The following is a 224,873-nucleotide window of genomic DNA, read 5'->3' as shown; positions in this document are numbered from 1 at the left end:
CACACCCACGGAGGCTGCCTTGCAACGCACACCATCCGCATCAACGTCGCCTCCCCACCCACTTCCTCATTCACAGTCGCCGATCGAATCCGATCTGCCCTTCAGCTTTGGCAACCCCGTGCCATTGAGCACTCGCAGCAGCGTGATGCTGTGGGCCGCCAGCGCAATCGCCTTCGCCCTGTTGCTGGCGGTGCCGCGCTGGTTGCCCGACCAGTGGGGTGGCGCTTTGGCCGCGCTGCTGTTTGTGGGCGTTCAGTGGGCGGGGCTGCGATGGGCGGTGGGCCCGGCATGGGTGGCGCTGTTCAGGCGACCCCGCTGGCGCGATGTGGCGCTGGGGCTGGCCGCAGTGCCGTTGGTGATCGGCTTGCCCGCGCTGGTGGCTGCATATGGGTTGGGCATGTCTCACCTCAGCGCCAACGCCAGCATCGAAGCTGTTGCGGACTTGTCCCCAGCGCAGCTGGTTGGGCGGTTCGCACTGGTTGCCGTGCAGCTGCTGGGCGAAGAGCTGGTCACCATCCTGCCACTGCTGGCCACCGTGGCCTTGCTGCACCGCGCTGGCATGCCCGCCCGTTGGGCCGTGGCCTTGGCATGGATGGTTACGGCGCTGGTGTTTGGCGCACTGCATTTGCCCACCTACCAATGGCATCTGGGCCAGGCCTTGCTCGTTATAGGAGCCGCTCGTCTGGCGCTGACGGCAGTCTTCATCTACACCCGCAACCTGTGGGCCAGCACCATCGCCCACATTGCCAACGACTGGACGATCATGGCCTTTGTGCTGGCCTCTACCCGCACCATTGCCTGACCCATTGACCCTGCCCACCGCCGCAAGGAGCTCCTGTGGACTTTCTCAAGATCCTCAAGTCATTTGAAGACTTTGTGTACGAGGCACTGATCTGGCTGATCCTGCTGCCCAAAACCCTGGTGCGCATCGTGCTGCGCCCGCGACAGATGGTAGCCTACGTGCAGGCCGAGCAAACCCGCGAAGGCGACGACCGCTACGGCGACGCCATCAGCCCGCCGCTGCTGCTCATCCTGTGCGTGCTGGTGTCCCATGTGTTCGACCTGGCCCTGCGCAAACAAGCGGCGCAAGAGATGGGAACGCTCGCGGCCGCACTGCTCAAGTCCGAGCAAAACCTGCTGCTGTACCGCACCATGGCGTTTGGAATCTGGTCTCTGGCAGGCGCCGTCTGGTACATGTGCCACAGCCGCCAGCCCATCCATCGCGTCAACCTGCGCAACCCGTTTTATGAGCAGTGCTACCTGGTGGCACCGTTTGCAATGGCCATGTCGGTCAGCACCACGTTCGCACTGTCGGGTGGGCTGCTCTCCGCTGCCGGAGTGGGGCTTGCACTCCTGGCGCTGCTGTGGTTTTTTGTCGCCGAGTGCCACTGGGTGCGCGAGCGCGCGGGGTTAGGCGCGGGTCGTGCAGCGGTGGTGGCTGGAGGGCTGGTGTTGGTGGGGCTGGTGGCGAATACCGGGTTGGGGTATCTGCTGAGGCATTTGTGAGAGGTTGGTTAGAACGAATTCGATATAGGGCACTGCCTCGTGCCCGCTGGCGCACTTCACCATAGGGCAGAATTCGGCCAGCAGCTGTCTCCCAGAAATACCTTCCGATATGCAGATGACTAAATCTGGGGCTCTCGTATGAAGCAGGTCCACGCGCCAATTCTTGGCTTTTTGCTTGCACCCCTGGTCCCTGCAGCCCTGCTCTCGCTGACAAGCCCTGACCTCACAGATGGCAGTTGGAAAATGATTGGCACGTGGGTCATAGTTTTCTACCAGTTCACGTTGATTGTCACGGTCGCTCTAGGAATTCCCCTTTACCTTGTCGTTCGACGCTGGGGGCGGGTAACGTGGTGGTCTGCTCTGTTGAGCGGTGCCGCCGTTGGGACGGCTTTGTGCACGGTGACACAGGCGACCGCTCACGCGGCGTTGTTCGGCGCAGGTGCGGGCGCGGCTGAGGCGCTTGTGTTCTGGGCAGTTTTGCGCCTAGGTCGCGCCAGCTGAAGACGGCCGCTCCTTTTAGACATGCTTCGAGCACTTGATCAAGTGCTGTCGCCGTAAGAGAGCGTCTGACGAGTGTCCGCTCAGGGCCCATGTCCGACATTCGACAACCTTCATGTGAACTGGTCATAAAACACCTCAATCTGGCTGGTAGCGACCAAAGCTTGGAGCGGAAAGACCAGCCAAGGAGTTGCGACCTCCATGTCATTGAGGCGAACTAACAATTGATCTCGCACATCCGGTTTCACCTCCTGCCGCCAGTTCAGCACTTGGCCCCAGGTCGAACTCCCGTTCAAGTGCAAGGGAGCCCGTGCGGACTGAACTGAAGCGCTATAGGCCGTGGGAAAGAGTCGCTTGTATGCCTGCAGGTTGTAGAGCCAAGAAACGCCGCGCACGGTTGTAGCGCGTGGCTCCGTGCGCTGAACATGCGATATCAGTTCTTGTAAATCGGCCCTCCTTGCGCTGGAATTCTCAATAGCAAGCGGACTGGAATTGATTCCATCTGGCGCAACAAAGTGGATGCGCAAGGTACCGTATGCATCGGGCGGATCGTAAGAAAAACAGCCGAACGACCGTTTGACTTCGATGTAGGAAAGAGATTGTTGGAACTCGGCACATAAAGCGACTTGCTCGGCACGGTTGTCGACCGCGATTTTTACCCTGTTCAGAAAGAGTTTCCACCTACTTCCGCCAGTGTCCCCCCACAGATTCAGCCTGCGTCGCAAGTTGGTACAGCGGTCAATGGCGACGTCGAGAGACACTGCCGCTTTCGCTGCGTAGTGCGTGGCAAATTTCAATTGCAGGGAGAAATAGTCTTCAAGCATGAATATGACGTTAGCACCGTCTTGCCAACTTTCGCTTCTGGCCGATAGCAACCGAGCGAGCTCCCGGTCCGGGCATGGATCAGCAGGTGTTTTGTGCCAATTTTGATGAGCTGTGGCCGCTTTGCAATATGGCGCTACAGGCCATTTTGATTGCCGCCTCATCCTCTTGGCGATATGCCCCGGTCTCTCGGTATGAGCGATCGGTCCTCACCCTTGCCGCTGCCCCGCACACTCCCCCACTACCCAATCCCTGAACGCTTTCACCAACGGTGTTTGCGCCCGTGCCTCCGGGTACACCAAGTAGTACGCATCGGTGCTCGTCAGCACCTGGTCTGACAGCTCCACCAAACTCCCGGCCGCCAGCTCTTGCTCAATCAAAAAGCGCGGCAGCAGCGCCGCGCCCAGGTGCGAGACAGCAGCCTGCGCAATCATGGCGAAGTGTTCAGACTGCGGGCCGCGCAGGGCCAGGGCGGTGGGGGCGCCCACCAGCTCAAACCATTCGGCCCACTGCGTGGGGCGGGTGCTTTGCTGCAGCAGCACCACGCGGGTCAAATCCTGCGGGGTGTGGATGCCGTGGCGGTCGCGGTAGGTGGGGCTGCACACGGGCACGGCTTCTTCGTGCATCAGGTATTCGCACACGGCGCCTGCCCAGTGCGGGGTGCCGAAGTGGATGGCCGCGTCAAACGGCGTGCCCGCAAAGTCAAAGGGCTCGGTGCGGGCCGAGAAGTTGACCATGGCCTCGGGGTGCAGTGCCATGAAGCCGCCCAGGCGCGGGATGAGCCAGCGGGTGCCCAGCGTGGGCAGCACGGCCAAGTTGAGCAGGCCGTCGGTGCTGGAGAACGCCATGGCTTTTTGTGTACTGGCCGACAGTTGCTGCAGCACGTTTTGCACGTCGGCAGCGTAGACCCGGCCCGCGTCGGTCAGCACCACGCGCTGGCGCACGCGGTGGAAGAGGGCGGTGCCGATTTGCTCTTCCAACTGGCGGATCTGGCGCGACACGGCACTTTGGGTGAGGTGCAGCTCTTCGGCCGCGCGCGACACGCTCTGGTGACGGGCGGCGGCCTCAAAGGCCAGCAGGTCGGCGGTAGAGGGCAGGAAGGTTCGGCGCAGCAGGGTCATACTGGGTCATGCGTTGGGGGAATGATGGGTGACGCCAAAAATTGAGCCTTTTGAGCCCCTGTCGCTCATTGGGTACAGGGTAGCGGTCCTGATATTTTCAGGTACTTCATGCTGATTTGTGATCAAGTAGTTCCATTTTTTTGCTATCCAGCGCGGCGCGATTGGCGGATATTGGCGCATTCACTGCGTGTGTTTTCCCACGCTGTTTCCCTTTCTCTGCCTCCATCCAAGCTAGCGAGCCGCCATGTCCGCCACCCCTGTCGCCACCTCTCTCGTGTCCGAAGTCGATCAACTGCTGCAACGCCTGGGCGTGCCCCGCACGGCGTACACCGGCGGCACGCTGGCGGCGCGCTCGCCCATCACGGGCGAGGTGCTGGCCCAGGTGCCGCAGCAAAGCGCAGCCGACGCCACGGCTGCCATCGGCCGGGCGCATGCGGCCTTTTTGGCGTGGCGCAATGTGCCTGCACCGCGCCGGGGCGAGCTGGTGCGCCTGCTGGGCGAGGAGCTGCGTGCCGCCAAGGCCGACCTGGGCCTGCTGGTGACCATCGAGGCGGGCAAGATCCCGTCCGAAGGCCTGGGCGAGGTGCAGGAGATGATCGACATTTGCGACTTTGCCGTGGGCCTGTCGCGCCAGCTGTACGGCCTGACGATTGCCACCGAGCGCCCCGGCCACCGCATGATGGAAACCTGGCATCCGCTGGGCGTGTGCGGCGTCATTTCGGCCTTCAACTTCCCGGTGGCCGTGTGGTCGTGGAACGCCGCATTGGCGCTGGTGTGTGGAGATTCGGTGGTGTGGAAGCCGTCGGAGAAAACACCCCTCACGGCCCTGGCCACGCACGCGATTGCGCAGCGTGCCATCGCCCGTTTTGGTGCCGACGCACCCGAAGGCCTGCTGGAGCTGATCGTGGGCCAGCGCGACATTGGCGAGGTGCTGGTGGATGACGCCCGCGTGCCCGTGCTGTCGGCCACGGGCTCCACCGCCATGGGCCGCGCCGTGGGCCCGCGCCTTGCAGCGCGTTTTGCGCGCGGCATCTTGGAGCTGGGCGGTAACAACGCCGCCATCGTGGCGCCCTCGGCCGATTTGAACCTGGCCCTGCGCGGCATTGCGTTCGCCGCCATGGGCACGGCGGGCCAGCGCTGCACCACGCTGCGCCGTCTGTTTGTGCACGAGAGCATTTACGACCAGCTGGTGCCCCTGCTGACCAAGGTGTACGCCAACGTGCAGGTGGGCGACCCGCGCACGCCCGGCACGCTGGTGGGCCCGCTGATAGACCGTCCTGCGTTTGACGGCATGCAAAAAGCGCTGGAGCAAAGCCGCGCGCTGGGCGCTACGGTGCACGGTGGTGGCCGCGTGGAAGGCGTGGGCGGTGCGGATGCGTATTACGTGCGCCCCGCTCTGGTGGAGTTGAAAGCCCATGAAGGCCCCGCGCTGCACGAAACCTTTGCGCCCATCCTGTACGTGGTGCGCTACAGCACCATCGACGAAGCCATTGCCATGAACAACGCCGTGGGCGCGGGCCTGTCATCGTCCATCTTCACGCTCAATGTGCGCGAGGCCGAGCAGTTCATGTCGGCCGCGGGTTCGGACTGCGGCATTGCCAACGTGAACATTGGCCCCAGCGGCGCCGAGATTGGCGGCGCGTTTGGTGGCGAGAAGGAAACCGGCGGTGGCCGCGAAGCGGGCTCAGACAGCTGGAAGGCCTACATGCGCCGCGCGACGAACACCATCAACTACTCCACCGCATTGCCGCTGGCGCAAGGCGTGACGTTTGACGTGTAAGCCACGCGCTGGTTGCCCTGTTCATGTTGATCGCTAAGGAATCACACCCCATCGTCATCATCGGCGGTGGTGTCATTGGCAGTGCGATTGCGTACTTCCTCACGCTGCAGCAGCCGGGCTGCGAGGTGGTGGTGGTCGAGCGTGATCCGGCCTATGCGCGCGCATCGTCGGCGCTGTCGGCCAGCTCCATCCGCCAGCAGTTCTCGACGGACATCAACATCCAGATCTCGGCGTTTGGCATTGGCTTCTTGCGCAACGTGGGCACGCTGTTGGCGTGCCATGGTGACGAGCCCGACATCGGTCTGCACGAAGGCGGCTACCTGTACCTGGCCACCCAGGCGGGCGAGGCCACGCTGCGCGAGAACCATGCGTTGCAAAGGCAGTACGGTGCCGACGTGGCGCTGCTCAGCCCGCGTGAATTGGCCGAGCGCTTTCCGTGGCTGGCACTGCAGGATGTGGCGCTGGGCTCGCTGGGCCTGTCGGGCGAAGGCTGGTTTGATGGCTACCTGCTGCTGGCGGCGCTGCGCAAGAAGGCACAGGCCCAGGGCGTGCGCTATGTGGCCGACGAGGCGGTGGGCCTCGACACGGCGGCCAGCGACGGCGTGTTGCATGTGGATGCGGTACGCCTGCAAAGCGGTGCCGTGCTGCCGTGCCGCTATGCCGTGAACGCGGGCGGCCCGTGGGCGGCAGCCATTGCGGGCTGGGCGGGCATTGATTTGCCCGTGGTGGGCAAGCGTCGCACCGTCTTCAACCTGGCCAGCCCTGCGACGCTGCCGGGTTGCCCGCTGCTCATCGACACCAGTGGCATTTGGCTCCGGCCCGAGGGCAAAGGCTTCATCTGCGGCTTTGCGCCGGATGCGGACAACGACGCCGACTTTGCCCCGCTGGAGCCCGAGTACGACGCGTTCGAGGACTACATCTGGCCCACGCTGGCCGAGCGCATTCCGGGCTTTGAGGCGCTGCGCATGCAGGGTGCCTGGGCGGGCTACTACGAGATGAACACCTTCGACCACAACGCCATCGTGGGCCTGCACCCGGCGTGCGACAACCTGGTGTTTGCCAACGGCTTTTCGGGGCACGGCCTGCAGCAGTGCCCGGCGGTAGGGCGCGGCCTGGCGGAGTGGATGTTGACGGGCGGCTACCAGAGCCTGGACCTGTCGCCGCTGTCCATCGAGCGCATTGCGCGCAACCAGCCGTTGCTGGAGAAAAACGTCATCTGAGCCTTGAGCCCCCTGCGGCGATGCCCCGGCGCACCGCCCGTTCGATTTTTCCTTTTTTTGGTATTTCTGCTTTCGACGCTTTCCAACCTGCCAATCACAACACCACCGGAGACAACGACCATGGCAATTTCCCGCAAGACATTCACCGCGCTCGCCGCAGGGCTGGCACTGGCCTACACGGCTTTTGCACCCGCGCAGGCACAGACCCCATCCACCCCCACGCTGGAGAAAATTAAGGCATCTGGCAAGGCGGTGCTTGGCGTGCGCGAGACCTCGCCGCCCATGGCCTACGCACTCGGCGCCAACGAAAAATACGTGGGCTACCACGTGGAGCTGTGCGAGCGCGTGCTGAAAGAAGTCGCGCCCGACGCCAAGCTTGAATACATGGCCGTGACGGCGCAAAACACGCTGCCGCTGGTGCAAAACGGCACGCTGGACATCGGCTGCGGCCCCACCACCAACAACACGGCGCGCCAGCAGCAGGTGGCCTTTGCGGTGACCACCTACGTGAGCGAAGTGCGTATGGCGGTGCGCAAGGATTCGGACCTGAAGTCCATCAGCCAACTTGCCGGGCGCACCATCGCGGCATCCACCGGCACCACGGCCGTGCAGTTGCTGCGCAAGCAAGAGCGAGCACTGGGCGGCACCGCCATCAAGACCGTGCTGGGCAAGGACCACCACGAAAGCTTCCTGCTGCTGGAAACAGGCCGTGCCGATGCCTTTGTGCTCGACGACAACCTGCTCGCCGGGATGATCGCCAACTCCAAGGACCCCTCGGCCTACCGCATCGTGGGCGAACCGTTGGGTGCCGAGCCCATCGCACTGCTGTTCCGCAAGGACGACCCCACCTTCAAGGCGGCGGTGGACGGTGTGCTCACCAAGCTCATGCAAAGCGGCGAGATCGAAAAGATCTACACCAAGTGGTTTGTAAACCCCATCCCACCCAAGAACATGAGCCTGAACCTGCCGCTGGGCACCACGCTGCGCCAGCTGTTTGCCACGCCCAACGACAAGCCCCTGGAGACCTACCAGCAATGAACGCCGCCGTTCCTGCCACGGCCTTCCGCGCGGCCGACCGCATCAGCGCCTTCGGTGTGTCCGACATCGTGCGCATCACCCAGGCCGCCAACGAGCTCAAGCGCCAGGGCCAGCCCGTCATCGTGCTGGGCCTGGGCGAGCCCGACTTTGACACGCCCGCCCACGTGATTGAAGCCGCGCAGCAGGCCATGGCGCAGGGCGACACGCACTACACGGTGCTGGACGGAGCGCCCGCGCTCAAGGCGGCCATCCAGCTCAAGTTCCGCCGTGACAACGCTCTGGAGTTCGCCACCAACGAAATCACGGTGGGTGCGGGCGCCAAGCAGGTCATCTACAACGCGCTGATGGCCAGCCTGAATCCCGGCGACGAGGTGATCCTGCCCGCGCCGTACTGGACGTCGTACGCCGACATGGTGCTGATTGCCGGTGGCGTGCCTGTGGTGGTGCCCTGCAGCGAAGCCAACGGGTTTCGCATTACGCCCGAACAGCTCGACGCGGCCATCACGCCGCGCACGCGCTGGGTGTTCATCAATTCCCCCTCCAACCCCAGCGGCACGGCCTACAGCACCGAGCAGTTGCGGCCTATTCTGGAGGTGGTGCTGCACCATCCGCAGGTGTGGGTGCTGGCGGATGACATCTACGAGCACATCCTGTATGACGGGCTCGCGTTTGCCACCCCCGCAGCCGTGCTGCCCGCACTGCGCGAGCGCACGCTGACGGTGAACGGTGTCTCCAAGTCGTACGCCATGACGGGCTGGCGCCTGGGCTACGGTGCCGGGCCCAAGGCATTGATCGCGGCCATGGCAGTGGTGCAAAGCCAGGCCACATCGTGCGCGTCGTCCATCAGCCAGGCCGCTGCGGTGGCTGCACTCACCGGCCCGCAGGATGTGGTGGCCGAGCGCTGCCGTGCGTTTCAGGAGCGGCGCGACCTGGTGGTGGCGGCCCTCAACGCATCGCCGGGCCTGCGTTGCCGCGTGCCCGAGGGCGCGTTCTACACCTTTGCCAGTTGCGAAGGTGTGCTGGGCCGCACCACGCCGGGCGGTGTATTGCTGCGCACCGACGCCGATTTTTGCGACTACCTGCTGCGCGAGTTCCATGTGGCCGTGGTGCCAGGCAGCGTGCTGGGGCTGGCGCCGTACTTCCGTATCTCGTACGCTGCCAGCATGGCCGACCTGCAAGAGGCCTGCGCGCGCATCCAGCGCGCGTGCAAGGCACTGTTCTGAGTTCTTGTTCTGTTTTGTGAAATGACCGTCTGACATGACTACCGCACCCACCACCTCCCGCACGGGCGGCCAGATCCTGGTCCGCCAGCTCATCACCCACGGCGTGAAGCAGCTGTTCTGTGTGCCGGGCGAGAGCTATCTGGCCGTGCTCGATGCCCTGCACGATGCCGACATTGCCGTGACGGTGTGCCGCCAGGAAGGCGGTGCGGCCATGATGGCCGAGGCGCAGGGCAAGCTCACGGGCCAGCCCGGCATCTGCTTTGTGACACGCGGGCCGGGCGCCACCAATGCGTCGGCCGGTGTGCACATCGCGCACCAGGACTCGACCCCCCTGATCCTGTTCGTGGGCCAGGTGGCACGCGGTGCCATGGGGCGCGAGGCGTTTCAGGAGCTGGACTACAGCGCGGTGTTTGGCACCATGGCGAAGTGGGTGGTGCAGATTGACGACCCGGCACGCGTGCCGGAGCTGATCTCGCGCGCCTTCCATGTGGCCACCTCGGGCCGCCCCGGCCCCGTAGTGGTGGCGCTGCCCGAGGACATGCTGACCGAAGCCGCCAGCGTGGCCGATGCGTTGCCCTACCAGGTGACCGAGACGCACCCAGGGGCTGCTCAGATGGCCGAGCTGGCCCAACGCCTGAAGGCCGCGCACCAGCCCGTGGCCATTCTGGGCGGCAGCCGCTGGTCCGAGCAGGCGGTGCGCGAGTTTGTGGCGTTTGCCGAGGCTTGGTCGCTGCCGGTGTATTGCTCGTTCCGGCGACAAATGCTCTTCCCGGCCAACCACGCCTGCTATGGCGGCGACCTGGGCCTGGGGGTGAACCCGCGCCTGTTGGCGCGCATCCGCGAGTCCGACCTGGTGCTGGTGGTGGGCGGGCGCCTGTCAGAGATCCCGTCGCAGGGCTACGAGCTGTTTGCGATCCCCAACCCCACGCAGCCGCTGGTGCATGTGCATGCCGATGCCGATGAGCTGGGCAAGCTGTACCGGCCCGCGCAGGCCATCCAAGCAACGCCGCAGGCATTCACGGCGGCGCTTGCGGGTGTGCGGCCTGCGGGGGCTGTGGCTTGGCATGCCCATGCGGAGATGGCACGGTCCGAGTACATCCTGTGGAGCGACACCAACCCCATCCAGATTCCTGGCGAGCTGCAGATGGGCCAGGTCATGCAGCATCTAAAGTCCACGCTGCCTGCCAACACCATCTTCTGCAACGGCGCAGGCAACTTTGCCACCTGGGTGCACCGCTTCTGGCCGTTCACCACCTATGCGAGCCAGCTGGCGCCCACCAGTGGTTCCATGGGTTACGGCCTGCCTGCGGGTGTGGGTGCCAAGCGCCTGTGGCCGCAGCGCGACGTGGTGGTGTTTGCGGGCGACGGCGACTTCTTGATGCACGGACAGGAGTTTGCGACCGCTGTGCAGTACGGCCTGCCCATCATCGTGGTGCTGCTCGATAACGCCATGTACGGCACCATCCGCATGCACCAGGAGCGCGAGTACCCCGGCCGCATCAGCGCCACCCAGCTCAAGAATCCGGACTTCAAAGCCTACGCCCAGGCCTTTGGCGGGCATGGAGAGCGGGTAGAGCGCACCGAAGACTTCGCCCCGGCGCTTGCCCGTGCACGGGCGAGCGGTCTGCCCAGCGTGTTGCACTGCCTGATCGACCCCGAGGCGATCACGCCCACGGGCACGCTGCAGGGCATTCGCAGCGCGGCCATGGCCAAGCGATAGCCAAGCGATAGCACCGTCATGCCCGGTGGCAGCAGTCTGTCACTCTGCCGCGCACAATAGCGGGCGTGACCGTTTTAGCGCCTGATTTCCCCGATAACGAGCCCGCAACTGCAGCCCCGCCTCAGCGCCAGGGGCAGCGGCTGCGCCGCATCGCCCATCTCGATATGGATGCCTTTTTCGCATCTGTCGAACTGCTGCGCTACCCGCAGCTCAAGGGCCTGCCCGTGGTGATTGGGGGCGGGCGGCGCAAGGTGGATGAACTGTTGCTGCAGGGCCCGGATGGCACGGGCTTGCGGGAGCGGCATTTCATCCCGGTGGAGGACTTTCCGCTGCTCAAGGACTATATAGGCCGGGGCGTGATCACCACCGCCACCTACCCAGCGCGGCAGTTTGGTGTGGGCTCGGCCATGGGGATGATGAAGGCCGCCAAGCTGTGCCCGCAGGCCATCGTGCTGCCGGTGGATTTTGACGAGGTGCGGCGGTTTTCACGCCTGTTCAAAAGCACCATCATGGAGATAGCCCCCGTGATGCAAGACCGGGGCGTGGACGAGGTGTACATCGACTTCACCGACGTGCCCGGCGGCCAGCGTGAAGGGGGCAGGGTGCTGGCGCGGCTTATCCAGAAGAGCATCTTTGACGTGACCGGGCTGACTTGCTCGATTGGCGTGGCGCCCAACCGGCTGCTGGCCAAGATGGCCAGCGAGTTCAACAAGCCAAACGGCATCTCCATTGTTTACGAGGAAGACCTTCAGACCAAGATCTGGCCGCTCAATGTGCGCAAGATCAACGGCATTGGCCCCAAGGCCGGCGAGAAGCTGGCACGGCTGGGCATCGAAACCATCGGGCAGCTGGCGGCGCAGGATGAGCAATGGCTGATGGGCCACTTTGGCAAGTCCACCGGGGCGTGGATGCACCGGGTGGCCTGGGGCCGCGACGACAGCCCGGTAGTGACCGAGAGCGAGCCCGTGAGCATGAGCCGCGAGACCACGTTCGACCGCGACCTGCACGCAGTGCGAGACCGCGCTGAACTGGGCGCGATCTTCACCGACCTGTGTATGCGCCTGGCCGAAGACCTGCAGCGCAAGGGCTATGTGGCGCGCACCATCGGCATCAAGCTGCGCTACGACGACTTCAAGATCGCCACGCGCGACCACACGGCGAACCTTTACACGGCCGATGGCGCCACCATCCGCCAGCTGGCCGGGCAGTGTCTCAAACGCGTGCCGCTGGACAAGCGCCTGCGGCTGCTGGGCGTGCGGGCCAGCACGCTGGCGCGGCGGGGCGAAGAGCCCTTGCTGGAGCCGCGGGCTGGGGCAACGGCAGAAACACGCCGGCGCAAGCCAGGCTCCGCAGATGGCGCAGAGGGTGTGGGTGGCACGGCGCAGCTTTTTTAGCGCGGGTTGACGTCGTTTCCTGCCAGTTCACGGCCCGGTGGGGTCGTGGCAATCGGCGTAAACACCCAGAGTGAGACCTGCCTGCACCGCCTGTTGCGTTCCTATACTCGTCCGCATATGGCCACTGCCACCGATGTTCCTTCCGCCAACCTGCAAGCGTTGATCCGCGCCGCAGCCGGGGGAGACCATGCCGCCTTCGCGCAGATCTACCAGCGCACCCACGTGCATCTGTTCGGCGTTGCCGTACGTATGTTGGGACAAGGACAGGCGGCCGAGGATGTGCTGCAAGAGGCGTATGTGAGCATCTGGAAGAACGCTGGGAGCTACCGCAGCGAAGTGGGCGGGCAGCCCATCCAGCCCATGACATGGCTGATCGCCATCGTGCGCAACAAGGCGCTGGACGCCTTGCGCGCCCGCGCCCGGCGGCCTGAAAGCGCCTGGAACGACACCACGGAGCTTGCAGGCAGCGATGGGGATGGCAGCGACGCGCCGCCGGGTGCCGCGTCTGCATTGACCCCCGCACCCAGCGCGATGCATTTGCTGGAGCAGGCCACCCAGGCATTGCGTATCGAAGGCTGCATGAATGCCCTGGAGGGGAGCTACCGGCAAAGCCTTGCGCTGGCCTACTACCAGGGCCTGTCGCATTCCGAGGTGGCGGCGCAGATGGGAGCGCCGCTGGGTTCGGTCAAGGCATGGATTCGGCGGGGCCTGGAGCGCCTGAAGAACTGCCTGGCCACGCAAGGGGTGGGCGCATGAGGTACACCCACCCCGCGCTGCTGGACCACCTGGCGTCTGCCTATGTGCTGGGCACGCTGGGCGGTGGCGCGCGCCGCCGCTTTGAGCGGCTGCTGCGTGATCGCAGCGACGTGCAGTTGCTGGTGGCGCAGTGGGAAGGGCGGCTGGGGATGCTGGCCCGTTCGGTGCCGGCGCAACAGCCACCGCAGCGCGTGTGGGCCACCATTGAGGCGCGCACCCGGCCTCGCGATGTGAAAGACGCAGCCCCGCAGGGCGGTTGGGCCGGTGTGCTGTGGCGGCGCCATGGTGTGTTGCAGGGCTTGGCGGGTGTGGTGTTGGGTGTGGTGGCCACCGTGGCCCTGGTGGCTGCGGTGCCAACCTTGTTCGTGTCGAGCGACCAGGTGGCCCTGCGCGCAGGGGACAAACTGCCGCAGGCCTATGTGGGCCTGCTGACGGACGCTGCGGGCAACGGCAAGGTGCTGGTGAGTTCGCTGCGCCATGGGCGCACGCTGACGGTGAAGGTCATCGGGCCTATCACGCTTCCCGCGACTCCAGCGACTGTTGCTGGCGCAGCCCCACAGCTGGTGCTGTGGGCGGTGCCAGCCGATGGCGTGCCGTTTGTGCTGGGCACGGTGCCGGTGGCGGGTTCTGCGGTGTCGGTGTTGCCCGATACGTCGGAGAAGCTGCTGCTCAAGGTCAGCAAACTCATGGTGACGCTGGAGACATCGGCAACGCCGCAGGTGCCCAGCAGCACCGTGCTTTTCACCGGCAACTGCGCCAAGCTGTGGTGAGCGGCGCAAGGCCCCCATCGGCTTTGCAAAAATAATTGTCCGGTGCTGCATCCGTTTTGCATTCCGTGTCGTTTATCTGAGGTGCCGGTCTCCGGCATGGGGCCAGCGCGGCCTCCGACCATTCCAACTTCACGTTTTCAGGAGCTTCCCATGCCTTCATTCCCTGTTCGCCCCTTGATGTCTGCGCCCCTGCTGAGCCTGGCGCTGGTGCTGGTGCCCGTGTTGGCACTGCCCATGGCCCACGCGGCCGATATGCCCACCACGCCAGTGGAGAACGCACGCATCGATGATTTTGCCGTGGGCAAAAAAGCCATCGAAGCCAAGAACTGGGCGCTGGCGGCCAGCAGCTTCAGCAAGGTGGTGGCCCAGAATCCGCAGAACGCCGATGCCTACAACCTGCTGGGCTACTCCAACCGTTGGCTCGGCAAATACGACGAGGCGTTTGCGGCCTACAACAAGGCGCTGGCGCTGGACCCCCACCACAAGGGAGCGCTGGAATACTCGGGCATGGGCTACCTCAAGGTTGGCCAGAAGGCGCAGGCCGAAGCCCAGCTCGCCAAGCTGCAGGCCATCTGCGCGCAGTGCGAGGAGACCACCGATCTGGCCAAGGCCATTGCGGCCTACAAGCCGGCGCAGTAAGAGCGGCGAAAAAACCCTTCCTGCGTTGTTGCTGCGTCTGGTCGTACTACCCGTACAGCCTGCGACGCAGCGCCTCGCCAGAACCGCTGCGCTGGGTTTTGTTATCCGCTTTGTATCGTTTTCAGGCGCCTGATTTTTAGTGTGTAAGGCGCTGTTGGCCCGTTAGACTTGATCGGTATCAAGCGGTAACGAATAGCGTGCCGCGCTGCCTGCCTCTGCTGCAGGCCCATCAGGAGCCAACATGCGCATCAACCTGCCGGTGACCCAGCAGAACTTCGACTATTCCGGCGATGAACTGCTGGTGTCCAGCACCAACACCAAGGGCGAGATTACCCACTGCAATCCAGCGTTCGTTCGCGTGAGCGGCTACAGCTACGACGAACTCATTGGCCAGCCGCACAACCTCATCCGCCACCCCGACATGCCCGCCGAGGCCTACAAAGACATGTGGCGCACCATTGGCCGGGGGGAGCCCTGGACGGGCCTGGTCAAGAACCGCCGCAAGAACGGCGACCACTATTGGGTGCGCGCCAATGTCACCCCCATCATGGAGGGCGGCAAGCCACGTGCCTACATGTCGGTGCGCACCAAGCCCAGCTCGGCAGAAATTTCTGCTGCCGAAGCCCTGTATGCCCAGATGCGCAGCGAGGCGGCATCGGGCGCGAGCAGCTTCTACCTGGACTCGGGCAACGTGCGCTACCGGGGAGTGCGTGGCTGGCAGCAGCACCTGGCGCAGATGGCGTTGCTGCCCCGCATGGCGATCCTGCTGCTGGTAACGGTGCTGCTGGCCTTGTTGCCCGATGTGATGGGTCTGCAAGGCACCATCGCCTGGGTAGCCCGCTTGGTGTTGCTGTTGCTGGGGGTGGGGTGGACGCTGTGGCGCTTTCAGGCCACCGTGTTGCAGGGCGTGCACGATGCCACCCGCTTCGCGTCCGACATCTCGGCCTGCAACCTGGCCACGTCGGTGGGCACTGACTATCCCCAACCTCTGGGCGCGCTGATGCAGCGCCTGCTGCAGACCCAGGTCAATCTGCGCGCAGTGGTGGGCGATGTGCGCACCGAGGTGCGCAACTTCATTGACTCAGCCGACGAGATCTCGCGCGGCGGCCTGGACCTGTCGGCCCGCACCGAATCGCAGGCCAGCAGTCTGGAAGAGACTGCTGCGGCCATGGAGCAACTGGCCAGCACGGTGCTGGAGACCTCCGAGACTGCCGCCAAGGTCTCGCGCGAGAGCGCGCAGAGCAGCGACATCGCCAAGCGCGGCGGCCAAGCGGTGCAAGAGGTGGGCGCCGCCATGCAGCAGATGAAGTTGTCGTCCACCAAGATCAGCGAAATCGTGGGCGTGATCGAGGGCATCGCCTTCCAGACCAATCTGCTGGCCCTGAACGCCGCCGTCGAGGCGGCCCGTGCCGGCGAGCAGGGGCGGGGTTTTGCGGTGGTGGCGGGTGAGGTGCGGGCGCTGGCCCAGCGCAGCGCCAGCTCCGCCAAGGAGATCAGCGGTCTGATCGGCGTGACGGTGAACCAGATCGCCAGCGGTGCCCAGCAGATGGGCCATGCAGGCACCACCATTGAGGGCGTGGTCGATGCAGTGGAGCGCGTGAGCACGCTGGTGCAGCAGATCAGCAGTGCCACCAAAGAGCAGTCGCAAGGCATCGCCCAGGTCAACGAGGCGGTGACGCAGCTGGACACCGTGACGCAGCAGAACGCGGCGCTGGTCGAGGAGTCTGCGGCGGCGGCGCAGGGGCTCAAGGAAAGTGCGGTGTCGCTGGGCCGCTCGGTGGATGTGTTCCGGCTGGGGTAACGGGTAACGGGTGCTGTGGCGAGCGACCGCCAGCCACGCAGACCTTGACGAATGCTTACTCGTAACTTACAGTGATTTTCCCGTTTTCCGGGAGATCACCATGACCCTCAACGAGCTGCAACGCATCAAGCAGTGGCATGTCGCGCACAAGGCAGACCACCCGCTCGAATACCACCTGTGGGACCTGGTGTTGACGGTCTGGATGCTGGGCTGGGTGGGCTGGTTTCCCATCATCGCTTTTGGCGAGCCGTGGACCGCGCCGCTGTGCCTGATGGGTATCTTCGGGCCCAGCCTCTATGTCACCTGGCGAACGCGTGCCCACCTGCGCCACACCCTGCGGTGCGACTGGATCGATGCGCGGAGCTGATGGACGCGACTGACGGCGGCTGGGCCTACTGCCGTGCCGTGCGCACGTTGCGCGGCAGACCTTGCGGGTGGCTGGTGCGCAGCGGGTTGATGTCCAGCCCGCCCCGGCGCGTGTAGCGCGCGTACACAGTCAGTTTGATGGGTTTGCAGCGCGTCCACACATCCATGAAGATGCGCTCCACGCACTGCTCGTGGAACTCGTTGTGGTTGCGAAAGCTCACCAGGTACTGCAGCAGCCCTTCCTGGTTGATCTGCGGGCCGCTGTAGCTGATCTGCACACTGCCCCAGTCGGGCTGGCCGGTCACCAGGCAGTTGCTTTTGAGCAGGTTGCTGGTCAGTGTTTCGGTCACGGGTGCTTCGTTGAACGTGGCCGTCAGCAATTCGGGGGCTGGCTGGTACTGCGTGCATTCCACATCCAGGCGGTCCAGGCTCAGGCCGTCCAGTTCATGCACGGGTTCCTGGTCGAACAGATCCGGCGCGATGAGCCTCACGCCCACGGTGGCCGGGTGTTCCGCGCCGCGCCACGCGGCTTCACTGATGTCGGTGCGGATGCGCGCCTGCACTTCGGCCGCATCGGCAAAACGGGTGTTGTTGAAGCTGTTGAGGTACAGCTTGAACGATTTGCTCTCCACGATGTTGGGCGTCTCGCAGGGCACGGTGATGTGCGCCAGCGCCACCTGCGGCTTGCCGCGCAGGTTCAGCCACGACAGCTCGAAGGCCGTCCACAGGTCGGCCCCGAAGAACGGCGCGGCGCCGGTGATCCCGATTTCGGCGCGCTTGCCGGAGCGGGGGATGGGGAACAGCAGCGAAGCGTCGTACTGGTCCACGTAGGCGGAGGACTTGCCGAGTTGGGATTGTTCCGGGGTGTTCATAAATGCTATTAAATTTATGGCTAATAGCGCTTTATGGATAAGCGCTAGAGCCTGTTTTTACTTGAATTCCCGTTCGCGCAGCCACTTGGTGGCGATCCACTTCTCGCCCGCGATCACCGGCGCACCGCCGTGCAGCGTGCGGGTGGACGGGTGCGGGCGCTCATAGCTGAAGAACACCGCATTGCCGCGCTGCGGCGCGACCTCCAGGTGCACGTCGGGGAAAGTGGTGCCGCCACCTTTTTCGGGGGTGTTCAGGTACATCACCAGTGTGCCCACGCGCTGCCCGCCGCGCTGGACGATGGTGGGTGTGCCGGGCTCGGCGGGGTCGAAGTAGTCGTAGTGCGGCTTGTATTCGGCGCCTGGGCGGTAGTGCAGCACCTGCAGGCCCTCGCCGTTCTCGATGGGCCAGTTCAGCAGGCGCGCAATACGTTCTTCGATGCGCTGGATCAGCGGGCTCTGGCCGCGCTGGAAGAACATGCCGTCGCTGGTGCGGTCGTCATTGATTTCCTCGCCGCCCGTCTTGGTGGCCACGGTGAGCGAGCGCGCCATGCGCGGCGCAGCGTCCGCGATGAGGGCGTCGCATTCTTCGGGCGAGAGCAGGTTGCCAAACACCACGATGCGCGGCTGGGCCATGGCCAGCAGCACATTCACGGTGCGATCGCCACAGTCCACCTGGGCGGGCGATGCATCCAGCTGGGGCTCGGGCACAGGCACGGCGGCGGGCTGGCCTTGTTGTACGGCCAGTTCGTTCAGGTGGTCTTGCAGCGTGACCTCCAAGGCGTCGGCGGCCACGTCTTCATCCCAGCCCGCATCGCGCATGGACTGCAGCACCACAGGCGCGGCGTAGCCGGCCTGGGCCTGTTCGATGATCCAGCGGCGCAGCTCGGGCGTGATGGCCTGCCGCGCGGTGCTGGCGCGCTGGTGGGTGGTTGTGGTGCTGCTGTCGGGGTGCTGCTCAGAACGCGATGCCATGGCGGTCCTTCAACGTGAATGGGGTTAGCAGTTTCAGGCGGTGGGAGGGGTCTTGCGCCGGAAGACCAAGCGCTCGGGCTCGGATGATGCCGGGGCAAAGGCATAGCCGTCCAGATCAAACCCCTCGAGCTTGTGCGGCGTGGCCACGCGGTGCGTGATCGCATAGCGCGCCATCAGGCCCCGCGCACGTTTGGCATGGAAGCTGATGATCTTGTAAGCGCCGCCTTTCCAGTCTTCGAACACACATTCGATGACACGGGCCTTGAGCGCCTTGCGGTCGACGGACTTGAAGTATTCCTGCGACGCCAGGTTGACCACCACGGGGGTCGTGTCGGCGCGCAGGCGGGTGTTGAGGTGCTCGGCAATCTGGCTGCCCCAGAACTGGTACAGGTTGCTGCCTGCGCTGGTGGCCAGGCGCGTGCCCATTTCCAGGCGGTAGGGCTGCATGCGGTCCAGCGGCCGCAGCACGCCATAGAGGCCGCTCAAGATGGCCACATGGCTTTGTGCCCAGTCCAGGTCCTGCGGGGCGAGCGTGCGGGCGTCCAGTCCCTCGTACACATCGCCGTTGAAGGCCAGCAGCGCCTGGCGCGAGTTGGCGGCCGTGAAACGGGGGCGCCAGGCCTGGTAGCGCGCCACGTTCAGCGCGGCGAGCTTGTCACTCAGGTCCATCAGCGAAGCGATTTGCTGCGGAGATTGCTCGCGCAGCACCTCAATGAGCGCGGTGGATTGCGCCACAAACTGGGGCGTGGTGTGTGGCAGGCCTTCGGGCAGGGGCGTGTCGTAGTCGAGCGATTTGGCGGGAGACAGCAGGAACAGCATGGAGGCAGAAGGTCCGTGGATCTCGGAAGGTGAAGCAGGTGGCCGGGTGGGCTGCTGCGATTCTGGGGAGGCGGTGGCTCGAAATGGTACCTGTTGAAGGACTGTATTCGGGCGCTTGCGGGCATTGGCAGGCTCCCGCAAAAAAAAGAAGGCGGCCTGGGCCGCCTTCTTTTTGCATAGCTGCGGCACCCGGCGGGGCCGCAGCTGTTTTCAGCGCATCAGGCCGAGGGAGTCTGCTCAAACGGCAGCTTCATGGCAGACAGGTCGCGGCGGGTTTCCACCAGCACCAGCGGGCCTTCGTCCAGCACTACTGCAGGTGGGCGCTCACGTGGCACGCGGATGGGCTTGGGCTCGGCGGCAATCGCAGCTTGCACGGCAGCGATCTTGTCCATGTCGGAGTTGACCCACTGCAGGCCCGATGCGGCAGCCACTTGCTGCAGCTCGTCGATGGGCAGTGCGAACGCCTGGACGCGGGGCAGACCGTTCGCAGCGGGTACCACCGGTGCGACGGGTGCCGCAGCGGGTGCAGGTGCTGCAACAGGCGCTGGTGCCGCCACAGGTGCTGGCGCGGCCGCCACCGGGGCTGCTACCGGCGCGGCGACAGGTGCAGCAACGGGGGCCGCCGGTGCGTGGGCCGGGGCGGGCACGGGTGCTGCCACAGGCGCTGGCGCGGGTGCCGCTGCCGCTGGCTCCGCGGCAGGGGCCGCGAAGTAGCTGCGGCGTGGCGCTTCGTCCTGCGCGGGTGCTGGCTCGGCCTGCGTGGGGTCGAAATCCAGCATCGCCGGTGCGGCGGCTTCGGCATTGCCGTTGTTGTCACGCGGACCGCGTTCGCCACGCTCGCGGCGGTCACGGCCGTAGCGGTCGCGCGAACGGCGCTCGCGGCGCTGTTCTTCTGCAGCGGCACCATTGCCGTTGGGCTGAGCGTCGTTGCCGGACAGGTCCAGATCGGGCAAGGCAGCCAGTGGCGCTGTGTCGGCAAAGTCGCCAGGCACTGCGGCAGCGGCCGTTTCCTGGGCTTCCACCGCGCGGGGTGTGCGCTCGCCACGTTCGCCACGGTTGCCGCGATCACCACGTTCACGGCGTGGGCCGCGTTCGCCACGGGGCTGCTGGGTGGTTTGGCCTTCTGTGCTGTTGCCGGGGTTGCCAGCGTTGGGGCCTTCCACCTGTGCGGTCACGGCGGTGTTGTTATCACCGTTCAAGCCTGCGTTCTGGTTGCGCGGCTCGGTGTTGTCGCGGCGGCCACGGCCACCTCCTTCACGCCCTTCGCGTCCATTGCGGCCACCGTCGCGGCCTTGGCCTTCGCGGGCCTCGCCTTCGGGGCGGCGCTCGGCGTCGCGGGGTGCGCGGCCTTCGGCCGAGCGTTCGCCACGGCGGCCCCGGCCTTCGCCGTTGCCTTCGCGGTTGCCGTCACGGGGTGCGCCTTCGCGCTGGCCGTCCCGGTTGCCATCGCGGCCACCACGGCGACCACGGCCTTCACCGTTGCGGCCATCGCGGCGGGGTTCGCCACGGGCGGTGGTCTCCGGGGCTGCTGCCGGTGCGGGCGCGGCCACGGGGGCAGGGGCTGCCGGTGTGGTGCCAACGCCGAACAGGCTCTTGATCCACCCAAAGAAGCCTTGCTCTTGGGGGGCGGCCGCAGCCGGGGCCGGGGTTGCCACGGGGGCGGGTGCTGGCGCGGTCGCAGCGGCGGGGCGCTGGCCGGCGCGTGGTGGGCGGGCGGCGCCTTCGGCACGGGGCTCGGCCACCGGGGCGGGTGCGTCGGGCAACACGCCCTTGATCACCGGCGTCTGCTTGTTGGTGGGCTCTTGCGAGCGGCGCGTCACGGCGGTGGGGTCTTCCACTTCTTCGGCAAGCTTGTAGCTGGCTTCGATGTGGTCCAGGCGCGGGTCGTCGTGCTTGAGGCGTTCCAGGCGGTAGTTGGGGGTTTCCAGCGTCTTGTTGGGCACCATCAGCACGGCCACGCGCTGCTTGAGTTCGATCTTGGCGATCTCGGTGCGCTTCTCGTTCAGCAGGAACGAGGCCACTTCCACCGGCACCTGGCAGTGCACGGCGGCCGTGTTGTCCTTCATCGACTCTTCCTGAATGATGCGCAGGATCTGCAGGGCCGACGATTCGGTGTCGCGGATGTGGCCCGAGCCGCCGCAGCGGGGGCAGGGGATGGACGAGCCTTCGCTCAATGCGGGCTTGAGGCGCTGGCGGCTCATTTCCATGAGGCCGAACTTGCTGATGGTGCCGAACTGCACGCGGGCACGGTCCTGGCGCAAGGCGTCGCGCAGGCGGTTTTCCACTTCGCGGCGGTTCTTCGACTCTTCCATGTCGATGAAGTCGATCACGATCAGGCCGCCCAGGTCGCGCAGGCGCATCTGGCGGGCCACTTCGTCGGCAGCTTCCAGGTTGGTGCGGGTGGCGGTTTCCTCGATGTCGCCGCCCTTGATGGCGCGGGCCGAGTTCACGTCCACGGACACCAGCGCTTCGGTGTGGTCGATCACGATGGCGCCACCCGAGGGCAGCTGCACGGTGCGGGCGTAGGCCGATTCGATCTGGTGCTCGATCTGGAAGCGGCTGAACAGGGCGGCGTCGTCGCGGTAGCGCTTCACGCGGGCGGCATGCTCGGGCATGACGTGCGCCATGAACTGCTGTGCCTGTTCGTAGATGTCGTCGGTATCGATGAGGATGTCACCGATGTCGTTGTTGAAGTAGTCGCGGATCGCGCGGATCACCAGGCTCGATTCCTGGTAGATCAGGAAGGCGCCCTTGCCACCCTTGGCGGCGCCGTCGATGGCATTCCAGAGCTTGAGCAGGTAGTTCAGGTCCCACTGCAGCTCGGGCGCGGTGCGGCCAATGCCGGCGGTGCGCGCGATGATGGACATGCCGTTCGGGTATTCGAGCTGGTCCATCGCCTCCTTGAGCTCGGCGCGGTCTTCACCCTCGATGCGGCGCGATACGCCACCGCCCCGGGGGTTGTTGGGCATCAGCACCACGTAGCGGCCAGCCAGCGAGACGAAGGTGGTCAGGGCCGCGCCCTTGTTGCCGCGCTCTTCCTTTTCAACCTGAACCAGCAGCTCCTGGCCTTCCTTGATCACTTCATTGATGCGCGCCTGGCTGGGCGAGACACCGGGGGTGAAGTAGCTGCGCGAGATTTCCTTGAACGGCAGGAAGCCGTGGCGGTCTTCGCCGTAGTCCACAAAACAGGCTTCCAGCGAGGGCTCGACGCGGGTGACGACGGCCTTGTAGATGTTGCCCTTGCGCTGCTCGCGCCCTTCGATTTCGATTTCGTAGTCGAGGAGTTTTTGTCCGTCGACGATGGCCAGGCGCCGTTCTTCGGGCTGCGTGGCGTTGATGAGCATCCGCTTCATGATGCGATTCCTTCAGTGTTTCGCGGACAGCAGCGGAGCAGCCAACCGTGACCCACGGAGAGGGCTGCGCGGGCTGCCGCCCACAGTTTCCAAACCAATACAACAAGCTCTACAGGAGCTGTGAATGCCTGGACTGACGCATCGAAACGAAGGGAATTGCCGGGGATGCCAATGATCTGCCGCGCTCTAGCGCAGCATCGGGAGGCAGGGGCGCGTGGATGGGGGCGAGTGGTAGGAACGCAGTTTTGCTAGCAAAAGAGTAGCTGATTGCGCTTGCTGGCTGTGCGCTGAGGGCGATTTTGAGCATGCAGCCAAAGGCCGCAGCCTCCGCCACAGGGTCACCATCCATGCCATCAACAACCACATGCTCGCTTTGATCCGCTGGCAGGCTGCGCCCGGGTAGGGAACATCTGCCAGCTTGGGGGATTCCGTATCAGTGTTTCAATCTGTCAGCCCGCCGCACGGCGTGCTGGCCACCACAGGCATCTGGCCTGCAATCTGCGCGCACGACGCCCGCTGGCATCGACCTGCCTGCACGAGGGGCAAGGGCTGTGTGGACTAAACTCCAGACAAATCAACCACTTACATAACAACGCGCAGGTGAAACACATTATAGGGGCCAAACCGCCCGCCGCCCCTGGGGGGCTTCCCGCAGCCCGCCTGGTGGAAGTGGATGCTGACTCCGCAGGCCAGCGGCTCGATAACTTTTTGATACGCCACTTGAAAGGTGTGCCTAAAACGCATGTCTACCGCATCATCCGCAGCGGCGAGGTGCGCATCAACAAAGGCCGCGTGAGTGCCGACACCCGCGTGGAGGCAGGGGACGTGGTGCGCCTGCCTCCTGTTCGAATTTCAGACAAGGTGGCCGAAAAGGCCGAGCGCCCGGCGCCCGCGCGCGAGTTCCCCATCCTGCTCGAAGACGAGCACCTGATCGCCATCGACAAACCTGCTGGCGTGGCGGTGCATGGCGGTAGCGGGGTGAGCTTTGGCGTGATCGAGCAGCTGCGCCAGGCGCGGCCGGCCTCCAAGTTCCTGGAACTGGTGCACCGGCTGGACCGCGACACCTCGGGCATCCTGCTGGTGGCCAAGAAGCGGTCTGCGCTTACCCACCTGCAGGACCAGTTCCGCGAGCGAGAAACGGGAAAGACCTATCTGGCACTGGTCACGGGCACCTGGCCTGCCAACAAAAAAGTCATCGACCTGCCCCTGCACAAATACCTGCAGGCTGACGGCGAGCGCCGCGTGCGTGTGACCACGGCCGACGACCCGGATGGCATGCGGTCCATCACACTGGTCAAGGTGCGCAGCACCGTGCCCGCGCGCGCTGCGCAGGGCCTGCCCGCCATGTCGTTGCTGGAGGTGACCATCAAGACCGGTCGCACCCACCAGATTCGTGTGCACCTGGCCAGCCAGGGCCACGCCATCGTCGGGGACGACAAATACGGCGACTTTGACCTCAACAAGCGCCTTCAGAAGCTCTCGATGAAGCGCATGTTCCTGCACGCATGGCGGTTACAGTTCAATCACCCCGCTTCGGGCGAGCGTGTGCAGCTGATTGCCGAGCTGCCCCCCGAGCTGGCTGATTTTGTGTCCCCTGCCTGACGATCCTGCGCGAAGAACCCCCTCCATGTCTGCCAAAAACTTCCGTCCGCGCCGCTTCGACCTCATCGCCTTTGACTGGGATGGAACCCTGTTCGACTCCACCGCCATCATCGTGCGCTGCATCCAGGCGGCGGTGCGTGACGTGGGTGGCACCGTGCCCACCGACAAAGAGGCGGCCTATGTGATTGGCATGGGCTTGATGCAGGCCCTGGCCCATGCGGCGCCGGATGTGCCAACCGAAAAGTACACCGAGCTGGGCAACCGCTACCGCTTCCACTACATCCAGCACCAGGACGACCTGAGCCTGTTCGACGGCGTACTGCCCCTGCTGAACGACCTGCGTGAACGCGGCCACCTGCTGGCCGTGGCCACGGGCAAAAGCCGTCGCGGGCTGGATGATGCGCTGCACTCGGTGGACTTGCGCGGCGTGTTCGACGGCTCGCGCACCGCCGACCAGACCGCTGGCAAGCCGCACCCGCTGATGCTACAGGAGCTGATGGCCGAATTTGACGTGGCGCCGGAGCGCCTGCTGATGATTGGCGACACCACCCACGACCTGCAGATGGCGGTCAACGCACGCTGTGCGAGCGTGGGGGTGAGCTATGGCGCCCATGAGCCCGACGCCTTTCACGCGCTCCAGCCGCTGGCGGTCGTGCATTCGGTGCGCGAGCTGCACGATTGGCTGCTGCACAACGCGTGACGCCGGATATCGGAGCGTGACGAGCCCATGACCACACCACCCGATCAGCCCATTGCGCTGTGCAACAGTGCCGACCTCGTCGATGGGGGCTTGGCGGTTCCGTTTGATGTGCAGTACGCAGGTCAGACCTGCCGGGCCTTTGCGATCCGCTACCAGGGCCTGCCGCATGCCTACCTGAACCGCTGCACCCATGTGGCCATGGAGATGGACTACCAGCCGGACCGCTTTTTTGACGACACGGGCCACTGGCTGCTGTGTGCCACCCACGGGGCCGCCTACCTGCCGAGCACCGGCCAGTGCGCGGGCGGCCCGTGCCGCGGCGGGCTGGTGAAAATTGCTTTGTCCGAAAGCGATGGTGTGGTGCACTGGCATACTGCCTACAACCTGCAACCCGTAGAGTTCTAGAAAATTCAGATGAATTACCCTTATGTGCTGTCGCCTGGTGCCAGCCAGCGCGATGCGCGGGCATCAGTGTTGCAGTGCCCAGGACGTACGACATGACAGACCCCCAGCAGCCCGGCTCTTCGGGTTTTGACCCAAAAAGTAATCCCGCGCCCGACCTGTGGGCGCAAGCAGCTACAAATTCAGGAGCATCTGTGAGCGACTCATCGCGTGAACCCGGCTGGGAGCGCGCCACGCTGGAAAAGCTGGCCTTCTCCGCCCTCCAAGAACAGCGCAGCGCCCGCCGCTGGAAGATATTCTTCCGCCTGGCATGGCTGGTGCTGATTGCCGCAGTTGCCTTTGCGGCCCTGCGCCAGGCATCGCCCAGTGCCAGCAAGAGCACGCCCCATACGGCGGTGGTGGACATCAAAGGCGAGATCGCCAGCGGCGCCGAGGCCAGTGCCGAGTTCGTGGTGGCCGCCATGCGCAGCGCGCTGGAGGACGAAGGCTCGCAGGCCCTGGTGCTGCTCATCAACTCGCCCGGCGGCAGCCCGGTGCAGGCCGGAATCATCAATGACGAAATTGTTCGTTTGAAGGCCAAGCACAACAAGCCGATCTACGCCGTGGTGGAAGAAACCTGCGCGTCGGCGGCGTACTACATTGCCGCTGCAGCGGACGACATCTACGTGGACAAGGCCAGCATCGTGGGCAGCATTGGTGTGCTGATGGATGGATTCGGCTTCACCGGCACCATGGAAAAACTGGGCGTGGAGCGCCGCCTGCTCACCGCGGGTGAGAACAAGGGCTTCCTCGACCCCTTCAGCCCGCAGACCGAAAAGCAGCGCGCCTACGCGCAGACCATGCTCGACCAGATCCACCAGCAGTTCATTGCCGTGGTGAAAGCCGGGCGTGGTGACCGCCTCAAGACCACGCCCGACACCTTCAGTGGCCTGTTCTGGACCGGCCAGCAGGCCGTGGAAATGGGCCTGGCCGACAAGCTGGGCAACCTGGACTATGTGGCCCGCGAGGTGGTGAAGGCCGAAGACATCATCGACTACACCCGCCGCGACAACGTGGCGGAACGGCTTGTCAAGCGCTTTGGCGCGGCGATTGGTGTGGGCGCCGTGAAGTCACTGGCCGTGGCTGGACCTCAGCTGCGCTGACACCGTCCGACGCGGCCTTTGGGCCATGCACAAAAAAAGCCCCGGGTGGAGATTCCACACGGGGCTTTTTGCGTCTGGGCCTGCGTGGCGGTACGTGGTGTGACGCAGTCGGCCGTGCCGGCCTCCGAGGGCTGGCAGGAGGGTGGTTTTTAGCTGTCCAGCCCGCCCGCCTTGCGCTGGCGCGAGCCGTCTTCCAGGATGGTGTCGTCGGCCACCAGCTTGCCCGTCTCGTCCCACTGCTTGCGGGCCGTAAGGCGCGTGCGTCCCCGGGCATCGGGGGCTGAATACTGTTCTTCAATCGCCAGCCGGCCGTTGTCGTGAAAGGCCTGCTGCGTGCCCACGGGCCATTGCTCGGCATTGAGCTGCTCGCGCCGCGCCAGCTTGCCATCGTCACGGTACATCTCGCGCTGCACGCGCCCCTGCTCACCGGCGCCGGTCCAGGTACTGCGCTCTCGCACCGATCCGTTGAGGTACCAGCGCTCGACCTGCACCTCCCGCCCATCGGCAAAACTGCGCTGCTCGATCAGCTGGCCGGATGCGCCGTAGCGCTTGGCGCTGAACAGCGAGCCCCGCGTATCGCGCAGTGTGCGCTCGTCCGGCGCGAACACGCGTTCCTCGCGCAGCACACTTTTGCCGCCCTCTGTGGTGAAGCTGCGGTGCACACGCCGACCGTCCACCACGAGTTGCTGGGCGGCGACGATGCCGTCGCGGGTCCATTCGGTCGCGTTCAGCAGGCGGCCCTGGTCGTAGTGCAGCTGCGCGGTTTTGGCGCCGTTCTCTGCATGGAGCTGGGTGTCAGTGGCACCGTCAAAGCCGCAGAGTTTGCGGTCTTCGGGCAGCACGCTGGTGCGCGGGCAGAACAGGCGTGTGGGCTGGCCCTTGCTGTTGGTTTCCACATAGAACAGCTCCTGCCCGCCGCCGTGGAACGACACGCGCTCCACGCGGCCGGTGGCGTCAAAGCGCCTCACAGCCCCCTGGGTGCGGCCATTGTCGGCGGTTTCTTCGCGCCGCACCTGGCCGTTGGGCCAGAACTCGGCCACCCGGCCGTGGCTGTTGCCGCGTTCGTTGACCGTGCGTTCGCGCTGCAGGCGGCCTTCGCGGTCGAACATGCGCTCCAGGCCCACGAACTTTCCGTCGCGCAGTTCCTGCTCGCGCTGGAGGTGGCCGGTGTCTTCTTCGCGGCAGCGCACCAGCCCGGACTGGCCGGCGGTTTCGGCACCGTTGGAAATATTGATGGGTTTGCCATTCAATTCACAACGAATAATGGCCTCAGCGCTTGAACCATAAGCGCTAACAGCTATAAAAAATATAGTGAATAGACGGTTCATGCTTAGCGGCCCATCGCAAACACGACAGGGGTGCGGTTGTCGGGGGGCGTGGGTTGCTGGCGCCATTGCCGCACGAGCTGGCTGCGGATGCGTGCGTCGGGCAGCGTCAGCCCGCTGGCCAGCGCCAGGCGGGTGTGGGGCTGCAGCGTTTGCACCAGGGCCTGCCAGAGGGCGGCGTTGCGGTAGGGAGTTTCGATGAAAAGCTGGGTCTGTCCTGTCTTGAGGGCCAGGCTTTCCAGCTCCTTGATACGCTGGATGCGCTCTTGGCTGTCCTGGGGCAGGTAGCCGACAAACGCAAAGTGTTGCCCGTTCAATCCGCTGGCCGCCAGCGCCAGCAGCAGCGACACAGGGCCCACCAGGGGCACAACGGGGATATCAAGGTCGTGTGCCGCGCGCACCACGGACGAACCGGGGTCGGCCACTGCTGGCATGCCCGCCTCGCTGATCAGCCCCATGTCGTGCCCATTCAGTGCCGCTGCGAGCAGCGGGCGTGCGTCGAACGGGGCTGATCCTTTGTCGCCATGGTCGCCTTTTTTGTGGACTTCGCGGGGAAGCTCGGTGATCTGCTGCTGCTGCAGGGAGGCTGCCAGGGGGTGCAGTGCGTCGATGCGTTTGAGGTAGGCGCGTGTACTCTTGGCGTTCTCGCACACCCATTGGGTCAGCCGTGCAGCCGTCTGAAGGGTGGCCGATGGCAAGGCATTCTGCAGCGGGACCTGGGTGTCGCAGCCAAAGTCGAGGGGGGCGGGCACGAGATAAAGCGTGCCCTTGCGAGCGCCAGAGCGCGGGTCGGTGGGGGGATTTGTCATGGCAGCACCAAGCCTGCCGCGCGCAGCATGCGGCAGGTGCGGATCAAAGGCAGTCCGATGAGGGCTGTGGGATCGTCGCTGTGGATGGCATCCAGCAGCGCAATGCCCAGGCCTTCGCTCTTGGCGCTGCCGGCGCAATCGTAGGGTTGCTCGGCGCGCAGGTAGCGCTCGATTTCCGCGTCGGACAGGTCACGGAATTTCACCTCCACCGGGGCCAGGTCGATCTGCTCGAAACCCGTCGCGGCACACACCACGGCCACGGCGGTCTGGAACACCACGGTCTGGCCTCGCATTTGGCGCAGTTGCGCCACCGCACGCTCGTGGTGGCCGGGCTTGCCCATGGGCTCGCCAGCGAGGTCGGCAACCTGGTCGGAGCCGATTACCACCGCATCGGGGTGGAGTTGCGCCACGGCGCGTGCCTTGGCCAGCGCCAGGCGCAAGGCCAGTGAGCGAGGGGCTTCGCCGGGCAGGGGGGTCTCATCCACCTCCGGGGCCGTGACGTCAAAAGGCAGGTTCAACCGCTCTAGCAATTCACGCCGATACCGCGATGTGGAGCCCAATACCAGAGGGCGTTTCAGGGGGGGGGATTGATGCATGCGCCGATTCTCTTACACTGCCGCCATGACCAAGGAATTCTCCCCCCAGCGCCTCGACGTGAAAGCCTTTGCACAGGCGGGCGGTCGGCTGGCGGGCCACGATTCACTGCTGAAGTACGAACGCCTGGCCCAGGAGGCCAAGGGCCTGCACCCGGACCTGATGGTGGACTGGGAGGCTGTGGGCGAAGTGCGCACGGCGCTGGGCGGCATGGGCCAAGTCTGGCTGCATATCAAGGTTACTGCGAGCTTCCCCATGGAATGCCAGCGTTGCATGACGCCGGTGGATGTGCCGCTGGAGGTGGATCGTGAGTTTCGCTTCGTGGCCGACGAGGCCACCGCAGAGGCTCTGGACGACGAAAGCGAAGAAGACCTGCTGGCCATGAGCCGCGAGTTTGACCTTCACGAGCTGATTGAGGATGAGTTGCTGATGGCCTTGCCCGTGGTGCCCAAACACGACGAGTGCCCTACCGCAGTACCACTGGCTTCTTCGGACGACGATTTTGAGGAAGCCAACGACGAAAAGCCCAATCCTTTTGCGGCGTTGGCCGCACTGCGCAAAGACAACAAGGGCTGATTGGATGACCCAAAAATCATTTGGGTTATAATCGTGGGCTTCACGCGAACCCCATCGTGTCTTTTGGGCTGATCGCGTTTTTACCAACCTATTCCAGATCAGGAGCCATCATGGCCGTTCAGCAAAACAAAAAGTCCCCCTCCAAGCGCGGCATGCACCGCTCGCACAATGCCCTGAATGTGCCAGGCATTGCCGTGGAACCCACCACCGGTGAAACGCACCTGCGTCACCACATCAGCCCCAACGGTTTCTACCGTGGCCGTCAGGTGCTGAAGAACAAGTCTGAAGCCTGATCTTCGCCCCATCCAAAGGCCCGTTGCTACTGAAACCGTAGCGCGGGCCTTTGTTTTGACCGTCGTATTTATTTTTCCGGCCCTCCTGGCCGGCCGGACAAGTCGCCCATGATCACACTGGCTGTTGACTGCATGGGGGGCGACCATGGCCCCCGCGTCACGCTCGCGGCGTGCCGCCAGTTTCTCGATACACACCCTGATGCCCGCCTGCTGCTCGTCGGCCTGGTGGATAGTCTGCAATCGTTTTCGCACGACCGTGCCACGATCATTCCTGCTACCGAAGTGGTGGCCATGGATGATCCTGTCGAGGTGGCTCTGCGCAAGAAGAAAGATTCTTCCATGCGCGTGGCGATTCAGCAGGTCAAGGATGGCGCGGCCTCTGCGGCCGTTTCGGCAGGCAATACCGGCGCGCTGATGGCTATTGCCCGGTATCTCCTCAAGACGCTGGACGGCATCGACCGCCCCGCCATTGCGACGCAATTGCCCAACGCCGCAGGTGGTGCCACCACGGTGCTGGACCTTGGGGCGAATGTGGATTGTTCCGCCGAGCATTTGCTGCAGTTTGCCGTGATGGGCTCTGCCTTGGTATCGGTCCTTCGGGATGGCGGGGAGCCCACCGTCGGTTTGCTCAATATCGGTGAAGAGGCGATCAAAGGTAGTGAAGTAATCAAAAAAGCCGGTGAATTGCTGCGATCTGCAGCCAATTCCGGTGATTTGAATTTTTATGGAAATGTTGAAGGCAATGACATTTTCAAGGGCACCGTTGACATCGTGGTATGTGACGGATTTGTGGGCAATGTGGCCCTCAAGGCCAGTGAAGGGGTAGCATCAATGATCATTGGCGCCCTGAAAACGGAGTTCTCCCGCAACATCTTCACTAAAATCGCTGCGATCACCGCGTATCCGATCTTAAAAGCGCTCATGAAGCGCATGGACTACCGCCGTTACAACGGCGCGGCGCTCCTGGGGCTGCGCGGGCTGGTGTTCAAGAGCCATGGGTCGGCTGACACAATGGCGTTCGAGCAGGCTTTGAACCGGGCGTATGATGCAGCCCGCAACAACCTGCTCGACCGCGTCCGGACCCGGATTGCGCACGCAGCGCCGCTTCTGGTGCCTGCGGATGCCCAGCCCCAGCCTGGCGTTGCGGCGACGATGACACATTGATGAGACGCTACTCCCGCATTACCGGCACCGGCAGCTACCTGCCCCCGCGCCGGCTGACCAACGCTGATCTGGTGGCTGAACTGGCCCAGCGCGGCATCGAAACCTCAGATGAGTGGATCGTGGAGCGCACCGGCATCCGCGCGCGCCACTTTGCAGCGCCTGATGTTGCCTGCAGCGATCTGGGCCTGGAGGCTGCGCGCAATGCCTTGCAGGCGGCGGGCCTTCTGCCGACCGACATTGATCTGATCATTGTGGCCACGTCCACCCCGGATATGGTGTTTCCCTCGGCTGCCTGCATATTGCAGAACAAGCTGGGAGCCAATGGTTGCCCTGCGTTTGATGTGCAGGCGGTGTGCAGCGGTTTTGTCTATGCCCTGTCCGTGGCGGATGCCATGATCCAGACGGGTGCTGCCAACCGCGCGCTGGTCATTGGGGCAGAAGTTTTCAGCCGTATTCTGGATTTCAATGACCGCACGACCTGCGTGTTGTTTGGTGATGGTGCGGGTGCCGTGGTGCTGGAGGCGTCGGAAACGCCGGGCATCCTGTCCAGCGACCTGCATGCCGACGGCAAGCATGTCGGCATCCTGTGTGTGCCCGGCAACGTGTCGGGTGGCAAGGTCCTGGGTGACCCTGTCCTCAAGATGGACGGGCAAGCTGTCTTCAAGCTGGCGGTGGGCGTGCTGGAGAAGGCCGCGCATGCGGTGCTGGCCAAGGCGGGGCTGACCGAGGCCGATATTGACTGGCTGATTCCACACCAGGCCAATATCCGCATCATGCAGGGCACGGCCCGCAAGCTCAAGCTGTCCATGGACAAGGTGGTGGTCACGGTGGACCAGCATGGCAACACCTCGGCAGCCTCTATCCCCCTGGCGCTGGACCATGCGGTGCGTACGGGCCAGGTCAAAAAGGGTGAGACCCTGCTGCTCGAAGGTGTGGGCGGCGGCTTTACCTGGGGCGCGGTGCTCCTGAAGTTATAGCTTGTGGCGCTTGCTGGATAAGCGCTAGGCATCAATTTCAATCATATTTCTGGATTTTTCATGAAGTCTTTTGCATTTGTCTTTCCGGGACAAGGCTCGCAATCGGTGGGCATGCTCGACGGATGGGGTGATCACCCGGTGGTGGCCCAGACCGTGCAGGAAGCCTCGGATGCCCTGGGTGAAAACATCGGCCTGTTGATCAAGGAAGGTCCCAAGGAGGCGCTGGCCCTGACCACCAACACGCAGCCGGTGATGCTGGTGGCTGGGGTGGCTGCATGGCGTGTCTGGCGTGCAGAAGGTGGTGCTGCCCCGGTCGCTGTTGCGGGGCATTCTCTGGGCGAGTATTCGGCGCTGGTTGCCGCAGGTGTGTTGACGCTGGCCCAGGCGGCGCCGCTGGTGCGCCTGCGTGCAGCTGCCATGCAGGAGGCCGTGCCGGTCGGCACTGGCGCCATGGCTGCCATCTTGGGGATGGAGGCTTCCAAGGTCATCGCAGGATGTGCCGAGGCAGTGGCCTCGTTCGGTGTGGGAACGGCAGAAGTGGTTGAGGCTGTCAATTTCAACGACCCCGTCCAGACGGTCATTGCGGGCACCAAGGCCGGCGTCGAAAAGGCCTGCGAAATGCTCAAGGCGGCAGGTGCCAAGCGCGCACTGCCATTGCCGGTGTCTGCCCCTTTTCACTCCAGCCTGATGAGGCCTGCCGCTGAGAAGCTGCGCTTGGCGCTGGCGGATGTGGCGCTTGCTGCGCCCCAGATTCCGGTTCTGAACAATGTGGATGTCGCGGTGCAGCAGGACGCTGAGGCGATCCGAGACGCGCTCTACCGCCAGGCCTTTGGCCCCGTGCGCTGGGTGGAGTGTGTGCAGGCCCTCAAGGCCCGGGGGGTCACCCATATTATTGAAAGTGGCCCTGGCAAAGTGCTGGCGGGTCTGACCAAGCGCATCGATCCTGAGCTGGTGGGTGCGGCACTGTTTGATATGGCCACGCTGGCCGAAACCCGGGAGTTGTTGGCATGACGCAATCCTCATCGGCCGCGCAAGTGGCGTTGGTCACAGGCGCATCGCGCGGCATTGGTGCGGCCATTGCGCTCGAGCTGGCGGTACGTGGCTACCAGGTGGTGGGCACGGCCACGACGGACGATGGCGCCGAGCGCATCAGCCAGGCCCTGGCGACCTACCCCGGCTGCCGTGGTGCCAATCTGAACGTGAATGACGGAGCTGCCATCGAGGCGTTGATGGATTCCATCGTCAAGCAGCAGGGTGGTCTGCATGTGCTGGTCAACAATGCGGGCATCACCCGCGACACCCTGGCCATGCGCATGAAGGACGATGACTGGGATGCGGTGCTGGACACCAATCTCAAGGCGGTTTTCCGCGTGAGCCGCGCGGCAATTCGCCCGATGATGAAACAGCGATTCGGGCGCATTATCAGCATCACCAGTGTGGTGGGGGCATCGGGCAATCCCGGTCAGGCCAACTACGCGGCAGCCAAGGCTGGAGTGGCGGGAATGACCCGTGCACTGGCCCGCGAACTGGGCAGCCGCAGCATCACGGTCAATTGCGTAGCGCCGGGATTTATCGAGACGGATATGACGTCGGTGCTGCCCGAAGAACAGCAAAAAGCCCTCAACGCCCAGATCCCTTTGGGGCATATGGGCAAGCCGCAAGACATCGCACATGCCGTGGCCTACCTTGCTTCGCGCGAAGCAGGGTACGTGACCGGGCAGGAGTTGCATGTCAATGGCGGCATGTACATGTAATTGAGACAAGTTAACGCCGGTTCATCCGGACGGCGGGCTGCTGAGGGGCTTCTCCTTAAGCGGCTAGAATCGCGGATTCATTCACAACCCCCAGAGGGAAACCATGAGCGATATCGAAGCACGCGTCAAAAAAATCATTGCCGAACAACTCGGTGTGGAAGAGTCCCAAGTCACCAATGAAAAGGCCTTCGTGGCAGACCTCGGTGCCGACTCGCTCGACACGGTGGAACTGGTGATGGCACTGGAAGACGAATTCGGCATCGAGATCCCTGACGAAGACGCCGAGAAGATCACGACGGTGCAAAACGCCATCGACTACGCCAACACCCACCAGAAGGCCTGAGCGGCGCACTGCGCCTGACTCAAGCGATCAACAGAAGGTTTTTACGCATGAGCCGTCGTCGCGTTGTCGTGACCGGCCTGGGATGCGTCAGCCCCGTGGGCAACACGGTGGCCGAATCCTGGGCCAATCTCCTTGCCGGAAAATCCGGTATTGACCTCATCACCAAGTTCGACACGTCGAACTTTGCCTGCAAGATTGCAGGGGAGGTCAAAGGTCTTGACCTGGAGTCGTACATCAGCGCCAAGGATGCGCGCGCGATGGACAGCTTCATCCATTTCGGCATTGCAGCTGCTGCACAGGCGGTTGAAGATGCCGGTCTGCCCACGGGTGAAGCGCTCAGTGAAGAGTTTGCAACACGCATAGCCTGCGTGATCGGTTCGGGGATTGGTGGCTTGCCACTGATCGAGAATACCCACGCGGAACTGGTCAGTCGCGGTCCGCGGCGCATCACGCCGTTCTTTGTGCCAGCGTCCATCATCAATATGGTGGCGGGCCATGTGTCCATGCGCTTCGGCTTCAAGGGGCCGAACCTCGCGGTCGTGACGGCCTGCACAACCGGCCTGCATTGCATTGGCGAGGCTGGTCGCATGATCGAATACGGTGATGCGGATGTGGTGGTGGCGGGTGGCACTGAATCCACGGTGTCGCCGCTGGGCATTGGTGGTTTTGCGGCCATGCGCGCCCTGTCTACCCGCAACGATGACCCCAAGACCGCTTCCCGCCCCTGGGACAAGGACCGAGATGGTTTTGTTTTGGGTGAGGGCGCCGGGGTCATGGTGCTGGAGGAATACGAGCATGCCAAAGCCCGTGGTGCCAAGATCTATGCGGAACTGGGTGGTTTTGGCATGAGCGCCGATGCAGGCCACATGACGGCCCCCAGTATGGACGGTCCGCGCCGTGCCATGCTCAACGCCCTGCGCAATGCTGGCATGAATGCCGATCAAGTTGACTACCTCAACGCCCATGGCACTTCCACGCCGCTGGGTGATATTAATGAGACGAATGCCATCAAGGCGGCCTTGGGCGACCATGCTTACAAGGCTGTGGTGAGCTCCACCAAATCCATGACGGGTCATTTGCTGGGTGGTGCGGGCGGTATTGAAAGCATTTTTACAGTGCTGGCCTTGCATGAGCAAAAGGTACCACCCACCATCAATTTGGCGAATCAGGACCCAGAGTGCGATCTGGACTACTGCGCCAACACGGCGCGTGACATGAAGATCGACGTTGCAGTCAAGAATAACTTCGGTTTTGGTGGCACCAACGGGACGCTGGTTTTCAAGCGCGTCTGATCATTGGGTCAGGTGCTCTGCCGCCCGACTTGGCGAGGCCGTGGTTCTTGTTGCGGTCCTGCAATCGTTGGTTGCTCGGCACGGGTCTATGTTCCGTGTTAAGCAGGCGGCACAGCCTTGGTAGCGTTTCGTGGGTGTGACTTCGCTGCGACCACCTTCGGTATTTTACCCCCTGCGGCGCAGCCGCCTGTTCGGGGGCTTGCTGGGGGCATTGTTGCTGACCAGCGCAGCTGGGCTGGTTGCTTGGTTCGTGCGAAGTGGTGGTGCTGCATCCCCATGGCCCGCAGCGATGGCGGGTGGTCTCTGGTGTCTGGCTGCCGCCAGCGCATTCCATTTCTGGTTCTGTCAATTCTCTGGTGGTATCCACTGGGATGGCCAGACCTGGACACTGGTGGCTCCGAACTCCGGGGCGGCCTGGATGGCATTGTCCGGACCTCCTGAAGTCCTTCTCGATTTGCAGTCACATCTGTGGCTGCATGTCATTCCGGTGGGGCACCGCCGCACCTGGTTGTGGCTGACGTGTTCCGCGCAGCCTGAGCGTTGGCTGGATCTGCGGCGTGCGGTATATTCGCGCGCCAGACCGGGCGCTGACAACGCTGACGAAACCGCCCCGGCCAGCAGCCGTGGGCGTGAATCCTGAGTATCCATGACTGTAATTCCGCCTTCCCCTTCCGAAGATAGCGACCTCCAACTGGTGGAGCGCGCGGTAGCGGGCGATCAGCGTGCCTATGAGTTACTGGTCATCAAGTACCAGCGCCGTATCGAGCGTCTCATTGGCCGGATGGTGCGGGACACCGACATCGTTCAAGACATAGCGCAGGAGACGTTCATCCGGGCCTACCGCGCGCTGCATCAGTTCCGGGGGGATGCGCAGTTCTATACCTGGCTCTACCGGATTGCTGTCAATACCGCCAAGAAGGCGCTCATGGACATGAAACGCAATCCGGTCATCTCGGAGAACGCTTTGCGGGGGAACGAGGACGAAGATGAAACTTCCCGCCTCGGACACGAACTAACCAGCGACGAAACCCCCGAAACCGTACTCGCTGCCCGAGAAATCGCGCAAGCCGTGAATGCGGCTATGGAGGCGTTGCCCGACGATCTGCGCCAGGCGGTAACGTTGCGCGAGATTGAAGGGCTGAGTTACGAAGAGATTGCGACGGCCATGGATTGCCCCATCGGCACGGTGCGGTCACGGATTTTTCGGGCGCGAGAGGCCATTTCGGCAAAAGTGCGTCCTCTGCTTGAGAACCAGTCAGGCAAACGGTGGTGAGGTAATGAAATGAACAACGCTGTACGAAGTGATGGATTGGTGGGCGGTGCTGTGGTGGCTGAGATAAGCAGGCGCGAGCAATTGTCGGCACTGGCGGATGGTCAGTTGCATGGAGACGAGGTGGCGGACGCCCTGGCCTATGCGGCGCAAGCCGAAGGCCATGCCACTTGGCAGCTCTACCATTTGGTGGGAGATGTATTGCGTTCTTCCGACCTCGCGCAACCTGCCAATCCGAATTTCATGGCGCGGTTGCGTGATGAACTGGTCAAGGAAGGGCCTGTTGTACGTCCTGCGGCCGCTGCTGTGCAGCAGGTGGATGTGGTGGCCCCCGCAATGGCGGATGCTGCCAATGCGTCGGTCTTTCGCTGGAAAATGGTCGCGGGTTTTGCGTCTTTGGCGGCAGTTGCAGCGATTGGTTGGACCTCTCTGGCCACGTTGCAAGGCAATGGTGCACCCGGCGTCACGGGTGGAGCCCAGCTGGCCATCTCTCCCGAGTCGGGTGCGAATGGCCCCAGCTCCGGTGCCCCTGTTGTCGCAGTGGCTGATGCCGATGGTGGCGCGCAGGTGATGATTCGGGATCCCCGCCTGGATGAGTTGCTGGCGGCACACAAGCAGTTTGGCAGCACATCCGCATTGCAGATGCCTGCAGGATTTTTGCGCAATGCCACCTTTGAGACGCCCAGCCGCTGAGCCGGGAGTGGCTTGCTGGCGTGGTGAGATTGTGTGATGAGCTACCCGGGAGTTTTGTGCGTTTGGTTGAAAGCACTGCCGCAGCAGTTCAAACACGGGGTGGTTGCTGCCCTGTGTGTGACAGGACTCTCCGTATCGGCAGGGGTCTCGTCGGCTGAGGGGGGTGTTTCTTCTGCAGCAGAGGCGGCTCCCGCGCCTGTGGAGCGCAGTATTCTGCAGTGGATCGAGCGCATGCACAGCGCGCCCTGCGCGCGCCCGTATGCCGGTACCTTTGTGGTGCTGGCTGCTTCCGGAGCGATGGCCAGTTCACGCATCTGGCACGCCTGTGAAGGGGCGCAGCAGATGGAGCGCGTGGAGGCTCTCAGTGGCACTCCCCGGACCATTTTTCGGCGCAACGACGAGGTACGTACGTTCTGGCCCCAGTCGCGTGTGGTGCGGTCGGATCGACGGGATGCCTCTGGGCTGTTTCCACGAGTTCCGCTGGTTGAGGGCACTTCCATATCCCAGTTCTATGCCGCACGCCCTGTGGGCCAAGAGCGCGTTGCGGGATTTGTTGCCGACGTGGTGTGGTTCAAGCCCGTGGACTCGCTGCGTTTTGGCTACAAGCTGTGGAGCGAGCGGGAGACCGGTTTGGTTGTGAAGCTGCAGACCTTGGGCGCGAACGGACGCGTTTTGGAGCAGGCTGCATTCTCTGAGTTGGACTTGAACGCCCCCGTTCGAGTGGAGCAGCTTTCACGCCTGATGGACGCGACCGCTGGTTACAAGGTGGTGGCGCCGGTCGTGGTCAAGACCACGGCCACGGCCGAGGGCTGGGTGCTTCGTCAGCCGGTTGCTGGCTTTGTTCCGGTGAGCTGCCATCGACGCGCTGTGTCTGCTGACGACGGTGCGCAGGGTGTCTTGCAGTGCCTGTACTCCGATGGTCTTGCATCGGTATCGCTGTTCATCGAGACCTTTGATCCCCAGCGACACCCCTCCCAGCCCCAGGTCTCGGGTATGGGGGCCACGCAGCTTCTTGCGCAACGGATCCTGCCCGATGTATGGCTCACTGCAGTGGGGGAGGTTCCTTTGCAGACCCTTCGCCTGTTTGCGGGTCAATTGGAGCGCACACGCTGACACTGAGGCCAGTGGGCGTGACGCTGGCGGCTGCTGTCTTTGAGCCTGCGCTGTGGCGGGGCCGTTTGCAGGGGCATGCGAAGTGCATTTGCGATGCGGGAACCAAATGGCCGCACACTCTTCACAGTTACACACAGTTTGATGACTGTATTTGCTACCAATCACGAAAGGTCGATGATGTCGAAGTTCGATGGAAATGCGCTGCGCTCCCTGGCATTTGCATGCATGTTCGCAGGGGCTGCTGGCGGCATGGCTTTGCCCCAAGCTGCCTTGGCACAACCTGCTGCAGCGGTTCGCGGGTTGCCAGACTTTACGGATCTGGTGGATCAGGTGGGGCCCTCGGTGGTCAATATTCGGACGGTAGAAAAAGCGTCGAGCCGTGCAAGTGCAAACGGCATGGACGAGGAGATGATGGAGTTTTTCCGCCGCTTTGGCGTGCCGATCCCCAATGTGCCCAGGCAGCAACGTCCTCAGCGGCCGCAAGACGATGAGCAGCCGCGCGGCGTGGGTTCTGGCTTCATCCTGACTGCGGACGGGTTTGTGATGACCAATGCGCATGTCGTGGACGGCGCTGATGAGGTGATCGTCACCCTGACCGACAAGCGCGAATTCAAGGCCAAGATCATTGGTGCGGACAAGCGTACTGATGTGGCGGTGGTCAAGATCGAGGCCACGGGCTTGCCTGCCGTCAAGGTGGGTGATGTGGGGCGTCTGCGGGTGGGCGAATGGGTGATGGCGATTGGATCGCCCTTTGGGCTGGAGAACACCGTGACTGCGGGCATTGTGAGTGCCAAGCAGCGCGATACGGGGGACTATCTCCCGTTCATCCAGACCGATGTGGCCATCAACCCGGGCAACTCGGGCGGTCCGCTCATCAACATGCGTGGCGAGGTGGTGGGGATCAACAGCCAGATCTATTCGCGCTCGGGTGGATTCATGGGCATTTCGTTCGCGATTCCGATGGACGAGGCTATCCGCGTGAGTGAGCAGTTGCGCGCATCCGGTCGGGTGACACGGGGCCGTATCGGCGTGCAGATCGGGCAGGTCACCAAGGACGTTGCGGAGTCCATTGGCCTGGGCAAGGCCCAGGGTGCGCTGGTGACCGGGGTAGAGGCGGGGTCACCCGCAGACAAGGCGGGCGTGGAGGCTGGTGACATCATCACCCGCTTTGACGGCAAGTCCATCGAGAAGGTTGCGGACCTGCCCCGACTGGTGGGCAATACCAAGCCTGGTACCAAGAGCACGATGACCGTATTCCGCCGTGGCGCTTCGCGGGATCTGGGCATCACCATTGCCGAAATTGAGCCCGACAAGCCAGCGGCCAAAACGGCGGAGCGTGAGGAGAAACCCAAGGCTTCGGCTGCTGCACAGCAAATGGGATTGGCGGTCACGGAACTTTCGGACGCCCAGAAAAAGGAGCTCAAGATCAAGGGCGGTGTGCTGGTCGCGACCGCCACAGAGGCCGCAGCACGTGCCGGACTGCGCGAAGGGGATGTGATTCTCGCGATTGCCAACACGGAAGTGTCTGGTGTGAAGGAGTTTGAGGCTGTACTCGCCAAGGCCGACAAGAACAAGTCCATCAATGTGCTGTATCGGCGCGGCGAGTGGGCCCAATATGCCTTGATCCGTCCCGGACGATGACGAGTGGCGTTGTGGCAGATATGGGGGGATGGGTTGACCCATTTCCCCACGTTTGCAGCAGGCCTTTGCCGGAGGTGTGGGCATTTTGGTTTTTTTGTCTTTTCCTTCTTTCGATGTTGCAAGTTAGCCTTGGCTAACTTTATGAGGGTCTATCAACTGATTTCGATAGAATAGAGGCCCCTGTTCAACGCTAATTCATATATTAGCTAGACGTTGATTCACGATGCGGGATGTGACGGTGTCATGCACAGCCGATCCACAGCTCACCCACAAGTTGTCCAGCGTTGTAGTTGTGCAGACTGTGTATAAGTTGTTGATAAGATCCCTGTTGCACCCTGGCAACTCCCCTTGGATGCAGTCGGATGGGCTTTTTACTGCGGGCTTTTTGCCTACAATGAAGCTCCAACTATCGCAGTTGCCAATGATTGTTGGTTCAGGGCGCGTCGCCATTCGACGCGCCCTTTTTTCTTGTGTGCTCCGTTTTAATTCAATCACTTGACGCTTTCCGTTGATGAACCACATCAGAAATTTTTCCATCATTGCGCACATCGACCATGGCAAGTCGACGCTTGCAGATCGCTTGATCCAGCGCTGCGGAGGCCTTGCGGACCGTGAGATGGAGGCCCAGGTTCTGGACTCGATGGATATCGAAAAAGAGCGTGGGATAACCATCAAGGCGCAGACCGCAGCGCTGCAATACAAGGCGCAGGATGGGCAGGTCTACAACCTCAATCTGATCGACACACCGGGGCATGTGGACTTCTCGTATGAAGTGAGCCGCTCGTTGTCGGCATGCGAGGGCGCGTTGCTGGTGGTGGATGCTTCGCAAGGCGTGGAAGCTCAGACCGTTGCGAACTGCTACACCGCATTGGATCTGGGTGTCGAGGTGGTGCCGGTACTCAACAAGATGGATCTGCCCAATGCCGATCCCGACAATGCCAAGGCTGAGATCGAAGATGTGATCGGCATTGACGCGACCGACGCGATTCCCTGCTCCGCCAAGACCGGCATGGGTATTGATGAGATCCTCGAAGCCATCGTGGCCAAGGTGCCCGCGCCGCGCGGCAATGCCGATGGACCGCTTCGCGCGATGATCATCGACAGCTGGTTCGACAGCTACGTGGGTGTGGTGATGCTGGTGCGCGTGGTCGATGGCCGTTTGCTCAAAGGCGAGCGCATCAAGATGATGGCCAGTGGTGCGGTGTACAACGCGGACAACCTCGGTGTGTTCACGCCCGCCAACGAGCCGCGCAACTCTCTTGACGCAGGGCAGGTGGGCTACATCATCGCTGGTATCAAGGAGCTGCAGGCTGCCAAGGTGGGTGACACGATCACGCTCGAAAAGAAATTGCCCAACAATGCGGGCCCTGCCGCCGAGGCGCTCCCCGGCTTCAAGGAAATCCAGCCCCAGGTGTTTGCCGGTCTGTACCCGACCGAGGCGAGCGAATATGACTCGCTGCGTGACGCGCTTGAAAAACTCAAGCTCAACGATGCTTCGCTGCACTACGAGCCGGAAGTGAGCCAAGCGTTGGGCTTCGGTTTTCGTTGCGGGTTTCTTGGCCTGCTGCACATGGAAATCGTGCAGGAGCGTCTGGAGCGTGAGTTTGACCAGGATCTCATCACGACTGCACCCAGCGTGGTCTACCAAGTGGTCAAGGCCGATGGTGAAGTGATCATGGTCGAGAACCCCTCCAAGATGCCGGACCAGGGGCGGCTTGAGGAAATCCGCGAGCCCATCGTCACGGTGCATCTGTACATGCCCCAGGACTATGTCGGCCCGGTGATGACGCTCGCCAACCAAAAGCGCGGTGTGCAGATGAACATGGCGTACCACGGTCGCCAGGTGATGCTCACCTATGAAATGCCGCTGGGCGAAATCGTGCTCGACTTCTTCGACAAGCTCAAGTCGGTGTCGCGCGGCTATGCATCCATGGACTACGAGTTCAAGGAGTACCGTGCGTCCGACGTGGTGAAGGTGGATATCCTTCTGAACGGCGAAAAGGTGGATGCACTGTCCATCATCGTGCACCGCTCTCAGTCCCAGTACCGTGGCCGAGCAGTGGTTGCCAAGATGCGCGAGATCATCAGCCGCCAGATGTATGACGTGGCCATCCAGGCGGCCATTGGCGCCAACATCATTGCGCGCGAGACCATCAAGGCACTGCGCAAGAACGTGCTGGCAAAATGTTACGGCGGCGATGTTAGCCGCAAACGCAAGCTCCTTGAGAAGCAGAAAGCAGGCAAGAAACGCATGAAACAGATCGGATCGGTCGAAGTGCCACAAGAGGCATTCCTGGCCATTTTGCAGGTGGAAGACTGATGCTCCAGTTCATGCAGATTTTCACATCCCTGGTGCTGGCCGCATTTGGTGGCTATATCGGGGCTTGGTACTTTGGTGCCATCGAAGGCAATTTCGCCTTGCTGTTGTTCCTGGCCACGGTGGTCACGGGCGCGTACTGGCTGGCCGAGCGTTTCTACTTTCTGCCCCAACGCCGCCGAGCTGCCCAGGCCGTCGAAGATGCGGCGACCGCACGTCGTGCGGAGCTGGATCGCATGGGCATCCAGAAGGTCGATGTGGATGTGCAGGAGGCCAAGGGGCGGCTGCTCATGCAGCCTTGGTGGCTGGACTGGACGGCGGGGCTTTTCCCGGTCATCGTTGCCGTGTTTGTTCTGAGGTCGTTTCTTTTTGAACCCTTCAAGATCCCGTCGGGTTCGATGATTCCCACCCTGCTGGTGGGCGACCTGATCCTGGTGAACAAGTTCACCTACGGTGTCCGCCTGCCGGTGATCCATACCAAGATCACCGAGGGCACCAAGCCTGCGCGCGGAGATGTTCTGGTGTTCCGCTATCCACCTCAGCCGAGCCTTGACTACATCAAGCGGGTGGTGGGTGTGCCGGGTGACGAGGTGGCCTACCTCAACAAGCGCCTCACGGTCAACGGCCAGGCCATTGACACCAAGGCGCTGCCAGACTTTTTCGAAGAAGACTCGATGCGCTACTTCAAACAGTTTGAAGAGCAACTGGGAGCACAGCCCCATCGTTTGTTGAACAACCCGGATGTGCCCGCCTTTGTGCAAGGCGCCAGCAATTTTGCTTATCGCAAGAACTGCCGTTACAGTGTTGAGGGCGTTGTGTGCAAGGTGCCCGAGGGCCACTATTTCATGATGGGGGACAACCGGGACAACTCGCTCGATTCGCGCTACTGGGGCTTTGTTCCTGAGGGCAATATCGTCGGGAAGGCCTTTTTTGTCTGGATGAATTTCGGTAATCTCAAGCGCATTGGGTCGTTCCATTGAGGGATGACCAGCTTTTTTGGACACTGAGGGGGAAACACATGCATATCAAACGCTCTACCAGCCCATTTCGCCAACGTGGCATGTCATTCATTGGAGTTGTGTTCATCGGGTTGATCGCCGTGGCTGCATTTGCGATTGGCGGGCAGTCTATCCCCATCTTTCTGGAGTACCAGGCGATTAACAAGGCGGCGACCAAGGCTGCCAAGGAGGCCTCCACCGTCGCTGATGTCCGGGCCAGCTTTGACCGCGCTGCAGCCATTGACAACATCAGTTCCATCAATGGTAAAGACCTGGAGATTGCCAAGCGCGGTGACAACAAGATCGTGGTTTCCTTCAAGTATTCCCGCGAGATAGCGCTGGCGGGTCCCGCCTACCTTGTCTATCGCTTTGAAGGACAGACCAACTAGTGCATCCCGGCCTTCAAGCGCTGCAGACCCGTCTGCAGCATGTTTTCTCCGATCCATCCCTTCTTCAGCGCGCTACCACGCACCGCAGTTTTTCGGCCGACCACAACGAGCGGCTGGAGTTTCTGGGTGATTCCGTGTTGAATCTCGCGGTTGCGAGCCTGCTGTATCGGCAGTTGTCGGCGTTGCCGGAAGGCGATCTCTCTCGCGTGCGTGCCAACCTCGTCAAGCAGGACACGCTGCACCAGCTGGCGCTTGGCCTCAAGATCTCCGACGTGCTGCGATTGGGTGAGGGCGAGTCCAAATCAGGTGGACAGCAACGTCCATCCATCCTGGCCGACGCGCTCGAAGCGCTGATTGGCGCGGTGTACCTGGATGCCGGGTACGCGAGTGCCGAAGCGTTGGTGCACCGCCTTTTTCAGGGCGTGGAGATCAACCCGCAGATGCAGGCTGCATCCAAGGACGCGAAAACTGCATTGCAGGAGTTGCTCCAGGGCCGCAAAATGAAGCTGCCGCAGTACAAGGTCGTCGGCACAGTGGGCGCTGCGCACCGTCAGACCTTCGACGTCGAGTGCGATATTCCCGAACTGGGCCTCACCGAACGCGGCATCGGCGGCTCCCGCCGGGCGGGCGAGCAGGCAGCCGCTGCTGCCATGCTGGCCACATTGAAAGCAAAGAAATTATGAATGATGCTACCAAAGATGTAGCGAATGAAGCCGCTCCAGCAAGCGCTGGAGCGCAAAATGACCTCGAAGCCATGCTGGCGGCAGCAGGCTCCCCGGCCGCCGTGCCTGGCCAGCGCTGTGGCGTGATCGCCATCGTGGGCAAGCCCAACGTGGGAAAGTCCACATTGCTCAATGCCCTGGTGGGGCAGAAGATCAGCATCACCTCGCGCAAGGCGCAGACCACGCGGCACCGCATCACCGGTATTCGTACGCGCGAGCAGACTCAGTTCATTTTTGTGGACACACCGGGTTTCCAGACGCGCCATGCCACCGCACTCAACAAGTCGCTGAACAAGACCGTGATGGGCGCGATTGGCGATGTGGACCTAATCCTCTTCGTGGTCGAGGCGGGCAACTTCACGCTGGCCGATGCCAAGGTGCTGTCGCTGTTCAAGCCCGGCATCCCGACGCTGCTGCTGGCCAACAAGCTCGACATGGTGCACCGCCGTGCAGAGCTGGCCCCCTGGCTCAAGAGCATGCAGGAGCGCCACCCGTTTGCCGAGTTTGTGCCCATGTCGGCCAAGAACAAGGGCGACATCGAGCGCCTGTTTGGCATCTGCGCCAAGTACCTGCCCGAGCAGGGCTGGTGGTACGGCGAAGACGAGCTGACCGACCGCAGCGAGAAGTTTCTGGCGTCCGAAACCGTGCGCGAGAAGCTCTTCCGCTTCACGGGCGACGAACTGCCTTACACCTCTACCGTGGTGATCGACAAGTTTGAGGAAGAAGCCAGCAAGCAGCACAAGCGGCTGGTCAAGATCGCTGCCACCATCGTGGTCGAGCGTGACAACCACAAGATGATGGTGATCGGCGACAAGGGCGAGCGCCTGAAGCGTATTGGCACCGAAGCCCGCCAGGAACTGGAAAAGCTCATGGATGCCAAGGTGTTCTTGGAGCTGTGGGTCAAGGTGCGCTCCGGCTGGGCCGACGACGAGGCACGCGTGCGTTCGTTCGGTTACGAATAATTCCGTGCCCGCCCGTGACCCTGTCTTGCCCGGGCGGCACAAGCTGTCTGGCGCTTGCCAGCCGCATGCATTTCTGCGGGCCTGAAGCCAATGGCTGCCGCCAAGCGCATCTCCGATGAACCCGCCTTCGTGCTGCACAGCTACGACTGGAGCGAGTCCAGCCTGATCCTGGAGGTTTTCTGCCGTCAGCAAGGGCGTGTGGCGCTGGTGGCCAAGGGGGCCAAGAAGCCCAGCTCCAACTTCCGCCCGGTGCTGCTGCCGCTCCAGCCCTTGTTGGTGACTTACACGCTCACCGGCGATGGCAGCGCAGACATCCACACCCTCAAGGGGGCGGAGTGGGTGGGCGGCCATGTGATGCCCACGGGTGATGCCCTGCTGTCGGGCATGTACCTCAACGAGCTACTGCTGCGCCTGCTGGCGCGCGCCGATCCACATGCGGCCCTGTTCGATGCCTATGCCGGTGTGGTGCGCGTGTTGGCCAGCGAACATGGTGATGCGTTAGAGCCCGTGTTGCGCAGCTTCGAACTATTGCTGCTGCGCGAGATTGGCTTGCTTCCTGGCCTGGATGTTCAGACCATGACGTTGGAGGTCTTGCAACCCAAGACGCGCTACACGCTGGTGCCCGAAGGCGGCCTGCGCGCCTCCTCCTCGGCCGACCGCGTGGGCCTGCTCGGCGGCCAGTGGCAGACGTTGCAACGCGCGCTGGACGACGCGGCCACCTACACCGCCACCTTGCGTGCCTGCGCGCCGGTGGCTGCAGAACTCAAACCCCAGCTGCGCGCCCTGCTGCAATACCATTGCGGCAGCCCCATGCTGCGCACCCGCCAGCTCATGATCGATCTGCAGGCCCTATGAACCAGACCTCACGCACCCCCCACGCCACGGCCCTCTCGGTCAATGTCAACAAAGTCGCCCTGGTGCGCAACACGCGCCATCTGGGCATTCCCAGTGTCACCCGGGCGGCCGAGCTGTGCCTGCAGGCGGGGGCCCAGGGCATCACCGTGCACCCCCGGCCCGACGAGCGGCACATCCGCAGCCAGGACGTGTTCGAGCTGGCCACGCTGATGAAGGCCTGGCCCGACCGCGAATACAACATCGAGGGCAATCCATCTCAGAACCTGATGGACTTCATCCGCGAGGCTCGCCCGCACCAGGCGACCTTTGTTCCCGACAGCGAAGACCAGTTCACCAGCGACCACGGCTGGAGCTTTCCGCAGGATGCCGAGCGCCTGGCGCCCCTGATCGCCGAGTGCAAAGCATTGGGCGTGCGCGTGAGCCTGTTCATGGACCCCGTGCCCGAGCAGATGGCCGCCGCCAAGGCCGTGGGCGCAGACCGGGTCGAGCTTTATACCGAGCCCTATGCCGCAGCCTGGGGCACGCCGCAGCAAGACGTTGAGCTCAAGCGCTACGCCGCCGCTGCTCAGGCCGCGCTGGATGTGGGGCTGGGCGTGAACGCAGGTCACGACCTCAACCGTGACAACCTCGCCGCCTTTGTGCGCGAGGTGCCCGGTGTGCTCGAAGTCTCGATCGGCCACGCCCTCATTGCCGACGCGCTGGAGTTGGGCTACGCCGCCACGGTGTTGGCCTACCTGGGCTGCATCGAGTCAGGTTGTGCCGCACAACCTGATGACTCCTGATTTGATAGCTGCCAGTGCTTGATGGATAAGCGATGGAGCCCAATTTCATTCAAAAAACATGATCTACGGCATTGGCACCGACATCTGCGACGTGCGCCGCATCGCGGCCAGCCTCGAACGCCACGGCGAGCGCTTTGCCCAGAAGGTGCTGGCCGACGGCGAGCTGGCCACCTGGCGCGAGAGGAGTGGCCGTTGGCCCGACCGCGGCCTGCGCTACCTGGCCACGCGGTTCTCTGCCAAGGAAGCGTTCAGCAAAGCCATCGGCTTGGGTATGCGCATGCCCATGACCTGGCGCCACTGCGAAGTGGCCAAGCTTGCGAGCGGCCAGCCCGTGATCGTGCTGCACGGCGCACTCAAGGAATGGTTTGACGCCAAAGGGCTGAAAGCGCACCTGAGCGTGACGGACGAGACCGACTACGCCGCCAGCTTCTGTGTGGTAGAGAAATTGAATTAAAAATGGCCTCTGGCGCTTGATGGATAAGCGCTAGCAGCTATGTTTGTAATAGCAACCTGATATTTGACACCCTATGACCGAACACGCACCCCTCATCCTCGACGTGGCAGGCACAGAGCTGACCGCCGCCGACCGCCGCCGCCTGACCCATCCGCTGACCGGTGGCGTGATCCTGTTTGCCCGCAACTGGGAAAACCGCGCGCAGCTGCTGCAGCTGACCAGCAGTATCAAGGCCGTGCGTGACGACCTGCTGATCTGCGTGGACCATGAGGGCGGCCGTGTGCAGCGGTTCCGCACCGATGGCTTCACCCACCTACCGCCCATGCGCGCTCTCGGCGAGATGTGGATGGACGATGGCAAGGGCGCCAAGGCCGTGCCTGGCAGCGGCGCGCTGCGCGCCACCAATGCGGCCACGGCGGCGGGCTACGTGCTGGGTGCGGAGTTGCGCGCCTGTGGGGTTGATTTCTCGTTCACCCCCGTTCTCGATCTCGATTGGGGTGAAAGCAGTGTGATCGGCGACCGTGCCTTTCACCGCGACCCGCGTGTGGTGGCGCTACTCGCCAAGAGCCTGATGCACGGTCTGCTGCAGGCGGGTTTGGCCAACTGCGGCAAACACTTCCCGGGGCACGGCTTTGTCAAAGCCGACTCGCACACCGAGGTGCCCGTGGACAACCGCAGCCTAAAGGCCATCCTGGCCGACGACGCCGCGCCGTACCCCTGGCTCAGCAGCACGCTCACCAGCGTGATGCCCGCCCATGTGATCTACCCCAAGGTCGATAGCCGCCCCGCAGGCTTCTCGCAGCGCTGGCTGCAGGACATCCTGCGGCGGCAGATGCGTTTTGACGGCGCCATCTTCAGCGACGACCTCAGCATGGAAGGCGCTCGGCGTCTGGACGGCCAGGTCGTCAGCTACACCGATGCCGCCGTTGCAGCGCTGGAGGCAGGCTGCGACCTGGTGCTGTTGTGCAACCAGAGCGTGGGCGATGGCAAGGCCGTGGATGAACTCATCGACGGCCTGGAACAGGCCCAGAACCAAGGCCGCTGGCAGCCGAGTGTGGACAGCGAATCCCGCCGCCTGGCGCTGCTGCCCGAAACCCTGCCCCAGGCCTGGGATGAGTTGATGTACCAGCCCGCCTATCTGCAGGCCTTGGACCTGTTGCCCTGACGCCGTGAGAGCCCGTGGCTGGAGTCTGGTTCGGCGCCCTCGTTGTTGCCGTGCTCGCCGGGTGTGCAACCCGCCTGCGCCCGCCGCCTAGCGTGCGACCCTGCCAGACCCTCACGCACAGCCGATTTCTCGGCTTCAGTGGACTAGGGCGTGTTGAAAGGCCCTGGCGTGACTGGAGGCGGGGCTGCCGGGGCACTTTCTGCGGCCTCTGCAGCGTTGGCGGGATGTGCAGGCGGTGGAGGCACCCCCTGAAACCTGCGCACCACGCGTTGAAATACCAGCGCATTGGGAATCTGCAGCCAGGCTACCTGGTCCGCCGCAGCGCCATGGTCTTCGAGCGTGGTGTAGAGCAGGTTGATGTCCACCACACGTCCTTTGGCCCCGGGCTTTTCGGCGGTGTCCAGCACCTCGATGTAGTCGCCAATCTTGAAGGGCCGCACGGTGAAGATGAGCAGCGCGCAAAACAGGTTGGAGAGCACACTCCACGCCGCGAAAAAGGCCACGGCCCCGACAGTGGCAAACCCGGTGAACGCGGTCCAGAGCACGGTGGCCGACACCCCCATGCGTTCCAGCACCAGCAGCGCCGCACTGGCAATGATGAGCCAGCGGATCAGCCCGTTCATGGGCACCACCAGTTCGTCGGGCACCTGGTAGTGCGCGCTGGCACGGCGCACGATGCGGCGCAGCACCCGTTGCAGCAGCCAGGCGACAAACAGGATCAGCAGGATCTGCGTGCCGGGGATGATGACTTCGAGCCAGTCTTGTACCCAGTCGGGAAGGCGGGTTTTCAGCAGCTGCATGCGCGAAACGGCGGTGCGGGCGTTGCGCTCGGTGGCGTCAAACGTGAGGGCAGAAAAGAAACTCAATTGCGCAGTTGCTCCACGGTGTCCATCTGCATTTCAAAACTGAAGAAGCGATTGCGGCCCTGGGCCTTGGCGGCATAAAGCGCCTGGTCGGCACGCATGATCATGCTTTCGGCGTTCGTGCTGTCGTCAGGCACGCAGGTGGTGATGCCGCCTGACAGCGTGAGGATGTTGCCCAGCGGGGAATCTGCGTGTGGAAGGGCGCGCACCTTGAGCAGCTGTCCCAGGGCCCGCGCGAAGGTCATGGCACCCGAGCGTGGCGTGTTGGGCAGGATGAGGGCGAATTCCTCACCACCGTAGCGCGAGGCGATGTCACGCGGGCGCACGCACACCTCGCGCAACAGGCGGCCGACTTCCTTCAGGCAGGCATCGCCCTGCACATGCCCACTGGCGTCATTGAAGAGCTTGAAGTGGTCCAGGTCGCACAGCATCAGCGTGAGCGGCGTACCGTCCCGGCGCGCAGCCAGGATCTCGTTGTGCAAAATGCGGTCAAACCCCCGGCGGTTGACCAGGCCGGTGAGCGCATCGATCTCCACCATTTCGTTGAGCCGCTGGTTGGCCAGATGCAACTCGGCCGACATGGAGACGAGCCTGCGGCGCATGTCCAGCAGCCGGCGCATGGCACGCAGTTTGGCCATCAGCACGATGGGCTTGACGGGTTTGACGAGGTAGTCGTCGCCCCCCACCTCAATGCCGCGCCACACGTCCAGCTCGTTGTCCAGGCCCGACAGGAAAATGATGGGCGTCCAGTCGCCCGCCTCGCTCTCGCGCATTTGCTGGGCCACCCAGTAGCCGTCCTGGCCGGGCAGCCGGATGTCCAGCAGCACCAGATCGGGGCGGTGGGTTTTGAACAGGTGCAGCGCTGCGTTGCCCTCGGGCGCCTCAAAGATGTCTGACACCCCGGCCCGCCGCAGCTCGGCCACCAGCGCTGCGCGCACGGATCCCTGGTCTTCGACCACCAGCACCGAAAAAGCGTTGCCCGAGGGCAAGGGCTGGCTGGCCGGGTAGGGGGCGTTGCTGGAACTGAAGGGCACGGTAGTGTCTCCTTGGGGCCTTCAAAGGGCGGGTCCGGGATGCCCCGAGGGCATCCGGGACGCGCGACTCAGGACTCGCGGCGCAGCGCGGGGAACAGGATCACGTCGCGAATGCTGGGGCTGTCAGTCAGCAGCATCATGAGACGGTCAATGCCGATACCGCAACCCCCCGTGGGGGGCATGCCGTATTCCAGCGCGCGCACGAAATCGTGGTCGTAGAACATGGCTTCGTCATCGCCGCTGTCTTTGGCGGCCACCTGGGCGTGAAAGCGGGCGGCCTGGTCTTCGGCGTCGTTCAGTTCGCTGAAACCATTGCCGAACTCGCGGCCGGTGATGTACAGCTCAAAGCGCTCCGTCACCTCGGGGCGCGCGTCGTTGGCACGCGCCAGGGGCGAGATCTCGGTGGGGTGCTCCATGATGAAGGTGGGCTGCCACAGCTTGTCTTCCACCGTTTCTTCAAAGTACAGCACCTGCAGGCTGGCCAGCGTGCGGGCCGAGAGCTTGTCCTTCTCTTCGGTCATGCCCAGCTTCTTCAATGCGCTGATGAGCCATGCGGCATCGTCCACATGGGCGCCCGCTTCTGTGTGCTGGAAGATGGCTTCGCGGATCGTCAGGCGGGCAAACGGCTGGGTCAGGTCCACCGCACGGCCCTGGTAGGTCATCTGCAGCGAACCCGTGGCTTTCAGGGCCACTTCACGGATCAGGGTCTCGGTGAAGTCCATCAGGTCCAGGTAGTTCCAGTACGCCGCGTAGAACTCCATCATGGTGAACTCGGGGTTGTGGCGCACCGAGATGCCTTCGTTGCGGTAGCTGCGGTTGATCTCGAACACACGCTCGAAGCCGCCCACGATCAGGCGCTTGAGGTAGAGCTCGGGCGCGATGCGCAGGTACATCTCCTGCTCCAGCGCGTTGTGGTGCGTGACGAACGGCTTGGCATTGGCACCGCCCGGGATGGGGTGCAGCATGGGCGTTTCGACTTCGAGGAAGCCGTGGCTCACCATGAACTCGCGCAGCCCGCTCACGGCCTTGCTGCGCGCCATGAAGCGCTTGCGGGCGTGCTCGTCGGTGATCAGGTCCACGTAGCGCTGGCGGTATTTCTGCTCCTGGTCGGCCATGCCGTGGAACTTGTCGGGCAGCGGGCGCAGGCTCTTGGTGAGCAGGCGCAGGCTGGTCACCTTGACCGACAGCTCGCCCGTCTTGGTCTTCATCAGCGTGCCTTCGGCTCCCACGATATCGCCCAGGTCCCAGTGCTTGAAGGCGGCGTACAGCTCTTCGCCCACGGCGTCGCGGGTTACGTAAAGCTGGATGCGCCCGCCCACGTCGCCCAGCGAGCCATCCTGCACGGTTGCAAAACTCGCCTTGCCCATCACGCGCTTGAGCATCATGCGGCCTGCAACCGAGACGTTCACCGGCGTGGCTTCGAGGGACTCGTTCGTGGCAGTGCTGTGTTCCAGGTGCAACTGGGCAGCCTTGTGGCCGGGCTTGAAGTTATTGGGGAAGGCAACCCCACCGCCAGTGGCCTGGACTTCGCGCAGAGCGCGGAGCTTTTCGCGGCGCTCTGCGATGAGCTGGTTTTCGTCCTGGGGAGCGGGGGCGTGGTTTTGGTCTGACATAGGTGCCGTCGGTGCGGGGGCGTGAAATGGGGGCTGGGTTCAGCCAAACCCCTGATTTTATCGGCTATGGGGTGCCGACAGGTTCTTATCCCCTGGACGGCCGGTCGCCCCACAGCGCGGATGCCGTCTTCACGATGATCTTCAAGTCGCTCCAAAGCGTGTGCGAGCGGGCGTACTCGGCGGCGTAGCGCAGCTTGATGGGCAGAATCTGTTCCACGTAGGTGCGCTCTGGATCGCTGCTCTGGCCCAGCAAAGTGCTTTCGTCGCGAAATTCGATGGAGGCGCGGTCCGTGATGCCCGGCCGGACGCTGAGCACCAGGTCCCGCACGGAATTCGGGTAGAGCGCCACATAGTGCGGCACTTCGGGTCGGGGGCCGACAAGGCTCATATGGCCCAGCAGCACGTTGAAAAGCTGCGGCAATTCATCGATCTTGGTGCGCCGCAGCCAGTGGCCCGCCCGGGTGATGCGGGCGTCGGCCCCCACGGTAATCGCAGGCCCCGCAGCTTCTGCACGCGGGTGCATGGTGCGGAACTTGACGATGCGAAACAACCTGCCTGCGCGGCCCACGCGCTGTTGGCGAAAGAATGCCGGGCCGGGCGAATCCCACACCACCCACAGTGCCACGGCCAGCAGAACGGGCGCGAGCAGCAGCAGCCCGAGGGCGGCCAAGAACAAGTCGAACAGCCGCTTGGGCATGTCAGCCCAGCACCTCGTGCAGCGCGGCAATCACACGGTCCTGATCGCTGTCACCCATGGCGGTGAACAGGGGGATGCTGATCATGGCCTGGTAGGCTGCATCGGCCTGGGGGAACATCTCCGGCGTGAGCTGATAGCGGTCCCGCCAGTACGGGTGCCGGTGCAGCGGCACATAGTGCACGCTGGTGCCGATGCCCCGGTCCGACAGCGCTTGGATGACCTCATCACGCCCCAGTGGTGCGTCCGCTCGCAGCCGGATGACATACAGGTGCCACGCATGGGTGTCGCCGTGTGGTGCATCGGCTGGCAATAGCAGCGGAAGGGGCGCCAGCTGTGTGTTGTAGCGGCTTGCCAGGGTTTGACGCCGCTGCACAAACTGTGGCAGCCGTGCCAGCTGCTCCACGCCCATGGCGGCGGCAACGTCCGTCATGTTGTACTTGAAGCCCGGAGCGACCACCTCGTAGTACCAGGCCGGGGTTTTGGAGGTGAAGCGGTCAAACGCATCCCGGCTCATGCCATGCAGGCGCATGGTGCGCATGCGCTGCGCAAGCGCCGGGTCATGCGTGACGGCCATGCCGCCTTCGCCGGTAGTGATGGTCTTGTTGGCGTAGAAGCTGAACACCGTGACATCGGACTGCAATTGCCCCACCAGGGTACCGCGCCAGGTGGTGGGCAAGGCGTGGGCTGCGTCTTCCACCACCTTCAGGTGATGTTCTTTGGCGATGGTCAGGATGGCGTCCATGTCGCAGGCCAGGCCCCCGTAGTGCACGGGCATGATGGCTTTGGTGCGGGGCGTGATGGCCGCGCGTACCTTGGCCGGGTCGATATTGAGGGTCACCGGGTCCACGTCCACCAGCACCGGGTCGGCGCCCAGGTAGCGCACCACCTCCACGGTGGCGGTGAAGGTCAGTGTGGGCGCGATCACTTCGTCGCCGGGGCCGATGCCCAGGGCCTCCAGCGCAAGGTGCAGGCCCGCCGTGGCGGAGTTGACGGCGATGCTCTGCAGACCACCGCCGCCCAGGAAGGCGGTGAATGCCTGCTCAAACTCTTTGGTCTTGGGCCCGGTCGTGACCCAGCCCGAGCGCATGGCCGCGCTGACGGCATCGATTTCTGCCGGCCCGATGTCGGGGCGGGCGAACGGGAGAAAGGGCAGGTCGGCGGGGGAGTTCATGGGCATTGTGGTGCGTGCTAAAAGGGCCAGAGCGAGGCCGCGCTCAGCGTGGCTTCACGGCCCAGGTCAGGCGGTGGGTGCGCAGAAACCACAGCAGTGTGGATGCTGGTGCAATCGCTGGCGCGGGCAGACGTCGTGCCAGCGGAGGTGCCAGCGTAACGCGGCGGGAGTGTATCTGTGCCCCGGGAAACAGGATGCTCAGTTCGCGGAGTGGAATGCCCTGTACATCGCTGTTGGCGGGGTTGTCGACGACAAAGTCATAGACGAGAACACCGCCGCCGGGCGCGACCCATTGCCAGATCAGGTCGGCCAGATGGCGGCGATAGCCCTCGTCAAGCAAGGAGCTGAAGAGTGTGAACGCCAGCACGGCATCCTGGCTGGCAGGCTGCACCGGGGCCAAGGCGGCATCGCCTTCGGCAATGGCCACGCCCGCTGGTAGCAAGGCGCGCGCTGCGGCGGCACGTTCTGGAAGAAGCTCCAGGCCCGTCAGGCAAGCGGGCGTGGCGCCCAGCCGCACCAGATCGTGCAAATTGCCCGCACTCCCACAGCCAACCTCCAGCATGGGCCGCTGGGCCAGGCTGCTCCAGCCGTGGGCCCGCCAGATGCGTGCCATGGCGCGCAGGCGCTCCTGCTGCGCCTGCAGCGCCGCAGCGTTGGCATACAGGCTGTAGCGCGCTTCGTCGGCCACTGTGTCGCGCCGGGCGTAGCGGGCCTTGACGGCCTGGGGTTCGTTGTCGGTCATCGGGTGATGCGTGCAAAGTCGGACGAAGGGGCGCGCGAGCGCGCAATGTCCCACAGTCCTCGCCAGGTACCCAGGCCGTAGCCCACATGAAACGCTGCAATCGTCGCCGGGAGGCGGGGCAGCAGTCCCCCGTTGCGGGCCGACCGGGCTGCCGCCACTGATGCCGCCAGAAGATACCCTGCGTAGGCGATGCCCAGTGCAGCCAAGGGCCAGGCGGACCACGGCGAGGCAGCGGAGGCTCCCACTGCTGCGGCAACAAAAGCTGCGGGCACCAGTTGTCGCACGGAGCCCGGCTGCCCATGTTTGCGCATCACAAAAGGCCGCCAGTAGCCATATTGCCGTTGTTGCGCGAACAGGTGCCTGAGCGAATTGCGCGGGTGGTAGGTGGAATGGATGAGGCTGCTCTGCCAGATGCGTGCACCCCCCAGGCGCATGCGCAGGTTGTGCTCGTCGTCCTGGTTGCGCACCAGCGTTTCGTCAAACAGCCCGAATCGGTCAAACACGCTGCGGGGCCAGCATCCGAGGTAGACGGTATCCACCTCGCCTTCGTATTGCACATCGCGCGACCGTGCGCCACCCACCACCCAGCGGCATTGGAAGGCGGCGGCTATGGCGGCCCCGGTGGGGCCCGTTCCGTGGGCAACCCAGGGGCCGCCCACGTTGTCAGCGCTGGTGCGTTCAAGCGCCTCGATGCACTGCGCAAGGTAGTCGGGGGCAAACTGGCTGTGCACGTCCATGCGGGCAATGGTGCCGCCCCGTGCGCGGGCAATGCAGGCGTTGAGTCCGGTGGACACAATGCGGCCGGGGTTGTCCACCAGCACGAGCCGGGGGTCTGCGGCGCAGCGCTGCGCGAGGTGTTCGCGCGTACCGTCATCGCTGTCACCGTCTGCAATCAGCACTTCCATGCGCCAGCCTGCGGGCAGTTCTTGGCGCAGGGCGGAGTTGCAGAAAGCGTCGATGTGCTGGCGCTCGTTGCGGCACGGCACGATGACGCTGATCAGGTTGTCCAATTCAAGGCCTTGGGGCATGGGGTTCAAGGTGTACGGAGCAGTTGCTGGTACAGCGCGTGCATGCGGTTCATTTGCACCGCGCGGTCGCCGTCTTGCGCGATGCGGGCAGCATTTTGCAGCCCGGCTTGTTCCGCGATGGCGTCATTGGCAATCAGGGCTTCCAGCCGGGCGGCGAGCGCTGTGGCATCTCCGGCTGCAACCAGCCACTGAGCGTCGATCCAGTGCCGGTTGGCCTGCAGTTCGCTGGCCACCACGGCGAGGCCACACGCCATGCTCTCCAGCATGGCGACCGATGTTGCATCGCTGCTGGGCACCGACACAGATATCTTGCTTTCGCCCAGTACCCGGGTCATGCCCGCGTCATCGAGTCGGCCGTGGAACTGCACCTTGTTGTCCAGCTGCGCCGTGTGCACCTGGCTGCGCAGGGCATCTTCCAGACTGCCTCCGCCGAGCAGGTGCAAGCGCAGATCGGCGCCCGGCAATCGCGCCTGCAGCAGGGCGAACGCTTCGATGATGGTGTCGATGTTGTAGTTGGGTTCCCACGCGCGCAGGCTCACCAGCTGGCTGCCTTGCTTGTGACTCCAGGGAACGGGGTGGAAGCGTTGCAGTTCCACACCCCAATGGATTTCCTCGGCAGCGCCGGGCGGGCGGAAGTCTGCCACCGCGCTCATCAGGCTCGCTGAGTCGCCCGTGATGAGGTCGGCCTGGCGCAGTATCCAGCCGGTCAGCCAGCGCATCCAGGGGCTTTTGCCGGGGGTCACCAACAGGTCGCTGCCCCAGGCGGTCATCACCAGCGGATGTTTGCCGCAACGTGCGGCCAGATAGCCGTAGGAGGTGACGTAATGGGCATGCAGGAGGTCAGGAGCCAGTTCGGCCACGTGGCGCCTCGTTTCCCCTACACGGAGCAGCCAGTCCAGTGATCGGTGCACAGGCCGGATGGCCCGCACCGTGACGCCATCGATGGACGCGGGGCGGGCCGTGATCAGCGAAACGCGGTAGCCACGCTGGAGCATCTCCCGCGCCCACCGCTGGACATGGGGGCTGGTGGCATCGCCCAGCAGGCACAGGTGTGTGGCCATGTCAGCTTGCCCGTGTCCAGGATTCGTAGTGTGGGCGCAGTTCCGGGTGCTGCAACAGCAGGCGCTCATCCTGCTCGCGCACATCGCCAATCTGGCGCGCGGGGGCCCCTGCCATGATGGCGAAGTCGGGCACTTCGCCGCGCACCTGCGCGTAGGCGCACACCACAACGCCTTTGCCGATGCGCGCGCCCGCTTCGATCAGGCTGTGGGGTCCGATGAAGGTGTAGGCGCCGATCTCCACAGGGGCGCTGATGTAGCCAGGCTTGGGGCCGTCGTGGACGGCGTAGCCACTGCCCAGAAGGCGAATGGCGCGGTGGGAGCTGTGGGTGACGATGCTGACGAAGTTGGTGATTTGTACCCCTTGCCCAATCTGCAGGCCTGCCGTGGCGTCGATGAAGTTGAATTGCCCAATGAACACGTGGTCGGAAAGCCGCAGCCCCTTGGCGCCTTCGATGCAGGTGCTGGGGGCAATGCGGGTGTGGGGCAGGCTGCGGCCCAGGTGGTCGCTTTCCCCGAACACCATGCGGTAGAACAGCGCCTGCCAGATCCGGCGGCGCCAGCGGTTAAGCACGGCTCTCATGGGGGATGTCCTTCCAGTTTGCCAACGCCCAGAAATAGTAGGCAAAGTAGGCCAGCATGCTTGCTGACACGCCCCATCCGGCGCCGGTCAGCCCGCCCAGATGGAGGCCCAGCAGCAGGCCCGCAAAAAACAGGCATTGTCCAACCAACGCCAGGCGCAGCGCCCAGGCCTGCGCGCCCCAGGCCATGGTGACCACCGCGAGGGGCGATGCCATGAAATGCACGGCGATGTACGGCGCAATGGCCCGGGCCAGTTCCCCGGTCTGCGCCCATTGGTCGCCAAAGGCCAGGGAAAAGATGTCCGGGCCCCAGGCAAGCAGCACTGCCGCCAGCGGGCAGGCCAGGGCGGCCAGCCCCATCATGGCCTGGCGCACCAGGGTGCGCGCTTCGTTGGGGCTCTGCGCCTTCAGAAGGCAGGGGTACAGGGTTTGCGACAAGGCCCCGCCGATGAGGGTCGCGGGGGCCTTGAGGTAGCGCAGCGCCAGCGCCCAGAACCCCGCTGCGGCGTCTCCAGTCCAGGCCGCCACCAGCACCAGAGTCAGGGTGTCCTGCAGCGCCCCCATGAAAGCGTGGGGTGTGTTGAGCAACGGAAAGTCCCGGTGCTGTTGGGCCATGGACCGGAGTGTGGCCAACGGCTGGCGCCACAGACCCACCCAGCCACCCGCAGGGGCAGGCTTGGCCAGCATCCATGCCGCGCCCAGGCTGGCCAATGTGGCGCCCAGCACCAGACCCAGCGGGCCGGTCTTCATGAATCCGAACAGCAATTGCAGGATGGCGCCACCGCCTTGTTGCAGCAGCCTGGCCGCCGACAGCAGACCAAAGCGTTGGGACCGTGTCGCCCACAGCGTGAGCCATTGCACAGCACCGCCTGCGAACACCGCCAATGGCAGCGCCCACACCATCGGCATGCCGCGCCACAGCAGAAGCACGGCTGCGACTGCAGCAGATGCCGTGGTGACAGCGAGCAAGATGCGAGCGCACAGCGCCATGAGCTGGGCGGCGCGCGGCTCGGTGCTTTCGAGGGGGAGCGCGAATTCATAGCGCGCACAGCCCACCACCGCCAGGTTGGTGGCCAGCGCCCACAGCAGTGCAAACTGTCCGAAGTCCTCAGGGCTGTAGAGGCGTGTGAGTGCGGGGCCCAGCACCAGCGGGATGGCGTGAGCTGCAACGCTGCCCGTGAGCAGGGTCAGCGTTGCCCGTACAAGTCCCGACTTCATGGCAGTACGGGTTGCGTTTCGGGGTGGTAGCCAGGCACCAGCTGTCGCAGCAGAGCGGTCATGGCGATGGGGTCGCCCGCTTGGGCTGCCTTCTGCAATGCCTGGAGCAAGGTCTGCAGCTCCTCCCAGGGTCGGTATTCTTCACGCGCCCGCAGGATGCGGGGGTGGTCGGTGGGAAAGGGATTGTCTCCAATCAGCAGTTCCTCGAAAAGTTTTTCACCCGGGCGCAGCCCGGTGAAAACGATTTCGATGTCTCCTTCGGGGTGCAGATCGTCGCGCACCGTCAATCCCGACAGGGCCACCATGCGCTCTGCCAATTCCAGAATCTGTAGAGGCTCGCCCATGTCCAGCAGGAACACGTCGCCGCCCTCGGCCATCGCCCCTGCCTGCAGTACCAGCTGGGCGGCTTCGGCAATGGTCATGAAGTAGCGCGTGACGTTCGGGTGCGTCACGGTAAGGGGGCCACCGGCCGCGATCTGCTTGCGAAACAGCGGTATCACGCTGCCACTAGAGCCCAGTACATTGCCAAAGCGCACCATCGACAGGCGGGTGGGGCAAGTCCAGGCGGGTGAGCTGTCGGCAAGCTGCGGGAAAGGCGCTCGGGGCGACGCTGCAATTGCTTGCAGCACCATCTCTGCCACACGCTTGGTGGCGCCCATGATGTTGGTCGGGCGCACGGCCTTGTCGGTGGAAATCAGCACGAAATGGTTGGCACCGCACTCCAGCGCCACCTGCACCATGTTCAAGGTGCCAAACACGTTGTTCAAAATACCTTCGCCCGCGTTGGCCTCCACCATGGGCACGTGCTTGTAGGCGGCCGCATGGTAGATGGATGTGGGCCGGTATTGTCGGCAGATGTCTGCCATGCGCGCCTTGTGGGTGACGCTGGCGAGCAGGGGCACCAGCGCACATGCATGCTCGCCCTGGTGCACCAGCGCCGCCAATTCGTGGTGGATGGAGTACAGCGCGTATTCGCTATGGTCCACCAGCAGCAACTGGCGCGGCCCTTCGCGCACGATCTGCCGGCACAGTTCGCTGCCAATGCTGCCGCCCGCGCCGGTGACCAGGACCACGGTGCCCGCCAGATTGCGCCCCAGCAATCCTGGGTCCGGCGCCACTGGCTCCCGGCCCAGCAGGTCTTCGATTTCAAGGTCCTGGAAGTCCGTGACGGTCACCCGGCCGCTGGCCAGGTCCGACAGGCCCGGCAGCGTGCGGATCCGGACGGGCAACTCGCGCAGGCTTTCGATGATCTGCCGCCGTCGCTCGCGCGTGGTGCTGGGCAGCGCCAGCAGCACGTCGGTGATGCCAAGGCGGCGTACCACCTCGGGCAGCGCGTTGGAGGCGTGCACACGCACGCCGTTGATGCTGCGCCCGATCTTGCTGGCATCGTCGTCCACAAACCCTTTGAGCAGGTACTGGCGCATGCTGCCCAGCCCCGCAGCCGTCTGTGCGCCGGCACTGCCAGCGCCGTAGATCAGCAGTCGGTACGGCGCATGGCTGCTGCGCCCTGCCAGCGCCAGCCAGCCCAGTGCGCGGCTGGCACCGACCAGCAGCATGAACAGCAGGGGCTGGAGAATGCCGACACTGCGCGGAACGCCCTCCCACTGGGCGGCCAGCAGGCAGCCCAGCAACAGGGCACCGTAGATGGCCACGGCCTTGCCCGTGGTGATGAGCGCCGTGATCCCCGTGTAGCGGAAGATGGCGCGGTAAAGCCCCAGCTTGGCAAAAATCGGAAACGCAAGGGCGGGCGCCAGCGCATACGCAAGCCACTGCATGCCTGAGGGCCAGTGGGGCGTCTCCAGCCTCAGCGTGAAGGCCAGCCACATCGCGATGACACCCAGACAGATGTCCATGGCCACCACCACCATGCGCTTGGCTGCGCGGGACCAGCCCAGGATGCGGTTCAGCATGGGCTATGAGAAGAAGAGGGGGCAGTAGCGATTCGGCGGCTCATTGCGTGGGCGCAATCCCGGTCCGCTCCAGCACATCGCCCACCAGTTCCAGCCGCACCAGCGGGTTGTCCAGCTCCATCAGGCGCTGCTTGAGTTCCAGGGGCACGGGCAAAAGCTCGCACCAGCGGTTGGCCACCCATCCGCAGTCGTCCAGCTGGGCTGCCGTGGGGACAATCGCAGTCGGAGTTTCGGGGTCACGCTGCTTCAGGGTGTGCAGCACCTGGGCGAGGGCTGTCGATGCCTTTCTCAGGTCTTGCGGGATTGGCACCATCAGATCCGGGTCGATGTGCCCCACATCGGCGATCCACAGGCCATGGGGCAGGTGGCTGCGCTGGGTGATGCGAAAGCGCTGGCTGCCACGGCACAGCAGTGTGATCAGGCCAGGCTGCGGGGTGTCGATCTGCTCGATGACGGCCAGGGTGCCCACATCGTTGAACTGTTCTTCAGGCGCGCCCGCCTGGCGCACTTCGCGGCCTTGCGTGAGGGCGACCACGCCAAAGGGGGCGCCCGCCTGATGGCACTTGCGCACCATGTCCAGGTAGCGCACTTCGAACACGCGCAGGGCCAGCAGACCACCTGGGAACAGCACGGAGCCCAGAGGGAAAAGGGGCAAGGATGACAGGGTGAGGGGTTGTGTCATGAAAGGAGGGATACCTTGGCTCGCTATCATCCCATGGCGCAGCCTGCTTTCGCGGCGGCCCCATATTTTTGTCTCATCCATGCTCTACCAGATCGCCTCTTTCCTGCTCGACGTTGTTGGTGGCCTGCTCACCGGGGCATGCCTGTTGCGGCTGTACATGCAGTGGCAGCGCGTGCCGTTTTCCAACCCCGTCGGCGGGCTGGTTTTTGCGCTGACGGACTGGCTGATCATGCCGCTGCGCCGCGTGATCCCCCCGGTGGGGCGCTGGGATGTGTCGAGCCTGGTGGCAGCCGTGTTGCTGCAGCTGGCGCAGTATTTTTTGCTGACCCTGCTGCTGGGCGCCGCCTCGGCATGGGCCTGGCTGCCGTGGCTGGCATTGTTTGGCCTCGCGCGGGTGGCGGTGTCGGGGCTGATTGGCTTGTTGATCGTCTATGCCGTGATGTCGTGGGTGCAGGCGCGGTCACCCCTGGCCGATGTGATTGCCCGGCTGTGCGAGCCCATCCTGCGGCCGTTTCGCCGCATCATCCCGCTGGTGGGCGGTATCGACCTGTCGCCGCTGGCCGTGCTGGTGTTGCTGCAGGTGGCGATGATCGTGCTGGGCCATTTGCAGGCCAGCGTCATGAGATAGTCCCGCTGGAGGTGCCCCCCTGAGTCGCCTTCGGCGCCTTCCCCCCAGGGGGACGACGGCCTTGCTGCGGGGCGGCTCTTGCTTGCCGTCCCTGGTTGGGGCCGCGCCGGTTTCGGCGGCTGCGCATGATGCGCGGCAATAGATATCTGACACCAAAATATCAGTGAAATCGACCCTTAGCGCTTATCCATAAAGCGCTAGCAGCTATCAAAAAAATAGTGTTTTCGCGGCTTTGGCGGGCGCATCACCTCAGCACGAGGCTTTGCGCACGCACCCACCCGGTGGTGTTACATCACTGCGTCAGCAGGCAAACGCTGCAGCATGGCCAGACTGCTGGCCACGGTGTTGCGCAGTTCACGGCGGTCACAAATGAAGTCCACGGCGCCCTTGGTTTGCAGGAATTCGGCGCGCTGGAAGCCTTCGGGCAGCGTTACGCGCACGGTGGATTCGATCACACGCGGTCCGGCAAAGCCGATCAGGGCCTTGGGCTCGGCAATCACGATGTCGCCCACAAACGCAAAACCTGCGCTCACGCCGCCCATGGTCGGGTCGGTCAGCACGCTGATGTAGGGCAGGCCCTTCTTGGCCAAGCGCGTGAGGGCTGCGTTGGTCTTGGCCATCTGCATCAGGGACAGCAGGCCTTCCTGCATGCGTGCGCCGCCGGTGGCGGTAAAGCAGATGAAGGGCACTTTCTGCTCGATGGCGGTTTCCACGCCGCGCACAAAACGCTCGCCCACCACGGAGCCCATCGAGCCGCCCATGAAGTCGAACTCAAAGCACGCTGCCACCACGTTGATGCTCTTGACCGCCCCACCGATGACGATGAGGGCATCGGTTTCACCCGTGTTTTCCAGGGCTTCCTTCAGGCGCTCGGGGTATTTGCGGCTGTCCTTGAACTTGAGGGCATCCACAGGCAGCACTTCCTGGCCGATTTCATAGCGGCCTTCGGCGTCCAGAAAAGCGTTCAGCCGCGCGCGCGCGCCAATGCGGTGGTGGTGGCTGCAATGGGGGCAAACGTTCTGGTTTTGCTCCAGATCGGCCTTGTAGAGCACCGTTTCGCAGCTCGGGCACTTGATCCACAGCCCTTCAGGCACCTGGCGGCGCTCGGTGGGGTCGGTTTGCTGGATCTTGGAGGGCAGAAGTTTTTCGAGCCAGGACATGGTGTTCTCCTCTTCAGTGGCTCGGCCTGCCGGGGCGCTGGGGCGCCGCAGGGGGCAGGCCGGGTGGAATCTGTGGCGCGCCCGTGCCCCGATGAGGGCGGCGCGCCGGGCTGCATTATGCGTCTACGCGTCCATTGCCTTGCGGATGCCGCGCAGGAAGTCGATCGTGATTGGCACCACCTTGGCGTGCTCTTGGTCTTCAATCAGCTGGATGATGCGGCTGCCAATGACCACCGCATCGGCCACCTTGCCAATCGCCTGGGCGGTGGCGGCGTCGCGAATTCCAAAGCCCACACCCACGGGGATCGTCACATGCTGGCGGATGCGAGGCAGCATTTGCTCCACGGCCGAGGTGTCCAGCGCGCCCGAGCCGGTCACGCCCTTGAGCGACACGTAGTACACGTAGCCGCTGGCCACGCGCGCCACCTGGGCCATGCGCTCATCGGTGCTGGTGGGGGCCAGCAGGAAGATCAGGTCCATGCCGTGCTCACGCAGGCTGGCCGCAAAGGCCTCGCACTCTTCGGGTGGGTAGTCCACGATGAGCACGCCGTCCACGCCAGCGGCCGCCGCATCGCGCACAAAGGCGCCTGCACCGTGCTTTTGGTCGTAGCGCTCCACGGGGTTGGCATAGCCCATCAGCACCACGGGTGTGGTGCTGTTGCGCTTGCGGAACTCGCGCACATGGTCGAGCACCTGCACCATGCCAATGCCCAGGCTGAGGGCTTTTTCGCCCGCCTTTTGAATCACCGGGCCATCGGCCATGGGGTCGGAAAAGGGCACGCCCAGCTCAATCACGTCGGCACCGGCCTCCACCATGCCGTGCATGAGTGCAGGGGTGATGTCGGCGAACGGGAAACCAGCGGTCACATAGGGAATCAGTGCCTTGCGGCCCTGCGCTTGCAGGGCAGAGAAGGTGGATGCAATACGGCTCATTTACTTCACCACCTTGATGGATTGCTCGCCGCCCTTGACGGACTGCCCCTGGCAGCTGGGTCGGCAGTAAAAATCGGCGCCGCTCAGGTCGGCCACGGTGCCAATGTCCTTGTCACCACGGCCCGAGAGGTTGACCAGGATCGATTGGTCAGGGCGCATGGTTTTGGCCAGTTTCATGGCGTAGGCCACGGCATGGCTGGATTCGAGCGCGGGGATGATGCCCTCGGTGCGGCACAGGTAGTGGAAGGCTTCCAGAGCCTCCTTGTCGGTAATGCCGACGTATTCGGCACGCCCGATTTCCTGCAACCAGGCGTGCTCCGGGCCCACGCCCGGATAGTCCAGCCCTGCACTGATACTGTGGGTTTCTGTGATCTGGCCATTGTCGTCCTGCAGGATGAAGGTGCGGTTCCCGTGCAGCACGCCCGCGCTGCCCTTTTGCAGCGATGCCGAGTGTTTGCCCGACTCCAGCCCTTCGCCTGCGGCTTCCACGCCAATGAGGCGCGTTTTCTCGAACGGGATGTAGGGGTGGAAGATGCCCATGGCGTTGCTGCCGCCACCCACGCAGGCGATCACGGCATCGGGCTGGTCGCCCAGCGCCTTTTGCTCTGCCAACATGGCGGGCATCTGGTCGATGCACTCCTTGCCGATCACGCTCTGGAAGTCACGCACCATCATGGGGTAGGGGTGTGGGCCTGCCACCGTGCCGATGATGTAGAAGGTGTTGTCCACATTGGCCACCCAGTCGCGCATGGCCTCGTTGAGCGCATCTTTCAGCGTCTTGCTGCCCGATTCCACGGGCACCACCGTGGCGCCCAGCAGTTTCATGCGGTACACGTTGGGGCTTTGGCGCTTGACGTCCTCTGCACCCATGTACACCACGCATTCCAGGCCATAGCGCGCGCAGATGGTGGCCGTGGCCACGCCGTGCTGACCTGCGCCCGTTTCTGCAATCACGCGGGGCTTGCCCATGCGCTTGGCCAGCATGGCCTGGCCAATCACGTTGTTGATCTTGTGAGCGCCGGTGTGGTTCAGGTCCTCACGTTTGAGGTAGATCTGCGCGCCACCCATTTCGCGGCTGGTACGGGCTGCGTGGTAGATGGGTGATGGGCGACCGACGAAGTGCTTGAGTTCGTAGTGAAACTCGGCCAGAAACACGGGGTCGTTTTGGTAGCGCGCGTAGGCATCGCGCAGTTCCTGGATGGCGTGGGTCAGGGTTTCGCTGACGAAGCTGCCGCCGTAGGGGCCGAAATGGCCGGAAGTATCAGGTTGCTGATAGGAATTCATGGGGATTCTTTGCAAGTTGTGCATCGGCCGCCCGCACGGCGGCAACGAAGCGTTGGATCTTCAGTGCGTCTTTGATGCCCTTGATGGGCTTTCCATCGGGGCCATCGGCTTCGACGCCGGAACTGACATCAACCGCCAGCGAGAGACCCCGCGGACGGACTTGCAAAATGCCATCGGTCACGTTTGCAGGCGTGAGTCCACCAGACAAAACGAGGTGAGAGCTGACGCTTGGTGGAAGGAGTGACCAATTGAATGCCTTGCCGCTGCCGCCAAAACCTTCGACATGGGCGTCGAGCAGGATGGCCTGGGCGTGAGAGTAATCGTGGGCGTATTTTACGAGGTCAAAGCTGGCCGCACCGTCGCCCAGGGGAATTCGGGCGGCTCGCAGGTAGGGGCGTGCGCCTTGGTGGGTGGCGGCCAGGCAATCCTGGGGAGATTCATCACCGTGAAACTGGATCGTAGCGCCTGCTATCAAAGCGCTGGTAGCTATCACATTGGTAGCGGGCTCGTTCACGAACAGCAAAACTGGTGTGACAAAGGGCGGCAGGCGTCTGGCCAGTTGTGCTGCGCGTTCGGGTGTTACCGCACGCGGGCTGGGGGCATACAGCACGAAACCCACTGCATCGGCGCCTGCCGCCACTGCGGCATCCACGTCCTGCTCGCGGGTCAGGCCGCAGATTTTGATGCGGGTGCGTGCATGCGGCAGCTTGGAGATGTCTTGTGCGTTCATGGCAACCAATCATACGCAGCCGTGCGCTGGGGCAAGCCCCAGGCGGCGTCATAGACCGGGCCTTGAAAAAACAGCCCATCCGGCGAAAACGTGGGCGCTGCCGCATCGCGGGATTTGGCGGCGAGCACCTGCGCCACCCATTCAGGAGGCTGGTTGCCCTGGCCCACGGCAATTAGGCAGCCCATGATGTTGCGGATCATGTGGTGCAAAAACGCGTTGGCTTCGAACTCAAAGCGCCAGTAGCAGGGGCTCCAGCCCAGCTCCGGGTGTGGTTCTCCCAGACCCCGGCGCGTAATGTCGATGCGCTGCAGGGTCTTGACGGGGGACTTGGCCTGGCACGCCGACGCACGAAACGAGGTGAAGTCGTGCTCGCCCAGCAGGTAGTCCGCAGCTTGCCGCATCGCTTGGTGGTCCAGCGGATGGAAAACCCAGCCCACGCGACCGGCGTCCACACTCGGCCGCACGGGGGACTGCAGCAGCACATAGGCATAGCGCCGCGCGATCGCGCTGGCGCGGGCATGGAAGCCGTCCGGCACGGGCTGCGCCCATTGCACGGCAATATCGGCAGGAAGAAAGGTGTTGGTACCCCGTACCCAGGAGGAGGGCGGGCGGTTCAGCGGCGTGTCAAAGTGCACCACCTGCATCAATCCATGCACACCTGCGTCGGTACGGCCTGCACACAAAGTGCTGACAGGGTGCGTGGCAAAGCGGCCCAGGGCCGCTTCGAGTTTGTCCTGAATCGTGTTGCCCGACAACTGGCTTTGCCAGCCGCTGTAGGCCTGTCCGTTGTAGCTGACACCCAGCGCCACCCGCATCATGGGGCGGCCTGGGGGTGGGGAAAGCGCGCCGTGAGAGAACCCGGCTGCATCAGCCCAGTTCGGCCAGCATACGCTGGGCGCGGGTCTTGAGGGCGCCGCTGGATTCGGCCACCACTTCTTCGATCAGCGTGCGAGCACCGTCGGTGTCGCCAATGGCGTTGAACTCTTCGGCCAATGCCAGCTTGGTAGCCAGCGGATCATCCTGCGCCGCAGCCGAGCCGTCATCGACGAACTCGGGTGCCGGAGCGGGTGCCTTGGCCGCGGGGGCTGCCATGGGCTTGGACGGTGCGTTCAGGTCCAGAGACAGTTCGCCCAGATCAAATTCCATGGGGCCGGAATCCTTGGCGTCGCCTGCCAGCGGCATGGGGCCAGATGGCGCCATGCTCAGGTCGTCTGCGCTCGGGAAGTCGAGGTTGGCGACGGGCGGAGGGGCCATCATCGGGCCGGGGGCTGTATCTTGACCACCCCAGGCTGGTGCCGTTGCAGAGGGCAGCTCTGGCAAATCCAGTTCTGGGCGCAGTGTTTGTGGTTCATCGCTGGCATCGGCGTCCGTAGTGCGACGGGTGCCACCTGCGGCCGCTGCTGCAGCGGCAGCCGCTGCAAACCCGCCTGGGGGTGCTGGTGCCACCGAGGGAGCGTCGGTCAGTGCGTCATCTGGCAGGTCCAGATCGAGATCCAGGTCGAGATCGGGGGGGAGTGCCGCTGTGGCCGCCGCATTGCCAGCACCGCCCGTGAAGGTGCTCGGGAAGCCACCTGGGGGCAGCGATGGAGATTCGTCCTCGGCCATGCCGGGGCGGCCGCCAGGCTGGTACAAGCGGTTTTCGGGGTCCAGGTCGCGGCCGAGTTCGGCAATGCGGTTCCAGTCCGGGCCTTCGCCCTGCGTCAGCTTGAACACATCCCCTGCCACCGCTTCCAGTGCCTTGCGATCCTGGCGCTTGGCGTAAATTTCGCCGAGCTTCACATGGACCGACACGCGGGCCGGATTGTGGCGAATCGCTTCCTTCAGGATTTCCTCGGCCTGCAGGTCGCGGCCATAGGCCAAATAAACGTCTGCCTCCGCCACGGGATCCACATCGCCGCCAGCATCGAGCTGGCTCGGGGAGTAGGCCATGGACGAGCCGGTCGTCATTTCGCTGTTGGCGGTATCCACGCGCTGTCCGCCGCTGGCACCGAAGAATGAATCAGGCTGGATGCGGCTTTCCAGGAACGAGCTGTCTACGCCAGCGTTCTGGCGGCGACGCTGCACCACACGGTAAGCGCCATAACCCAGCAACAGGGCCAGCAGGCCACCACCGGCCAAGGGCAGGATCGGATCGTCCATGAGGCCGGACAGGAAACTCGGCTCTTCAACAGGGGCTGGTGCTGGCGCAGGCATCCGTACGGGGGCTGCGGGTGCGGATGCGACGGGAGCCGGTGCAGAGGCGGGTTCGGAGGCCGCCTCGGCAGGAACGGCAACATCCGCTGGGGCACTGGCTGGGGGCACGGGGGCCGACGCAGGTGTTTCAGGCGCGGCGGGTGCTGTAGGCGTGGCGGGGACTGCGGGGGCCTGCACGGCCACGCCAGCGGGGGCGCTGGCACCGCCAGCGGGCGCTGCACTGCCAGCAGCGGCCGATGCTGCGCCCAGCTTGTTCAGGTCGGTAATGTTCTTGGACAGTTCGGCCATCCGGGTGGCGGCCTCGCTGGCTTGCTTGTCCTTGGCGAGCTGGTCCTCGGCGGCCTTCTGGCCCTTCACGGAGCCTTTGGACAGCGTCAGCTTGTCGGGTGCGGTCGTGGCAGGTTTCTTGTCCTCCACGCGGGTCTGCACCGTTCCTGACGCAGAGCGCTCTGCAGCGGCCACTGCCGTGGTCGGGGCGGCACCTGCCAGCTTGCGGCGGAATTCGTTGAAATCCTTGGCCTGGGCTGCCAGGATCTGGCGTGCCTCGGGGGCTGGGGTTGCCTGCGCCGCAACTTCATCGGGCATCTGCAATACCGCGCCAGCTTTGAGGCGATTGACATTGCCTTGAATGAATGCGTCCGGGTTCGCGCGCATCATGGCAACCAGCATCTGATCCAGAGACACGCTGGCGGGGCGGTAGGCATTCGCCAGGCGGCCAGCGGTGTCACCGGCCTGCACTTTGACGCCGTCTGCGGGGGCTGGACGAGGGGCAGCTGCTGCCGGGCGTGGTGCTGGCGGTGCAGCAGCGGCAGAGGATTCGGTGGCGCGCGGGGCGACCGGTGCGCGCACGGCGGGCGCCGATGGGGCAGCAGGTGCCGAGATCTGAGGGGACGCCGTCACATTCGGTGCTGCGCGGCGCAGTGCTGGCGGGTCAAACAGCATGGTATAGCTGCGCACAATGCGGCCCGAGCCCCAGTTGGCGTCCAGCACCAGATCAAGGAAGGGGTCGTTCACCGGGCGATCACTCGTCAGACGCAGCACGGCGGTGCCGTCTGGGCGACGCTGCAGCTGGATTTGCAGGTTGTTGATCGCGGGCGTGTATTCCATGCCCTGGGCGCGAAAAACTTCCGGGGTAGCCGTCGTAGCGCGCAGGGTGTCGGCTTCGGCGGGGGTGATCTGGGGCAGGTCAATTTCGGCGCGCAAAGGCTCGCCCAAGGCAGACTGCACGGTGATGCGGCCCAACGCCAGGGCCGAGGCGTCGCCAGCGTAAAAGCCAGCCGACGCTACGGCCGCAGCCGCCAGGACAGAAAATTTCCAACGATGCATGTTTGCCAACAACTGATTAGGTTTTTGTGCGGCTCGGTCGAGCGGTGCTTTTTTTCTCATGGTCTGGTCCCGCCCCGGCGCGTGAAAATATGTAAAAAGCACCATAGCATCAATGTTTTGCACTGACAAGCTGAGGTGGCTCCGAAGCTTTGAGCGAGGTTCAGACGCACCAGATTGGGGCATTCAAATGTTGCCAATTGCCAACGTGGCGTAACTGAGTGTGTCAAGGTGCCGGGCGTAAAAAAGCGCGCACGGCGAGGGCCGTGCGCGCTTTTTGGGGATTGCTGGCTTAGGCGTCGAGCAAGATGCGCAGCATGCGGCGCAGGGGCTCGGCGGCGCCCCAGAGCAGCTGATCGCCAATGGTGAAGGCGCCCACATATTCAGGGCCCATGGCCAGCTTGCGGATGCGGCCCACGGGGATGTTCATGGTGCCGGTCACCGCCACGGGGGTCAGGTCCTGGATGGTGGCTTCACGGGTGTTGGGCACCACCTTGACCCACTGGTTGTCGGCGGCGATCATGGCTTCGAGGTCGGCCACGGGCACATCCTTCTTGAGTTTGAACGTCAGCGCCTGGCTGTGGCAGCGCATGGCGCCCACGCGCACGCAGAAACCATCGACGGGAATGGCGGAGGCGTTGAAGCCCTCGCCCATACCCAGGATCTTGTTCGTCTCGGCCATGCCCTTCCACTCTTCCTTGGACATGCCGTTGCCCAGGTCCTTGTCGATCCAGGGGATCAGCGAGCCGCCCAGCGGTACGCCGAAGTTGGCGGTTTCAGCGGCTGACAGGCTGCGCTGCTTTGCGATGACCTTGCGGTCGATTTCCAGGATGGCGCTCTTGGGATCGTCGAGCAGCGCGCGCACTTCGGCGTTCAGCGTGCCGTACTGCGTGAGCAGCTCGCGCATGTGCTGCGCGCCGCCGCCTGATGCTGCCTGGTAGGTCTGGGTGCTCATCCATTCCACCAGACCTGCCTTGTACAGAGCGCCCACGCCCATCAGCATGCAGCTCACGGTGCAATTGCCGCCAATCCAGTTCTTGCCGCCGTTGGCCAGGGCGTTCTTGATGACGGGCATGTTGACCGGATCGAGAATGATCACGGCGTCCTTGTCCATGCGCAGGGTGGAGGCGGCATCGATCCAGTGGCCGTTCCAGCCGGCGGCGCGCAGCTTTGGGAACACTTCAGAGGTGTAGTCACCGCCCTGGGCGGTGATGATGATTTCGCAGCGCTTGAGAGCCTCGATGTTGAACGCATCCTGCAGTGCAGTCTCGTTCTTGGCTTGGGCAGGGGCCTTGCCGCCTGCGTTCGAGGTGGAGAAGAACATGGGTTCGATCAGATCGAAGTCCTTCTCTTGTTCCATACGGTCCATCAGGACCGAGCCGACCATGCCGCGCCAGCCGACCAACCCTACCAACTTGCTCATTTCAACGCCCTTTCTAAGTAAGAAACAGTGCCAGACCGGACTGCTCGCCTGGCTCGTCTGGCCAGGAAGGGCGCACGACGAACCAGGCTGAGTCAGCCCTTAATGGTCGTGGTTTTGGTGATGGTTGCGCGCGCAGCCACACCGGCCGTGGCGGCGGGTGCAATGTTCAGGGCGAACGTGTGGGCGGCAAACATAGGCGAAGATTGTAGCGGATGCGGGCTTTGGGCTCTGTGCCGTTGTTCCAACAGGCATCTCTGGGGAGCGATCGGCGGGATAGACGGTAGAAAAAAGCCAATGACTTGGGGGGGAGCCTGCGCCCAGGGTCTGCACCGCACTACAGTCCTGCCTATCGCTTTGTCTGCGATTCATCGAGAGTGGAAAAATGCAAGTCATCGTTGTGGGGTCTGGCAAGCTGGCCAGGGAGCTGTTGGGGGCGCTGCCCTCTGGGGACGCAGGGCAGGTTGTGCCCTGGGCTGCCGAGGGGCTGCCTGCAGAAAAATCGGTGGTGGTGCATGCAGGCTCGGGCCGGGAGCTACAAGCGGTGAGCGCGTTCTGTGAATCCACGTGCTCTGCGCTGGTGGAGCTGTCCACGGGATCAGCGCTGGAACACCTGGCTGTAGGTTTTCCCGTGGTCCTGTGTCCCAACACCAACCTTCTCATGCTCAAGTTCATGGCCATGCTGGAGCGCAGTGGGCACTTGTTCCGTGGCTATCGCATCGGGCTGACCGAATCGCACCAGGCTCAGAAGTCGTCGGTGCCGGGCACGGCCGTGAGCATGGCGCAGGCGCTGGGTCTGGTGCCCAGTGATATCCGGTCCGTGCGCGATGCCGAGGTTCAGCAGCGCGTGCTGCAGATTCCCCCAGAACATCTTGGCCGCCATGCCTACCACCAGGTCCTGATAGAGGATGGGGCTTGCAGCGTGACGCTGGAAACCCGTGTTTATGGCGATGCGCCGTATGCGGAGGGCGTTGCGCACATCGTGGCAGCCGTGCGCGAGCGGCCGCTGGAGAACCGGCGCTACGCCATCATCGAATTCATCGACAACGGGTGGCTGTAGGCGGTACGGGCAGTACCCCGGCTCCACAATAAAAAAGCGCCGGGAGTGTCCGGCGCTTTTTTTGTGACCGCTGAGCGGGGGATCAGGCGGTCAGCGCCTTCACCACTGCATCGCCCATCTGCGCCGTACCCACCTTGGTGGTGCCTTCGCTGTAGATATCGGGCGTGCGCAGGCCCTGCGCCAGCACCTTTTGCACGGCGGTTTCGATGCGCTGGGCGGCGGCTTCCTGGTTCAGGCTGAAGCGCAGCATCATCGCGGCCGAGAGGATGGTGGCCAGCGGGTTGGCCACGCCCTTGCCGGCGATGTCGGGGGCGCTGCCGTGGCTCGGTTCGTACAGGCCCTGGTTGCTGCTGTTCAGGCTGGCCGAGGGCAGCATGCCGATGGAGCCAGTGAGCATGGAGGCTTCGTCCGACAGGATGTCGCCGAACATGTTGCCGGTCACCACCACGTCAAACGCCTTGGGGGCCTTGACCAGCTGCATGGCGGCGTTGTCCACGTACATGTGCTGCAGCTCGACGTCGGGGTATTCCTTGTGCACGTCGGTGACCACATCCTTCCAGAACTGGAAGGTTTCGAGCACGTTGGCCTTGTCCACGCTGGTGACCTTCTTGTTGCGCTTGCGAGCGGCCTGGAAGGCGACGTGGGCGATGCGCTCGATCTCGGGGCGGCTGTAGCGCATGGTGTCGAAGGCTTCCTCGGCACCGGGGAAGTGGCCATCGGTGGCCACGCGGCGACCACGCGGCTGGCCAAAGTAGATGTCGCCCGTCAGTTCGCGGATGATGAGGATATCGAGGCCCGCGATCAGCTCGGGCTTGAGGCTCGATGCGCCCACCAGTTGCTCGTAGCAGATGGCGGGGCGGAAGTTGGCGAACAGGCCCAGGTTCTTGCGCAGGCCCAGGATGGCCTGCTCGGGGCGCAGGGGGCGGTCGAGCTTGTCGTACTTCCAGTCGCCCACAGCGCCGAACAGGATGGCGTCGGCTTCCTTGGCGAGTTTCAGGGTGGATTCGGGCAGCGGGTGGCCGTGGGCCTCATAGGCGGCGCCGCCGACCAGGGCAGATTCCATCTCGAACTTCAGGTCCAGGGCTTCCAGAACCTTCACGGCTTCGGAGACGATTTCGGTACCGATGCCGTCACCCGGCAGAACTGCGATTTTCATTGAATTTGCTTTGATTTTGATAGCTGCTACCGCTTATGGATAAAGCGCTAGAGCCTAATTTAAATGATATTTTTTGATGCCTGCGGTGTCTTACGACACCATGGTGTGCGCAAGCCAGGGCTTGGTCGCCAGGCGCTGCGCTTCAAACGCCTTGATCTTGTCGGACTGGCGCAGGGTCAGGCCGATGTCGTCGAAGCCGTTGAGCAGGCAGTACTTGCGGAAGGCCTGCACGTCGAACGGAATCTCTTCGCCCTGAGGACGCGCGATGACCTGGCGCTCCAGGTCGATGGTGAGTTGGTAGCCGGGGAAGGCGTGCACTTCATCGAACAGCTGGGCCACCGTTGCCTCGGGCAGCACGATAGGCAGCAGGCCGTTCTTGAAGCAGTTGTTGAAGAAGATGTCGGCAAAACTCGGCGCGATCACGGCGCGAAAGCCGAACTGGTCCAGTGCCCAGGGCGCGTGTTCGCGGCTGGAGCCGCAGCCGAAGTTCTTGCGCGCCAGCAGGATGGAAGCGCCTGCATAGCGCGGCTGGTTCAGCACGAAGTCGGGGTTGGGCTTGCGGCTGGCCGGGTCCTGGCCTGGCTCGCCGTGGTCCAGGTAGCGCCATTCGTCAAAAAGGTTCACGCCAAAGCCGGTCTTCTTGATCGACTTCAAAAACTGCTTGGGGATGATCGCGTCGGTATCGACGTTCTCGCGGTCCATCGGGGCCACCAGGCCCTTGAGTAAGGTGAATTTCTGCATGGGTGCCTTGTTACTTGTTGGCGGCGCGTTCGAGTGCGCCCCCTGCCCGTTGAACGTCCTGGCCTACGCCCTTGACGGTGTTGCATCCGCCCAGCAGCAAGGCGGCAGACAGTGCGATGAGGATGGCGGCGATTTTCTTCATGGCGGGCTCCTTCAGGCGAATTGGCGAATGTCCACAAAATGACCGTGCACGGCAGCGGCTGCTGCCATGGCGGGGCTGACGAGATGGGTGCGGCCACCAGCGCCCTGGCGGCCTTCGAAGTTGCGGTTGCTGGTGGATGCGCAGCGCTCGCCCGGCTCCAGGCGGTCGGCGTTCATGGCCAGGCACATGCTGCAGCCGGGCTCGCGCCACTCAAAGCCTGCGGCCACAAAAATCTTGTCCAGGCCTTCGCGCTCGGCCTGCTCTTTGACGAGGCCCGAGCCGGGAACCACCATGGCCAGCTTCACGTTGCTGGCCACCTTGCGGCCCAGGTTCTTGACCACAGCAGCGGCTTCGCGCATGTCTTCGATGCGGCTGTTGGTGCAACTGCCGATGAACACCTTGTCGATGGTGATGTCGTTGATCGCCTTGCCGGGCTGCAGGCCCATGTAGGTCAAGGCGCGCTCGATGGCGCCGCGCTTGTTGGCATCCTTTTCCTTGTCGGGGTCCGGCACGCGGGCATCCACGCCCAGCACCATCTCGGGCGAGGTGCCCCAGGTGACTTGCGGCACGATTTCGGAGGCGTCGAGCTTCACCACGGTGTCGAACTTCGCGTCGGCATCGGAGTGCAGCGTCTTCCAGTACGCCACGGCCTGGTCCCATTCGACGCCCGTGGGCGACAGGGGGCGGCCCCTGACGTATTCAATGGTCTTGTCGTCCACCGCCACCAGGCCAGCGCGCGCGCCGCCTTCGATGGCCATGTTGCACACGGTCATGCGGCCTTCCATGCTCATCGCGCGGAAGACGGAGCCTGCAAATTCGATGGTGTAGCCGGTGCCGCCGGCCGTGCCGATCTTGCCGATGATGGCCAGCACCACGTCCTTGGGCGTCACGCCCTTGGCGAGCGTGCCGTCCACCTGCACCAGCATGTTCTTGGCCTTCTTGGCCAGCAGCGTCTGTGTGGCCATCACGTGCTCGACCTCGGAGGTGCCGATGCCGTGGGCCAGTGCGCCGAACGCGCCGTGCGTGCTGGTATGGCTGTCGCCGCACACCACCGTCATGCCGGGCAGGGTGGCACCGTTTTCAGGGCCGATGACGTGCACGATGCCCTGGCGCTTGTGCATGAAGGGGAAGAACGCAGCGGGCGAGATCTGCGCCATGTTGTCGTTCAGCGTGGTGATCTGCTCTTTGCTGATGGGGTCGGTGATGCCGTCGTAGCCGTTTTCCCAGCCGGTGGTGGGCGTGTTGTGGTCGGCGGTGGCCACGATGGAGCTCATGCGCCAGACCTTGCGGCCCGCCTCGCGCAGGCCTTCAAACGCCTGGGGGCTGGTCACCTCGTGCACCAGATGGCGGTCGATGTAGAGGATGGAGGTGCCGTCCTCTTCGGTATGGACGACATGCTCGTCCCAGATCTTGTCGTACAGGGTGCGTCCCATGGCGTGGCTTTCTTTCTGCTTTTCAGGTGGGTGATTGGATTTTAGTGTCGGGGTCTGGCCGGGGTGACAGGTGTTCCACCAGCAAACGGGCCGTGACGGGCAGGGCGTCGAAGTCGCGAGCCACCACGCGCAGCTCGCGGTGGGCCCAGGCATCGGTCAGCGGGATGGCTTGCAGGTTGCCCACGCCGCGCATCAGTGCAAACGCCCGGTCGGGCAGCAGGCCCACGCCCAGGCCGTTGTCGATCATGCGGCACATGGCATCGAGCCCTGTGACCTGGATGCGCTGTCGCAGCGGGCGCCCGGCGGCGGCTGCGGCGGCGCGCATGGCCAGGCTGATGCTGCTGTTGGCATGCAGGCCCACGATGTCCCAGTCCAGAACTTCTTCAAAATTGATAGCGTCCAGCGCAGACAGGTCGTGCGCCAGGGGTACAACGAGCACCAGATTGTCGGCGCGGTAAGGGCGGCTTTGCAATTCCAGGGCACCGTTGCCACTGGCCATGCCGATGTTGCAGATGCCCAGGTCGGCGGCGCCCTCCTGCACGGCATGCAGCACGTCGCTGGAGAGGTGCTCCTGCAGGTCGATCTTGATCTGGCTGTGCTCGCGCGCAAAGGCGCCCAGGTCTTCGGGCAGGAACTGGAAGATGGCCGAGATGTTGGCGTGCATGCGGACATGGCCGCGCACGCCGTCGGCGTATTCGCTCAACTCGCCCTGCATGCGTTCGAGGCCAAACAGCACGGTGCGCGCATGGTGCAGCAGGCTCTCGCCTGCGGGTGTGAGCGTGACGCCCCGGCTGTGGCGGTAGAGCAGGGCGGTGTCCACGGCGGTTTCCAGGTCCGACAGGCGCTTGCTGACGGCCGATGCCGCAATGAATTCGCGCTCAGCCGCGCGGCCAATGCTGCCGAGCTCGCACACCGCCACAAACAGTTGCAGCGAGGTTAGGTCGATACGGCGCGCAAAACTGCGCTCGGAGCTTTTCATGGGGTTTTAACTTCTCGAAATGAGAAGGTTGCCTATTTTCTCCCCATTATTACCGCTTTGACATCGCGATACGCGATGGCGGCACTGCCCTTCTGCGCGAGGGTAGAACCGCTGAGGCCCAGAAAGCTACCGTGGCTCAGGCGGTGCAGGTGCTGCCGTGCTCTGGCACAGCGGCACGCCAGCGCAGCTCATGTTCAATGCGCTGACGCAGCAGATCGGCCGCGCCCATTTCACCATGCACCACGTACACCTTGTCCGGCGCGTGCCCCATGCTGCGCAGCCAGGCGATGAGCTGGTTGCCGTCGGCATGGGCTGATGCAGAGGACAGCCGAACCACCTCGGCGCGCACGGCCACGTCCTGGCCGTGGATACGGATGGTTTTTTCGCCCTCTGCCAGCCGCGCACCACGGGTGCCTGGGGCCTGGTGGCCGGTCAGGATGATCATGTTGCGGTGGTCGCCCGCGTGCAGTGCCAGGTGGTGCAGCACGCGTCCCCCGGTGGCCATGCCGCTGGCCGACAGGATGACCATGGGGCCATGGAGCTTGGCCAGCCCCTTGGATTGCTCGGGCGTCTGGACCATGGTGGCGCCATGCTCCAGTGCCTGCACCTCGCGGCCGCTCAGGCGGTGTTCCTGCATGTGGTGCTGGAACAGCCCCGTGGTACTGACGGCCATGGGGCTGTCCAGAAACACCTTGAGCGATGCGGGCACCACACCCTGCGCCTTGAGCAGGCCAATCGCGTGCAGCACGACCTGTGCACGCCCCACGGCAAACACCGGCACCACGGCAATGCCGCCACGCGCTGCCAGGCGCTGCAGGGCGGGGCCCAGTTCATCGAGCGGGCCTTCGGGCGGGTGCTCGCGGTCGCCGTAGGTGGATTCGATGAGCACGGTGTCGGCCTGGGGCGGCGCGTCAGGCGGGTTCATGATCAGGTCATCGGGCCGCCCCAGGTCGCCCGAAAACAGAATGCGCCTGCCTCCCACCTCCAGCAGCACGCTGGCTGCTCCGAGGATGTGGCCTGCGGGCGAAAACGTCACACGCCAGCCGGGCAGGGGCTCAAACGCCTTGTGAAATGGATGGATCTGGAACTGCTTGAGGCAGTGCAGCGCGTCGAGCCGGGTGTACAGGGGCAGGGCGGGGCTGTGGCTGCTGAGCTGGTGGCGGTTGAGAAAGGCCGCGTCTTCTTCCTGCAGGTGTCCGCTGTCGGGCAGCAGGATGGTGCACAGGTCGCGTGTGCCCGGTGTGCAGTGGATGGCGTGGGTGTAGCCGTCGCGCGCCAGCAGCGGCAGGTAGCCGCTGTGATCCAGGTGGGCATGGGTCAGCACCACGGCGTCGATCTGGTGCGGCGTGACGGGCAGAGGCTGCCAGTTGCGCAGGCGCAACTGCTTGTAGCCCTGGAACAGGCCGCAATCGACCAGGAGGCTCTTGCCGTTGTAACGCACCAGGTACTTGGAGCCGGTGACCGTGCCGGAGCCGCCCAGGAAGGTGATGTTGACGTTCATGTGCCCAAGCTCCCGGGTGATCATCGATGAGACCCATCCTACTGCGCTGTGCGTGCATCGCACGGGCCTTAGGGAGTTTCTTGCCCTGCGTCAAGAAAAAACCGCCTGGGCCAAAAGGCCACAAGCGGTTTTCGATGGGATGCCGGTGCGCGGTCAGCTGAAGAAGTTCTTCAGCCGGTCCGTCCAGCTCTCGCCGCTGGGCGAGTGGCGGGCGCCGCCCTTCTTGAGCGAATCTTCCAGTTCGCGCAGCAGCTTGCGCTGGTGCTCGGTCAGCTTGACGGGTGTCTCGACTGCGATGTGGCAGTACAGATCGCCCGGGTAGCTGGCACGCACGCCCTTGATGCCCTTGCCACGCAGGCGGAACTGCTTGCCGGCCTGGGTGCCTTCAGGAATGTCGATCGCTGCCTTGCCAGCCAGCGTGGGCACTTCGATCTCGCCGCCGAGTGCTGCCGTGATGAAGCTCACGGGCACCTGGCAGTGCAGGTCGTCGCCATCGCGCTCGAAGATGTCGTGTTTCTTCAGGCGGATTTCGATGTACAGGTCACCCGGCGGGCCGCCGTTGGTGCCCGGCTCGCCGTTGCCGGTGGAGCGGATGCGCATGCCGTCGTCGATGCCCGCAGGAATCTTCACTTCCAGCGTCTTTTGCTTCTTGAGCTTGCCCTGGCCGTGGCAGGTGGTGCACGGCTCGGGGATGATCTTGCCCGTGCCCCGGCAGTGCGGGCAGGTCTGCTGCACGCTGAAGAAGCCCTGGCGCATCTGTACCGTGCCTGCGCCCTGGCAGGTGCCACACGTCTTGGCACTGGTGCCGGGCTTGGCACCGCTGCCGTGGCAGGTGTCGCAGCTCTCCCACGAGGGGATGCGGATCTGCGCATCCTTGCCGCGCGCGGCTTCTTCCAGCGTGATCTCCATGGCGTAGCTGAGGTCGCTGCCCCGGTACACCTGTCGGCCGCCGGCACCGCGCCCACGCCCGCCCTGCTGGCCAAACATGTCGCCGAAGATGTCGCCAAAGGCCTCGGCAAAACCACCAAAGCCCTCCGCCCCCGCGCCGCCGGGGCCGCGCATGTTGGGGTCCACCCCGGCGTGGCCGTACTGGTCGTAGGCCGCACGTTTTTGCGGGTCGGAGAGCATCTCGTAGGCCTCTTTGGCCTCCTTGAACTTCTCTTCGGCAGGCTTGGCTGCGTCACCCTGGTTGCGGTCAGGGTGGTGCTTCATCGCCAGCTTGCGATAGGCCTTCTTGATTTCTTCGTCCGAGGCGTTCTTGGGAACGCCCAGGATTTCGTAAAAGTCTCTTTTGGACATGGTCATTCTGAGCCCGGTTGGAACAGGAACGCCGCGCAAGCCCCGTCAAGGGCCCCGCGCGGCGGCTGGGGTCAACGGCGGCGTGCTCAGCCCTTCTTGACTTCCTTCACCTCGGCATCGACGACGTTGTCGTCGTCTGCGGGCTTGGCGGACGCGCCACCAGCCGACGCGCCTGCGGCCTCAGCACCCCCGGCTGCCTGAGCAGCTTGCGCTGCCTGGGACTCGGCGTACATCTTTTCGCCCAGCTTCTGGCTGGCAGCCATCAGCGCCGTGGTCTTTTCGTCAATCGCGGCCTTGTCTTCGCCCTTCAAGGCTTCTTCCAGTGCCTTGACTGCGGCAGTGATCGCGTCCTTTTCACCTGCGTCGAGCTTGTCGCCGTGTTCGGCCAGGCTCTTGTTCACGCTGTGCACGGCGGCTTCACCCTGGTTGCGGGCTTGCACCAGCTCCAGCTTCTTCTTGTCGTCGGCCGCATTCAGTTCGGCGTCCTTCACCATCTGCTGGATTTCTTCTTCCGACAGGCCCGAGTTGGCCTTGATGGTGATCTTGTTTTCCTTGCCCGTGCCCTTGTCCTTGGCGCCCACGTGCAAGATGCCGTTGGCGTCGATGTCGAACGACACTTCGATCTGCGGAACACCGCGGGCTGCCGGTGGAATGCCTTCCAGGTTGAATTCGCCCAGCAGCTTGTTGCCGGTAGCGATTTCGCGCTCGCCCTGGTAGACCTTGATGGTCACGGCAGGCTGGTTGTCATCGGCCGTCGAGAAGGTCTGTGCGAACTTCGTCGGGATGGTCGTGTTCTTCGTGATCATCTTGGTCATGACACCGCCCAGGGTTTCGATACCCAGCGACAGGGGTGTCACGTCCAGCAGCAGCACGTCCTTGCGGTCACCCGACAGCACCTGGCCCTGGATGGCGGCGCCCACGGCCACGGCTTCGTCAGGGTTCACGTCCTTGCGGGGGTCCTTGCCGAAGAATTCCTTGACCTTTTCCTGCACCTTGGGCATCCGGGTCATGCCGCCGACCAGGATCACGTCATGGATGTCAGACACCGACACGCCAGCGTCCTTGATGGCCATGCGGCAAGGAGCGATGGTGCGCTCGATCAGCTCTTCCACCAGTTGTTCCAGCTTGGCGCGGGTCAGTTTGATGTTCAGGTGCTTGGGGCCCGATGCGTCTGCCGTGATGTAGGGCAGGTTGATGTCTGTCGAGGCCGAGTTCGACAGTTCGATCTTGGCTTTCTCGGCCGCTTCCTTCAGGCGCTGCAGGGCCAGCACGTCATTCTTGAGGTTGACGCCCGACTCCTTCTTGAACTCGTCAATGATGAAGTCGATGATGCGCTGGTCGAAGTCTTCGCCGCCCAGGAAGGTGTCGCCGTTGGTCGACAGCACTTCGAACTGCTTTTCGCCGTCCACATCGGCGATTTCGATGATGGACACGTCGAACGTGCCGCCGCCCAGGTCATACACGGCGATCTTGCGGTCGCCCTTTTCCTGCTTGTCCAGGCCAAAGGCCAGAGCCGCAGCGGTGGGTTCGTTGATGATGCGCTTGACGTCCAGGCCCGCAATACGGCCAGCGTCCTTGGTGGCTTGGCGCTGTGCGTCGTTGAAGTACGCGGGCACGGTGATGACGGCTTCCGTCACGGGCTCGCCCAGGTAGTCTTCAGCCGTCTTCTTCATCTTGCGCAGGATGTCGGCAGACACTTGCTGGGCCGACAGCTTGTTGCCGCGCACTTCGATCCATGCGTCGCCGTTGTCGGCGGCCACGATCTTGTAGGGCATCAGGTCGATGTCCTTTTGCACTTCTTTTTCGGTGAACTTGCGGCCGATCAGGCGCTTGACGGCGTACAGCGTGTTCTTGGGGTTGGTCACGGCCTGGCGCTTGGCCGAGGCACCGACGAGGATCTCGCCGTCTTCCTGGTAGGCCACGATGGAGGGCGTGGTGCGTGCACCTTCGCTGTTTTCGATCACGCGGGTCGTGTTGCCCTCCATGATGGAGACGCAGCTGTTGGTCGTACCCAGGTCAATGCCGATGATTCTTCCCATGATTTTTCTCCGAATGCTTGAATGGTTTGGATGGCTAGTAACTTGTGGATAACTTGGTGTGGTTCAAGTCTTCCGGGTCGATTTTTTTGAGGCTTACTTGGGAGCCGTCACCGTGACCAGGGCCGGACGCAGCACGCGCTCGGCGATCACATAGCCCTTTTGCAGCACGGCCACCACGGTGTTGGCTTCCTGCTCGGCAGGCACCACGCTGATGGCCTGGTGCTGGTGCGGATCGAACTTGGCGCCAGCGGCCGGGTTGATGGCAATCACCTTGTTGCGCTCCAGTGCCGACGTCAGCTGGCGCAGGGTGGCGTCGGCGCCTTCGCGCAGCTGCTGGGGCGTAGCTTCCTTGATGGCCAGGGCGGCATCCAGGCTGTCGGCCACGGGCAGCAGGCTCTCGGCAAAACTCTCGATACCGAATTTGCGGGCCTTGGAAACCTCGTCTTCGGCGCGGCGGCGGGCGTTTTCGGCCTCGGCCTTGGCGCGCAGGAACTGGTCGGCCAGATCAGCGCTTTTGGCCTTGAGCTCGGCCAACTCGCCCTGCAGGCGTGCCAACTCGTCAGAGGCGTGGGCAGCCATGGCGGCTTCGACTTCTTCGGGGGCGGGGGCGCTCTGTGCGGGGGTGGTTTGGCTGGTGTCGGACATGTCTTGGTCTGGAAGTAAATGAACGGTACGCGCGGGATCTGGGGGCGTGACACCACAAATCAAGGTCTGCACCATGGGTATGGTCTCTCGGGCCCCGTATGCATCGCGGATTGTTGTATTGCATGTCGGCCCAGCCACTGGTTTTGCAAGGGGCTGGAGACATCTATGCCATCTTTTTGTACGCCTGGACAGGGACGGCGAAGCACTGAGTGTACAAGCGACGCAGGCCGGGCTATAATCGCAGGCTTTCCCTTGCCACACCACTTCAAGACGCAGTGGGTGGTCTTACCCAAAAGGAGTATGCATGCGTCATTACGAAATCATTTTGTTGATCCATCCGGATCAAAGCGAGCAAGTTCCAGCCATGCTGGAGCGCTACAAGGGCATGATCACCGCTGGCGGTGGCAAGGTGCACCGCGTGGAAGACTGGGGCCGCCGTCAACTGGCGTACCTGATCAACAAGCTGGCCAAGGCCCATTACCTGTGCGTGAACATCGAAGCCGATCAGGCCGTGATGGCTGAATTGGAGCACGCCTTCAAGTTCAACGACGCCGTGCTGCGCCACCTGACGGTTCAGAAGAAGAAGGCCGATACGGGCCCATCTTCCATGATGAAGACCGTCGAGCGCGAAGAAGCCCGCAAGGCCAGCCAAGCTGAATATGCAGCGGCCGGTGGTGAGCGCGGCGAGCGCCCAGATCGCGCCGAGCGCTGATCTAGCCCGTTGGAGTGGAGAACCGCGTTGCCTTGACCGCCTGTATCGCAGAGGCTGAACCCCTGCGCTACACGCCCGCCGGATTGCCTGCCCTCACGCTGCGCCTCGAACACGAGTCCCAGCAAACCGAGGCAGGCCACCCCCGCGAAGTCAAGGCTGCCATGAAAGCCATTGCCTTTGGAGCGATGGCCGAGCGACTGGCACGGCAGAACATCGGAAGTCTCTGGACTTTCCATGGATTTCTGGCCAACCCGCGCAATGGCAAGACCGCAGTACTGCACATCCAGGATATTCAACAAAATTAATTTTCAAGGGGTCCGCAATGGCCACGTTCAAGAAGTTCAACAAAGACAAGCGCCCAAAGCGCAACACCCAGTCCCTGCTGTTCAAGCGCAAGCGCTTTTGCCGCTTCACGGTGACCGGTGTTGAAGAAATCGATTACAAGGATGTCGATACGCTGCGTGATTTCATTGCCGAAAACGGCAAGATCATCCCCGCACGCCTGACCGGCACGCGCGCCATCTTCCAGCGTCAGCTGAACACCGCCATCAAGCGCGCCCGCTTCCTGGCCCTGGTGCCTTACAGCGACCAGCACAAGATCTAAGGAGCACAACCCATGCAAATCATCCTGCTCGACAAGGTTGTGAACCTCGGCAACCTCGGTGAAATCGTCAAGGTCAAAGACGGCTACGCCCGCAACTTCCTGATCCCCGCTGGCCGCGCCCGTCGCGCCACGGAAGCCGCCAAGGCAGAGTTCGAAGCCAAGCGCGCTGAACTCGAAAAGGCCGCAGCTGCCAAGCTGGCAGAAGCTCAAGCCCAAGGCGAAAAGCTGGCTGGCACCACCGTCAAGCTGACGCAAAAGGCTGGCGTGGACGGTCGTCTGTTTGGTTCCGTGACCAACCACGACATCGCCGAAGAGCTGAGCAAGCAAGGCTACAAGGTTGCCAAGTCGCAAATCCGCCTGCCCAACGGCCCGATCAAGGTCGTGAGCGAAAGCACTGTCAGTGTGGCTCTGCACACCGATGTGGTGGTGGACGTGACCGTGTCGGTCTACGGCGAAACCGCCTGAGATTCACTTCGGTGTTTCACGCAAAGCCGCCTTCGGGCGGCTTTTGTTTTTGTGCGGCTCTGGTTTGTACATGGTTACCCACTGGTTGCCCCAACTTTATCCACAGACTTGTGCCATGACGGCGCGCCGCACGGGCGCTAGCATGCCGGGTTAGCTCCGAGGATTCCATGTCTGCTGTTTTTCCGCCCCTTGACGATGGCTTCACGCCGGTGCCCGACCGTGAAATCGCCCAGTTGCGCGTGCCGCCGCACTCGATAGAAGCGGAGTCCAGCGTGCTGGGCGGGTTGCTGCTGGACAACAACGCCTGGGACCGCGTGGGCGACCTGCTGGTAGAAAGCCATTTCTACCGCCATGAGCACCAGATGATCTACTCGGCCATCGGCGCACTGATCAATGCCAGCAAGCCGGCCGACGTGATCACCGTGTTCGAGCACCTGCAGAACCAGGGTAAGGTGCAAGAGATGGGTGGGCTGGCCTATCTGAACAATCTGGCGCAATACGTACCCAGCGCCAGCAACATCCGCCGCTATGCGGAAATCGTGCGCGAGCGTGCCATCCTGCGCAAGCTGGTCACGGCCAGCGACGAAATTTCCACCAACGCGTTCAACCCGCAAGGCAAGACGGTCGAACGGATTCTGGACGAGGCCGAGTCCAAGATTTTTGCCATTGGCGAGGAAGGCTCGCGCACCAAGCAGGGTTTCCAGTCGCTGGATACGCTGGTGATCGACCTGCTCGACCGCGTGCAGGAGATGGCAGACAACCCTGTGGATGTGACGGGTGTGCCCACAGGCTTTGCGGACCTGGACCGCATGACCTCGGGTTTGCAGGCGGGCGACATGGTGGTGCTGGCAGCGCGCCCCTCCATGGGCAAGACCTCGTTCGCGGTGAACATTGCCGAGCACGTGGCGCTCAATGAGGGCCTGCCGGTCGCCATCTTCTCGATGGAAATGGGTGCCGCTCAGTTGGCGGTGCGTATCGTGGGTTCGATTGGCCGGGTGAACCAGGGCAATCTGCGCACCGGCAAGCTCACCGATGATGAGTGGCCGCGCCTGACCGAGGCGATTGAAAAACTGCGCACCGTCTCGCTGCACATTGATGAGACCCCGGGCCTCACGCCCGGCGAATTGCGCGCCAACGCGCGGCGCCTGGCGCGCCAGTGCGGCAAGCTGGGCCTGATCGTGGTCGACTATTTGCAGCTGATGAGCGGCTCGGGCTCGGCGGCCAGTTCGGACAACCGGGCGACCGAGCTGGGTGAAATTTCCCGGGGCCTCAAGATGCTGGCCAAGGAACTGCAGTGCCCGGTGATCGCGCTGTCACAGCTCAACCGCTCGGTGGAGCAGCGCACCGACAAGCGCCCCATGATGTCCGACCTGCGCGAGTCAGGCGCTATCGAGCAGGATGCCGACATCATCATGTTCATCTACCGCGACGACTACTACAACAAGGACTCCAAGGAGCCCAACGTGGCCGAGGTCATCATCGGCAAGCAGCGGAACGGCCCCACGGGTACTGTGAAGCTGTTCTTCCAGAAGAACCAGACGCGCTTCGAGAACCTGGCCATGGGTTCGGGCGACGATTTCTAATAAAAATAGCCACTAGCGCTTATTGGGTAAGCGCAAGTAGCTATCAAATTAGGAGTTTTTGGCCGGGGTAGATGGTGTTGGTCGGAGTTCCGTTAGGGTTGCAGCACCCACACCAGCAAACCCGCACATCCCACGGCAAGAACACCCACAGCCACAGTGAGCCGTTGCTGGCGTTGGCGCAGCACTTCTACCGCCTGCACCACCTGGGCATTCTGTTCGGCCAGTGACTGGATCAGCACGGCGGATTCCTGTTGCTCCTGCTCCAGTATTGCCACCCGCTCGCGCAGATGTTGCAGCTGCAAGGCCACGGGGATGGCGGGTTCGCCCCCAGCGCCTTCGAGTGCTCCCGCAGCAGCTTCAGCCTTCCCTTTTCGGGTGGTGCCCAGCAGCTTCTTGGCCGCCTGGAGAATCTGGGGCGTCGCCTCGATGACGTCGCCCCAGGGCACCAGCTTCAGTGCTGCAACCCAGCCTGCAGCCAACTCAGAGCACCTCGCTGGCGAAATCTGCCAAGCGCGAGCGTTCGCCGCGCGCCAGCGTGATGTGCCCGCTGTGCGGCCAGCCCTTGAAGCGGTCCACGGCGTAGGTAAGCCCGGATGACCCTTCGGTCAGGTACGGCGTGTCGATCTGCGCGAGGTTGCCCATGCAGATGATCTTGGTGCCGGGACCGGCGCGGGTGATCAGCGTCTTCATCTGCTTGGGGGTGAGGTTCTGCGCCTCATCGATGATCACGTACTTGTTCAGGAAGGTGCGCCCGCGCATGAAGTTCATGCTCTTGATCTTGATGCGGCTGCGGATCAGCTCGTTGGTGGCCGCGCGGCCCCATTCGCCTGCGTTGCCGCCATCGCCCTTGGCCAAAAACTCCAGGTTGTCATCCAGCGCGCCCATCCAGGGGCCCATCTTTTCTTCCTCGGTGCCGGGCAAAAAGCCGATGTCCTCGCCCACGCTCACCGTGGCGCGGGTCATGATGATCTCGGTGTAGCGGCGATCGTCCAGCACCTGGGTCAGGCCTGCAGCCAGGGCGAGCAGGGTCTTGCCGGTGCCGGCCGTGCCGGTCAGGGTCACGAAGTCGATCTCGGGGTCCATGAGCAGGTTCATGGCGTAGTTCTGTTCGCGGTTGCGCGTGGTCACGCCCCACACGGCATTTTTGGCCGAACCGTAGTCCTTCAGGGTCTGCAGTACCGCTGTTTTCTCGCGGATTTCGCTCACGCGCGCAAACAGGCTGGGCTCGCCGGGGGCTTCGAAGTACACGAACTGATTGATCATCAGCTGCGGCACGATGGGGCCGCCAATGCGGTAATAGGTGTGGGCGCCGCTTTGCCAGCTTTCCACGTTCTTGCCGCTCTTGGCCCAGAAGTCGGGGGGCAGGGCCAGCACGCCAGCGTAGAGCAGGTCGCCATCTTCCAGCGTCTTGTCGTTCTGGTAGTCCTCGGCAGTCAGGCCCAGCGCGCGGGCTTTGACGCGCATGTTGATGTCTTTGGAGACCAGCACCACTTCGCGCGGTGCGTGCAGCTTGCGCAGGGCTTCGACCACGCCCAGGATCTGGTTGTCGGCTTTGCCCGGGGGCAGGCTGGTGGGAAGGCTGTAGTCCAGTGGCACCGTCTGGAAGAACAGGTGGCCACCCGCAGCACGCTGGCCGGTGGAGTCAAGCTTGAGGCCCTTGGCCATGTCGGCGCCCTGGGCGGCAGCCAGGGCATCCAGCGTGCGGCTGGCCTGGCGGCCGTTGCGGGCCACTTCGGTCATGCCCTTCTTGTGGCCGTCCAGTTCTTCCAGCACGATCATCGGTAGGAAGATGTCGTGCTCTTCAAACCGGAACAGGCTGGTGGGATCGTGCAGGAGCACGTTGGTGTCCAGTACAAACAGCTTGGTGGGGCCTTGCGGTGCGGATTTGCGGGTGCGTGTGGTGGTCGCGGTGGCCGGGGTGGTGCTGGCGGTGACGGCGGCAGGTGTGTCGGTGCTGCGTGCCTTGCGCGTGCCGGTGCTTCGGGCCACGGGGGCGGCGGAGGGTTGGGGTGTGCGTGCTCGGGTCTCAATCTGGACCAATGGAGCTGTGTCAGGCGCTGCCAGCGACGAGGCCACGCTGTCTGCCTTGCGTCCGGCGCGGGTGGGGGCTGTAGCGGTGGCGGTGCGCTGGGGCGTAGCAACGGCTTCGTTCGCCGAGGTGGTAGCTACGCGGGGGCGGGCTGCGACTTCAAAGGCTTCTGGCGCGAGGAGTGCAGCGCGCCGGCTGGGGGCGGGGGGCAGGGGCATGGTGGCAGGGCCTCGGTCGGTAAAGGGTGTAACGGGTGGGTCAGAAAGCAAAAAGCCGCCTGGAGGCCAAGGCGGCTTTTTGGAGGAGGGCAAACGTTGCGATAACCAGGGGCATAAAACCATTATGCCTACTCCGGATGTCTTGCCTGGGCAAAACAAGCGGGGTGTCGCGCCGATGCCCCAATGTGCAGATCAGGCGGCCTTTTTCAGGGCCTTGATGGATTTGACGGCTTTCAGGACCTCGTCCACGTGGCCGGGAACCTTGAGGCCGCGCCACTCTTGCACCAGCAGGCCATCGGGGCCGATCAGGAAGGTGCTGCGCTCAATGCCCTTGACCTTCTTGCCGTACATGATCTTGTTCTTGACCACACCGAACATGTGGCACATCTTTTCTTCGGTGTCGGCGATGAGTTCGAAGGGCAGTTCCAGCTTTTCCTTGAATTCGTCGTGCGACTTCATGTTGTCGCGGGACACGCCGAAAACGGCAGCGCCTGCCTTCACGAAGTCCTTGTACTTGTCGCGAAACTGCATGGCCTCCGTGGTGCAGCCAGGCGTGTTGTCCTTGGGATAGAAGTAGAGAACCAGAATTTGGCCAAGGTGGGAGGTGTTGGAGACCTTGAGTCCACCGGTAGCGTTGGCTTCAAATTCAGGGAGGGGTTTGTTGACAACGATCGCCATATCACTTCAATCTCTCAGGATGTAGTCGTTGGTAAGCCGGGGGAGCTAGTGTGTTATTGCTCTTGGTGGTGCCCCCGACCGCAACCGGCGATTTTACCCCGAATTCACTCTTCGGCCAAATGTAAGACAGTGTGTCCGGCCCGCAGTGGCGGGCATTTAGGAAAGGTCTTGCATAGGTGCAAGCGCCGGATTTGCAGCTTGTCGCGGCGGTTGCGGGCCTGTAGCTCAGGCTTCCAGAATCAGTGCTGCCACCACGTTGCGCCCTTCACTGGCCAGGATGTTGTACGTGCGGCAGGCGGCAGGGGTGTCCATGGTTTCCAGCCCCAACCGGCGGGCGATGAGCGGCGCCAGCCACGCCGGTGGCGGGAACCGGTTGCGTGTGCCGCTGCCAAAAATGACCAGCTCTGTCTCCAGGGCTGCCAATTGCGCGAAGTGTTCGGGGGTCAGGTCTTCAAAGCGCGTGCAGGGCCAGGCCTGGCGCAGCCCCGACGAGCCGATGATGACGCTGTGCGTGATCTTCTCGGCATCCACGCCGATCCAGCCGGGGCCGTAGCCGCTGATGGTCTGAGCGTTGGAGCGGTCGGGCTGGAATTTCATGGGTGTTGGCGTCGGTTGCAGGCGGTGGCGCTGCGGGTAGGCCCGGCGCAGGGCCCGGGCGCGCTTGTGATCTGTGGTCAAATTATAGGTTTCGCCAAGGTGCCAGCCGCTCTGGCCGCCACCTGACCCCACTGCACCACCGTCAGCGCATGAAAACCGTCCAAAAATCCGCCAAGCTCGCCAACGTCTGCTATGACATCCGGGGGCCCATCATGGACGCGGCCAAGCAGATGGAGGAAGACGGCCACAAGATCATCAAGCTCAACATCGGCAACCTGGCGGTGTTCGGTTTTGATGCGCCGGAAGAGATTCAGCTGGACATGATCCGCAACCTGCCCAACTCGGCGGGTTACTCGGACAGCAAGGGTATCTTTGCGGCGCGCAAGGCCGTCATGCACGAGACCCAAAAGCAGGGCATCAAGGGTGTGATGCTGGACGACATCTACTTGGGCAACGGCGCCAGCGAGCTGATCGTGATGGCCACCAATGCGCTGCTGGACAACGGCGACGAGCTGCTGCTGCCTTCGCCCGACTACCCCCTGTGGACCGCCGCCGCCAGCCTGTCGGGCGGCACGCCCGTGCACTATGTGTGCGATGAAGCCAATGGCTGGATGCCCAACCTTCAGGATATCCGCGCCAAGATCACGCCCCGCACCAAGGGAATCGTGGTCATCAACCCCAACAACCCGACGGGCGCTCTGTATTCGGACGAATTGCTCAAGGGCATCGTCGCCATTGCACGCGAGCATGGCCTGGTCATCTTTGCCGACGAGGTGTATGACAAGGTGCTGTACGACGGCGCCAAGCACACGGCCATTGGCTCGCTGAGCGAGGATGTGCTCACACTCACCTTCAATTCGCTGTCCAAGAGCTACCGCTCGTGTGGCTACCGCGCGGGCTGGATGGTGGTGTCGGGCGACAAGAAGCCCGCCAAGGACTACATCGAGGGCCTGAACATGCTCTCGAACATGCGCCTGTGCGCCAACGTGCCCGGCCAGTGGGCCGTGCAGACCGCGCTTGGCGGCTACCAGAGCATCAACGAGCTGGTGGGCGAGGGCGGCCGCCTGCGCAAGCAACGTGATCTGGCGTACGAGCTGATCACGGCCATCCCGGGCGTGACCTGCGTGAAGCCCCAGGCGGCGCTCTACATGTTTCCGCGCCTCGACCCTGCCGTGTATCCCATCGAGGACGACCAGCAGTTCTTCCTGGAGCTGCTGCAGGAGACCAAGGTCATGCTGGTGCAGGGCACAGGCTTCAACTGGGCGGCGCCGGACCATTTCCGCATCGTGTTCCTGCCACACGAAGACGATCTGCGCGACGCCATCGGCCGCGTGGCGCGCTTCCTGGAGCAATACCGCAAGCGCGTACAAATGGCGGCGGCTGCGTAACTTGCACATTGAGTGGTGCAGAAACTCATTTTTTCATAGCTGCTAGCGCTTGATGGATAAGCGCCAGAGCCCATTTTGACTGATAAAAATCCCATGAAACCCATCCAAGTAGGCCTTCTGGGCATCGGCACCGTCGGCAGCGGCGTGTTCAACGTGCTCGCGCGCAACCAGGACGAGATCAGCCGCCGCGCTGGCCGTGGCATTGAGATCACCATGGTGGCCGATCTTGACGTGGAGCGCGCCAAAGCGGTAGTGGGTGCTGACATCCAGGTCGTCAATGACGCCCGCGCCATCATTGCCAACCCCGACATCGACATCGTCATCGAGCTGATTGGTGGCTATGGCATCGCCCGCGCGCTCGTGCTCGAAGCCATCGCCGCTGGCAAGCACGTGGTCACCGCCAACAAGGCGCTGCTGGCCGTGCACGGCACCGAGATCTTCGCGGCTGCATCGGCCAAGGGCGTGATGGTGGCCTTTGAGGCAGCCGTGGCGGGGGGCATCCCCATCATCAAGGCGCTGCGCGAAGGCCTCACCGCCAACCGCATCCAGTGGATCGCCGGCATCATCAACGGCACCACCAATTTCATCCTGTCCGAGATGCGCAGCAAGGGGCTGGACTTTGATGTGGTGCTCAAGGAAGCACAGCGCCTGGGCTACGCCGAGGCCGACCCCACCTTCGACATCGAAGGCGTGGACGCCGCACACAAGGTCACGCTGATGAGTGCCATTGCGTTTGGCATCCCCGTGCAGTTTGACAAGGCCTATGTCGAAGGCATCACCAAGCTCGGCGCGGCCGACATCAAGTACGCCGAGCAACTGGGCTACCGCATCAAGCTGCTGGGCATCACGAAGCGCGCGGACAAGGGCATCGAACTGCGCGTTCACCCGAGCCTCGTGCCCTCCAAGCGCCTGATCGCCAACGTCGAAGGCGCCATGAACGCCGTGGTGGTGCAGGGCGATGCCGTGGGCACCACGCTGTACTACGGCAAGGGCGCGGGCAGCGAGCCGACCGCCAGTGCCGTGATTGCCGATCTGGTGGATATCGCCCGCCTGCACACGGCCGACCCTGAGCACCGCGTGCCGCACCTGGCCTTCCAGGCCAACACGCTGGCCGATGCCATGGACACGCTGCCCGTGCTGCCGATGAGCGAAGTGGTCACCAGCTACTACCTGCGCCTGCGCGTGGCCGACCAGGCCGGTGTGCTGGCCAAGGTCACCGGCCTGTTGGCCGAGGCCGGTGTGAGCATCGACGCAGTATTGCAGCGTGAGGCTGACGAAGTGGGTGGTGAAGGATCTACGCAAACGGACCTGATCATCCTGACCCACGACACCCGCGAAGGCACCATGGACGCCGTGATCGCCCAGATGCAGGCCCTGCCCACGGTGCTGGCGCCCATCACGCGCATCCGCAAGGAGGAACTGAACTGATGCTGTACATCTCTACCCGCGGCCACGCCGACCGCAAGCGTTTTTGCGACATCCTGCTCGAAGGCCTGGCGCCCGATGGCGGCCTGTATCTGCCAGAGCAGTATCCCAAGGTCAGCGATGCCATGCTCACCCGCCTGCGCAAGGCGTACCACGAGCAGGGCTACGCCGAGCTGGCGTTCCAGATCCTGTCGCTCTACATCGACGACATTCCTGCCGACGACCTCAAGGCCCTGTGCGCCAAGACGTACACCGCCGAAGTGTTTGGCACGGGCGAGATCGTGCCGCTGCGCCACCTGGAAGACGGCCTGTGGCTCGAAGCCTTGTCCAACGGCCCCACGCTGGCCTTCAAGGACATGGCCATGCAGCTGCTGGGCAACCTGTTCGAATACGAGCTGGCACGCCGTGGCGAAGAGCTGAACATCCTGGGCGCCACCAGCGGTGACACCGGCAGCGCGGCCGAGTACGCCATGCGCGGCAAAAAGGGCGTGCGCGTCTTCATGACCAGCCCGCACGGCCGCATGAGCGCCTTTCAGCAGGCGCAGATGTTCAGCCTGCAGGACGAGAACATCCACAACATCGCCATCGAAGGCGTGTTCGACGACTGCCAGGACATCGTCAAGGCCGTCAGCAACGACCTGGCCTTCAAGCGCAAGTACAAGATTGGCACCGTCAACTCCATCAACTGGGCGCGCCTGCTGGCGCAGGTGGTGTACTACTTCGCGGGCTACATCCAGGCCACCGAGACGAACGACCAGAAGGTCAGCTTCACGGTGCCCAGCGGCAACTTTGGCAACGTGTGTGCAGGCCATGTGGCGCGCATGATGGGCCTGCCCATTGACAAGCTGGTGGTGGCCACGAACGAGAACGACGTGCTCGACGAGTTCTTCCGCACTGGCGCCTACCGCGTGCGCGCGGCTGCCGACACGCACGAGACATCGAGCCCCTCGATGGACATCAGCAAGGCGAGCAACTTCGAGCGGTTCATTTTTGACCTGCTGGGCCGCAACGGCCAGCGCACGAACGCGTTGTTTGCCAAAGCGCTGCCCGCCTATGGCCGGTTTGACTTGAGCGCCGAACCGCTGTTTGCCGAAGCCGCCACCAAGTACGGTTTTGAAAGCGGCAAGAGCACCCACGCCGACCGCCTGGCCACCATCAAGGACAACTTCGAGCGCCACGGCGTCACCATCGACACCCACACGGCCGACGGCGTGAAGGTGGCGCGCGAACACCACCAGGACCCCAAGGTGCCCATGATCGTGCTGGAGACCGCGCTGCCCATCAAGTTTGCCGAGACCATCGTCGAAGCCCTGGGCCATGCGCCCGAGCGGCCCGCCAAGTTCGCGGGCATCGAAGACCTGCCCAAGCGCGTGCAGGTGATGCCTGCCAACGTGCAGTTGGTCAAGCAATACATCGAGCGCCACTGCACGCCCGCCCTCTAGGGTGGGCAATCCGTAGCCGCTCTGTCGCTGCGGATGCGGGAGCGGGAGCGGCTACGGATGCTGGGTTTGAACAAAAAATGCCCCTGGCGCTTGTCTGGTAAGCGTTAGCAGCTATAAATACAATAGCTAACCAAGGAGCAGTGGATGAAGGTTGTCGGTTTTGCCGGTTTTTCCGGCAGTGGCAAGACCACGCTGGTCGAGCAGTTGATCCCCGAGCTGCGGCTGCGGGGGTTGCGCGTGTCGGTGGTCAAACATGCCCACCATAGTTTCGACATCGACCACCCGGGCAAGGACACGTACCGCCACCGCGAGGCAGGGGCCTTCGAGGTGGTCGCGGCATCGGACAAGCGCCTCATGCTGGTGCGCGAGTTCGAGCAGCCCGCCACGCTCAGCGTACACCACCTGCTGGCCGAGCTGTACCAGGGCGTGGACTGGGTGCTGGTGGAGGGCTTCAAGGACAGCGACCTGCTCAAGATCGAGGTCTGGCGTGCCCCCGAACCCGGCCAGGTGGCCAAGCCCGTGCGCTACCCCGAAGACGATTTTGTGGTCGCCGTGGCCACCGATGCACCGCAGGGCCTGCCTGTGCCCACACAGTTGCCCCTGCTGGACCTCAACAGCCCGGCGCAGGTGGTGGACTGGCTGCTCCAATACGAACACCGCTTTGAGTACAACTGGGATCTGCACGGAGGCCTGGTGCCATGCGCCCCCCAATGAAGCCCCTGAAACCGCTCGACGAGGCGCTGGCCGACCTGTTGGCCAAGGCCACACCGTTGCCAGGGACCGAGACGGTTACCACGTTTGACGCGGACGGCCGCGTGCTGGCGCAAAACTGTGTTTCGGCCCTGCAGGTGCCGCCGCAGGACAACAGCTCCATGGACGGCTACGCCGTGCGCTGCGCCGATGTGGCGGCCGTGGGTGTGGCGCTGCCGATCACCTTGCCTGTTTCGCAGCGCATTGCTGCGGGCAGCGCGGGTGATCCGCTCTTGCCGGGCACCGCCGCTCGCATCTTCACTGGCGCGCCTGTGCCCGAGGGGGCGGATGCCATCCTGATGCAGGAAGACTGCGAAGCCCTCGCCACGGGCGACGGCCTGGGCCAGGTGCGCATCAACGCCGTGCCCCCACAGGGCCAGTGGATCCGCCGCGCGGGCGAGGACATCACCCGGGGTGCCGTGGTGCTGTCGGCCGGCACACGCCTGACCCCGGCCGAGCTGGGCCTGGCCGCCAGCATCGGCTTGCACGAACTGCAGGTGGCCCGCCGCCCCCGCGTGGCGCTGTTCTCCACGGGCGATGAACTGGTCATGCCCGGCGAGGTGCCGCCGGAGCAAATGCGCCCTGGTGCCATTTACAACAGCAACCGCTTCTTCCTGCGCGCCATGCTGCTGCGCCTGGGCTGCGAGGTGACGGACTTTGGCATCGTGCCCGACCGGCGCGACGCCACCATCGACGCCCTGCGCCAAGCCAGCAGCGCACACGACCTGATCCTGACCAGCGGCGGCGTGAGTGTGGGCGAGGAAGACCACATCAAGCCTGCCGTCGAGTCGCTGGGCACGCTCGACCTGTGGCAGATCGCCATGAAGCCCGGCAAGCCGTTTGCCTATGGCCAGATCCCGCGTGACGGTGGTGCCGCCCACTTCATGGGCCTGCCCGGCAACCCGGTGTCGAGCTTTCTGACCTTTGCGCTGCTGGTGCGCCCGTTTGTGCTGCGGCTGCAGGGTGTGGTGGACGTTGCTCCTCAACCCATAGCTGCTCGCGCTGATTTTGCCTGGCCCAAGGCCGATAAACGCCGCGAGTTTCTGCGCGTGCGCCACAACGCGGCAGGTGGGCTGGATCTGTTTCACAACCAGAGTTCGGGCGTGCTCACTTCGGCCGCCTGGGGTGATGGTGTGGTGGACAACCCGGCGGGCCAGACGATTGCATCCGGCGACACGGTGCGGTTCATTGCCTTTTCGGAGCTTTTGTCATGACGGTCACCGTGCGCTACTTTGCCTCCATCCGCGAGGCCATTGGGCAAGGCAGCGAGGCGGTCGATACCGCTGCCACCACGCTGGGTGCGCTGCGCGATGAGCTCATTGCACGCGGCGGCGCCCATGCCAGCAGCCTCGCGCGTGGCCGGGCCGTGCGCATGGCACTCAACCAGACCTTGAGCGATGAATCTGCCACCCTGGCTGATGGGGCCGAGGTGGCGTTTTTCCCGCCGGTGACGGGCGGTTAGCCCGGGCGCTCTCGCGCGCTCTGGCAAGTCACCTCAAAGCGCCTTCAAACGATCCTGCAGCGCCTTCGAGGCCGGCATCATCGGCGCGCGCAGTTCGCTGCGCATCCACCCTGCATGCGCCAGCATGGCCTTGAGCGGGGCAGGGTTGGGCTCTGCAAAACACGCTTCCACCCAGGGTTGCAAGGCCTGCCACAAGTGGCGGGCTGCGGGCAGGTCACCCAGGCGCAGCAATGCCATCAACTCCACAAAACGCGGCGTCTGCCAGTGTGCACAGGCAGAGATGGCGCCTGCGCCGCCGAGGGCCAGTGCATGGAAGATCTGCGCGTCTTCACCGGTCAGCACCTGCAGCCGTCCATCGGCGATCAGGGCCTGCGTCTTGGCCGTGTTGCCGCCGCAGTCCTTGATGGCCTCTATGCGCGGATGCGCCGCCAGCGCCAGCAGCGTTTCGGTGGTGAGTGTGGCGCCCGTGCGGTACGGAATGTCGTAGATCAGCAGGGGCACCGCGCTGGCATCGGCCAGGGTGCGGAACCAGTGCAGCAGTCCCTCCTGCGAGGGGCGGATGTAGTGCGGGGCGGACACCAGCAGGCCTGCAACCGGGTAGTGTGCAAGGGTCCGCACCTGTTCCAGCACCTGGCCCTGGTGGTAGCCCGATACGCCCATCACCACGGGCAAACCCTGGGCGGCGCTGAGCACGGTCTCCAGTACCTGCAGTTGCTCGGCCTTGTCGAGGGCTGCGGCCTCACCGGTCGAGCCGCAGGCAACGAAGCCCGCAACGCCGTCGGCACGCAGCCGGGTGGTGAGGGCGGCAAGGGCCGGGTGGTCCACGGCGCCGTCCTTGAACGGTGTGACCAAGGCGATCCAGAGCCCGCTGAACAGCGGCTGGTGGGAGGTAGCGGTATCGGTGGCAGACATGCGAAGCGTCCTTTCAGGGTTCGACCAAGGGAAGAACCGTCCGGAGGGAGCGCGCGCGGAATGCCGGGGAGTGAAACGAGAAAAGGAAATTTCTCTACCAGGTGGTTCCGTCGCTCATCCGGACGGAACCACAGCTCCGGTCAGATGAGCTCTGGTTTTTTGGTTTTGCCCACGCACTGCAACGCCACCGCAAGTGCGGCGGTCATGGCAAAGGGGGTGTGCGTGGACATGGGCCGCAGTATAGCCAAGCGCCCACCGTGTCCCAAGGTTGGTCAGCCTGCCTGCGGTGGCTGGGCCGCGTCGGCTGCAGATTCAGGCTGCGGCGGCACCAGCACGGGGCATTGCCACACCAGCAGCTCGGCCAGCCGGGTGACGATCCATGTCGCTTCGGCCACCGCCACGCCAGATTCGGCCGTGCACAGCCCCACGTGGATGCGCTGCAGGATCTCGGTCTCGGAAGGCGCCTGCACGTGGTACAGCGTCTGCGCGTGCTCCACCAGGTGGCCTGCCAGGTCTTCGCACAGTTCGTAGCGGGCGCGCACGCCGTCCGCCTTTTCCGTCAGGCGCCCTCGGGTGTCGGTGTACACCGCCATGAAGGAGGGCGGCACGTGGATCTGGTTGTCGTCGTACATGGCTTGTTGGGTGGTGGGCGCGGTTCGGGGGCAGTTAAAAAGCCCGCCAGAGCGGTGCAGTCAGGGGTTGTGCACACCAGCGGCCTTATTGTGCGTGGGTGCTTGTGAGCGGGCTTGCAGGTGGTGCTGCGCCATGGCCGCTGTCTCTGCAAACCAGCCCAGCAGGTGCTGCAGCCAGATTTGCAGCTCCGCCTGAAAGCGGGGTGTGAGCGCGACGAGGCCCCGGGGCGCGTCCTGGGTGAGGTGGCCCTGCGCTGTGGCTTCATTGACCAGGTTGCGCACATGCGAGTGCGAAAAACCCAGGCGCTGCGCAAGCTCGCTGGCCCGCAGGGGAAACGGCGTGGACCCTTCTTCTCCAGGGCGGTGCACCCGGCAGTGTTCGCGCAACAGCAGCATGGCAATACGGCCACCGCCGTCTCGCTGGTCAAACCAGTCCCAGCCGCCAAACCGGCCCCGGGTTTCGGCCAGGCGATCCAGGATGTGGTCGGCCCCGGCCAGAAAGGCGGCAAAGTAGTCCGTATCGCTGTCCAGCCGCTGTGCATGGCCTGGGGGCAGGGCGCCCAGGGCCTCGGCGCAGTGCAGGTGGTGCCGCACCCAGGTGCGCAGGCCGTCCAGCAGCCGGGGGGTGGGCACCAGGTAGCGCACCCGGCGGTCGTCGGGGTCAATGTCCACCGCCACCATACCGGCAAGGCGCAGCACCGCAAAGAACGTGGCCAGCGTGCGCGCGCCCCCGGGCATGCGCCGCTGCAGCAGTGCCAGTGTGGGCCGGGGGGCCCCCCGCAATTGCCATTGGTAGTGCTGCACCACCAGCCGCCCCGCCGCATGCGACTGGAGTGCCCGGCCAAAGATCTTGTTGATGAGGCGCTCGTTCCAGTGCAGCCGCAGAATGCCGTCGCAATAGGCCTCTACGGCCTGGGCATAGGTGTCCGGGGCTCGGGAGTCGAGCGCCTCGAAGGATTCTTGCAGGTCCATGGGGCGTGTTGCGGTGCAGGGTTGCTGATTCAGTCCGGCGTGAACAGGCGCTCGAACTTGGCCTGGTCGGACGCCAGCTCAAAGGTCACCACCTGGCCCATTTTCATGTCCGACAGGCGGCAGGCGCCAAACAGGGTGGTTTTGCCCGCCAGCTCCATCACATCCAGGTCGATGAGGGCGTAGGGGTGGGGCACGAACACCTGGTGCTCGAACACGTTGCGGACCGTGTTGCGCGGGGACGGGTAGAGCTTGTAGTGAGCGGTCTGAATCGTTTGTGTGGCCATGGGCTTAAGGTGCAGGGGTGGCTGTGGTGCGAGCAAGTGCGGGTACAGTGCGGGCGAATCGTACAGACAAACCTTTTGACCTATTTATGGCACGCAACAAAAGTGAATGGCCCGCCAAGGTGCTGGCGCTGGTCCGGGGCGGCAACCTGCCCGCCGCCATCGCACAGATCAAGGTCGCGCCCACCGTCGGTGACGTCACGCGCCTGCAGACCCTGCTGGCCCAGTTGCCTCCGTCGCCCGCACTGGCGCAGTTGAACAAGGTGGTGGAAGAAGAGCGTGCCCTGCTGGCCGCGCCCCGGTTGCACCGCTCGCCCTGAAGACTCTTTTTGTCTGACTTCCACACGCCCCGTAGAGAGTTTTTTGCCATGACCCTGCCCCGCGTTTCCATCCAGACCGAGGACTTCGACCTGTCCACCGAAGTCGCTGCGCTGCGCCGCGAAAACAAAGGCATCGGCGCAGTGTGCAGCTTTGTGGGCACAGTGCGGGATCGCAACGAGGGCGACCAGGTGTCGTCCATGGAGCTGGAGCACTACCCCGGCATGACCGAAAAATCCATCGAAGCCATGGTGGACGAGGCCTTTCGGCGCTTCGATATTTTTGGCGCCCGCGTGATCCACCGCGTGGGCCTGCTGCAGCCGCTCGACCAGATCGTGCTGGTGGCGGTGACCAGTGCCCACCGGGGGCAGAGTTTTCAGGCCTGCGAGTTCTTGATGGACTACCTCAAGACCCAGGCGCCGTTCTGGAAGAAGGAAGAAACCGCCCAGGGCGCGCGCTGGGTGGATGCCCGCGTGTCTGACGACGCGGCGCTGGCGCGCTGGGGCATTGTGGCGAACAACGCCTAGACAGTCGCTGCAGCGGGCGCCCTGCGGCGTTGCGGATACGCATCCTGCCGGGCACGTCATTCACATCCATGCAATGTTTGGACTTGTGCGCAGCCACGTCCATTTCGAGAATCGCCTCCTGCCCAGATAGGGCCTAAACAGGGAGGAATTCTTCATGAAATCTGTAGCACGAGCGCTGTGGCGCGCGTGGAGGCTGAGCCTGGCCGTCGTCGGTTTGTGCCTGGCGGTCTCTGGGCAGGCCCGTGCTGATCTGGCTTTCGGGGCCGCGACCAGTTTGCGCCTGGGTGGGCTTCCCAGTGAGATGGCGACGGGAGACTTCAATGAAGACGGCCGGCCCGACCTCGTGGTGGTGGATCGCCTGGGCAGTACCGTCAAGATCCTGCTCAACACAGGCGGGGTTGCAGGTTTTTCCGAGGCGGGAGCATTCAGCGTGGGCTCTGCTCCCTATGGCGTGGCGGCGGCGGATTTCAATGGCGACGGGCATCTGGATGTTGCCGTGACCAGCTTCAACAACGGAACCGCCACGATTCACCTGGGGGATGGCAGCGGTGGTTTGTCTGCTCCGGTTACTTTTGGTGCGGGGCTCAATCCGCGCGATCTGACAGTGGCGGATTTCGACGGTGACGGGCGGCTCGACCTGGCCATTGCCGTCTTTTCCGGGGCGCAAAAAGGCGTCTCCGTCTTGTGGGGTGATGGTGACGGGCGGTTTGACGGTCGCCCCCGCACTGACATCGGTTTGGGTGTTGCAGGGCGCCATGTTGTTTCGGGCGACTGGAACGAGGACGGTCATGTGGACATTGTTGCGGGGTCGGGCGACGGTGTGTTTTTGCTGCTGGGCAATGGCGCGGGCGGTTTTGCGGCGGCCCAGCGCGTGACCGGTGACGAGTACGTCCCGTTTGTGGCCGCAGGGGATGCCAATGGCGACGGCCACCTGGACATCCTGGCACTTGTGCAGAACACCTCCGCCAGCCCTGTCCTCCTGCTCGGAGATGGGCAGGGTGGCTTTTCGCGCAGAGGGGTGGGCCCTGCCTTTGGGCGCTTCAGCGGCGGGCAGATCGTGGACGCCACGGGCGATGGCCGGGCCGACGTGGTGCTGTCCCGCTTTAGCGGCACGGTGGTGGTTGTGCCGGGCCTTGCCGGCGGCGGATTCAGTGCCCAGGGGCTGGAATACCCGGTGGGCGAATCTGCCAGCCCCCCGGCAGTGGCGGACTTCAGTGGCGACGGGCATCCAGACATCGTTGTACTGGACGACCAGCGTGGCTACCTGGCCAACCTGCGGGGAGACGGCGCGGGCCGATTCGCTGCAGCACGTGCCTACGGAATCCCAGAGCGTTACACCCAGTCGATAGCCGTCGCCGATTTTGATGAAGACGGGCGCGCCGACGTCGCCGTGACGCACCGTGACGATGATGCTGTCTGGATCATGCGTGGCGATGGTGCTGGTGGATTTGAATTCAGCACCCGGCTTGATGCCGGTGCGGGCGCGGGATCCGTGGCTGCTGGCGATCTCAATGGGGACGGGCATGTGGACCTGGCCGTGGTGAACGAGGTTGACAAGACGATCATGGTCTTCCTCGGCAATGGCCGGGGCACCTTCACGGTGGCCGGGCAGCGGTCCTTCATTGGCCTGGCCCCGCGGTCAGTGGTGATTGGCAATTTCCGGGGGGCTGGCTACCCCGCGTACGCGGCCGTGTGGGCGCCAGAGACGGCAGGTGTTTACGAAGGCATCCAGTGGGTCGGCGTGAGCCCGCAGGGCTCCATCGAAATGTTGGATGTGGCGTCGTGGGATGACGTGAAGGGGTTTGCCCCGCTGGATGTCGACCAGGACGGCCGTGCCGACATCGTGGCCGCAACGTCCGTGGGCACCGTGGGCACCTCGCTGTCCTCAGCCTCGTATCCGGGCGATCCCGTCTATGTGCCGGCGGGCGTAGGCGCCCTGAGCGCGATTGCCGGTTGGAGCCAGACGGGCCGGGCAGGGGTGTTTGCATCCGCAGGAGTGCAGATTGCCTCGTTGGCTGCCGCGCCCGGGCAGGCGCTGAGCATGATCGGCACCTACGGCGCGGGAATCTCTGCCAGCGTTCTTGCCGCCTCTGACTTTGATGGCGATGGCGCGCCCGATCTGGTGGCCGCTGACGCAGCTTCGGGCGAGCTTGCCATCGTGCGTGGTCAGGGCGCCCCCGGTGGGCTGGGTGCGCCGCTCCTGCGGTTTGTGGGCGGCACGCCCGAGCAGATGGTGGTTGCCGACTTCAACAGGGACGGCCTGTTGGACATTGCCATCGCCAATGGTCTGGGGGGCATCACCGTGCTGGTGAATGCCTCGCCATCCCCCAATGCCGCGCTCGCGTCGCTGGCGTTGTCGCAGGGGGCGCTCAGCCCGGCATTTGCCGGTGGCGTGACGGCGTATACCGCCACGGTGCCCCATGGGGTGGCCCAGCTGTCGCTGACACCGGTGGCGGCCCAGGCCGGGGCATCCATCACGGTCAACGGTGTGATGGTGACCAGCGGAATGGCGACTGCGCCGCTGCCGCTGGCGGTCGGTGCCAATGTCATCCAGGTGGACGTGGTGGCTGAGAACGGCGTGGCCCGGCGCACCTACACCGTCACCGTGGAACGGAGTCAACCCGCCCTGCACACGGTCACCGCCACAGCGGGGGCGGGCGGCAGCATCAATCCGGCTGGGGCCGTCAACGTGGCCGAAGGCCAAACGGGCGCCTTCACCGTCACGCCCGCTGCGGGCTACCGCATTGCGGCCGTCACGGGCTGCGGCGGCACGCTGGCGGGCAGCACCTACACCACGGCAGCGGTGACGGCCGCTTGCACTGTACAGGCGCGTTTTGAAACCCTACCCACACCCACGAACACCGGGTCGGGGCCGGTCAACGTGGGCGTGGTGGATGGCAGCGCGGGTTGCCAGCTGGATCTGGCGGGCACCGGCCCGGTGGCGGCACCGGCGCCGTACCCCGGCGCCACTATGCCGCACGGGGCGTTCCGCCTGCGGCTCATCAACTGCCAGCCGGGTGAGACGGTGCGTGTGGCGGTGACCTTTCCAGACCTCACGGGCTTCACGGTGAAGAAGTACGGCCCCACACCCGACAGCCCCTTGTCCAGCCGCTACTACGACCCCGTGAACCTGCAGATCAGCGGCAACACCGTGACCTACGACGTGACGGACGGTGGCTGGGGCGACGACAGCTTTGGCGCGCAGGACGGCACCATCAACGACCCGGTGGTCCCCGTGCTGGTGGCGCCCAGCCCGGCGGCCATCCCCACCCTGTCGACCTGGGGCCTGGGTGGGCTGGCCGCGCTGCTGGGGTTGCTGGCGTTGCGGGGCGGCCGACGCACGTCTGCGCGGTTTGTTGGAGCGGTGGCTCAAACAAGATTTTGAGCAAAATTGGCTGCTAGCGCTTATTGGTAAAGCGCTAGCAGCTATAAATTTTGTAGTGATTGTGCATGGGGCGGATGGAAGGTTTCGGCTGCACCAGGACTTCGTCGGCTCACTGGGTTGCGGTGAGGCATCGCCAGGAACCACAAGCAGTCGTCGGGCCGTCCTACAAGGCGGCAGGGGGGGCATCGATAAATTAGCGCTACCGCTGGCAGTGACTGTTGAACGCCACAGTTGCAGCCAGAAAGAAACTCTCCGCACAGTTTCATCTTCGCGTGCGCTTCATCTCCTACAAGGCTTCCCATGAAAAAATCCCTGCTGCTCGCTGCACTTATCGTTACTTTTGGTCTTGCCGCTTGCGAGAAAACGGTTGTGACCCCTCCCGCTACTGCCCCCGTGGTCGTGGTCCCGGGCCCGGCAGGCCCTGCTGGCGCCACGGGCGCAACCGGCTCGACCGGTGCCACGGTGGCCGTTCCAGGCCCTGCGGGCGAAACGGGTGCCACTGGCGCTACCGGTTCTTCGGGTGCTCCCGGTTATGACGGTGCCAAGGGTTCCACTGGCGCTACCGGTGCCACGGGCGATACTGGAGCCGATGGCAAAAAGGGCGATACCGTGATCGTCGTTCCCGCCAAGTAATTTCTCGCGGACCCTAAAAAAAGCGCAGGCGGTGTTCCGCCTGCGCTTTTTTGCTTTGCGGGCTCGGCGCAGGCGGTCTGAGCCGGCGGTGATCAAATGAATCGGTTCAAGGCATCAGGGCGCCTGGGCGAAGATTGATCTGGCGCAAGGCCTGCGCTGGGGCGTCGTCTTGAAATTCCAGAAGATTTGCCCCAAGTGCAGCGCAATTCGGAGGACATCCACCATGCGTCTCGACAAATTCACCACCAAGTTCCAGGAAGCCCTGAGCGATGCACAGAGCATTGCGCTGGGCAACGACCACGCCTACATCGAGCCCGTGCACATGCTCGTGGCCATGCTCAAGCAGGACGACGGACCCAAGGCGCTGCTGCAGCGTGCGGGCGCCAACGTGCCCGGCCTGCTGGCAGCGGCGGAGTCCGCCGTCAAGCGTTTGCCCCAGGTACAGGGCAACGACCAGGTGCAGGGCGGCCCCGAGCTGGGCCGCGTGCTGCAGGCCACGGAGAAAGAGGCCATCAAGCGCGGCGACCAGTTCATTGCCAGCGAGCTGTTTTTGCTGGCCGTGATCGACAGCAAGGGTGAAGCCGCCAAGATCGCCAAGGACAACGGCCTCACGCGCAAGAGCCTGGAGGCTGCGATTGAGGCCGTGCGCGGCGGCCAGAAGATGGACAGCGCCGAGGCCGAAGGCCAGCGCGGCGCCCTGGCCAAATACTGTTTGGACCTGACCGAGCGAGCCCGCATGGGCAAGCTCGACCCTGTGATCGGGCGCGACGATGAAATCCGCCGCGCCATCCAGGTGCTGCAGCGCCGCACCAAGAACAACCCCGTGCTCATCGGCGAGCCCGGCGTGGGCAAGACCGCCATCGTTGAAGGCCTGGCCCAGCGCATTGTGGCGGGCGAGGTGCCCGAGAGCCTCAAGGGCAAGCGCGTGCTGTCGCTCGACATGGCTGCGTTGCTCGCAGGCGCCAAGTTCCGTGGCGAGTTTGAAGAGCGCCTCAAAAGCGTGCTGAACGAGCTGGCCAAGGATGAAGGCCAGACCATCGTCTTCATCGACGAGTTGCACACCATGGTGGGCGCGGGCAAGGGCGAAGGCGCGATGGATGCGGGCAACATGCTCAAGCCCGCCCTGGCGCGCGGCGAGCTGCATTGCGTGGGCGCCACCACGCTGGACGAATACCGCAAGTACATCGAAAAAGACGCAGCGCTGGAGCGGCGCTTTCAAAAAATTCTGGTGGGCGAGCCCACGGTGGAAGCCACCATTGCCATCCTGCGCGGCCTGCAGGAAAAGTACGAAGTGCACCATGGCGTGGACATCACCGACCCGGCCATCGTGGCTGCCGCCGAGCTGAGCCACCGCTACATCACCGACCGCTTTCTGCCCGACAAGGCGATTGACCTCATCGACGAGGCGGCGTCCAAGATCAAGATCGAGATGGACTCCAAGCCCGAGGTCATGGACAAGCTCGACCGCCGCCTGATCCAGCTGCAGATCGAGCGCGAAGCGGTGCGTCGCGAGAAGGATGAGTCCTCGCAAAAACGCTTTGCGCTCATTGAGGAAGAGATCACCAAGCTGCAAAAGGAAATCGCCGATTACGACGAAATCTGGCAGTCCGAAAAAGCCCAGGCGCAGGGCAGCGCCCATGTGCGCGAGGCCATCGACAAGCTCAAGTTCCAGATCGAGGAGTTCACCCGCAAGGGCGACTTCAACAAGGTGGCCGAACTGCAGTACGGCAAGCTGCCCGAGCTGGAAAAGCAGCTGAAGGAAGCGCAGGCGCAAGAGGCGGGCAAGGACGGCGCCCCTGCCGCGCGCCGCCTGCTGCGCACGCAGGTGGGCGCCGAGGAAATCGCCGAGGTGGTGAGCCGCGCCACTGGCATTCCCGTGGCCAAGATGATGCAGGGCGAAAAGGACAAGCTCTTGCAGATGGAGACCAAGCTGCACGAGCGTGTGGTGGGCCAGCAAGAGGCGATTGCTGCGGTGGCCAATGCCATCCGCCGCTCGCGCTCGGGCCTGTCTGATCCCAACCGGCCCACGGGCTCGTTCCTGTTCCTCGGCCCCACGGGCGTGGGCAAGACCGAGCTGTGCAAGGCGCTGGCGGGCTTTTTGTTCGACAGCGAAGACCACCTGATCCGCATCGACATGAGCGAGTTCATGGAGAAGCATTCGGTGGCCCGCCTGATCGGTGCACCGCCCGGCTATGTGGGCTATGAGGAGGGCGGCTACCTGACCGAAGCCGTGCGCCGCAAGCCTTACAGCGTGCTGCTGCTCGACGAGGTGGAAAAGGCCCACCCCGACGTGTTCAACGTGCTGCTGCAGGTGCTGGACGATGGCCGCCTGACGGATGGACAGGGTCGTACCGTGGACTTCAAGAACACGGTGATCGTGATGACGAGCAACATCGGCTCGCACCTGATCCAGGCCATGGTGGGGCAGGACTCGGACGACATCAAGGAAGCGGTGTGGGGCGAGCTCAAGAACCACTTCCGGCCCGAGTTTTTGAACCGCATCGACGAGACCGTGGTGTTCCACGCGCTCGATGCGCAGCACATCGCCTCCATCGCCAAGATCCAGCTGCAACTGCTGCAAACCCGGCTGGCGAAGATGGATTTGGAGTTGCAGGTGTCCGATGCTGCCTTGGCAGAATTGGCCAAGGTGGGGTTCGACCCGGTGTTTGGTGCGCGGCCGCTCAAGCGGGCGATCCAGCAGCGCATTGAGAACCCGCTGTCCAAGCTGCTCTTGGAAGGACAGTTCCCTCCCAAGAGCGTGATCGCTGTGAGCGTGAACCCGGTGCTGGAACCGGGGGTGTTCCAGTTCAGCGCCGCGCCGCAGGGTTGATCGGGACCAGGGGAAAAGGGGTAACCCCTTTTCCCCTCTTCCCAGATGTGAAGGAGAGGTGACGTTTGAATGATTTTGTTGCGGGCGTTGTGCGCCTTTTGCTGCGGGTAGTGGTCGTCGCCATGGGCTTGGTGCTGTTTGCCAGCCTGCTGGTGGCGGTGACGGTGCTCGCGCTGGTCTGGGCGTTGCGCGCGGGCTGGGCTCGCCTGACTGGCCGCCCCGTGACCCCGTGGGTCATGCGCATGGACCCGCGCACGGGCTTCAGCACGGTGTTTCGCTCTACCGAGCGCTGGTCCGCAGGCCGCCGTGGCGCCGCGCCAGCGGCGCCTGACGCCAGCGAAGAGACCGCAGCATCGCGCCGAGGTGGCATCCTGCCTGGCGCCGCTGAGGTCACCGACGTAGAGGCGCGCGAAGTGCGCTGAAGGGGGCGCTCCTGACCGGGCGCTGCCCCGCACCATGCCCCATCCAGTGCGGAGCCACAGGGAGCCTGCACCGGTGTCGCCTCTGCTTTTTTCGTGACGCGCCTGTCGGGGTGTCTTCTATGATCCAACCATGACACCCGCCGATATCCACGCCCATTTCGATCTTCAACGCCAGGCCAGCCGAGCGCATGTGGATGTGCCACTGCTGGTGCGCCGCGAGCGGCTGCTGCGCATCTCCAAGATGCTCAATGAGCATGGCCCGGTGCTGGCAGCGGCCGTGCAGGCCGACTTTGGCATGCGTTCTCCGCGCCTGACCGAGGTGGCCGACTTCTTTGTGCTGCGCACCCTGCTGTCGCATACGCTGAGTCACCTGGCAAAGTGGATGAAGCCCCGCAAGGTTCGCACGCCCATCTTCCTGCAGCCCGCCAGTGCGCACATCCAGCGCCAGCCGCTGGGCGTTGTGGGCGTGATTGCCCCGTGGAACTACCCGGTGCAGCTGGCCCTGGCGCCCGCCATCACGGCGCTGGCGGCGGGCAACCGCGTGATGCTCAAGCCCAGCGAGCTGACACCCCACACCTCGGCCCAACTGGCGATGCTGGTGGCCCAGTTTTTTTCACCCGACGAGTTCTGTGTGGTGCAGGGCGATGCCAACCTTTCGGCCCTGTTTGCCTCCCTGCCGTTCGATCATCTGGTGTTTACCGGCTCGACCGCTGTGGGCCGCAAGGTGGCCCAGGCGGCGGCGCAGAACCTGACACCCACCACGCTGGAGCTGGGTGGCAAGTCGCCCTGCATCATCGATGGTCACTGCGACATGGCGGATGCGGCGCTCAAGATTGCGCACGGCAAGCTGCTCAATGCGGGGCAAACCTGCATTGCTCCCGACTATGTGCTGCTGCCGCGCGGCCGCGAGGGCGAGTTTGCGCAGGCCTACCGGGCCGCGGTAGCGCGGCTGTTCCCCACCATCGAGGGCAACGCTGACTACGCCTCCATCATCACGCCGCGCCACCACGCCCGCCTGCGCACCATGCTGCAGCAGGCACAGACGCAGGGGGCCGAAGTGCAGACCATTGACCCCGCTGCTGGCAAGCCCGTTGTGAACACGGTGGGCACCCTGGGCGACGGCGCCAGCCGCCAGATGCTGCCCACGCTGGTGTTTGGCGCTACGTCGCAGATGCAGCTCATGCAGGAAGAGATTTTTGGCCCCATCCTGCCCGTGATCTCTTACGAACGGCTGGACGATGCCATCGCCCACATCAATGCCGGGCCGCGCCCGCTGGCGCTGTACTGGTTTGGCCAGAGCGAGGCCGTGCGCGACGATGTGCTGCGCCGCACCGTGAGCGGCGGCGTGACGGTGAACGACACGCTGATGCACATTGCGCACGACAACCTGCCCTTTGGTGGTGTGGGCGACAGCGGCTGGGGTGCCTACCACGGCGAGCAAGGCTTCCTGCGTTTTTGCCACCAGAAGTCGGTGCTGGTGCAGTCGCGCTGGTCCATGGGCTCGCTGTTCTACCCTCCCTATGGCGCCCGGTTTGACCAGGTCATGGGGATGCTGCGGCGCTGGTTGTAGCCGTCCCCTCGTCGTCGTCCTGCGGCATGCTGTCCGGTGGCACGGGCTGCGGCTGGGTGATGAGCTGCACCATGGCATCGCGCAGCTGGCCGGTGGACACCGGCTTGTGCAGGAGCAGGGCCGAGGTGGACTGCGCATCGCGCAGGCGCTGGGGGGATGTGTCGCCCGTCATGATGATGGCGGGCACGCTGGTGCCCAGGTAGGCGCGCAGGGCCTGCAGCACCTGCTTGCCGGTCTCTTCGTGGCGCAGGCGGAAGTCCGTGATGATGATGTCGGGTGTGATGTCTTCCAGGCATTCGAGCGCATCGGCGCTCGACTCTGCGGTGATGCACTGGCAGCCCCAGCTGTGCAGCAGCGATTGCATGCCGAGGCGCACGGCCTCATCGTCGTCAATGGCCAGCACCTTCAGGCCCACGAGGCTGATGGTATCGGGCGCAGGCGCGGTGTCGTCCTCCAGCGCACCCTGCCATCGGTCAAGCCACAGCCGGAACACCGAACCCCGCCCCGGCTGCGACAGCACCTCGACCGAGGTGTTCATCTCGCGCGCAAGTCGCTGCACGATGGCCAGCCCCAGCCCCAGACCTTTGCGGCGGTCGCGCTCGGGGTTTCCGAGCTGGTGGAACTCCTTGAAGATGTTGTCCCACTGGCTCCGGGGGATGCCCGGCCCCGTGTCCCAGACCTCCAGCGCCAGGCGCTTGCCGCGTGTGCGGCACGCAATCAGCACACCGCCTTTGGCGGTGTAGCGCAGCGCGTTGGAGATGAAGTTGTGCATGACCAGCCCGACCAGCGAGCGGTCGGCAAAGGCCGCTGCCGAAGTCTCCCGCGTGCGGTACACCAGCCCCGCCGTGTCGGCCTGTACGCCGAACTCCTGCTCCAGCGCCGTCAGCAGCGGCTGCACGGCAAAGGCATCGGGTCGCACCTTCACCACACCGGCTTCCAGCCGCGAATAGTCGAGCAGGGTGGTCAGCATCTCGGCCGCCGCGCCCGAGGCGGCATGGGCATGCCCGAGCACGGTGAGCTGGTGGTCGTTGAGCGGGCTGCGCTGCAGCGATTCGAGGAACAGGCTCATCGCGTGCAAGGGCTGGCGCAGGTCGTGGCTGGCAGCGGCCAGGAAACGGGATTTGTCGCGGTCGGCCTTCTCGGCGGCCTCCTGGGCCGCGAGGGCGCGTTGCGATTCGGCGCGCAGCTGGTTCACCAGCCGGTCGTTTTCCAGCTTGAGCGCAATGCTGCGCCGTGTGGCCCGGTCGGCGGTGCGCGCCTGCATGCCCGTGAGCGCATAGTAGACACCGGTGAGAAACAGCGCGGGCCACATCACAGGCCCGCCAGCCAGCGCCACCGCCATCATCACGCCGCCGATGGCACAGGTGAGGTAGGTGACATAGGCGCGGTACAGCGGGGCCCCCAGCCCGAGTGCGCCCGACGACACTGTGCTGATGATGCCGATGGCGTAGATGACACTTTCGGGGGTGCCCCAGTAGAGCACCACATACCCCAGGCTGCCCCAGCTCAGTCCCATGGCGGACATGCAGGCGATCAGTTTGCGCGCCGCCTGCTGCGCCGGGTCGGTGAAAGGCGCAATGCTGCGCAGCGTGAGGTACACCCCGGCCACCACGAGTGCGTGGGACACCAGCCACACCGTGATGGCCTGGGGCTCGGCCACCCGCGCCATGACCCACAACGTGCCGAGCGCGGTGGCCAGCGACGCGAGCAGCGTCATCGGAAAGTTGTGCCGCAGCAGGGCCACCTGCTCGCGCAGCACCTCATCGCGCTCCCACGCCGGCCACCCCCAGCGGGTGGGGGGCTGGGCGGCATCCGGCTGCACCGGCAGGGCCTCAGAGGGAGTCATGGAGCTGGGGGGTGGACAGGCCGAGGCGCTGGGCCGCCAGCAAGGCGGCGCTGCGACTGTTGACGCCCAGCTGCGCAAAGATGGCCGCCACGTGCACACGCACGGTGTTTTCGCTCAGGCCCAGGTCGCGTGCGATGACCTTGTTGGGCTTGCCGGTGCACAGCAGCGACAGCACGTCGAGCTGGCGAGCGGTCAGCGACGGCGTGTCCGGCCCGCGCGTGGTGGCGCTGTTGCCGCTGTTGATCGGAAAACACGGCTGCCCCGACAAGGCGCACGAAATGGCCTCCAGGATGTCTTCGGCGCTGGCGGATTTGGGCAGGAAACCATCGGCGCCACGGGCGCGCGCTTCATGGATCGCATCGGGCGCCACGCTGGCCGAGACCAGCACGATGCGCGCCCGGGGGCAGGCCTGGCGCAACAGGCGCAGCCCATCCAGGCCGCTCATGCCGGGCAGCTGGATGTCCAGCAGCACCAGGTCGGCATCGGCCAGTTGCAGTGCGCAGGCTTCGGCAATCGAGCCCGCCTCGGCAATCGTGCCCACGCGGGGGTGGTCCTGCACGATCAGGCGCAGCCCGGTGCGAAACAGGTTGTGGTCGTCCACCAGCAAAAGGCGGGCAGTCATACAGCAACAGCCCCGGCGCAAACCGGGATGCAACACCCGCCTTGCCTTGGGATGAACCGTTTGCCTGAGCTCTGTTTTGCGTAAGTCATGAGCAAGTATTGCGCACAACACACTGTTGCGGACTAGTCCATTTGTGCGATGGACGCTCCGTTGTGCACTTTCTAGACTTTCCGTCAAGCATTGAAAAGCACCTGAGGGGGTGCGTACCAACCATCCATCAATGCGCAACCTTCGTTTTTCAAAGGGTTTCCCATGACTGCCAATGCACTTCACCCAGGTTCAGCCGCTTCCGATGTGTCCCGCCACCACGGCGAACGACGACCGGGGGCCATCGATTCGCCGCAGGGCAGCACGGGGCTGGGGGGCAACACGCTGGCCCAGATCGTGGAAGAAAACTGCCCGGGCACGCAGGCGTCGGCTGGCGTGGTGATCGAGCACCTGGACGCCCAGGCAGGCACCTGGCAGTTTTCGATGGACGAGGGGCAGACATGGCGTGCCATCCGCACCGATCTCATCAACCGCGATGGCAATCTGGGGCTGGCGCTGGACTGCGATGCGCGGCTGCGCGTGCTGCCTTTTGGGGGCCACCGCGTCAGCGGCGTGCGCGTGGCTTTCCACACGGTGCAGCGCCGCCACGGGCAAGGCAACGGCAGCTACCGTGCCTATGCGAGCGACGAGCGCGAGGAAGGGTGTTCGCGCACCGTCACGCTGGTGCTGGGGCTCTCGGCCATCAACGGCGCGCCTCCTGCCGTGCATGTGCCGCGCCCCCGCAACAAGCGCGCGCTGGTGCAGCGTGCAGCGGCGGCAGCCGGTGCGGCGGGGACTTCGCTCTCGGGCTCCATGGCGCTGGCCTGAGATCCTGCTTGGCGCCCGCTGCTGGGTGTTGCTTGCGGCGCAGCCCGCAGCGGCAGCCGCTTTACCGGCGCCGCAATGCTACGTACACAGGCATTTGAGAGGGCCCCACAGAGGGTTTGCGAGGGGGCCGGACAGGGGGAAAAACCGTTTGCGGCGACAATGCCGGTCCTTTCGTTTTTTCTTTCCCTGTTTTCGTTCGGTTTTTTCATGTCCAGTATCCAGGTTCGTCCCGCCACGCTTCGCGATGCCAAAGCCATTGCCCAGATCCATACCGTCTCAGCCCAAGAGGTCTACAAAGGGCTGGTGCCAGACGAGCAGTTGAAATCCATGTCGGTCGAAAAGCGCCAGGCTTACTGGCGCGAGGCCATTGAATATTGCGAGCCCCAGGTCCAGGTGGCCGTGGACGGCGAGAAGATCGTCGGTTTTGTCGGCTACGACCGCTCGCGCGATGAAAAATCCCGCCCCACCACTGGTGAAATCTGGGCCATCTACGCTGCACCTACCCACTGGAACCAAGGCGTGGGTCTGGCTCTGTGGGATGCTGCCCGCGACGGCCTGCAGGAAGAAGGTTGCACCAACGTTACGGCGTGGGTGCCGCTGCGCAACGAGCGCGCCATCCGGTTCCACGAACTGGCGGGCTTCAAGCGCGAACTCTCCACCGCCAAGACGGCTGTGGTGGGGGGCGTCAAGATCGAAGAAGTGCGCCTGAAGCGCCCCATCAACGCGTAGTCACGCAAAGGCACTCAATGATCGAATGGAGCCGCCAGGGCCAGATTCAACAAGCCCAGTGGCGCTCCGAGAGTGGTGCCCCGGCCCCGCGCCGGGTTGTCACCGCCGACGATACCTTGGCCGCCGACATGGCCTACCGCATGGCCTGTGAAGGCACGGGTCTGTTGTGGCAGGGCGACTTCCAGAACGCCCGCATGCTGCTGCAGGCGCTGATGCGCCGGGCCGATGCCAAATCAGGCAAGGCGGGCAAATCGGCCAAACCCCGCAAGTCCGCCGCCAAGGCCGCCGAAAAAGCTGCTGCCGCCACCCCCGCCGAAGCCTTTCACCTGCACCGCCAGGCGCAGGCGCAGCGCGCGCGGGTGCTGGCGTCGGTGCTCATCCCGCTCGAAGGCGACTACACCATTGACCTGCGCCGCGCGCCCAATTGGCGCCAGGCCTGCACCGAGGCCTGGGGCCCGGCCACGGGCGAGCGCTCGGTGGCCACGCTGCGTGAGTTGTTGGGCCTGGTGGGCGCGCACGAATGGCGCAAAAAGGGTGTAGAAGTGCCAGCGCTTGGCGCTCCACCGCTCAACCGCATCCACCCGCACTACGGCGTGTTCTCGCCCGTGCGCGGCGAATACGTGGGCCTGGTGGCCGACACGGCACTGCCTAGCAAGTCTTTGGCCTTTGACATTGGTGTGGGCACGGGGGTGCTGTCTGCCGTGCTGGCACGCCGCGGGGTGCAGCGCGTGGTGGCCACCGACCAGGACCCGCGCGCCCTGGCCTGCGCGCGGGAGAACCTGCAGCGCCTCGGTGTCATGCCACAGGTTGAGCTGCTGCAGGCCGACCTGTTTCCGCCCGGCCGCGCGCCCCTGGTGGTGTGCAACCCCCCGTGGGTGCCCGCACGGGCCAGTTCGCCCATTGAGCACGCGGTGTACGACGAAGGCAGCCGCATGCTCAAAGGCTTTCTGGCGGATTTGTCCGACCATCTGGAGCCTGGCGGCGAGGGCTGGCTGATCCTGTCGGACTTGGCCGAACACCTGGGCCTGCGCCCACGCGCGCAACTGCTCGAATGGATTGCCGATGCGGGGCTGGTGGTGCGTGGCCGGCACGATGTGAAGCCGCACCATGCCAAGGCGGCCGATGCGGGTGACGCCCTGCACGCTGCCCGTGCGGCGGAGGTCACTTCGTTGTGGCGGCTGGCTGCGGCCTGATCACGGCATCATTTTCACAGGACCTACGCAAGTCGGGATGCAACAGCCGCCTCGGCATGCGGTGAACCGCTTGCCTGACCCCCGCTTTGCGCAAGTCATGTTTCAAAAAACCTGCCCCTCAAGCCAGTGCTGAGGGTTGGGTCGAGTCAAACGGCTCGGAGGCCGAAGGCGCAGAAGGCAGCAACTGCTCGAACCTTTCGCGCAGGCTGGCAGCACGTTCGGCCCCCGCGGTCATCGCTACTTCTTCAAACATGGCTTCGCCCACGTCCAGCATGCTCGCGCGGTCCTTGGCGGCGCGCAACGCCTCGCGAAACTGCTGCGCCAGCACGGGGTCGCGGCGCACAAACAGACGCTCGCAGGTGTCGAACAGGTACATGCGTGCACCGGCCAGCGAGCGCAGGGCATCGCCGGGCTCCGGGCGCTGGATGGATGGCTTGTTGTGTGCAGCGGTTTGCGCGGCGGAGGGTGGCGGTAGCTCGGCCGGGCCGGCCAGGTAACCCTGGCGCATGAGGTTGTCGACAATCTGCGCGCCGATGCCGTTGTACATGGCCTGCAAGTCGGACAGCGGTTTGCCATCCACCAGGAGTAGCAGAGAACGCTCCCGCAGGCTCAGGGTGCGTACGCCGGGCAAGAGTTCCAGGCGGGCTTTTTCGGTTTTTTGTAGCAGCATGGGGGTCTCCATTCACGGGTGAATGGCGGTGATTGCAGCAAGCCGCCATGACGCTGTGATGACCTCGCTGCCGCACAATGGCGGGCTGCCACTGGTCGTAGCATGGCTGCAAAAGCAGTATTTGCTATAAATTTAATAGCTGCTTGCGCTTATCCATCAAGCGATAGGGCCCTTTTTGATTCATATTTTGGCTGTGTGCGGGCTGCGCTCTGTTCTGGGGTGCTGGGCCCGGTGGCCTTTCTCGCGATGACCTTGCTGCTTGCCCCCATGGAGGGGCTTCTGGATTTTGTGCTGCGTGATGTGCTGACCCGCGTGGGCGGGGTGGACCGCTGCGTCTCGGAGTTCATCCGCATCACCGGCACGCTGCTGCCGGACAAGGTGTTTCTGCGCTACGTGCCGGAGTTGCACAACGGCAGCCGCACGCTGGCCGGTGTGCCGGTGCGTGCGCAGCTGCTGGGCTCTGATCCCGTCTGCATGGCTGAGAACGCCGCACGTCTGGCGGCGCTGGGGCCCGAGGGGATCGACCTGAACTTTGGTTGCCCGGCCAAGGTTGTCAACCGCCACGGCGGGGGCGCGGCGCTGCTGCAGGAGCCCGAACGCATCGCCACCGTGGTGGCCGCTGTGCGCCGCGCCGTGCCTCTGCACCTGCCCGTGTCCGCCAAGATGCGCCTGGGTTTCAACGACACCGGGCTGATGCGCGAATGTGCGCAGGCCATGCAGGCGGGCGGCGCTGCTGAGCTGGTGGTGCATGCCCGCACCAAGGCCGACGGCTACCGGCCCCCAGCGTATTGGGAGCACATCCCCACCATCCGCGCGGCGGTCGGCATCCCCGTGGTGGCCAATGGCGAGATCTGGACGGTGGCCGACGCGCAGCGCTGCCGCGAAGTGTCGGGTTGCGATGCGCTGATGCTCGGGCGCGGCATGGTGGCTGACCCCGGCCTGGCCCGGGCTATCCGCGCGTCGGATGCGGGGCTGCCCGGCGCGGACACGGTGGCCTGGGCCGACCTGCTGCCGCACCTGGCGGCCTTCTGGCAACTGGTGTGTGACGACTTGGAACCGCGCCAGCGGGCGGGGCGGCTCAAACAATGGCTCAACCTCCTGCGCAGGCGCTTCCCGGAGGCTGAGGTGGCCTACCAGCACGTGCGCACGATGACGGACCAGCGGGCGATCACCGCGTGGGTGGATGCATTGCAGCCAGCCGAGGGTTGATCTAGGGATGTCCTGCATAACCCTCGCGAGTCGGTGGTAGTGCGGATCGGGACAGACCGCAAGGCGTCTTTTTGCAGCCAATAGCGGTGCTATTGGCAAGAAAAGCAACGCAGCGGACCGCCCGAGACCGCGCTATCACCGACCGCTGGGAGTTATGCAGGCCATCCCTAGAGCAGGTGATCCGGCGCCAGCGGGCCCAGCAGTCGCAGCATCAGCCGCAGTGGCGCGCTGGCATCGGGTTCGGTGGTGGCATCTGGCAGGCCGCTGCCCTCGGGGGCATGCCACACCAGTTGGCCGCCATCGCGCAACTGCACATGCCAGGCGGCTTCGCGCAATGCCGTTTCGATCTGCGTGGTGGCGCGGCGTGACAGGTCGCTGCTGCGGATCAGCAGCGCGATCTCCGTGTTCTGCCGCTGCGAGCGGATGTCCAGGTTCATCGAACCCACCACCAGCAGGCGGCCGTCCATGATCAGAATCTTGGAGTGCAGCATGGCGCGTGAGCTGCCGACAGAACTGGCCGCACCGCTGATCCCATCACGCCCCCCCGTGCTGCCCGTGGAGCCCAGTGCCCCGCGCAGCACGCCCGTGAGCTCGCTGCGCATTTCGTACAGCTCGACGCCCATGGCCAGCAGATCGGGCCGGTGGCGCGCATAGCCTGCGTGGGCAATGGGTGCATCGTTGGAGGCCAGCGAGTTGGTGAGCACCCGCACCCGAACGCCCCGCGCGCGTGCGGCTGCAAAGGCCTGCTTCATGTCGGGCCCTGGCACGAAGTAGGGCGAAATGATGAGCAGATCGCGCCGCGCCTGTCCCATGAGGTGCAGCAGTCCATCAACCACGGTATCGGTCTGGGCATCAAGAGTTGCAGGGTCGGGGGTAGACACTGCTGCAGTGGCCGATGGGATGCCGTTGGCGGGATTGGACGCTGACGATTCGGGGGTGGCAGCGGCACCGGCCGCCACGGTCAGGGCTTCGGTGGGGGCCTTGGCTGGCGCACGCGCAGCGCCCCGCGACACGACGGCGAGGGGGGTGGCCCGGGACGGGGGCTTTTCAGGCAGCGCGGCCAGGGAGGTGCCATCGGGCGGAATCTTGGCAGGCTTGTCCACCAGCACCGCCGCAGGGGCCCAGGTGAACTGCGCTTGCGCCAGGTCCATGGGCTGGTAGTCCCAGATGCGCGCACGCTGGGCGGCGGTGGTGCGCCGGCCGTCTTGCACGGGCTGACTGTCCGGTGCCAGGGCGCCACCCTGGCCTGCGATACGCTCGCGCTGCACGGCATCCGAGTTGCGCATGCGCTCGCGCAGAATGTCCAGTTCCTCCCGTGTGACCAGCGATTGCACGGGGTAGGCGCGCTCGTTGTTCCAATAGCTGTCGAAACTGCGGGAGAGATCCTGCACCACAGGCCCTGCGGCCAGCACGTCCAGGTCCACAAAATTGCCGGAGTCGGCATTGCCGAAATAGGCGTCCCCCAGGTTGCGCCCCCCGGTGACGCCCATGGCGTTGTCGGCGATGAAGAGCTTGTTGTGCATGCGCTGCTGCACCCGCGAAAAGTCGCTCAACGCGCTGAACATGCGCCCCAGCGGCGAGCCCCGTGCCCCGGTGAGCGGGTTGAACATGCGCATCTCGATGTTGGGTACAAAGGCCAGGCGCATCACCTGCGCATCCCGGCCCACGCTGTGAAAATCGTCCAGCAGCACCCGCACACGCACGCCGCGCCGGGCTGCAGCCACCACACTGAGCAGCAGGCGCTCGGTGCTGGCGTCGGCGTGGATGGCGTAGTACTGCAGGTCCAGCGTTTTCTGCGCGGCATCCACCAGCGCCAGGCGGCTGCTGTAGGCTGCCTGTGGTCCGCTGAGCAGCAGGAACCCCGAGGGGTGGCGGCCGCCTGCCGATGCCCGGCGCTCCTCCACGAGTTGGCCCAGGGGCGTCCCTGCGGGGGAGGCCAGGGCGCTCGACACTGGCCGCTCCACGTCCTTGGGCAGGCCGGCGCAGCCGCTGGTTGCGCCTGCGACGATGACGGCCAAAAGCGCCAGCCAGCCGTAGCGGGCCGTGTTGCCCAGAAACGCTGGAATGGCAGGTGTCGATAAATGCATGGCGCGATTGTGACCGTGTGGCGGTGGCCGCGTTTGTCAGACGCGGCGCCAACTCCGCCACAGCGGCTGCCAGGTTGGCAGTGGCCTTCTCAGCGCCTCGCCGGGCTTACCAGCTCACTTCGCGGTCTGGCGTGGCGCTGATCTTGTGGATCGACAGGTCAGCCCCGTCAAATTCCTCTTCCTGTGTGAGCCGCAGGCCCACCGTGCTCTTGAGAATGCCATACACCACCAGGCCACCTACCAGCGCCCAGGCCACGCCCAGGGTGCTGCCGATCAACTGGGCCGAGAAGCTCACACCACCGAGCCCACCCAGCGCCTTGCTGCCGAAAATGCCTGCTGCCAGCCCGCCCCATGTGCCGCACAGGCCATGCAACGGCCACACGCCGAGCACGTCATCGATCTTCCAGCGGTTCTGGGTGAGCGTGAACATCACCACAAAGATTGCTCCCGCCACGGCACCCACCACCAGCGCTCCTAGCGGGTGCATCAGATCGGAGCCCGCGCACACAGCCACCAGCCCGGCCAGCGGGCCGTTGTGCACGAAGCCCGGGTCGTTCTTGCCCAGCACCAACGCCGCCAACGTGCCGCCCACCATGGCCATCAGCGAGTTCACGGCCACCAGGCCGGAGAGCTTGTCCACGGTTTGTGCGCTCATCACATTGAAGCCGAACCATCCCACCACCAGCACCCAGGCGCCCAGCGCCAAAAACGGGATGTTGGAAGGCGGGTGGGCAGAGATGGCGCCATCTTTACGGTAGCGGTTGGAACGCGAGCCCAGCAGCATCACGGCCGGCAAGGCGATCCACCCGCCCATGGCATGCACGACGATGGAGCCTGCAAAGTCGTGGAACTCTTCGCCCGTCAGTCCCTTGATCCAGGCCTGCACCCCAAAGTGCTGGTTCCAGGCAATGCCTTCAAAGAACGGATACACGAACCCCACAATGACCGCCGTGGCCATCAGCTGGGGCCAGAACTTGGCCCGCTCCGCGATCCCGCCCGACACAATCGCCGGAATGGCAGCCGCAAAAGTGAGCAGGAAGAAGAACTTGACCAGTGCATAGCCGTTTTGCTGCGCCAGCGATTCCGCGCTCACAAAGAAATGCGTGCCATAGGCCACGCTGTAGCCCACCACAAAATACACCACGGTGGACACCGAAAAGTCCACCAGGATCTTGACCAGCGCATTCACCTGGTTCTTTTTGCGAACCGTGCCCAGTTCCAGAAAGGCAAACCCTGCATGCATGGCCAGCACCATGATGGCCCCCAGAAGAATGAACAGGGCATCAGTGCCCTGTTTGAGTGCTTCCATAACGTCCTCGCGCGATTGGTTGATCTGTTCTGGTGCGTTTCGAGCCTAGCTACCAGATTTGCACCAAGTTGAAGCAAAAATCGCGCCAAAGAATGGTGCGTTGTTTTGCACTGTTTTGGTGTGGTGCGGAAAGGGCTGGGGAGGAGAGGTGACAATGGGCCGTGCCGCGAGGGTCGTCGCCGCCCAGCAGCGATGACGACGGCGCGAGCGCGCAACTGCCATCCAGTGAAAGTTGCGAGGTATCTGGCTTGTGCAAAGCCCAAGTTTTGAGCGAGTTTGGCGCTGGTGTCTTTGTGAGAGTTTTTTAGTATCAAAACGCAGCCGCCTTGCCGAGGCTGTCGTCTTCTGCGGAGGTGGGCTGAGCTGGGTGGTGGTGGCGGGTCATCTTTGTGCTGCGAGGGTGAGTGCCCCTTGCGGCTGGGGGCTTGCGTTGTTTTGCAGGCACTTCCCACTGGGCTGCGCCCGCAGAGCCCACCAGCTGCTGTTGTTCGGTCGTTGCCCCACCCATTTTTTACCTTCCGCATGGCGAAGCCCGTGCCTGTCGGGAGTGTGGGGTGGGGGAGTTAGAAACTGTCGCGTCCCTGCACCCGTGCCACAACACGCAAGTCCGCGCCCAAGGTCTCTACGGACTTGAATTCCAGCGCCAGCCCATCGGCCAAGGCCGTCAACGGGCCAAAGTCTGCAATTCCCCGTCCCGCACCCAAAAGCCGTGGTGCCAGGTACAGCAACAGCTCATCGACCAGGCCTTCTCGGACCAGAGAGCCATTGAGCTTGTGCCCAGCCTCTACATGCAGCTCGTTGATGCCCCGTTGGCCCAGGTCCTGGAGCATTGCCGAAAGATCGACCTTGCCGTTCGCGTTGGGCAGGTGGACCACCGTAGCACCACAGGCTTGCAAAGCTGTCTTCTTGGTTTCGTTGTCAGAGGCTGTGTAGACATAACAATCGCGCCCTTTCATCAGCAGATTGGCGTCGGTCGGCAACTGCAACTGGCTGTCCACCACCACCACATGGGGCTGGCGTGGCGTGGGAACTTCGCGGACGTCTAGTCGGGGGTTGTCATCCAGCACTGTGCCAATGCCCGTCAATATAGCGCACGCCCTGGCCCTCCACGCGTGTCCATCCGCCCGCGCAGCGCGGGACGTGATCCACTGGCTGGCGCCATTGTTCAGGGCCGTAGTGCCATCCAGCGAGCTTGCTACTTTCAGCCGCACCCAGGGTGTACCCCGGATCATGCGGCTGAAAAAACCAATGTTGAGTTCTCGGGATTCGTCAGCCCCCGGGCCGACCACGACCTCCACCCCTGCCGCACGCAGCCGGTCAAACCCGCGCCCCCCCACCAGAGGGTTCGGGTCCGCTAACGAAGCAACCACTTTGGCAACACCCGCTTGGATGAGTGCATCGCAGCAGGGGCCGGTTCGCCCGTGGTGGGAACAGGGCTCCAGCGTGACATAGGCTGTGGCGCCTGCCGTGTCGAACCCCTTGCCGCTGGCGTCGCGCAGGGCCATGACTTCAGCGTGTGGCCCACCCGCATGCTGCGTGAACCCTTGGCCTATCACTTCGCCGCTTGGAGAGACAAGCACGCAGCCAACACGAGGGTTGGGGTTGGAAACAAAAAGCGCTTGGGTGGCGAGCCCAAGCGCTTGGTGGATGTGGGGGGGCGCTTTATTGGTCATTGCGCCCGGGATGTTAGCTCAGCGGCTATTTGTTCCAGCAGGTGGCGTCAAAGCCGGCGTCGCTTTGAATTTTTCCGTTGGCACCTCGCACCCCTGTGTGGGTCAATGTGTAGTTGCCGCATTTGTCACCTACCTGGGGCGTGCCTGCCCGAGGCGTCGCCGTTAACGTGAACGATGAGGTCGTAGCAGGGCCCCCAATGGCTATGGTGTATCGCTTGGTGGCATCCCCAGCCCAAGTCAGCGTGCTTGGCAGCGCGGTTGGGTAACTACCAGTGGCGGTGGAGGCTCGCTCCAACCACTGCTGCGCCTGCAGCAACCCAGCACGGGCGTCTGCACGGTGCCCACGCCGGATGTACTCGCTGTACGAGGGGATGGCGATTGCGGTGAGGATACCGACGATGGCCACCACAATCATCACCTCGATCAGCGTGAAGCCTTGGTGCTTTTTATACATATGGTTTTGCTCCCTAGTTGAGCCCTAATTATTGCAGCTGGCGCCAGCTAGGCCGTGCGGGTTGCTCAGGCATGCGCGCAAGCTTGTCGGGCTTGTTGTCTCCTCCAGAGATCGTAATAGTTTTTTTGCCGGCTACATTGCTGACAGCTCCAGGTGGCAGTGTCATCCGTGACACGCCGTCATCTGTCGTGTTGTAAAAGCCATCCCCATTGCGGTCCATAACTTGCACGCCTGGCTTCTTGCCATCCATAATATTGAGCAAGGTAAGGTAGGCTTTCTCTGGCGTGCCTGCCGGTTCACAGGTTTCGTCAGTAGAACCGTTGCCGCCGTACGCTGGAGTAACTGAAAACACCATCAAGTTGTTGCTTCCATCGAAAAAACTCATCGGACGCAGCACACGCTCACTGGTTACTTGGAAATTGAAGTACCAGCCTTTTTTCACTGGGCCTTTGGTAGCATCGTAGTTAACATTATTCTGGGTCATTTGCCAGAAGCGCCGAGCAGAACTCACTCCTTGACCCGCAATACCTGTGGTATCCACCATGTCTTGCTTGACCAGATCGCTGGTTCCGCTGACAGCAGTAGGAATCACACCATCGTCGGATATATCTGTGTTGATGACAAGCTTGCCAGAATCGATTTTGTAGTGTGTATTGTCAAGAATGGAATAGACAGACTGCACATCTGTACTGCTCCGATCATTGTCAGTGAGATTAGCTCCGGTACCAAAGGCCACCATCATGCCGCCCGCACCACGGTCATTCGCCTTGACGGTGGGAGGTGCAGTGATGGGCTGCCGCTTCCCTGAGTACTCTGCGGTAAACAAAGGTTTGCAAATAGAAGTTTTCCAGGCACAAGGTGTGGCATCGGTGCTTCCCCATGCTGCGACCGACCAGACGCTGGCATTAGGGCTGGTCAGGTCGAACTTCCAGAGATTACCTTTCAGATCACCAGCGTAAACGATATCCACTTTACCATCGCTGTTGATATCCACTGGTTTGGGTGCCGAAAGGCCGTTGGCAATGACATTAGTGTCGAGAGCACCATTAATTGGAGAGCTGATTTTTTGGTTCCCTGTAGCAACAATTTTCACCAATTCCTTGAGGCCATCCAGATATTGAATCAGTAGAACGGGCCGCTCATTTTTACTGTTATAACCATTGCCCATAATTACAGCCCACCGGTTGTCGTTCATCATTGCGACTTGGCTGGCTTTGAATGGATTGTTGTCATCCATGACGGGAGGATGGAAAATATGACCAATGTCCTCATCGTCGCTGCCTGCCGTCAATGGTGCGCTGGGGTGCAAAGTTTTATCCATTACAACCAAGTCTTTGGCATTGACAGTGGCGAAAGTCGTTGCAGGAGTGCCTGACTTCCCACCAGGCTGGGTAACATCAAGCACGAAGTACCCCTTGCCTCCTGCCCCCAAGGTGCCAACTAGAAGGGTTCGCCAATCTGGTGGCGATGCACTATCTGCCAGGTTTGCATCACCTGTGAACGGAGAGCCATCTACGTAATAGCGATGAACGTAGCCGGGTTCGCTTAACTTGGCGAGTTCTGGAACGACTGCTTTAGGGATATATGCAATCTGTTCTTCCCCATCCACTCCAGAAAAACCGTGCAGCATGCCGTCGTTGCCGCCTACATAGACCATCGGTAGGCGGTTTTTGTGCGTAGAAACGAAGGATTTATAACCTTTGAACGAATAATTGCTGGCAGGCTTATCGACGTACCAGATGCTGGAGTTTCCAATATCTCCCTGCCGTGAGTCGCGTACGCGAAAGGGTTTGCTGACAGTACCTTCTTCATAGGTTCTTTCACCCCTTATGAAGTTGGTACGTTTTTCCCCAAGACTGCCACCGTCAAGAAGTGCCTTCTGAGTTGCACTCAATTTTGTCGTTCCAGCTTCCCATTCAAAAGATACGCCTTGATTGGTATCGTCATTTGTGGTCAAAATCACCCGGGTTGAAATATCCCGAAGATCCAGCTTGTTGGCTGTAGTTTTGTGAGTGCTGCCGCTCACAACTCCCCATCCTGGATCAGGCGATGTATTGCCTGACGTGTCAATTTTATCGGCTCTTACATACCCTGACCACTTCTTGGGGTCATAGCCTGCAGTAAATCGCTGAAGATCAGTTCGGATGTTGGTGCTAGAACTGCCTGCCATACTGGCTACATCGGCCGTATTTTCAAGATTAATATTTTCAAGAATCTTTTTGAATGCTTCTTTTAAGTCATATTTACGGCCAGGACCGGTAGGATAGAATTTTCCGCGACTATTAATTGCAATATGCCAAAGTTCGGCAGGGTTGTTGGCATTCAGATTTTGGAGTACTGTGGGTACCCAGCTCGTTGTGCCTGCGACGAGCTTTGAGTAATCTCCGCCCGCACCGTAGTTGTCATCATCTGCCATCGACCATTTGGGTGCGCTTGGCCACGAATAAGCACCAGTGCCATATCCGATGGTATAGTTCACAATGTGCTGCCATTTGGCTGGATTGTGCTTCGGATTCCAGTACCGTTGTAGTGTGGTTGAGCCAAAAGTTTCTGTAGAGGGAACTCCATCAGTTGTACTGGGCTTGATCAAGTCGTCAATCCCTGTCTGCAAATCTTCTCGCCACATTCTCATGGCCCAATCTGCTAACAAATCACCTTGTGCACCCCGATAGACGTTGGTTTGATCAGATGCTGTATCGTAAATTTGTCCGTCAGGGAGTGTGTAATTCACATTGTCTGCCTCTCCAGGCAGTTCGCTGGCGGCATAACCATTCCAACCGCCATCGGTCATGAAAATGTGGTATGAGCGGCGGCAACCCAAGTAAGGTTCTTCCTTTGTCCCAGGTGTATAGGCCCAAGGACTATTCAAGCTCTTACCCACTTTCATATAGGTGTAGGCTTGCTTCATCATCCGGTGAGATGGGGTTCCGCTATTTGGTGAAAGGCTGCTTGCAAAGCTCAAAAAATTGGTCCGATGGGCGTCGTCAAGAACTTTCATGGAGTTGACAGCACCTGCAGTCAGATTGCCTGCCCCAGGAGATCCACCATTGTTGTGCATCACCTGCCATGCCAAGCGAATCTTCCCATCGGGCAGCAGCAGTTTGTCATTGAATACAGTTGCGAGAGCTTCTTTCAAGCGGAACATCTTGGTCTTGGTATCCCCGCCTCCTACTTGTTCGCTCATACTCCCGGAATCATCCACTGACAGAATGACATTCGGTGTCGGGGGTATGGATACCAAACCCGGGGGAAGTGTTGAAAAATCCAGGGGGTCAGCTAGCGTTACTTGAGGGGTGCAGACTGCAGCAATCAGAGCGCTGATGGCCGTTTTTTTGAATAATGGCGATTTTTTCATAAAATTCTCCTGTCAGTTCTTCATCTTCTGACGAACAAAAGTTGACTGCAGTACAACCTGCGTGCTCGGCTTAAGCCCACGAGCTACGGCAGTGATGCGATATGCGATGCTTGGAAGGAGGTTTAGTGCAAGGCTGTTGGAGCCATTGGTGATAAGGCCAGTATTCCCTGCATTGTTATCGTAGGGAAGAATTTCAATCCAGTACCAGCCGCCTTTGGTGGCATCATCTCCTGGCTGATTTAATTTCAGGATTGGATTGCTTTTGCTGCCTGCCTCGGCGCCAGTAAATTGGCCATAGCGCGCCCCAACACCATCCACCATTAGTGCAGTCAATGTGGCCTTGTCATTCCAGAAATCCTGATTGCCTGTACGTTTCAGGCATATTCCCTTGATGCATTTTGTAGTTGCACCATCCAGTTCGCTTAAGATGTCCCCAATTTCCTTGTCTTCAGTGGGTATCCATACTTTATTTACTACCGCGTCAGGCACTCTGCATACCTCGGGTTTACCTGCGGCCGGGACGCAGGCGGTCCCATCTGGCCGCTCACCACGGATATCGAATTCCGCATCTTGGATGAGCGCTTGCGCTGCTTCAAAAGCTCGTTGATAGTCGGCGTCGTTCCCAACGATCATTTCATTAAACAGAGAGGTTCTGGATCCCCACATTGCGAGTAAAGCGGATAGCATGACAATAACTATTACTACGAATAGAGAAATGCCACGTTGTATTTGAGGGGATTTTTTTGACATGCTTTGCATGATGATCATCGTCCGTAATCAGCCCGTCAGCCCTTGGCTTCGCAACTGGTATGTGGTGCGAAAGGTCATGTGAAGGCGATTTTTTCGATTGGCCGGAAGTGTGCCGGTGCTGCTCATATTGACGGCAGTGCCATCACAGCCAGTGTAGGAGCTGCCGGCGGGCATATCGATGGGCTCATCGCCATAAAGTACGATGCATACATCTGCTCCATAAACAGTATTCCAGGCAGTTCCAATCGTGGTTGCATTCACGGTCTGAATTTTCGGAGTGCCTGTGCTGCTATCTGTTTGCCGAAGGTAGTTGACTTGGAAGTCTGCGATATTGCGGGCCAGCGCTTGTGATCCCACTCCTGTTCCGTTGCAGCGAAACTCCTCGCCTTCCACCACGAACTGGCTTTGAATGATGTTTTGTTCGAGCGGGGCTACTGGTAAATTTGGCGCGTTGGCGAGGCAGTCGCGGAAAAATGACACGCTGGATGCAGATGTGAAGCTCGGTTCTGCATAGTTCTGATAAGCCACAGAGAGTTTGTATTCAGACGCTGTTGGTGAGTCTTTTCCAGATATTGGCGGCGTAGATGCTGTCAGTGAGTGAAGTGATATATCTGGAGTGAAGGCAACAACATCTGCTGCGTCAATGGGATCAGCAGGTCCCTTATTGGCGGCTAGATCCAGTCGCATCGACCCTGCTTGTCGCAGTTGCTGTCCAATAATGCGAAATATATAAGAGGCTTGTTGTTGAATTTGGCTGGCATCAGTCACAGTGCCAGATACCCCGCGCGAAATCATCAGTGCACCGGCAGCAACGGCAATCGTCATAAGGCCAATGGTAATTCCAACCAATAACTCCACCAGTGTGGCGCCATGTTGAGTGGTTGGATTTCCGAACCTTGGGAGATGGTTATTTTTCATTGTTCAGACTCCAGGGCAAAAAGTCTGTGGCAAGGTCGGGCCTCCCATTGTGTAGGGCGCGCAACGGGCTGTCAGTTGAATGTATTGAAGATGGCAGATGCTGTTTGCCGGGCAGGAAACATTGCCTGTTTCTGTGTTCGTAATTTGGAAAACAGCGGCTGTTCCCGTATCTTTCTCATTTTCTCGCCAGCTAACCATAACCCCCAATTGTCGATTGTTGTTTGCAACGGTCTCATCTGGAACAATAAAGACATTGACGTCCGAATTGGGAAGTGCATTGATAACAGCCTGACGCCAGCGAGAGACGTCATAGAGGGCCAGCTGTTGAGAGTTGCAGGGTGCAGTTTTGCAATCAACAGGTGCTGTAGGTGTTGCACCCCAGTTCATTAAATAGCTGTTGAAATTTCCTAGGGCATTGGGGTTCACCTTGGTGTGCTCGCTCAGGTCTTCAATCAGTCGAATGGCTTGCGCACGCCGTACTCCTGTCTGTGTGTCCGCGAGTGTACGAAGTTGTACACCCAAAATTCCCAAAATGCCTAACGCTGTAACGACAATAGCAACAAGCGATTCAATCAGGCTAACACCGCGTTGTGGATTATATTTCACGGACATGTGGTTGCTCCTTTCGTTGCTTTAATGCGGCCACCTGAAGTAATGCACAGAGCTGTTGCATGCCTCGACGCTACGCCCAGCGGCTGGGGTGTGACGCTGAAACTGGCAGCCCCAAGTCCGTTGATCTGTCCCCAGCGATCCACTTTGTAAAATGCACCATTGAAAAGGTGGTTAACGTTGACATTGGGCAAACTTGGAAACGTCTGCAGGACTGCATCTGTTCCATTCAGAATTCCATCATTATTTGCATCCGTAAAAACAATCCATCCACATTCCCATTGTTGGACGGTGCCGGTGGCGCAATTTTTTCTCACAGAGATAAGCCCTCCCCGCTTGATTGCTTCTGAGCGGGCCAAATAAATACTGTTTGTTATCTCTTCGGTCGCAGCCCTGACCCTGAAGCCGTCCATCAAGTCTCTAAAGCTTGGCCCAGCCAAAGCTGCCAGGACGGCCACAATGGCTACAACAATCATCAACTCGATCACCGTGAATCCACGACTTGGCCGAGAGCGTGTCTGCATTTGCGGTGGAAAAGAGGGGGGCAGTACTTGCATATCGTCATCCTACGAGGATAAGGTGCGTGGAAGTCAGGTCAGGTGACGGGTGGCACCTACACGCCGACGAGAGGTTGGCTTCAGCCTGTCACTTTCGTGTGTATCCCCTGCAGGCCCCAGCGTTGTGCAGTCCTCGGCATTCCCGGAACATACGACGGTCGCGTTCGGCCGCTGTCTCTTCAGAGGTGCTGCGTTGGTAGGTGACCTTGCTCACGCTTTTTTTCGTGGGAGAGGTTTTGGCTGCATGGGTTTTGTCGTCTGTGCGACCTTTTGCCTGCGCTGGGCCGACACCTGTGAGTAGTGCTAGCGAGATACCTGCAGCCAGCAAGGCAAGCCGACTCTGATGCAGGGGGTGAGGAGTGGTGTGGTGGGGAGTGCGCTCGGATTGCGTCATGCGGTTTTCGGTCGAAAATGAATGTGTGTAGTGTTTCCGGATCGGGTGGCGCTTGGCAAGGTGAAAATGCGGCTGGGTTATACTCAGCTGGTTTTGCATGGTGCAAGACGCACGCCTGCAGCCGTTCCAGCCGCTGGCGCAAGTAAAAACCACGGCCCAGCTTCCTTTGCGGGCCTTATCAAGGAAAAATAATGATCGCATCCTCTATCAAGGCCGAAGTCGTCAAGGCGAACGCCCGTGCTGCCAATGACACTGGTAGCCCAGAAGTGCAGGTGGCCCTGCTGACCGCCCGCATCAACGAACTGACCCCCCACTTCAAGACGCATGCCAAGGACCACCATGGTCGCCGTGGCCTGCTGCGCATGGTGAGCCGTCGTCGCAAGCTGCTGGACTACCTGAAGGCCAAGGACGCTGACCGTTACACCGCGCTGATCGCCAAGCTGGGTCTGCGCAAGTAATTGCAATCGCATGCGAAAACGCCTGGGTTAGTCCGCTAGCTCAGGCGTTTTTTACTTCGGAGTCGCAAAACAGAGCGAAGCTGTGTCATTCCAATGAAGTTGCCGCCATGGGTTGGTGTGCAGGTTCCCTGGAATGGCATCGTGTTCTGAATTGCTCTCCAAGCCAATCTGGTAGAGCGCTACCAGCTATTAAAACAGGAGCTGAACATGAGCATTTTCAACAAAGTCACCAAGACCTTCCAGTGGGGTGACAAGACCGTCATCATGGAAACGGGTGAGATCGCCCGCCAAGCCTCCGGCGCTGTGCTGGTGAACATTGATGACACCGTGGTGCTGGCCACCGTGGTGGCATCCAAGGGTGCCAAGCCAGGACAGGACTTCTTCCCCCTGACGGTGGACTACATCGAGAAGACCTACGCTGCAGGCAAGATCCCTGGCAGCTTCTTCAAGCGCGAAGCCAAGCCCAGCGAGCACGAAACCCTGACCAGCCGTCTGATCGACCGTCCGATCCGCCCGCTGTTCCCCGAAGGTTTCTTCAACGAAGTGCATGTGGTCATCCACACGGTGTCGTTGAACCCCGAAGTGGACGCTGACATCGCAGCCCTCATCGCTACCAGTGCAGCCCTGGCCATCTCCGGCATCCCGTTCAACGGCCCCATCGGCGCCGCACGCGTGGGCTACATCAACGGCGAATACGTGCTCAACCCTGGTCAGACTGCGCGCAAGAACTCGCAGATGGATCTGGTGGTGGCGGGTACCGAGGCCGCCGTGCTGATGGTGGAATCCGAAGCACAGCAACTGTCCGAAGAAATCATGCTCGGCGCCGTGGTGTTTGGCCACGAGCAAGGCAATGTGGCCATCAACGCCATCCACGAACTGGTGCGCGATGCTGGCAAGCCCGTATGGCAGTGGGAAGCCCCTGCCAAGGACGAAACCCTGATCGCCAAAGTGGTGGCCCTGGCTGACGACAAGCTGCGCGCTGCCTACCAGATCCGCAACAAGCAAGCCCGCACGCAGGCTTGCCGCGAAGCTTATGCGGCCGTGATGGCAGCCTTGAAGGCTGAGGGTGTCGAGTTCGACGCTGTCAAGGTTGAAGGCATGCTGTTCGATATCGAAGCTGGCATCGTGCGCAGCCAGATCCTGGCCGGCGAGCCCCGGATCGATGGCCGCGACACGCGCACCGTGCGCCCTATCGAAATCCGTGGCAGCGTACTGCCCCGCGCCCATGGCTCGTCGCTCTTCACGCGTGGCGAAACCCAGGCGCTGGTGGTGACCACGCTGGGCACCGAGCGCGACGCTCAGCGCATTGATGCGCTGGCTGGCGAGTATGAAGACCGCTTCATGATGCACTACAACATGCCTCCCTTTGCCACCGGTGAAGTGGGTCGCATGGGTTCGACCAAGCGCCGCGAAATCGGCCACGGCCGTCTGGCCAAGCGCGCTCTGATTGCCGTGTTGCCGACGAAGGAAGAATTCCCCTACACCATGCGCGTGGTGTCCGAAATCACCGAATCCAACGGCTCGTCGTCGATGGCCTCGGTCTGCGGTGGCTGCCTGTCGCTGATGGACGCGGGCGTTCCGATGAAGGCGCATGTGGCGGGTATCGCCATGGGCCTGATCAAGGATGCCAACCGTTTTGCCGTGTTGACCGACATTCTGGGTGATGAAGATCATCTGGGTGACATGGACTTCAAGGTGGCGGGCACCACGGCCGGTATTACCGCGCTGCAGATGGACATCAAGATCCAGGGCATCACCAAGGAAATCATGCAGGTCGCCCTGGCCCAGGCCAAGGAAGCGCGCATGCACATCCTGGGCAAGATGCAAGAGGCCATGGGTGAAGCCAAGACCGAGGTGTCGAACTTTGCGCCCAAGCTTTACACGATGAAGATCAACCCCGAGAAGATCCGTGACGTGATCGGCAAGGGCGGCGCGGTGATCCGTGCGCTGACCGAAGAAACCGGCTGCCAGATCAACATCGAGGAAGACGGCACCATCACCATCGCCGCCACTGACGCAGCCAAGGCCGACGAGGCCAAGAAGCGCATCGAGCAGATCACGGCGGAAGTCGAAATTGGCAAGATCTACGAAGGCCCTGTGACCAAGATCCTGGACTTCGGCGCACTGATCAATCTGCTGCCCGGCAAGGATGGTCTGCTGCACATCAGCCAGATTGCCCACGAGCGCGTTGAGCGCGTGGGTGACTACCTGACCGAAGGCCAGATCGTGAAGGTCAAGGTCATGGAAACCGACGAGAAGGGCCGCGTCAAGCTGTCGATGAAGGTGCTGGCCGATCGTCCTGCCGGCGGCAGCGACCGTCCTGCTCCAGCAGAACGCGGCGACCGCGAACCACGCCGCGACCACGGTCGTGACGGGGGGCGTCAGCCCGCGGATCAACAGCAACAGTCCTTGCCTTCGGACGGCGGTTCAGGGCAGATCGTCGGCTGATCGGATTTTTGCTATTGATTTTGTAGCTGCTTGCGCTTTTAAATAAAGCGCTGGCAGCCAAAATCACTCAAAAATTGACCGTCCCATGAATCGCAATATGCGTGCTGTCGAGATCACTTCCTTTGGCGGGCCCGAGGTCTTGCGCCTGGGTGAACGCCCCGTGCCGCAGCCGGGTGTCGGTGAGCTGCTGATCCGTGTCGCTGCCAGCGGTATCAACCGCCCCGATGTGCTTCAGCGGATGGGGCACTATGCCCCTCCGTCCGGCACGTCTGACCTGCCGGGGCTGGAAGTCGCGGGAGTGGTGGAGTCGGGGGATGCTGCAGCCATGGCCGAGGCGGGTATACGGGTGGGTGACCGCGTCTGTGCGCTGGTGGCGGGTGGTGGTTATGCCCAATGGTGCGTGGCGCCTGTGGTGCAGTGCCTGCCGGTGCCTGATGGCTTTAGCGATGTTGAGGCTGCATCACTGCCCGAGACGTTCTTCACCGTGTGGAGCAATGTGTTCGATCGGGGGCATCTGCAGGCGGGTGAAAGCCTGCTGGTGCAAGGCGGTACCAGTGGTATTGGTGTGACGGCTGTTCAATTGGCGCGGGCCTTTGGCGCAACGGTCATTGCAACTGCAGGTAGCGACGAGAAGTGTGCGGCATGCCTGCAGCTGGGGGCCCACGAGGCCATCAACTACAAGACGCAGGATTTTGTGGCAGAAGCCAATCGCATCACGCAGGGCAAAGGCGTGGATGTGGTACTGGACATGGTGGCAGGTGACTACGTGGCGCGCGAGGTGCAGTGCCTGGCTGAGGACGGCCGCATTGTCATCATTGCGGTGCAGGGTGGCATCAAGAGCGACTTCAATGCGGGTTTGGTGCTGCGCCGCCGGCTGACCATTACTGGCTCCACCTTGCGTCCGCGTTCTGTGGCATTCAAGGGGGCGATTGCGCGTGCATTGCGCGAGCATGTGTGGCCTCTGCTGGTGGCGGGGCGTGTGCGGCCCGTCATTCACGGCACATTTGCGGCGGCGGAGGCTGCTAAGGCCCACGCGCTGATGGAGTCAAATCAGCACATTGGCAAGATTGTTTTGACGTGGTAATCATGAAAAACAAGAGAAAACTCATCGCAGGTAACTGGAAGATGAACGGCAGTCTGGCTGCCAACGATGCTTTGCTGAAAGGCATCTTGGCGGGGCTGGCTGACGCGGTTTGTGACGTGGCCGTTGCGGTGCCGGCACCCTATCTGGCGCAGGTGCAGGCTGCTGCGTTGGGGTCTTTGGTGGCTGTGGCTGCCCAGGATGTATCGCAGCACGAAGCAGGTGCCTACACCGGAGAGGTGTCGGCCGCCATGTTGAAAGACTTTGGTGTGCGGTACGCGCTGGTGGGGCATTCAGAGCGCCGCCAATACCATGGTGAAACCGATGTGGTGGTTGCCGAGAAAGCGCAACGCGCACTGGCGGCAGGTATCACGCCTATCGTCTGCGTGGGCGAGACCCTTCAGGAGCGCGAAGCTGGGCAGACCGAGGTTGTGGTCAAGCGTCAATTGGCGGCTGTGATCCACCTCAATGGTCACTGCATCAGCGAAGTGGTGGTGGCTTACGAACCGGTCTGGGCCATTGGCACGGGCCGCACGGCGTCGCCTGAGCAGGCGCAGGCAGTGCATGCAGTGCTGCGGGCACAGCTGTCTGCGGCCAGCGAGCATGCAGATCGAATCCGCCTGCTGTACGGCGGCAGCATGAATGCGGCCAATGCCGCCCAGTTGCTTTCCCAGCCGGATATCGATGGCGGCCTTGTTGGCGGTGCCTCGCTGAAAGCGCCCGATTTCCTTCAAATCATTGCGGCCGCCCGTTGAGGCTGCCCTTCAAACTATTCAATCAGGAGTGAACAGAGAATGAACGTGATCGTGAATGTGGTGTTGGCTGTGCAGATGCTGACGGCCTTGGGGATGATTGGCCTGATCCTGATCCAGCATGGCAAGGGCGCCGATATGGGCGCAGCGTTTGGCAGTGGCAGTTCCGGAAGCCTGTTTGGTGCCAGCGGTAGCGCCAACTTCTTGTCGCGCACTACGGCGGTGCTGGCTGCGGTGTTTTTTGTGGCAACGCTGGCACTGGCCTATTTCGGCAATGCGCGTCCTGCCAGTTCGGGTAGCGTGCTGGAAAATCCCGCTGCTGCAGTGCCTGCAGGTGCGCCTTCGTTGTCGGCTTCGGATGCTGCTGTGGCTCCTGCCGTGCCCGCCTCGGGTGCAGCGCAGATCCCCACCAAATAATCTGCACTAAATTGGGCTCCGTAAGCCGAAGCAGGGTTTTTCCGGAGTAGAATTCTGGATTGTCTGGAAAGCCAAAACCGCAAGGTTCCTCATGCCATCCAGATGCAAAAATCAGCCGTCGTGGTGAAATTGGTAGACACGCTATCTTGAGGGGGTAGTGGCGAAAGCTGTGCGAGTTCGAGTCTCGCCGACGGCACCAAAACAAAGGCCTGCCTGCATGACCCGGCTCGGGTCCTGACGGGCAAGGCCACAGCGGTGAGCACATCCTCAAGATGAACCTCGATCAGTACCTCCCCGTCCTTTTGTTCATCTTGGTCGGCATCGCCGTAGGCGTTGTCCCCCTTGTACTCGGCTACATACTGGGCCCCAACCGCCCGGATGCCGCGAAGAACTCTCCCTACGAATGTGGCTTTGAAGCCTTCGAGGATGCGCGCATGAAGTTTGATGTGCGCTACTACCTTGTGGCCATTCTCTTCATTCTGTTCGATCTCGAAATTGCATTCCTCTTCCCATGGGCGGTGACGCTGCATGAGGTGGGGATCGCTGGTTTCGTGGCGGTCGTTATTTTCCTGGCCATTCTGGTTGTGGGTTTTGCCTACGAGTGGAAAAAGGGTGCCCTGGATTGGGAATGAGCGAGCCTCAACAAGGATGATGCAATGATTGAAGGCGTGATGAAGGAAGGCTTCATCACCACGAGTTACGACTCGGTGGTGAATTGGGCCAAGACCGGCTCTCTGTGGCCGATGACATTCGGCTTGGCTTGCTGTGCCGTCGAAATGATGCATGCTGCGGCGGCGCGTTACGACATCGGTCGTTTTGGGGCGGAGGTGTTCCGCGCGAGCCCGCGCCAGTCTGACCTCATGATTGTGGCCGGCACGCTGTGCAACAAGATGGCGCCTGCGTTGCGCAAGGTGTACGACCAGATGTCCGAGCCGCGTTGGGTGTTGTCGATGGGCTCGTGTGCCAACGGCGGCGGCTACTACCACTACAGCTACTCCGTGGTGCGTGGTTGCGATCGCATTGTTCCGGTGGATGTCTACGTGCCAGGTTGCCCGCCCACGGCGGAGGCTTTGATCTACGGGATCATCCAGCTGCAGCAGAAGATTCGCCGTACCAACACCATTGCTCGTGTCTGAAGGGTTGATGATGACCGCTGTTGCCATTCGGCCTGAAAAACTCAAAGACAATATTGCCGCCGCCCTGGGGGTGATGGTGCGTCAGATCACGGTGGCGTTGGAGGAGGTCACCTTGGTCGTTGATGCGGCTGATTACCTCGAATCCATGCGCGTGTTGCGTGACGCTGAAGGTTGCCGCTTTGAGCAACTGATCGATTTGTGTGGCGTGGACTATTCGGCATATGCCGATGCCGTGCGTGAAGGCCCCCGCTATTGCGTGGTCTCGCACCTGTTGTCCGTCAGTCTGAATCAGCGTGTGCGGGTCAAGGTGTTCTGCGCCGATGATGATTTTCCGGTGGTGGCCTCGGTCTCCGACCTGTGGAACTCCGCCAACTGGTACGAGCGCGAAGCGTTTGATCTGTTCGGCATTGTGTTCGACGGCCACAACGACCTGCGCCGTATCCTGACCGACTACGGCTTCATTGGCCATCCCTTCCGCAAAGACTTTCCGCTGTCTGGTCATGTTGAGATGCGCTACGACGCAGAGCTGCGCCGGGTGGTTTACGAACCCGTGTCGATCGAGCCGCGGGAGATCACGCCGCGCATCATCCGCGAAGACAAGTACGGAGGCCTGCACTAAGGCGCCCGCGCCCCATGTGAACCACCATGGCTGAAATCAAGAACTATTCCCTGAACTTTGGTCCGCAGCATCCGGCGGCGCACGGTGTGCTGCGCTTGGTGCTGGAGCTTGATGGCGAAGTCGTACAGCGCGCCGACCCGCACATCGGCCTCCTGCACCGTGCCACCGAAAAGCTGGCCGAACACAAGACCTACATCCAGTCGCTGCCCTACATGGATCGACTGGACTACGTTTCGATGATGTGCAATGAGCACGCCTACTGCCTGGCCATCGAAAAGCTGCTGGGTCTGGAAGTGCCCCTGCGTGCGCAGTACATTCGCGTGATGTTTTCGGAAATCACGCGCCTGCTGAACCACCTGATGTGGTTGGGTTCGCATGGCAACGACTGCGGCAGCTCCACCATCCTGATCTATACCTTCCGCGAGCGCGAAGACCTGTTCGACATGTACGAAGCCGTCTCTGGCGCGCGTATGCATGCAGCGTATTTCCGTCCAGGCGGTGTGTACCGTGACCTGCCGGACTCCATGCCGCAATACAAGGTCAGCAAGATCAAGAACGCCAAGGCCCTGGAGGCCATGAACCAGAACCGCCAAGGTTCTTTGCTTGATTTCATCGACGACTTCACCAAGCGCTTCCCCGGTTGCGTAGACGAGTACGAGACCCTGCTGACCGACAACCGTATCTGGAAGCAGCGCACCGTGGGTATTGGTGTGGTGCCGCCCGAGCGTGCGCTGAACCTGGGCATGACCGGCCCCATGATCCGTGGCTCCGGTATTGCCTGGGACCTGCGCAAGACCCAACCGTACGATGTTTACGACCGTGTGGACTTCGATGTACCCGTGGGCAAGACAGGTGACTGCTACGACCGCTATCTGGTGCGCGTGCAGGAAATGCGCGAATCCAATCGCATCATCAAGCAGTGTGTGGATTGGCTCAAAGCCAATCCGGGTCCTGTCATTACTGACAATCACAAGGTGGCTGCGCCCGCTCGTGAATCCATGAAGTCCAACATGGAGGAGTTGATCCACCACTTCAAGCTTTTCACTGAAGGGTTTCACGTGCCCGAGGGTGAGGCTTATGCTGCGGTGGAGCATCCCAAGGGCGAGTTTGGCATCTACCTGGTGAGCGACGGCGCCAACAAACCGTACCGCCTCAAGATCCGTGCGCCTGGTTTCGCGCACCTCGCCACGCTGGACGAAATGGCACGCGGCCACATGATTGCGGACGCCGTGGCCATCATCGGCACCATGGATATCGTGTTCGGAGAGATTGACCGATGATTACCGAATCGACCCGCGCGCGTTTTGCGCGTGAAGTGGCCAAGTACCCCGCCGAGCAGAAGCAGTCTGCAGTGATGGCCTGCCTGTCTATCGTGCAACAGGAGCAGGGGTTTGTCAGTGCTGAAAGTGAAGCGGTGATTGCCGAGTATCTGGGTATAGCCCAGATCGCCGTGCATGAAGTCACGACCTTCTACAACATGTACAACCAGCAGCCGGTGGGCAAGTACAAGCTCAACGTGTGCACCAACTTGCCTTGTCAGCTGCGCGACGGACAGAAGGCGCTGCACCACCTTGAAAAGAAGCTTGGTGTGACCATGGGCGAGACCACGGCCGATGGCCTGTTCACCCTGCAGCAGTGTGAGTGCCTGGGCGCCTGCGCTGATGCGCCCGTGATGCTGGTCAACGACCGCACGATGTGCAGCTTCATGGACAACGACAAGCTCGACCAGTTGGTCGACGGCCTGCGTGCGGCGGAGGGACAAGCATGACCACCGCTGCACAGATCCTCTCGCAGTTCCAGGCCACGGGCGTCCAGACCTGCTTCCACGACCGCCACATCAACCCGCAGATCTACGCGGGCCTGGATGGTGCGAACTGGAGCATCAAGGACTACGAAGCGCGCGGCGGCTATGCTGCGCTGCGCAAGATCCTGGGCACCGATGGCGGTGAACCACTCACGCAGGACCAGGTCATCGCCACTGTCAAGGAATCCGGCCTGCGCGGCCGTGGCGGTGCGGGTTTCCCCACCGGCCTCAAGTGGAGCTTCATGCCCCGCTCGTTCCCAGGCCAGAAGTACCTCGTGTGCAACTCCGATGAAGGCGAGCCTGGCACGTGCAAGGATCGCGACATCCTTCAGTTCAACCCGCACATCGTTATCGAAGGCATGATCATCGCGGCCTACGCGATGGGCATCTCTGTGGGCTACAACTACATCCACGGTGAAATCTTCCAGACCTACGACCGCTTTGAAGAAGCGTTGGAAGAAGCGCGCGCAGCCGGTTACCTGGGTGACAAGATCCTTGGCAGCAACTTCAGCTTCCAGCTGCATGCGGCGCATGGCTTCGGTGCCTATATCTGTGGCGAAGAAACTGCGCTGCTCGAATCGCTCGAAGGCAAGAAGGGCCAGCCGCGCTTCAAGCCGCCGTTCCCTGCCAGCTTCGGTCTGTACGGCAAGCCCACCACCATCAACAACACGGAGACCTTCGCGGCCGTGCCGTGGATAATCCGCAATGGCGGCCAAGCCTACTTGGAGTGTGGCAAGCCCAACAACGGTGGCACCAAGATCTTCTCGGTTTCGGGCGATGTGGAAAAGCCCGGCAACTACGAAGTACCCATGGGCACACCGTTTGCCAAGCTGCTCGAACTGGCCGGTGGCGTGCGCAAGGGGCGCCAGCTCAAGGCAGTGATTCCCGGTGGCTCCTCGTCCCCGGTGCTGCCTGCCTCCATCATCATGGAATGCACGATGGATTACGACTCCATTGCAAAGGCTGGCTCCATGCTCGGCTCGGGTGCCGTCATCGTGATGGACGATTCCCGCAGCATGGTCGAGAGTCTGCTGCGCCTGTCGTACTTCTATTCCCACGAATCCTGTGGCCAGTGCACGCCATGCCGTGAAGGCACGGGCTGGATGTGGCGCGTGATCGACCGTATTCAGCACGGTCAGGGGCGCGAAGGCGATCTGGACCTGCTCAATTCTGTGGCAGACAACATCCAGGGGCGCACGATCTGTGCGCTGGGCGATGCCGCTGCCATGCCTGTGCGCGCCATGATCAAACATTTCCGTCCCGAGTTTGAGGCACTGATCCGGAACAAGGCCCCGCAGGCCGCGACCTCCGTCTGATCGCGAGAAAACATATGGTTGAAATTGAACTGGACGGTCAGAAAGTGGAAGTCGCCGAAGGCTGCATGGTGATGCATGCGGCCGAGAAGGCGGGCACCTACATTCCGCATTTCTGCTACCACAAGAAGCTTTCGATCGCTGCCAACTGCCGTATGTGCCTGGTAGATGTGGAAAAGGCTCCCAAGCCCATGCCAGCGTGCGCTACGCCGGTGACGCAGGGCATGATCGTGCGCACCAAGAGCGACAAGGCTATCAAAGCCCAGCAGTCGGTCATGGAGTTCCTGCTGATCAACCACCCGCTGGATTGCCCCATCTGCGACCAGGGCGGTGAATGCCAGTTGCAGGACTTGGCCGTGGGCTACGGCGGCTCTTCTTCTCGCTACGAAGAAGAAAAGCGCGTGGTGCCTGTCAAGGATGTTGGCCCGTTGATTTCCATGCAGGAAATGAGCCGTTGCATCCACTGCACCCGTTGCGTGCGCTTTGGCCAGGAAGTGGCTGGCGTGATGGAGCTGGGTATGATCCATCGCGGCGAGCACTCGGAGATCACAACGGTCACCGGTGATACGGTGGACTCCGAGCTGTCGGGCAACATGATCGACATCTGCCCCGTCGGTGCGCTCACGAGCAAGCCTTTCCGATACAGCGCCCGTACTTGGGAGTTGTCGCGCCGCCGTTCGGTGAGCCCCCACGATTCGACCGGTTCCAACCTGATTGTTCAGGTCAAGAACCACAAGGTCATGCGCGTGGTGCCGTTCGAGAATGAGGCTGTCAACGAATGCTGGATTGCCGACCGTGACCGTTTCTCGTACGAATCGCTCAACAGCGACGAACGCCTGACCCAGCCGATGCTCAAGCAGGGCGGGGTGTGGAGGCAGGTCGATTGGCAGACCGCACTGGAATACGTCGCCAACGGTTTGAAGAACATCAAGAATGACCACGGCGCCAACAGCATTGGCGCTCTGGTCAGTCCGCACAGCACGGTCGAAGAGTTGTACTTGGCTTCTGCATTGGTGCGTGGTCTGGGCAGTGACAACATTGACTACCGCCTGCGCAATGCTGAATTTGCAGCGCCCGAAGGTATCCGCTGGCTTGGCACGTCCATTGCCTCGTTGTCCACGTTGCAGAGTGTGCTTGTGGTGGGCTCCAACCTGCGCAAGGACCATCCGTTGTTCGCCCAGCGCATTCGCCAGGCAGTACGCCACGGCTGTCAGGTCAGTGTGGTCGATTCGGCCCTGGCTGACTGGGCAATGCCGGTGAAACACTCCCTGCTGCAGCCTGCTGCCCAATGGGTGGCGGCGCTTGGCGGCATCGCTGCTGCGGTGGCGCAGGAAAAGGGTGCTTCTGCGCCTGCGGGGGCAGGTGCCGTGACCGAGGGTGCCTTGGCGATCGCCCGTACCCTGCTGGGTGGCGAACGCAAGGCGCTGCTGTTGGGCAACGCAGCTGCGCACCATGCACAGGCTACGCAATTGCTGGCGCTAGCCAACTGGATTGGTGAGAACACGGGGGCATCCGTCGGCTACCTGACGGAAGCCGCCAATACGGTGGGTGCTCAGTTCGTGGGGGCTCATCCTGTCAATGGTGGCTTGAATGCGGGCCAGATGCTTTCCGGTGGTCTGAAGGCAGCCTTGTTGCTCAATACTGAGCCGGTGTACGACTCCGCTGCGGGCGCCAGCGCTGCTGCCACGCTGTCTGGTGCAGACATGGTGATCACGTTGAGCCCCTTCAAGGCCAACATGGAGTTCAGTGACGTTTTGTTGCCAATTGCCCCGTTCACCGAAACGTCTGGCAGCTTCGTCAATGCGGAAGGCCGTCTGCAGAGCTTCCACGCCGTTGTGCGCCCTCTGGGTGACACCCGTCCTGCATGGAAGGTTTTGCGCGTTCTGGCCAATCTGCTGGGTGTGCCGGGCTTCGACTTTGAAACCTCGCAGGACGTGCTGGCACGTGCCACGAATGCCCCAGCGGGCACGGTCACGCAATTGGCGGCTGCTCAGATGTCGAACGCTGTGAAGACGGTGCCAGTCGCTGCGACAGCCGCAGCAGATGAACCCGTGGTCGCATCCATCTATCAACTGGACGGCCTGGTGCGCCGTTCCACGTCGTTGCAGCTCACTGCCGACGCGCGCATGGCACGTGAAGGAGTGGCCGCATGATCGACGCGATCTACAACGCGGGCCTGAACCTGCTTTCTTTTGGGTGGTGGACTGGCATCGTCTGGCCGGTGCTCTGGATCCTGATCAAGATCGTTTGTATCCTGGCGCCTTTGATGGGTGCGGTGGCCTACCTCACGCTGTGGGAGCGTAAGCTCCTGGGCTTCATGCAGGTGCGCCATGGCCCCAACCGCGTGGGTCCCATGGGGTTGCTGCAGCCTATCGCTGACGCGCTGAAGCTGTTGACCAAGGAAATCATCCAGCCCACGGCGGCCAGCAAGGGCTTGTTTGTCCTCGGACCTGTCATGGCCATCATGCCGGCACTGGCTGCCTGGGTGGCTATTCCCTTTGGCCCCGATGTGGCCTTGGCCAATGTGAATGCAGGCCTGCTGCTGGTCATGGCCATCACCTCGATCGAGGTCTATGGTGTGATCATCGCTGGCTGGGCCTCGAACTCCAAGTATGCTTTTCTCGGTGCGCTGCGTGCTTCCGCACAGATGGTGAGCTACGAAATTGCCATGGGCTTCTGCTTCCTGGTCGTGATCATGGTCTCCGGTAGCATGAACCTGACCGAAATCGTGATGGGGCAGGGGCGTGGCATGGCTGCGGATAAGGGCCTGACCTTCCTGTCCTGGAACTGGCTCCCGCTGCTGCCCATTTTTCTGGTCTACCTGATCTCTGGGGTTGCTGAAACGAACCGCCACCCGTTTGACGTGGTGGAAGGCGAGGCGGAAATCGTGGCCGGCCACATGGTGGAGTATTCCGGCATGGGCTTTGCGATCTTCTTCCTGGCTGAGTACGCCAGCATGTGGCTCGTTTCCATCCTGGCTGCACTGATGTTCCTTGGCGGCTGGCTGCCCCCCATCGACAGTGCGTTGTTCAACTGGATTCCCGGCTGGATCTGGCTGGGTATCAAGACCTTCCTTGTGGTGTCCATGTTCATCTGGATCCGGGCGACCTTCCCCCGTTTCCGTTATGACCAGATCATGCGTCTGGGCTGGAAGATCTTTATTCCAGTCACGCTGGTGTATTTGTTGTTTGTCGGCGGGTGGTTGCTCTCGCCTTGGAATATCTGGAAATAAGCGGGGACACAAATGACTGCTGTTGCTGCTGCTGCACCTTTTTCGTTCAAGGATTTCTTCAAGAGCTTCATGCTCGTGGAGTTGCTCAAGGGCATGGCCCTCACGGGCCGCTATGCCTTTCGCCGCAAGGTGACTGTGCAGTTCCCGGAAGAGAAAACGCCTCTTTCGCCCCGTTTTCGCGGTCTGCATGCGCTGCGCCGCTATGACAACGGGGAAGAGCGTTGTATCGCCTGCAAGTTGTGCGAGGCCGTTTGCCCCGCCATGGCGATCACGATTGAGTCGGACGTCCGTGCCGATGGCTCCCGCCGCACCACTCGCTATGACATCGATCTGACCAAGTGCATCTTCTGCGGTTTCTGTGAAGAAAGCTGCCCGGTGGATTCCATCGTGGAGACGCACATCTTTGAATACCACGGCGAAAAGCGTGGCGATCTGTATTTCACGAAGGACATGCTCCTGGCCGTGGGCGACCGGTACGAAGGTGAAATTGCGGCAGCCAAGGCTGCGGACGCCAAGTACCGCTGAGCGGTGCAGGCTTCAGCCTCTTTGCCAGACTTTCTATAAAGACCCGATTCATGGACGCCAAGACTGGTTTCTTCTACCTCTTCTCGGTTGTGCTGCTGTTTGCAGCCTTCCGGGTGATCACTGCGCGCAATCCTGTGCATGCTGTGCTCTATCTCATCCTCGCGTTTTCGCAGGCGGCAGCGGTGTGGTTGCTGCTCAAAGCCGAATTCCTCGCCATTGCCTTGGTGCTCGTGTACCTGGGCGCGGTGATGGTGCTGTTCCTGTTCGTCGTGATGATGCTTGATATTCACATCGACACGGTGCGCAAAGGCTTCTGGAAGCACTTTCCCCTGGCCGCCACGGTAGGTGCTTTGATTGCGCTGGAAATGGCCGCTGTGCTGATGGGCGGGTTTCGTGGCATGGACGAGCCCAAGGCCGTCGCCACCATGGTGGATGCTGCGGGGCAGGTGGTCCCGTATTCGAACACCAAGGCGTTGGGCAAGCTGCTTTACACCGAATACCTTTATCCCGTTGAAATCGCAGCTGTGATTCTGTTGGTGGCCATGATTGCCGCCATTGCGCTCACCCTGCGCCAGCGCAAGGACAGCAAGGCCATCAATCCTTCGGTGCAGATCCGCGTCCGTGCTGCGGACCGCCTGGAAGTGGTGAAGGTCGCAGCGACCCAGAAGCCGGTGGACGAGGCACAGGCAGAGCCGGCCGTCGAGGAGAAAAAAGCATGACGCTGACATTGGGACACTTTCTCTCGCTGGGTGCGATGTTGTTCGCGCTCGCGGTGATCGGGATTTTCCTGAACCGCAAGAACCTGATCGTGCTGCTGATGGCCATCGAATTGATGCTGCTGGCGGTGAACATGAACTTCGTGGCTTTCTCCCACTACCTGGGCGACATGCACGGCCAGGTGTTTGTGTTCTTCATCCTGACCGTGGCGGCAGCCGAATCGGCCATCGGCCTGGCCATCCTGGTGCTGCTGTTCCGCAACAAGTCCAGCATCAACGCGGAAGACCTCAACACCCTCAAGGGTTGATGGGCTACCCGTATTCCCAAGGTTCTCAAGAATGAGTCAAACCCTCTCTGCTTCAACGCTCCTGGCCGTGCCACTGGCTCCGCTGGCGGGTGCTTTGCTGGCCGGCATCTTTGGTACGACCTTTGGTGGTAACTGGATAGGCCGACGCCTGAGCCATACCCTGACGATCCTGGGCGTGCTCGTGGCGTTCGTGTTGTCTGCGATGACGCTCAAGAGCGTTGCGATCGATGGCGCGCGTTTTAACGAGACGCTGTACACCTGGATGGTTGTTGGTGGTCTGAAGATGGAAGTGGGCTTCCTGGTGGACAGCCTCACCGCCATGATGATGGTCGTGGTGACCTTTGTGTCGCTGATGGTGCACATCTACACCATTGGCTACATGGAAGAGGACGACGGCTACAACCGTTTCTTCGCCTACATCTCGTTGTTCACGTTCTCCATGCTGATGCTGGTGATGAGCAACAACCTGCTGCAGCTGTTCTTCGGTTGGGAAGCCGTGGGCCTGGTGTCTTACCTGCTGATCGGCTTCTGGTTCAACAAGCCTTCGGCGATCTTTGCCAACATGAAGGCCTTTCTGGTCAACCGGGTGGGCGACTTCGGTTTCATCCTGGGCATTGGCTTGATCGCAGCTTACGCTGGCACGTTGAACTACGGCGAAGTGTTCGCGAAGACGGGTGAGCTGGGTGGTCTGCCATTCCCCGGCACCGACTGGATGCTGATCACCGTGATCTGCATCTGCTTGTTCATTGGTGCGATGGGCAAGTCGGCCCAGTTCCCGCTGCACGTGTGGTTGCCCGACTCGATGGAAGGTCCAACCCCTATCTCGGCGCTGATCCACGCGGCAACCATGGTGACCGCGGGCATTTTCATGGTGGCGCGCATGTCGCCCCTGTTTGAACTGTCTGATACGGCCCTGAATTTCATCCTCGTGATTGGTGCCATCACGGCGTTGTTCATGGGATTCCTGGGCATCATCCAGAACGACATCAAGCGTGTGGTGGCTTATTCCACGCTGTCGCAGCTGGGTTATATGACCGTAGCGCTGGGCGCATCGGCTTACTCGGTGGCCGTGTTCCACCTGATGACCCACGCGTTCTTCAAGGCGCTGCTGTTCCTCGGGGCCGGCTCGGTCATCATGGGCATGCACCACAACCAGGATATCCGCTGGATGGGCGGCGTGCGCAAGTACATGCCCATCACCTGGATCACCTCACTGCTGGGTTCGCTGGCGTTGATCGGTACACCGCTGTTCTCGGGCTTCTACTCCAAGGACAGCATCATTGAGGCCGTGCACTTCAGCCAACTGCCCGCAGCCGGTTTTGCGCACTTTGCCGTGCTCGCAGGTGTGTTCATCACGGCGTTCTATTCGTTCCGCATGTATTTCCTGGTCTTCCATGGCAAGGAGCGCTACGACCAGAACCCGGATGCGCACCATGACGACCACCATGGTCATGATGATCACCACGGGCACGATGCCAAGCCACACGAATCCCCCTGGGTGGTGACGGTGCCGCTGGTGCTGCTGGCCATTCCTTCGGTGGTGGTGGGCTTCATGTTTATCCAACCCATGCTGTTTGGTGACTTCTTCAAGGACGTGATCTTTGTCGATGCGGCCAAGCACCCGGCCATGGCGAAGTTGGCAGAAATCTTCCACGGTCCGGTGGGGATGGCACTGCATGGTCTGCAGACAGCGCCTTTCTGGCTTGCTTTGGCGGGGGTAGCTGCTTCGTACTACATGTACATGGTCAATCCTGCGCTGCCTGCGGGCATCAAGGCACGTGTCCAGCCGCTCTACACCTTGCTGGAAAACAAGTATTACCTCGATTGGATCAACGAGAACATCCTCGCCCGTGGTGCTCGTGCGCTGGGTGTCGGGCTGTGGAAGGTAGGCGATCAGGCCATCATCGACGGCGCTCTCGTGAACGGTTCTTGGAAGTTGGTGCGTGGAGTTTCCGGCATCGTGCGCTGGATGCAGTCGGGCTTTATCTTCCACTACGCGCTGGTGATGATCCTGGGTGTCTTCGCGCTGATGACCTGGTTTGTCTGGGGCGATGCTCTGTTGCAGCTCATCAAATAAGGAAAACAACAAATGGGTCTGTTGAGTCTTGCAATCTGGGCACCGATTGCCTTCGGTGTACTGCTGCTGGCCATTGGGCGGGATGAGCATGCCCGCGCGGTGCGGTGGCTGGCGCTGGTGGGGGCCGTGGTTGGCTTCCTGGTGACGTTACCCCTGTACGATGGGTTCCAGCTGGGCACGGCGGCGATGCAGTTTGTCGAGAAGGCAGCCTGGATCGAACGCTTCAACATCCACTATCACCTGGGTGTGGATGGCATCTCGTTCTGGTTCGTGCCGCTGACGGCATTCATCACGGTCATCGTCGTAGTGGCTTCCTGGGAGTCCATCACCGAGCGCGTCAACCAGTACATGGGGGCTTTCCTGATCCTGTCGGGCCTCATGATTGGCGTATTCACGGCGTTGGACGGCATGCTGTTCTACGTGTTCTTCGAAGCCACGCTGATTCCGATGTACCTGATCATCGGTATCTGGGGTGGCCCCAACAAGATCTACGCGGCGTTCAAGTTCTTCCTGTATACGCTGCTCGGTTCGCTGCTGATGCTGATCGCACTGATCTTCCTGTACAACCAGTCAGGCGGCAGCTTCGACATTGCCACGTGGCACCAGTTGCCGTTGAGCCGTACGGCGCAGACGCTGCTGTTCTTTGCCTTCTTTGCGGCGTTTGCCGTGAAGGTGCCGATGTGGCCGGTGCACACCTGGCTGCCCGACGTACACGTGGAGGCGCCCACCGGAGGCTCCGCCGTGCTGGCCGCCATCATGCTGAAGCTGGGCGCATACGGCTTCTTGCGTTTCTCCATGCCCATCGCCCCCGATGCCTCTCGCGAGTGGGCTTGGCTGATGATTGCCCTGTCGCTGATTGCCGTGATCTATGTGGGTCTGGTGGCCATGGTCCAGAAGGACATGAAGAAACTGGTGGCGTATTCGTCTGTGGCGCACATGGGCTTTGTGACTCTGGGCTTCTTTATCTTCAACGATCTGGGCGTGTCTGGCGGTCTGGTGCAGATGATTGCCCACGGCTTTGTCTCGGGCGCGATGTTCCTGTCCATTGGCGTGCTGTATGACCGCGTGCATTCGCGTGAAATCGCCGCTTACGGCGGTGTGGTCAACACCATGCCCAACTTCACGGCCTTTGCGCTGCTGTTTGCGATGGCCAACTGCGGCCTTCCAGGCACTGCCGGCTTTGTGGGCGAGTGGATGGTGATCCTTGGCGCTGTCAAGGCCAACTTCTGGATCGGTCTGGCCGCCGCCACTGCGCTGATCTTTGGTGCCGCCTACACGCTGTGGATGTTCAAGCGCGTATACCTGGGGCCAGTGGGCAATGACAACGTCAAGGGCCTGACCGACATCGACAGCCGCGAATTCCTGGTGCTTGCCTTGCTCGGCATTGCCGTACTGGCCATGGGCCTGTATCCCCGTCCGTTCACGGACGTGATGGACACCTCGGTGGCGGAACTGCTCAAGCATGTTGCGCTGTCCAAGCTGAACTAAGAGATTCAAGAAGATGATTGACAACATCAGCTGGCTCGCGATTTACCCCGAAATCGTGCTGTTGACCATGGCCTGCGTGATCGCGCTGGTCGACCTGGGCGTGCACAGCGCCCGCCGCACCGCCACCTACGTGCTCACCCTGCTCACGCTCGCCGTGGTGGCTGGATTGCAGGCCATGTACGCCAGCAGCGGCAACACCTTCTATGGGTTTGGCAACATGGTGGTGAGCGATGCCATGGGCAACTGGCTCAAGTGCTTCGCCACGGTGGCCATGATGATCACGCTGGTCTATGCCCGACCCTACGCGGCAGATCGCGGCATGATGCGTGGCGGCGAGATGTTCACCTTGTCGATGTTTGCGCTGCTGGGCATGTTCATCATGATCTCGGGCAACAACTTCCTCGTGATCTATCTGGGCCTGGAGCTGCTGACCCTGTCGAGCTACGCGCTTGTGGCCCTGCGCCGTGACAATGCCACGGCCACAGAAGCGGCCATGAAGTATTTCGTGCTTGGCGCCATGGCCAGCGGCTTCCTGCTGTACGGCCTGTCCATGATCTACGGTGCCACGGGTTCGCTCGATATCGGTCAGGTGTTCAAGGCCGTCAATTCGGGCCAGATTCGCCACCAGGTGCTGGTTTTCGGCCTCGTGTTCGTGGTGGCCGGCCTGGCCTTCAAACTGGGTGTCGTGCCTTTCCACATGTGGATTCCCGACGTCTACCAGGGTGCTCCCACGGCGGTCACGCTCATGATCGGTGGCGCGCCCAAGCTGGCAGCGTTTGCCATCACCATCCGCCTGCTGGTGGACGGGTTGTTGCCCTTGGCCATCGACTGGCAGCAAATGCTGGCAGTGCTGGCGATTGGCTCACTGCTCGTGGGTAATCTGGCCGCCATCGCGCAGACCAACCTCAAGCGCATGCTGGCGTACTCCACCATCTCGCAAATGGGCTTTGTGCTGCTGGGTCTGATGTCGGGTGTGGTGAACGGCAATGTGGATGCTACGGCCGTTGAGAACGCCTACAGCGCCTCGATGTTCTACGTGGTGACCTATGTGCTCACCACGCTGGCAGCCTTTGGCGTGATCTTGCTGCTGGCCCGCGAAGGCTTCGAAAGCGAGGAAATTTCGGACTTTGCTGGCCTCAACCAGCGTAGCCCCCTGTACGCCGGTGTGATGGCCGTCTGCCTGTTCTCGATGGCCGGTATTCCGCCGCTCGTGGGTTTCTACGCCAAGCTGGCCGTGCTGCAGGCGTTGGTGGCCTCAGGCCAGACCCTGTACATCGCGATGGCGGTGTTCGCGGTGATCATGTCGCTGATCGGCGCCTTCTACTACCTGCGGGTGGTGAAGGTCATGTACTTCGACGCACCGTTGACGGCCTCGAACGTGTCCGCCCCGGCGGATGTGCGTGTGGTGCTGACCCTTAACGGCGCGCTCCTGCTGGTGCTGGGCCTTCTGCCCGGCGGCTTGATGGCCCTTTGCGCTGACGCTGTCGTGCGCGCGCTGGCCACCTAAGCGTTCCCCACTGCCTGCTGTTCCTGTGTCGCTTACCGGGTCCGTCTGGCTGGTCATCGTGGCAGCGTTCATTGCTGCCAACCTGCCTTTTGTCAACCACCGCTGGCTGGCGGTGGGGCCGCAGTCCAATCCGAGAAAGCCGCTGGTGGGCCGCCTGGGCGAGCTGATCCTGCTGTACTTTCTGGTGGGTGGCTTGGCGCTGTTGCTGGAACGCAGGGCCGGGCAGATTGCTTCGCAAGGCTGGGAGTTCTATGCGATCACCGGGACGCTGTTCCTCACACTCGCCTTTCCAGGTTTTGTTTACCGTTACCTGCTGCGCCGCCACGGCTGATGGCCGGCGTGCCCAAGGTTTTCCATGAAGGTGCTTGATCTCCAATGCCGGCAGGGCCATGTCTTTGAAGGCTGGTTCGCGTCGGAAGACGATTTCCAGGGCCAGAAGCAACGTGGATTGGTGCAATGCCCGCTGTGCGCGGACGATCACATTGAAAAACGCTTGAGTGCTCCCCGGCTGAACCTGGGGGCGCGCGAGCCAGCTGCACCGTCAGCCATGCCTACACCGTCTGCCGCACCCGAGGGCGGCAGTCTCCAGGTCGGAAACTCTCCGGCACTTCCGCCCGCATTACAGGCTGCCTGGCTGGACCTTGCCCGCAAGATCGTCGCGAATACTGAGGATGTGGGTGCGCGCTTTGCGCAGGAGGCTCGGCGCATACACCACGGTGAGGTGCAGGAGCGCGCGATTCGCGGGCAGGCCACTCCGGATGAGGCGATGGAGTTGCTGGAGGAGGGGATCGCCGTCATGCCCTTGCCTCTGCCCGCCGCCGCCAAGGAAACGCTCCAGTAGGCCATCGATGCTTGGGGCCAAAATATTAAATGTTTTAGGCTGCTGGCGCTTGATGGGTAAGACAGTATTGCTATCAATTTGATATCGATATGACGGGCGGCCTGGGATTAGCCGGAAACCCTCCGTAAACCCCCACTGCTGGCCGCGATCTGACAGTGCGGGCGTTACACCGTGAACTGCAACGCCGCCAGGCGGGCATAGACGCCGCCTTGCGCCAGCAGGGCCGTGTGGGTGCCTTGCTCTACGATGCGCCCATGTTCCAGCACCACAATGCGGTCCGCGTTCTGCACCGTGGCCAGCCTGTGGGCAATGACCAGCGTGGTGCGCCGACCTGTGTGGCGCTGCATGGCGGTATCCAACGCCGCCTGCACCATGCGTTCGCTCTCTGCGTCCAGCGCGCTGGTGGCTTCGTCTAGCAGGAGCAGGGGCGGGTTTTTGAGCATGGCCCGGGCAATGGCAATGCGCTGTCGCTGGCCGCCGGACAGCCGCACGCCCCGTTCACCCAGGAAAGTGCCATAGCCCTCGGGCAGCGCCATGATGAAGTCGTGTGCAAAGGCGGCACGTGTGGCTGCCATGACTTCTTCGTCTGTCGCCTGGGGGCGCCCGTAGCGGATGTTGTCCATGGCCGATGCCGAGAAAATTACGGCGTCCTGCGGCACGGTGCCCGTGTGCAAGCGCAGGGTTTCCAGGCGCAGTTGGCGGATGTCCACACCGTTGAGGCGGATGGCGCGCTGGGGTTGGCCCTGTGCCTCGGTGTCCACGTCGTAAAAGCGCTGCAGCAGCTGGAACACCGTGGTTTTGCCCGCGCCGCTGGCGCCCACCAGCGCCACCGTTTCGCCCGGCGCCAGGTGCAGCGTAAAGTCGTGCAGCGCGGGCTGGTCGGGGCGCGAGGGGTAGTGGAACCACACGTTCTCAAACTCCACCTCGAGCCCCCGTTCCGACACAGGCAGGTCCTGCGGCGCGATCGGGTCTGCCACGGGCGATCGGGTCGCGAGCAATTCCATCAGCCGCTCCGTGGCGCCCGCAGCGCGCAGCAGGTCTCCATAGACCTCGCCCAGCACGGCCACGGCACCGGCCAGCAAGATCACATACACCACGGTCTGCCCCAGATGCCCGGCTGTCATCTTGCCCGCCAGCACCGCTTCCGTGCCCCGGTACAGCCCCCAGAGCAGCAGTGCGGCGTTTGCAATGATGATGAAGGCCACGAGCAGTGCGCGGGCCCCGGTGCGCTTGATGGCGACCTGGAACGCGTTCTCGGTGGCCTGCATGAAGCGGGTGGTCTCGCGGGGTTCTGCCGTGTAGCTTTGCACCACCGGCACGGCATTGAGCACCTCGGCCGCAATGGCGCTGGAATCGGCCACCCGGTCCTGGCTGTCGCGCGACAGGCGCCGCACGCGCCTGCCGATCCACATGGTGGGCAGCACCACCAGCACCACGGCCAGCATCACCACCGACATGACGTAGGGGTTGGTCCACACCAGCATGGCCAGCGCCCCGACCCCCATCACGGCGTTGCGCAGTCCCATCGACAGGGAGGAGCCGACGACGGTCTGTACCAGCGTGGTGTCGGTGGTCAGGCGCGACAGCACTTCGCCGGTCTGGGTGGTCTCAAAGAACTGCGGGCTTTGTTGCAGCACATGGCCGTATACCGCGTTGCGCAGGTCGGCGGTCACCCGCTCGCCCAGCCAGCTCACCATGTAAAACCGCGCGGCGGAGAACACCCCCAGTGCCACCGCCACGGCAAACAGCGCCTCGAAATGATTGCGCAGTGCCATGGTTTGGGCCCCCTTGTCGGGGTTCACCAGGCCACCATCGACCAGATTGCGCAAGGCCAGGGGGAAGGCCAGGGTGGCAAGCGCTGCCAGTACCAGGAACACCACCGACAGCGCGATGCGTGCGCGGTATGGTCGCAGAAAGGGAAGGAGGCCCGTCAGGGACCGTGGGGCGCCGCTGGAGGGTTGAGTGGGGGTGGAAGCCATGGGGGTCAGTGTAGAGGGACCGTCCATGCGCCGCTGGGCGCGCCATCGTGGCACTGGCAAGACAAGATGTAAGAAAAAAGTCAGTGTTCTGCTTGGTGGGCTGACGCGTGAGCGGGGGCGAGCCACAGACAGCTTTGTGCGGGGTATCGCCTCCAAAACCAGCAAGGGCGGGCGATGCCGTGCCTGTGCACCATTGCCATGGGCGCCGCCGCAGGTAGCGATGTCCGAAAGCGTAGGCGTTTATACATAGGCATTAGTCCCAGTATCTACTGCGGGGTAGGGGGGCATACGATGCACTGCGATCACAACGCATGCATGAGGACCTTGCTGGCCAAGGCTTCTTTCCCCAGCACCCAACGGAGCGACCCAGGCGCAATGAGCGACGTCATTCTTGAAACCCACAGCCTGACCAAAGAGTTCAAGGGCTTCACCGCCGTCAGCGATGTAAATCTGGCCGTCCGCCGGGGCTCCATCCATGCGCTGATCGGCCCCAACGGCGCAGGCAAGACCACGTGTTTCAACCTGCTGACCAAGTTTCTCACGCCCACCTCGGGCACCATCCGGTTCAACGGGCACGACATCACGCGAGAGCAGCCCGCACAGATCGCGCGCCGCGGTGTCATCCGCTCGTTCCAGATCTCGGCGGTGTTCCCCCACCTCACGCTGATGGAGAACGTGCGCCTGGGCTTGCAGCGCAAGCTGGGCACCTCGTTCCACTTCTGGCGCAGCGAGCGCACCCTGTCGCAACTGGATGACCGCGCGATGCAGTTGTTGACCGAAGTGGGCCTGGAAGACCTGGCCGACGAGGTGACGGTCAATCTGCCGTACGGCCGCAAGCGCGCGCTGGAGATCGCCACCACACTGGCCATGGAACCCGAGCTGATGCTGCTGGACGAGCCCACCCAGGGCATGGGCCACGAAGACGTGGACCGCGTCACCCAGCTGATCAAAAAGGTCTCTGCCGGTCGCACCATCTTGATGGTCGAGCACAACATGAAGGTCGTCTCCACCATTGCGGACCGCATCACCGTGCTGCAGCGCGGCGCAGTGCTGGCTGAGGGGCCCTACGAAGAAGTTTCGAACAACCCACAGGTCATGGAAGCCTACATGGGCACCACCGACGGTCAACTCCAAGGAGCGCATTGATGGCTGCCGCTCCCGCCCTCGAAATCAAGAACCTTGAAGCCTGGTACGGCGAGTCGCACGTGCTCCATGGTGTGGACATCGTTGTGCAGCCCGGCGAGGTGGTCACGCTGCTGGGCCGCAACGGCGCGGGCCGCACCACCACCATGCGCGCCATCATGGGCCTGACCGGTGCGCGCAAGGGCTCGGTCAAGATCCATGGTGTGGAGACCATCCACATGGCCACGCACCGCATTGCGCACCTGGGCGTGGGCTACTGCCCGGAAGAGCGCGGCATCTTCTCCAGCCTGTCGTGCGAAGAAAACCTGCTCCTGCCCCCGGCACTGAAGACCGGCACGCCCGGCATGTCGGTGCAGGAGATCTATGCCATGTTCCCCAACCTGGCCGAGCGCAAGAACAGCCAGGGCACACGCCTGTCGGGCGGCGAACAGCAGATGCTGGCCGTGGCCCGCATTCTGCGCACTGGCGCCAAGTTGCTGCTGCTCGACGAGATTTCCGAGGGCCTGGCGCCGGTCATCGTGCAGGCCTTGGCCCGCATGATCATGATGCTGCGCGAGAAAGGCTACACCGTGGTCATGGTCGAGCAGAACTTCCGCTTTGCCGCACCGCTCGCCGACCGCTTTTACGTCATGGAGCACGGCCGCATCGTCGAAAAATTCGGCGCGTCGGAGCTGGAAGAAAAGATGCCCGTGCTCACCGAACTGCTGGGCGTTTGAACGCGCCCCGAAGTCTTGCTTCCCGTTTTCTTCAACCACATCCACAGGAGACAATCCATGAAGAACAAACTCAAAACGCTGGCACTGGTGCTGGGCGCCGCTGGCCTGGCCACCTCGGCCGCGCATGCGCAAGACAAGGTCAAGATCGGCTTCATCACCGACATGTCCAGCCTGTACGCCGACGTGGAGGGCAAGAACGGTGCGGTGGCCATCCAGATGGCGATTGATGATTTTGGCGGCAAGGTGCTGGGCATGCCCATCGAGCTGCTCACCGCAGACCACCAGAACAAGGCCGACATCGCAGCTTCCAAGGCCCGCGAGTGGATCGACACCCAGGGCCTGACCATGCTGTTTGGTGGCACCAACTCTGGCACGGCCCTGGCATCGGCCAAGGTGGCGGCCGAAAAGAAACGTGTGTACATCAACAACGGCGCCGCCAGTTCGGCGCTGACCAACGACCAGTGCACGCCCTACACCGTGCACTATGCCTATGACACCGTGGCGTTGGCCAAGGGCACGGGTTCGGCCATCGTGGATACCGGCGGCAAGTCCTGGTACTTCCTCACGGCAGACTATGCGTTCGGCCATGCACTCGAAGCCGACACCAGCACGGTGGTCAAGGCCAAGGGCGGCACCGTTGTGGGCACCGTGCGCCACCCGCTCAACGCGTCCGACTTCTCGTCCTTCCTGTTGCAGGCGCAGAACTCCAAGGCACAGATTCTGGGTCTCGCCAATGCTGGCGGCGACACCATCAACGCCATCAAGGCTGCCAAGGAGTTCGGGATTGGCAAGAGCATGAAGCTGGCGGGTCTGCTGATCTTCATCAGCGACGTGCACAGCCTGGGCCTGCGCAACACCGAAGGCCTGCAATTCACCACCAGCTGGTACTGGGATCTGAACGACGACACGCGCAAGTTTGCCGCGCGTTTCTTCGAGAAGACCAAGCGCATGCCTACCGAAATCCAGGCGGCCGATTACTCCGCCACGATGAACTACCTCAAGGCCGTGGAAGCAGCCAAGACGGTGGATGCCGACAAGGTCATGGCCACATGGCGCGGCATGAAGATGAACGACTTCTTTGCGTCGGGCCAACTGCGCCCCGATGGCCGTTACGTGCATGACATGTACCTGATGGAAGTGAAGAAGCCTTCGGAGTCCACCAAGCCCTGGGACTACTACAAGCTCGTCAAGAAGCTGCCCGGCGACACGGTGTTCACCACCAAGGCTGAGAGCAAGTGCGCGCTCTGGAAGTAAAGCCCTGAGCCGGACTCAACGCGCTCAGCCGCCCAGATGGGCTGGCCTGGCGCGTTGTGCCCCCTGACCTGAACCCCCTCCACCTGCCGCTGCCTCCCATGGAAATTTTTGGTGTCTCATTGCCGGGCCTGTTGAGCCAGCTCCTTCTGGGGCTGGTCAATGGGTCGTTCTACGCCATCCTCAGTCTCGGCCTGGCCGTGATCTTTGGCCTGCTCAACGTCATCAACTTCGCCCACGGGGCGCTGTTCATGACGGGCGCCCTGATGACCTGGATGGCGATGAACTACTTCGGCATCAACTATTGGTGGATGCTGGTGCTGGCGCCGCTGGTGGTGGGCTTGTTCGGGGTGTTGATCGAACGCCTACTGCTGCGCTGGATCTACAAGCTCGACCATCTTTATGGCCTGCTGCTTACGCTCGGACTCACCTTGCTGATTGAAGGCGTGTTCCGCTCCATCTATGGCGTGTCGGGCCTGGGCTATGACACCCCTGAGCTGCTGGAAGGCGCGACCAACCTGGGCTTCATGATCCTGCCCAACTACCGGGCCTGGGTGGTGGTGGCCTCGGTGGTGGTGTGCCTTGCCACCTGGTATGTGATCGAGAAGACCAAGCTCGGCGCTTATCTGCGCGCTGGCACTGAAAACCCACGCCTGGTGGAAGCTTTCGGCATCAACGTGCCCGTGATGGTGACCCTGACCTACGCCTTTGGCGCCGCGCTGGCTGCCTTCGCTGGCGTGCTGGCGGCCCCGGTCTACCAGGTCACGCCGCTCATGGGCCAGAACCTCATCATCGTGGTGTTTGCCGTGGTGGTGATTGGCGGCATGGGCTCCATCATGGGCTCCATCCTGACCGGGCTGGGCCTGGGCGTCATCGAAGGCTTCACCAAGGTCTTCTATCCCGAAGCATCGTCCACCGTGGTGTTTGTCATCATGGTCATCGTTCTCCTCATCCGCCCCGCCGGCCTGTTCGGCAAAGAAAAATAAGGGGCAGCCAGCATGAATCTCAAGAACACTGCCACCATCGGCTACGGCCTGCTACTGCTGGGCCTGATTGCCGCACCCTTCCTTGGTGCCTATCCCATCTTTGTGATGAAGCTCATGTGCTTTGCACTGTTTGCTTCGGCGTTCAACCTGCTGCTGGGCTACACCGGCCTGCTGTCATTCGGGCATGCAGCATTTTTGGGCGGGGCGGCCTACGTGGCGGGGCATGCCATCAAGGTGTGGGGCCTCACGCCCGAGGTGGGCCTGCTGCTGGGCACGGCCGGGGGGGCTTTGCTGGGCCTGCTGTTTGGCTGGCTGGCCATCCGCCGCCAGGGCATTTATTTTTCAATGATCACGCTGGCGCTGGCCCAGATGCTGTTCTTTGTGTGCTTGCAAGCCCCCTTCACCGGGGGTGAAGACGGCTTGCAGGGCGTGCCGCGCGGCAAGCTCTTTGGCCTGATCGATCTGAAGGACGATCTGGTCATGTACTACGTGGCGCTGGTCATCGTGGTGGCTGCGTTCCTGGTTATCGTGCGCACCATCCACTCGCCGTTCGGCCAGGTGCTCAAGGGAATCAAAGAGAACGAGCCCCGCGCAATCTCTCTGGGGTACGACACGCACCGCTTCAAGCTGCTGGCCTTTGTTCTGTCGGCTGCGCTGGCGGGGCTGGCGGGCTCCCTCAAGACGCTTGTGCTCGGCTTTGCCACGCTGTCGGACGTGCACTGGACGGCCTCGGGTCAGGTCATCCTGATGACGCTGGTGGGCGGCCTGGGCACACTGTCGGGCCCGCTCATCGGCTCGGCCGTGGTGGTTCTGCTCGAAAACAAGATCGGTGAATTCGGCAACCTGCTGGCGGCGCTGACCAGCGTGGAGTGGTTCAAGACCCTGGGCGAATCCGTCACCATGGTCACGGGGCTGATCTTCGTGATCTGCGTGCTGGCCTTCCGCCGGGGCATCATGGGCGAAATCATTGCCTGGCTGGCACAGCGCCGCGCGGGCAACACGGCCAAGCACTGACCCCGTCATGGCCCGCAACGGCGGGCTGCTACCTGGATGCTGCTCAAAAAGCCGCTGCCGCCCTCACAGGCGCAGCGGCTTTGCATATCCGGTCATCTCCAGATAGCCCCGGCCCACGGGCTGTCCGCTGCCGTCCAGCAGGTCGGACAGCCCCTCCCAATAAATCGCGCCGCTGGACCCACTGCTGTCCAGCTCCTGGTTGTCCAGCAGGGCGCGCACCTCAAATTGCCCCACCGGCGTCAGCACCCGCCACTGCACCGGGTAGCGCGCGCCGCTGTGCGGGCTGGTCCAGGTGCGCAGCGGGGTAAAGATCACGGCCTGCGCGCCAAACACCTGCACGGCCTGCCCGGGTGCCCGCCACGACCCTCCGGCCCACAGCGCAGACCCATCCGCGCGCCGCAGGCGGAAGGCCGTGAGCGCGCTGCCATCGGCCAGGTTCATGCCGATCCAATCCCAGCCCTGGGCCTCGGGGTGCATCAGCGCCTCGCTCCACTCGTGGTCCATCCACGCGCGGCCGGTGCCCGGCTCGACCGCCATGCGGCGGCCCGCCACTGTCAGGTGCCCGCTCACGGCCAGCTGCGGCTGGCTGTAGTAGTAGCTCGCCTGCGTCGCTTCCGGCCCCTTGCGCGACAGGCCTTGCTGGCCTTGCAGCAGCACGGGCTGCGTGCTGTCGAACTGCAGCTCCAGCCCCAGCTCGCTGCCGGTGATGCGCGTGGTGTAGCGGCTGCGCGGCGCCTCTCTGGGCGTGTTGTGGGGCACATCAACGCGCTCCAGCGTCCAGTCCTGCAGGCGGATGTGTGTGTCGGCCTGGCTGGCCTGCGCCACACCAAAGCCCGCGCGCGCAATACGCTGGTCATGCTGCAGGCGCTGGCCTTTCACATCGGTGATGGCCGCATGCGCGAACAGCAGCTGCTTGGCAGCAAACGCCGACTGCAGGCCCTGTGTGGCGTCCACCCGTGAGCGGAAAAACGTGAGCTGAAACCCCCAAGGCTGGCCCTGCGCTTGCACATGGCCGGTGATGTACCACCACTCGGTGCGCAGCTCCGGGTGGCTGCCGTGGTCGCGCGGAAAGGCCAGAGCGCGCGCGGGCAGTGCTTGCGCCGCACCCGGCCAGAGCAGCGCACCCAGCCCGGCTGCCTGCAGGCTGGCCCCCATCAGCCACTGGCGGCGTGTGGAGCTGTGCATGGTGTGGGGATCAAGGTACGGGATGGAATTGCGGGACGGGGCAGGGCGCTCAGCCCATCAACGCATCCACCTTCTGCTGCGCCGCCGAGCAATCGCCAAACGTGCGGTCCACCCAGTCGGTGTCGAAGTACGTGGGCAGGTAGCGCTCGCCCGCATCGCACAGCAGAGACAGGATGGAGCCGCGCTCGCCCCGCTCGCGCATCTCGCTGGCCAGCGTGAGCATGGCTACAAAGTTGGTGCCCGTGGACGGCCCCACACGCCGTCCCAGCAACTGCGACAGCGCGCGCATGGCAGCAACCGATTCGCAGTCCGCCACATCCACCATGCGGTCCACCAGCGTGCGGATAAAGCTCGGCTCCACACGCGGCCGGCCGATGCCCTCGATGCGTGAGCCCGGCGCTGTCAGCGCGGCATCGCCTGTGCGGTGGTAGGCGCTGAACACCGAACCCGCCGGGTCGGCCACACACACCTGCGTGGCATGGCGCTGGTAGCGCACATAGCGGCCAATGGTGGCGCTGGTGCCGCCCGTGCCCGCGCCCACCACAATCCAGCGCGGCACCGGGTGCGGCTCGCGCGCCATCTGCGTGAACATGCTCTCGGCAATGTTGTTGTTGCCGCGCCAGTCGGTGGCCCGCTCGGCATAGGTGAACTGGTCCATGTAGTGGCCGCCGGTTTCGGCGGCAATGGTGCGGGCCGCGTCGTACACCGCGCCCGCGCTGTCCACGAAGTGGCAACGCCCGCCATGGAACTCGATTTGCGCAATTTTTTCGGGCGACGTGGTGCGCGGCATCACCGCCACGAACGGCAGCCCTAGCAGCCGCGCAAAGTAGGCTTCGCTCACTGCGGTGGAGCCGCTCGACGACTCGACGATGGTCGAGCCCTCATGCACCCAGCCATTGCACAGTGCATACAGAAACAGCGACCGTGCCAGCCTGTGCTTGAGGCTGCCTGTGGGGTGGGTGGATTCGTCCTTGAGGTACAAGTCAATGCCATGCACTGCAAAGGCAGGCAGGCGCAGTGGGATCAGGTGCGTGTCGGCGCTGCGCTGGTAGTCGGCTTCGATGCGGGCGATGGCTTCGTGGAGCCAGGGAGAAGCGGAGGGCTGTTTCTGCATGGGCTGCATTGTCGCAGCCCTCGTCGGGTCACCAGGGTGGTCAAAGCCCGTAGAACGCCTGGTTGGCCTCTATGCGCTGGGCTTGTGCCTCAGGGTAGCGGCGTTCGGCCAGCAGCCGCTGCAGCGCGGCACGGCCCAGATCACGGTGGGGGGTGTAGAAGGCACTGACGGCCAGCTCGTCCAGTGCACGCCAGGCGTACACCTGTGTGTCCACAAAAAGAATGTCTGCGGGTTGCGCAATCTGCGACGCCTGCAGCGCAAACACCGTGGCGAGCGCATGTTCGCCACGTTCGCGGTGGTAGCGGGCCAGTTCGCACAGCGGTTCAGCCCGCTGGGGGCGGGCTGCGTAGGCGGTCAGATAGGCCTCGCGCACGGCGGCGGCGGGGGCGTGGTTGCGCTCGTGCAGCACGGCGATCTGGAACAGGGCGTACCAGCGCTCTTCTTCCCAGCCCCCCATATCCACCCGGCGCTGGTACCACAACAAACTGGGCTCGATCTTCCCGGCATCGCGGCAGCTCTGGGCCAGGTAGAACACGTTGCGCGTGTTGGTGGGGTCGTCCCGCACGGCCTGCTCCAGCAAGGCCATGTCGCGCAGGTAAGTCTCCGGGTCGCGTGCACGGGCGCCATCATGGGAGACGTGGATGACCGGCCCCTGCAGCGTTTGCCAGGGGCCGTGCTGCTTGGCGGTGAGGTATTCGTGCAGCACGCCCTCCCAGTGCCAGCCGGTGCGTGTGGCAATCAGGCTGTTGCGCTGGTATTCCCAGCCGTCCATGTGGCAGGTCAGGGTGTAGCCGTCGGCCGAGAGCGCGGGCCAGGAAAAGTCGGGCGGCACACGCAGTTGCTCGTCGGCATCAATGAAGAGCAGGTAGCCGCCATACGGGCGTGCCAACTCCAGCGCTTCGTTGCGGTTGTGCGCAAAGTTCTTCCAGGGGCGCTCGAACAGGGTACCGGGAACGTCGTGCATGAACTCGCGGACGATGTCCTGCGTGCCATCGGTGGAGCCCGTGTCCACGATGACCCAGTGGTCTATCCAGGGCTTTACCGAAGCGAGGCACCGGGTGATCACCGGGGCCTCGTTCTTGATGATCATGTTGAGCACGACGGGGGGCATGTGTCGCATAGGTCTTCAGCGTGGGCTTTAGAGGCGGGGAATCCGGACCCCGGCAGATTGCGCGCAGGCCGGTGTTGGCAGTCTGCGCGGTCCCCGCCAGTTGTCCTCTCGCGGGGGCGGCGTCTCCATCCTATCTGCAAGCAAGCAACCAGAAAGCTACGGATCGCATTGACTGGGGCCGGTTATGCCGGGGCCGGCCTCTTGAATCACTCGCAATGCACGGCGCTGATGGCGGTTCCTTCGATCGCGCTTCCCCCAGAGGTAAAGCCGCCAACGTTGGTTGTGCTCATCTGCAGCGCAATATTGTCAGTGGGCAAGAGGGCCACCGCCGTGGTGCTGGTGCAGGTGGCTGCAGGTGTAGCGCCCACCGTGCAACTCAGACCCGTCGAGGCTCCGTTCTTATAGAGCGTCACGGTCAGGGGAATCGTTGGCACGGCCGTGTAGTTTCTCACGTGCAGCTTTGTGGTGGTGCAGGTCGCAAAGGCTGGGGACGAGGCATTGGCGAACACCGTTGGGTCGATGGGGCAGGCCGACCCTGCAGTGAACAGGCACCGCGAATAGTCAAAATTGCCGCCAGAAATGCCTCCGATGCCAAAAGGCACAAAAGCGGCCGAGTCGGTCGTCGCTGGCATGATCGCCGCGGTGCCGAACAGAATGCCGCCGCCTCCGCCGCCAGCCGCCCCGGTGGCGCCAGTAGCACCAGTCGCTCCAGTAGAACCCGTTGCGCCGGTGGTCCCGGTTGGCCCTGGCACGGTACTGTCGGCACCGGTAGCGCCGGTAGGCCCAGGAATGCCCTGGAGGCCTTGAGCCCCCGTAGGGCCTGTAGGTCCTTGTACGGTGCTGTCTGCACCCGTGGCGCCCGTTGCACCTGTGACCCCCGTGGGGCCCGTCACACCGGTAGCGCCCGTGGCCCCGGTGGCGCCTGTTGCGCCCGTGGCACCGGTGCCCGAAGCGCCGGTCGCTCCAGTGGCACCTGTCGGGCCGGTGGCGCCAGTAACACCAGCAGTACCTGTGGTGCCCGTGGCACCGGTGGGGCCGGTCACGCCTGTTGCACCGGTCGCCCCGGTAGGGCCTGTGGCACCGGTGGCTCCAGAGCCAATACCTGCCGCACAAGGACCCAGGCGACCTGTGGCGCTATCAAAGCACGTGAGGCTGGTGTTGGGTGTGGCACCACTCAGACCGGGTGCACGCACCTCGCCACTGTCTTGCACGCGAAACCGTTCCTGGCCGCCGGGGCTCTTGACCACAAACCCGCCACCGCTGGGGACCGTGAAGGATAAATCTGCCGCCAGGGCCAGCGGCGTGTGCAGTGTGCAGGCGGCTCCCAGCACAGCGAACAGATAGTGCGGTTGGAACGTGGGCTTTGTGGATCTGGGCTTCATGGTGTGCAGTGCTGGCTGAGGGGGGTTACTTCGGAGAGGGACTGTGTTGGGGTGAGTACTCGTCAGTCTTCATCCATCGGTGTAAGTGGCTGCCACGAATGCACCACTCACTGTTACTGGCACGAAAATTCAACGGAAAGCCCACCGCTGGTGGTTCCGAGCTGAGCACCACCAGCATCCAATGTGACCGCGAAAGAATCGCCTGCGTTGAATGCGAGGTTTGCGGTGATAGTGCAAGGTGCGCCGGTACAGGAGCTGACAGTACTGGGTGCCACAAAGCCGTTGCCTTTGAGCAAAGTTGCCGTTAGTGCGGGGAAGGCGTTGGCGGTCCGCACGTTGACATTGCCGATGGTGCAGCTTGAGGGCATCGCAAAAAAACTGGCACCTGCGATGACAGCGGCGCCATTCATGTAGCCCGACGTGCTGGTTGCTGTGGACGCTAGGATGCTCTGCCAGCGATACCCTCCTGCTCCTGCCGGCCCCGTCGCCCCGGTCGCCCCCGTAGGTCCCGCAGGCCCTGTGGCGCCAGTTGCACCGGTGCTCCCCTGTGGCCCGGGCACGGTGCTGTCTGCCCCGGTAGGGCCGACAGGCCCTTGAATGCCCTGGATACCTTGAGGCCCCGTAGGCCCCTGCACGGTGCTGTCGGCACCGGTGGCACCCGTTGGTCCGGTGACCCCAGTAGCCCCCGTCGCGCCGGTCGCTCCTGTTGCGCCCGTGGCACCGGTACCAGAAGCGCCAGTAGCCCCTGTGGCACCTGTTGGGCCTGTGACGCCGGTTGCGCCTGTAGCTCCTGCGGCGCCAGTGACCCCGGTGGGGCCGGATGAACCCGTTACGCCGGTTGGCCCGGTGGGGCCTGTGGCACCCGTGGCGCCAGATCCGATACCTGCCGCACAAGGCCCGAGGCGCCCGGCGCCATCAAAGCAGGTGAGGTTGTTGGCGGTGGGGGCAGCGTTCAGGCCGGGGACGGTGACCTCGCCAGTGCCCTGCACACGAAACCGTTCCTGGGCACCGCCCGGGCTCTTGATCACAAAACCGCCGCCGCTGGGCGGGGTGAAGCTGAGATCGGCCGCCAGGGCCAGGGGGGCGTGCAGTGCATAGGCGGCTCCCAGCACGGCGAACAGGTGGTGCGGTTGGTAGGTGGGTTTCATGGTGCGCCGGGCTGGTTGAGGGTGTTGCTAGAGGGTGAAACTCTGGGGGATGTGGCGAGACGATGCCGGGCCAGGCAGCACCCAGTGGTACGAGCCAGTGCTTTCTGGACATCGCAAAAGCAGGCGGAGCAGTGTGATGGAGCCTGGTGCGCCCTATCGAGGGCACTGCACATCACAAAGACATTCCATCCCGTGCGTTGGACGGGGCATGTGCGTTGTTGCATCCATGCCCCGTGTGCGGTGCGTGTTGCGAGTAAGTACTCAACTACTGGCAGATGGCGTAGGCTGTGGCTGCAAGCGTATCGAAAATAGTGAACTCACAGGTCCATTGGTCGGTCGCTGACGGGAAACCACCTCCAAAATAGCTGGCGGCTGCTCCAGTCGTAATGCGACACCCCCCGCTGACTATCGTTTTTCCTGCTGTGCAGGTTGCGGTCACAGAGACCGGATCACCGTAAGCGGGGTCTGGTGGAGTGCCTATGACCCAATTTGCACTGTTGGTGACCGTTGTCAATGTCACTGTTGCTGCCCCTGAAGGTCCGGTAGGTCCGGTAGGCCCGGCGGGCCCCGTGGCACCCTGGATACCCTGTGGCCCGGGCACGGTGCTGTCTGCTCCGGTAGGGCCGACAGGCCCTTGAATGCCCTGGATACCTTGAGGCCCCGTAGGCCCCTGCACGGTGCTGTCGGCACCGGTGGCACCCGTTGGTCCGGTGACCCCAGTAGCCCCCGTCGCGCCGGTAGCACCAGTGGCGCCGGTCGCTCCTGTTGCGCCCGTGGCACCGGTGCCAGAAGCGCCAGCAGCCCCTGTGGCACCTGTTGGGCCTGTGACGCCGGTTGCGCCTGTAGCTCCTCCGGCGCCCGTGACCCCGGTGGGGCCGGATGCACCCGTTGCACCGGTTGGCCCGGTAGGGCCTGTGGCACCCGTGGCGCCAGAGCCAATACCTGCCGCACAAGGCCCGAGGCGCCCGGCGCCATCAAAGCAGGTGAGGTTGTTGGCGGTGGGGGCACCGTTCAAGCCGGGGACGGTGACCTCGCCAGTGCCCTGCACACGAAACCGCTCCTGGGCACCGCCCGGGCTCTTGATCACAAAACCGCCGCCGCTGGGCGGGGTGAAGCTGATATCGGCAGCCAGGGCCAGGGGCGTGTGCAGTGCATAGACAGCGCTCAGGGCGCAGATCAGACGCAGAGGATGAAAAGATGACTTCATGGATGAAAACTCCTGGTTCCGGCAGTTTCAGATGCGTCGATTGCCCGTTGCGCCTGGGGCACGGCGTTGGTGCCACAAGGCTGCCAAGCCCATCAACAATGCCATCAGCATGAGGCCGTATTCGCTCAAAGTTGGAATGTTGGTGGCTGCTGCCGCGCCGCCGATTTGCACGCCGCCATTGACAGTGGCGTTGTCACGGGTGACCGTTGCGCCGGGGCCCAGGTTGATGACGGCAGTGCCGCCGCCCGAGGAGACCAGCTGGATGTTTTGACCGGGCGCTCCTTGCAGGGTCAGGGTGCCCAGCACGGTGATGTTGGCGCCTGCGGGGATGACAAAGGTGCGGCCCGTGGTGCTGGACAAGGTCAGGTTCTGGAACACGAAATTGCCACTGATCTGGCTGGTGTTGCCAATGCAGCCGTCGCGCAGCACCACTGTGTTGTTGCCGGTGTCGATGGGGCCTGTGGCGGAGAGATTGCCACCCACCGAGATGATCCCGTTGCTGCCGGAGACGATGGCACTGGAGCCGAAGGTAACGTCGCTGTCTACACTCAGCGTGCCACCGATGTTGAGCGTGCCTTGCATATCCACGGTGCTACAGCTCAAATCAACGATGGAGCCGCTTGGAGCGTCCAGCGAGGCGCCGGGTGGAATGACAATTTGCGCTGCCGCAGGGGCGCACAAGCACAAGGCCATGGCACAACCGGCCAAAAGGCGTGAAATCTTTCGTTGCATTGGATTTTCCCTCGTTGATCAGGCAAACGCTGCACCACAGTGAGGCGCGTTTCGGGCGGATGCCTGCGGCCTGTGTGCTGGTTACAGCGCGATGATTTTTGTAGCGTGTTTACTATCTTCGTGAAAGAGTTTGCAATTTGCAAACAAAATTTGGTCGGTGTGACGTGTCTGCACCAATTTGTTGCATGGGCCTGGTGGGCCGTTGCGGGGCTGTGTTCCGCTGGCTACCAGTCTTCCTTCACAGCCATCACCGCATCCCGCCCCGCCGCAGCCCGCCCTGCAAGCCACGCCGTGACGGTGCCCGATGCGACCACGGCCACGCACAAGCCCAGCAGCCGCCCGGCAGGCAGGCTGAGGTCCATGGTCCAGTGAAAGCTCTGCGGGTTGACCACGTGCACCAGTACCACCGATACGCCAAGGCCCAGCAGCAAGCCTGCGGCCGCGCCCACGCCCGTCCAGGCGGCGCCTTCGCCGGCCACCACAGCCAGGATCTGGCGCCGCGTGAGGCCCAGGTGGGCGAGCAGGCCGAACTCCTTGCGGCGCGCGAGGATTTGGGCGCTGAAGCTGGCGGCCACACCAAACAGGCCGATGCCGATGGCCACGGCCTGTAGCCAGTAGGTGACGGCAAAGCTGCGGTCGAAGATGCGCAGCGACCGTTCACGGATAGCGCCTGCGGAGACGAACTCCACCAGGGCCCCGTCCACCGCACTGGCGCTCTCCCGGGCCTTGGGCACACGGCCCGCCTGCGCGGCTGCCACTGCGCGGATCGAATCCTGCAACGCTGCGATGTCTGCTCCCTCGGCGGGCCACAGCGCCAGGTCGCTGGTGCGGGCATCGCCGGTCAGGCGCAGCCATACGGTGCGGTCCATGGCCACGGCGCCCGACTGCCGGGCGTAGTCGCGCCATACGCCTGCTATATAAAAGATAGCTGGTTGCGCTTGTCTATCAAGCGCCAGGGGGCTAAAAGCATCAGAAAGTGCAGGCCACTCCATACCAGGGCGTAGCCCATACAGGTCCACCACCGCCTCGCTGATGTAGACGCCAGTGCGCCCCGCGGGCACGCGCAGGGCCTCGCCCACCAGTGGCAGACTTTGCGCCGGATCGTTACCCAGTGGGCGGCTGATGACCGTGAGCGCGGGGCGCGTCGCATCCAGCTGCACCGGGCTCGCGCGCAGGGCTTGCACACGCGCCAGTCCAGGTAATTGCGCGACGGATTCGGCGAAGCCCGCAGGCAGCAGTGCAGCCTCGCTGCCCGGCACACCCAGGGCCGAGCGCACATACAGGGGCGATGGCAGCACTGCGTCCAGCCACTGCGTGACCGAGCCGCGAAAGCTCGACACCATCACCGTCAGCGCGACGGCCAGGCTCAGGCTGGCCACCACGCCGCCCACTGCGATAGCTGCCGTGCCACGCATGCGCCGCGCGCGCTCCAGTGCCAGCAGCGCCAGGGTGTGGCGTGCGGCCAGCGGCTGCAGGTGGTGCAACAGCCAGGCCATGGCCCAGGGCAGTACGACAATGCCGCCCACCAGCAGCAGGCCGATGGCCAGGTACGCGGCAAGTGGTATGCCAAAAATGGGCGGAACGCTCGTCAGTACAGCGCCAATAGCTATCAAAATAATACCTATCCAGCCTTTGCCCGCCTGGCTGGACACGGTGCCCAGGCCTTTCAAGGTTTGCGCCGGCGGCAGTGTCTGCGCGGCGCGCGCGGGCCACCAGCCCCCCACCAGTGCTGCCAGTACCCCCAGTGCGCCGTAGGCCAGGGCTGCAGGCGCGCTCCACTGCAGAACCGGCTGCACCCCCGCAAAGTAGCCACCGCCCAGGTCGCCCCCCAGCAGGCGCAGCGCGGCAGCGGCCAGGGCCGTGCCCAGGGCGATGCCGGCGGCGCTGCCCACCAGGCCCAGCACGGCGGATTCGGCCAGCACCAGCGCCAGGCGCTGGCGCGGTGTGGCGCCCAGCACGGCCAGCAGCGCAAACTGCGGCGCACGCTGCGCCACGCTGAGCGCCAGCACCGAGAACACCAAAAATGCGCCCGTGAACAAGGCCACCAGCGCCAGCACCGTGAGGTTCACGCGGTAGGCGCGCGACAGATTGCTGATGCGCTGCGCCGCGTCGCCCGGCTGCGCAAACACCACCTGCGACGGCCAGCCGGGCAGCGCGCGCATGGCCTGCTCCCACGCGCTGCGGTCTGTGCCCGGCTGCAGCTGCAGGTCGATGCGGCTGAGCTGGCCCGCGCGGCCAAACAGATCCTGCGCAGCGCCGATATCCATCACCGCCAGGGGTGCGCCCCCGGCGGCCACCGTGCCCGCCACCTGCACCGGCCATTGCTGCAGCCCGGCCTGCAGCAGGAGCTGCGGTGCCGGTTCAGTCGATGAGGTGGGCGTGGTGGGCAGACCCAGTGCCTGCAACGCCGCCGCATTGAGGAACACGGTGGCCGGTGCGAAGAGGGCCAGCCGGTCCGCGCCCGCCCAGGGCCGTGGCATAAGCGCGGGCGCCATGGTGGGCAGCAGCAGGGCGTCCACGCCCAGCACGCGCAGCGGGGCGCTGGTGGGGGAGGGCACGCTTGCAGCACCTGGCTGCGGCCGCAGGGCTCGCGCCACGGCCGACAGCTCCAGCAGCGGGCTGGCGCGCGCCACCTGGGGGTGTGTGGCAAGCTGCCCATACAACGCCTCGGGCAGATCGCCCTGCATGGCGCGCAATTCCAGGTCGGGCTGACCGTTGACGGCGCGCACCGCCTGCGAAAACTCGTCCAGCGCCGACGCATTGATCACATGCACCGCAAACGCCAGCGCCACGCCCAGCATCACCGCCGCCACCGCCGCAGCGCTGCGCCAGGGGTGGTGGCGCAGGTCCTGCCAGGAGAAGGTGCGGAGCAATGCAAGCATGGCCTGCATTGTGGCCGCAGGGGCTGGTCCCAGCAGCGTTTGATGCAGGTCAACCTTGCGTTTTGCATCCTCTTGAAGTGCCGAAAGGCTGCGCCTATCTTGGAGCCAGAAGGTGTGAATGAGCCCCGCGTGCCCGAGCAGGATGCCAAAACGTTTCCGATCTAGGCGCAAAGCGCAGCCATAGCTCGGGCCATGGCGAGCATTTGCAACAACGAGCGGGAGCGTTTTGGCGGGATGTGCGGGCATGTGGGGTTCGTTCACACCTTCTCAGGGGCCCGCCCTCCTGCGCAGGCCCAGTTGTTTGTCTCAACCCCTTTTCAGGAGCAAAACCATGAACTCTCTTGTGACACGCGGCAGTCTGTTTGACGACTTCTTCAAGGACATTGCACCGGGCTTTTACGTGCGCCCGCTGCACGGCGACAACCTGCCCAGCCCCGGCCAGATCAAGGTGGACGTGAAGGAAACCGAGGACGGCTACACCGTGTTGGCCGAAGTGCCCGGCGTGGCCAAGGAAGACATCCATGTCTCGCTCGAAGGCAATGTGGTCAGCCTGCGCGCCGAGGTGCGCCAGCACGATGAAAAGCGCGAAGGCGAGAAGGTGCTGCGCTCGGAGCGCTACTACGGGGCGGTGGCTCGCAGCTTCCAGTTGCCCGCCGATGTGGACGCTGCACAAGCCAAGGCCAAATACGACAACGGTGTGCTGACGCTGAACCTGCCCAAGAAGGTGAACAAGGCGGCGCAGCGGTTGAACATCGAGTAACTCCATCGGACTTGCGCGAAAAAATGCAATCCACCGCCCCTCCCAGGGCGAGTGGGTTGGTTGATTCCGTGGGCGCAAGACGAACCTCGAACGGCGGTTGGGTCGCCCGCCAACGGCCTGCCGCATGCAGATCCATGGGGCTGCGTGGCCGGGATCTCCGTTGCCCGTGGAGCGTCGGATGGCCGTCCGGAGCGCCGCCGGATGGCGCTCCCCAATAGATGTTGAACCGCTTCTTAAGCCTGCCCACAGCCAGTGCATGCGACCATGCCGGCCATGGCACCCGTACCGTGGTGCCTTTCAGGGAGGCGATCAAATGGTTTGCAGTGATGGAGTCCTTGCCCCGGTACGCCGCCTTGCGTGGCAAGCCCTTGCTGCCGGGGCGCTGTGGATAGCGTTTGCCGGGCACGCTGCAACCACACCCGCTGTGCCTGCCCCTCCACCCCGTTTCGACTGGTCGGGCCCTGCGGACGCCATGGCGGCTGCAGCGCTGGGCCCGTTGCGCGGCGCGGCTGAGGTGGGCGTGTGGCACGGGGGGCGGGCGCATTTCGGCACAGCCCGCAACCGCACGGCGGATGCACCCGCGCAGGCTCTGTTTGAAGTGGGCTCGATCAGCAAGGTGTTTACCGGCCTGCTGCTGGCGCAGGCCGTAGAGCGCGGCGATCTGGCGCTGGACGACACGCTGGGCCGGCTGCTCAATGGCTCATCCGCACTGGCTCCCGCCTTGCCCGCCCCGGTGGCCGCCATCACATTGCGCCAACTCGTGACCCACACCTCCTGCCTGCCACGCTTGCCGGCGGACTTCCGCCACAATTCCGATCCCGCCAATCCTTATCTGCGCTACGACCGCCCCCGCCTGTGGCAAGCCCTGGCCGATGCACGGCTGACCCAGTCGCCGCCGTGCGCTGGCGCATACAGCAACTTCGGTTTTGCGGTGCTGGGCGAGCTGCTGGCCCAGCGCTACGGCAAACCCTGGGCGGTGCTGGTGCATGAGCGCATCACCGGCCCTCTGGGCATGACGGACACGGTGCAGTCGCTGGGCGACAAGGCCCCCCGCCTTGCTGCACCGCATGACGGCGAGGCGCCGGTGTCGGTGTGGGAGTTCGATGCCTTTGCCGGTGCGGGTGCCTTGCGCTCGACCACGGCCGACATGCTGGTGCTCAGCCGCGCGCTGCTGGCGGGCGCGCAAGGGCCCTTGGGCCCAGCGGCCGAGCGCTTGTTCACACCGCTTGCGGACCACGACGGCGGCCAGATCGGCTACGCCATCATGCTGCGCGAGCGCGACGGATTGCGCACCTGGCTGCATGGCGGCGGCACCGGGGGCTTTCGCAGCGTGTGGCTGCTGGCTCCTGAGCGGGGCGAGGCTGTGATCGCCTTGGTGGGCAACGCGCGTGCCGCGCAGCAGGATGTGATGACGCCATTGTTGGCGCAGCGTTACCCCGTGCCGCCCGGTGAGCCCGCCACCGACGCGGCTGCCTTGGCGTCGTACGAAGGGGTGTACCGCGTATCACCCGCCGTCGCCCTGAGCCTTGCCATGGTGGAGGGGCAGTTGCAGCTTCGGCCCACTGGGGGTGTGTTCGCACCGCTGCAGGTGCTGGGGCCCGATGCCTTCACGCAGCCGGCATCGGGCCGTCAGTTGCGCTTTGAGCGTGACAAAGAAGGGCGGCCTGCGGTGCTGCACTACACGCGCTTTGGTGCACGCCTGACGGCAACCCGGTCCGAAGAGCCGGTGCTGGGTCTGGTACCACCCCAGGCCCAGGGCGTGCTGGCCCCTTACCTGGGCCGCTACCGGCTGCGTGGCGGCAATGTGCTGGATGTGCAGGCTGAAGACGGTCGCCTGCAGGTGCGCCTGGGCTCGCAGCCGCGCTTCACGGTCTACCCGCTGCCAGGGCAGCCAGATCGGTTTGCGTATGACGCGGTGCGTGCGGAGCTGGAGTTTGAGCGCTACCCCAGCGGCGAGGTGCGGTCCGTGGTGCTGCACCAGAACGGGCGCTTTCGGGCGCCCCGCCTCGAACCGTGAGGCGGGCGTTGCGGGTCAGCCGCCCGCGCTGATGCCGTCGCTGCGCAGCCGCAGGACCCGGTCGGCCCGGGCCGCAGCAGCATCCGAATGCGTGACCAGCACCAGCGACGCCCCGTGCTCGCGTGTCTGTGCGAGCAGCAGGTCCATCACGCGGGCGGCCGTGGTGGGGTCGAGGTTGCCGGTGGGCTCGTCGGCCAGCAGCAGGGCAGGGCGGTGCACCAGTGCGCGGGCAATCGCCACGCGCTGCAGCTGCCCGCCGCTGAGCTGCTGGGGCAGCCGCGCGCCCAGGGCGCCCATGTCCACGGCGTCCAGCATCTGCTGCACGCGCGCCGGGTCGTTCTGGCCCAGCAGCATCAGCGGCAGCGCCACGTTCTGCGCTACGTCCAGGTGCGGCAGCACATGAAAGGCCTGGAAGACAAAACCCACATGGGCGCGGCGCCACAGGGCGCGCTCTGTGTCGCCCAACTGGCCCAGGTCAGTGCTGCCGTGCGTGATGTGGCCCGTGTCCCAGCTGTCCAGCCCGGCCAGGCAGTTGAGCAGCGTGGACTTGCCCACGCCCGAGTCGCCCACGATGGCGACGAACTCGCCGGGCGCCACGGTGAACTGCACGTTGGCGAACACCGGCGTATCGCCATAGTGTTTGCCCAGGCCGTCGATGTGCAGCCGCTGCGTCATGGTGCGCGTCATGGTGTGCGTTGTGCAAGGCGTTGCAGCACGGCCTGCACCAGGTCGGCCACGGCGTGGGGCTGGTCGCAGGCGATGGTGTGGCGTGTGGGCATGCTGCGCAGCCAGGTGATCTGGCGCTTGGCCAGCTGGCGCGTGGCGGCAATGCCGCGCTCGCGCAGAAAGGCGAGGTTCAGCGGTGCGTCGGGGCCTTTGGCCGCCTGGAAGTCCAGCTCTTCCCACGCCTGGCGGTAGCCCACGCAGCGCATGGAGGGCAGGTCCGGGTGCAGGTCGCCGCGCGCGCGCAGGGCCCGCACTTCGTCGATGAAGCCGCTGGCCAGCATGGCGTCAAAACGCTGGGCAATGCGGCCGTGCAGCCAGGCGCGGTCGTCAGGTTCTAAGGAAAATAAGGCTCTAGCGCTTATCTCACAAGCGCTACCAGCTATCTTTTTAGTAGTATGAAAGCTCGACAGGGGTTGGCCGGATACGTGCCACACCTCCAGCGCTCGCTGAATGCGCTGGCTGTCGGCCGGGGCCAGGCGTGCGGCCGTCACGGGGTCTACGCGGGCCAGCTCGGCATGCAGCGCGGGCCAGCCCTGCTCTGCGGCCTGGGCTTCGATCTGTGCGCGCACGGCAGGGTCTGCGGCGGGCATGTCGTCAATGCCGTCAAACAGCGCCTTGAAGTACAGCATGGTGCCGCCCACCAGCAGCGGCAGGGCACCGCGCGCACGGATCTCGGCGATGAGCCGCGTGGCGTCCTGCACGAACTCGGCCGCGCTGTAGGCCTGCAGCGGGTCGCGGATGTCGATAAGGTGGTGCGGAACAGCGGCAAGCTCGTCGGGCGTGGGCTTGGCGGTGCCGATGTCCATGCCCCGGTATACGAGGGCCGAGTCCACGCTGATGATCTCCACCGGCGTGCCCTGCTTGCCCAGCACAGCGGCCAGCGCGAGAGCGCCTGCCGTCTTGCCCGAGGCCGTGGGGCCCGCGAGTGCAATGGCGGGCAGGGTGGTGTGCAACAGGGGCTCAGGCATGCTCACGCGGCGCTCCAAATTTTTGCACCAGCGTCCACGAGATCAGGGCCAGCACCACCGACCAGAACCAGATGCCGTTGACCAGCGGCCACACCGTGCCGTCCAGCCGCATGCCCAGCCAGCCGCCAATCCCGAACGCGGCCAGCATCATCATGAAACCATTGAGTGCGGACGCCACGCCAGCCGCTTTGGGGAAGGGCCCCACCGCACCGCTTTGCCCGCAGGGCTGGTGGATGCCGTGGCCCAGCATGAACAGGTAAAAGGGCAACAGCAGCGCCCACGGCTGGTGCCAGCCCATGAAGGCCACGGCCGCCATCAGCGTGCCGCCGCTCACGCTGAGCGCGCCAGCAATGGCCACGGTGCGCAGCAGGCCCTGGCGTACCAGCAGGCGCCGGCACAGGAAAGTGCCCGCGAGGTACGCCACGCAGGCCGACGCCATCGTCCACCCGAACTGCGTGCGCGTGAGACCCAGCACGTCGATGAAGACAAACGAGGACGCGGCCAGAAAGGTGAACAGCCCGCCATAGGTGGCTGTGGTCTGCAGCGAGAACGCCCAGAATGTGGGGCTGCGCAACACATGCATCCAGGTGCCGACCAGGGCGCGGGGCTGCAGGGCTTTGGGGTTGCGGTGCGCCAGGGTCTCGGGCAAGCGCAGCGCCACCAGTGCCAGCGTGGCCACGGCATACACCGTGAGCGCCATCAGCGCCGCGCGCCAGCCCAGCCACTCGCTCAGCACCCCACCCAGTGGTGCGCAGATGCAGGCCACAATCCCGAGCCCGGTGAGTGCCTTGGACATGGCGCGCGCGCCATCGAGCGGGGTGTACAGGTCGCGCACGATGGCCCGGGCACACATCACCACCGCGCCCATGGCGGCACCCTGGGCAATGCGCCACACGATGAGCAGTGTCATGGTGGGCGCAAAGGCGCTACCCAGCGAGGCTACGGTGTAGATGCCCAGCCCCGCCAGAAGGATGGGGCGGCGGCCAAAGCGGTCTGACAACGGCCCCCACACCATTTGCGAGCAGCCAAACGCGAGCAGCAGCCCGCTGAGCGTGAGCTGTGCCGCGGCCATCTGAGCGCCCAGGCTGCGCGTGAGGGCGGGCAATGCGGGCAGGTACAGGTCAGTGGTGACGGGCTGAATGGAGAGCAGCATGGCCAGCACCAGGATGGCCATGCCTGGGTTGATGGAGGCAGGGGGAGCAGCGCCAGCAGCTGCGGTAGAGGGAGCGGACATAACCGCTGGAGCGTACCAGACAGGGCCTTCGATACCGACGCGGCCCAAGCCAGGGCAGCCGAGCAAGGGCCGCCCCGCAGCGAGGGCTGCGTCCCCCTGCCCGCAGCGCGCAGCGCTTCGATAGCGGGGGCTGAGCGCCGCGGCTCCAAGCCTGCCTGCGCAGGCTTGGACGGCAGCGAAGAGCGCAGGCCTCTGGCCGACGCACCCAGGCGCGCAGCGCCTCAGGGGGTGTCTCTACCTCAGCTTGAACAGCGATGCCATCGCTTGCCGATACGCTGGTTGCCCTACCGAGTTGGTGTTGTGGTGCGACCCGCCTTCCACCAGCACAAACTGCTTGGGCTCCTGCGCCGCCTCGAAGAGCTTGCGGCCCAGGGCGGGCTGGATCAGGCTGTCCTGGCTGCCGTGCACCACCAGCAGGGGCGAGCCGATCTCGGCCACCTTGCGGACGGACTCAAATCGCTGCGTGATGAGGCCCGACACCGGCAACCAGCCCCATTTGAAGGTGCTGACCACATCGGGGATGCTGGTGAACGTGCCTTCCACCATGGTGCCCTGTTCGTCAGACACCTGGCGGGCCAGGTCGATGGCAATGGCGCCGCCCAGCGAGTGGCCGAAGATGTAGCGGGGCTTGCCCGGTTGCTGCTGGGCCAGCCAGTCCCACGCGGCGCGGGCATCTTCGCTGGCGGTCGCCTCGGACGGCAGCCCGGCGCTGCTTTGGCCGAAGCCCCGGTAGTCGATGGCCAGCACCGAAAAGCCCAGCTCCTGCATGCGCCGGATGCGGCCCGACGAGCCCGCCACATTCCAGCGTGCACCGTGCAAATAGAGCAGCACAGGCGCATCGGCGCGCTCATGGGCGAGCCACAGGCCATGCAGGCGCTCGGCCTTGCCGCTGGCGTCGGACTGGAAGTCGATCCAGACATCCTGCATGTCCGCCGTGGACTGTGCACCGCCCCAGCTGCGGTCGCTGGGCTGGAAGATCCATTCGCGCTGCTTGGCGTCGAGGGTGGCGCAGCCCGCCGTCACGGCGATGGCCAAGGTCAGGGTAACCAGGAGGGGGGTGCGCTTCATGGTGGAGACAGACTCGGCTTCGCGTCAGAAAGTTCTGACCGGCGAAGCAGGGTTTGTGCCCGTTTCCTGCAAATGGAGCGAAATGGCGGGCAACGCGCCTTCTTGTCCCATCTTCGGTTGCCTTGCCTTCGGAACCGGGGTTACACCACGCCCTGCGCCAGCATGGCGTCGGCCACCTTCACAAAACCGGCGATGTTGGCGCCGTCCACATAGCTCACGGTGCCATCGCTGCGTTTGCCGTAGTGCAGGCAGGCAGCGTGGATGCCCTGCATGATCTGCAGCAGGCGCGCGTCCACCTCTTCGCGCGGCCAGGACAGGCGCGCGGCGTTCTGGCTCATCTCCAGACCCGATGTGGCCACGCCGCCTGCGTTGCTGGCCTTGCCCGGGGCGTAGAGCACGCCTGCAGCCTCAAACGCCTTGGCTGCGTCGATGGTCGACGGCATGTTGGCGCCCTCCGCCACGCAGACCACGCCGTTCTTGATCAGCACCGCCGCGTCGGTCGCGTCCAGCTCATTCTGGGTGGCGCAGGGCAGGGCCACATCCACTGGTACATGCCAAGGGCGTACCCCGGCTTCAAAGGTGGCGCCGGTGCGGGCTGCGTAGTCGCTCACGCGGCCATACAGATGATTCTTCACTTCCATGAGTTCGGCCAGCTTGGCAGGGGTGAAGCCGTCTTCGTCCACGATGGTGCCGCTCGAATCCGAGACCGTGACCACCTTGGCGCCCAGTTCCATGGCCTTTTCGACGGCGTATTGCGCGACGTTGCCCGAACCGGAGACCGACACACGCAAGCCGTCGAGCGAGCGGCCTTTGGACTTGAGCATTTCCTGCGCAAAGTACACCGTGCCGTAGCCCGTGGCTTCGGGGCGCACCAGCGAGCCGCCAAACGACAGCCCCTTGCCGGTGAACACGCAGTCGGCCCGGTTGCTGAGCTTTTTCATCATGCCGGCCATGAAGCCCACCTCGCGGCCGCCCACGCCGATGTCGCCCGCTGGTACGTCCGTGTCGGCCCCCACGTGGCGGAACAGCTCGGACACAAAGGCCTGGCAAAAGCGCATGACTTCTCCCGGGCTCTTGCCCTTGGGGTCAAAGTCGCTGCCGCCCTTGCCGCCGCCCATGGGCAGGGTGGTCAGAGCGTTCTTGAAGGTCTGCTCAAACGCCAGAAACTTCAGCACCGAGAGGTTGACCGACGGATGGAACCGGATGCCACCCTTGTACGGGCCAATGGCCATGCTGTGCTGAATGCGGTAGCCCCGGTTGACCTGCACGCTGCCGTGGTCGTCCACCCACGACACGCGGAACATGACGATGCGCTCGGGCTCCACCAGGCGCTCCAGCAGGCCGTGCTCGGCGTAGCGGGGGTGTTCTTCAATGAAGGGCCACAGGCTTTCCATCACCTCGGTGACAGCTTGCAGAAACTCGGGCTGCCCCGGGTTGCGAAGGGCGACATGTGAGAGGAAGCTGCCTGCGGACGCGTGTTTCATATTTCAAAAAACTTTCTGAAGATCAAGGGGCGGTGGCACGCCATGGCGCGCTGCAACATCGAATTATGTCTAAAAGTTATACGTTTATGCGCATGACTCTGCACAATGGTGGGGAATGTGGCAGGGTGATTGCCACTTTTTGGTGCGTTTGGATGGTGCGGTGAAGCTGTCATCCATTCGCAAAACGGGCGTCATCGCCTTGTCACAGGTGGCGCCCACAGTTCGGCGGTTCTAAACACAACGAGGAGAAGAGCATGCACATTTCTGGTGCTAAGTTGGGTGCGCTGGCCCTGGTGGCCACGCTGGCTGCTTGCGGTGGCAGCGATGACAACCCCTATCCCACTTTGAGCGGCGACAAGCCCCTCGTGATTGGCCACCGGGGTGCCGCGGGCTACCTGCCGGACCACACGCTCGAAGGCTACAAGCGGGCCATCGAGATGGGCGCCGATTTCATCGAGCCTGACCTGGTCGCCACCAAGGACGGTGCGCTGATTGCACGCCACGAGCCCAACATCACCGGCACCACCGATGTGTCCACCCGCGCCGAATTTGCCAGCCGCAAGACCAAGAAAGTGGTCGACGGCGTGGAAGAAGAAGGCTGGTTCGCCTCGGACTTCACCCTGGCCGAAATCAAGACCCTGCGCGCCATCCAGCCCCTGGCCGACCGCGACCAGTCGCACAACGGCAAGTACCAGATCCCCACGCTGGAAGAGGTGCTGGACCTGGCCAAGAGCGAAGGCGCCAAGGCGGGCCGCACCGTGGGTGTGTACCCCGAAACCAAGCACCCCACTTACCACGTCCGCCTGGGCCTGCCACTCGAAGACCGCCTGCTCACCATCCTGGCCAAGTACAGCTACACCGCCAAGAGCTCTCCGGTCATCGTGCAGTCGTTTGAGGTGTCCAACCTCAAGTACCTGCGCACCAAGACCCAGATCCGCCTGGTGCAACTGGTGGACGCGAACGACGTGAACCCCGACGGCAGCATGGACCTGACCGCCCCCTATGACAAACCGTACGACTTTGCCGTGGCGGGAGACACGCGCACCTTCGCCAGCCTGCTCACGCCTGCGGGCCTGAAGGAAGTGAAGACCTACGCCGACGGCATCGGCCCCTGGAAGCCCTACCTCATCCCCTCCAAGCAGGTGGACGCCAACAAGGACGGCAAGGCCGACGACCTCAATGGCGACGGCAAGATCGACGAACGCGACCGCGTGATGATGCCCGCCACCGACGTGGTGAAAAATGCCCACGCCGCAGGCCTGCTGGTGCACCCCTACACCTTCCGCAGCGAGGCCAAGCGCCTGGCGTCGGACTTCAAGGGCGACCCCAAGGCGGAATACAAGCTGTTCTATCAACTGGGCGTGGATGGCGTGTTCAGCGACTTCCCGGACCATGCCAAGGCGGCGCGGGATAACTGAAGCCCCCTGAGGCGCGGCGCGCCTTCCCCCAAGGGGGACGCATCCGGTGGGCCGGCAAGGCCGGTTCCACGGGCGCACTGGCCTGGGGCGGTGCCGGTTGTGGCGGCCCCTGGGCTTGATGTGCAGGTGGTCCAAGGCCCTCGGGCCGATCTTTTTGCGGTTACCTTACCGGCCCCGCAGGAACAGCGCGTCCAGTTCCTTCATGCTGAGCTGCCGCCACGTTGGCCGTCCATGGTTGCACTGGTCACTGCGGTCCGTGGTTTCCATCTGCCGCAGCAGCGCATTCATCTCGTCGATGGTGAGCTTGCGGTTGGCGCGCACGGCGCCGTGGCAGGCCATGGTGCCCAGGATTTCGTTGCGCGCGCGTTGTACGACCGTGGTGGCGTCGTGAGCGGCCAGTTCGGCCAGCACGCTGCGGGCCAGTTCCACGGGGTCGCCCTGGGCCAGCGTGGTGGGCACGGCGCGCACGGCCAGGGTCTTGGGGGAGAACGGCACGACTTCCATGCCCAGCGTGGCCAATACCTCGGCCGATTCTTCGGCGGTGGCGACTTCTTGCGGGGTGGCGGCAAAGGTGGCGGGGATCAGCAGGGGCTGGCTGGCAATTCGGGCGCCGCTGTCCACCTGGGACTTGAGGCGTTCGTAGACGATGCGTTCGTGTGCGGCGTGCATGTCCACGATGACCATGCCCTGGGCGTTTTCGGCCAGGATGTAGACCCCGTGGAGTTGGGCCACGGCCTTGCCCAGCGGCCAGGCGGTGTCGTTGCCGCCCTGGCCCTGGGGCCAGGTGGTTTCTTTCGCGGTGCTGTTGTTGGCCCAGGCCGCAGCAGGGGGGGCGAATGACGTGGGCGTCACGGGCTGCGGCATGGCATCTGCCTCGCCGGTGTTGGCCGCAGTGCCCCAGTTCACCAGCGGTGCGGTGAGCTCTGCAGACGGTGTGGCTGCGTCCTCTTTCCTTGGCCCCCACAGCGCCTGCAGGTCGGCCACATGGTGGCCACGTTCTTCAAATTTGATAGTTGCTTGCGCTTGTCTGTTAAGCGCTAGAGGCTGATTTGGCTTGAAATTCTCAATGGGGGCCTGTGCCGTGGAGCCCGTGTCTGCTGAAGCGGCAGCCCCTGCAGCCGCCGCCAGCGCTGCGGCGCGGGGCGCTGCCAGCGCGTTCTCCACGGCGTGGCGCACGGCCTGGTGCACCTCGCGGCTGTCTCTGAAGCGCACTTCGATCTTGGTGGGGTGCACGTTCACGTCCACGCGCGCCGGGTCGATTTCGACATACAGCGCGTAGATGGGCTGCTTGTGGCCGTGCAGCACGTCTTCGTACGCGCTGCGGGCGGCGTGGGTGAGCACCTTGTCGCGCACGAAGCGTCCGTTGACGTAGCAATACTGGTGGTCGGGGCGCGAGCGGGCAGCGTCGGGCAGGCCTGCGCGGCCGGTCACGATGACGGGGCCCACGCGGTGCTGCACGGCGACGGACTGGGTGACGAAGTCTTCGCCCAGCACGTCCGACAGGCGGCGGGCCAGCGCATCTTGTGCATCCCCCTGGCCAGGCACGAAGGTGGCGCGCCACTGCTCCACCAGCTTGCCTTCGTGCCAGATGGCAAATCCCACATCGGGCCGGGCCAGTGCGTGGCGGCGCACCGATTCGATGCAGTGCGCCAGCTCGGTGGCGTCGGTCTTCAGGAACTTGCGGCGCGCGGGGGTGGAAAAGAACAGCTCCTTCACTTCCACGGTAGTGCCGGTGCTCCGCGCGGCGGGGCGCAGTTCGCCGCTGCGGGCGTCCAGCAAAAAGGCGTTGGACTGGGCGATGGGGCGGGAGAGCAGCGACATCTCCGACACCGAGGCAATGGCCGCCAACGCCTCGCCCCGAAAACCCATGGTGGCCACGGTTTCCAGGTCGTTCAGGTTGGTGATCTTGCTGGTGGCGTGGCGGCGCAGGGCCACGGGCAGCTCTTCGTGTGGAATGCCGCCGCCGTCGTCTTCCACGGTGATCAGGCGCACGCCGCCGGCCGACAGGCGCACGGTGATTTGCGTGGCGCCTGCATCCAGCGCGTTGTCCACCAGCTCGCGCACCACCGAGGCGGGGCGTTCCACCACTTCACCGGCGGCGATCTGGCTGATCAGCTCGTCCGGCAGGTCGCGGATGGGGCGGCGGGTGGTGAGGTGCGTAAAAGAGGCCGGCTCTGCCGCTGCAAGGGTGGGGGTGGTGTCGTTCACCCGGCCAATTTTAGGGCGGGGGTCGCGCAGGGGTATCGGCCGGTGCCTATTGGCCGATGGGGATAATGCCCGCAACTTTTTTGCGTCCGGTGCCCCCACCGGCTACCCCATGGAACTGGTGACCTTTCTGATCGACTTCATCCTGCATGTCGACAAGTACCTCGAAGCCTTTGTGCAAACCTATGGCGCCTGGGTGTATGCGCTGTTGTTCCTGATCGTATTCGTCGAAACCGGTGTGGTGGTCATGCCGTTTTTGCCCGGCGACTCGCTGCTGTTCATCGTGGGCGCCCTCTGCGGCGCGGGGATGATGAGTTTTCCGCTGGCCTGCGCGGTGCTCATCGCGGCGGCCATTCTGGGGGACCAGTGCAACTATTCGATTGGCCGCTTCTTTGGCCCCAAGGTGTTCCAGTGGGAGGACTCGCGCTGGTTCAACCGCCGGGCCTTCAACCAGGCGCACGATTTTTACGAGCGCTATGGGGGCATCACCATCATCCTCGCGCGTTTCATGCCCTTCATCCGCACGTTTGCACCCTTTGTGGCGGGCGTGGCCGAGATGAGCCGTGCCAAGTTCACAGCGTTCAACGTGGCCGGGGCCCTCATCTGGGTGCTGGGCATTTGCTCCGCTGGCTACTTCTTTGGCAACTTTGCCTGGGTCAAGGAAAACCTGGACAAGATCATCTGGGCGATGATTTTTGTGCCCGGCCTGATCGCGATTTTTGGCGCGTGGCGGGCGGGGCGGCAGGCCAAGGCGGCCTGAGGCATCGATTGCAATTGCTATAAAAAATATAGCTGCTAGCGCATACAAAATAAGCGCTAGCAGCTATTTTTATGCCTGATCCCCAGAGGGTCAGGCACAGCGAGTGGAATTAACGGCGGTAGGGCTTGCGTTGATCGCGGTCTTCGCCGATCTCATGGCCGATGAGGGCACCGGCCGCCGCACCGCCGATGGTGCCCACGGGCCCGCCAAAGACAGCGTTGCCGGCTACACCGCCGACCACGGCGCCTACACCGGTGCCCACCTGGGCGCCCGACGGATTGGAAGCGCAACCACCCAGAGCAAGGGCTGCAGTGCAGGTGGTGGCGAGAAGGATGTGACGGATTTTCATGGCAGGAGTCCTTTGTGAATGGAGTCAGGCCTGGGGTCCCAGCAGCGGGTGCGTCGGGGCTCGACCTGTGGCTTCACTATCCATTCGGCGGCTGGGGCCCGGCGTAGGCAGCTGTGGCAAGCGTCTGTAGGACATGGGGCCTCGTGCGGGGCGGGCGCTGCGGTTGGCCGTAAGGCGTCCTTGGCCCATGGGCCAGAGGCCGGTGATCAGGGTTTACGTGGCCCGTGGGGTGGTTGCCAACGGGCGGGCGCAGGAAGATCATTTCTTCTCTCTGCAAACCCATCACATACATCTACAAAAGGGGACACCATGGACCAGCAACCACGGGGGATGGGTGCGCAGCTGACGGTGGCGCAACAGATTGGATTGATTGTGGGGGTGGCTGTTTTTGCGCTGGTGCTCATCCTGGTCCTGAGCCTGGTGCGGGTGCAGACCCTGGGCAATACGGTGGACCGCCTGGCCACCGAGCAGGTCGAGCGGCTGCAGCTGGCACTGCGCTGGCGCAGCAACATTGCCGTCAACTCCACGCGGGTGTTCTCCATCGTCCAGACGGAGGGCGATGACCTGCAGAACTACTTCAAGGACGTGGTGGCGGCCACCACCGCTGACACCAGCAAGGTGCAAAAGCGCTACACCGAGCTGGAAAACAGCCCGCAGGGGCTGCTCATCCAGGAGGAATTGGCCACCATCCGCAAGTCTTACCTGGAGACGCGCGACAAGTCGCTCGCGCTGAAGAAGGCGGGCGACATGGCCCAGGCGCGCGCCTATGCGCTGGGCAGCTTTGCCCCGGTACTGGACAAGTACAACGCCGTGGCCGACAAGATGGTGAACTACCAGGTGCAACGCTCGGCCGAGCAGGCGGCCGAGGCGGCGGGCTTGATCCAGTCCTACCGCATGACCGTGCTGGCGGCGGGTGTGGCGGGGCTGGCGCTGCTGGTGGTGTTGTCGTGGGTGGTGGTACAGCGCATCCGCCGCTCGCTGGGGGAAGTGAGCGCCGTCGCCCAGCGCATTGGCGAGGGTGATCTGTCGCAGCCCATCCATGCCAGCGGGCGGGGCGAGGTGGCCGAGATGATGCGGGCGATGGAGGCCATGCAGACCTCGCTGGTGCGCATCGTGGGCGATGTGCGCCACAGCAGCGACAGCATTGCCACCGGCTCCAGCGAAATCGCCTCGGGCAATGCCGACCTGAGCCAGCGCACCGAGGAGCAGGCCAGCAACCTGGAGCAAACCGCAGCCTCGATGGAGGAGATCACCAGCACCGTGAAGAACAATGCCGACACTGCCCAGCGCGCTGCCGTGCTGGCGGGCACCGCATCGGCTGCGGCCGTGAAGGGTGGCGAGGTGGTGGGCCAGGTGGTGGCCACGATGCAGGACATTTCGGCCGCATCGCGCAAGATCACCGACATCATTGCGGTGATAGATGGCATCGCGTTCCAGACCAACATCCTGGCGCTCAATGCCGCTGTGGAAGCCGCCCGCGCGGGCGAGCAGGGCCGGGGTTTTGCCGTGGTGGCCAGCGAGGTGCGCAATTTGGCCCAGCGCAGTGCCGAGGCTGCCAAGGAGATCAAGGCCCTGATTGGTGCCAGTGTGGAGAAGGTGGATGCTGGTACGCACCTGGTCGGCAACGCGGGGCAGAGCATCGAAGACATCGTCGCCCAGGTCAAACGTGTGAGTGACCTGATCGGCGAAATATCGAGTGCGACGGGCGAGCAGACCATCGGCATCAGTCAGGTGGGCGAGGCCGTCACACAGCTCGACCAGGTCACGCAGCAGAACGCGGCGCTCGTGGAGCAGAGCGCCGCAGCGGCCGACAGCCTCAAGCACCAGGCTGCCAAGCTGGCCGAAATTGTGAGCGTGTTCCGGCTGGGGCGCTGAGCGGACACTGATCCGCTGATGGGCCTATGCTGCTTGGGTAGGCTTGAGGCACATGGTGACCAGCAGCGATGCATCCTCCACGGCTTTGAGCGAGTGCAGTGCGCGGGGCGCAAGGTGCACAAAATCGCCCGCGCGCAGTTGCTGAACGCCGTGCTCGCTGACAAATTCCACCATGCCTTCAATGCACAACACGGTGCCCTCGCCGGGGGTCTGGTGTTCTTTCATGGATTTGCCCACCGGCAGCACCACGCGTATCACTTCAAGCTGACCTGCTTTGAGGATGGCGGTGGTGACGGTTTCGGGCAAACGGTCGCCCAGGGGGCGCATGCTGACGATCTGGCCGGATTGGGCGTGGGGTAGTGCCATGGCATTCCTCCTTTCCTGCCGGTGCGCGGTGCGCGCCGGGCTGGGACGATGAAGGCTACTGTGCCTGCACTTCGCGGCCCGCGCAAGGCGGGGGAGTCACCATTGGGGTGTCTTGAACAGGTTCTTACACCGAACGGCTGCGCGCCAGCGGCGGGTTCTTGGCAAAGTAACGTGTGATGCCGCGCATCAGCGCATCGGCCAGTTGTTCCTGGTAGGCACTGCTGCGCAGGCGCTTTTCTTCTTCGGGGTTGCTGATAAAGGCGGTTTCTACCAATACGCTCGGAATATCGGGCGCCTTCAGCACGGCAAAACCTGCCTGCTCCACGCGGGGCTTGTGCAGCTTGGCCATGCCGCCGATCTCGCCCAGCAGCACGGTACCCAGCTTCAGGCTGTCGTTGATCTGTGCGGTGGTGCTCATGTCCAGCAGCGCGCGCTGCACGTGCTGGTCTTTGGACTGCACGTTGATCCCGCCCACCAGGTCGGCCTGGTTTTCCTTGTTGGCCAGCCAGCGGGCAGCCGTGCTGGAGGCGCCACCCTGGCTCAGCGCAAACACGCTGGCGCCCCGCGCGGCGGGGGTGGTGAACGCGTCGGCGTGGATGCTGACGAACAGGTCGGCCTGCACGCGCCGGGCCTTTTGCACGCGGGTGCCCAGGGGCACAAAGTAGTCGCCGTCGCGCGTCAGGTAGGCGCGCATGGGGTTGCCGCCCACGGTGGTGGCGTTGATGCGATCGCGCAGCAGGTGCGCCACGCGCAGCACCACGTCTTTTTCGCGCGTGCCTGCGGGGCCGATGGCGCCGGGGTCTTCGCCGCCATGGCCAGGGTCCAGCGCCACAATGATGATGCGGTCGGTCTGGGTGGATGTAGCACGGTTGCCGGGGCGCGCGGGTTCTGGCGTTGGCGGCGCGGTGGCCACCATGGGTGGGGGCTCGGGCGGGCCAGGGCGCTGGCTGCGCTGCGCAATCAGGTCGCCCAGCGGGTCGTGCTCGGGCGCTGCGGGGGCGCGCGCTGCGGCGGCGTTGGCCGCAGCAGCGGCCGTCAGCGGCGGATTGGGTGCGGGGGCGGGCTTGGCGGGGGCCTCGCGCAGGCGTTCGGCAATCAGCGCCTCCAGCGGGTCCACCGGCGCGGCGGGGTACAGGTCAAACACGAGCCGGTGCTGGTAGGCCGCCACGGGGGGCAGCGTGAACACCTGGGGCATGGCCGCCTGTTTCAGGTCGACCACCAGACGCACCACACCGGGCGCATTCTGGCCCACGCGGATGCCGGCGATGTTGGGGTCGTCGGGCTTGACCTTGGCCACCAGCTCGCGCAGTTCGGGGCTCAGGTCGATGCCCTCGATGTCGACCGCCAGCCGGGGCGGGGTGGTCACGAAAAACTGCTTGGCCACCAGCGCACCGTCGGATTCGATGGTCACGCGCGAATACTCGGGGGCGGGCCACACGCGCACGGCCAGGATGGTGGCGCCGCGTGCAATCTGCTGCGTGCCCAGCAACAGCACCAGACTGCCCGCCTGCAGCACAGCGCGGCGCGAGGGCAGGGGGGCAGCGGGGGGATGAGCGGGCAGGGTGGGTTCGTTCACGGCGTCTCAGAGTGCTTGCAGCAAGGCACGCCCGATGGGGGTATGGGCGTGCACGGTGACTTTCCTTTCGGTGTCGTCGATTGCTTCAATGTGGATAGCAAGGTCCGCAAGCGGGGTAAGCGCTGCAGCCTTTTCCGGCCATTCTGCCACCTTGAGACCGGGGTTGGCAAAAATGTCCCTGAAACCCGCATCCTCCCACTCGCGCGGGTCGTCAAAGCGGTAGAAGTCAAAGTGCCAGATGGCGAGGCCCGGGGCCTCGTGTGGCTCCACCACGGCGTAGGTGGGGCTCTTGATGCGGCCCTGCACGCCCAGGGTGCGCAGCAGGTGGCGCACCAGCGTGGTTTTGCCCGCGCCCAGGTCGCCGTGCAGGGTTACAAAGGCATTGGCCAGCAGAGGCTGTGCGGCCAGGCGCTGCGCGAAGGCGGTGGTGTCGTCCTCGCTGTGCCAGGTGAAGTGGCGCGAAGCTTCGGCATGGTGGGCAGAAGCAGCATGGTTGCCACTTTCTACAATCTGGCCGGTATGTGGTGCAACAGTCAACTCGTTCCTCAAATGCAGGAGTGGGCCCGCGAGCTGGGATTTTCCCAAATCGGCGTGGCGGGGGTGGACTTGTCTGCGGCAGAGCCCGGGCTTGAGGCCTGGTTGGCGCAGGGCTTCCATGGTGACATGCATTACATGGCATCCCACGGCATGAAGCGTGCCCGCCCGGCCGAGCTGGTGCCCGGCACCGTGAGCGTGATCACAGCGCGCATGGATTACTTGCCGCGCGATACCGCCATGGACGCGCCCGAAGGCTGGCAGACGGCGGAGCTTTCGCGCCTGCAGCGCCCGCAGGAGGGCATCGTCTCCGTCTACGCCCGGGGCCGGGATTATCACAAGGTGCTGCGCGCGCGCCTGCAAAAACTCAGCGACCGCATCGCCGAGGCCATCGGCCCCTTTGGCCACCGCGTGTTCACCGACTCGGCCCCCGTGCTGGAGGCGGAGCTGGCCGCGCGCAGCGGCCAGGGCTGGCGCGGCAAACACACACTGTTGCTCAACCGCGAGGCGGGGTCGATGTTCTTCCTCGGCGAGATCTATGTGGACATGGCCCTGCCCGAAAGCGCGCCCGTCACCGCGCATTGCGGCAGCTGCAGCGCGTGCATTGACGTGTGCCCCACGCAGGCCATCATTGCGCCGCACCGCGTTGATGCGCGGCGCTGCATCTCGTACCTCACCATCGAACACGCCGGGCCCATCCCCGTGGAACTGCGCCCGCTGATGGGCAACCGCATCTATGGCTGCGACGACTGCCAGCTGATTTGCCCCTGGAACAAGTTTGCCCAGGTGAGCCGCCTGCCGGACTTTGACGAGCGCAAGGGCCTGGCGGGCCAGCAGCTGGTGCACTTGTTTGCGTGGGACGAGCCCACCTTTTTGCGCATGACCGAAGGCGGCCCCATCCGCCGCATTGGCCACGAGCGCTGGCTGCGCAATGTGGCTGTGGCGCTGGGCAATGCGCTGCGGGCGACGGGCGACGAGGCGGTGCGTGCGGCATTGCAGTCCCGCGCCGACGACACCAGCGAGCTGGTGCGCGAACATGTGGTCTGGGCGCTGAATTTTGAGTGAAATTGGCACCTAGCGCTTGATGGATAAGCGCAAACAGCTATCAAAATAAGAGCATTGGTGCCGCTTTGCTGCGGCGTGTTGCTTTTGCTCTTGCGGCTACCGCGCCAGCAAACCTGTGTCTTTGAGGGTCAACACCAGCCCCTGGGTAAATTCTTCATACCCCGCAGCATTGGCATGGATCTGGTCCGCCCGCAGCCGCTCCTGCCCCAGTACACCCGACCAGCCTTTGCTGTGCAGCGGCACTTTCAGTTCGCCGGCGATCTCTTCGTACATCGCGTGGTCGCTCAGGCGGCCTACCGCCGCCAGCATTGTCAGCTCGGGCACCGCCACCAGCAGCACCTGTGCGCCGCTGGCCTGAGCATCGGTGCAGATCTGGCGGATGTTGCTGCGGGTGGCGGTGGCGCTCTGGCGGCGCAGAAAGTCGTTGCCGCCAATGCTCACGATCACCAACGCCGGCTTGTGCTTTTGCAGCAACCCCGGCAGGCGCGCCAGCGCATCGCCCGAGGTGTCACCCGAAATGCCACCATTGACCACCTTCCAGCCTGTCAGGCGTGCCAGCACGGCCGGGTAGGCGGTGTCGGCCGAGGCACCCACGCCCGATGTCAGCGAGTCGCCCAGGGCCAGCACGGTGGCATCGGGCGGCAACGATTGCGCGCGCGGGGTTTTGCGCCCGCAGCCCACCAACGGCACAAGCGCCAGTGCCCCCAGGCTTGCCATCAACGCGCGGCGGCTTGCCAAGGCGTCGGAACCCAGGGCTCCGCGGGAATCGGTCATCGGAGAAACCCCAGCGCAAACGGCAGGCTGACCATGCCCAGCAATGTGGAGAGCGTCACCAGCCCCGCCACATACGGCCCGTTGTAGCCCATGCGCGCTGCCAGCACATAGCAGGTAGAGGCAGTGGGCAGGGCCGAGAACGCGAGCAGCATGGTGGTCTGCACGGCGTTGAGCCCAAACAGCCGCGCCATCGCAAACGCCAGCAGGGGCTGCACCAGGTGCCGGATGGACAACACCGCCAAGCTCAGCGCCTTGCCGCGCGAGAGCAGGCCAAACTGCAGGCCTGCGCCCGCCGCCATCAGCCCCAGCGCGAGCGACGCCGCACTGATGCGGCTGACCGTGGGGCTGGCCCATTCCGGAATCTGAAAGCCCAGCAGGTTGGCCACCAGGCCCGACACCGTGGCGACGATGAGCGGGTTGCGCACCAGCTCGCGCGCAAAGCTGTGCTGGCCATGCCGCGCCATGGGCCACACGGCCGCCACGTTGAACAGCGGCACGCACACGCCGATCAGCACGGCAATCATCAGCAGTCCCTCAGCGCCCGCCAGGCGCTCGGCAATGGCCAGGCCAATGAACGAGTTGAAGCGGAACGCCACCTGCGCGCTGGCCGCGTGGTCGCGTGCGTCGATGTGCTTGCCCAGCCAGGGCCAGTGCGGCAGGCTGTAGGCCAGCGCAATGCCCGTGATGCCCATGGTCAAGCCCGCAGCGATGAGGCCGGACGCAGCGCCGATGTCCACTGGGCTCTTGACGATGGACTGGAACAACAGCACAGGGAAGAGCAGGTAGTACACCAGGCTCTCCACGGGTTGCCATACCGAGCGGTTGAGGGCGGTGTACCGGCAGATGAGGTATCCGCAGAGGATGAGGGAGAAGTCCGGGATCAGGAGCTGGGCGTAATTCACGTGCCGAGAATACTTGATCCGTGTCAGTCTCTGCGGGTTAGCCCTTATGTGGAATCCGCAGGGCTCCAAGGCAGCCATTGCGCATACCATCAGCGCTGTTTGTTACCCCCGTTCGAAGGAGAACTCCATGCATCGTCGTCAATGGCTCGCGCTGACCGTACTGGCTGCCGCCGCAGGCACCGCAGCCGCCCAGGGCTACCCCAACAAGGTGATCAAGCTGCAGGTGCCGTTTGCACCCGGTGGCACCACCGACATCATTGCGCGCGTGATCGCCGACCCGCTGGGCAAGGCCCTGGGCCAGAGCGTGATCGTGGAGAACAAGGCCGGTGGCGGCGGCATCGTGGGTGCGGCAGAAACGGCACGCTCGGCCCCAGACGGCTACACGCTGGGCGTGGCCACGGTGTCCACCACGGCCGCCAACCCCGCCATCAACCCCAAGACCCCGTACAACCCGCTGACGGACTTCACGCCCATCATCAACATTGCGGCCACGCCCAATCTGATTGCCGTGAACCCCAGCTTCCCCGCCAAGGACTACAAGTCGTTTGTGGCCGAAGTGCAGAAGAACCCCGGCAAGTACTCGTATGCATCGTCGGGCACGGGCGGCATTGGCCACCTGCAGATGGAGCTGTACAAGAGCCTGTCCAACACCTTCGTCACGCACATCCCCTACCGCGGTGCGGGCCCGGCGCTGAACGACACCGTGGCCGGCCAGGTGCCGATCATCTTTGACAACATTCCATCCGCGCTGCCCTTCATCAAGGACAACCGCCTCGTGGCCATCGCTGTGGCCGCGCCACAGCGCGTTGCCGCACTGCCCAATGTGCCCACGTTCAAGGAACTGGGCCTGGAGCCCGTGAACCGCATGGCCTACTACGGCATCCTGGGCCCCAAGGGACTGCCCAAGGACATCGTTGACAAAATCAACGCCGCCGTGCGCACCGCACTGCAAGACCCGGCCGTGAAGAAGCGCATCGAAGACACCGGCTCCATCGTGGTGGGCAACACGCCCGAGCAGTTTGCCGAGCAGATCAAGGCCGAGTTCGCGGTCTACAAGCAGGTGGTCGCCAAGCAGAAGCTGACGCTGGAATAAGCAAGCGCCGTATTCCATACTTCTCAGTCAAAGCCGCCCGTTGCCACGGGCGGCTTTTTTACGTGCTATCGTTTTTTGCATGCTTGCCACCAGCCTGACCGCCATCGACACCTTTGTGGACGCCCTCTGGCTGGAGGACGGGCTTTCGCGCAACACGCTGGCCGCCTACCGGCGTGACCTGACGCTGTACGCGCAGTGGCTGGCCGACCAGCAGCCTCCGCAGGCGTTGGACGGCACGGCCGAGCACCATCTGCAGGGTTACTTCGCCGCCCGGCATGCGCAGACCCGCGCTACGTCTGCCAACCGGCGCCTCACGGTGCTGCGCCGCTACTTTCACTGGGCGCTGCGGGAGCGGCGCATCACGGTCGACCCCACGGTGCGGCTGCAGGCAGCACGCCAGCCCCTGCGCGTGCCCAAGACCTTGTCGCAGGCGCAGGTGGAAGCCCTGCTGAATGCGCCAGACGTCGGCAACCCGCTCGGGCTGCGTGACCGCACCATGCTGGAGCTGATGTACGCCAGCGGCCTGCGCGTGACGGAGCTGGTCACACTCAAGACCTTTCAGCTAGGCCTGAACGAGGGCGTGCTGCGGGTCATGGGCAAGGGCAGCAAGGAGCGGCTCGTGCCGTTTGGCGAAGTGGCCCGCCAGTGGCTGGACCGCTACCTGCAGGAGGGCCGCAGCGCCATCCTGGGCGGGCAGCAGACAGACGACCTGTTCGTCACCCAGCGGGGCAGCGGCATGACGCGGGTCATGTTCTGGGTCATCGTGAAGAAATGGGCGCAGGTGGCGGGCATCACCGTGCCACTGTCGCCCCACACGCTGCGGCACGCGTTCGCCACGCACCTGCTCAACCACGGTGCAGATTTGCGGGTGGTGCAGTTGCTGCTGGGCCACGCCGATATTTCCACCACCACCATCTACACCCACGTGGCGCGCGAGCGGCTCAAATCGCTTCATGCGCAACACCATCCGCGCGGGTAGCGCAGGCGCCCTGGTTGTGGTGCCCCTGCGGATACACGCCCTTTCACCCAAGGAAACATTCATGAAAAAACTATTTGTCGGCGCGTTGCTGCTGAGCACGGTCACCCTGGCCATGGCGCAGGCCTGGCCCACGGCCAAACCGATTCGCATCGTGGTGGCCTACCCCGCCGGCGGCGTGAGCGACACGGTGGCCCGAGCGCTGGCCGACAAGCTGGCTGTGCAACTCGGCACCCCCGTGGTCATCGAGAACAAGGCCGGTGCGAGTGGCAGCCTGGGCGTGGACGCGGTGGCCAAGGCGGCTCCCGACGGCTACACCCTGGGCTTTGCGGCGGTGAGCCCGCTGGCGCTCAATCCGCACCTGGGCAAGTCGCCGTTCGATCCCCAAAAGGACATTGCGCCGGTCGTGAGCGTGATGTATTCACCCGTGCTGCTGCTGGGCACTTCCGCCAGCAAGGCGGCGGATTTCAAGGACCTCATCGCCGCCGCACAGGCCAAGCCGGGGGCTGTGCGCTGGGCGACCTCGGGGCAGGCGTCGCTGGGCCACATCATGCTGGAGCAGATCATGGGCAAAAGCCAGGTGCAGATCACCCATGTCCCCTACAAGGGCGGCGGCCAGCAGATGAACGACGCGCTGGGCGGCCAGTACGAGGTGTTGTCCACCAACGCGGGCCCTGCCGTGCTGCAGCACATCAAGGCGGGCAAGCTCAAGCTGCTGGCGGTGGGCGCACCAGCGCGACTCGACTCGCTGCCCCAGGTGCCCACGCTGGCAGAGTTGGGCCAGCCTGCTGCCAACCTGTCTTCACTGTTTGGCATCTATGCGCCAGCGCAGACGCCAGTGGCCGTGCTGGAGCGCATCAATACCGAGGTGAACAAGGCGCTGGCTCTGCCCGACATCCGCAACAAGCTCGAAGCCACGGACAACGTGCCGACCGGCGGCACGGCTGCCGAATTCGCGCGCCAGATTGCGCAGGAGTCGGAGAACAACGCGCGCATCATCCGCGCGGCGGGCATCCAGGGAAATCAATGACCGCCTGAAAAACCACGGGCCCTGGATGACCAGGGCCCGTACCGGCAAAGGTGTTTCTGGGACGAATCAGTCTTCGTTGAGGCTCTCGGCCCAGGTCAGCGCCTGCAGGTGGGCCCAGTTGACCTGGCGGTTGGACAGGTGCAGCGCATCGGCGTTCTTGGCAAAGGCCACTTCGTCGCCGCTTTCGCAGGCCTTGGTCAGTTCCAGGAAGGGCGCGAACACACCGGTACCGCGCAGCAGGGCGTCCATCACGGGCTCGGGCAGGGCCACGGATTCGAGCGCCTTTTCAATCGGAACCCCCAGCATGGTGTCCAGCAGCGAGAACACGCCCACCACAAAGGCGTTGTCACATTCTTCGGGTGGCAGCAGCTCGGCGGCCAGCAGCTCCATCAGGCGGCCGCGCACCACGGCGGTCTGGCCCACGGCTGGGGGCGCGCCGCCGGCGCGGGACGTGGTCATGAGCAAGGCCGCCCAGCGGAACAGCTTCTTGAGGCCCAGGATCATCACCGCATGGCGGAACGAGGTGATCTCGCACGACAGACCAAAACCTGAGGAGTTGATGAAGCGCAGCAGGTTGAAAGACAGCGTGGGGTCTTTCTTGAGCAGATCTTCGATCTCGGCCGTGCTGGCCTGTTTGCGCACCAGGTTGATGAGCTGGATGATCGTAGCCTGCGAGGGGCGGATGGTGGTGGCCTTCACCAGCGAAGGCTGGGCAAACCAGTAGCCCTGGAAGAGCTTGACGCCCAGGCCGCGCATCAGCTCGTACTGTTCGGCGGTTTCCACCTTTTCGGCCACCAGCGTGGCCTTGCTGTGGGTGGTGGAGAACTTGACCAGCGGCCCAGCCAGTTCAGGCTTGAAGGCCTGCATGTCGAGCTTGATGAAGGAGGCCATGGGCAACCAGCTGGTGTAGGCGCGCTTGAGGGCCTGCTGGTCGAATGCCAGGCGAAAACCGCGCGTGCGCAGGGCTTCCAGCGTGGGAATGCGGCCTTCGATCTCCTCGGGCGTGGCGCCGTCGGGTAGAGGGGGGACTTCCAGCACCACCTTTTCGGGGTGGATCAGTTCCAGGTGGCCGCCCGAGAGGCTGTCATGCGTGCAGTTGATGAACACCGTCTTCTTGCCGACCAGGGCCTCGGTGCCGGCGTACGACAGGGCGTTGAACAGCAGGGCAGCGTCGCTGGCAGCTGTGTGAGCGTCGGAGGCGGTAGACCGGTCAAACAGCTCATAGCCATAGACAGCGCGGGATTCGTCCACGATGGCCTGGCGCGCAATGATGGCGATGTTCTCGTCTACAGGGTCAACCGCAGGCGATGCAGCTTCGGGGGCGTCTTGTTCAGGTGTGGTCGACATGGGGTCTGCTGGAGTGATGTGCTGGGGTCTGCAATGATTCTAGACCTGCACGTGGCGTGCGCCTATCAATCAATGTGAGCTTCAGTCGGTGAGTTGGTCCGCCCAGGCCAGGGCTTGCAGGTGCGCAAAGTTGATCTGCTGGCTGGTCAGGTGCAGCAGGCCCGCCGTGCGGTCGAACACCACATCGTCGCTGGATTCGCAGGCTTCGGCCAGGGTCAGCAGGTCTCCCAGGAAGCCTTCTCGCCGCAGCAGCGCCGCCGCCACGGGCTCAGGCACGTTGAGCAGGCCGAGCGCGGATTCCATGGGCATGGACAGCATCACGTCCAGCAGCGAGAAGATGCCTACGACGAAGGCCTGGTCGGCTTCTTCGGGCGGAAGGGTTTCGAGCGCCAGCAGTTCCATGAGGCGGCCCCGCACCACGGCGGTCTGGCCCACAGACGATGGGGTGCCGCCCGTGCGCGAGGCAGTGAGCAGCAGCGCTGCCCAGCGGAACAGTTTTTTCAGGCCCATGAGCATCACGGCCTGGCGGAAAGACGTGATCTCGCGCGACAGGCCAAAACCTGCCGAGTTGATCAGCCGCATCAGGTTGAAGGCCAGGCCAGCGTCTTTCTTGAGCGTTTCTTCGATGTCATCGGTGCTGGCCTGTTTGCGCACCTGGTTGATGAGTTCAATGATGCTGGCCTGCGACGGGGTCAGCAGCTTGGCCTCGACCAGCGCGGGCCGTGCGAACCAGTAGCCCTGGAACATCTGCACGCCCTGGCTGGAGACCATGTCGTACTGCTGAGCAGTTTCCACTTTTTCCGCGATCAGTTCGGCCTGGCAGTGGCGCCCGGCGTAGCTGATCAGCACGGCCAGCTGGTCGGGCGCCAGTACCGAAAGATCCAGCTTGATGTAGTCCGCCAGCGGCAACCACGGGGCATACGCGGACTGCAACACCGTGTGGTTGAACGCCAGGTGAAAGCCCCGGTCGCGCAGCTCGGTCAAGATAGGCAGGCGCGTGGCGACTTCTTCGGCCGCAGTGTGGCCCAGTGGAGGAATTTCGAGCACCACCTTGTCGGGCTCCACGAGTTCGAGGTGGCCACCGGAAAGGCTTTCATGCGTGCAGTTCACGAAGATGAGCTTTTTGCCCACCAGCTCTTCAGTGCCAGCGTGCGAAAGGGCGGTGAAGACCAGGATCACGTCGGTGGCGGCCGTGTGTGCGGCGCCGCTGCGCGAGCGGTTGAACAGCTCATAGCCGACCACCACCTGCTGCGCATTCACGATGGCCTGCCGCGCGATCATGGCGACCGAGGACTGGTTGCCGGAGGGCGGTGCGGTGGGAGTGCCGGGGGCAGTGGGTGAAGTCATGGAGGGAGTATCGAAGAAAGAGGGGCCAGTGTCAGCGGGCGGGGCTGGCGCGGCAAATTGTAGGAGCCGCTGCGGGCGCGCGCTGTAACCAGGAATTCAGACAGGGCTTGCATACATTGGGATGCGCCAGCCTTCTCGCCCTGGGATTGGCCGCTTGACGGAGCCTTGTTTTGCGCAAGCCATGTCAGATCTGCTGGAGCCAACGCAGCTCGTTGTCAGTGAACCCGGCCTTGCGGCGGGCGGCTTCGTTGAACGGGGGTTTCAGGCGGGGGGCTTCGTACTGCTTGACCAGGGTGCCATAGTGGGCTTCAGGGTCTACCCCTTGGCGCTCGCACAGCCAGCGGTACCAGTGGTTGCCGATGGCCACATGGCCCACCTCGTCCCGCAGGATGGTATCGAGAATACCCACGGCGGCCAGCGCATCGGGCGTGCCCACTTGGCGCAGCTTGGCCTGAATCTGCGGCGTGGCGTCCAGCCCGCGCGCCTCCAGGGTGCGCGGCACCAGCGCCATGCGGGCCAGGATGTCGTGCTGGGTCTTCTCGCACATCGTCCACAGGCCCTGGTGGGCCGGGAAGTCGCCATAGTCATGGCCCTGGCGGCGCAGGTGATCGCGCAACAGGCGAAAGTGCCGGGCCTCTTCCCCAGCGACCAGCATCCAGTCGGTGTAGTAGCTGCGGGGCATGCCGTCAAAGCGCCATACCGCGTCGAGTGCCAGATTGATGGCGTTGAACTCGATGTGCGCAATGGCGTGGATCAGAATGGCGCGCCCCTGTGGAGTGGCCGGCGAACGGCGGGCGACGTCGGTATGGCGAAGCAGCTCCGGCCGCTCGGGACGGCCAGGCAGTGCACTGGCGTCGGATGGGGGAGTGGGGGATTGTTCTGCTATCGAAAGAGTAGCTGATTGCGCTTGCAGGTCAAGCACTGCGGCCGCTTTTTGTTCAGGGTCTGCAAGGCACAAGACCTGCAGTGCACGGTGGCGAAGCTCCATCCTTACAATTCTAGGCCCTGCCATGCGGAACACGGCGCACGCTTTGTAACGTCTGGCGACTTCCCTGGGCCTGTGCAAACGCTGGCCTTTCCTCTTTTTTGGAGTGGTGCATGGCGATTTACGAACTCGATGGCATGGTGCCCCAGTTGGCGGCATCGGCCTGGGTGGCGGACAGTGCCCAAGTGATGGGCAATGTGGTGCTGGGCGAAGACGCCAGCGTCTGGTTCGGCACGGTGATCCGCGGCGATACCGAGACGATCACCATCGGCGCTGGCTCCAACATCCAGGATGCCAGTGTCTTGCATGCAGACATCGGCAAGCCCCTGGTGGTGGGTGAGCGTGTGACGGTGGGCCACCAGGTCATGCTGCACGGCTGCACCATCGGCGACGAATCGCTCATCGGCATTGGCGCCGTGGTGCTCAACGGCGCCAAGATCGGCAAGCATTGCCTGGTGGGCGCGGGCGCGCTGGTGACCGAGGGCAAGGAGTTCCCGGATGGCTCCATGATCATCGGCAGCCCTGCCAAGGCAGTGCGCGAACTGACCCCCGAGCAGATCGAAGGCCTGCGCCAGAGCGCCCAGCACTACATCGACAACGCGCGCCGCTATCACAACGGCCTGCACAAGCTCGCCTGAGCGGCGGCCACTTTTTTCGTTGCTGCCGTCCACTTTTCTCCTGGAACCCCTGCGTGTCTGAACTCCACAAGTTTCTTTTCGATGGCCTGCCCGTGCGCGGCATGATCGTGCGCCTGACCGATGCCTGGACCGAAATCCTGCGCCGCCGCGCCAGCAACACCAGCACGGGGGCCTACCCTGCGCCCGTGAGCGAGCTGCTGGGCGAGATGGCCGCCGCCGGTGTGCTCATGCAGTCCAACATCAAGTTCAACGGCGCGCTGGTGTTGCAGGTGTTTGGCGATGGCCCCGTAAAGCTCGCCGTGGCCGAAGTGCAGTCGGACCTGAGCCTGCGAGCCACGGCGACCGTGAACAGCGAGGTGCCAGAGGGCGCAGCCCTGAGCCAGATGGTGAATGTGGGCGGTGGCGGCCGCTGCGCGATCACGCTCGACCCCAAGGACCGCCACCCGGGCCAGCAGCCCTACCAGGGCGTGGTGCCGCTGTATGGCGACCGCCACGAGAAGCTGGAGCGCCTGTCCGACGTGTTGCAGCACTACATGCTGCAGTCCGAGCAGCTGGACACCATCCTGGTGCTGGGCGCCAATGACCAGGTGGCTGCGGGCCTGTTGATCCAGCGCATGCCGATCAAGGGCGAGGGCAATTTGGCCGCAGGCCTCACGCACCGCGAGAACGAAGACCAGATCGGCCACAACGAAGACTACAACCGGATCGCCCACCTGGCTGCCAGCCTCACGCGCGAAGAGCTGCTGAACCTGGACGTGGACACCATCCTGCGCCGCCTGTTCTGGGAGGAAAAGCTGCTGCGCTTCGAGCCCCAGCAGGGCGCCAGCGGCCCGCGGTTTGCCTGCACCTGCAGCCGTGAACGTGTGAGCAACATGCTGCGCAACCTGGGCGTCGAAGAAGCCGAGAGCATCCTCTCCGAACGCGAAGACATCGAGGTGGGCTGCGAGTTCTGCGGGCAGCAGTACCGCTTTGACGCGGTCGATGCCGCGCAGATTTTTGTGCCACCCACCGTCAGCCAGCCGCCCGGACCCTCCGGCATCCAGTAGGGCATCTGGTAGGTCTTCCGGCGCCCGTCGCAGCCACGGCTGCCTGCGCTCCACGGGCCAGCCGACGTGCCGGGCGGATGACCATCGTTGACAATCGCACGCGCTTTATCACGCTGTGCGCCCCTAAGATGTCGCCTTCCACACGGCAGGTTCTCTGCAAGGCCACCCCAGGGGCAGGCCCGCAGTCGCACCGCTTTCTTGGTGTGGTGCTGCAAGTGCAAGAGGAGCTATGGGGTTACTACGCCGTGTGTTTGGGGGTGCCCGGGGGCAAGAGGCTGTGCCTTCCCTGGAGCTGTGCGACAGCAGCCGGGCTTCCGGCACGCAGGATTCGCTGCGCGCGGACACCGTGCTGGCGGCCCTCGACATCGACGCCGCCATCAATGCCCACGAGCGCTGGAAAACCCATCTCATGGACTACCTGGAAGGCCGTACCACCGAGGGTCTGGACCCTGCGGAGGTGCGCCGCAGTGACCGGGGTGCCCTCGGGCGCTGGCTGCATGGGGTGGGCGGTGAATTGCTGGGCGACCAGCCTGCGTATGCGGTGCTGATGGCACGCCACCAGTATTTCCACGAACAGGCCGCGATGCTGGTGGAGCTGGCCCAGCAGGGCGAGTGGGACAAGGCCGTGCAGGTGCTCCATGGCGGCTACCGCTATGGCTCCAGCCAAGTGGTGCTGCTGCTCAAGGAGCTCAAGCGCGGTCTGGTGCAGCAGGCCTGATCTCATCCCTCTACCTCCATCCCCTCCACGTTTTTTGGGGATATGCCTCGGGTCGCGGGTTTTAGGTGGAGCCCGTGTCCCGCCCCATCAGTGCAGTGAAGAGTCGGTGTTCGCATTCGGGATCACTGCATTTTTCGCAGTTCCAGGCGCGCAGGCGGGGCGCTGTCCGGGTACTGGAGCCAGAATCTGAATCGAAATTGCCTCTGGCGCTTGATGGGTATGTACTAGAAGCTATGTTTTTTATAGCATTCAGCGCATTGGCAATGCGCTGCTCACCGTGGCCATACACAACGCGATAGCCCATACCCACCTGGGTCAGATCCGCACGCAAACGTGCATCGGCGGCTTCCTGTGCGGCCCGCTCGCTGGTGGGGCAGGGCAGATCCAGCCCCATGAGCAGAATCAGGCTGGCATCCACGGCCCCCTCAGAGGGCAGGCCAGGGTTGCAGAGAATTTGCGCGGAGCCGGGGGCAAGTTGCGCGTGGAGCGCATCGCGCAGCGCCTGGGCCCCGGTGCCGGGCGCGCCGAGGAGAACAAGGGTGGGCGGGAAGGGCACGGTGGCAGGGGGGGCAGAAGGTGGGGTGTCGTCCCCAATCCACCATCAAGACATCCGAAGGGCAGTTTTTGGGGGCCGGGGCACTGACCCCAGGAGGGGCGAACACAAGGACTCAGCGTGGCGTGAACTGCACGTAGACCTCGTTGGGCTTGACCATGCCCAGTTCGCTGCGCGCCTTTTCTTCCACCATGTCGAGCCCTTCCTTGAGGTCATGCACCTCGGACGACAAGCGCTCGTTGGCCAGCTTGGCCTGGTCATTGGCAGCCTTTTGCACATCGATTTGCCGCTGCATCTCGTTGACGCGCGGCACGCTGCCCCGCCCGAGCCAGAGCTGGGCGTGCAGCGCTGCCAGCAGAGCCAGCAGGATCACAGGCACAAGGCGGGAGCCCATGGCTCGCTCGGGCTGGATGGGGATCAGCGCAGGTTATAGAACGCAGCGCGGCCGGGGTACTGAGCGATTTCACCCAGGTCTTCCTCAATGCGCAGCAGCTGGTTGTATTTGGCGATGCGGTCAGAGCGGCTCAGCGAGCCGGTCTTGATCTGGCCTGCGTTGGTGCCCACGGCGATGTCGGCAATGGTGCTGTCTTCGGTTTCGCCCGAGCGGTGCGAGATCACGGCGGTGTAGCCTGCGCGCTTGGCCATCTCGATGGCGGCAAAGGTTTCGGTCAGCGTACCGATCTGGTTGATCTTGATCAGGATCGAGTTGGCAATGCGCTTGTCGATGCCTTCCTTCAGGATCTTGGTGTTGGTCACGAACAGGTCGTCACCCACCAGTTGCACCTTGTCGCCCAGGCGTTCGGTCAGGTGTTTCCAGCCGTCCCAGTCGCCTTCGTGCATGCCGTCTTCGATGCTGATGATCGGGTACTTGTCCACCCAGGCCGCCAGCATGTCCGTCCATTGCTGGGCGGTGAGCTTGAGGCCGCCTTCGCCTTCCAACACGTAGTGGCCGTCCTTGTAGAACTCGCTCGCGGCGCAGTCCAGGCCCAGGGCGATCTGCTCGCCCGCCGTGTAGCCCGCAGCTTCAATGGCTTGCAGGATCAGGCGGATGGCGGCTTCGTGGTTTTCAACGCTGGGGGCAAAGCCGCCTTCGTCGCCCACGGCAGTGCTGATGCCCTTGTCGTGCAGAATCTTCTTGAGCGCGTGGAACACTTCGGCGCCCCAGCGCACGGCTTCGCGGAACGTGGGAGCGCCCACGGGGATGATCATGAACTCTTGCAGGTCCAGGCTGTTGTTGGCGTGCGCGCCGCCGTTGATCACGTTCATCATGGGCACGGGCAGTTGCACGCTGCCCATGCCGCCCAGGTAGCGGTACAGGGGCAGGCCGGACTCTTCGGCGGCAGCACGGGCCACGGCCATCGATACAGCCAGCATGGCGTTGGCGCCCAGGCGGCTCTTGTTCTCGGTGCCGTCCAGGTCGATCAGGGTCTTGTCCAGGAAGGCCTGCTCGGAGGCGTCCAGGCCCAGCACGGCTTCGCTGATCTCGGTGTTGATGTATTCCACAGCCTTGAGAACGCCCTTGCCCAGGTAACGGCTCTTGTCGCCGTCGCGCATTTCAATGGCTTCGCGGCTGCCGGTGGAGGCGCCCGACGGCACGGCGGCCCGGCCCATCACGCCCGATTCGAGCAACACGTCGCATTCGACGGTGGGGTTGCCGCGGCTGTCCAGAATTTCGCGACCTACGATGTCAACGATTGCGCTCATTTTTTTCCTTTGGATAGATAGAGGTCAGACCGGGGCGTCAACGCCTTCGACCAGCACCATATTGAAAAACTCGGTCGCACCGGCGCGCTTGCTGCGCGCGGCACGGTACAGCTCGGCGTCGTAGAAAGCCTTGGCGGCATCGAAACTGGGAAAGCGCAGCATCGCCACGCGCGCGGGCGTCCAGTTGCCTTCCAGGGTCTCGAACTTTCCGCCGCGCACCAGGTATTCGCCACCGTGGGCCTTCACGGCTGTGGGCGCGGCCGCCATGTAGTCTTTGTACTGTTCGGGGTTGGACACTTTCATGTCCACGATGATGTAGGCAGCGGGCATGGGGTCGTCCTGTTAGTTGAAGTTGTTTTCGAGAAATCCGCTTTTCTTCGTGATGTCATCCAGTGCCACCAGGGTTTCGAGCAGCGCCTTCATGTGCTTGAGCGGCACGGCGTTGGGGCCGTCCGACCAAGCCTCAGCAGGGCGGGGGTGGGTTTCCATGAACAGGCCCGCCACGCCCACGGCTACACCGGCGCGGGCCAGCACGGGCACCATGTCGCGCGCGCCACCACTCACGGCACCTAGGCCGCCGGGTTTTTGCACCGAGTGGGTGACGTCAAACACCACGGGCGCACCGGAGTTGCGCATCTCGGCCAGGCTGGTCATGTCGGCCACGAGGTTGTTGTAGCCAAAGCTCACACCGCGCTCGCAGGCCAGGAAGCGGTCTTCCGACAGGCCAACTTCGGCCGCTGCAGCCCGGGCCTTGTCGATGACGTTCTTCATGTCCCAGGGCGCCAGGAACTGGCCCTTCTTGATGTTCACCGGCTTGCCGCTTTGCGCCACCGCGCGGATGAAATCCGTCTGGCGGCATAGGAACGCAGGCGTTTGCAGCACGTCCACCACGCTGGCCACCTCGGCCACGTGCGAGGTGTCGTGCACGTCGGTCAGGATGGGCAGCTGCAGCTGGCGGCGCACTTCATCGAGGATCTTGAGGCCAGCGTCGATGCCGACGCCGCGCTTGCTGGTGCCGGAGGAGCGGTTGGCCTTGTCGAACGAGCCCTTGTAGATCAGCGGAATGCCCAGCGGCGCGCAGGCTTCCTTGAGCTGGCCTGCGACATCGAGCGACATTTCCAGGCCTTCAATGGAGCAAGTGCCCGCGATCAGGAAAAAGCGCTGGTCCAGGCCAACGTTGAATCCGCACAGCTGCATGCTTGAGTCCCCTTATGCTTTTTTTGCGGCTTGCTGGTGTTCCACTGCGGCCTTGATAAAGGCGTTGAACAGCGGGTGGCCGTTCCAGGGCGTGGACTTGAACTCGGGGTGGAACTGCACGCCGATGAACCAGGGGTGCACGGTTTGCGGCAGCTCCACGATTTCGGTGAGTTCTTCACGCTGGGTCAGCGCCGAGATCACCAGGCCCGCCTTGCGCAGCTGGTCCAGGTAGTTCACGTTGGCTTCGTAGCGGTGGCGGTGGCGCTCGGTCACCACGTCGCCGTAGATGCTGTGGGCCAGCGTGTCCTTGGACACGTCCGAGCTCTGCGCGCCCAGGCGCATGGTGCCGCCCAGGTCCGAGTTTTCATCGCGCTTCTTGATGGTGCCGTCTGCATCCTTCCACTCGGTGATCAGTGCGATCACGGGGTGGGGCGTGGTGGGGTCGAACTCGGTGCTGTTGGCGTTGGCCAGGCCTGCCACATGGCGGGCGTATTCGATGGTGGCCACCTGCATGCCCAGGCAGATGCCCAGGTAGGGCACCTTGCGCTCGCGGGCAAACTGCGCCGTGGCGATCTTTCCTTCCACGCCACGCTGGCCGAAGCCGCCGGGCACCAGGATGGCGTCGTATTTGGCGAGCTTGGCGGCCGCGTCGGCGCTGTCGATGGTCTCGGAATCGACATGGTCGATCTTCACGCGCACATGGTTGCGCATGCCCGCGTGGCGCAGGGCCTCGTTGACGGACTTGTAGCTGTCCGACAGGTCCACATACTTGCCGACCATGGCGATGGTGACTTCGCCCTGGGGGTGTTCGGTTTCGTACACCAGGTCGTCCCAGCGCTTGAGGCTGGTGGGTGGGGTGTTCAGACGCAGCTTGTCGCAGATCAGGCCATCGAGGCCCTGTTCGTGCAACATCCGGGGCACCTTGTAGATGGTGTCCACGTCCCACATGCTGATCACGCCCCATTCGGGCACGTTGGTGAACAGCGAGATCTTGGCGCGCTCTTCTTCAGGGATCCGGCGGTCGGCGCGGCACAGCAGGGCGTCGGCCTGGATGCCGATTTCGCGCAGCTTTTGCACGGTGTGCTGGGTGGGCTTGGTTTTCAGCTCCCCCGCTGCAGCGATCCAGGGCAGGTAGGTCAGGTGCACGAAGGCTGCGTTGTTTGGGCCCATGCGCAGGCTCATCTGGCGCACGGCTTCCAGGAACGGCAGCGATTCAATGTCACCCACCGTGCCGCCGATTTCGACAATGGCCACATCCACGGCATCGGGCGTGCCGATGCCGGCGCCGCGCTTGATGAATTCCTGGATTTCGTTGGTGACGTGGGGAATGACCTGCACGGTCTTGCCCAGGTAGTCGCCGCGGCGTTCCTTTTCCAGCACGGACTGGTAAATCTTGCCCGTGGTGAAGTTGTTGGTTTTCTTCATGCGCGTTTCGATGAAACGCTCGTAGTGGCCCAGATCCAGGTCGGTTTCTGCGCCGTCGTCGGTCACGAAAACCTCGCCGTGCTGAAATGGCGACATGGTGCCCGGGTCTACGTTGATGTAGGGGTCAAGCTTGATGAGGGTGACTTTGAGTCCCCGCGATTCGAGGATCGCGGCAAGGGAGGCTGAGGCGATTCCCTTACCGAGGGAAGACACCACACCGCCGGTGACGAAGACAAATTTGGTCATGTCTTTTTTGGTGGTGGGAAATTGGGATTATAGATGGCACCCCGGCGACACCCCCGGGGGCAGGGTCACCCCCGTCTGCTAAATTCGCGCCATGAATGAGCTTGCTGGCAAACACATTGTTCTGGGTCTGAGTGGGGGCGTGGCTTGCTACAAGGCAGCCGATCTGTGCCGCCAGCTCATCAAGGAGGGCGCCACCGTGCAGGTGGTGATGACCGAGGCGGCTGAACAATTCATCACGCCGGTCACCATGCAGGCGCTGTCTGGCCGCACGGTGTACGGCTCGCAGTGGGACGCGCGCGAGCCCAACAACATGCCCCACATCAACCTGAGCCGCGACGCGGATGCGATCCTGATCGCGCCTTGCAGTGCGGACTTCATTGCGCGCCTGGTGCAGGGCAGGGCGGACGAGTTGCTCAGCCTGCTGTGCCTGGCGCGTCCCGCTCAGCGCGTGCCCCTGTTGCTGGCCCCTGCGATGAACCGCGAAATGTGGGCGCACCCGGCCACGCAGCGCAATCTGGCCCAGGTGGCGCAGGACGGTGCATTTGTGCTGGGCGTGGGCAACGGAGACCAGGCTTGTGGCGAGACTGGCGATGGCCGCATGCTTGAGCCTGTGGAGCTGCTGGAAGAGTTGATTGCCTTCTTCGCGCCCAAGGTCCTGGCGGGGCGCAAGGTGCTGGTGACGGCGGGGCCCACTTTTGAGGCGATCGATCCCGTGCGTGGCATCACCAACCTCTCGAGCGGAAAGATGGGTTTTGCCATTGCCCGTGCGGCCCGCGAGGCCGGTGCCGAAGTCACTTTGGTCGCTGGGCCTGTGCATGTGCCCACGCCACGTGGGGTGCAGCGTGTGAATGTGCAGTCGGCCCAGGAGATGCTGGCGGTTGTACAGCGCCATGTGCAGGCGGCGTCGGTGTTCGTTGCCACCGCTGCCGTGGCGGACTGGCGGCCCGCCAGCCAGTCCTCCCAGAAAATCAAGAAAGACGGATCGGGCCAGACACCGACACTGGGTTTCGTGGAAAACCCCGACATCCTGGCCATGGTCGCGAAGTCATCGCATGCCCTGGAGGGTGATCTCTTTTGCGTCGGTTTTGCTGCTGAAAGCCATGATCTGCTGGCCCACGCCACGGCCAAGCGTGCGCGCAAAGGGGTGCCGCTGCTGGTGGGCAACATTGGCCCTGCCACCTTTGGGCAGGATGACAATGCCCTGCTGTTGGTGGACGCCCAAGGGCACCGCGAGCTGCCCCGGGCTTCCAAGCGGGTGCTGGCCCAGCAGCTGATCGGGGAGATTGCGGCGCGGTTGTCCCCTGTGGGTTCCTAGAGGTCTTTGCCGGGAGGCCGTATGAAGACTGGTGCCACCAAGCCTGAATGGGATACGCCGCCCGATGGCGACTTTGCACGCTACGTGGAACGGCTGACCGCGCCTGCACCTGCCAGAGGTGTACAGGCTCCAGCCCCTGGCTCCACCACCGCCCAGAAGCCCGCTGGGGCGGGTGGGGTGCGCCCGGCGCCCCAGTCCGGTCCGCCGGATCTCGCTCTGGTTCTGAAGCCTTTACTGGGCGTTGTGCGTGCGGTGCGCGCCGTGCTGCTGGTGTTGATTGCCTTGCACGGGGTGGCGCTGTTCATGTTCAGTCAAGGGTCTTTGCCGGGGCTCGCGGTCATGGCGGCCACCTGGTGGGGGTTGGGGCGTTTGATCGACGTGGCTCCCAAGGCCCTATCATCCGCAGCCTTCGGGGCCGCGTCTGGCGTGGAGCCCTTGCAGGAGCGGCTGCGGCAAGTGGCCCAGCAGCGCACAACTGGAAAGAAGAAATAGCCGTGAAGATTGACGTGAAGATTCTGGATCCGCGCATGGCGGACCAATTGCCCACCTATGCCACCCCCGGCAGTGCTGGCCTGGACCTGCGCGCTTGCCTGGATGCTCCGCTCACCCTGCAGCCGAATGCCTGGCAACTGGTGCCCACGGGCATTGCCGTCTACCTCAAAGACCCCGGGTACGCCGCGCTGATCCTGCCGCGCTCGGGTCTGGGCCACAAGCATGGCATCGTGCTGGGCAATCTCGTGGGCCTGATTGACAGCGACTACCAGGGGCAGCTCATGGTGAGCGCCTGGAACCGCAGCAGCACCGCATTCACGTTGGAGCCCATGGAGCGGCTCGCACAGCTGGTGATCGTTCCGGTGGTGCAGGCGCAGTTCAATGTGGTGACTGAGTTTGCAGCGACGGAGCGGGGCGAGGGTGGCTACGGGTCAACCGGGAAGGCCTGAGCACCGGGCTGAATGGGGTCGTGGCAGGTTGGGGTTGTAAGACGCCGCTTACCTTTGGATGGGTTTGTTACTGACGCAGGCGCAGCCCCTGCGTCTACGGGACAGGGGGCTGGGGCGTTGTTCCAATCTAGGTATGCGCACCAAGGCCGGATTCCCTGCAAGCCGTGTGCACCCCCTGACTTTAGGAGTACGAAAATGCTGCAAATTACCCGTTCTTTCGCCATCGTTGGCGCCGTGGTCCTTGTGGGCTCGTTGGCCGCCTGCGGCCACAACCGATCGGCCCCTGCGCCACAATATTCGGGGGGCTACTCGGGCGGCTACCAAACGGCGCCGGCCTACCCGAACAATCCGGCCGGCACGGAGTACGGTCGGGTTTCCAATATCGAAGTGCTGCAGGGGCGGTCGCAAGGCCAGACCTCCGGGGCTGGTGCTGTGATCGGCGCTGTCGTCGGTGGTGTTCTGGGCAACCAGATCGGCAAGGGCTCCGGTCGTGCCGCCGCAACCGGCGTGGGCATTGTTGGAGGCGCAGTAGCAGGCAATGCCATTGAAGGTCGCAACAACAGCCAGGAAGTACAGGGCTACCGCCTGTCGGTGCAACTCGATCACGGCGGCTACCGCGTCTACGACGTAAGCAGCCCCGGCGATCTGCGCATTGGCGACCGTGTACGCCTGTACAACGGCCAGATTTCACGCCTTTAATCGACCATTCGGGCTTGGCTAGGCTCTGAAAACCGTTCAGGGCCTTCCTTTCGCCCAGCTCAGTGGAGCAGGTTACTGCCAGGCGCCTGCGGCTGTACCCGAAAAAAGCCTGTGCCGGCGCTGCCCCGGCCAATTTCCTCTTCGGTGGCTTCCCGCACGGCCTGTACGGTCAACTGCAAGCGCAGCGCAATTCCCGCCAACGGGTGATTGCCGTCCAGGACCACATGCTCCGGATAGATCTCCGTGACCGTGTAGAGCCCCGTGCGGGGGGCATCGGGATTGCAGCCCTCGGGCAGCGCGGCGCCGTCAAACGTCATTCCCTCTTCGATCTCTGCCGGAAAAAGATCGCGTGGCTCCAGGAACAGCAGTTGGTCGTTGAAGTCACCAAACGCATCTTCGGGCTCCAGGTGCAACGCCAGCGTGGCACCGGGGCCGTGGCCTTGCAGGGCTTCTTCGATGCGGGGTAGAAGGTCGTCGCCCCCCACCAGAAACTCTACGGGATCGTCGAGCACATCCAGTTCTTCGCCAAGGGTGTCTTTCAGGGTCCAGGTCAGTGCGACCACACATTGTTGGGTAATTTCCATAGGAGAATTGTCGCAGTTTGACCAACGGCTCCGCAAAGGGGCAGACCAGTTCCCATGGATATCCTGCAACCCCTTACCCTGCTCGGTGGCCTGACCCCCGCCCAGTTCATGCGCCGCCATTGGCAGAAAAAGCCCTTGCTGGTGCGCCAGGCCATTCCCCAGTTTGCTCCTCCTGTGTTGCGGTCGGAGCTGTTCGCGCTGGCCTCCCGGGAGGGCGTGGAGTCCCGCCTCGTGCAAATGGCCAAAGGGGCGTGGAAGCTGCGCCATGGACCCTTTCAAAGGCGTGCCCTGCCTGCGCTCCAGCAGCCCGATTGGACTTTGCTGGTGCAGGGCGTGGACCTGCACAACGACGCCGTGCATGCGCTGATGCAGCAGTTCAGGTTTGTGCCGGAGGCGCGGCTTGATGACCTCATGGTCAGTTATGCGTCCGACGGCGGTGGTGTGGGCCCGCATTTCGACAGTTACGACGTCTTTCTGTTGCAGGCCCACGGAACGCGGCGTTGGCGCATTGGCCGCCAGAAGGATCTCACGCTGCGCGAAGGTATTCCCCTCAAAGTGCTGGCGCAGTTCGAGCCTGAAGAGGAGTACCTGCTGGAGCCGGGCGACATGCTGTACCTGCCGCCGCGTTATGCCCACGATGGCATCGCCGAGGGCGAATGCATGACTTATTCGATCGGCTTTAAGGTGCCGTCGCGCGCCGAACTGGGCCAGGAATTGTTGGTGCGCCTGGCCGAGGACGCTGCGGATCAAGACAAGCCCCTGCTGTACCGCGATGCCCAGCAGGAAGCTGTGTCTCAACCTGCGGCCATTCCGGCGGGTTTGCAGGACTTCGCGCGGGATGCTTTGAGCCGCGCACTGGCGCAGCCCCTTGTTTTGGAGCGCGCACTGGGGGAGTATCTGACTGAGCCCAAGCCGAATGTGTGGTTCGAACCCGGCGATACAGGCGTGATGCTGGAAGGGGTGCGCCTGGACCGCCGCAGCCGCATGATGTACGACACGCACCATGTGTTCATCAATGGCGAGAGCTACCGCGCAGCAGGCCGCGATGCAACGCTAATGCGCCGCCTGGCTGATGAACGTCAGTTGACCGCCCGCGAGCTTGCGCGCGCCAGTGACGACGCGCTGGAACTGCTGTCGTCCTGGTGTGATGCGGGCTGGGCCCACGTCTGGGCTGGATAGATCGAAGCACGCCAGGAGACACCGCCATGACCGAGACTTCTGCCAGTTCCGCCGATTCGCGGCCCGATCTCCCGGTGGGTCGTTTCAGCAGCCGTGAAGTGTTTCAGCAAATGGTGCGCGACGCGATTGCCACAGCCGCCCGGGATGGCTGGAAGGAAATTGTGATCAGCGATGCGAATTTCCATGACTGGCCCCTGGGCGAACGCAGTGTGGTGGAGGCCTTGCAGGATTGGGCCCATGGAAGTCGGCGTTTCACCATGCTGGCGTGCAGCTACGATGATGTGATCCGTCGGCACGCGCGTTTTGTGCGTTGGCGGGGCACCTGGGACCACATCATCAATTGCCGTCGCAGCCCGGCGGCTGATCCCCTGGATATTCCCAGTGCATTGTGGTCCCCGCACTGGGTGATGCAACGGCTGGACCCGGAGCGGTGCGTGGGGGTTGCAGGCTTTGAACCAGATCGCCGTGTGTTGCTGCGCGAGACGCTCAACGAGTGGGTGCGCAGCAAAAGCACGCCCGGTTTCCCCGCATCGACGCTGGGGTTATGAGCCAAATGCGCGCTGTGCGCCTTGTCAATTGGGCGTAAAGGTTTCGTCAGTGTTAGTCTGTATTGACTAAATACCAATATAATCAGCGGCTGCGCCGAAAAGGTGCAAGCCAAGCGCATTGTGCCAAAGCGTACCGGGGCTTCCAAAAAGCCTGACGCCGTGGCTTTTCAAGATTCTGTCTGTCCAACTAGGAAAATCGAAATGAAGAACTCTCTCGTTCTGGCCGCCCTGATCGCCGCTGCTGCACTCGCCGCTTGTGGCAAGAAGGAAGAGCCCGCTCCTGCTCCAGCACCAGCTGCCGTGGAAGCCCCAGCTCCAGCACCCGCACCAGCTCCTGCCGCTTCTGAAGCCGCTCCTGCCGCTTCCGACGCTGCCTCGGCTGCTGCTGCACCTGCTGCCGATGCTGCCAAGGCTGCCGCTGACGCTGCTGCCACCGCTGCTACTGGCGCTTCCGCAGCCAAGTAATTCGCTGCAGGCCGCAGCAGGTTGCAAAACCTGCTATCGACCGAGAGCCCCGCACCGCAAGGTCGGGGCTTTTTCTTTTTTGGGGCGTTTTCCTTCCCCGGAGTTGGTCGTTTGCGGCGTTACCGGAGTCACTTCATCCTGCAACTGCCAGCCAGGGCGTTCCCACCGTTGGGCTGGCGACGGTGATTTCCTCGGCGGGCCACTCCAGTGCAAGGCCTAGCGCCTGTTGAGCGAGGCCGGGTGCATTGTTCTGTGCGCTCAAGTGGGCGGCCACCACACGCTGCAGGCCAGGGTGCCGCACGGCACGCAGGATGTCGGCTGCCGCAAAATTGGCCAAGTGCCCATACGGTCCCCCGACGCGGCGTTTCAAGAAGGTCGGGTACCGGGATGCTTCGAGCATTGCGGGGTCGTGGTTGGCTTCAATCATCAACGCATGGCAGCCTTGTAGTTGCTGCAGAACATGGTCGCTGGCGTGGCCCAGGTCGGTGAGCACGCCCAGGTGGGATGCGCCGTCCGAGCAGCGCAGCTGCAGCGGCTCGCGCGCATCGTGGGGCACCGTGAAGGGCAGGGCGCTGAAGGTGCCGAGGTCCAGAGCCTGCATGTCGTGTGCGATGCGCAGCATGCCATCAAAGTCGGGGGCTCCGAGGGCGGTGTAGGTGCCCTGGCTCATCCATACCGGGATGCGGTAGCGCACGGCCACGGCCAGTGCACAGCCGATGTGGTCCGAGTGTTCGTGGGTGATGAAGACGGCATCCAGGTCTTCGATCTGCAACTGCGCTTGCGCCAGGCGGGTCTGCAGTTGCCGGATGCCGAATCCGCAATCGATCAGCAGGCGGCGTACCTGTGTGCCGCTGCTGCCTTCCACCACCGTGGCATTGCCCGTGCTGCCGCTACCCAGGTTCTTGAAACGCAGCATGTCGTGGTTGAAGGCGCTTGCCGCGCAGCACCTCTGTAGCCTGGGCCCCGGGCCCAGGCAGGGGGAGCGAAGAGGCGCGCGGTTCGTCGCTTATTTCAGATCGTCGGCAATCACGCGGACGATGCGCTCGGCATTGGCGGACGATTCGGGGACGCCGGCTTCGTTGAGCACCGATACCGTGGTGGACTCCCCTTGGCTGCGCACCAGGATGCGGTACTTGAGTGGAGGTGTGGCGTTGGACGAGCTGAAGAGTTTGCCGAAGAACCCTGGCTCCTTCTTCTCGGCATTGGGCGCCACATAGCGCACAAAGTAGGTGCCTTCATTGCGATTGCGGTCTTCCACCGTGAAGCCGGTGCGGTCCAGGGCCAGGCCGATGCGGCGCCAGGCGCGGTCAAAACCCTCGTCAAGCTGGACCACGGGTTTGTTGTCTACCGTGGCCATGCGGGCCGACTGAGCGCGTGGGGCGGGGGCTGCAGCCACTGCCTTGGACTGCTCTTGGCTCACGCCCAGCTTGACCATCAGGCGGCGCAGGAATTCGGTTTCGAGTTCCGGGTCGGAGGGGCGGGGTTGCCACACGGTGCTGTCTTTGGAAACGTTGCCGTAGACCTCAATCATGCCGCGGTGGGTGATGTAGATCTCGGTGCCGCCATTGGCGTTGCGCTCCAGGCGCGTTCGGAACTTGTCGCGTTCACCGGTGGAGTACAGCGAGTCGAGCAGCTTGCCCAGGGTCGATCGGATGAAATCCTGCGGCAGCTTGGCGCGGTTTTCGGCCCAGTCGGTTTCCATGATGCCCACGTTGGCGTCTGCCTGCGCCAGGTTGAAGCCGCTTTCCTGCCAGAAGTCGCGCACGGGTTCCCAGAGCTTGTCGGCCGGGCGGTTGACCACCAGCCAGCGCTGGTTGCCGTCGCGCTCGATGCGCACGTCGCCCAGTTGCAGGGCTGCGGCGTTGGCGGTGCCCGATGGCTGAGCAGCCTGGCCGGCCTGCATGGCGGCGGCCGAGACGGCGCCGCCTGGGACGTTGTAGCGTGAATCACGCGACAGCTGGGTCAGGTCTGGCGGGACTTCCAGGGTCGAGCCTTTGGTCGCGCTCTTGTAGTCGATCTTGTCGCCCTCCAGGGCGGCACAGGCAGACAGGGCCATGGCAAGGGCCAGCAGGCTCAGGCGGGTGGTAGCAGCTTTCACGCGGAAATCCTTGGAGAGTGTCTCGGGGAGCGGGCGCAGCCCGGATTAGATCAGGCCGCTGGTGCGCAGCGCAGATTCGACCACAGCCTCGTTGCTGGTGGTCAGCGGCGTCATGGGCAGGCGCATCGTGCCACCGCACAGGCCCATGCGGGCCATGGCCCACTTGACCGGGATGGGGTTGGCTTCGACAAACAGGTTCTTGTGCACCGGCATCAGCTTGAACTGGATTTCCATGGCCCGGCGTGCATCGCCCGCCAGGGCAGCCACACACAGTTCGTGCATGAGGCGCGGGGCGACGTTGGCCGTCACGCTGATGTTGCCGTGGCCTCCGCACAGCATCAGCGCCACAGCGGTCGGGTCGTCGCCCGAATACACGCCAAAGCCCTGGGGCACGTCGCGGATGAGCCACTGGGCGCGTTCGATGTTGCCGGTGGCTTCCTTGATGCCGATGATGCCGGGCACCTGGGTCAGGCGCAGCACGGTGTCGTGTTGCATATCGGCCACCGAGCGGCCGGGCACGTTGTACAGCACGATGGGCAGGTCGCCCGTGGCTTCGGCAATCGCCTTGAAATGCTGGAACTGGCCCTCTTGCGTAGGCTTGTTGTAGTACGGCACGACCTGCAACTGGCTGTCGGCCCCCACGCCGCGCGCGAACTTGGCCAGCTCGATGGCTTCGGCGGTGGAGTTGGCGCCACAGCCCGCCATGATGGGCACGCGCTTGGCAGATTGCTCCACGGCCACGCGGATGATCTCGCAATGTTCTTCGACGTTGACGGTGGGCGACTCGCCCGTGGTGCCCACCACGCCGATGCAGTCGGTGCCTTCGGCAATGTGCCAGTCGATCAGTTTGCGCAGGGCCGGGTAGTCCACGCTACCGTCCTCGTGCATGGGTGTGACGAGGGCGACGATGCTGCCGGTGAGAGCGACGGAGGAAGAGGTCATGTCCGCAGTGGTAAACGGTAAAAGAGCATTCTAACTAGCCCACATGGGCAGAAGATGTCGTGAGGGTCCCCCAGGCGGCGGGAGTTCCCGCACGGCCGTGATGCGTTGCACAAAACGGTCGGGGTTTTTTTGGAAGCCGTCTTCATAGGCCAGCGTGCGCAGCCCCGTGCAGGCGGTCAGCAGTTCTCCGGGCCGCAGCAGGAACTCCGGCCGGGCCGGGCGGCCCACAGTTTCGTTGCCGTGTGCAAAGGTCTCGTAGATCAGCACACCGCCTGGGGCCACGCTTTCCACCAGGGTGGCCAGCAGGGGCCGCCACAGGTAGTTGGTGACCACCACGGCACCAAACTGGCGGCCTGCAAAGGGCCATGGGCCGCTCTCGATGTCGGCCAGTACCAGTTCACCCAGACCCTCGCAAGCGGCCAGAGCCTCGGCAGAGCGGTCCACCCCCACCACGGAGTGCCCCAGGCCGCGCAGCCAGCGCAGGTGGCGCCCGGCGCCGCAAGCCACGTCGAGCACCGTGCTGCCCGGCGCAATCAGGTGGGACCAGCGGCGGACCCAGTCGGAGGGAGCTTCGTTACCGTGCATATGCTATTGAAAATATAGCTATCAGCGCTTGTCCATCAAGCGCTAGCGGCCAAAAAACTTGAAAGAGGAAGGCGCGGGCTCAGAAGCACGCCCACATCTGGTCGGCCAGCATCACCATGAAGTCCGGCACCGTGTACATGCCAAACACCGTCAGGCACAGCACCACCGCCGTGATCCAGCCAAGCCAGCGCCATACCCGTGGCACGCTGCTGCCGGGCGGGGTGGTGGATGCGCTGACGGTGGGCATGAAGAAGTTCTTTGCAGGGGATGGTCAGGCAGGTTGGGCTGCGCCGCGCTGGATGGGGCTTTCCCGGACCGGCAGGTTTACCAGCCCGGCAAAAACACCCAGGCCGATGGCGATGTACCAGACGATATCGTAGCTGCCCGTCGCGTCATACAGATAGCCCCCCAGCCACACGCCCAGGAAGCTGCCGATCTGGTGGCTGAAGAACACGAAGCCGCCCAGCATCGACAGATGCTGCACGCCAAAGATTTGCGCGATGGTGGCGTTGGTGGGCGGAATGGTAGACAGCCACAGCGTGCCCATCACCGCCGAGAACACATACACCGACAGCGGCGACAGCGGCACCAGCAAGAACACGCTGATGGCCGCAGCCCGCGCAAAGTAGATAAAAGCCAGGATGAACCGCTTGGGCATGCGCTGGCCCAGCGTGCCAGCCACATAGGTGCCCAGCACATTGAACAGGCCAATCAGCGCCAGCGCATAGCTGGCCACCTGGGGCGACAGGCCGTGGTCCTTGAGGTAGCTGGGCATGTGCACGCCGATGAACACCACCTGGAATCCACAGACGAAGTAGCCCGCCATCAACAGGTTGAAACTGGGGTAGCGGAACGCCTCGCCCAGCGCTTGCAGGATCGTCTGCTCGCGCTTGACCGGGGCCGCTCCCGCGAAGTTGGGCTCGCGCAGCCCAAAGGCCAGCGGCACGATGAGCAGCACCATCAAGGACAGCGCCAGCAGCGCCTGCTGCCAACCCAATCCGGCAATCAGCCAGCCTTCCACCGGCACCATGAGGAACTGGCCGAACGAGCCAGCCGCCGCGGCCACACCCATGGCCCAGGACCGGCGTTCGGGTGCAATCTGGCGCCCCAGCACACCGTAGATCACGGCGTAGGTGGTGCCTGCCTGGGCCGCGCCAATCAGCACGCCCGCCGTCAGCGCAAACAGCGTGGGCGTGGGCGACAGTGCCATGCCCGCCAGGCCCAGGCCGTACAGCACGGCACCGCCCATCAGCACGCGGAACGCGCCAAACCGGTCGGCCACCATGCCCGCAAAAATGCCGATCAGGCCCCAGGACAGGTTCTGGATGGCAATTGCCAGTGCGAACGACTGGCGCGTCCAGCCCATCTCCTGGGTGATGGGCAAGAGCCAGAGCCCGAAGCCGTGGCGGATGCCCATCGACAGGGTCACGATGGCCGCGCCGCAGGCCAGCACCTGGAACATGGACAGTTTGGGAGGATTCGTATGCATGCGCAGGAATGTAGCCAGATTGCGTGAAACGTGCTGATACACCGGGGACCAATACAGTTGGTAGCAGGGGCGAAGGTGGGGCTGGTTTTATATCCAGCTATTGCTGCGTTGCCGCACTACAATCCGCCCCATGTCTGCCAAACCGTCTTCTGCATCCGCCAGCGAATATTCCGAAGGCTCGATCCGCGTGCTTAAGGGCCTGGAGCCCGTCAAGCAACGCCCGGGCATGTACACCCGCACCGACAACCCCCTGCACATCGTTCAGGAGGTGCTGGACAACGCGGCCGACGAGGCGCTGGCCGGGCACGGCAAGAAGATCCGCGTCACGCTGCATGCCGACGGCTCGGTCAGCGTGGAGGACGACGGCCGGGGCATTCCGTTTGGCATGCACCCCGAGGAAAACGCCCCGGTGATCGAACTGGTGTTCACCCGGCTGCACGCGGGTGGCAAGTTCGACAAGGGCAAGGGCGGCGCCTACAGCTTCTCGGGCGGCCTGCACGGCGTGGGCGTGAGTGTGACCAACGCTTTGGCCACACGGCTGGAGGCAACGAGCTACCGCGAAGGCAAGGCGGCACGCCTGGTGTTCTCGGCCGGTGACGTGATCGAACCCCTGGTGGCCCGACCGCTGGAGGCGGGCGAGCGCAAGCAGGGCACCTCGGTCCGAGTGTGGCCCGACGCCAAGTATTTCGAATCGAGCGTGCTGCCCATGGGCGAGCTCACCCACCTGCTGCGCAGCAAGGCGGTGCTGATGCCCGGCGTGACGGTGCAGCTTGTCAACGAGAAAACCCGCGACACGCAAACCTGGCAGTACAAGGGCGGCCTGCGCGACTACCTCATGCAGACGCTCAACGGCGACCCGGTGATCCCGCTGTTTGAAGGCGAAGGTTTTGCCGACCGCAACAACGAAAGTTTTGCCGAAGGCGAGGGCGCATCCTGGTGTGTTGCCTTCACCGAAGACGGCCAGCCCGTGCGCGAGAGCTACGTCAACCTGATTCCCACGAGCGCAGGCGGCACGCACGAGAGCGGCCTGCGCGACGGCCTGTTCAATGCGGTCAAGAGCTTTATCGAACTGCACAGCCTGTTGCCCAAGGGCGTGAAGCTTCTGCCTGAGGACGTGTTTGCGCGCGCCAGCTATGTCCTCTCAGCCAAGGTGCTCGACCCGCAGTTCCAGGGCCAGATCAAGGAGCGCCTGAACTCGCGCGACGCGGTGCGCCTGGTCAGCGGCTTTGTGCGCCCCGCGCTGGAGCTGTGGCTGAACCAGCATGTGGAATACGGCAAGAAGCTCGCCGAGCTGGCCATCAAGGCCGCGCAGACGCGCCAGAAGGCCGGGCAGAAGGTTGAAAAACGCAAGGGCTCCGGCGTGGCCGTGTTGCCCGGCAAGCTCACCGACTGCGAAAGCAAGGACATCGCCCACAACGAAGTCTTCCTGGTCGAGGGCGACTCGGCTGGCGGCAGCGCCAAGATGGGCCGCGACAAGGAAAGCCAGGCCATCCTGCCGCTGCGCGGCAAGGTGCTCAACACCTGGGAGGTGGAGCGCGACCGGCTGTTTGCCAACAACGAAATCCACGACATCTCGGTGGCCATCGGCGTAGACCCGCACGGCCCCAACGACACGCCGGATTTGAGCGGCCTGCGCTACGGCAAGGTTTGCATCTTGAGTGACGCCGACGTGGATGGCTCGCACATCCAGGTGCTGCTGCTCACCCTGTTCTTCCGCCATTTTCCCAAGCTCATCGAGGCGGGCCACATCTACGTGGCGCGCCCGCCGCTGTTCCGCGTGGATGTACCCGCGCGCGGCAAGAAGCCCGCCGCCAAGATGTATGCGCTGGACGATGGCGAACTGACTGCCATCCTCGACAAGTGCGCCAAGGACGGTGTGCCCAAAGAGAAGTGCCAGATCAGCCGCTTCAAGGGCCTGGGCGAGATGAACGCCGAGCAGCTGTGGGAAACCACGCTCAACCCCGACACCCGCCGCCTGCTGCCCGTGCAGCTGGGCGACATGGACTTTGCCGCCACCGAGGGTCTCATCACCAAGCTCATGGGCAAGGGCGAAGCCGCCGCGCGCCGTGAGCTGATGGAGTTGCATGGCGATGCGGTCGAGATCGATATCTGACCGCATCGACGCGCTCCGCCCGGTGTTTGTGATCAAAATATGAATAAAAACAGTGCCCTGCGCTTGTCTGTATTGGGTTTGCTGCTATGTTTTGTGCAGCAAATGGCCCATGCGGACCTGTGGGCGCATGTGGACGAGCGTGGCGTGACGCACTTTGCGGCCGAGCAGGTCGATGCGCGCTACCAGCTGTTTTTTCGCGGCAACGACTTTGACTCCACCCGCGACGCGCCTGCCAATGCGTCGCCCATGCCCTACGCGCTGCCCGCAGCGGGCGCGCGCCTGCTGGCCTTTTTTGACATCGCCCCCGACTACAAACGCGTCAAACACCACCTGCGCGCTGCGTCCGCCAAACACGGTGTGGACTACGAGCTGCTGCAGGCCGTGATCGCGACCGAGTCCGGCTTTGACGCCACCGCCGTGTCGCCCAAGGGCGCCGTGGGCCTGATGCAGGTGATGCCCGCCACCGCCAACCGCTTTGGTGTGAGCAGCGACGCCAAGCGCACGGTGGAACAGAAGCTGGCCGACCCGGCGGTGAATGTGCCCACTGGCACCCGTTACCTGCGCCACCTGCTGGACCTGTTCCCCGGTCGCATGGACCTGGCCGTGGCGGCCTACAACGCCGGTGAAGGTGCGGTACAGCGCGCGGGCAACCAAATCCCCGCGTACAAGGAAACGCAGAGCTATGTGCGCACCGTGCTGGGCCTGTATGCCCAGCTCAAGCCCCCGGCACCCGTGCTGGCACAGCGTGCAGCGCCTGGCCGCGTACGCATGGAGCTCTCGGGCGGTGCCACCAACAGGGGCAACCTGCCGCCCACCCGCGTCGCGCAGACACGCGACCAGAACCTGAATCAAGAACCTGTAGTTAACGAATGAGCGACCAACCGACTTTGGATTTCACCACCGCAGGCGATGACGGGGGCGACTCCCTGGGCCTGGCGGGCTATGCCCAGCGCGCCTACCTTGAATACGCACTGTCGGTCGTCAAGGGCCGTGCATTACCCGATGTGTGCGACGGCCTCAAGCCCGTGCAGAGGCGCATCCTGTATTCGATGGACCGCATGGGCCTGGGCTACAGCGGCCCCACGCGCAATACTGCCGCCAAGCCGGTCAAGAGCGCCCGCGTGGTGGGCGATGTGCTGGGCCGCTTCCACCCGCATGGTGACCAGTCGGCCTACGACGCGCTGGTGCGCATGGCGCAGGACTTTGCCCAGCGCTACCCGCTGATCGACGGCCAGGGCAACTTCGGCAGCCGCGATGGCGATGGCGCCGCTGCCATGCGCTACACCGAGGCGCGCCTGTCGCGCATCACCAGCCTGCTGCTCGACGAGATCGACGAAGGCACCGTGGATTTCATGCCCAACTACGACGGCAGCACTGAGGAGCCGCGCCAGTTGCCCGCCCGCCTGCCGTTTGCGTTGCTCAACGGCGCCAGCGGCATCGCCGTGGGCCTGGCCACCGAAATCCCCAGCCACAACCTGCGCGAGATTGCCGACGCCTGCATTGCGCTCATCAAGACACCTTCGCTGAGCCAGGACGAGCTGCTGGCCATCGTGCCCGGGCCCGACTACCCCGGCGGTGGCCAGATCATCAGCAGCCCCGGTGACATTGCCGATGCCTACCGCACCGGCCGGGGCAGCCTCAAGGTGCGCGCGCGCTGGAAGATCGAGGAACTGGCGCGTGGCCAGTGGCAACTGGTGGTGAACGAGCTGCCACCGGGCGTGAGCACGCAGCGCGTGCTCGAAGAGATCGAGGAAATCACCAACCCCAAAGTCAAGGCCGGCAAGAAGGCGCTGAGCCAGGACCAGACGCAACTGAAGGCCAGCATCCTGGCCGTGCTGGATGTCGTGCGCGACGAATCCAGCAAAGACGCCCCCGTGCGCCTGGTGTTCGAGCCCAAGACGGGCAAGACCCCGCAGCAGGAGCTGATCACCGCGCTGCTGGCGCACACCAGCCTGGAGACCTCGGCCCCCATCAACCTCACCATGGTGGGGCTCGACGGCAAGCCGGTGCAAAAGTCGCTGCGTGTGATGCTGGAAGAGTGGATCGCCTTCCGCCAGACCACGATCACGCGCCGCAGCCAGCACCGCCTGAACAAGGTGCTCGAGCGCATCCACATCCTCGAAGGGCGGCAGACCGTGCTGCTCAACATCGACGAGGTGATCGCCATCATCCGTGCGGCCGAGGAGCCCAAGGCCGCGCTGATTGCGCGCTTCAACCTCAGCGATCGACAGGCCGAAGACATCCTGGAAATTCGCCTGCGCCAGCTTGCGCGGCTCGAAGCCATCAAGATCGAGCAGGAACTGAAAGAACTGCGCGAAAGCCAGGGCAAGCTAGAAGACATTCTGAACAACCCCGGCTCGCTGCGCCGAACCATGGTCAAGGAGATCGAGGCCGACGCCAAGACCTTTGCCGATGCGCGCCGCACGCTGATACAGGCCGAGAAAAAGGCTGTGGCCGAAGTGAAGGTGGTGGACGAGCCTGTCACGGTGATCGTCTCGCAAAAAGGCTGGGTGCGCGCTCGCACCGGCCATGGCCACGAGGCTGCCAGTTTTGCCTTCAAGGCGGGCGATGGCCTGTATGGCACGTTTGAATGCCGCACGGTCGATACCTTGCTGGCCTTTGGCAGCAATGGCCGCGTGTACTCGGTGGCGGTGTCATTGCTGCCCGGCGCACGCGGTGACGGCCAGCCGGTGACCACGCTGATTGAGTTGGAAGCCGGCACCCAACTGCTGCACTACTTTGCAGGGCCCGCCAACGCCACGCTGCTGCTGTCCAACTCCGGTGGCTACGGCTTTCTGGCGGCGGTGGAGAACATGGTCTCGCGCCAGAAGGGCGGCAAGGCCTTCCTCACGTTGGGCGAGGGCGAGACGGTGTGTGTGCCTTCGCATGCTGCGGGCACCACGGGCAGCAAGCCCGTGCTGCCTGCCACGCATGTGGCCTGTGCCTCCACGGGCGGGCGCATCCTCACGTTCGAGATCACCGAGCTGAAAACCATGGTCAACGGCGGTCGCGGGCTGATGCTGATTGACCTGGAAGACAAGGACCAGCTGGCGGGAGCCGCAGCCTACACACGCAGCATTCGCCTGGATGGCATTGGCCGGGGCGGCAAGCAGCGCGACGAGACGCTCGAGATCCGCAGCCTGAACAACGCCCGCGCCGCGCGAGGCCGCAAGGGCAAGGCGGCGGACCTGGGCTTCAAGCCCAACGCAGTGACGCGCGTGGAGTAAGACTGTGGCGTCGCGCTCACCCACGCTGGATGAGCTGCGCCGCTACGCGATTGCGCGCAGCCTGTTCAAACCGCTGACGCTGCCCGGCGCAATCCGCAAGCTGGGGTTTGTGCAGGCTGACCCGATGCGAGCACCCGCGCGGGCGCAGGACCTGATTTTGCGTCTGCGGGTGCGCGACTACCGCGCGGGTGACCTGGAACGCCGCTACGAGCGCTTAGGTATTGAAGAAGACGCCTTCGTTAACTACGGCTTTGTGTCCCGCGAGATGCTGACGCTGCTGCACCCGCGCACGCCGCGCAGGCCGTGGGACGCCGCCACTACCGAACGTGCGCGTGAGGTGCTGGCGTTTGTGCAGGAGCGGGGCATGGTGCACCCGCGCGAAGTGAGCGAAGCGTTTGCGCACCATGGCCGCGTGGCGGGCTACTGGGGCGGCGAGCTCAATGCCAGCACACGCCTGCTGGATGCGATGCACCACCACGGCTGGTTGCGGGTGTGCCGCCGCGAGTCGGGCACTCGGGTGTATGCACCCGTTGCGCACCCCGAGCAGGACGTCAGCCCCGCCGCACGTTTGGCCCGCGCCGAAGCCCTGGTGGATCGCATCGTGGCGCTGTATGCCCCGTTGCCTGCCCCCAGCCTGGGCTACCTGGTCACGCTGCTGCGCTATGGCGCACCGCAGCTGGCTGCCGAGGCGCGCGCGGTGGCCAAGGCCGCACCGTCACGCTACGGCCATGCGGTGGTCGATGGAACCACCTGGTTTTGGCCTGTCGCTGAAAGTCCGGCATCGCACCGCCACCAGCCGGATAACGGCGTGCGGCTATTGGCACCGTTCGATCCCGTGGTGTGGGACCGACGCCGCTTCGAGATGCTGTGGGGCTGGGCGTACCGGTTCGAGGCGTATGTACCGGCGCCCAAGCGCACCATGGGCCACTATGCGTTGCCGGTGCTGTGGGGCGAACAGATGGTGGGCTGGGCCAACCTGCGCGTGGAGCGCGGTCGGCTGCAGCATGCTCTGGGTTTTGTGGCCGGGCGCCCACCACGCGACGCGGGGTTCCGGCGCGCGCTGGGCGAGGAACTGGCGCGTTTTGAGGCCTTCCTCGGCTCCGCAGCCTGACAGCCCGCTCATGCACCCGGCACCCCGGGCCTGCGAGTTAGCACCTGTCGCCAGTTTTTTTCAGGGTGTTGCAGCGGACGACAGGGGCCGCTGGCACCGCGCTTTTGTCGACGATGGGCGTACAGATGGCATGCGAATGGGGCATTCGCCCGAGCGACACGACTTGCTGAAACCCCGTGGCCGAACTCTGGCGGCGCGATGATGCCCGCCCCGGGAGGTGTGGTGGGGCCCATGCAGGCAGGGCAGACCCTGATGTGCAGTGACTGAGTTTGTGCAATCGTGAAAAAGCGTGCAACATCTGTACACAAACACAACGCTTCAGGAGGCAACCATGCCCAAGCATCTTCGGATGGCTCACAAGCTCTGGCTGGCGGTGATTTTGATTGTGGTCATGCTGGTGGCGGTGGTGGGCTTTGCGGCCTACCGGTCTGCCAAGGTACAGGCCCATGCTGATGCGGTGAGCAAAGACATGGAGTCGCGCGTGCAGGCGGCATTGCGCTGGTCGGGTCTTACCGAGACCAATGCCGCCAGAACCCAGGCCCTGATCGTCAGCAGCGACCCGGCCGTCGAAGCCGAGTTCAAGGATGTGATCACGGCCACATCGGCGCAGATCAGCGAAGTGCAAAAGTCGCTGGAATCCATGGCCCTGTCAGAGGCCGACAAGCAGCAGATGGCCAAGATCGCCGCTGCGCGCAAGACCATGATCGACCTGCGCGGCGAGGCCCGCAAACTCAAGAGCGATGGGCAGCAAGAACAGGCTGTGACGTTGATCACCCAGAAGTACAACCCTTCGGTGGCGGCCTACACCACCACGCTGCGTGAGTTCGTTCAGCAGCAGCAGCAAGGCGCCGAGGCCGTTCAGAAGCAGATGGCGGCAGAGCGCATGCTGACGGTCAAGATTGCTGCCGTGGCCGTGGGCCTGCTGCTGCTGGCCATCATTGTGGGTGCCTACTACCTGATCGGCAGCATCCAGCGGCCCTTGGAGCAGGCCAACGGGCTGGCCGAACGCATTGCGGGGGGCGACCTGAGCATGCAGGAATCCGTGACCCGGGGCGACGAGTTTGGCGACCTGCTGCGTTCGCTGTATGCCATGAGCAGCGCCTTGGGTCGCATGGTGCACCAGGTGCGCCAGAGCACCGACAGCATCGCCATCGCCAGCGCCGAGATCGCCACGGGCAACCACGACCTGTCGGCCCGCACCGAGCAGACCTCCAGCAACCTGCAGGAGACGGCGGCCGCCATGGAGCAGTTCACCAGCACCATCCAGCAAAGCGCAGGCAGTGCGCAGCAGGCCAGCAGCCTGGCGGCGGGCGCCACGGGCGTGGCGCGCCGGGGCGGCGAGGTGGTGAACCAGGTGGTGGCCACGATGGAGGACATCAACCACAGCAGCAAGAAGATCGCGGACATCATTGGCGTGATTGATGGCATAGCGTTTCAGACCAACATCCTCGCGCTGAACGCCGCTGTGGAAGCTGCCCGCGCGGGTGAGCAGGGCCGGGGTTTTGCGGTGGTGGCCAGCGAGGTGCGCAGCCTTGCCCAGCGCAGCGCCGAGGCCGCCAAGGAGATCAAGTTGCTCATCAGTGCATCGGTCGAGAAGGTGGAGACGGGCTCGCGCCTGGTGTCGGACGCGGGCACCACCATGACCGACATCGTGCAGTCGGTGCAGCGCGTGACCGACATGATTGGCGAGATCACCGCAGCATCGTCCGAACAGAGTGCGGGGGTGTCGCAGGTCAACAAGGCGATCAGCAACCTCGACCAGATGACGCAGCAGAATGCGGCGCTGGTGGAAGAAAGCGCCGCCGCCGCCCAGAGCCTGCGTGAGCAGGCAGACCACCTGGCGCGCGAGGTGTCCATGTTCAAGGTGAATGCCGCCAGCTATGGGCCCGCGCAGGCGGCCATTGGTGCGGCGCGCGCCACGGCTGCCCAGCGGCCACAGGCACCCGCCGCTACCGCTGTCCCCTCGGCACCCGCACGGCCTGCACCGGGTTCTGGTGCGAGGGCACTCCACGGCACGCCCGCTGCGGTGGCCAAGGCTCCGGCTGCAGCGGCCGCTGTTGCCAAGGTATCTGTCGCACCTGCACCCGCCAGCCGCAAGCCCGCGGTGGCCCAGGGATCGGAAGAGGACTGGGAGTCTTTCTGACGCTCTGACAACTGGCAGCCATGGTGTCATGGCGGCTGGGAGGGGCGTATCCGTCACCGCCCAGCGCAGAAAACAAAAAAATCCATGGCAGTCATGCCATGGGTTTTTTTTGGTGAGGGGGGTGGGGTCTGTCAGGCCAGCTCTGCGATCAGCTCGATTTCCACGCAGGCGCCCAGGGGGATCTGCGCCACGCCAAAAGCGCTGCGGGCGTGCACGCCTTTTTCGCCAAAGACCTGGCCCAGCAGTTCGCTGGCACCGTTGGTCACCAGGTGCTGCTCGGTGAAATCACCCGTGGAATTCACCAGGCTCATGACCTTGACGATGCGCTTGACGCGGTTGAGGTCGCCGCCACAGGCAGCCTGCAACGTGCCCATGAGGTCAATCGCTACCGAGCGTGCAGCTTCCTTGCCTTCTTCGGTGCCGATATCGCGGCCAAACTGCGCGGCCCAGGGCTTGCCGTCCTTGCGTGCGATGTGGCCGGACAGGAACACCAGGTTGCCCGTCTGTACATAGGGCACATAGGCGGCAGCGGGCACCGACACGGGGGGCAGGGTGATGTTGAGTTCTTTCAGCTTGTCGTAAACGCTCATGGTCTTTCCTCGGTTTGGCGTGAAGGTGGATGGCGGGGGCTGGCCGGTGTAGGTGCGCCGGCACGGCCTGCTGGTCAGCGCGGTGGCTTCGCGGTCCGGCGACACCCGGATGGCCGCGAGTGTTACACAGCCTGGTGTGCAGAATCCAGCGGCCAGCCCCCAGGCATCGCATTAGCATCAGCCCATGCCCGCCATAAGCGCCCCTAATGCCATTTCATCCGCCCCTGTGGGCCTGGATGGCGCCGTGGCCAGCGAAAGCTCCGCGATGGTCGCCGCCGTTCCCTGGCGCTTGCCTGCGTGGCTGCTGGGGGCCGTATTGGGGGCCGCGCTGCAGCTACAGCAGCCGGTGTTGTGGCCCGGGGTGGTCTACGGGGCTGTTCTGGTGGCGGCGTGTGTGGTGGGCGGGTGCGCGCGGGCAGCGTCCAGACGCAGCAGATGGGGCGCTCATGCTGCCACCGCGCTGGCCGTGGGCGCCGGAGTGCTGGTGATGTTCGCCCTGTGTGGGCTGCGCGCTGTGGACTATGCGGTCCAGGGCCTCGCGCCCGCGCTGGAGGGCCAGGACATCAGGGTGACCGGCGTGGTGGCGGCCATGCCCCAAACCAACGAGGCTGGCACCCGCATCCGCGTGGACGTGGAGGCCGCGCGCCTGAACGGTGCCCCGGTGACGCTGCCGCCGCGCATCGATGTGGCCTGGTACGGCGGCCCGTTCCGCGATGCGGCCGGAACCTTGGACCTGCAGCGCCCACCGCCCGCCCTGAAAGCCGGCGACCGCTGGGCGTTGACGGTGCGCCTGAAGGCGCCGCACGGGCTGCGCAACCCACATGGTTTTGACTACGAGTTGTGGATGTGGGAGCAGGGCGTGCAGGCCACAGGCTACGTGCGTGCAGGGCCCAAGGACGAGCCGCCGGAGTTTGTGGCTGCAACCTGGCTGCATCCGGTGGAGCGGGCGCGGCAGTCGGTGCGCGATGCGATCCTGGAGCGCCTGGCGGGCGATCAGGATGGCAGTGACCCGGCCCGCACGCGCGTTGCGGGCGTGGTGGCGGCTTTAGTGACGGGTGACCAGCGCGCCATTGACCGTGCCGATTGGGATGTGTTCCGCGCCACGGGCGTGGCTCACCTCATGAGCATCTCCGGGCTTCACATCACCTTGTTTGCCTGGCTGGCCGCGCTGGTGGTGGGTGCCCTGTGGCGGCGTTCCACCCGGCTGTGCCTGGCGGTGCCCGCGCCCTCTGCAGCACTGGCCGCCGGGGTGGTGCTGGCGGCAGCCTACGCGCTGTTCAGCGGCTGGGGCGTGCCTGCACAGCGCACGGTGATCATGCTGGCGGCCATTGCCGTGCTGCAGCTCAGCGGCCGCCGCTGGCCCTGGCCGCAGGTGTGGCTGTGGGCGTGCGCGGTCGTGGTGGTGGCAGACCCGTGGGCGTTGGCGCAGGCGGGCTTTTGGCTGAGCTTTGTGGCGGTGGGTATTCTGTTTGCTACTAGTTCAATAGCTGGTAGCGCTTATCCATCGAGCGCTAGGCGCCATTTTTATGCTTTGATTCGGGAGCAGTGGGTGGTGACGCTGGCGCTCACGCCCCTGACCCTGCTGCTGTTTGGCCAGGTGTCGGTGGTGGGTCTTGCCGCCAACCTGGTGGCGATTCCCTGGGTCACCCTGGTGGTCACCCCGCTGGCGTTGGGCGGCGTGCTGTGGGCGCCCTTGTGGAGCCTGGCCGCCCTCAGTTTGCAGCCGCTGGCAGCCCTGCTGCAATGGCTGGCGTTGTGGCCCTGGGCCGTGGTCTTCCTGCCTGCCGCGCCGTTGTGGGCGGGCATGCTGGCCGTGGCCGGAGGCGCGCTGCTGGCCACGCGCCTGCCCTGGCGGCTGCGGCTGCTGGCACTTCCCCTCCTGTGGCCCGCGCTGTGGTGGCAGCCGGTGCGCCCGGCGGCAGGGCAGTTTGAACTGCTGGCCGCAGACATCGGCCAGGGCAATGCGGTGCTGGTGCGCACCGCCACCCACACGCTGCTGTACGACGCAGGGCCGCGCTTCAGCCGCGAGAGCGACGCGGGCCACCGCGTGCTGGTGCCGCTGCTGCGGGCACTGGGGGAGCGCGTGGACACCCTCATGCTCAGCCACCGCGATGCAGACCACACCGGCGGTGCGGCCGCGGTGCTGGCGCAGCAGCCGCATGCGGAGCTGGTGGGCTCGATCGAGGCAGAGAACACCTTGCAGGCCTTGCGCCCAGTCCAGCCCTGCCTGGCGGGCCAGCGCTGGGAGTGGGATGGTGTGGCTTTCGAAGTGCTGCACCCGCAGCCGGACGACGCGGCGGTGCGCAGCGTGCGCCCCAATGCGCTGAGCTGTGTGCTGCGCATCACCTCCGCCGGGCCGCAGGGCGTGTCGGCCTTGCTGGTGGGCGACATCGAAGCCCCGCAGGAACAGGCCCTGCTGGCGCGCGGTGCGGCGCTCCAGGCCGACCTGCTGCTGGTGCCCCACCACGGCAGCAAGACATCGTCATCCCCGGCGTTTCTGGATGCCGTCCAGCCGCGCACTGCTTTGGTGCAAGCCGGGTACCGCAACCGCTTTGGCCATCCAGCCCCGGAGGTGCTGCAGCGCTATCGCCTTCGCGACATCAAGGTGGTGGAGTCTTCGCGCTGTGGCGCCGCGACCTGGGCCTCTGCCAAACCCGCAGCAATAGGGTGTGAACGCGATGCGGGCCGACGCTACTGGCAGCACCAGATGGTGCCCCGGGCGGACTCAGCAGGCGCGATGCCGTAGTGCCACCAGGGGCCGTTTGCAGAGTGTGGGCGCGCAACTTGCTATCCTGTCTTCAGGAGGCCAGTTCATGCAGAAATTTGACGAGATGTACGCCATGCTGCCTTTTGATGGCAGCGATGTGCGGGAACACTACAAGCGCTACGCGCAGTGGTTGAGCAAACAGCCCCCTGATGTGATGCAGGCCCGCAGGGCCGAAGCCGAGATGATCTTCCGGCGCGTGGGCATTACCTTTGCCGTTTACGGCGCAAAGGACGAGGGCGGCGCGGGCAATGAGCGGTTGATTCCGTTTGACCTGATTCCGCGCATCATTCCGGCCCATGAGTGGAGCAGCATGCAGCAGGGGCTGGTGCAGCGGGTCACGGCGCTCAATCGCTTCATCCACGACGTGTACCACGGGCAGGACATCATCCGCGCCGGCATCGTGCCCGCCGACCTCATCCTCAACAACGCGCAGTACCGGCCCGAGATGGCCGGGTTGCATGTGCCGCAGAACATCTATGCGCACATTGCCGGCATCGACATCGTGCGCGCCCCCAACGCGCAGGGCGAGGGCGAGTACTACGTGCTGGAAGACAACCTGCGCGTGCCCAGCGGCGTGAGCTACATGCTGGAAAACCGCAAGATGATGATGCGGCTGTTCCCCGAGCTGTTTAGCCTGCACAAGGTGGCGCCCGTGGCCCACTACCCCGACATGCTGCTCGAAACCCTGCGCGCCAGCGCGCCCGCAGCGGCCGACGAGCCCACGGTGGTGGTGCTCACGCCCGGCATGCACAACAGCGCGTACTTCGAGCATGCCTTCCTCGCGCAGCAGATGGGCGTGGAGCTGGTCGAAGGGCAGGACCTCGTCGTCAAGGACAAGTTCGTCTACATGCGCACCACGCGCGGCCTGCAGCGGGTGGACGTGATCTACCGCCGGGTGGACGACGACTTCCTCGATCCGCAGGTCTTCCGCCGCAACTCCACGCTGGGCTGCCACGGTCTCATGGAGGCCTACCGCGCAGGCAACGTGGGCATCTGCAACGCCGTGGGAACGGGCGTGGCCGACGACAAGTCGGTGTACCCCTACGTGCCCGAGATGATCCGCTTCTACCTGGGGCAGGAGCCCATCCTCAAGAACGTGCCCACGTGGATGTGCCGCAAGCAGGACGATCTGCAGCATGTGCTGGCCAACCTGAAGGACCTGGTCGTGAAGGAAGTGCACGGCGCCGGTGGCTACGGCATGCTGATCGGCCCCGCCGCCACGCAGGCCGAGATCGAGGACTTCCGCCGTGCGCTGCTGGCCAACCCGGCGGGCTACATCGCCCAGCCCACGCTCAGCCTGTCGAGCTGCCCGACCTATGTGGAAAGCGGCATCGCCCCGCGCCACATCGACCTGCGCCCCTTCGTGCTCAGCGGTCGCGAGGTGCAGATGGCCGCAGGGGGCCTCACGCGCGTGGCACTGCAAGAGGGCTCGCTGGTGGTGAATTCGTCGCAGGGCGGCGGCACCAAGGACACCTGGGTGCTGGGCGAGGGTGCGCCTGCCGCGCAACCCAAGGCCGTGCAATCCCAGTCGCAATCGCAATCCCAGGGCCAGTCGCAAAGTCAATCGCAAGGGAGCCTCTGAACATGCTGAGCCGCACCGCCGACCATCTGTTCTGGATGTCCCGCTACACCGAGCGGGCTGAAAAGCCCCATGCCATGGGGCTTTCGACACAACACCGCGTGCGTGCGCAGCACGTGCGGGGTTCTCAGCCCTGCTCGTTCAAGGAGGCCGCATGCTGAGCCGCACCGCCGACCATCTGTTCTGGATGTCCCGCTACACCGAGCGG

209 protein-coding genes, 1 tRNA gene and 1 pseudogene are annotated in these 224,873 nt (G+C 63.8%); 117 read left to right on the top strand and 94 right to left on the bottom strand.

Features of this window, described 5'->3' with window-relative positions; translation table 11 throughout:
• Positions 1-118: 118 nt before the first annotated feature.
• Together ACODS0_RS01055 and ACODS0_RS01050 are read left to right on the top strand one after the other, a co-directional pair.
• The gene (locus tag ACODS0_RS01055; RefSeq protein ID WP_488832129.1) at positions 119-802 is read left to right on the top strand and encodes a CPBP family glutamic-type intramembrane protease; all 684 of its coding nucleotides are present in this window, start codon (positions 119-121) and stop codon (positions 800-802) included.
• 35 nt (positions 803-837) lie between these two features.
• Positions 838-1,506, top strand: coding sequence for a hypothetical protein (locus ACODS0_RS01050; RefSeq protein WP_488832127.1), 669 nt, complete (start codon positions 838-840; stop codon positions 1,504-1,506).
• Between the two features lie 611 nt (positions 1,507-2,117).
• Here ACODS0_RS01050 and ACODS0_RS01045 read toward each other — a convergent pair.
• Positions 2,118-2,828 (bottom strand): hypothetical protein, encoded by a 711-nt coding sequence (locus tag ACODS0_RS01045; RefSeq protein WP_488832125.1) that lies wholly within the window; start codon positions 2,826-2,828, stop codon positions 2,118-2,120.
• A 207-nt stretch (positions 2,829-3,035) separates the two neighbouring features.
• Entirely contained in the window at positions 3,036-3,947 is a 912-nt protein-coding gene (locus ACODS0_RS01040) for a LysR family transcriptional regulator (RefSeq protein ID WP_488832122.1), read from the bottom strand.
• A gap of 244 nt (positions 3,948-4,191) precedes the next feature.
• On the opposite strand from ACODS0_RS01040, the gene amaB reads away from it, so the two are divergent.
• The 11 genes from amaB (at position 4,192) to ACODS0_RS00985 (ending at position 16,655) form a co-directional block, all read left to right on the top strand.
• On the top strand, positions 4,192-5,727 hold the full coding sequence (gene amaB, locus ACODS0_RS01035) for an L-piperidine-6-carboxylate dehydrogenase (RefSeq protein ID WP_488832118.1): 1,536 nt from the start codon (positions 4,192-4,194) through the stop codon (positions 5,725-5,727).
• 23 nt (positions 5,728-5,750) lie between these two features.
• A complete protein-coding gene (locus tag ACODS0_RS01030; RefSeq protein ID WP_488832116.1) occupies positions 5,751-6,947 on the top strand; it encodes an NAD(P)/FAD-dependent oxidoreductase in 1,197 nt (398 codons plus the stop codon).
• A gap of 120 nt (positions 6,948-7,067) precedes the next feature.
• Positions 7,068-7,985 carry an amino acid ABC transporter substrate-binding protein gene (locus ACODS0_RS01025; RefSeq protein WP_488832114.1) on the top strand — a complete coding sequence of 306 codons (918 nt, stop codon included), beginning with the start codon at positions 7,068-7,070 and terminating at the stop codon, positions 7,983-7,985.
• Positions 7,982-9,208: a pyridoxal phosphate-dependent aminotransferase gene (locus tag ACODS0_RS01020; RefSeq protein WP_488832111.1), complete on the top strand. Its 1,227-nt coding sequence runs from the start codon at positions 7,982-7,984 to the stop codon at positions 9,206-9,208. Before ACODS0_RS01025 ends, ACODS0_RS01020 begins: the two co-directional genes overlap by 4 nt.
• Positions 9,209-9,242: 34 nt before the next feature.
• Positions 9,243-10,928 carry a thiamine pyrophosphate-binding protein gene (locus ACODS0_RS01015; protein ID WP_488832109.1) on the top strand — a complete coding sequence of 562 codons (1,686 nt, stop codon included), beginning with the start codon at positions 9,243-9,245 and terminating at the stop codon, positions 10,926-10,928.
• A gap of 164 nt (positions 10,929-11,092) precedes the next feature.
• Positions 11,093-12,322, top strand: a complete 1,230-nt coding sequence (locus ACODS0_RS01010) for a Y-family DNA polymerase (protein ID WP_488832107.1) — start codon at positions 11,093-11,095, stop codon at positions 12,320-12,322.
• A gap of 117 nt (positions 12,323-12,439) precedes the next feature.
• Positions 12,440-13,078, top strand: coding sequence for an RNA polymerase sigma factor (locus ACODS0_RS01005; RefSeq protein WP_488832105.1), 639 nt, complete (start codon positions 12,440-12,442; stop codon positions 13,076-13,078).
• Positions 13,075-13,848 carry an anti-sigma factor gene (locus ACODS0_RS01000; RefSeq protein WP_488832103.1) on the top strand — a complete coding sequence of 258 codons (774 nt, stop codon included), beginning with the start codon at positions 13,075-13,077 and terminating at the stop codon, positions 13,846-13,848. The genes ACODS0_RS01005 and ACODS0_RS01000 overlap by 4 nt, the downstream gene beginning before the upstream one ends.
• A gap of 150 nt (positions 13,849-13,998) precedes the next feature.
• Complete coding sequence (locus ACODS0_RS00995; RefSeq protein WP_488832100.1) at positions 13,999-14,487, top strand: tetratricopeptide repeat protein; 489 nt, start codon at positions 13,999-14,001, stop codon at positions 14,485-14,487.
• A gap of 241 nt (positions 14,488-14,728) precedes the next feature.
• On the top strand, positions 14,729-16,288 hold the full coding sequence (locus ACODS0_RS00990; RefSeq protein ID WP_488832098.1) for a methyl-accepting chemotaxis protein: 1,560 nt from the start codon (positions 14,729-14,731) through the stop codon (positions 16,286-16,288).
• A gap of 100 nt (positions 16,289-16,388) precedes the next feature.
• Positions 16,389-16,655 (top strand): hypothetical protein, encoded by a 267-nt coding sequence (locus ACODS0_RS00985; RefSeq protein ID WP_121505738.1) that lies wholly within the window; start codon positions 16,389-16,391, stop codon positions 16,653-16,655.
• A gap of 25 nt (positions 16,656-16,680) precedes the next feature.
• Here the strand turns inward: ACODS0_RS00985 and queF are convergent, their stop codons facing one another.
• From queF to ACODS0_RS00965, 4 genes are all read right to left on the bottom strand, one after another.
• On the bottom strand, positions 16,681-17,526 hold the full coding sequence (gene queF / locus ACODS0_RS00980; RefSeq protein WP_218300540.1) for an NADPH-dependent 7-cyano-7-deazaguanine reductase QueF: 846 nt from the start codon (positions 17,524-17,526) through the stop codon (positions 16,681-16,683).
• A gap of 57 nt (positions 17,527-17,583) precedes the next feature.
• Positions 17,584-18,498 (bottom strand): 2OG-Fe(II) oxygenase, encoded by a 915-nt coding sequence (locus ACODS0_RS00975; RefSeq protein ID WP_176886649.1) that lies wholly within the window; start codon positions 18,496-18,498, stop codon positions 17,584-17,586.
• A 33-nt stretch (positions 18,499-18,531) separates the two neighbouring features.
• Positions 18,532-19,317 (bottom strand): peroxide stress protein YaaA, encoded by a 786-nt coding sequence (yaaA, locus tag ACODS0_RS00970; RefSeq protein ID WP_306553748.1) that lies wholly within the window; start codon positions 19,315-19,317, stop codon positions 18,532-18,534.
• Between the two features lie 218 nt (positions 19,318-19,535).
• Positions 19,536-22,670: an Rne/Rng family ribonuclease gene (locus ACODS0_RS00965; protein WP_488832092.1), complete on the bottom strand. Its 3,135-nt coding sequence runs from the start codon at positions 22,668-22,670 to the stop codon at positions 19,536-19,538.
• A gap of 600 nt (positions 22,671-23,270) precedes the next feature.
• Here ACODS0_RS00965 and ACODS0_RS00960 point away from each other — a divergent pair.
• From ACODS0_RS00960 to ACODS0_RS00945, 4 genes are all read left to right on the top strand, one after another.
• Complete coding sequence (locus tag ACODS0_RS00960) at positions 23,271-24,272, top strand: RluA family pseudouridine synthase (protein ID WP_176886646.1); 1,002 nt, start codon at positions 23,271-23,273, stop codon at positions 24,270-24,272.
• 25 nt (positions 24,273-24,297) lie between these two features.
• Positions 24,298-24,972, top strand: a complete 675-nt coding sequence (locus ACODS0_RS00955; protein WP_121505742.1) for an HAD family hydrolase — start codon at positions 24,298-24,300, stop codon at positions 24,970-24,972.
• Between the two features lie 27 nt (positions 24,973-24,999).
• Positions 25,000-25,377 (top strand): Rieske (2Fe-2S) protein, encoded by a 378-nt coding sequence (locus ACODS0_RS00950; protein ID WP_055395307.1) that lies wholly within the window; start codon positions 25,000-25,002, stop codon positions 25,375-25,377.
• Between the two features lie 92 nt (positions 25,378-25,469).
• A complete protein-coding gene (locus ACODS0_RS00945) occupies positions 25,470-26,516 on the top strand; it encodes a S49 family peptidase (protein WP_176886645.1) in 1,047 nt (348 codons plus the stop codon).
• A 149-nt stretch (positions 26,517-26,665) separates the two neighbouring features.
• Here ACODS0_RS00945 and ACODS0_RS00940 read toward each other — a convergent pair whose 3' ends face one another.
• The 3 genes from ACODS0_RS00940 to ACODS0_RS00930 form a co-directional block, all read right to left on the bottom strand.
• Positions 26,666-27,766 (bottom strand): toxin-antitoxin system YwqK family antitoxin, encoded by a 1,101-nt coding sequence (locus ACODS0_RS00940; protein ID WP_488832088.1) that lies wholly within the window; start codon positions 27,764-27,766, stop codon positions 26,666-26,668.
• A gap of 80 nt (positions 27,767-27,846) precedes the next feature.
• Positions 27,847-28,650, bottom strand: a complete 804-nt coding sequence (locus tag ACODS0_RS00935; RefSeq protein ID WP_488832087.1) for an SAM-dependent methyltransferase — start codon at positions 28,648-28,650, stop codon at positions 27,847-27,849.
• Positions 28,647-29,246, bottom strand: a complete 600-nt coding sequence (locus ACODS0_RS00930) for a Maf family nucleotide pyrophosphatase (RefSeq protein WP_488832085.1) — start codon at positions 29,244-29,246, stop codon at positions 28,647-28,649. The genes ACODS0_RS00935 and ACODS0_RS00930 overlap by 4 nt, the downstream gene beginning before the upstream one ends.
• Positions 29,247-29,271: 25 nt before the next feature.
• Between ACODS0_RS00930 and ACODS0_RS00925 the strand changes: the two genes are divergently transcribed.
• The 21 genes from ACODS0_RS00925 to nagZ all read left to right on the top strand — a co-directional run bounded on the left by ACODS0_RS00925 (position 29,272) and on the right by nagZ (position 49,004).
• Positions 29,272-29,820, top strand: coding sequence for a YceD family protein (locus tag ACODS0_RS00925; RefSeq protein ID WP_121420774.1), 549 nt, complete (start codon positions 29,272-29,274; stop codon positions 29,818-29,820).
• A 110-nt stretch (positions 29,821-29,930) separates the two neighbouring features.
• Positions 29,931-30,113, top strand: coding sequence for a 50S ribosomal protein L32 (rpmF, locus tag ACODS0_RS00920; protein WP_005794249.1), 183 nt, complete (start codon positions 29,931-29,933; stop codon positions 30,111-30,113).
• Positions 30,114-30,221: 108 nt separating this feature from the next.
• Entirely contained in the window at positions 30,222-31,277 is a 1,056-nt protein-coding gene (gene plsX / locus ACODS0_RS00915) for a phosphate acyltransferase PlsX (RefSeq protein WP_055399475.1), read from the top strand.
• Positions 31,277-32,254 (top strand): beta-ketoacyl-ACP synthase III, encoded by a 978-nt coding sequence (locus ACODS0_RS00910; protein WP_121420773.1) that lies wholly within the window; start codon positions 31,277-31,279, stop codon positions 32,252-32,254. Before plsX ends, ACODS0_RS00910 begins: the two co-directional genes overlap by 1 nt.
• A gap of 60 nt (positions 32,255-32,314) precedes the next feature.
• Positions 32,315-33,265 carry an ACP S-malonyltransferase gene (gene fabD, locus ACODS0_RS00905; RefSeq protein WP_306554166.1) on the top strand — a complete coding sequence of 317 codons (951 nt, stop codon included), beginning with the start codon at positions 32,315-32,317 and terminating at the stop codon, positions 33,263-33,265.
• Entirely contained in the window at positions 33,262-34,008 is a 747-nt protein-coding gene (gene fabG / locus ACODS0_RS00900) for a 3-oxoacyl-ACP reductase FabG (RefSeq protein ID WP_121505749.1), read from the top strand. Before fabD ends, fabG begins: the two co-directional genes overlap by 4 nt.
• Positions 34,009-34,111: 103 nt before the next feature.
• The gene (acpP, locus tag ACODS0_RS00895; protein WP_003058049.1) at positions 34,112-34,351 is read left to right on the top strand and encodes an acyl carrier protein; all 240 of its coding nucleotides are present in this window, start codon (positions 34,112-34,114) and stop codon (positions 34,349-34,351) included.
• A 47-nt stretch (positions 34,352-34,398) separates the two neighbouring features.
• On the top strand, positions 34,399-35,643 hold the full coding sequence (gene fabF, locus ACODS0_RS00890) for a beta-ketoacyl-ACP synthase II (protein ID WP_055399467.1): 1,245 nt from the start codon (positions 34,399-34,401) through the stop codon (positions 35,641-35,643).
• 646 nt (positions 35,644-36,289) lie between these two features.
• Positions 36,290-36,916 carry an RNA polymerase sigma factor RpoE gene (rpoE, locus tag ACODS0_RS00885; RefSeq protein ID WP_055399464.1) on the top strand — a complete coding sequence of 209 codons (627 nt, stop codon included), beginning with the start codon at positions 36,290-36,292 and terminating at the stop codon, positions 36,914-36,916.
• Between the two features lie 9 nt (positions 36,917-36,925).
• Positions 36,926-37,606: a sigma-E factor negative regulatory protein gene (locus ACODS0_RS00880; protein ID WP_488832079.1), complete on the top strand. Its 681-nt coding sequence runs from the start codon at positions 36,926-36,928 to the stop codon at positions 37,604-37,606.
• Between the two features lie 36 nt (positions 37,607-37,642).
• A complete protein-coding gene (locus ACODS0_RS00875; protein WP_488832077.1) occupies positions 37,643-38,719 on the top strand; it encodes a MucB/RseB C-terminal domain-containing protein in 1,077 nt (358 codons plus the stop codon).
• A gap of 174 nt (positions 38,720-38,893) precedes the next feature.
• Positions 38,894-40,360: a DegQ family serine endoprotease gene (locus ACODS0_RS00870; RefSeq protein WP_488832650.1), complete on the top strand. Its 1,467-nt coding sequence runs from the start codon at positions 38,894-38,896 to the stop codon at positions 40,358-40,360.
• 511 nt (positions 40,361-40,871) lie between these two features.
• Entirely contained in the window at positions 40,872-42,680 is a 1,809-nt protein-coding gene (lepA, locus tag ACODS0_RS00865; protein WP_055399457.1) for a translation elongation factor 4, read from the top strand.
• Positions 42,680-43,657: a signal peptidase I gene (gene lepB / locus ACODS0_RS00860; RefSeq protein ID WP_431150063.1), complete on the top strand. Its 978-nt coding sequence runs from the start codon at positions 42,680-42,682 to the stop codon at positions 43,655-43,657. The genes lepA and lepB overlap by 1 nt, the downstream gene beginning before the upstream one ends.
• 38 nt (positions 43,658-43,695) lie before the next feature.
• The gene (locus ACODS0_RS00855; protein WP_488832074.1) at positions 43,696-44,064 is read left to right on the top strand and encodes a DUF4845 domain-containing protein; all 369 of its coding nucleotides are present in this window, start codon (positions 43,696-43,698) and stop codon (positions 44,062-44,064) included.
• Positions 44,064-44,747 carry a ribonuclease III gene (gene rnc, locus ACODS0_RS00850; protein WP_121505756.1) on the top strand — a complete coding sequence of 228 codons (684 nt, stop codon included), beginning with the start codon at positions 44,064-44,066 and terminating at the stop codon, positions 44,745-44,747. The genes ACODS0_RS00855 and rnc overlap by 1 nt, the downstream gene beginning before the upstream one ends.
• Positions 44,744-45,748: a GTPase Era gene (gene era / locus ACODS0_RS00845; RefSeq protein ID WP_121505757.1), complete on the top strand. Its 1,005-nt coding sequence runs from the start codon at positions 44,744-44,746 to the stop codon at positions 45,746-45,748. Before rnc ends, era begins: the two co-directional genes overlap by 4 nt.
• Before the next feature lie 90 nt (positions 45,749-45,838).
• Positions 45,839-46,603: a DNA repair protein RecO gene (gene recO, locus ACODS0_RS00840; RefSeq protein WP_228896760.1), complete on the top strand. Its 765-nt coding sequence runs from the start codon at positions 45,839-45,841 to the stop codon at positions 46,601-46,603.
• Positions 46,600-47,385: a pyridoxine 5'-phosphate synthase gene (locus ACODS0_RS00835; RefSeq protein ID WP_488832071.1), complete on the top strand. Its 786-nt coding sequence runs from the start codon at positions 46,600-46,602 to the stop codon at positions 47,383-47,385. The genes recO and ACODS0_RS00835 overlap by 4 nt, the downstream gene beginning before the upstream one ends.
• Before the next feature lie 58 nt (positions 47,386-47,443).
• Positions 47,444-47,839 carry a holo-ACP synthase gene (acpS, locus tag ACODS0_RS00830; RefSeq protein ID WP_488832068.1) on the top strand — a complete coding sequence of 132 codons (396 nt, stop codon included), beginning with the start codon at positions 47,444-47,446 and terminating at the stop codon, positions 47,837-47,839.
• A gap of 73 nt (positions 47,840-47,912) precedes the next feature.
• A complete protein-coding gene (nagZ, locus tag ACODS0_RS00825) occupies positions 47,913-49,004 on the top strand; it encodes a beta-N-acetylhexosaminidase (protein WP_488832067.1) in 1,092 nt (363 codons plus the stop codon).
• A 143-nt stretch (positions 49,005-49,147) separates the two neighbouring features.
• Here the strand turns inward: nagZ and ACODS0_RS00820 are convergent, their stop codons facing one another.
• The 12 genes from ACODS0_RS00820 to ACODS0_RS00765 form a co-directional block, all read right to left on the bottom strand.
• Positions 49,148-49,804, bottom strand: coding sequence for a mechanosensitive ion channel family protein (locus ACODS0_RS00820; RefSeq protein ID WP_176889007.1), 657 nt, complete (start codon positions 49,802-49,804; stop codon positions 49,148-49,150).
• 62 nt (positions 49,805-49,866) lie between these two features.
• Entirely contained in the window at positions 49,867-50,901 is a 1,035-nt protein-coding gene (locus tag ACODS0_RS00815) for a GGDEF domain-containing response regulator (protein ID WP_055399441.1), read from the bottom strand.
• A gap of 68 nt (positions 50,902-50,969) precedes the next feature.
• Positions 50,970-52,514 (bottom strand): lysine--tRNA ligase, encoded by a 1,545-nt coding sequence (lysS, locus tag ACODS0_RS00810; protein ID WP_488832064.1) that lies wholly within the window; start codon positions 52,512-52,514, stop codon positions 50,970-50,972.
• Between the two features lie 85 nt (positions 52,515-52,599).
• Positions 52,600-53,211, bottom strand: a complete 612-nt coding sequence (locus tag ACODS0_RS00805) for a sugar transferase (protein ID WP_488832062.1) — start codon at positions 53,209-53,211, stop codon at positions 52,600-52,602.
• Position 53,212: 1 nt separating this feature from the next.
• Positions 53,213-54,382, bottom strand: a complete 1,170-nt coding sequence (locus ACODS0_RS00800) for a DegT/DnrJ/EryC1/StrS family aminotransferase (protein ID WP_488832060.1) — start codon at positions 54,380-54,382, stop codon at positions 53,213-53,215.
• A 43-nt stretch (positions 54,383-54,425) separates the two neighbouring features.
• Positions 54,426-55,124, bottom strand: a complete 699-nt coding sequence (locus ACODS0_RS00795) for a methyltransferase domain-containing protein (protein ID WP_488832058.1) — start codon at positions 55,122-55,124, stop codon at positions 54,426-54,428.
• Entirely contained in the window at positions 55,121-56,152 is a 1,032-nt protein-coding gene (locus ACODS0_RS00790; protein ID WP_488832056.1) for a glycosyltransferase family 2 protein, read from the bottom strand. The genes ACODS0_RS00795 and ACODS0_RS00790 overlap by 4 nt, the downstream gene beginning before the upstream one ends.
• 5 nt (positions 56,153-56,157) lie before the next feature.
• Positions 56,158-57,213 carry a glycosyltransferase gene (locus ACODS0_RS00785; protein ID WP_488832054.1) on the bottom strand — a complete coding sequence of 352 codons (1,056 nt, stop codon included), beginning with the start codon at positions 57,211-57,213 and terminating at the stop codon, positions 56,158-56,160.
• 1 nt (position 57,214) lies between these two features.
• Positions 57,215-57,793: an acyltransferase gene (locus ACODS0_RS00780; protein WP_488832053.1), complete on the bottom strand. Its 579-nt coding sequence runs from the start codon at positions 57,791-57,793 to the stop codon at positions 57,215-57,217.
• Positions 57,777-59,009 (bottom strand): lipopolysaccharide biosynthesis protein, encoded by a 1,233-nt coding sequence (locus ACODS0_RS00775; RefSeq protein ID WP_488832051.1) that lies wholly within the window; start codon positions 59,007-59,009, stop codon positions 57,777-57,779. The genes ACODS0_RS00780 and ACODS0_RS00775 overlap by 17 nt, the downstream gene beginning before the upstream one ends.
• On the bottom strand, positions 59,006-60,919 hold the full coding sequence (locus tag ACODS0_RS00770) for a polysaccharide biosynthesis protein (protein WP_487260751.1): 1,914 nt from the start codon (positions 60,917-60,919) through the stop codon (positions 59,006-59,008). The genes ACODS0_RS00775 and ACODS0_RS00770 overlap by 4 nt, the downstream gene beginning before the upstream one ends.
• Before the next feature lie 40 nt (positions 60,920-60,959).
• Positions 60,960-61,601: an LON peptidase substrate-binding domain-containing protein gene (locus ACODS0_RS00765; protein WP_121505770.1), complete on the bottom strand. Its 642-nt coding sequence runs from the start codon at positions 61,599-61,601 to the stop codon at positions 60,960-60,962.
• A 79-nt stretch (positions 61,602-61,680) separates the two neighbouring features.
• Between ACODS0_RS00765 and ACODS0_RS00760 the strand changes: the two genes are divergently transcribed.
• The gene (locus tag ACODS0_RS00760) at positions 61,681-62,229 is read left to right on the top strand and encodes a YggT family protein (protein WP_176886618.1); all 549 of its coding nucleotides are present in this window, start codon (positions 61,681-61,683) and stop codon (positions 62,227-62,229) included.
• Between the two features lie 287 nt (positions 62,230-62,516).
• On the opposite strand, the gene accD is transcribed toward ACODS0_RS00760, so the two are convergent.
• From accD to asd, 7 genes are all read right to left on the bottom strand, one after another.
• A complete protein-coding gene (gene accD / locus ACODS0_RS00755) occupies positions 62,517-63,389 on the bottom strand; it encodes an acetyl-CoA carboxylase, carboxyltransferase subunit beta (RefSeq protein ID WP_121505771.1) in 873 nt (290 codons plus the stop codon).
• Positions 63,390-63,512: 123 nt separating this feature from the next.
• A complete protein-coding gene (gene trpA / locus ACODS0_RS00750) occupies positions 63,513-64,322 on the bottom strand; it encodes a tryptophan synthase subunit alpha (protein ID WP_121505772.1) in 810 nt (269 codons plus the stop codon).
• Entirely contained in the window at positions 64,323-65,606 is a 1,284-nt protein-coding gene (gene trpB / locus ACODS0_RS00745; protein WP_488832048.1) for a tryptophan synthase subunit beta, read from the bottom strand.
• Positions 65,584-66,336 carry a phosphoribosylanthranilate isomerase gene (locus tag ACODS0_RS00740; RefSeq protein ID WP_436129935.1) on the bottom strand — a complete coding sequence of 251 codons (753 nt, stop codon included), beginning with the start codon at positions 66,334-66,336 and terminating at the stop codon, positions 65,584-65,586. Before ACODS0_RS00740 ends, trpB begins: the two co-directional genes overlap by 23 nt.
• Positions 66,333-67,151 carry a tRNA pseudouridine(38-40) synthase TruA gene (gene truA / locus ACODS0_RS00735; RefSeq protein WP_218300681.1) on the bottom strand — a complete coding sequence of 273 codons (819 nt, stop codon included), beginning with the start codon at positions 67,149-67,151 and terminating at the stop codon, positions 66,333-66,335. The genes ACODS0_RS00740 and truA overlap by 4 nt, the downstream gene beginning before the upstream one ends.
• A 52-nt stretch (positions 67,152-67,203) precedes the next feature.
• On the bottom strand, positions 67,204-69,855 hold the full coding sequence (locus ACODS0_RS00730) for a motility hub landmark protein FimV (protein ID WP_218300565.1): 2,652 nt from the start codon (positions 69,853-69,855) through the stop codon (positions 67,204-67,206).
• A 289-nt stretch (positions 69,856-70,144) separates the two neighbouring features.
• Positions 70,145-71,275 (bottom strand): aspartate-semialdehyde dehydrogenase, encoded by a 1,131-nt coding sequence (gene asd / locus ACODS0_RS00725; RefSeq protein ID WP_121505776.1) that lies wholly within the window; start codon positions 71,273-71,275, stop codon positions 70,145-70,147.
• A 382-nt stretch (positions 71,276-71,657) separates the two neighbouring features.
• On the opposite strand from asd, the gene ACODS0_RS00720 reads away from it, so the two are divergent.
• A complete protein-coding gene (locus tag ACODS0_RS00720; RefSeq protein WP_055399406.1) occupies positions 71,658-72,332 on the top strand; it encodes a dihydrodipicolinate reductase C-terminal domain-containing protein in 675 nt (224 codons plus the stop codon).
• Between the two features lie 82 nt (positions 72,333-72,414).
• Here ACODS0_RS00720 and leuB read toward each other — a convergent pair whose 3' ends face one another.
• The 9 genes from leuB to grpE all read right to left on the bottom strand — a co-directional run bounded on the left by leuB (position 72,415) and on the right by grpE (position 82,267).
• Positions 72,415-73,488, bottom strand: a complete 1,074-nt coding sequence (gene leuB, locus ACODS0_RS00715) for a 3-isopropylmalate dehydrogenase (RefSeq protein WP_218300569.1) — start codon at positions 73,486-73,488, stop codon at positions 72,415-72,417.
• A gap of 90 nt (positions 73,489-73,578) precedes the next feature.
• A complete protein-coding gene (leuD, locus tag ACODS0_RS00710; protein WP_488832044.1) occupies positions 73,579-74,229 on the bottom strand; it encodes a 3-isopropylmalate dehydratase small subunit in 651 nt (216 codons plus the stop codon).
• A gap of 10 nt (positions 74,230-74,239) precedes the next feature.
• Positions 74,240-74,371: an entericidin A/B family lipoprotein gene (locus tag ACODS0_RS00705; protein WP_055399399.1), complete on the bottom strand. Its 132-nt coding sequence runs from the start codon at positions 74,369-74,371 to the stop codon at positions 74,240-74,242.
• Between the two features lie 11 nt (positions 74,372-74,382).
• Positions 74,383-75,804: a 3-isopropylmalate dehydratase large subunit gene (gene leuC / locus ACODS0_RS00700; protein ID WP_121420744.1), complete on the bottom strand. Its 1,422-nt coding sequence runs from the start codon at positions 75,802-75,804 to the stop codon at positions 74,383-74,385.
• 22 nt (positions 75,805-75,826) lie between these two features.
• Positions 75,827-76,783, bottom strand: a complete 957-nt coding sequence (locus tag ACODS0_RS00695; protein WP_176886611.1) for a LysR family transcriptional regulator — start codon at positions 76,781-76,783, stop codon at positions 75,827-75,829.
• Positions 76,784-76,919: 136 nt separating this feature from the next.
• Positions 76,920-78,284 (bottom strand): MBL fold metallo-hydrolase, encoded by a 1,365-nt coding sequence (locus ACODS0_RS00690; RefSeq protein WP_488832042.1) that lies wholly within the window; start codon positions 78,282-78,284, stop codon positions 76,920-76,922.
• A 153-nt stretch (positions 78,285-78,437) separates the two neighbouring features.
• The gene (gene dnaJ, locus ACODS0_RS00685; protein WP_055399485.1) at positions 78,438-79,583 is read right to left on the bottom strand and encodes a molecular chaperone DnaJ; all 1,146 of its coding nucleotides are present in this window, start codon (positions 79,581-79,583) and stop codon (positions 78,438-78,440) included.
• 86 nt (positions 79,584-79,669) lie between these two features.
• Positions 79,670-81,622, bottom strand: a complete 1,953-nt coding sequence (gene dnaK, locus ACODS0_RS00680) for a molecular chaperone DnaK (RefSeq protein ID WP_121420741.1) — start codon at positions 81,620-81,622, stop codon at positions 79,670-79,672.
• Positions 81,623-81,715: 93 nt separating this feature from the next.
• A complete protein-coding gene (gene grpE, locus ACODS0_RS00675; RefSeq protein WP_121420740.1) occupies positions 81,716-82,267 on the bottom strand; it encodes a nucleotide exchange factor GrpE in 552 nt (183 codons plus the stop codon).
• A gap of 304 nt (positions 82,268-82,571) precedes the next feature.
• Between grpE and rpsF the strand changes: the two genes are divergently transcribed.
• From rpsF to dnaB, 5 genes are all read left to right on the top strand, one after another.
• Positions 82,572-82,979, top strand: coding sequence for a 30S ribosomal protein S6 (gene rpsF, locus ACODS0_RS00670; protein ID WP_055399389.1), 408 nt, complete (start codon positions 82,572-82,574; stop codon positions 82,977-82,979).
• Positions 82,980-82,993: 14 nt separating this feature from the next.
• On the top strand, positions 82,994-83,284 hold the full coding sequence (priB, locus tag ACODS0_RS00665; RefSeq protein WP_121420739.1) for a primosomal replication protein N: 291 nt from the start codon (positions 82,994-82,996) through the stop codon (positions 83,282-83,284).
• A 17-nt stretch (positions 83,285-83,301) separates the two neighbouring features.
• Positions 83,302-83,583 (top strand): 30S ribosomal protein S18, encoded by a 282-nt coding sequence (rpsR, locus tag ACODS0_RS00660; protein ID WP_005795932.1) that lies wholly within the window; start codon positions 83,302-83,304, stop codon positions 83,581-83,583.
• 12 nt (positions 83,584-83,595) lie between these two features.
• Positions 83,596-84,048 carry a 50S ribosomal protein L9 gene (gene rplI, locus ACODS0_RS00655; protein WP_055399385.1) on the top strand — a complete coding sequence of 151 codons (453 nt, stop codon included), beginning with the start codon at positions 83,596-83,598 and terminating at the stop codon, positions 84,046-84,048.
• 167 nt (positions 84,049-84,215) lie between these two features.
• Positions 84,216-85,631: a replicative DNA helicase gene (gene dnaB / locus ACODS0_RS00650; protein WP_055399383.1), complete on the top strand. Its 1,416-nt coding sequence runs from the start codon at positions 84,216-84,218 to the stop codon at positions 85,629-85,631.
• 92 nt (positions 85,632-85,723) lie between these two features.
• Here dnaB and ACODS0_RS00645 read toward each other — a convergent pair whose 3' ends face one another.
• From ACODS0_RS00645 to ACODS0_RS00630, 4 genes are all read right to left on the bottom strand, one after another.
• The gene (locus ACODS0_RS00645) at positions 85,724-86,110 is read right to left on the bottom strand and encodes a hypothetical protein (RefSeq protein WP_488832039.1); all 387 of its coding nucleotides are present in this window, start codon (positions 86,108-86,110) and stop codon (positions 85,724-85,726) included.
• A 1-nt stretch (position 86,111) separates the two neighbouring features.
• On the bottom strand, positions 86,112-87,878 hold the full coding sequence (locus tag ACODS0_RS00640) for a PhoH family protein (protein WP_121505784.1): 1,767 nt from the start codon (positions 87,876-87,878) through the stop codon (positions 86,112-86,114).
• Positions 87,879-88,070: 192 nt separating this feature from the next.
• Positions 88,071-88,556: a peroxiredoxin gene (locus ACODS0_RS00635; protein WP_055393154.1), complete on the bottom strand. Its 486-nt coding sequence runs from the start codon at positions 88,554-88,556 to the stop codon at positions 88,071-88,073.
• 225 nt (positions 88,557-88,781) lie between these two features.
• Positions 88,782-89,153, bottom strand: coding sequence for an Mth938-like domain-containing protein (locus tag ACODS0_RS00630; RefSeq protein ID WP_055393291.1), 372 nt, complete (start codon positions 89,151-89,153; stop codon positions 88,782-88,784).
• 149 nt (positions 89,154-89,302) lie between these two features.
• On the opposite strand from ACODS0_RS00630, the gene ACODS0_RS00625 reads away from it, so the two are divergent.
• The 6 genes from ACODS0_RS00625 (at position 89,303) to moaD (ending at position 95,620) form a co-directional block, all read left to right on the top strand.
• Positions 89,303-90,541, top strand: a complete 1,239-nt coding sequence (locus tag ACODS0_RS00625) for a pyridoxal phosphate-dependent aminotransferase (protein WP_121420736.1) — start codon at positions 89,303-89,305, stop codon at positions 90,539-90,541.
• A 93-nt stretch (positions 90,542-90,634) separates the two neighbouring features.
• Positions 90,635-91,969, top strand: coding sequence for a homoserine dehydrogenase (locus tag ACODS0_RS00620; protein ID WP_121420735.1), 1,335 nt, complete (start codon positions 90,635-90,637; stop codon positions 91,967-91,969).
• Entirely contained in the window at positions 91,969-93,408 is a 1,440-nt protein-coding gene (gene thrC / locus ACODS0_RS00615; RefSeq protein WP_488832031.1) for a threonine synthase, read from the top strand. The genes ACODS0_RS00620 and thrC overlap by 1 nt, the downstream gene beginning before the upstream one ends.
• A gap of 144 nt (positions 93,409-93,552) precedes the next feature.
• Entirely contained in the window at positions 93,553-94,122 is a 570-nt protein-coding gene (gene mobB, locus ACODS0_RS00610; protein WP_121420733.1) for a molybdopterin-guanine dinucleotide biosynthesis protein B, read from the top strand.
• Positions 94,107-95,372 carry a molybdopterin molybdotransferase MoeA gene (locus ACODS0_RS00605; RefSeq protein ID WP_488832028.1) on the top strand — a complete coding sequence of 422 codons (1,266 nt, stop codon included), beginning with the start codon at positions 94,107-94,109 and terminating at the stop codon, positions 95,370-95,372. The genes mobB and ACODS0_RS00605 overlap by 16 nt, the downstream gene beginning before the upstream one ends.
• A complete protein-coding gene (gene moaD, locus ACODS0_RS00600; protein ID WP_055393166.1) occupies positions 95,369-95,620 on the top strand; it encodes a molybdopterin converting factor subunit 1 in 252 nt (83 codons plus the stop codon). The genes ACODS0_RS00605 and moaD overlap by 4 nt, the downstream gene beginning before the upstream one ends.
• Before the next feature lie 33 nt (positions 95,621-95,653).
• On the opposite strand, the gene dapA (ACODS0_RS00595) is transcribed toward moaD, so the two are convergent.
• From dapA (ACODS0_RS00595) to ACODS0_RS00580, 4 genes are all read right to left on the bottom strand, one after another.
• Positions 95,654-96,532, bottom strand: coding sequence for a 4-hydroxy-tetrahydrodipicolinate synthase (dapA, locus tag ACODS0_RS00595; protein ID WP_488832025.1), 879 nt, complete (start codon positions 96,530-96,532; stop codon positions 95,654-95,656).
• 272 nt (positions 96,533-96,804) lie between these two features.
• Entirely contained in the window at positions 96,805-97,164 is a 360-nt protein-coding gene (locus ACODS0_RS00590; RefSeq protein ID WP_218300578.1) for a hypothetical protein, read from the bottom strand.
• Positions 97,165-97,224: 60 nt separating this feature from the next.
• Positions 97,225-98,136, bottom strand: coding sequence for a hypothetical protein (locus tag ACODS0_RS00585; RefSeq protein ID WP_121420730.1), 912 nt, complete (start codon positions 98,134-98,136; stop codon positions 97,225-97,227).
• Between the two features lie 29 nt (positions 98,137-98,165).
• Positions 98,166-98,420, bottom strand: a complete 255-nt coding sequence (locus ACODS0_RS00580) for a hypothetical protein (RefSeq protein ID WP_055393174.1) — start codon at positions 98,418-98,420, stop codon at positions 98,166-98,168.
• Between the two features lie 86 nt (positions 98,421-98,506).
• Between ACODS0_RS00580 and ACODS0_RS00575 the strand changes: the two genes are divergently transcribed.
• The 7 genes from ACODS0_RS00575 (at position 98,507) to ACODS0_RS00545 (ending at position 108,102) form a co-directional block, all read left to right on the top strand.
• The gene (locus tag ACODS0_RS00575; protein ID WP_055393176.1) at positions 98,507-98,737 is read left to right on the top strand and encodes a hypothetical protein; all 231 of its coding nucleotides are present in this window, start codon (positions 98,507-98,509) and stop codon (positions 98,735-98,737) included.
• A 48-nt stretch (positions 98,738-98,785) separates the two neighbouring features.
• Positions 98,786-99,262 carry a molybdenum cofactor biosynthesis protein MoaE gene (locus ACODS0_RS00570; protein WP_218300580.1) on the top strand — a complete coding sequence of 159 codons (477 nt, stop codon included), beginning with the start codon at positions 98,786-98,788 and terminating at the stop codon, positions 99,260-99,262.
• A gap of 154 nt (positions 99,263-99,416) precedes the next feature.
• Entirely contained in the window at positions 99,417-102,647 is a 3,231-nt protein-coding gene (locus tag ACODS0_RS00565; RefSeq protein WP_488832018.1) for an IPTL-CTERM sorting domain-containing protein, read from the top strand.
• A gap of 300 nt (positions 102,648-102,947) precedes the next feature.
• A complete protein-coding gene (locus ACODS0_RS00560) occupies positions 102,948-103,280 on the top strand; it encodes a YajG family lipoprotein (RefSeq protein WP_121420727.1) in 333 nt (110 codons plus the stop codon).
• A 223-nt stretch (positions 103,281-103,503) separates the two neighbouring features.
• On the top strand, positions 103,504-106,110 hold the full coding sequence (clpB, locus tag ACODS0_RS00555) for an ATP-dependent chaperone ClpB (protein ID WP_488832015.1): 2,607 nt from the start codon (positions 103,504-103,506) through the stop codon (positions 106,108-106,110).
• A gap of 65 nt (positions 106,111-106,175) precedes the next feature.
• Positions 106,176-106,532, top strand: a complete 357-nt coding sequence (locus ACODS0_RS00550) for a hypothetical protein (RefSeq protein WP_488832012.1) — start codon at positions 106,176-106,178, stop codon at positions 106,530-106,532.
• A 130-nt stretch (positions 106,533-106,662) separates the two neighbouring features.
• Positions 106,663-108,102, top strand: coding sequence for a coniferyl aldehyde dehydrogenase (locus tag ACODS0_RS00545; protein ID WP_488832009.1), 1,440 nt, complete (start codon positions 106,663-106,665; stop codon positions 108,100-108,102).
• On the opposite strand, the gene ACODS0_RS00540 is transcribed toward ACODS0_RS00545, so the two are convergent.
• Together ACODS0_RS00540 and ACODS0_RS00535 are read right to left on the bottom strand one after the other, a co-directional pair.
• Positions 108,074-109,948: an ATP-binding response regulator gene (locus ACODS0_RS00540; protein WP_488832007.1), complete on the bottom strand. Its 1,875-nt coding sequence runs from the start codon at positions 109,946-109,948 to the stop codon at positions 108,074-108,076. The genes ACODS0_RS00545 and ACODS0_RS00540 overlap by 29 nt on opposite strands.
• On the bottom strand, positions 109,935-110,570 hold the full coding sequence (locus ACODS0_RS00535; RefSeq protein WP_055393190.1) for a response regulator: 636 nt from the start codon (positions 110,568-110,570) through the stop codon (positions 109,935-109,937). The genes ACODS0_RS00540 and ACODS0_RS00535 overlap by 14 nt, the downstream gene beginning before the upstream one ends.
• Before the next feature lie 252 nt (positions 110,571-110,822).
• Here ACODS0_RS00535 and ACODS0_RS00530 point away from each other — a divergent pair, with 252 nt between their 5' ends.
• The 3 genes from ACODS0_RS00530 to ACODS0_RS00520 all read left to right on the top strand — a co-directional run bounded on the left by ACODS0_RS00530 (position 110,823) and on the right by ACODS0_RS00520 (position 113,347).
• Complete coding sequence (locus tag ACODS0_RS00530; protein ID WP_488832003.1) at positions 110,823-111,425, top strand: hypothetical protein; 603 nt, start codon at positions 110,823-110,825, stop codon at positions 111,423-111,425.
• Between the two features lie 207 nt (positions 111,426-111,632).
• The gene (locus tag ACODS0_RS00525) at positions 111,633-112,154 is read left to right on the top strand and encodes a GNAT family N-acetyltransferase (protein WP_055393295.1); all 522 of its coding nucleotides are present in this window, start codon (positions 111,633-111,635) and stop codon (positions 112,152-112,154) included.
• A gap of 17 nt (positions 112,155-112,171) precedes the next feature.
• On the top strand, positions 112,172-113,347 hold the full coding sequence (locus ACODS0_RS00520) for a methyltransferase (protein ID WP_488832001.1): 1,176 nt from the start codon (positions 112,172-112,174) through the stop codon (positions 113,345-113,347).
• A gap of 118 nt (positions 113,348-113,465) precedes the next feature.
• Here ACODS0_RS00520 and ACODS0_RS00515 read toward each other — a convergent pair whose 3' ends face one another.
• Entirely contained in the window at positions 113,466-114,017 is a 552-nt protein-coding gene (locus ACODS0_RS00515; RefSeq protein ID WP_121422805.1) for a hypothetical protein, read from the bottom strand.
• Between the two features lie 246 nt (positions 114,018-114,263).
• On the opposite strand from ACODS0_RS00515, the gene ACODS0_RS00510 reads away from it, so the two are divergent.
• Positions 114,264-115,226: a tRNA dihydrouridine synthase gene (locus ACODS0_RS00510; RefSeq protein WP_488831997.1), complete on the top strand. Its 963-nt coding sequence runs from the start codon at positions 114,264-114,266 to the stop codon at positions 115,224-115,226.
• A gap of 167 nt (positions 115,227-115,393) precedes the next feature.
• On the opposite strand, the gene ACODS0_RS00505 is transcribed toward ACODS0_RS00510, so the two are convergent.
• The 9 genes from ACODS0_RS00505 to ACODS0_RS00465 form a co-directional block, all read right to left on the bottom strand.
• Positions 115,394-117,313 (bottom strand): phospholipase D family protein, encoded by a 1,920-nt coding sequence (locus ACODS0_RS00505; RefSeq protein WP_488831994.1) that lies wholly within the window; start codon positions 117,311-117,313, stop codon positions 115,394-115,396.
• A gap of 106 nt (positions 117,314-117,419) precedes the next feature.
• Positions 117,420-118,622, bottom strand: coding sequence for an ammonium transporter (locus tag ACODS0_RS00500; RefSeq protein WP_488831993.1), 1,203 nt, complete (start codon positions 118,620-118,622; stop codon positions 117,420-117,422).
• 563 nt (positions 118,623-119,185) lie between these two features.
• Positions 119,186-120,295 (bottom strand): bifunctional diaminohydroxyphosphoribosylaminopyrimidine deaminase/5-amino-6-(5-phosphoribosylamino)uracil reductase RibD, encoded by a 1,110-nt coding sequence (gene ribD / locus ACODS0_RS00495; RefSeq protein WP_488831991.1) that lies wholly within the window; start codon positions 120,293-120,295, stop codon positions 119,186-119,188.
• A gap of 25 nt (positions 120,296-120,320) precedes the next feature.
• On the bottom strand, positions 120,321-120,749 hold the full coding sequence (locus ACODS0_RS00490; RefSeq protein ID WP_488831989.1) for a type IV pilin protein: 429 nt from the start codon (positions 120,747-120,749) through the stop codon (positions 120,321-120,323).
• Positions 120,750-120,777: 28 nt separating this feature from the next.
• Complete coding sequence (locus ACODS0_RS00485) at positions 120,778-124,104, bottom strand: PilC/PilY family type IV pilus protein (RefSeq protein WP_488831987.1); 3,327 nt, start codon at positions 124,102-124,104, stop codon at positions 120,778-120,780.
• A gap of 12 nt (positions 124,105-124,116) precedes the next feature.
• Positions 124,117-124,863, bottom strand: coding sequence for a pilus assembly PilX family protein (locus ACODS0_RS00480; protein WP_488832644.1), 747 nt, complete (start codon positions 124,861-124,863; stop codon positions 124,117-124,119).
• Positions 124,864-124,881: 18 nt separating this feature from the next.
• Complete coding sequence (locus tag ACODS0_RS00475) at positions 124,882-125,772, bottom strand: PilW family protein (protein ID WP_488831985.1); 891 nt, start codon at positions 125,770-125,772, stop codon at positions 124,882-124,884.
• A 3-nt stretch (positions 125,773-125,775) separates the two neighbouring features.
• Positions 125,776-126,384, bottom strand: coding sequence for a type IV pilus modification protein PilV (pilV, locus tag ACODS0_RS00470; protein WP_488831984.1), 609 nt, complete (start codon positions 126,382-126,384; stop codon positions 125,776-125,778).
• Positions 126,375-126,938 (bottom strand): GspH/FimT family pseudopilin, encoded by a 564-nt coding sequence (locus tag ACODS0_RS00465; RefSeq protein ID WP_488831982.1) that lies wholly within the window; start codon positions 126,936-126,938, stop codon positions 126,375-126,377. The genes pilV and ACODS0_RS00465 overlap by 10 nt, the downstream gene beginning before the upstream one ends.
• A 585-nt stretch (positions 126,939-127,523) precedes the next feature.
• On the opposite strand from ACODS0_RS00465, the gene rpsO reads away from it, so the two are divergent.
• From rpsO to ACODS0_RS00355, 22 genes are all read left to right on the top strand, one after another.
• Positions 127,524-127,790: a 30S ribosomal protein S15 gene (gene rpsO / locus ACODS0_RS00460; protein WP_005793232.1), complete on the top strand. Its 267-nt coding sequence runs from the start codon at positions 127,524-127,526 to the stop codon at positions 127,788-127,790.
• A 207-nt stretch (positions 127,791-127,997) separates the two neighbouring features.
• A complete protein-coding gene (gene pnp / locus ACODS0_RS00455) occupies positions 127,998-130,238 on the top strand; it encodes a polyribonucleotide nucleotidyltransferase (RefSeq protein ID WP_488831980.1) in 2,241 nt (746 codons plus the stop codon).
• A gap of 97 nt (positions 130,239-130,335) precedes the next feature.
• Positions 130,336-131,322 carry an NAD(P)H-quinone oxidoreductase gene (locus ACODS0_RS00450; RefSeq protein ID WP_488832642.1) on the top strand — a complete coding sequence of 329 codons (987 nt, stop codon included), beginning with the start codon at positions 130,336-130,338 and terminating at the stop codon, positions 131,320-131,322.
• Positions 131,323-131,324: 2 nt separating this feature from the next.
• Positions 131,325-132,074: a triose-phosphate isomerase gene (gene tpiA, locus ACODS0_RS00445; RefSeq protein ID WP_055393221.1), complete on the top strand. Its 750-nt coding sequence runs from the start codon at positions 131,325-131,327 to the stop codon at positions 132,072-132,074.
• A 39-nt stretch (positions 132,075-132,113) separates the two neighbouring features.
• Positions 132,114-132,488, top strand: a complete 375-nt coding sequence (gene secG, locus ACODS0_RS00440; protein WP_055393223.1) for a preprotein translocase subunit SecG — start codon at positions 132,114-132,116, stop codon at positions 132,486-132,488.
• A gap of 114 nt (positions 132,489-132,602) precedes the next feature.
• A tRNA-Leu gene (locus ACODS0_RS00435) sits at positions 132,603-132,687 on the top strand.
• 73 nt (positions 132,688-132,760) lie between these two features.
• Positions 132,761-133,120 carry an NADH-quinone oxidoreductase subunit A gene (locus ACODS0_RS00430; protein WP_055393226.1) on the top strand — a complete coding sequence of 120 codons (360 nt, stop codon included), beginning with the start codon at positions 132,761-132,763 and terminating at the stop codon, positions 133,118-133,120.
• Between the two features lie 24 nt (positions 133,121-133,144).
• Complete coding sequence (locus ACODS0_RS00425) at positions 133,145-133,624, top strand: NuoB/complex I 20 kDa subunit family protein (RefSeq protein ID WP_007849129.1); 480 nt, start codon at positions 133,145-133,147, stop codon at positions 133,622-133,624.
• 10 nt (positions 133,625-133,634) lie between these two features.
• Complete coding sequence (locus ACODS0_RS00420) at positions 133,635-134,243, top strand: NADH-quinone oxidoreductase subunit C (protein WP_488831978.1); 609 nt, start codon at positions 133,635-133,637, stop codon at positions 134,241-134,243.
• Between the two features lie 26 nt (positions 134,244-134,269).
• Complete coding sequence (locus ACODS0_RS00415) at positions 134,270-135,523, top strand: NADH-quinone oxidoreductase subunit D (RefSeq protein WP_182119480.1); 1,254 nt, start codon at positions 134,270-134,272, stop codon at positions 135,521-135,523.
• On the top strand, positions 135,520-136,011 hold the full coding sequence (gene nuoE, locus ACODS0_RS00410; protein ID WP_431149953.1) for an NADH-quinone oxidoreductase subunit NuoE: 492 nt from the start codon (positions 135,520-135,522) through the stop codon (positions 136,009-136,011). Before ACODS0_RS00415 ends, nuoE begins: the two co-directional genes overlap by 4 nt.
• Positions 136,008-137,363, top strand: coding sequence for an NADH-quinone oxidoreductase subunit NuoF (gene nuoF / locus ACODS0_RS00405; protein WP_218300594.1), 1,356 nt, complete (start codon positions 136,008-136,010; stop codon positions 137,361-137,363). Before nuoE ends, nuoF begins: the two co-directional genes overlap by 4 nt.
• 14 nt (positions 137,364-137,377) lie before the next feature.
• Positions 137,378-139,513, top strand: a complete 2,136-nt coding sequence (gene nuoG, locus ACODS0_RS00400) for an NADH-quinone oxidoreductase subunit NuoG (RefSeq protein ID WP_488831974.1) — start codon at positions 137,378-137,380, stop codon at positions 139,511-139,513.
• Positions 139,510-140,592 (top strand): NADH-quinone oxidoreductase subunit NuoH, encoded by a 1,083-nt coding sequence (nuoH, locus tag ACODS0_RS00395; RefSeq protein ID WP_055393236.1) that lies wholly within the window; start codon positions 139,510-139,512, stop codon positions 140,590-140,592. Before nuoG ends, nuoH begins: the two co-directional genes overlap by 4 nt.
• A 12-nt stretch (positions 140,593-140,604) precedes the next feature.
• Positions 140,605-141,117: an NADH-quinone oxidoreductase subunit NuoI gene (nuoI, locus tag ACODS0_RS00390; protein ID WP_010463942.1), complete on the top strand. Its 513-nt coding sequence runs from the start codon at positions 140,605-140,607 to the stop codon at positions 141,115-141,117.
• 50 nt (positions 141,118-141,167) lie between these two features.
• Positions 141,168-141,836, top strand: coding sequence for an NADH-quinone oxidoreductase subunit J (locus tag ACODS0_RS00385; protein ID WP_055393238.1), 669 nt, complete (start codon positions 141,168-141,170; stop codon positions 141,834-141,836).
• Positions 141,833-142,141 (top strand): NADH-quinone oxidoreductase subunit NuoK, encoded by a 309-nt coding sequence (gene nuoK / locus ACODS0_RS00380; RefSeq protein ID WP_005793248.1) that lies wholly within the window; start codon positions 141,833-141,835, stop codon positions 142,139-142,141. The genes ACODS0_RS00385 and nuoK overlap by 4 nt, the downstream gene beginning before the upstream one ends.
• Before the next feature lie 31 nt (positions 142,142-142,172).
• Positions 142,173-144,218, top strand: a complete 2,046-nt coding sequence (gene nuoL / locus ACODS0_RS00375) for an NADH-quinone oxidoreductase subunit L (protein ID WP_055393240.1) — start codon at positions 142,173-142,175, stop codon at positions 144,216-144,218.
• Positions 144,219-144,230: 12 nt separating this feature from the next.
• On the top strand, positions 144,231-145,706 hold the full coding sequence (locus ACODS0_RS00370) for an NADH-quinone oxidoreductase subunit M (protein ID WP_055393242.1): 1,476 nt from the start codon (positions 144,231-144,233) through the stop codon (positions 145,704-145,706).
• Between the two features lie 13 nt (positions 145,707-145,719).
• Positions 145,720-147,213 carry an NADH-quinone oxidoreductase subunit NuoN gene (gene nuoN, locus ACODS0_RS00365; RefSeq protein ID WP_055393244.1) on the top strand — a complete coding sequence of 498 codons (1,494 nt, stop codon included), beginning with the start codon at positions 145,720-145,722 and terminating at the stop codon, positions 147,211-147,213.
• 25 nt (positions 147,214-147,238) lie between these two features.
• A complete protein-coding gene (locus ACODS0_RS00360) occupies positions 147,239-147,544 on the top strand; it encodes a DUF2818 family protein (RefSeq protein ID WP_055393246.1) in 306 nt (101 codons plus the stop codon).
• Positions 147,545-147,568: 24 nt separating this feature from the next.
• A complete protein-coding gene (locus tag ACODS0_RS00355) occupies positions 147,569-148,054 on the top strand; it encodes a DUF1178 family protein (protein WP_488831968.1) in 486 nt (161 codons plus the stop codon).
• 164 nt (positions 148,055-148,218) lie between these two features.
• Here the strand turns inward: ACODS0_RS00355 and ACODS0_RS00350 are convergent, their stop codons facing one another.
• Positions 148,219-150,033, bottom strand: coding sequence for an ABC transporter transmembrane domain-containing protein (locus tag ACODS0_RS00350; protein ID WP_488831966.1), 1,815 nt, complete (start codon positions 150,031-150,033; stop codon positions 148,219-148,221).
• 375 nt (positions 150,034-150,408) lie between these two features.
• Between ACODS0_RS00350 and ACODS0_RS00345 the strand changes: the two genes are divergently transcribed.
• The 5 genes from ACODS0_RS00345 (at position 150,409) to ACODS0_RS00325 (ending at position 155,143) form a co-directional block, all read left to right on the top strand.
• A complete protein-coding gene (locus tag ACODS0_RS00345) occupies positions 150,409-151,179 on the top strand; it encodes an ABC transporter ATP-binding protein (RefSeq protein ID WP_055393252.1) in 771 nt (256 codons plus the stop codon).
• Positions 151,179-151,892: an ABC transporter ATP-binding protein gene (locus tag ACODS0_RS00340; RefSeq protein ID WP_055393254.1), complete on the top strand. Its 714-nt coding sequence runs from the start codon at positions 151,179-151,181 to the stop codon at positions 151,890-151,892. The genes ACODS0_RS00345 and ACODS0_RS00340 overlap by 1 nt, the downstream gene beginning before the upstream one ends.
• A 57-nt stretch (positions 151,893-151,949) precedes the next feature.
• Positions 151,950-153,146 carry an ABC transporter substrate-binding protein gene (locus tag ACODS0_RS00335; RefSeq protein WP_055393256.1) on the top strand — a complete coding sequence of 399 codons (1,197 nt, stop codon included), beginning with the start codon at positions 151,950-151,952 and terminating at the stop codon, positions 153,144-153,146.
• A gap of 98 nt (positions 153,147-153,244) precedes the next feature.
• Entirely contained in the window at positions 153,245-154,129 is an 885-nt protein-coding gene (locus ACODS0_RS00330; protein WP_010463953.1) for a branched-chain amino acid ABC transporter permease, read from the top strand.
• Positions 154,130-154,141: 12 nt separating this feature from the next.
• A complete protein-coding gene (locus ACODS0_RS00325; RefSeq protein ID WP_055393257.1) occupies positions 154,142-155,143 on the top strand; it encodes a branched-chain amino acid ABC transporter permease in 1,002 nt (333 codons plus the stop codon).
• A gap of 63 nt (positions 155,144-155,206) precedes the next feature.
• On the opposite strand, the gene ACODS0_RS00320 is transcribed toward ACODS0_RS00325, so the two are convergent.
• The 7 genes from ACODS0_RS00320 to ACODS0_RS00290 form a co-directional block, all read right to left on the bottom strand.
• Positions 155,207-156,328 (bottom strand): lipocalin-like domain-containing protein, encoded by a 1,122-nt coding sequence (locus ACODS0_RS00320; protein WP_488831959.1) that lies wholly within the window; start codon positions 156,326-156,328, stop codon positions 155,207-155,209.
• Between the two features lie 49 nt (positions 156,329-156,377).
• Complete coding sequence (locus ACODS0_RS00315; RefSeq protein WP_199727079.1) at positions 156,378-157,451, bottom strand: PLP-dependent cysteine synthase family protein; 1,074 nt, start codon at positions 157,449-157,451, stop codon at positions 156,378-156,380.
• A gap of 31 nt (positions 157,452-157,482) precedes the next feature.
• Entirely contained in the window at positions 157,483-158,553 is a 1,071-nt protein-coding gene (locus tag ACODS0_RS00310) for a tetratricopeptide repeat-containing glycosyltransferase (protein ID WP_488832640.1), read from the bottom strand.
• Between the two features lie 206 nt (positions 158,554-158,759).
• A complete protein-coding gene (locus ACODS0_RS00305) occupies positions 158,760-159,935 on the bottom strand; it encodes a hypothetical protein (protein WP_488831956.1) in 1,176 nt (391 codons plus the stop codon).
• A 113-nt stretch (positions 159,936-160,048) separates the two neighbouring features.
• Positions 160,049-161,083 carry a collagen-like protein gene (locus tag ACODS0_RS00300; RefSeq protein ID WP_488831955.1) on the bottom strand — a complete coding sequence of 345 codons (1,035 nt, stop codon included), beginning with the start codon at positions 161,081-161,083 and terminating at the stop codon, positions 160,049-160,051.
• Positions 161,084-162,317: 1,234 nt separating this feature from the next.
• The gene (locus ACODS0_RS00295) at positions 162,318-163,022 is read right to left on the bottom strand and encodes an IPTL-CTERM sorting domain-containing protein (protein WP_055393265.1); all 705 of its coding nucleotides are present in this window, start codon (positions 163,020-163,022) and stop codon (positions 162,318-162,320) included.
• A gap of 224 nt (positions 163,023-163,246) precedes the next feature.
• The gene (locus tag ACODS0_RS00290; protein ID WP_488831953.1) at positions 163,247-165,913 is read right to left on the bottom strand and encodes an ABC transporter permease; all 2,667 of its coding nucleotides are present in this window, start codon (positions 165,911-165,913) and stop codon (positions 163,247-163,249) included.
• Positions 165,914-166,235: 322 nt separating this feature from the next.
• Between ACODS0_RS00290 and ACODS0_RS00285 the strand changes: the two genes are divergently transcribed.
• A complete protein-coding gene (locus ACODS0_RS00285) occupies positions 166,236-166,664 on the top strand; it encodes an Hsp20/alpha crystallin family protein (RefSeq protein WP_055393269.1) in 429 nt (142 codons plus the stop codon).
• Between the two features lie 424 nt (positions 166,665-167,088).
• Positions 167,089-168,681, top strand: coding sequence for a serine hydrolase (locus ACODS0_RS00280; RefSeq protein ID WP_488831952.1), 1,593 nt, complete (start codon positions 167,089-167,091; stop codon positions 168,679-168,681).
• Positions 168,682-168,696: 15 nt separating this feature from the next.
• On the opposite strand, the gene ACODS0_RS00275 is transcribed toward ACODS0_RS00280, so the two are convergent.
• The 5 genes from ACODS0_RS00275 to gdhA all read right to left on the bottom strand — a co-directional run bounded on the left by ACODS0_RS00275 (position 168,697) and on the right by gdhA (position 174,161).
• Positions 168,697-169,356, bottom strand: coding sequence for an ABC transporter ATP-binding protein (locus ACODS0_RS00275; RefSeq protein WP_436129933.1), 660 nt, complete (start codon positions 169,354-169,356; stop codon positions 168,697-168,699).
• 8 nt (positions 169,357-169,364) lie between these two features.
• Complete coding sequence (gene miaA, locus ACODS0_RS00270; protein ID WP_488831950.1) at positions 169,365-170,375, bottom strand: tRNA (adenosine(37)-N6)-dimethylallyltransferase MiaA; 1,011 nt, start codon at positions 170,373-170,375, stop codon at positions 169,365-169,367.
• A complete protein-coding gene (locus tag ACODS0_RS00265; RefSeq protein WP_121420701.1) occupies positions 170,368-171,609 on the bottom strand; it encodes a multidrug effflux MFS transporter in 1,242 nt (413 codons plus the stop codon). The genes miaA and ACODS0_RS00265 overlap by 8 nt, the downstream gene beginning before the upstream one ends.
• A gap of 234 nt (positions 171,610-171,843) precedes the next feature.
• Positions 171,844-172,677 (bottom strand): alpha/beta hydrolase, encoded by an 834-nt coding sequence (locus tag ACODS0_RS00260; RefSeq protein WP_218300608.1) that lies wholly within the window; start codon positions 172,675-172,677, stop codon positions 171,844-171,846.
• A gap of 140 nt (positions 172,678-172,817) precedes the next feature.
• A complete protein-coding gene (gene gdhA / locus ACODS0_RS00255) occupies positions 172,818-174,161 on the bottom strand; it encodes an NADP-specific glutamate dehydrogenase (RefSeq protein ID WP_436129744.1) in 1,344 nt (447 codons plus the stop codon).
• A 254-nt stretch (positions 174,162-174,415) separates the two neighbouring features.
• Here gdhA and ACODS0_RS00250 point away from each other — a divergent pair, with 254 nt between their 5' ends.
• Positions 174,416-175,579, top strand: coding sequence for a glycerophosphodiester phosphodiesterase (locus tag ACODS0_RS00250; RefSeq protein ID WP_121505819.1), 1,164 nt, complete (start codon positions 174,416-174,418; stop codon positions 175,577-175,579).
• A 165-nt stretch (positions 175,580-175,744) separates the two neighbouring features.
• Here the strand turns inward: ACODS0_RS00250 and mutL are convergent, their stop codons facing one another.
• Positions 175,745-177,787 (bottom strand): DNA mismatch repair endonuclease MutL, encoded by a 2,043-nt coding sequence (gene mutL, locus ACODS0_RS00245; RefSeq protein WP_488831945.1) that lies wholly within the window; start codon positions 177,785-177,787, stop codon positions 175,745-175,747.
• Positions 177,788-177,896: 109 nt separating this feature from the next.
• Between mutL and ACODS0_RS00240 the strand changes: the two genes are divergently transcribed.
• Positions 177,897-178,544, top strand: a complete 648-nt coding sequence (locus ACODS0_RS00240; protein WP_121420696.1) for a DedA family protein — start codon at positions 177,897-177,899, stop codon at positions 178,542-178,544.
• A 109-nt stretch (positions 178,545-178,653) separates the two neighbouring features.
• Here ACODS0_RS00240 and ACODS0_RS00235 read toward each other — a convergent pair whose 3' ends face one another.
• Positions 178,654-178,893, bottom strand: coding sequence for a YMGG-like glycine zipper-containing protein (locus ACODS0_RS00235; RefSeq protein WP_082437237.1), 240 nt, complete (start codon positions 178,891-178,893; stop codon positions 178,654-178,656).
• 309 nt (positions 178,894-179,202) lie between these two features.
• On the opposite strand from ACODS0_RS00235, the gene ACODS0_RS00230 reads away from it, so the two are divergent.
• Positions 179,203-180,768, top strand: coding sequence for a methyl-accepting chemotaxis protein (locus tag ACODS0_RS00230; RefSeq protein ID WP_487260697.1), 1,566 nt, complete (start codon positions 179,203-179,205; stop codon positions 180,766-180,768).
• 24 nt (positions 180,769-180,792) lie between these two features.
• On the opposite strand, the gene ACODS0_RS00225 is transcribed toward ACODS0_RS00230, so the two are convergent.
• The 3 genes from ACODS0_RS00225 to tsaE form a co-directional block, all read right to left on the bottom strand.
• Positions 180,793-181,134: a cupin domain-containing protein gene (locus tag ACODS0_RS00225; protein WP_055393289.1), complete on the bottom strand. Its 342-nt coding sequence runs from the start codon at positions 181,132-181,134 to the stop codon at positions 180,793-180,795.
• 124 nt (positions 181,135-181,258) lie between these two features.
• Entirely contained in the window at positions 181,259-182,710 is a 1,452-nt protein-coding gene (locus ACODS0_RS00220) for an N-acetylmuramoyl-L-alanine amidase (RefSeq protein WP_488831939.1), read from the bottom strand.
• A gap of 6 nt (positions 182,711-182,716) precedes the next feature.
• Entirely contained in the window at positions 182,717-183,247 is a 531-nt protein-coding gene (gene tsaE, locus ACODS0_RS00215) for a tRNA (adenosine(37)-N6)-threonylcarbamoyltransferase complex ATPase subunit type 1 TsaE (protein WP_488831937.1), read from the bottom strand.
• Positions 183,248-183,259: 12 nt separating this feature from the next.
• Here tsaE and queG point away from each other — a divergent pair, with 12 nt between their 5' ends.
• Positions 183,260-184,309 (top strand): tRNA epoxyqueuosine(34) reductase QueG, encoded by a 1,050-nt coding sequence (queG, locus tag ACODS0_RS00210; protein WP_488831935.1) that lies wholly within the window; start codon positions 183,260-183,262, stop codon positions 184,307-184,309.
• Between the two features lie 96 nt (positions 184,310-184,405).
• Here the strand turns inward: queG and ACODS0_RS00205 are convergent, their stop codons facing one another.
• The gene (locus ACODS0_RS00205; RefSeq protein ID WP_488831934.1) at positions 184,406-185,083 is read right to left on the bottom strand and encodes a GDSL-type esterase/lipase family protein; all 678 of its coding nucleotides are present in this window, start codon (positions 185,081-185,083) and stop codon (positions 184,406-184,408) included.
• Positions 185,080-185,985 (bottom strand): AEC family transporter, encoded by a 906-nt coding sequence (locus ACODS0_RS00200; protein WP_488831930.1) that lies wholly within the window; start codon positions 185,983-185,985, stop codon positions 185,080-185,082. The genes ACODS0_RS00205 and ACODS0_RS00200 overlap by 4 nt, the downstream gene beginning before the upstream one ends.
• A gap of 127 nt (positions 185,986-186,112) precedes the next feature.
• Here ACODS0_RS00200 and ACODS0_RS00195 point away from each other — a divergent pair, with 127 nt between their 5' ends.
• The 3 genes from ACODS0_RS00195 to ACODS0_RS00185 all read left to right on the top strand — a co-directional run bounded on the left by ACODS0_RS00195 (position 186,113) and on the right by ACODS0_RS00185 (position 189,084).
• On the top strand, positions 186,113-187,078 hold the full coding sequence (locus ACODS0_RS00195) for a tripartite tricarboxylate transporter substrate binding protein BugE (RefSeq protein ID WP_055398604.1): 966 nt from the start codon (positions 186,113-186,115) through the stop codon (positions 187,076-187,078).
• 79 nt (positions 187,079-187,157) lie between these two features.
• A complete protein-coding gene (xerD, locus tag ACODS0_RS00190; protein ID WP_121505825.1) occupies positions 187,158-188,057 on the top strand; it encodes a site-specific tyrosine recombinase XerD in 900 nt (299 codons plus the stop codon).
• A 61-nt stretch (positions 188,058-188,118) separates the two neighbouring features.
• Positions 188,119-189,084, top strand: a complete 966-nt coding sequence (locus tag ACODS0_RS00185) for a Bug family tripartite tricarboxylate transporter substrate binding protein (RefSeq protein WP_488831927.1) — start codon at positions 188,119-188,121, stop codon at positions 189,082-189,084.
• Positions 189,085-189,150: 66 nt separating this feature from the next.
• On the opposite strand, the gene ACODS0_RS00180 is transcribed toward ACODS0_RS00185, so the two are convergent.
• From ACODS0_RS00180 to ACODS0_RS00170, 3 genes are all read right to left on the bottom strand, one after another.
• Positions 189,151-190,431, bottom strand: coding sequence for an EAL and HDOD domain-containing protein (locus tag ACODS0_RS00180; RefSeq protein WP_218300615.1), 1,281 nt, complete (start codon positions 190,429-190,431; stop codon positions 189,151-189,153).
• Positions 190,432-190,512: 81 nt separating this feature from the next.
• A complete protein-coding gene (locus ACODS0_RS00175) occupies positions 190,513-191,778 on the bottom strand; it encodes an EAL and HDOD domain-containing protein (RefSeq protein WP_121505827.1) in 1,266 nt (421 codons plus the stop codon).
• Positions 191,779-191,962: 184 nt separating this feature from the next.
• Complete coding sequence (locus ACODS0_RS00170; RefSeq protein WP_488831923.1) at positions 191,963-192,766, bottom strand: ferritin-like domain-containing protein; 804 nt, start codon at positions 192,764-192,766, stop codon at positions 191,963-191,965.
• A gap of 110 nt (positions 192,767-192,876) precedes the next feature.
• Here ACODS0_RS00170 and ACODS0_RS00165 point away from each other — a divergent pair, with 110 nt between their 5' ends.
• The 3 genes from ACODS0_RS00165 (at position 192,877) to ACODS0_RS00155 (ending at position 195,165) form a co-directional block, all read left to right on the top strand.
• On the top strand, positions 192,877-193,401 hold the full coding sequence (locus ACODS0_RS00165; RefSeq protein WP_121420685.1) for a gamma carbonic anhydrase family protein: 525 nt from the start codon (positions 192,877-192,879) through the stop codon (positions 193,399-193,401).
• Positions 193,402-193,454: 53 nt separating this feature from the next.
• Positions 193,455-194,447, top strand: a complete 993-nt coding sequence (gene hslO, locus ACODS0_RS00160) for an Hsp33 family molecular chaperone HslO (protein ID WP_488831921.1) — start codon at positions 193,455-193,457, stop codon at positions 194,445-194,447.
• A gap of 229 nt (positions 194,448-194,676) precedes the next feature.
• Complete coding sequence (locus ACODS0_RS00155) at positions 194,677-195,165, top strand: CZB domain-containing protein (protein ID WP_121420683.1); 489 nt, start codon at positions 194,677-194,679, stop codon at positions 195,163-195,165.
• 61 nt (positions 195,166-195,226) lie between these two features.
• Here the strand turns inward: ACODS0_RS00155 and ACODS0_RS00150 are convergent, their stop codons facing one another.
• The 6 genes from ACODS0_RS00150 to pyrG all read right to left on the bottom strand — a co-directional run bounded on the left by ACODS0_RS00150 (position 195,227) and on the right by pyrG (position 200,290).
• Positions 195,227-195,721: a hypothetical protein gene (locus tag ACODS0_RS00150; protein ID WP_488831918.1), complete on the bottom strand. Its 495-nt coding sequence runs from the start codon at positions 195,719-195,721 to the stop codon at positions 195,227-195,229.
• Positions 195,722-195,833: 112 nt separating this feature from the next.
• Positions 195,834-196,112 (bottom strand): septum formation initiator family protein, encoded by a 279-nt coding sequence (locus tag ACODS0_RS00145; protein ID WP_121420682.1) that lies wholly within the window; start codon positions 196,110-196,112, stop codon positions 195,834-195,836.
• 23 nt (positions 196,113-196,135) lie between these two features.
• Positions 196,136-197,422: a phosphopyruvate hydratase gene (eno, locus tag ACODS0_RS00140; RefSeq protein ID WP_108626910.1), complete on the bottom strand. Its 1,287-nt coding sequence runs from the start codon at positions 197,420-197,422 to the stop codon at positions 196,136-196,138.
• Positions 197,423-197,446: 24 nt separating this feature from the next.
• Positions 197,447-197,752, bottom strand: a complete 306-nt coding sequence (locus ACODS0_RS00135) for a DUF1330 domain-containing protein (RefSeq protein WP_488831914.1) — start codon at positions 197,750-197,752, stop codon at positions 197,447-197,449.
• Positions 197,753-197,764: 12 nt separating this feature from the next.
• The gene (gene kdsA, locus ACODS0_RS00130) at positions 197,765-198,619 is read right to left on the bottom strand and encodes a 3-deoxy-8-phosphooctulonate synthase (RefSeq protein ID WP_121420680.1); all 855 of its coding nucleotides are present in this window, start codon (positions 198,617-198,619) and stop codon (positions 197,765-197,767) included.
• 12 nt (positions 198,620-198,631) lie between these two features.
• A complete protein-coding gene (gene pyrG, locus ACODS0_RS00125) occupies positions 198,632-200,290 on the bottom strand; it encodes a CTP synthase (RefSeq protein WP_108496941.1) in 1,659 nt (552 codons plus the stop codon).
• Between the two features lie 91 nt (positions 200,291-200,381).
• Between pyrG and coaBC the strand changes: the two genes are divergently transcribed.
• The 4 genes from coaBC (at position 200,382) to ACODS0_RS00105 (ending at position 203,245) form a co-directional block, all read left to right on the top strand.
• Positions 200,382-201,605: a bifunctional phosphopantothenoylcysteine decarboxylase/phosphopantothenate--cysteine ligase CoaBC gene (gene coaBC, locus ACODS0_RS00120; protein WP_488831911.1), complete on the top strand. Its 1,224-nt coding sequence runs from the start codon at positions 200,382-200,384 to the stop codon at positions 201,603-201,605.
• Between the two features lie 21 nt (positions 201,606-201,626).
• Positions 201,627-202,097: a hypothetical protein gene (locus ACODS0_RS00115; RefSeq protein WP_228899421.1), complete on the top strand. Its 471-nt coding sequence runs from the start codon at positions 201,627-201,629 to the stop codon at positions 202,095-202,097.
• Between the two features lie 2 nt (positions 202,098-202,099).
• A complete protein-coding gene (dut, locus tag ACODS0_RS00110) occupies positions 202,100-202,546 on the top strand; it encodes a dUTP diphosphatase (RefSeq protein ID WP_121505833.1) in 447 nt (148 codons plus the stop codon).
• A 195-nt stretch (positions 202,547-202,741) separates the two neighbouring features.
• Positions 202,742-203,245 carry an outer membrane lipoprotein gene (locus ACODS0_RS00105; RefSeq protein WP_121505834.1) on the top strand — a complete coding sequence of 168 codons (504 nt, stop codon included), beginning with the start codon at positions 202,742-202,744 and terminating at the stop codon, positions 203,243-203,245.
• Between the two features lie 59 nt (positions 203,246-203,304).
• On the opposite strand, the gene ACODS0_RS00100 is transcribed toward ACODS0_RS00105, so the two are convergent.
• Entirely contained in the window at positions 203,305-203,829 is a 525-nt protein-coding gene (locus ACODS0_RS00100; RefSeq protein WP_121420676.1) for an FKBP-type peptidyl-prolyl cis-trans isomerase, read from the bottom strand.
• Between the two features lie 54 nt (positions 203,830-203,883).
• On the opposite strand from ACODS0_RS00100, the gene ACODS0_RS00095 reads away from it, so the two are divergent.
• The 3 genes from ACODS0_RS00095 to ACODS0_RS00085 all read left to right on the top strand — a co-directional run bounded on the left by ACODS0_RS00095 (position 203,884) and on the right by ACODS0_RS00085 (position 206,021).
• Complete coding sequence (locus ACODS0_RS00095) at positions 203,884-205,008, top strand: JmjC domain-containing protein (RefSeq protein ID WP_488831906.1); 1,125 nt, start codon at positions 203,884-203,886, stop codon at positions 205,006-205,008.
• A gap of 26 nt (positions 205,009-205,034) precedes the next feature.
• Positions 205,035-205,556, top strand: a complete 522-nt coding sequence (locus ACODS0_RS00090; protein ID WP_121420674.1) for a hypothetical protein — start codon at positions 205,035-205,037, stop codon at positions 205,554-205,556.
• 201 nt (positions 205,557-205,757) lie between these two features.
• The gene (locus ACODS0_RS00085) at positions 205,758-206,021 is read left to right on the top strand and encodes a hypothetical protein (RefSeq protein ID WP_081474651.1); all 264 of its coding nucleotides are present in this window, start codon (positions 205,758-205,760) and stop codon (positions 206,019-206,021) included.
• 133 nt (positions 206,022-206,154) lie between these two features.
• Here ACODS0_RS00085 and ACODS0_RS00080 read toward each other — a convergent pair whose 3' ends face one another.
• The 6 genes from ACODS0_RS00080 to ACODS0_RS00055 form a co-directional block, all read right to left on the bottom strand.
• Positions 206,155-206,937, bottom strand: a complete 783-nt coding sequence (locus ACODS0_RS00080; RefSeq protein WP_488831901.1) for an MBL fold metallo-hydrolase — start codon at positions 206,935-206,937, stop codon at positions 206,155-206,157.
• Positions 206,938-207,027: 90 nt separating this feature from the next.
• A complete protein-coding gene (gene bamC, locus ACODS0_RS00075) occupies positions 207,028-208,119 on the bottom strand; it encodes an NlpB/DapX family lipoprotein (protein WP_082437569.1) in 1,092 nt (363 codons plus the stop codon).
• Positions 208,120-208,164: 45 nt separating this feature from the next.
• Positions 208,165-209,061 carry a 4-hydroxy-tetrahydrodipicolinate synthase gene (dapA, locus tag ACODS0_RS00070; RefSeq protein WP_121505839.1) on the bottom strand — a complete coding sequence of 299 codons (897 nt, stop codon included), beginning with the start codon at positions 209,059-209,061 and terminating at the stop codon, positions 208,165-208,167.
• A gap of 30 nt (positions 209,062-209,091) precedes the next feature.
• A complete protein-coding gene (locus tag ACODS0_RS00065; RefSeq protein WP_121505840.1) occupies positions 209,092-209,646 on the bottom strand; it encodes a class I SAM-dependent methyltransferase in 555 nt (184 codons plus the stop codon).
• A 79-nt stretch (positions 209,647-209,725) separates the two neighbouring features.
• Positions 209,726-209,893: a hypothetical protein gene (locus ACODS0_RS00060; protein ID WP_488831897.1), complete on the bottom strand. Its 168-nt coding sequence runs from the start codon at positions 209,891-209,893 to the stop codon at positions 209,726-209,728.
• A gap of 24 nt (positions 209,894-209,917) precedes the next feature.
• Positions 209,918-211,135: an MFS transporter gene (locus ACODS0_RS00055; protein ID WP_176886538.1), complete on the bottom strand. Its 1,218-nt coding sequence runs from the start codon at positions 211,133-211,135 to the stop codon at positions 209,918-209,920.
• A gap of 130 nt (positions 211,136-211,265) precedes the next feature.
• On the opposite strand from ACODS0_RS00055, the gene ACODS0_RS00050 reads away from it, so the two are divergent.
• The 5 genes from ACODS0_RS00050 to ACODS0_RS00030 all read left to right on the top strand — a co-directional run bounded on the left by ACODS0_RS00050 (position 211,266) and on the right by ACODS0_RS00030 (position 219,729).
• The gene (locus ACODS0_RS00050) at positions 211,266-213,248 is read left to right on the top strand and encodes a DNA topoisomerase IV subunit B (RefSeq protein ID WP_488831894.1); all 1,983 of its coding nucleotides are present in this window, start codon (positions 211,266-211,268) and stop codon (positions 213,246-213,248) included.
• Between the two features lie 39 nt (positions 213,249-213,287).
• Positions 213,288-214,121 carry a lytic transglycosylase domain-containing protein gene (locus ACODS0_RS00045; protein ID WP_228899446.1) on the top strand — a complete coding sequence of 278 codons (834 nt, stop codon included), beginning with the start codon at positions 213,288-213,290 and terminating at the stop codon, positions 214,119-214,121.
• Positions 214,118-216,475, top strand: a complete 2,358-nt coding sequence (gene parC / locus ACODS0_RS00040) for a DNA topoisomerase IV subunit A (protein ID WP_218300626.1) — start codon at positions 214,118-214,120, stop codon at positions 216,473-216,475. The genes ACODS0_RS00045 and parC overlap by 4 nt, the downstream gene beginning before the upstream one ends.
• Before the next feature lie 4 nt (positions 216,476-216,479).
• On the top strand, positions 216,480-217,586 hold the full coding sequence (locus ACODS0_RS00035; protein WP_488831890.1) for a DNA glycosylase AlkZ-like family protein: 1,107 nt from the start codon (positions 216,480-216,482) through the stop codon (positions 217,584-217,586).
• Positions 217,587-217,917: 331 nt separating this feature from the next.
• Entirely contained in the window at positions 217,918-219,729 is a 1,812-nt protein-coding gene (locus ACODS0_RS00030; RefSeq protein WP_488831888.1) for a methyl-accepting chemotaxis protein, read from the top strand.
• 131 nt (positions 219,730-219,860) lie between these two features.
• Here the strand turns inward: ACODS0_RS00030 and ACODS0_RS00025 are convergent, their stop codons facing one another.
• On the bottom strand, positions 219,861-220,319 hold the full coding sequence (locus ACODS0_RS00025; RefSeq protein WP_121505846.1) for a RidA family protein: 459 nt from the start codon (positions 220,317-220,319) through the stop codon (positions 219,861-219,863).
• Positions 220,320-220,584: 265 nt separating this feature from the next.
• Between ACODS0_RS00025 and ACODS0_RS00020 the strand changes: the two genes are divergently transcribed.
• From ACODS0_RS00020 to ACODS0_RS00005, 4 genes and pseudogenes are all read left to right on the top strand, one after another.
• On the top strand, positions 220,585-223,065 hold the full coding sequence (locus ACODS0_RS00020) for a DNA internalization-related competence protein ComEC/Rec2 (protein ID WP_488832637.1): 2,481 nt from the start codon (positions 220,585-220,587) through the stop codon (positions 223,063-223,065).
• A 67-nt stretch (positions 223,066-223,132) separates the two neighbouring features.
• Positions 223,133-224,668 (top strand): circularly permuted type 2 ATP-grasp protein, encoded by a 1,536-nt coding sequence (locus tag ACODS0_RS00015; protein WP_488831886.1) that lies wholly within the window; start codon positions 223,133-223,135, stop codon positions 224,666-224,668.
• 2 nt (positions 224,669-224,670) lie between these two features.
• Positions 224,671-224,745: pseudogene (locus tag ACODS0_RS00010) on the top strand (alpha-E domain-containing protein); the annotation flags it as partial.
• Positions 224,746-224,819: 74 nt separating this feature from the next.
• Positions 224,820-224,873 (top strand): alpha-E domain-containing protein (locus ACODS0_RS00005; RefSeq protein WP_182119858.1); only part of this gene is annotated, 54 nt, incomplete at its 3' end.

The organism is Acidovorax sp. FG60 (assembly GCF_057808995.1).
The sequence above is the reverse complement of the archived record's forward strand: the minus strand, read 5'-3'. Positions and strand labels throughout refer to the sequence as shown.

Excerpts from the sequence above, each read along its gene's own strand:
- clpB (WP_488832015.1), top strand. The coding sequence starts at position 103,504 with ATGCGTCTCGACAAATTCACCACCAAGTTCCAGGAAGCCCTGAGCGAT.
- moaD (WP_055393166.1), top strand. The coding sequence starts at position 95,369 with ATGACGGTCACCGTGCGCTACTTTGCCTCCATCCGCGAGGCCATTGGG.
- accD (WP_121505771.1), bottom strand. The coding sequence starts at position 63,389 with ATGTCCTGGCTCGAAAAACTTCTGCCCTCCAAGATCCAGCAAACCGAC.
- ACODS0_RS00720 (WP_055399406.1), top strand. The coding sequence starts at position 71,658 with ATGCAAGTCATCGTTGTGGGGTCTGGCAAGCTGGCCAGGGAGCTGTTG.
- ACODS0_RS00955 (WP_121505742.1), top strand. The coding sequence starts at position 24,298 with ATGTCTGCCAAAAACTTCCGTCCGCGCCGCTTCGACCTCATCGCCTTT.
- ACODS0_RS00085 (WP_081474651.1), top strand. The coding sequence starts at position 205,758 with ATGAAGAACTCTCTCGTTCTGGCCGCCCTGATCGCCGCTGCTGCACTC.
- dapA (WP_488832025.1), bottom strand. The coding sequence starts at position 96,532 with ATGTCTGCCACCGATACCGCTACCTCCCACCAGCCGCTGTTCAGCGGG.
- fabD (WP_306554166.1), top strand. The coding sequence starts at position 32,315 with ATGAAGTCTTTTGCATTTGTCTTTCCGGGACAAGGCTCGCAATCGGTG.
- asd (WP_121505776.1), bottom strand. The coding sequence starts at position 71,275 with ATGAGCAAGTTGGTAGGGTTGGTCGGCTGGCGCGGCATGGTCGGCTCG.
- ACODS0_RS00800 (WP_488832060.1), bottom strand. The coding sequence starts at position 54,382 with ATGAACTCCCCCGCCGACCTGCCCTTTCTCCCGTTCGCCCGCCCCGAC.
- ACODS0_RS01025 (WP_488832114.1), top strand. The coding sequence starts at position 7,068 with ATGGCAATTTCCCGCAAGACATTCACCGCGCTCGCCGCAGGGCTGGCA.
- ACODS0_RS00565 (WP_488832018.1), top strand. The coding sequence starts at position 99,417 with ATGAAATCTGTAGCACGAGCGCTGTGGCGCGCGTGGAGGCTGAGCCTG.
- ACODS0_RS00045 (WP_228899446.1), top strand. The coding sequence starts at position 213,288 with ATGAATAAAAACAGTGCCCTGCGCTTGTCTGTATTGGGTTTGCTGCTA.
- ACODS0_RS00625 (WP_121420736.1), top strand. The coding sequence starts at position 89,303 with ATGAAAACCGTCCAAAAATCCGCCAAGCTCGCCAACGTCTGCTATGAC.
- ACODS0_RS00295 (WP_055393265.1), bottom strand. The coding sequence starts at position 163,022 with ATGCAACGAAAGATTTCACGCCTTTTGGCCGGTTGTGCCATGGCCTTG.
- ACODS0_RS00630 (WP_055393291.1), bottom strand. The coding sequence starts at position 89,153 with ATGAAATTCCAGCCCGACCGCTCCAACGCTCAGACCATCAGCGGCTAC.
- ACODS0_RS00510 (WP_488831997.1), top strand. The coding sequence starts at position 114,264 with ATGACCTTGCTGCTTGCCCCCATGGAGGGGCTTCTGGATTTTGTGCTG.
- ACODS0_RS00030 (WP_488831888.1), top strand. The coding sequence starts at position 217,918 with ATGCCCAAGCATCTTCGGATGGCTCACAAGCTCTGGCTGGCGGTGATT.
- ACODS0_RS00605 (WP_488832028.1), top strand. The coding sequence starts at position 94,107 with ATGCGCCCCCCAATGAAGCCCCTGAAACCGCTCGACGAGGCGCTGGCC.
- pnp (WP_488831980.1), top strand. The coding sequence starts at position 127,998 with ATGAGCATTTTCAACAAAGTCACCAAGACCTTCCAGTGGGGTGACAAG.
- ACODS0_RS00990 (WP_488832098.1), top strand. The coding sequence starts at position 14,729 with ATGCGCATCAACCTGCCGGTGACCCAGCAGAACTTCGACTATTCCGGC.
- ACODS0_RS00585 (WP_121420730.1), bottom strand. The coding sequence starts at position 98,136 with ATGGACCTGCAAGAATCCTTCGAGGCGCTCGACTCCCGAGCCCCGGAC.
- ACODS0_RS00965 (WP_488832092.1), bottom strand. The coding sequence starts at position 22,670 with ATGAAGCGGATGCTCATCAACGCCACGCAGCCCGAAGAACGGCGCCTG.
- ACODS0_RS00790 (WP_488832056.1), bottom strand. The coding sequence starts at position 56,152 with ATGCCCCAAGGCCTTGAATTGGACAACCTGATCAGCGTCATCGTGCCG.
- ACODS0_RS00785 (WP_488832054.1), bottom strand. The coding sequence starts at position 57,213 with ATGGCCACACACCTGTGCCTGCTGGGCGATGCCACCAGCCCCCATGTC.
- ACODS0_RS00325 (WP_055393257.1), top strand. The coding sequence starts at position 154,142 with ATGAATCTCAAGAACACTGCCACCATCGGCTACGGCCTGCTACTGCTG.
- ACODS0_RS00535 (WP_055393190.1), bottom strand. The coding sequence starts at position 110,570 with ATGACTGCCCGCCTTTTGCTGGTGGACGACCACAACCTGTTTCGCACC.
- ACODS0_RS00225 (WP_055393289.1), bottom strand. The coding sequence starts at position 181,134 with ATGGCACTACCCCACGCCCAATCCGGCCAGATCGTCAGCATGCGCCCC.
- nuoN (WP_055393244.1), top strand. The coding sequence starts at position 145,720 with ATGATTGACAACATCAGCTGGCTCGCGATTTACCCCGAAATCGTGCTG.
- ACODS0_RS00370 (WP_055393242.1), top strand. The coding sequence starts at position 144,231 with ATGGGTCTGTTGAGTCTTGCAATCTGGGCACCGATTGCCTTCGGTGTA.
- nuoL (WP_055393240.1), top strand. The coding sequence starts at position 142,173 with ATGAGTCAAACCCTCTCTGCTTCAACGCTCCTGGCCGTGCCACTGGCT.
- ACODS0_RS00740 (WP_436129935.1), bottom strand. The coding sequence starts at position 66,336 with ATGAACGCACAAGACATCTCCAAGCTGCCGCATGCACGCACCCGCATC.
- ACODS0_RS00760 (WP_176886618.1), top strand. The coding sequence starts at position 61,681 with ATGCTCTACCAGATCGCCTCTTTCCTGCTCGACGTTGTTGGTGGCCTG.
- ACODS0_RS00935 (WP_488832087.1), bottom strand. The coding sequence starts at position 28,650 with ATGACAAATCCCCCCACCGACCCGCGCTCTGGCGCTCGCAAGGGCACG.
- grpE (WP_121420740.1), bottom strand. The coding sequence starts at position 82,267 with ATGTCCGACACCAGCCAAACCACCCCCGCACAGAGCGCCCCCGCCCCC.
- ACODS0_RS00015 (WP_488831886.1), top strand. The coding sequence starts at position 223,133 with ATGCAGAAATTTGACGAGATGTACGCCATGCTGCCTTTTGATGGCAGC.
- ACODS0_RS00065 (WP_121505840.1), bottom strand. The coding sequence starts at position 209,646 with ATGCACGGTAACGAAGCTCCCTCCGACTGGGTCCGCCGCTGGTCCCAC.
- ACODS0_RS00315 (WP_199727079.1), bottom strand. The coding sequence starts at position 157,451 with ATGCAGCCCATGCAGAAACAGCCCTCCGCTTCTCCCTGGCTCCACGAA.
- nuoG (WP_488831974.1), top strand. The coding sequence starts at position 137,378 with ATGGTTGAAATTGAACTGGACGGTCAGAAAGTGGAAGTCGCCGAAGGC.
- ACODS0_RS00450 (WP_488832642.1), top strand. The coding sequence starts at position 130,336 with ATGCGTGCTGTCGAGATCACTTCCTTTGGCGGGCCCGAGGTCTTGCGC.
- ACODS0_RS00320 (WP_488831959.1), bottom strand. The coding sequence starts at position 156,328 with ATGCACAGCTCCACACGCCGCCAGTGGCTGATGGGGGCCAGCCTGCAG.
- pyrG (WP_108496941.1), bottom strand. The coding sequence starts at position 200,290 with ATGACCAAATTTGTCTTCGTCACCGGCGGTGTGGTGTCTTCCCTCGGT.
- ACODS0_RS01020 (WP_488832111.1), top strand. The coding sequence starts at position 7,982 with ATGAACGCCGCCGTTCCTGCCACGGCCTTCCGCGCGGCCGACCGCATC.
- ACODS0_RS00835 (WP_488832071.1), top strand. The coding sequence starts at position 46,600 with ATGAACCAGACCTCACGCACCCCCCACGCCACGGCCCTCTCGGTCAAT.
- ACODS0_RS00910 (WP_121420773.1), top strand. The coding sequence starts at position 31,277 with ATGAGACGCTACTCCCGCATTACCGGCACCGGCAGCTACCTGCCCCCG.
- ACODS0_RS00025 (WP_121505846.1), bottom strand. The coding sequence starts at position 220,319 with ATGAGCGTTTACGACAAGCTGAAAGAACTCAACATCACCCTGCCCCCC.
- ACODS0_RS00145 (WP_121420682.1), bottom strand. The coding sequence starts at position 196,112 with ATGGGCTCCCGCCTTGTGCCTGTGATCCTGCTGGCTCTGCTGGCAGCG.
- ACODS0_RS00795 (WP_488832058.1), bottom strand. The coding sequence starts at position 55,124 with ATGACCGACAACGAACCCCAGGCCGTCAAGGCCCGCTACGCCCGGCGC.
- ACODS0_RS00345 (WP_055393252.1), top strand. The coding sequence starts at position 150,409 with ATGAGCGACGTCATTCTTGAAACCCACAGCCTGACCAAAGAGTTCAAG.
- ACODS0_RS00105 (WP_121505834.1), top strand. The coding sequence starts at position 202,742 with ATGCTGCAAATTACCCGTTCTTTCGCCATCGTTGGCGCCGTGGTCCTT.
- ACODS0_RS00425 (WP_007849129.1), top strand. The coding sequence starts at position 133,145 with ATGATTGAAGGCGTGATGAAGGAAGGCTTCATCACCACGAGTTACGAC.
- dnaJ (WP_055399485.1), bottom strand. The coding sequence starts at position 79,583 with ATGTCCAAAAGAGACTTTTACGAAATCCTGGGCGTTCCCAAGAACGCC.
- queF (WP_218300540.1), bottom strand. The coding sequence starts at position 17,526 with ATGAACACCCCGGAACAATCCCAACTCGGCAAGTCCTCCGCCTACGTG.
- ACODS0_RS00490 (WP_488831989.1), bottom strand. The coding sequence starts at position 120,749 with ATGTATAAAAAGCACCAAGGCTTCACGCTGATCGAGGTGATGATTGTG.
- ACODS0_RS00925 (WP_121420774.1), top strand. The coding sequence starts at position 29,272 with ATGACCAAGGAATTCTCCCCCCAGCGCCTCGACGTGAAAGCCTTTGCA.
- recO (WP_228896760.1), top strand. The coding sequence starts at position 45,839 with ATGGCTGCCGCCAAGCGCATCTCCGATGAACCCGCCTTCGTGCTGCAC.
- ACODS0_RS00355 (WP_488831968.1), top strand. The coding sequence starts at position 147,569 with ATGAAGGTGCTTGATCTCCAATGCCGGCAGGGCCATGTCTTTGAAGGC.
- ribD (WP_488831991.1), bottom strand. The coding sequence starts at position 120,295 with ATGACCAATAAAGCGCCCCCCCACATCCACCAAGCGCTTGGGCTCGCC.
- ACODS0_RS00515 (WP_121422805.1), bottom strand. The coding sequence starts at position 114,017 with ATGCTGCTACAAAAAACCGAAAAAGCCCGCCTGGAACTCTTGCCCGGC.
- ACODS0_RS00180 (WP_218300615.1), bottom strand. The coding sequence starts at position 190,431 with ATGTCGACCACACCTGAACAAGACGCCCCCGAAGCTGCATCGCCTGCG.
- ACODS0_RS00930 (WP_488832085.1), bottom strand. The coding sequence starts at position 29,246 with ATGCATCAATCCCCCCCCCTGAAACGCCCTCTGGTATTGGGCTCCACA.
- ACODS0_RS00770 (WP_487260751.1), bottom strand. The coding sequence starts at position 60,919 with ATGCTGAACCGCATCCTGGGCTGGTCCCGCGCAGCCAAGCGCATGGTG.
- ACODS0_RS00530 (WP_488832003.1), top strand. The coding sequence starts at position 110,823 with ATGACTGCCAATGCACTTCACCCAGGTTCAGCCGCTTCCGATGTGTCC.
- ACODS0_RS00465 (WP_488831982.1), bottom strand. The coding sequence starts at position 126,938 with ATGCAAGTACTGCCCCCCTCTTTTCCACCGCAAATGCAGACACGCTCT.
- trpA (WP_121505772.1), bottom strand. The coding sequence starts at position 64,322 with ATGAGCCGTATTGCATCCACCTTCTCTGCCCTGCAAGCGCAGGGCCGC.
- eno (WP_108626910.1), bottom strand. The coding sequence starts at position 197,422 with ATGAGCGCAATCGTTGACATCGTAGGTCGCGAAATTCTGGACAGCCGC.
- ACODS0_RS00540 (WP_488832007.1), bottom strand. The coding sequence starts at position 109,948 with ATGACTCCCTCTGAGGCCCTGCCGGTGCAGCCGGATGCCGCCCAGCCC.
- parC (WP_218300626.1), top strand. The coding sequence starts at position 214,118 with ATGAGCGACCAACCGACTTTGGATTTCACCACCGCAGGCGATGACGGG.
- mobB (WP_121420733.1), top strand. The coding sequence starts at position 93,553 with ATGAAGGTTGTCGGTTTTGCCGGTTTTTCCGGCAGTGGCAAGACCACG.
- ACODS0_RS00690 (WP_488832042.1), bottom strand. The coding sequence starts at position 78,284 with ATGAACGTCAACATCACCTTCCTGGGCGGCTCCGGCACGGTCACCGGC.
- rpsR (WP_005795932.1), top strand. The coding sequence starts at position 83,302 with ATGGCCACGTTCAAGAAGTTCAACAAAGACAAGCGCCCAAAGCGCAAC.
- ACODS0_RS00570 (WP_218300580.1), top strand. The coding sequence starts at position 98,786 with ATGACCCTGCCCCGCGTTTCCATCCAGACCGAGGACTTCGACCTGTCC.
- ACODS0_RS00185 (WP_488831927.1), top strand. The coding sequence starts at position 188,119 with ATGAAAAAACTATTTGTCGGCGCGTTGCTGCTGAGCACGGTCACCCTG.
- dnaB (WP_055399383.1), top strand. The coding sequence starts at position 84,216 with ATGTCTGCTGTTTTTCCGCCCCTTGACGATGGCTTCACGCCGGTGCCC.
- plsX (WP_055399475.1), top strand. The coding sequence starts at position 30,222 with ATGATCACACTGGCTGTTGACTGCATGGGGGGCGACCATGGCCCCCGC.
- ACODS0_RS00300 (WP_488831955.1), bottom strand. The coding sequence starts at position 161,083 with ATGAAACCCACCTACCAACCGCACCACCTGTTCGCCGTGCTGGGAGCC.
- ACODS0_RS00780 (WP_488832053.1), bottom strand. The coding sequence starts at position 57,793 with ATGAGAGCCGTGCTTAACCGCTGGCGCCGCCGGATCTGGCAGGCGCTG.
- ACODS0_RS00205 (WP_488831934.1), bottom strand. The coding sequence starts at position 185,083 with ATGACCGATTCCCGCGGAGCCCTGGGTTCCGACGCCTTGGCAAGCCGC.
- ACODS0_RS01045 (WP_488832125.1), bottom strand. The coding sequence starts at position 2,828 with ATGCTTGAAGACTATTTCTCCCTGCAATTGAAATTTGCCACGCACTAC.
- ACODS0_RS00135 (WP_488831914.1), bottom strand. The coding sequence starts at position 197,752 with ATGCCCGCTGCCTACATCATCGTGGACATGAAAGTGTCCAACCCCGAA.
- rpsO (WP_005793232.1), top strand. The coding sequence starts at position 127,524 with ATGATCGCATCCTCTATCAAGGCCGAAGTCGTCAAGGCGAACGCCCGT.
- pilV (WP_488831984.1), bottom strand. The coding sequence starts at position 126,384 with ATGTCCGTGAAATATAATCCACAACGCGGTGTTAGCCTGATTGAATCG.
- ACODS0_RS00505 (WP_488831994.1), bottom strand. The coding sequence starts at position 117,313 with ATGCATTTATCGACACCTGCCATTCCAGCGTTTCTGGGCAACACGGCC.
- ACODS0_RS00575 (WP_055393176.1), top strand. The coding sequence starts at position 98,507 with ATGGCACGCAACAAAAGTGAATGGCCCGCCAAGGTGCTGGCGCTGGTC.
- ACODS0_RS00195 (WP_055398604.1), top strand. The coding sequence starts at position 186,113 with ATGCATCGTCGTCAATGGCTCGCGCTGACCGTACTGGCTGCCGCCGCA.
- ACODS0_RS00310 (WP_488832640.1), bottom strand. The coding sequence starts at position 158,553 with ATGCCCCCCGTCGTGCTCAACATGATCATCAAGAACGAGGCCCCGGTG.
- ACODS0_RS00165 (WP_121420685.1), top strand. The coding sequence starts at position 192,877 with ATGGCGATTTACGAACTCGATGGCATGGTGCCCCAGTTGGCGGCATCG.
- lysS (WP_488832064.1), bottom strand. The coding sequence starts at position 52,514 with ATGTCAGACCAAAACCACGCCCCCGCTCCCCAGGACGAAAACCAGCTC.
- ACODS0_RS00620 (WP_121420735.1), top strand. The coding sequence starts at position 90,635 with ATGAAACCCATCCAAGTAGGCCTTCTGGGCATCGGCACCGTCGGCAGC.
- lepA (WP_055399457.1), top strand. The coding sequence starts at position 40,872 with ATGAACCACATCAGAAATTTTTCCATCATTGCGCACATCGACCATGGC.
- ACODS0_RS00480 (WP_488832644.1), bottom strand. The coding sequence starts at position 124,863 with ATGCAAAGCATGTCAAAAAAATCCCCTCAAATACAACGTGGCATTTCT.
- ACODS0_RS00305 (WP_488831956.1), bottom strand. The coding sequence starts at position 159,935 with ATGAAGCCCAGATCCACAAAGCCCACGTTCCAACCGCACTATCTGTTC.
- secG (WP_055393223.1), top strand. The coding sequence starts at position 132,114 with ATGAACGTGATCGTGAATGTGGTGTTGGCTGTGCAGATGCTGACGGCC.
- ACODS0_RS00870 (WP_488832650.1), top strand. The coding sequence starts at position 38,894 with ATGATGTCGAAGTTCGATGGAAATGCGCTGCGCTCCCTGGCATTTGCA.
- ACODS0_RS00430 (WP_055393226.1), top strand. The coding sequence starts at position 132,761 with ATGAACCTCGATCAGTACCTCCCCGTCCTTTTGTTCATCTTGGTCGGC.
- ACODS0_RS00115 (WP_228899421.1), top strand. The coding sequence starts at position 201,627 with ATGAAGACTGGTGCCACCAAGCCTGAATGGGATACGCCGCCCGATGGC.
- ACODS0_RS00475 (WP_488831985.1), bottom strand. The coding sequence starts at position 125,772 with ATGAAAAATAACCATCTCCCAAGGTTCGGAAATCCAACCACTCAACAT.
- nuoK (WP_005793248.1), top strand. The coding sequence starts at position 141,833 with ATGACGCTGACATTGGGACACTTTCTCTCGCTGGGTGCGATGTTGTTC.
- ACODS0_RS00250 (WP_121505819.1), top strand. The coding sequence starts at position 174,416 with ATGCACATTTCTGGTGCTAAGTTGGGTGCGCTGGCCCTGGTGGCCACG.
- ACODS0_RS00695 (WP_176886611.1), bottom strand. The coding sequence starts at position 76,783 with ATGAAAAGCTCCGAGCGCAGTTTTGCGCGCCGTATCGACCTAACCTCG.
- ACODS0_RS00525 (WP_055393295.1), top strand. The coding sequence starts at position 111,633 with ATGTCCAGTATCCAGGTTCGTCCCGCCACGCTTCGCGATGCCAAAGCC.
- ACODS0_RS00080 (WP_488831901.1), bottom strand. The coding sequence starts at position 206,937 with ATGCTGCGTTTCAAGAACCTGGGTAGCGGCAGCACGGGCAATGCCACG.
- ACODS0_RS00950 (WP_055395307.1), top strand. The coding sequence starts at position 25,000 with ATGACCACACCACCCGATCAGCCCATTGCGCTGTGCAACAGTGCCGAC.
- ACODS0_RS00385 (WP_055393238.1), top strand. The coding sequence starts at position 141,168 with ATGGACGCCAAGACTGGTTTCTTCTACCTCTTCTCGGTTGTGCTGCTG.
- ACODS0_RS00975 (WP_176886649.1), bottom strand. The coding sequence starts at position 18,498 with ATGGCATCGCGTTCTGAGCAGCACCCCGACAGCAGCACCACAACCACC.
- acpS (WP_488832068.1), top strand. The coding sequence starts at position 47,444 with ATGATCTACGGCATTGGCACCGACATCTGCGACGTGCGCCGCATCGCG.
- ACODS0_RS00090 (WP_121420674.1), top strand. The coding sequence starts at position 205,035 with ATGACCGAGACTTCTGCCAGTTCCGCCGATTCGCGGCCCGATCTCCCG.
- lepB (WP_431150063.1), top strand. The coding sequence starts at position 42,680 with ATGCTCCAGTTCATGCAGATTTTCACATCCCTGGTGCTGGCCGCATTT.
- nuoF (WP_218300594.1), top strand. The coding sequence starts at position 136,008 with ATGACCACCGCTGCACAGATCCTCTCGCAGTTCCAGGCCACGGGCGTC.
- ACODS0_RS00500 (WP_488831993.1), bottom strand. The coding sequence starts at position 118,622 with ATGGAAGCACTCAAACAGGGCACTGATGCCCTGTTCATTCTTCTGGGG.
- nagZ (WP_488832067.1), top strand. The coding sequence starts at position 47,913 with ATGACCGAACACGCACCCCTCATCCTCGACGTGGCAGGCACAGAGCTG.
- gdhA (WP_436129744.1), bottom strand. The coding sequence starts at position 174,161 with ATGAAACACGCGTCCGCAGGCAGCTTCCTCTCACATGTCGCCCTTCGC.
- ACODS0_RS00560 (WP_121420727.1), top strand. The coding sequence starts at position 102,948 with ATGAAAAAATCCCTGCTGCTCGCTGCACTTATCGTTACTTTTGGTCTT.
- ACODS0_RS00155 (WP_121420683.1), top strand. The coding sequence starts at position 194,677 with ATGGGGTTACTACGCCGTGTGTTTGGGGGTGCCCGGGGGCAAGAGGCT.
- ACODS0_RS00590 (WP_218300578.1), bottom strand. The coding sequence starts at position 97,164 with ATGTACGACGACAACCAGATCCACGTGCCGCCCTCCTTCATGGCGGTG.
- ACODS0_RS00175 (WP_121505827.1), bottom strand. The coding sequence starts at position 191,778 with ATGACTTCACCCACTGCCCCCGGCACTCCCACCGCACCGCCCTCCGGC.
- ACODS0_RS00330 (WP_010463953.1), top strand. The coding sequence starts at position 153,245 with ATGGAAATTTTTGGTGTCTCATTGCCGGGCCTGTTGAGCCAGCTCCTT.
- ACODS0_RS00995 (WP_488832100.1), top strand. The coding sequence starts at position 13,999 with ATGCCTTCATTCCCTGTTCGCCCCTTGATGTCTGCGCCCCTGCTGAGC.
- ACODS0_RS00875 (WP_488832077.1), top strand. The coding sequence starts at position 37,643 with ATGAGCTACCCGGGAGTTTTGTGCGTTTGGTTGAAAGCACTGCCGCAG.
- dapA (WP_121505839.1), bottom strand. The coding sequence starts at position 209,061 with ATGACCTCTTCCTCCGTCGCTCTCACCGGCAGCATCGTCGCCCTCGTC.
- ACODS0_RS00350 (WP_488831966.1), bottom strand. The coding sequence starts at position 150,033 with ATGGCTTCCACCCCCACTCAACCCTCCAGCGGCGCCCCACGGTCCCTG.
- ACODS0_RS01010 (WP_488832107.1), top strand. The coding sequence starts at position 11,093 with ATGGATGCCTTTTTCGCATCTGTCGAACTGCTGCGCTACCCGCAGCTC.
- ACODS0_RS00705 (WP_055399399.1), bottom strand. The coding sequence starts at position 74,371 with ATGAAGAAAATCGCCGCCATCCTCATCGCACTGTCTGCCGCCTTGCTG.
- ACODS0_RS00635 (WP_055393154.1), bottom strand. The coding sequence starts at position 88,556 with ATGGCGATCGTTGTCAACAAACCCCTCCCTGAATTTGAAGCCAACGCT.
- ACODS0_RS01000 (WP_488832103.1), top strand. The coding sequence starts at position 13,075 with ATGAGGTACACCCACCCCGCGCTGCTGGACCACCTGGCGTCTGCCTAT.
- trpB (WP_488832048.1), bottom strand. The coding sequence starts at position 65,606 with ATGAATTCCTATCAGCAACCTGATACTTCCGGCCATTTCGGCCCCTAC.
- ACODS0_RS00415 (WP_182119480.1), top strand. The coding sequence starts at position 134,270 with ATGGCTGAAATCAAGAACTATTCCCTGAACTTTGGTCCGCAGCATCCG.
- ACODS0_RS00520 (WP_488832001.1), top strand. The coding sequence starts at position 112,172 with ATGATCGAATGGAGCCGCCAGGGCCAGATTCAACAAGCCCAGTGGCGC.
- ACODS0_RS00880 (WP_488832079.1), top strand. The coding sequence starts at position 36,926 with ATGAACAACGCTGTACGAAGTGATGGATTGGTGGGCGGTGCTGTGGTG.
- ACODS0_RS00580 (WP_055393174.1), bottom strand. The coding sequence starts at position 98,420 with ATGGCCACACAAACGATTCAGACCGCTCACTACAAGCTCTACCCGTCC.
- ACODS0_RS00230 (WP_487260697.1), top strand. The coding sequence starts at position 179,203 with ATGGACCAGCAACCACGGGGGATGGGTGCGCAGCTGACGGTGGCGCAA.
- ACODS0_RS00060 (WP_488831897.1), bottom strand. The coding sequence starts at position 209,893 with ATGCCCACCGTCAGCGCATCCACCACCCCGCCCGGCAGCAGCGTGCCA.
- nuoE (WP_431149953.1), top strand. The coding sequence starts at position 135,520 with ATGATTACCGAATCGACCCGCGCGCGTTTTGCGCGTGAAGTGGCCAAG.
- ACODS0_RS00055 (WP_176886538.1), bottom strand. The coding sequence starts at position 211,135 with ATGCATACGAATCCTCCCAAACTGTCCATGTTCCAGGTGCTGGCCTGC.
- ACODS0_RS01040 (WP_488832122.1), bottom strand. The coding sequence starts at position 3,947 with ATGACCCTGCTGCGCCGAACCTTCCTGCCCTCTACCGCCGACCTGCTG.
- nuoI (WP_010463942.1), top strand. The coding sequence starts at position 140,605 with ATGACTGCTGTTGCTGCTGCTGCACCTTTTTCGTTCAAGGATTTCTTC.
- ACODS0_RS00170 (WP_488831923.1), bottom strand. The coding sequence starts at position 192,766 with ATGGAGCTTCGCCACCGTGCACTGCAGGTCTTGTGCCTTGCAGACCCT.
- rpmF (WP_005794249.1), top strand. The coding sequence starts at position 29,931 with ATGGCCGTTCAGCAAAACAAAAAGTCCCCCTCCAAGCGCGGCATGCAC.
- truA (WP_218300681.1), bottom strand. The coding sequence starts at position 67,151 with ATGCGGGTGGCGCTGGGTGTCAGCTACAACGGACAGGCCTACAGCGGC.
- ACODS0_RS00290 (WP_488831953.1), bottom strand. The coding sequence starts at position 165,913 with ATGCAGGCCATGCTTGCATTGCTCCGCACCTTCTCCTGGCAGGACCTG.
- ACODS0_RS00805 (WP_488832062.1), bottom strand. The coding sequence starts at position 53,211 with ATGCCCAAGCGGCTGTTCGACTTGTTCTTGGCCGCCCTCGGGCTGCTG.
- ACODS0_RS00765 (WP_121505770.1), bottom strand. The coding sequence starts at position 61,601 with ATGACACAACCCCTCACCCTGTCATCCTTGCCCCTTTTCCCTCTGGGC.
- leuD (WP_488832044.1), bottom strand. The coding sequence starts at position 74,229 with ATGCAGAAATTCACCTTACTCAAGGGCCTGGTGGCCCCGATGGACCGC.
- ACODS0_RS00640 (WP_121505784.1), bottom strand. The coding sequence starts at position 87,878 with ATGCCCCTGCCCCCCGCCCCCAGCCGGCGCGCTGCACTCCTCGCGCCA.
- ACODS0_RS00100 (WP_121420676.1), bottom strand. The coding sequence starts at position 203,829 with ATGGAAATTACCCAACAATGTGTGGTCGCACTGACCTGGACCCTGAAA.
- fabF (WP_055399467.1), top strand. The coding sequence starts at position 34,399 with ATGAGCCGTCGTCGCGTTGTCGTGACCGGCCTGGGATGCGTCAGCCCC.
- leuC (WP_121420744.1), bottom strand. The coding sequence starts at position 75,804 with ATGGGACGCACCCTGTACGACAAGATCTGGGACGAGCATGTCGTCCAT.
- kdsA (WP_121420680.1), bottom strand. The coding sequence starts at position 198,619 with ATGCAGCTGTGCGGATTCAACGTTGGCCTGGACCAGCGCTTTTTCCTG.
- miaA (WP_488831950.1), bottom strand. The coding sequence starts at position 170,375 with ATGCCTGAGCCCCTGTTGCACACCACCCTGCCCGCCATTGCACTCGCG.
- acpP (WP_003058049.1), top strand. The coding sequence starts at position 34,112 with ATGAGCGATATCGAAGCACGCGTCAAAAAAATCATTGCCGAACAACTC.
- thrC (WP_488832031.1), top strand. The coding sequence starts at position 91,969 with ATGCTGTACATCTCTACCCGCGGCCACGCCGACCGCAAGCGTTTTTGC.
- queG (WP_488831935.1), top strand. The coding sequence starts at position 183,260 with ATGCAGGAGTGGGCCCGCGAGCTGGGATTTTCCCAAATCGGCGTGGCG.
- ACODS0_RS00275 (WP_436129933.1), bottom strand. The coding sequence starts at position 169,356 with ATGACGCAGCGGCTGCACATCGACGGCCTGGGCAAACACTATGGCGAT.
- ACODS0_RS00420 (WP_488831978.1), top strand. The coding sequence starts at position 133,635 with ATGACCGCTGTTGCCATTCGGCCTGAAAAACTCAAAGACAATATTGCC.
- ACODS0_RS00855 (WP_488832074.1), top strand. The coding sequence starts at position 43,696 with ATGCATATCAAACGCTCTACCAGCCCATTTCGCCAACGTGGCATGTCA.
- ACODS0_RS00020 (WP_488832637.1), top strand. The coding sequence starts at position 220,585 with ATGGTCGCCGCCGTTCCCTGGCGCTTGCCTGCGTGGCTGCTGGGGGCC.
- xerD (WP_121505825.1), top strand. The coding sequence starts at position 187,158 with ATGCTTGCCACCAGCCTGACCGCCATCGACACCTTTGTGGACGCCCTC.
- ACODS0_RS01015 (WP_488832109.1), top strand. The coding sequence starts at position 9,243 with ATGACTACCGCACCCACCACCTCCCGCACGGGCGGCCAGATCCTGGTC.
- ACODS0_RS00820 (WP_176889007.1), bottom strand. The coding sequence starts at position 49,804 with ATGCAGCTGCTGAAAACCCGCCTTCCCGACTGGGTACAAGACTGGCTC.
- ACODS0_RS00335 (WP_055393256.1), top strand. The coding sequence starts at position 151,950 with ATGAAGAACAAACTCAAAACGCTGGCACTGGTGCTGGGCGCCGCTGGC.
- nuoH (WP_055393236.1), top strand. The coding sequence starts at position 139,510 with ATGATCGACGCGATCTACAACGCGGGCCTGAACCTGCTTTCTTTTGGG.
- era (WP_121505757.1), top strand. The coding sequence starts at position 44,744 with ATGAATGATGCTACCAAAGATGTAGCGAATGAAGCCGCTCCAGCAAGC.
- ACODS0_RS00945 (WP_176886645.1), top strand. The coding sequence starts at position 25,470 with ATGACAGACCCCCAGCAGCCCGGCTCTTCGGGTTTTGACCCAAAAAGT.
- fabG (WP_121505749.1), top strand. The coding sequence starts at position 33,262 with ATGACGCAATCCTCATCGGCCGCGCAAGTGGCGTTGGTCACAGGCGCA.
- ACODS0_RS00340 (WP_055393254.1), top strand. The coding sequence starts at position 151,179 with ATGGCTGCCGCTCCCGCCCTCGAAATCAAGAACCTTGAAGCCTGGTAC.
- rplI (WP_055399385.1), top strand. The coding sequence starts at position 83,596 with ATGCAAATCATCCTGCTCGACAAGGTTGTGAACCTCGGCAACCTCGGT.
- ACODS0_RS00240 (WP_121420696.1), top strand. The coding sequence starts at position 177,897 with ATGGAACTGGTGACCTTTCTGATCGACTTCATCCTGCATGTCGACAAG.
- ACODS0_RS00775 (WP_488832051.1), bottom strand. The coding sequence starts at position 59,009 with ATGAAGTCGGGACTTGTACGGGCAACGCTGACCCTGCTCACGGGCAGC.
- ACODS0_RS00985 (WP_121505738.1), top strand. The coding sequence starts at position 16,389 with ATGACCCTCAACGAGCTGCAACGCATCAAGCAGTGGCATGTCGCGCAC.
- ACODS0_RS00485 (WP_488831987.1), bottom strand. The coding sequence starts at position 124,104 with ATGAAAAAATCGCCATTATTCAAAAAAACGGCCATCAGCGCTCTGATT.
- ACODS0_RS00050 (WP_488831894.1), top strand. The coding sequence starts at position 211,266 with ATGTCTGCCAAACCGTCTTCTGCATCCGCCAGCGAATATTCCGAAGGC.
- rpsF (WP_055399389.1), top strand. The coding sequence starts at position 82,572 with ATGCGTCATTACGAAATCATTTTGTTGATCCATCCGGATCAAAGCGAG.
- leuB (WP_218300569.1), bottom strand. The coding sequence starts at position 73,488 with ATGAAAATCGCAGTTCTGCCGGGTGACGGCATCGGTACCGAAATCGTC.
- rpoE (WP_055399464.1), top strand. The coding sequence starts at position 36,290 with ATGACTGTAATTCCGCCTTCCCCTTCCGAAGATAGCGACCTCCAACTG.
- tpiA (WP_055393221.1), top strand. The coding sequence starts at position 131,325 with ATGAAAAACAAGAGAAAACTCATCGCAGGTAACTGGAAGATGAACGGC.
- ACODS0_RS01005 (WP_488832105.1), top strand. The coding sequence starts at position 12,440 with ATGGCCACTGCCACCGATGTTCCTTCCGCCAACCTGCAAGCGTTGATC.
- dnaK (WP_121420741.1), bottom strand. The coding sequence starts at position 81,622 with ATGGGAAGAATCATCGGCATTGACCTGGGTACGACCAACAGCTGCGTC.
- ACODS0_RS00235 (WP_082437237.1), bottom strand. The coding sequence starts at position 178,893 with ATGAAAATCCGTCACATCCTTCTCGCCACCACCTGCACTGCAGCCCTT.
- ACODS0_RS00095 (WP_488831906.1), top strand. The coding sequence starts at position 203,884 with ATGGATATCCTGCAACCCCTTACCCTGCTCGGTGGCCTGACCCCCGCC.
- amaB (WP_488832118.1), top strand. The coding sequence starts at position 4,192 with ATGTCCGCCACCCCTGTCGCCACCTCTCTCGTGTCCGAAGTCGATCAA.
- ACODS0_RS00285 (WP_055393269.1), top strand. The coding sequence starts at position 166,236 with ATGAACTCTCTTGTGACACGCGGCAGTCTGTTTGACGACTTCTTCAAG.
- ACODS0_RS00260 (WP_218300608.1), bottom strand. The coding sequence starts at position 172,677 with ATGAAGCGCACCCCCCTCCTGGTTACCCTGACCTTGGCCATCGCCGTG.
- coaBC (WP_488831911.1), top strand. The coding sequence starts at position 200,382 with ATGAATGAGCTTGCTGGCAAACACATTGTTCTGGGTCTGAGTGGGGGC.
- ACODS0_RS00545 (WP_488832009.1), top strand. The coding sequence starts at position 106,663 with ATGACACCCGCCGATATCCACGCCCATTTCGATCTTCAACGCCAGGCC.
- ACODS0_RS00265 (WP_121420701.1), bottom strand. The coding sequence starts at position 171,609 with ATGTCCGCTCCCTCTACCGCAGCTGCTGGCGCTGCTCCCCCTGCCTCC.
- ACODS0_RS00730 (WP_218300565.1), bottom strand. The coding sequence starts at position 69,855 with ATGCATCGTTGGAAATTTTCTGTCCTGGCGGCTGCGGCCGTAGCGTCG.
- yaaA (WP_306553748.1), bottom strand. The coding sequence starts at position 19,317 with ATGCTGTTCCTGCTGTCTCCCGCCAAATCGCTCGACTACGACACGCCC.
- ACODS0_RS01030 (WP_488832116.1), top strand. The coding sequence starts at position 5,751 with ATGTTGATCGCTAAGGAATCACACCCCATCGTCATCATCGGCGGTGGT.